The sequence below is a fragment of the Paenibacillus antarcticus genome, from assembly GCF_001637225.1.
GTDB lineage: Bacteria > Bacillota > Bacilli > Paenibacillales > Paenibacillaceae > Paenibacillus_AQ > Paenibacillus_AQ antarcticus.
Map to the genome: position 1 here is coordinate 1 of NZ_LVJI01000002.1, position 230686 is coordinate 230686.

Genomic DNA, 230686 nt, shown 5'->3' on the forward strand with positions numbered 1-230686 from the left:
AGAATAAGATCATTCCTTAAGCAAGGCGCAAATCGAGAAGATAGCTGTGAGTGTAGCGAAACTGAAGTAATAACACTAAAAAGCTGCACCAACGAATTCGTTGGTGCAGCTTTTTAGGCTTTAAATTGATTGGGATGTTCTACCTTGGTAAGTAATAATCTTGATTTAACAATGTGATTTCGATTATTTCGTTGGAATGTTAACTTGGCCAGATCCGTAAGTATCAAACCATCCTTGGATCGTTTTGAAATCTTTACTAAATGAAAGGCTTAGCTGTAGTAGTATGCGAGCATGTGCAGCGTTTAAGCTGTCTCCTGCAATAATACCATCACCGGATGAGTAGCTACTGCCCGAACCTGTACGAGTTGTGGATACGAAGATAACTCCTTTTTCTTTAATAGCTTTCGTGCGAGCTTCTCCAATGGCTTTGGAAACACCACCAGCTCCTGTTCCCGCAGTAACAATACCTTTAGCACCGTCCTGGACAAATCCGTTGATCGCTCCAGCTCCAGCCTCCTGATAAGAATAAGCTATTTCCACCTTCGCCATATTGCTACTCTTGATCGTTCTAAGATCGAAAGGTGTTGCCCATTTATCGGCACTTAGAAGTGCTCTAGAATTAGCGCGATACATACGAATGTTCTTCTCATCGATATATCCCAACATACCCATCATAGGCGTTTCAAATGTATCCACTCGCGTTGCATTGGTTTTGGTGACATCTCTTGCGGCATGAATCTCATCATTAAGCATCACGACTGTTCCGTAATATTTCGTTTTTCCACTTGCAGCTAACTTGATAGCATTGTATAGATTAGCTTGTGCGTCACTTCCGATAACTGTCCAAGGGCGCATGGAACCTGTTACCACAACTGGTTTGGCGCTGCGTACTGTAAGGTCAAGGAAATATGCGATTTCTTCCATCGTATCTGTACCTGTTGTCACGACTACCGCATCCTGTGTTTCGAGTATTTGATCCACTTTTAAAGAAAGACTAGATAATTGTTGCATCGTATAGGAACTAGAACCGGCATTACCAAATTGAAAGCTTGATACATCAGCGATTTGGTCTTTATTAGGGAGTGCTTTTACCATATCCTCCATTAATAACGTACCGGCTCTGTAATTCTGGAAGCTTGTTTCATCCACAGATTTACCTGCGATAGTTCCACCTGTTGCAATCACTTGTACCTTAGGAAGTTTAGGAGCTGATTCAGCAGATACAATGGCTTCGGCAGCATAAGCATGTGAATTAGGTAACACGGTAATTGTTGAAAAGAGAGCTGTAAAAGCTAGACTAGCTGCAAAAGTGGTTTTCAGTGCTGTTGACTTTGATAGTTTCATAATGTTACCCCCAATAAAAGTATGTATTATCACCTATAATGTTAATTTATATAACACATTCGATGACTGATAACCAGATTATATCGACGAGATACACTGAAACGCAAATAGTGAATACGGTGATAAAACGCTTTAATAACTAGTATAGTTCCTAATATTGCCGAATTCGATTAAATACTAACTTTATTGAAAATAATAATAAATATTATAATTATTACTTTATGTGTTATGAAATATAACATTAAATGAATGTATCTAGTCTTGAAAGATAATTGGTAGAATTAGTCGAATATTGATACAATTATTGTGAGTTTGAGTGGGTATCCGAATTAATTATTCTATCTATTCATATATGAAATGCCTTCTTGGAACGTAAGAATACGGAGGAGTTATTAATGATTGTAAGTACAAAATTATATATACCCCATGTACGTAATTCATTGGTGTGTCGCCCGAGACTGATGAGCAAACTTGATGAAGGAAGATCAGCAAAGTTGACACTTGTTTCTGCACATGCTGGATATGGGAAAACAACAGCATTAAGTGAATGGGCGAAACAATGTAGTGAACCGGTGGCGTGGGTCTCGTTAGATAATCAAGATAATGATTGGATACGATTTTGGAGTTATATGACGACGTCCATCGAGATGAGAGTTCCGGGGTATGGTCAGCGTATTTTCCCTCTCCTTGAAAAAGGTACTTCGGTACAATATGAGCGTGTGATTTCGGAGATACTGAATGAACTGAATGCGTTATCAAGTGAACTGATCTTTATTCTCGATGATTTCCATTTGATAGAGCTACCTGCCATACATCATTCCTTTATTTATTTGATCGACCATTTGCCTCCACATATTCATATTTATATCGCAAGTCGTACGGATTTAATGATGCCTACTGCTCGACTTCTCGCGAGGGGCGAATTATTTCAAATCAACATACAGGATTTACGCTTTCAACTGGATGAAGGGCTTAATTTTTTTCATGATACAACGGATTTATTGCTTTCGAAGGAGCAAGTTACTGAACTTTTCAAGCAGACAGAGGGTTGGGTAACCGGAATGCAGTTGGCAGCGATTTCTCTGAAGCGTAGTGATAATATAGCTGAATCAATCCATCGATTTAGTGGTCAACATCATCATATCTCTGATTATTTATTAGAGGAAGTACTACGTCATCAATCCGAGTCCCTCCGAGAGTTCTTATTGAATACGTCCATATTAAATCGATTGAACCATTCGTTATGTCAGGCAGTAACGGGTCAATTGAACGCTCAGGAACAATTGGAGAAGTTAGAACAATTAAATTTGTTTATTATTCCTCTAGATGACAATAGAAATTGGTATAGATATCATCATTTGTTCTCAGAATTCTTACGTCGGGTATTATGGGAGTCAGATCCAGGACAATGGGAGCAAGCGCATATCCGTGCAGCATACTGGCTAGAGAATGCGGGATTTGATGAAGAAGCAGTTGAGCACTACTTAGAGGGAAAGCAGTATACCGATGTTGTTCGACTAATTGAGAAAAATCTGCATACCTTGATGCAATCCAAGAGTGTAACGTTGAATCGATGGGTGTCTGTGTTGCCGGACAACTCCTTTGCAGAGAAGCCGATGATCGAAATGTTCTATATATCTATATTACTAGGGGTAGGGGAATGGGAAGCTGCTTTTAGAAGGGTGAAACAAGCTGAGCTATGGTTCCAAGCATTACATGATAAATTGCCAGGGACGGAATGGAATCAGGTCATAGGTAACATTTACTTTTTTTGTGCGGTCACCTCGTATCTTCAGAAAGATCTGGTGCAAACTTCGGAATATTTTGAGTTGGTAGAACGATATATGCCTGAAGGTAGTTTATTTCAAACGATGGGACGTAATAGATTTCAAGGTTATGATTCGTTTGATGATCATTTGGCGTTTATTGACGATTTGCATGCGGCAGATACATTTCTCGTGAAGTGGATTAAAGTATGGAAGAAAAAAAAGGTGTATCCTTTTATCGGTTACTTATATGCTTCTTACAGTAAATTGCTGTACGAGTGGAATCGGTTGGATGAGGCAGAGTTCTATGTCAATCAGGCGCTGGGACGTAAGGATATAGAACCCTTTGCTCGAATAGTTATACATAATACGATTAGTGCTGCACGGATTAAGCAAGCCAAAGGCGATCCTGATGGTGCACTAGCATTACTTACCAAGGTGAAGTCGCAGATTGACTCCCCTGATTATGAATTATTCATGGTGAAAATCGAAGCGGAAGAAGCTATTCATTCTCTGCAACAAGGCTCGTCGGAATATGCTTTAGATTGGATGGGAAGATATGAGATGGCGCATACCAATGAGGTTTCAATGGTTCGTGTGGCCGAGCATTTAGCTTTGGCTAGAGTGCTTGGAGAATGTGGACGAACGGAAGAAGCGCTAGATTTGTTGGAAAGATTGCATCTTTTATTGATGAAGGAAGATCGTCTACGGGATCGGATTAAGGTACTTATTCTGCAAAGTATGACGCTTCAGCGAGTAAGTCAAACGGAGCATGCGCTCGTTGCATTAGAAGGTGCACTACACTTGGGAGAACCGGAAGGTTACATTCGAAGTTTTATAGATGAAGGCCCTATGATGGGAGTGCTGTTATCTATTTATTTGAAGGATCAACAAACGAATAGTCGGTTGAGGAATCCTCTACAAGTATCCTTAACGTATGTGAAACAGCTACTTCAAGTCATGAATATCACACCGGAAGATGAGCTGTCGCTTAAAGAAATATTAACAGAACAAGAAACAAAGATCATAAGGTTGATAGGCAATGGATTATCGAACAAGGAAGTCGCCTATGACCTGAGCATTAAGGGTGAAACTGTAAAGTCGCATATAAAAAATGTGTACAGGAAGCTAAGAGTCAGTAACCGCGTACAAGCTTTACAACGAGCCAAGGAATTAAACATACTGGATTGATGGTATCCCCCAAACGGGGGATATTTTTATGTCGAAAAGATTGATAAAATTAAAGATATATTACGAATAGGCTCGGGGTTTGTCAGGTGTCCCATATGAACAGCTAGAGTTTAATTTTTAGTACATGAATATATAGGGGGTGGTTATTACACATGAAATATAAAGGACGCATCATATCCTTGGTTATTGTTGTTATGAGCGCGGTCGGGTTAATTGTCTATAACGACATAGTCAATGGTTACATAGATATCATGTATTTATTTGTTTCAGCGTTCTTCCTATTTCTAGGATGGAAGCTAGGCAAGCAATATGATAAGGTCAAATACCTTTCGGAAAAGGATTTGATGACGGGAAGCTACAATCGTCGATTCATGGTAGATAAATTCCCGAAATTGAAAAGTAGGTCGGATCGCAGAGCGCAGAAGCTTCTCATCTTTCTAATTGATGTAGACAATTTCAAATTAATAAATGTTCATTATGGACATACAACGGGCGATCGTGTGCTACAAATGATTGCAAATGCTCTTGAGAAAGAGTGCGGACATTTGGATTATTTAATTAGGTGGGGCGGCGATGAATTTGTATGTGTTTTCCCGTGTACAGAAGTATCAGAACTGAATGAGCGCTACCTTTCCCTCCACAATGGATTCAATAAATTATCATCTCGGATTTCAGTGAATGTATCTGCATCTATCGGACATGCAATCTATCCAGATGAGGGTGTGGAATTAAATGATCTTATTAAGATTGCTGATAAGAACATGTATAGAGGCAAACGATGCCGTAATAACCAGGATAACAAAAAGTTAGTCATTAATGGACACTAGGCAGAAAGTGTCACTATAAAGTGAAGGCAGTAAACATGGTTTGTGGGAGGGAATCAATGGCAATGGATAGCTTATTAGGTAGAACGATAAAAAATGATATTACGAATGCGCATGGGGTGTCTTTGATACCCGCGCTAACAAAAATTCAAGATGATCATATTAAGTTTTTGAGAAATCATATCATTGACCCCATTTCCATTTCATTCATATCAGACAATAAAAAAATATCTGACAATTCCATAAAAAAAGTTGTGAATACGTCGAAGACTATATTCCATTCCATTGAAGCGTCTGGAAAGATTCCATTAATGGAAATAAGGAAAGGCATTCTTCCGTTCGTTCAAGAAGCAGCTAATAACACTAATATTTTTCAACTATTTGATGTCGTAAAGGCAACAGATGAATATACATACCAGCACAATATCGGCGTGGGAATAATATCTACTTTAATTGGTAGGTGGCTACATTTATCTGAATCTGAAATCTCAATTTTGTCTCTTGCAGCTACGTTACACGATGTTGGAAAAGTTAAAGTACCGATTGAAATATTAAATAAACCAGGGAAATTAACGAATGATGAATTTGCGGTGATCAAAAAACATACGATTTATGGCTACGAGATTATGAAGGAGACGGTTGGTTTAAACCAACGAATTCCGTTAGTAGCACTGCAGCATCATGAGCGTAATGATGGTAAGGGATATCCTTTAGGGCTTAAAGGAGATAAAGTAGATTACTTTAGCAAAATTGTGGCTGTGGCTGATATTTTTCATGCAATGTCATCTAAACGCCCATATCACGATCCAATCCCATTTCATGAAATTGTAAGTCAAATGAGGAGAGGGATATTTGGGGAACTTGATCCTATCATTGTTTCTGTATTTCTAGATAACATTATGAAGCGAATGGTTGGAGAGAATGTTGTTTTGACAGATGGGCGAATGGGTGAGGTCGTATCATTGAATCCTCATAACATAGAGACACCGCTAATTAAAGTCGACGATGAATTTATTGATTTGAGTAAACGAAATGATATACAGATTCGAGTAATCAGTATTGTGTGATTATGTTGACCATACATGACTGCCGCGTTTGCGTGGCGGTTTCTTTATGTATATATGTACATGCTCTTTTATTGAAAGGTAATGTTGTTATAGCGTATTATGGACAAGAATCATATGATGACTTAAAGTTCGATGAATATTAGCATAAGGAGTGATGATTATGATGTATGATGCTAACTCACCAGAAGATTATATAAATCAGTTACCTGAGGATCGAAAGGCAGTCATTTCAGAATTAAGAAAGGTTATACTGGAGAGTCTTCCTGTAGGATTTAAAGAGACCATGAGTTACGGGTTCATCAGTTATGTGGTACCACATTCACTTTATCCTGCGGGGTATCATTGTAATCCCAAAGAACCATTACCATTTATGAGTATTGCTTCTCAGAAAAACTTAGTAGCTATTTATCACATGGGTGTATACGCAGATCAAGAGCTGTTAAATTGGTTCGTACAAGAGTATCCTAAACATATGAAGACGAAGCTCGATATGGGGAAAAGTTGTATTCGGTTTAAGAATATGAATCAAATACCATATGCTTTAATCGGAGAACTTAGTAAAAAAATAACGGTAGAACAATGGATTGAAAAATGCGATAAATAGCACAAAGGAGATCGAAAATGCCTAAGATTACTACAAAAACATTTGATGAAGACTTACAAACTGTCTTAGCTGAATTAACCTCTGGGTATCATTCTGGGGAATTGAGTAAGAAGGATATCTCGGAACTACCTGAAGAATTATATGTCATTGAAGATGACAATACGATGGTCGGGTATGCCGCGATTTGGGAATATAAAAGTGGGAAGCAGTTAGTCCAGAAGGCGGAACAAGATTATTTCAGTGATGATGAGAGATATCTACAAAAAGATTTCTATATAGATATTAAAAACAAATCAGATTTTATATTTATAGAAGCATTGGATGTATTGAAAGAATTTGAAGGTAATGGTTATGCGGCCTTCTTTATGGATTGGCTCAAAGAGAAATATCCTAATAAGAAAATGTATGTATATCCTATAACGACATCACGCAATTTCTGGTACAAGCAGCAGTTCGAGGTTGTTGGGGATACGATCTGGATGTCATTCAATTAAACAACAAGTGTGTACTTATTGTGTCTTTGATTGTTAAAGAACTGCTGATCTTTAGGGTCAGCAGTTCTTTTTTGTGTATAGTTGGTGAACGGGATAACTTGTAATTCGACAATAAGTGACAAGTTTCATTGACGCTAGGTAACGTATTAAGTTAGTCTATAGAAAATCAAGAATACTATAATTTAGATACAAAAATATAAGAGAAGTAGGGAACGAAATAACGCCCTACTTCTTTTTCTTTGGGGGACAAAGATGATTAAGATTATGGCTGACTCTACTTGTGATTTGATAGAAGAAATGATTGAGAAATATAACATCGGAATCGCACCATTAATGATAATGATAGACGGTCAAGAGTGTAGAGATAAGATTGATATACAGCCTGATGATTTCTATGCAATCCTAGGAAATTTAGAAGAAGCCCCTACGACGTCGATGCCAAACCCAACAGAATATTTGAATATCATAAATGAAGCAATAGAAGATGGATATACAGAGATACTATGTATTTGTATGTCGAGTGGCACAAGTGGATCCTTTCAATCCGCTGAAATAGCCAAAGAAACTTTTTTTGATGATCATCCGGACTCTTCTATTAAAATTCACGTCGTAGATTCCAGATCTATGAGTCATGGTAGTGGATGGCTAACGCTGAAATCTGCTATGTTGAGAGCGAATGGATGTACTTTTGAAGAATTAATACAATTCAATGAATCGTATAAAAATAATGTAAAACACTTTCTCTGTGTAGATGATCTAAATCATCTTATTAAGAGTGGTAGGCTTACCAATGCAAGCGCTCTAATAGGCAGGATTCTAAAAATCAAACCGATCATGTCTATGAGACAAGGCAAAGGGGCTATTGTAGCTAAGGAAAGAGGATTAAAAGGCGTATTAAACCATTATGTGAAAGAATTCAACCTACGAAATGATTGGGAAGTTACAGATTTCATTATTATAGGTTTCACTTCAGAGAGAACGATTGCTGAACACTTGATGGACAAGATCAGGGAAGAAACAGCATTTAAAGGTGAAATATTCATCATGCAAATGGGTGTAGCCGTAGGGACTCATGTGGGATTAGGCGCCGTGTCTATGTTCTTTATTGAGAAGGGACATAAGAGAGATGGACTGTTGATCAATGGAATTAATAAAATAAAACATAGATAAAAAGCGACGACCACTTGCCGATAGGAATCGGGAGTGGTCGTCATTTTGTTAAAATGGATTAATGATGTGGAAGAATACGTTCGGCGATGCCATTCTGTAGTAATAACTGCACCAACCGGCTCCTTTATTGGTGAATCGATTGGTTGTGCTATAGAGCAGGCGTTCTTGCTCAAGCTCTTCGATTCGATCGATTCTACCCTCAACATAATCAAGAATTCGATACGTTGCCGTGTCGAGTCGATTAACGACTCCTCCGTAACGAATGTCAATCACTTCCCACCCGAAAGGCTTGAACATACGTAGCCACTGACGACGATGAGCTATACGTAGCTCGCTTACAGCTTCAGAGATTGCGGGAAGCACTTCTGTCGCAATGCGTCGTAACGTCTCATTATCTAAGGTATCATAAGCTCGTTTTAACTCAATCCCAATCTCGCTCTTGCGCTTCAATACACCGCATAACTTCTCAGGTACTTCGAATAAATAATCCAGTTCAGCATCCTTGTTGCGTCGGTTACGTATATCTTGCTCAACCTGAACATAGTGCTCAGCCATATCCAATCCTTCGATCTGTTTGTCGAAGAGTCCTAGTAGCACATCCTGGTACAATAGGAACTTCGAAGGATTACTCTGCTTCTGGTTATTGGGCTCTGCACCCGGTGTTTCGTCCAAGTACTTCAGCTGTTGGAATGTATCGGCATCAATTCCTGTGCAGAACTTGACCCGTGCTGCTAAATGATCCTGATCCGGTTTCTCTTCTGAATATGCATGTTCTGCGTAGAGTTGTAAACCTAGCAGTGCAATGAAGGGATTACTTTCATTTCCGTCATCGCCCCACATCGTTGCATATACCTCGCGAATGCCTTCTTGTTTGCACACTTGTAACGCTGTGTCGGAAGCATTCAGAGACAAGCCGTAATTGACCCCAAATGTATTAAATATCCATACAGCCCCAGCAAACACTAGATTGTTACCAAGCTTCCGGTGCTTCGTGATCAAATTCTCGTATTCTTCTTTCTCCGTATGTACATAATCCCAATACACCATATCTACGTCTTTAGGAATCTTACGAGCCATTTCCTCAGGAATCTGTGTGTCTTTGTCGTAATACTCACTGCTATTCTCTGAAGCAAGCTTGAGGAACATATCGCTCCACATCATGGGTTTCAAGCCGCGATTACGAGCACAGTCAAGTACTTTCTCTAGATGTTCGGTCATGATGTCGAAGCGGCTTCTATAGCCGTTGTTGTCTAAATATTTCCCGCGACCGAGTTCCTCTGCTTCGTCCATACCAACATGGATTTTTCGACTACGGAACGGAGCACTGGCTGCATCGATCATTTTCTCAACCAACAGATCAGTTAAGTCTTCCCCAACAAGGAGTGCGCCTTTGGTATCTTTATAATTCGACACGGGCTGCCATTTCAGGAATTCTTCAAGATGAGCGAGCGTCTGAATGCTTGGGAAAGCTTCGATGCCGAATTGGTCAGCGTAATCGTCAATCTCTTTCAGTTCAGCGTGCGTATAACGGCCGCGCATATAGCCAAAATAAGCTTCACCTTCGATAGCATACGTGTCCTCCATATACAACATGACAGTGTTCAGTCCCATTAAAGCCATCTTATTCAGCATGAATTTGAAGCTATCTACTGTTAGTACTGCATTGCGAGATAAATCGAACATGGGTCCGATGGTATCGAACTGTTGTTTCTCACGAAGTTCGAACGTCTCACCACCAGAGCTATGCTGTAGGAGAAGACCAAGTCCGCGGAAAAATTGATGTTTCTGTCCATAATGTATGTATGCATGGTTCTGATTTAATCCAACTACCAGTTCATCCGCATTTGTCGATTGCACGACTTTAACAGTTAACCCGCCAGCGGCTTCGAAGAATCCTAGATCATGAGATAATGCTTGAATACCAGGCGTAAGCGTTGTTAGTTCTCCTTCAAAACATAATTTCATCTGTGTTTCCTCCTATGAGAAATATAATCCAACATTTAACAAGTATACCTTGAGTTTTACCCTAAGAATAGTGAAAAATCAGTTTTAGAAGGGATGATTATTGATTATTTATCTGGCTATATTGTAAAAAATTAGTTTGTGGATTATAGTGAACGGTGTTAACAGTAAATGGTATTTATTATTAATTATTTTTATTCATTATTGGAGGTTCATTTATGAAAGAAATGGAATTAAGAAACAATTTAATTGGATCTCTTGCTGGGTTGTATGAGATGAAAGCCTTCAGTCATCTTGCAGAATTCTTACAAGGGGAACTCCATTTGCTCTTTTTTTTATGTCAGAATAGTGATTCGGAAATTAATCCATCGATTCTCAGCGATAAACTTAATGTATCAAGGCCAAGAATTACGGCTGCTCTTTCAACCTTAAGAAAGAAGGGGTATGTCACAATGAAAATGGCAGAGGATGATAGGCGGAGAATGAGTGTCATGATAACACCAGAAGGAAAGTCGTTCGTAACGGAGAAGCAAGGCAATGTCGAGAGATACTTTGATATCCTTGTGGAAGGTTTGGGAGAAGTAAATGGAATGGAATTAATTCGATTGATAGAGCTGTCCATTGACACGATGAATAAAGGGGAGAAATAGCTTATGCGTAATTATGTGGAATTTGAAAATGTAAGTAAATTTTATCATATTGGTGAACAAAAGATTGCTGCTACAGATAATGTTAGCTTCTCCATTGAAGAGGGAGAATTTTGTGTCATTGTCGGCCCAAGTGGTGCAGGGAAAACAACTGTGCTGAATATGCTTGGCGGAATGGATTCATGTGATAGTGGTACGATTCGACTGGATGGTAGCGAAATAAGTGGCCTAAATGAAAAGCAATTAACAGAATACCGAAGACATGATGTAGGATTTGTATTTCAGTTCTATAATCTGGTGCAGAATTTAACGGCAGTAGAGAATGTTGAACTTGCCTCCGAAATTTGCCGAAACCCTCAGGATGCGAAGGAAGTGTTAGCGCAAGTAGGGTTATCGGAGCGTATGTTAAATTTCCCTGCGCAACTTTCAGGTGGTGAGCAACAGCGTGTATCCATTGCGAGAGCGTTAGCTAAAAATCCTAAGATTCTGTTATGTGACGAACCGACAGGTGCACTCGATTACAACACAGGTAAGAACATCTTACAACTCTTGCAAGATACTTGCCGTCAAACTGGCAAAACAGTCATTGTCATTACCCATAACCTAGCAATTACGCAAATGGCAGACCGTGTTATTCACTTTAAGAATGGAGCGGTATCCAACATGATAATTAACCCTGATCCTGTTCCCGTTGAAAGGATTGAGTGGTAGGCGTGAAAAAAACCTATATTAAGACGATAACCCGCGAAATTAAAGAGAGTTTTGGACGGTTTGTGGCTATCTTCGCCATCGTTGCTCTAGGTGTTGGATTTCTTGCGGGGCTGCTTGCAACAACGCCTGATATGCAAGCATCGGTTGATAAATATTATGATGACAGTCATATGGCTGATATTCATATTAAAGCTACCCTGGGATTAACAAATGCAGATATAGAAGTGATCTCCGCTATGGACGAGATAGATGAGGTTATGCCTGCGTATGTGACTGATTCATTAATGAAAACAAACAATAATGAGGTGTTGCCGACTCGGATATATGGGCTACCCCTGGATAAGTTAGATAACAATGAGGGTGGATTTATTAATGAATTAAAGCTAATTCAAGGCAGAATGCCGATGGCTAGTAATGAGGCAGTGGTAGAACAGAAGGGAAATTTTCTGTCTGAAATTGAGCTTGGGACTACAATGAGCGTATCTGAGGATAATGAAAATTACGGAAATGCTAGTGAAATATATAACACCACAGAGTATACCATAGTGGGTATTGTAAGTAATCCCCAATATTTATCCAAAGAAGCCGAAGCAAGTAAAATTGGTAACGGAAGAATTAGCGCAATGATGTATGTAGATGCAAGTAACTATAAGCTTGGTGCATACACAGATTTATTTATTACGGCTTTGGGTGTGTCTGATTTGAACACCTTTAAAGAGGAATATGATACACAAATGGAAGGAATCGTTACAAAGCTTGAAGAAATCGGTAAATCTCGTTCACAAGAAACACAGAAATGGTATGTTCTTGATCGTAACGCTAATGTTAGTTATGTTAGCTTTTCAATAAATGCTGAGAAGGTAGCATCAATTGCAACGGTATTTCCGATATTCTTTTTTCTTGTTGCTGCGCTTGTAGCTCTGACAACGATGACGCGTATGGTCGAAGAGGAACGAACACAAATAGGAACATTAAAAGCATTAGGATATAGCAAAGGTACGATCATGTTTAAATACTTGGTTTATTGCGGCCTTGCAACGGTGCTTGGGAGTATCGTAGGTTTACTTGTAGGATTTCGAGTGTTACCAAATATATTGTGGAATGCTTATGCATCGGGGTATCATTTACCTGATTTTATTGCAAATTTTAGTTGGGGGTTGGCCTTAATTTCATCGTTTCTGGCTATTGTTTGTACGATGATTGCGACGATATGGGCTTGCTATCATGCGCTCAAGGAAAAACCATCAAGTCTCATGCTGCCCCGTTCGCCTAAAGCAGGAAAACGTATTTTTCTTGAACGGATACCTTTTATATGGTCTCGCATGAAATTTACGTATAAGGCAACGGCTCGAAATCTTATCCGGTATAAGAAACATTTCTTTATGACGGTCGTTGGCATTGGGGGCTGTACGGCCCTGATCGTTACGGGGTTCGGCCTGCGTGATTCTGTAGGGGATATTGCAAACACACAATTTAATGAGATCTTTCAATATGGCCTACTTATCGAATTAAATGGGGATCATCATGTGGATCCGGTCGTGAATGAGTTTATCAATGATACGAAGAAGGTAGATAATTTCACGGAAGTCTCGAGTCAGACAGGATATGCGACGCGGAACAACGAAAGGTTTATGACGACTGTTTATGTTCCGAAGGAGCCAAATGTTCTCAAAGATTTTGTTAATTTGAGGAGTAGACAAAGTGGTGAATCGATCGTTACGGATAAGTCCTCTGTGATTGTTACAGAAATGCTTGCGTCCGCTTTAGGTATACTAAAGGGAGATACATTCACCCTTGAAAATGCTAATGGCGACACGGGTAAGTTCGTTCTTACAGGAATAGCTGAGAACTATGTAGGTAGTTATATATATCTTAATCAAGCAGATTATAACAATGCTTTTGGTGAAGCCATTTCATACAATACGTTGATGTTAAACACCAATATAGCCGACGATTTGCAGCAGGATGCGGCACTTACCAAGTTATTAACGAGTGACACAGTTTCGAGTGCAGCATTTGTATCACAAACCAAGAAATCGTATGATAATTTACTATCTAGCATTAACTTTGTTGTCTTTGCGCTTATTATGGCGGCTGGTGGGCTTGCTATCGTTGTTATATATAATCTTACTAATATAAATATCAGTGAACGTAGAAAAGAACTGGCCACATTAAAAGTGCTTGGGTTCCATAATAGAGAAGTTGGCGGTTATATATTTCGGGAGATTTTCATACTAAGTATATTCGGAACAGGTGTCGGACTGCTGCTCGGATTAGCGCTTCATGCATTTGTGGTAAGAACATCAGAAAGAACAGACTTAATGTTTGGTAGAAGTATTTCTGTCTCAAGTTTTATAGCATCTGCGGTAATCACGATGGTATTCTCATTTATTGTGCAGTTGATTTTGTATAGGAAGTTGAAGAAGATAGAAATGGTTGACTCTATGAAGGCAAGTGATTAATGCTTGTAATATAAATTAATAGCAACCCCTTTAAGTAGACTCTGTACAATCCCACAAATAATTATGGGAAAGAGTGCACTTGAAGGGGTTATTTGTCGTACTAAGTCTTAAGACCTAAAAATAATGTAGTATTTTGGTAGCGTTTAATATTTGTCTATGATAGTATAAAATCATTGTCTTTGGCTATTATACCCAAATTTATTACACCTAGGAAATTTTGAGAAATACATAAACTAAGACTAGATTACAGGAAATAATCCTGTAAATATATTGATAATCACTAGAAAATAGCAAATATACTTGTTGAATAGTGTACATCAGGAGTTTTTATGTTCACTGACATAGTGTATTGGCGGTATTTCACACTGAGAGAGTTGGGAAGGATCGCTTTCTTATGTTGATTCTTTAGGGATTTAATGGATGGCAACGTAGTGGAGACTAAAGAACTAGCCATATTGAGAGAAGTCTATTTTAAAAAGTCGTATAGGTATAATTACCCCTGTGATTGTAGTGGATTGTAATCACTGAATGTTAGCTAGAATTCAGATGATTTTATATAAGATGATGAATTATATCAAGCTCTGATTTACTAGAGTGGGAATTCGTTACAAACTTCTTGAAAATACATGATAAGAGGAGAACTGAATGATGAAGATTAACAAGAAATTATTATCTGTAATGTTGACTGGAGTAATGGTAGTTGGGATGATGCCGCCTATCTCTTACGCTGCTGAGGGAAGCAGCTCAGAGATTAATCTACCTGTGTTTTCGGATATGACGAACAATTGGTCTACGGCTGCACTCAACAATGCTGTAACGAATGGGTTGCTGAGCGGAGCAGATGGGAAGATTTCACCTAATGACAATTTGACGAGAGCCCAAATGGCAACGGTAATTGCACGTGCATTTGGAGCTACTGCGAAAAATGATTCGAAGTTTGCAGACATCAAATCTACAGATTGGTATGCAGACAGTATAGCAATTGCTAGTCAGATGAATGTCATCCAAGGTTCAGACGGAAAGATGAATCCTAACAAGGCCATCACTCGTCAAGAAGTGTTTGCTGTAATCGCAAGAGCATTGAAGTTACAACCTGCAACTACGATCAATAAGAATTTTGCAGATGTGAATGAAATATCTGATTGGGCAAAAGGGGATATTTATGCGATTGTAAATGGTGGTTATATTCAGGGAGCCAATGGAAAGTTGAATCCCAAGGGATTAATTACAAGAGCAGAGTTTGCTCAAACATTAGACAATATTCTTAAACAATATATTAGAACAGCAGGCGAATATACCACAGTTGCTGAAGGTAATATTATGGTGAATACACCGAATGTTACATTGAAGAACGTAACAGTAAGTGGTGATCTCATTATTGGTGATGGTGTAGGTAATGGCGAAGTTACATTAGATAATGTGAAGGTTACGGGTCGCATGGTCGTTCGTGGTGGTGGCGTGAATTCCATTATTATCACAGGCACATCCAATGTTTCCAATGTGATCGTTGCAAGAATAGACGGTGCTGTCAGCATCAAGGTTAAAGGCGATGCCAACGTTGGAATCGTGTATATAGATGATGGATCTGACGACGTTCATATTGAAGGTACTGTTGGCAAAGTTGAGATTCAAGCAGAAGATATTGTGGTCAGTACGATTGGCGCAACTATCAAAGATATTAATATTTCTGCTCAGAATTCGAAGCTCGTTATCGATGCTAAATCAAAAGTGAATTCTGTAGATATTAATGCAGAAGCAAGTAAAACAAAAGTAGAGGTTGCGGGTACGGTAGCTACTATTGTAACAGCTGCAGCAAATACGGAGATAACAGGTACAGGTACAGTAACGAGAGTGGAAGTACAGGGCGGTGCAACAGATGCCAAAATTGAAACTCCTAAGACGCAAATCGTAGTTAGTCCTGGCGTAACAGGCGTTACAGGTGTCGGTGGTGTCCAAATTAGCGGAGGTACAACGGTAAGCGGATCAGCGAGTAACGTAACAACGACTACTCCTCCAACTTCGGACGGTGGAAGTTCTAATGGTGGTGGTTCTGGTGGTGTTACAACTCCAGATGTTGCAGATCTAACAGCATACAATGCAACTTTAGCAGCGGTTGCAAAAGCTGATTACACGCCAGACAGCTGGACAATCTATCAAACGGTAGTATCGGCTAATGTAGTTACAACAGCAAATACTCAAAGACAAGTAAATGCAGCTACAGCAGCAATCCAAGCGGCACAAAAAGCTTTAGTAAAAGTAGAAGCACCAGTAGCAACAGAGGCGAATGTAGCTAACGTAGAACAATTGAAAATAGCATTAGAAACAGAAGCAATTACAACAATCAATGTAACAGAAGATATTTCAGATATTACTGAATCATTAGTAGTAAACCATACCGTAACAATCAACGGCGGAGGTAAGAAACTAGCCTTCACAACTGAACTTAACAAACTGGAAAACGGACAAAGACAAGGTATCCTTGTTAACGCAAGCGAAACAAAAATAAACGATCTGTCAGTAGTAATGGCAGGAGAACTAAATAAGTGGCAGGGCGTTTACGGAATTCAGGTTTACAATGCAATAGAAGTTACACTTCATAATGTAACAGCAAGAGGTGCAGATGGTGGTATCTTAGTCAATGCATCAGAAGTAGAATTAACTGGAGAAACAATCATCAGTGCTAACGAATTTGGTGGAATTGAAGTATCAAAAGGTAAAACAGAAGGATTATCCAACTCAGTACTAACGGTTACTGGAACCTTAGTTAACGACTCTGAAGCCTATAAACAACCAACGATTTGGTTAGTAAACGGTCAAGGAACAGTATCGGGTGGAGCGTTAGCGACAAATACAACGATCAAGAATGATCAGACACAATACTATTTGGTAGCAGACAATGCAAAAGCACCAGTAGCAACAGTAGCAAACGTAGCGAATATAGATGAACTGAAAACAGCATTAGAAACAGAAGCAATTACAACAATCAATGTAACAGAAGATATTTCAGATATTACTGAATCTTTAGTAGTAAACCATACCGTAACAATCAACGGCGGAGGTAAGACATTAACCTTCACAGGTGCACTTAACACACTAGCAGACGGACAAAGACAAGGGATCCTTGTACTTGCAAGCGGAACAAAGATAAACAATCTATCAGTAGTAATGGCAGGAGAACTAAATAAATGGCAGGGCGTGTACGGAGTTCAGGTTTACAATGCAACAGAAGTTACACTTGAAGATGTAACAGCAAGAGGTGCAGATGGTGGTATCTTAGTCAATGCATCAGAGGTAGAATTAACTGGAAAAACTACCGTCAGTGCTAACGAATTTGGTGGAATTGAAGTATCAAAAGGTAAAACAGAAGGATTATCCAACTCAGTACTAACGGTTACTGGAACCTTAGTTAACGGCTCTGAAGCATATAAACAACCAACGATTTGGTTAGTAAACGGTCAAGGAACAGTATCGGGTGGAGCGTTAGCGACAAATACAACGATCAAGAATGATCAGACGCAATACTATTTGGTAGCAAGTAATGCAATAGATCCAATAGATCCAGTAGAACCAGCAGAACTAGCAAACACAAATTCCATTACCGAATAAATTACCAACACCTAAAACCGTCACTGATAAATATCAGTGACGGTTTTTTTACGAAATAAAGCATACGGTCCTCCTCGCATTACTGACAATATGGTTCTTTAAAAAAATATTAGGTCTATGCATAGTAAATAAGCTTGCTCTTTTGTGATTTCCCATCAGCCTATTAAACGAATAATATAACAAATGCAAATACAAAGACGAATCCTACCTTGTTTGATAGGATTCGTCTTTGTATTTGGGATGAAATTATACAGGATGTACAGAATCACCCTGAATTAAAGTAACATAGATTCTTTCCTGCTCTACTTCTTCACAAGCAATAAGTTTTAATAATTGCTCTGAAGCAATGGAACCCCATTTGTGCTTTGAATAATCGATGGTGGCTAGACGTGGTTGTGTATATTGGGTTAGCTCCATGTTATCAAATCCAATCAGGTGGATATGTTCACCGATTCGGAAATCACTTTTTTGTATGGCATTATATACGCCGATGGACATTTCATCATTGAGACAGAAGACAGCAACAGGTTCAGTATAATCTTGCATAATTTGATGTGCCGCTTGTTCTCCAGATAATTTATCGAAATTTCCTTGAATGGAAATACATTCAATAGGTTGATTTCTATCGATCGTTTGCTTTACGGCTTGTAGTCGTTGAATCGAATCGAAAGAGTCAGGAGGTCCTGTAACAATATAGATTTTACGATGACCTTGTTCAATTAAGTATTCAACAGCAAGTCCTGCTCCGGCCTTATTGTCGAGTAATACCTGGTTGATGTTGGGGTGTTTTAATTCTCTGTCGAGTACAACTAGTTTATGACCACGTTCTGCATGGAGTAGTAATTCCTCGCTAGAGAATAATGCATCCAGAACGATAGCGCCATCGATCATTTTCTCTGGCAACAGACGATGCGACTGTTTTCCACTACAGACGATTAAATCGTAGCCATTTTTGTTAAGAACTTCTTTCATTCCTTGCAATAAATCACCATAAAATACACCATTGTAATCTGTTAAGAACGCACCGATAATTTTAGTCTCACGTCTTTTTAAATTTCGAGCAGCTGCATTAGGTACGTAATTTAATTCTTTTGCTATAGCTAATATTCTTGATGCGGTCTCCTCGGTGACTTTGGAACTTCTGTTTAACGCATAAGAAACGGTCGAGATTGAAACCCCGGCTTTTTTAGCGATATCTTTAATGCTGATCACGACATTCGCTCCTAACGTTCTCTCCGTCATTATGATACTTCATTATTCTAATACTATATCAAATTTTATGGCGATCCCGAAAGATCGCCACATAAATTTTTTACATATAAATGTTGATTTCATTCATCGTTTCGTTCATCAAATCACTTAGTTGTTGCTCGCTGATACGATTACCACCTTCACGATACCGATTGGCTGTTTGCGTTACAGCAACATCTTGTTCATTTATGGTGACACGACTGATGGTTTGACCCGTAATATGGTAGACAAAACGTGCCTTATATCCGTTGAGGGTAAAGTCAAATAGCATACCATCGCATGTTGTTGGTAGGACAGGATCTAGAATAAGATCGCCACCTTCATGACGTATACCTAAGCAGTTAGAGATCAATTGGTTCATGTAGATCCCAGGACCACTAGAATAGATTCTCCAACCGCCTTTGACAGCGACATCGCCGGTACGTAATTCGTTGAAGCGTTCCTGTGCTTCGTAGCGGTTATTGAACTTTCCGTCGGAGCTACTAAAGTAAGCGTTACTCTGACGTAATTCAGCATTCGGTACGACGTTTCGGATGCCAATAGGGTTAATCATGGCAAGGCCTTTCCACGTTTCATCAGCTTTACCGAGCTTAGCCATTGCTTCAACGAAGCGGATGTGAGCATGAACGTATTGTAGACCGACTTCACGACCAAAGTTCGCTGCTTGTTCAGCACGCTTGAAGTTCGAGCTTACACCACCCACATATTGAGCTGGACGGTTCATCAAGCGAACACCATCCGGACAATAAAGTTCTTTCTTAATAAGCTCATAGTGAGCTGTTGCTTGTTCTTCAGTTAATAATTCACCGATCATACTGCGAGTCATTGGAAGGAGGCGGTATTGAATGCCTGTCTTCGTATCTGTTGGGTGAAGCATCAATTCCGCTTGACCTGGTTCTTCCATGTACACAAAGCCTGGAATGACATCGGTTTGCAACATATAACGATTAAAGTCAGCTTGAATACCTGTAGCAAGTTCGCTTAATTCAGCAGCCATCGCTTCATCGTGAGTGAGAAGCGCCGAAGAAAGTTGGTTAAACACTTGATATGTGAGTGCAACGGTCCAACTGCTAACCATATACTGTTTCAACTGTGCATTCGCAGGTTGAAGTGTATCGTCCCAGTCACCATCGCCATAAGAAGATAAGTGCGTATCATGTAAGAAATGGCCTTTAATATAATCGATTTCTTTCTTAGCATGATCATAGATGGTTGCTGTCTTCTCTGTTAATTCGCCTGTATGACGGATGGAATAAGGGACTTCTTCTTGGAGAATACTGTAATCCTTCGTAAAGTTAAGGTAGTCACCTAATATTTTGAGTGGCCATACAATAATGTCGCCATGGCTTTCTTCTTGTTGAATTCGATAGTATTGATCGAACATGAACCATTGCGGCCAGTTACCCTCATCCTCATATTGATGAGTGAATACCATTTTAATAATATCACGTACTTCATCATATTTTTGAGTCGCCATGAAATATTCTATAGGACCTTGGCATACATCACGCGTACCCCAGGCTGCACCACCGTATTGCTCTAATCCGTGTGGAACGGAATAGTGTACTAGCATATTGTGTGTGTACCACCATGCTAGTGCGTTTACTTTTTGAATCTCATCGGTAAGACCTTCGGGATGATTTAGGTTAAATCCGTTCATCACTTGTTCAAAGAACGCACGATACGAAGCGATCTCGGTAGTTGCATCGGAAGTTCCGAAAGGAATAATTTCACCATCAATTAATCCTTGAGCTGTCATATGCCACTCACTTGTCATAGATAGTTCAAGGACCACAAGTGAAGTTGATCCGGCATCCACATGTTTAGCCAATGATGTTTCGTCTTGCACTGTCATATCAGCACCTGTGAATTGCATGCGATAGCAGAGCTTCGGAAGCGTATTTGCACTATCTGATGCTGGATCTGCACGGAATGTAAGTACGGAATCAGACTGTTCCATGTGATACGGTGTGACGTACTCATTATTATTCATTACGACTTGATTCGTTACGAGATAACGATAGGATTTACCGTTTGCAGAACGAACTTGTAAGTGCAATTCGGGTGTATTTACCGTTGTGTGATTCGTGATGATGATCATATCATCAGCCATTTTGTAGTGCCAGCGAACATAGTTGAAGCCCATTTCGAACATGGAAGGCATGGTAAGTAGGTGATAAGAACCTTCAAGTTCAATGTAAATGCGTTGACCAGACGTTTTCATTACGTTCAACGCGTTACGAGCATTTGTTATCATTTTGTTGGAAGACGTATTTCCAACAACTAATTGTGAGTTGAATATACCATACATATACGAAGTTGTTGTTAATATGTGACTATTTAAACGTGCGTTATCACCAGTCATTAGAATGTGACCATGTGGGCGCTCTACGAGCAATTCTTTAGCTTTCAATACAATATGTTCGTGCGTATCTGTAAAGAAGGACAACAATTCTTCACCTTGCCACTCTTCTTGGTGACGGTTAGGGAAGAGTGTGTTCACTTCTTCTAATGTCATAGATTCGGTTACTAATGGTGAAGCGATATGAGATCCAATGCTTACTTTACTAATGGATATAGTTGCTGCTTCTTTAAGTTCAGATACGTACTCCCATGCTTCTGCAATTTCTTGATTGAATTCAAGCGATGTAATGGCACTCGGATGATCTGCTCTGAATAGCCCGTAGAATACAAAATGTGCAGTCCCATCGAGTGTTACCTGTTCGGATTGCAAAGCAGTATAAGCAAATTCATATTGATAGACTTCATTATTTAATTGTGTCTGCTGAAGTGCAGCAGCTTGATTCGTAGATTTATAAGATAGACCAAAGAATTGGAATCCATCTGTTGAGAAGCCTACGGACTTCGTTAATGAACCTTGTTGGATATAAGGGAATGCGCCTGTTTGTGGCATATTCTGACGTGAGCATACGACGTATCCTTTCTCAGCATCTTCAAACATGGCATGGTCAATATACTGTGAGAGATAGGCTTCGTTCGAGCGCACAGCTGCTTGATCTGCTAGACCCATATCTTGTCCGTAAATGACATCAACAACTTCGCCTTTTCCTTCAACTTGAACATCCCAGAACCAAATATTCATCGGTGTTAACGTGAACGTTACACGATAGCGAAGAGATTCGAATATGCCGTTATAGATCACTTGAGAGTCGGTATAGCTTACTTCACTGGTTGATTGAATACCAAGTAGTGGCGTGATATTCATGCCGGAATCGTTGTGTATACGAAGGTATAAATTGTTTAGTGATCCATCTAAAGGATTGGCGATCCATTGATTAATCATCGTCTGATTCATAAGTATTTCACGGATATCTCCGCTATTCATAAATGTAAATGCTAAGTTATTGGATTGTATTTGAAAATTCGAATTATTCCTCATTGTCATTTTCCCCACTCGCTTTCCCTACTTGGTTAATGTGAATTTCAGTTCCGTAACGTCTCGACTATTGCTGCCGATATATGCATGAAAGTCTCCGGGATCACTCTTGAATTCTAAGTTTGAATGATGATAGCGAAGCTGTTCTTCCGTTAATATAAAGCTAACTTCTTTACTCTCGTTCGGTTCTAATATAATTTTGCGGAAGGCTTTTAATTCTTTGACTGGACGTACGACATCTCCTACTAAGTCACGGATATATAATTGTACAAGTTCTTCACCCGTACTTTCGCCTGAGTTGGTGACACGTACCTTGATGGTCAAAGGTTGTTCCATCGTCATCGTTGTAGATGATACAGACGCTTCGCTATATTCAAAACTTGTATAGCTAAGACCATATCCGAAAGGTAATAAAGGTTCATTAGGGATATCCAAGTACTGCGATACATAGCGTACTTGTGCATCCGGTGCGCCTTGTGGACGACCTGTATTGAAATGATTGTAATAGACAGGTACTTGACCTACGGAATATGGGAATGACATGGTTAATCGAGCTGATGGATTCTGTCTGCCATATAATAACTCAGCAATGGCTGCTCCGCCTTCAGTTCCTGGATACCAAGCTTCAAGTACGGCATCCACTTGGTCGTAGACCCCGTGTAAATCGAGCGGACGACCGTTAAAGAGAACCGTAACCATAGGCTTGTTCAACGATTGTAATGCAGCGATTAATTCGAGCTGAATCTGAGGGAGACGAATATCTGCAAGGCTACCAGCTTCGCCGCTCATATCGGAATGCTCACCTAATGCGAGTACAATGACATCGGCATCTTGCGCAGCTAATAACGCTTCTGCCAATTGAGCTTCGGTCCCCGTCTCAATATCACAACCTTGTGCGGTAGTGATATTCGAAGAACCTACTAGATTAACGATACCGGTGTATACCTGGATAGCTTCTTCTTTCGATCCCATCCATGACCATGGACCGAGAATATCGCCACTTTGAGCGAATGGACCTATCAAGGCTATCTTTTGCTCTTCTTTTAAAGGTAGAACATTGTCATTCTTCAATAACACACAAGATTTAGCGGCTGCATCTCGCGCAACTTCACGATGTGTTGCTGATAATATAAGCTCTTGTTCAAGCTCGATACTAGCGCCACGATGCGGGTTATCGAATAAGCCTAGTTTTTGTTTCAATTTCAAAATACGCATGACGGCTTCATCAACGAGGGATTCGTCCACTTGACCGTTCTCGATCAGTCCTTTTAGATGATGTTCATAGGCAGGTGTCATCATTTCAATATCAACACCAGCTTGAATAGCTTTGTAAGCAGCTTCAGCTTCATCCGCTGCAATCCCGTGAGGAATCATCTCTTTCACTGCGCCCCAATCGGAAATTAAGACACCGTCAAAGCCCCATTCATCTCGAAGTAAATCTCTCATCAGACGACGGTTACCAGTAGCTGGTATGCCATCAACTGTATTAAATGCCGTCATCACCATCTCGCAACCTTCATCTAATGCTGCACGGTAAGCCGGTAGATAGTATTCACGCAATTGCCGTTCGGACATATCCACTGTATTGTAGTCACGACCACCTTCTGAGGCACCGTAGGCGGCGAAATGTTTCACACAAGCAGCTACACGAGAGCGATCTTGTGTTAAATCTGTTCCTTGGAACCCTCTAACGAAGGCTCGTGCAAATTCACTATTAAGGAAAGGATCTTCTCCGGTAGATTCCATAACTCTTCCCCAACGTGGATCACGTACAAGGTCTACCATCGGTGCGAACGTCACGTGTACACCAGCGGCTGAAGCTTCTGCGGCAGCTACCACAGCAGTGTTCTCTGCCATATCCATATCCCAGGAGCAACCGATTGCAAGTGGGACAGGGAAAATGGTTTTATATCCATGAACAATATCGGCCATCATTAATAGTGGAATACCTAGGCGATTATTTTTCAAATGTGCTTCTTGTACTTGTATGACTTCTTTAGCTCCGGTTAACCCTAATACGGAACCTGTATTCCGTATGGAATGATCTGATATACCAAGAGCCTCCATAGGACCTGTTATTTCACCTTGGCTTTCGGCACCTTCAAAAAAAGGTCCGGCCAATTGAAGAAGCTGACTAATTTTTTCTTCTATAGACATTTGATTGATTAATATACGTAACTGTTGTTCTGGCATATGATTCCCTCCATCTTGTAAAGCTATAAACGTAATTTAGGAACATCCTAGTTCATCGAAACGTTTCTATGATCGACAAAGACCATTATAAACACCTTTAAATGAGGAGTCAACCCATCTTATTAGTATAATGAAAACGTTTCGAAAAAATAAAATTAACCACTTGAATACGATTTCAACCTGTTATATAATGACTATCGAAACGTTTATATTACAACTTAAACGATTATATATTGTTTAATAGAGTTGATAAAAACGTTTGTTTATATAATTTAGTTGGTTATGGGAATTAAAGGGTGGTATTACTATTATTCCGAGGGAGGCCGGTCTAGCCTTATATTAGACAAGAGATTCAAGAGGTTTGTTAACTAACATCATGATGTAGGAGGAAATTAAATATGCGTAAAAAAACATTAGCAACCGGATTAGCATCTACTGTACTTGTTATGGGGATCCTTACAGGATGTGGAGCAAATTCAGAAGACACAGGTAACGCAAGTGATAAAAAGACAACCATTAGTGTATGGGGTATGGGTGAAGAAGCAAAATCGATTCCGAAAATTGCTGAACTTTTTGAAGCAGAAAATCCAGATATTAAAGTTGAGGTACAAACATTACCTTGGGATACAGCACATGACAAACTATTAACAGCTGTTGCATCCAAGAAAGGTCCAGACGTTGTGCAAATGGGTACAACTTGGATTCCGGAATTTGCAAATGCTAAAGCATTGATGGACTTAACGCCACATTTAGATAAATACCCTGGATTGAAACAAGAGAACTTTTATCCAGGTTCTGTTGAAACTGGAACATTTGAAGGTAGCTATGTAAGCGCACCTTGGTACATTGATACTCGTGTTCTTTATTATCGTACAGATCTATTAAAAGAAGTAGGTTATGATCAAGCACCAAAAACATGGGATGAAATGCTTGATGTTTCGAAGAAATTAGCTGCTCGTGGCGAAGGGAAGTACGGCTTCTCCCTTGATGTTAAAGAACAATCTCTAGCATTTATGTTAGCACGTCAAAATGGTTCCAAATTGTTTGATGCAGATGGTAAACCGTTATTCAATCAACCGGAGTTCGTAGATTCAGTTAAGTACATGCAACAATTCTTTACAGATAAGTCCGCTCCAATGGATCTTGGTATCGATGCGATTCAAGGATTCCGTGGCGAGGGTGTCTCACCGATGTTCATCAGTGGACCATGGATGGTTAATTTGATTCAAGAACAAGCACCTGAGCTTGAAGGTAAGTGGGCTACAGCAGTGTTACCAACAGGTAAAGAAAACAATTTCTCATCTCTTGGTGGAGCAAATATGTCCGTATTCCAATTCACAAAAAATCAGGATGCATCACTGAAATTTGTAGAGTTCATGGCGAAGCCTGAAATCCAATTGAAATGGATGGAATTGACGAAATCACTTCCTTCTACGAAAGAAGCTTGGAACAATCCAGTTCTTGAAGATGATGCGAATTACAAAGTGTTCGGTGAGCAGTTAGCAACAGCAATTCCAATGCCTTCTACAAAAACATTTGAAGAAACGGCACAAAGCTTCTTGAGTAGCTTTGAAAAAGTGTATCGTACGAAGGGTGTAGACATTCAAAAAGAAATGGATGAATTCAACAAGAAAGCGGAATCCATCATTAATAAATAATAATGAATAATGAGGCTAACCTGCTAGGATAGTAGGTTAGCACGCTCATTGTCTGTTCATTGGAACCTGAGTAAAGGAAGTGACTAGGGTATGAAAGGTTTCACATCAAGAAAAGCGCCTTATTTATTTATTGCACCTGCGATCATATTACTCACTGTATTTTCGCTGTTACCTATCTTTGTGGCCTTGTTCATCAGCTTTACGGATATGGACTTGGCGGGATTAGCAGACTATTCAAATTTGAGCTTTGTTGGTATTAAGAACTATATCAATGTGCTGTCGGATCCGGTTTTCTTAAAAGCTATTTTTAATACGTTATTTTACGTTATTATTGGCGTTCCGTTGGTTATTCTAACATCACTTGGTGTAGCTTTATTGATTAACCTAGGGAAGTCTAAACTTTTCAAAGTGTTTCGTGTTGTCTTTTATTTACCATCGGTTACGAACGTTGTAGCAGTAGCGGTTGTATGGGCTTATTTGTATAACCCGGCATTTGGTCTATTTAATTACATTTTAGAATCTATGAATTTGTCGGCCATTCCGTGGCTAACGGAGCCTACGGTAGCTAAAATATCATTGATTCTCATGGCTCTTTGGAGAGCAGTAGGTCTTAATATGATTATCTTCATTGCGGCATTACAAGGTATTCCAAGGTCTTACTATGAAGCTGCGGAATTAGATGGTGCGAATACATGGCAGCAGATTACGGCAATCACACTTCCGATGTTGCGCTTTGCAATCTTCTTCGTATCGATTACAACGATGATTGGATGGTTACAGTTCTTCGAAGAACCGTTCATTATGACGAAGGGTGGACCGTTGGACGGTACGATGTCAGCTGCATTGTTTATTTATAAAAATGGTTTCCAATTGAGTAACTTCGGATATGCTGCGGCCGGTTCATTTGTCTTATTTATCGCTGTCATCGCAGTAACGTTGGTTCAATACAAAGTACAGAATAAAGAATCAGATTATTAACAGAGCGGAGGTGAACCGATGAACAGCAATAAAAAAGATAAATTATTTCAATGGATTGCAGGGATTGTATTGACGCTCGGGGGTATCATGTTTGTACTTCCATTTATTTGGATGATCTTGTCATCCTTTAAGACGGAAAGTGAAGTTATCTTGATTCCGCCGACATTATGGCCTCAGGGATTTACTTTTGAAAACTATAAGAATTTATTTGAAAATATGAATTTTGCTGTGTATTTGAAAAATACACTGATAATCGTCCTTTTCGCATTCTTTGGAATGTTCTTGAATGCGATGGCTGGTTTTGGCTTTGCCAAGTACAACTTTAAAGGGAAAGATGGTATTTTCTTTATGGTGTTGGCAACGATGATGATTCCTAGCCAAGTAACGATGATTCCAGTGTATCTGATCTTAAATAAAATGAATTTGACGAACACGATGCTGGGGATTGTATTGCCTGGTCTGGTGGGGGCATTCGGAATCTTCCTATTCCGTCAGTTTATGACGACCATTCCAGATGAAATTATTGAAGCGACTCGACTCGATGGGGCTAGTGAGTTCAGAACCTTCGTACAAATTATTCTTCCGGTATCGAAGCCTATTCTTGCTGTACAAGCCATTCTTGCCTTTATCGGTGGTTGGAACAGCTTCCTATGGCCATTAATTATGGCGAACGACGAGAAGTTATATACGTTGTCCGTCGGTCTCTCATTACTGAAAAGTCAGTACGGAGGAAACTTTGCCTTACAGATGGCAGGTGCAACCTTTATGGTTATGCCCATTATCATCATCTTTATTATTTTCCAGAAGAACATTATTGAGAATTACACGACTAGCGGTTTGAAATAACCATAACCATAAAAAGGTACCCATAGCATGGACACTGAGATATGAGGTGTTCAGCTAGGGTGCTTTTTTTTGTTTTTTTTTAAAATCATTATAAAAAAAATTTAAAATATAGTAAAAAAGTACCTTGATTCATAATGTTTTTAACATCATTATTACTATAAATGCATTTATATACCATATAATATTAAATATGCATTTATGTAATTATTTTGGTAATTTATTAATTAGATAAGGTGGTGAGTTGGAGGAGTATTCGTCTAATTACATGTTTTGAAATCGCTTACAAATCATGGCTTATCTTTCTGAAAATTAGGTTTTAATAGGGGGAGTAAAAGTGCGTATATTTGTTCGAACGAGGTATTCTAAAATAATGATGGTGTTAATGGCTTTTATTTTAACATTTGGAACATTGCTTCCAGCGCCCGCATCGTATGCAGCAGACCCAGTAACAAAGCCAACGGCACCTCAAAATTTAAAATTGAATGAAGCGTGGTTAGCAGCTACTAGAGCAACGGTGACTTGGGATGTGTATTCGGATCCGAAAATCAATAATGTTAACATATGGAATGCTGATAACGATAAACTTCTAGCAACTGGGAGTGGAGGAACAAAGGAACTACAAGATTTAATCCCAGAAAAGAAATATAGAGTATATATTACATGGGCAACATCGGAACCAGCTTCAATTGAGGATAGAAGTAATATCATTGAATTTACTACGTATCCACTTGTAGCGCCAAAGGACAAGGGTCCTCGAGATTTAAAAGTTGTAAATGTAACACATAATACCGTTTCGTTAGAGTGGATTCCTGTGCCTGGATATACTGCGTATTGGATCTTTGACAGGAATGATAATAATAGGTTTAAAACATGGGCAAATCTTGGATCAAAGGTGGTAGGTGGTTTACTTCCCGAGACAGAATATGCTCTTTATGTTGGGTATGATGGAATTCAAGCTGCTGATCTTACTCCTGAACAAGAGAGTAACGTAGTGACATTTAAAACACTTCCAGATAAGGGGGGATATCCAGATGCTCTTTTAACAGCACCAAGTTATTTGAAAGTGACGGATGTGACAGATGGATCTGTGACTTTGAATTGGGGAGCAAGTCCAGATGCGACGGGTTACGATCAATATGTAAATGGCGCTTGGATAGGCGGTACATGGGACAATGCTGCCACTACGCAAGAATATGCCCCCAAAGAGGGGTTTGAGATTGGTAAGAAGTATACTTTTACAGTCGGGGCTCAAAAAGCATTGGAAGGCCAAGCCACGATTGTCTCAACTAACAGTAATAAAGTTACAATGACTTGGGGAGAATTAGAAGCTCCTAAGGACTTAAGTATTGTAACAGCAACAAGAACAACGGTTGCATTAGGATGGGCGCCTACACCTGGTGCTACAAGCTATGATATTTATCAAGATAATGTACATGTTGGCTCAAGTGATTCTAATCAATACTTGATAGAGGGGCTTACAGAGGGGCAGTCATACGCGCTTAAAGTTATAGCCAAGAACAATCTTTGGATATCACCAGAAAGTAATGAAGTAAAAGCTGTACCAGGCAGTAACTATAATCATATTTCCTACTTCACATCATGGTCGGTGACTAATCGAAATTTTATACCAACGGATATCGATGTATCACAACTTACACATATCAACTATGCCTTCTCTGATTTATGTTGGAAAGGATTCGGAACTGAGGCTAGACCTTGTCAGAACGCAAATATTCCTTTGCAAAAGGATTATGTATTTGATGGTGAGATGGTCATTGGTGATCCCGAAGTAGATTTTAATAATTTCAAAAGTTTCGCAACGATCAAAGAACAGAATCCTCACTTGAAGTTAATGATTTCAGTCGGTGGCTGGACGTGGTCTAATAACTTCTCTAATATGGCAATGACCGAAGTGACTCGTCGTGCGTTCGCTAACTCGGTTGTTGATTTCCTTCGGGAATATGGCATAGACGGAATTGATATTGATTGGGAATACCCTGTTGAGGGAGGCGAGTCTGATAATTCTAGAAGTCCACTGGATAAAGAAAACTTTATGCTCTTGGTAAAAACAGTTCGTGAAGCTTTAGATGCAGCAGGTTCTGTGGATGGCAAGTATTATCTTCAGACGATTGCATCCGGCCAAGGCGATAATTTCACCGTGAATGCAGATTTCGTCAATTCTGCTAAATATTTAGATTTTATTAATATCATGACTTATGATTATAGCGGGCGTGCAGATGCACTTGGTCATCATAATGCACCGTTATACTTTGATAAGAACCACCCTAAAGCGGATACTTATGCACCTAGAAATAATATAAGAGGAGGAGCATTAGGCCATCTGAAGGGTGGGGTACCTAACCATAAATTAGTGTTAGGAGTTCCTTTCTATGGGAAGGGTTGGATGGATTGTCCTGCCAATGGAGAATATCAGACCTGTAAAGGAGGAACTACAACCGGAACATGGGAAGGCGGATTATTTGATTTCACGGATATCGAAAATAACTATCTGAACAAGAATGGTTATGTTCGATACTGGAATGAAGCTGCTAAAGTAGCTTACGTCTATAACCCAGCAACGAAGATCTTTATTAACTATAATGATAAGGAATCTATGTTGTATTCAGCAGCCATGTTGAAGTCATTAGATATTGCTGGCGTCATGAGTTGGGATATCAGTGGTGACCGCAATAAAACACTAACGACACCATTAGTTGAAAGTTTACCAATCGATGGCAAGCTGAACACATCAGCACTAGCAGCTCCTAAGAATCTGGTAGTAGCTACTAAAACTCATAATAGCATTCAAGTGAAATGGGATGCGACAGAGGGAGCAACAGGATACGAGATTTACTTGAATAATAAAGATTTGAAAAATGATAATCTACAATGGATAGCCAATACAACAACACCTCAGTACACGTTGAATTCTCTTACTTTTAACACAAATTATACCATTCATGTTATTGCTATCGTAAAAGATAAGGATGAAGTTAAAAAAGTATCTATAAACAGTAAAGAATTGAATGTGACAACACTAGCAACACCTCCGGTAACAACGCCAGATGTTACACCATCACCTTCTCCATCAGGTGGAGGATCAACACCTCCAGCATCAACAACCCCACCGGTTGTTAAACAGAAAGATCAACTAGATATCCTAACGACCAAAGATGGAGATAAACTCATTGTGAAATTACAATCTGCTTCTTCATTAGCAATCATTAGTAAGGCGACTTCAACAACATTCCCAATTGTGGTTAGTGACAAAGGAAAGCAAGTTGAAGTTAACGTGCCTAAAGAGATCCTTGCTGCTATTGCGAAAAAAGGGGCTCAAGCGTCATTGTCCATCCTTGCCAATGGAGTGGAATACATCATTCCAATTCATGCTATCGATTTATCAAAAGATATTAAGATTACGATTCAAGCTCCTGTTCAGAATATCAATGATCAACTTTCGAAGTTGTTACAGGATAACGGCATGAAGCAACTCGTGAATCCTCTGGAATTTAAGATCGAACAACTGAATGCTGACAAGACATTCGTGGAAATCAAGGATTTCGGAAAGCATTTTCTGGTTCGAAAATTCACATTAAAAGCTAAAGATATTGATATGGATCGAGCTACTGGGGTTATCTATATCCCGGGCACGAATGAGGTCCGTTCAGTACCTACGGTATTTACGGTGAACACAGATGGAACGGTTACAGTAGAATTGAAGAGACCAGGCAATAGTATCTACACCATTATTGAAACTAAGTATAACTTCCAAGATGTTACCATAGGATGGGCACAGAAGGATGTAACACTGGCTACGGCGAAGCTTATTGCTACTGGAGAGAGTACAGATAAGTTTGGTTCTAATAGCAGCATCACTCGTGCAGAGGTAACCTCGATGATCGTAAGAGCTCTAGGGCTCATACCTAACGAGGCCAACGTAACGTTTAAGGATGTGGATAGTCAATCGAAGTTCGCAAGAGACATCGCTGCAGCATCGGTAGCTGGATTCATTAAAGGAAAGACTTCAGATTCTTTCGGTCCAAATGATAAGGTGACACGTCAAGATATGGCTATGATCCTTGCTAATGCAATGGAATATGCGGGCAAGAAGCATCAAGTGAATCTTGGGGTTCTAAATCCATTCAAAGATCAATCCATTATTTCATCGTATGCGAAGGATTCTTTAGCACTGATGGTAGACTACAAAATCATGCAAGGTGTGTCACCAACCCAATTATATCCTAAGTCAAACGTTACAAAGGCTCAGGCGACAGTGACTGTCATGAGAATGCTTCGTAACTTAGGACTATCTAATTAATAGACACCCGTTCATCTAAAAGAAGGGTCGGATTTACACCAGAAGGTAGGCCAAGGATAATTTCCTTGCCTGCCTTCTGGTGATTCTTCTATTAATAGAGAAATGCAATTTGAAGAAACCCAAGACATTCAAATAGTATCAGCAGTATTAAGGTTTCCCAACCCATGTATAACTAGGTGAACAGAGAAAGAGGGTATTCCACAAACCATTATTCTGGTCTGTAGAATACCCTCTATTTCTGTATGAAGCCGTATTATCCTTTTATCGCACCTTCGGTCAATCCTTTTTCGATGAATTTGGAGATGAACAGATATACAATTAATACAGGTATAACGGTAAGAGCTACAGCCGTTGCCATGAGTCCGAAGTCAGTCCCATATTGGGAGCTGATTTCATTCAACAATGCAACAATAGGACGGACGCTCTCTTTATTAACAAAGATCAATGCAGAGAACAAGTCATTATAGGACCATAAGAATACGAAAATACTTACGGATGCAAATGCTGGTCTAGATACTGGGAAAAAGATCTTAACGAACATCTGCCATCTGTTGCATCCATCAATAAACGCTGCTTCTTCCAGTTCTTTGGCGATCGTCGTCATATATCCTGCAATAACTAATGTTGCAAAGGTTAAGTTACCTGCTGTTTGTGGCAAAATCAATCCCCAATACGTGTTAACTAAACTCGTCTTGATAAGAATCTCATAAACAGGAACAACAGTTGCAAAAGCAGGGATAAGTAGTGTCGCGTAGAGAAGCGAGTATAAAGCTCTCTTGGCTTTAAAAGTAAACCTAGACAATACATACGCTGCTAATCCAGCAAACAGAAGTACGAACAATACTGTGCCTCCGGACATGATCAAGCTGTTGATATAACTCTTTCCTATGTTTATTCGATCAAATGCAGTCGTATAGTTAATAAATACTGGTTCTAACGCTAAAGAAAACGACTTATTCATAACATCACTAGATACCTTGAACGAGTTATTAACGATCCAGAAAAGTGGATATATTGTCGTTAAGGACCATGCTGTTAACACAATGTACATTAAGGTAGTACCCAAGCTGAATCGGTTGGTTTTAACTCGCCTTATTGTATGTTCATTGTTAATGACTGGTTGCATAAAATAACACCCCTAATAACGGCTTAGTATGTGATTTCTTCGCTTTTCAACAAACGATTGGCAAGTAATGCTAATATAACACCGAGAACGACCATATAAATTGCAATCGTGGAGCCATAACCGAAGTTCTGATCTACAAGAGCTTTTTTATACATATAAGTTCCCAATACTTCTGTACCGTTCTGTCCCCTAGAAACTACCCACACGAACTCGAATACTTTCATGGTACCGGTAATAGCTAACGTAATAACAACCTTTATGTCACTCATAATTAAGGGAATGGTGAGTTTCGTCATTTTCTGAAACCCCTTGATTCCCTCAAGCTTGGCTGCTTCGTAATAATCACCTGGTATTTTAGCCATGGCAGTTAAGAATAAGACAAAATAAAAACCAACATAGTGCCATACGGTAGGCACTGCGACTGCTTTTAAAGCATTACTTTCACTCAGCCATAGGACTTTCTCTAAACCAAGGTTAGCCAAAATACCATTTAATAGGCCAAAATTATAGTTGTAGAAGAGAACGAATAACAACGAAATAGCTGTACCAGAGATTACGACTGGAAAGAAAAACACAGTGCGGAAAAACCCTTGAAACTTACTAATATTATCTACCATTACAGCAAGTAATAGGGCGATACCAACCTGAAACACAACGACATATAACATGAGTTCTAATGTATGCAATGTTGATGCACCTAGGAGGTTATCCGATATTAATCGCTCATAGTTATCCCATCCAATGAATTTCTTGTCAAAGAATCCCTTTGTACGAAAGAAGCTAAGATATAGACTCTTAAAGAATGGATAATATAAAAAGATCGACATAAACGCTGCCATAGGGAACAAGAATATCAAGATATACTTTCTATCGCCCTTCATATTTATCACCTTTGATGTTTATTTTCTTCAATTGTTAAGTAAAAGATTACGCCGCCTAAAAAAGAAGGGCGGCGTACTTTATGCAAGATTAGATCTTATTTACAATAAATGGATTACTTTTTGTTTGCATCCTCGATTGCCTTCGCTTCTTTAAGTGCATCAGCTGGAGACTTCTTACCCGTTACAACTTGTTGAACAGCTGCACGTAGCGTAGAGAATGTTTCTGGTGCAATTTTGCTATCCACTGGATTGTTGATTGAAGTAGAGTCTGCGGCCATTTTGAAACCATCCATTGCAGCCTGTGCCAAGCCTGTGATTTCTACTTTCGCAGCAGGAGTACCACCATTAGCTACAGCAATCTTCTGAATAGTAGCAGGGGAAGTCATATGTTTCAGTAAAGCGATTGAGGCATCTTTCTTATCTGCATTGTCATAAGTTGCTTTAGTCAGATAGAATCCAGTACCGAAGCCTCCAATGATATCTTTCCCGCTACCAAGACCACCAGGAACGACTGGGAAAGGAATAACAGTTGTATTATCTTTAACTGCAGCATCCGCGAAACCACCAAATGCCCATGATCCTTCAAGAATCATTGCTGCTTTACCTGTACCATAGTAGTTAGAAGCCATACCAAGATCGATTGTAGCAGCATCTTTAGGGAATGCGCCAAGGTCATAAAGTTCTTTCATAGCAGCATAACCTTTTTCCCAATTAGGGTCGATTCCATCTTTCAGACCTTTTGCTTGACCTTCTGGACCTGCAGCTGACAAGATGAAGTGTTCAACTACATAGTGAGATTGGTCGAATGGAGCAGCCAATGGGATGATACCTTTAGCAGCGAAAGTCTCAACTGCTTTTTTCATTTTATCCCAGTCTGTTGGAAGTTCAAGGTTGTTTTCTTCAAACAACTTCTTGTTAACAAATAGACCTTCATAGAAACCAGTCAATGGGATGGCATAGATGTTACCATCCGCTTGTCTTGTATTCTCAAGTGCACTTGGCGTGAAGCCATTTTTCCATTCAGCATCAGCATCAAGGATGTCATTCATAGGAACGACTTTACCTGCATCAACAAAACCTTGAGCATCGATACCAGCGAAGTAGAATAGTAAGTCAGGCTCATTACCTGAGTTCATATCAGTGTTAACTTTTGTTCTGAATCCGTCATCATTAGCAGACATTGTATCATTATTAATCTTTACATTAGGATTCTTTGCAGTGAACTCATCCAAAGCAGCTTGGAAAGATTCACGTGCAGCATCTGTACCGCCAAATGTTGAGAACACTCGTAATTCAATGTCTTTTTTAGGTTCTTCTGGTTTAGGATCCTCTGTTTTTGGAGTTTCTTCTTTCGGAGTTTCACTTGGAGTGTTCGTAGCTGCGTTGTTACCACCACATGCTGCCAAGAACATTGTGAAGATTAACAACATACTGATAAGGACTAACGATGGTTTTTTCACTTTCTAAATCCCCCTTTAAAATGATATAAATGGAAAATGTATGCGTTACCATGTTGTCATCATGATATTATGATAATCTCCTAATTATTGCAATAAGATCCAGGGGATACATTTGAATACATAGGGATACATTCTTCTAATAATTTATCTAATATGGTAATTGAACTTATCAAATTTGCTATTTAATGAGATAGAAAGTCTTTAGAATTAAGGGTTCTCTCATTGCAGCGTCTCGTCGGTGCTTTAAATGTATTTCAATGTTAAAGAGATATATTTTAATTCACACTTGACAGGTGGGATTAATTGGTTATATGATATGAAAAACAATTCAGTACTAATTAAATGAACAGTGAAATAATATTTCGAGCTGATTGGACTACCAAAGGCTCCCGCACATCTTTCCTGAAGAAGGTAGATGTGACGGGAGCCTTTTTTGTTACAAGCTTATAGAAAGAGGAGTCGTATGAAGGACAATGATTGGGAACGTTTAGAAGAGGTCGATTGGTTGTTTCGCAAGATGATTAGAAGGTATGTGAAGGAGCGGGACCGAGTTACCGTGGAAGGTATTACATTACCAGGTATGCTAATTCTACACAAAATTGTCCGTGAAGGTGAGCAGCGTCTAGGTGACTTGGCAGAACAACTTGATTTCACCTCCGGTGCTATTACGGCTTTATGCGACAGACTTGAGGCAGGCGGATATACAGTGCGCAGACGCAAGGAAGATGATCGAAGAACAGTACTACTTGATATCACGGATAATGGTCGGGAGATGTACGAAAGGAACGGAAATATCGGAGCCCGATGTATAACGCTTCTATCCGATGGTTTTACGGAGGAGGAACTTGCTATTCAAAGCCAATTCTATCAGCGGATCGTCAGTAATTTGGAGGGCTTCTCGGAAACATTACTGGATTTGGCAAAGAAAAATAGTGAAGTTATTACCCCACAAGGCCTTGGACAGAAGCCACGGAACACTTCGAAGAGTAGTAAATATTTGAGCTACTGACTTAACATCCTAAATGATGAAGGAGAAATGAAGAAATGGGACACTCAACAGTTTATCCAACAGGTGCAACTTTATATAACACGGATAAGGCATGGAGCGGTTATACGGTATTTCAAGCAGGAGACGAAGGCGTGACATTGATTGATATGAACGGCAAAGAAGTGCATTTATGGAAAGGGCTTATTGGATTTCCAGCTAAAGTATTACCGGGTGGTTATGTTCTTGGAAGCACAGGCAGAAGAGATCCTAAGTTCGGTATTCAGGATAATGTGGATCTCGTACAGGTGGATTGGGACGGTAATATCGTGTGGAAATATAACAGCTATGAACATATTGAGGACCCAGGTTATGAGCCGCTGTGGTATGCACGTCAGCATCATGATTATCAGCGTGAAGGCAATCCAGTAGGGTATTATGCACCGGGACTTGAGCCTAAGGTAACGAGTGGAAATACGCTGATCCTTGCTCATAAGAACGTATACAACAGCCAAATTTCTGATAAGCAGTTACTGGATGACACGATAATAGAAGTGGATTGGGAAGGGAATATCCTCTGGGAATGGGCATTCAATGAACATTTTGAAGAGTTAGGATTTGATGAGGCAGCTAAGAATGTTCTATTCAGAGATCCGAATACACGTTCTTTCGGTGATCTTGGTGGAGGGGTTGGAGACTGGTTGCATATCAACTCTGCATCGTATGTGGGACCTAATAAATTTTATGATGCTGGAGATGAGCGATTCCATCCGGATAACGTGATTTGGGATGCACGTGAAGCGAATATTATCGGAATTACGGATAAGAAAACGGGTGCTATTGTGTGGAGAATCGGACCTGACTATTCTTTACCAGAATTGAAACATATCGATTGGATTATCGGTCAACATCACGCTCATATTATTCCACAAGGTCTACCGGGAGAAGGTAACCTACTTGTATTTGATAACGGTGGTTGGGGCGGTTACGGCTTACCGAATCCATCATCACCGTTTGGGCAAAAGAATGCGCTTCGTGACCATTCGCGGGTTTTGGAGATTAACCCAGTCACGCTAGAAATTGAATGGCAATATACCGCAGCGGAGGCAGGATTCTCTGTTCCGACGGATTCTTATAAGTTCTACAGCCCTTATATCAGTTCTGCACAACGTTTACCAAATGGTAACACCTTAATTACAGAAGGTTCAAACGGTAGATTATTCGAAGTTACTGCAGAGCATGAGTTGGTCTGGGAATACATCTCTCCATATATCGATAACAGAAACACGAACATGGTCTATCGTTCCTATCGACTTCCTTATGAATGGGTACCACAACTAGAGAAGCCAATAGAAAATGCTATTGACGCGATTGATGTATCCCACTTCAGAGTTCCAGGAGCAGCGCAGAAGGGATCAGATTCTGTTGTAAATGTGGCTACGACGTTACCTTTTGCGGATGGTGCTGCATGTGTAGCTACCTCAAATGAAGGTAGTCGCAAAGCTAAGTAGATACTAATCCATAATGAAGAGGTGTGTACGCTTGAAAAAAACATTTATTGGCTCAAGTCTTCTGCTCTTACCCCTATCTATTGTAATTCTATTATCAGGCTGTAATTCCAAAGAGAATTCAGCGGCAGCTGCTGATTCATTGAAGATAAAGATTGCAGATATTAATACGAATCCTACGTTCCGTGTTGCATTGGATAAAGGAATCTTTGCGAAACATGGTATTGATGCTGAATTGGTTAATTTCGGTACTCCGGCAGAGGGCGTAAATGCCCTCTTTATCAAACAAGTGGATGTAGCTTATGGGGCAGATTTCCCTTTATTGAACGCAGTTGCTAAGGGGGATTATTCTATCATTGCATCGGCTGGTCTAGCAACGGATGAAGCGGCGACGGAGTGGAAGCTGTTCGTAAGTGACGATATCCAGAAACCAGGAGATTTGTTGGGGAAGAAGTTAAGCTTTATGCGTGGCACCTTTCTTCCATATCTGTGGGATGAGTATCTTAAAGAAAACAATGTGGCGTTGAAGGATGTTGAATTGATTGGTCAAGGTGCCTTCGATGAAGCGTTTATCGCTCTTAAGCAAGGTGATGTGGACGCTGCTTGGTTTAGTGGTTCTGCGCTGGTCGATAAGTTCGAAGGGCTTAAAGGTGTACATGAACTTACGGATATGTCTAAGACAACAGTACGTCTTGGGATGGGAATCGTGACAGGCAATGAGTTATTGAAGAATAATCCAGAAGGAATAAAGAATTTCCTTGCCGCGGTAGATGAAGCTGCTACCTATATAACTTCCCATAAGGAAGAGGTTGCTAATCTCATGTACAAGGAAGTGAAGCAACCGAAGGAAGCTACATTAAAAGATTTACCGAACAACCTCTGGGAGGTTGGGTTTACGCAAGCGGCTTTTGATAGCCTTGCGAATCAGAAGAAATATATGGTCAGCGCAGGAATTATTGAAAAGGACTTTGATCTAGTAGCTAAGTTGAATCTTGACCCTTTGAAGAAAGCTTTGCCAGAGAAAGTGACCTATAAAAAGTAGGAGGTGATCAGCATGACTTTACTTGCTAAGCAAAATGCGATTCATATTGAACAGCTGCGCAAAAGCTATAGTGAGCCCTCGGTCGGTGACGTTCACTACATTATTAAAGATGTAGATCTTGTCATAAAAGGGGGTGAATTCTTCATTCTACTTGGTCCGAGTGGATGCGGGAAGTCAACTCTGCTTAATATGATTGCCGGATTTGTATCCAAGTCCGGTGGTAATCTACGAGTGAATGACGTAGAGGTAAATAAGCCGGGTAGAGATCGTGCGGTTGTTTTTCAACAAGCGGATTCGTCACTGTTCCCATGGCTTACAGTACGTCAGAATGTAGAATTCGGACTGCGTATGAAGAAGACACCCAAAGAAGAGCAACGTCTAATCTCGGATCGATATATCAGATTGGTTGGGTTAACGGGACATGAAGAGAAGTTTCCGAAGGAACTTTCCGGAGGAATGAAGCAGCGTGTTCAGTTGGCTCGTGTGTTGGCAAATGATCCAGCGATTCTGCTGATGGATGAGCCGTTTGGCGCTCTGGATGCAATGACTCGTCGAACGATGCAAAAGGAATTAGTGAATATTTGGCGCGAAACACATAAAACCGTGATTTTCGTTACTCATGATATTCAAGAGGCTTTGCTGTTAGGAGAACGGATTGGAATTATGTCGGTAGGACCATCATCGAACATAACAGATATCTATGACAATTCTCTATCTTATCCGAGGGATGTTGCTTCACAGCAGTTCTACAATTTATACAATACGATTCAAGGACATTTCGAAGAATAAGATTAGGTGGGATAGATAATGAGATGGATTGAGAAAAAATGGGTTTCAGTATCTTTGCTATGGATCGCCGTACTATGCATATGGCAGCTCGGGGCTGTTGTCTATGGACCCGATGTTATACCGGGACCATGGAGTACACTTAAGGGAGGGCAAGAACTGCTTGCGGATGGTACCTTAACGAAATATATCGGCATTAGCTTTTACCGTGTGCTGGTCGGTTGGGTTCTGGGAAGTCTGGTTGCCATTCCTGTTGGGCTAATCATTGGTAAGGTGAATGTCATACGTATTTTTGCCGAACCATTTCTGAACTTTATCCGATTTATTCCACCGATTGCCTTCATTACTCTGTTTCTGGTATGGTTCGGAATTGGGGAGCAGTCGAAGATTGCACTAATCATGTACGCCACCTTCTTTATCGTGGTGCTAAACATCTTAACAGGCGTGATGTCGGTGGAGGAGGACAAAATTCGTTCAGCTCGAAGTATGGGAGCTAGTGAGTGGCAGATCCTACTGCATGTCATTGTTCCAGCCACAATACCTTATATATTCACAGGAGTTCGGATTGCGATGGGAACTTCTTATATGGCCATAATCGGGGCTGAGATGATTGCTTCCAACGAAGGTGTAGGATATTTGATCTGGAATTCCCGGTTATTCTTTCGTACAGATTGGATCTTTGTTGGATTGTTTTGCTTAGGTTTTATGGGATTCTTCACCGATCGATTGCTAGGATGGTTCGGCAAGAAGGTATTGTTTAGATATGGCGTAGTGAGTGTGGCGGGGAAGAGAAGGTAAGCCAGGTTACTGTAATCATAATGTCCTATGTTACAAATAAAAAATCCCAATTTGGATGGATATCCAAATTAGGATTTTTTATGTTTTTTGAGGGAATATCATAGTCTTTTCTAAAAAAGACGGTATTAGTTTAATCTTGGTATCTCTAGATATAATCGGTCATTCCTTTTTCCTTCAGCAGTTCGACAATTTCTTTAACAGACTGTGCTTTGTCCTTGGGGCAGATTAATAGTGCATCCTCGGTATCTGCAATAATGTAACCGTCCATACCTATTGTCGTGATGAGCCTATCGGTTCCATATATGATCGAATTACGCGTATCTATGCCCATATGATTCGCCTTTATAATATTACCCGATTCATCTGGTGGGAAGATCGCGCCAAGCGCATCCCAGCTTCCGATGTCGTTCCAGCCAAATTGACCAGACAGAACAACAACCTCATCTGAGCGCTCAAGGATGCCATAATCTATTGAAATGTTCTGAAGTGTAGGATAAATCTTATTAATGATTTCTTCTTCTTGATCCGTACCCAAACAATCACTGATTAGGAGCATCGTCTTATACAGCCGAGGTAAGTATCGCTTGAAGTTATCAATTATTACGGATGTCTTCCAAATAAATATGCCGCTATTCCATAGGTAGTTACCAGACGAGAGATAACCTTGAGCTTTTTGGAAATTCGGTTTTTCTACAAATTCAGCTACTTCGTAAACAGCCACAGGATTAGAAGAAATAGGTTCTTTATCAAAAGCGATATAGCCATATCCAGTAGAAGGGAATGTAGGCTTAATTCCGATCGTTACAATTTGGTCTGTCTCCATTGCGACCGTACAGGCTTCGTCTAGCGTAAGACGGAATTGTTCTTCATCCGTAATATAATGATCGGAAGGTAATACGACCATTAAAGAATCACCGTGGGATTTCTCTATAGAGAATGCTGCAAAAAGTATACTTGCGGCTGTGTTTCGCGCAACAGGTTCAATTAGAATATTGCGTTTGGATACACTGCTATGCATGATACTCTCCATTAATACAGCTTGAGAACGATTCGTAACGATAACCGTATTTTCCTGAGGGATAATGCCTTTAAATCGTTCAATGGTATCGTTTAACATAATATCATGTCCGCTAATGTTGAGAAGTTGCTTCGGAATCTCTTGTCTGGATAGCGGCCAAAAGCGGGTTCCGCCTCCTCCTGCAAGGATAGTAGCAAATTTATTCATGATGCATCACCGAATGAGCAATAGACAAGGAAATGATACTCTCCGATCCTTGATTTAGGTTCAACCCAATCGAATGGATACCATCATAACAAGCTCCGGTTTGGGGATCAATTAGAGAAGTTTGTATTGAATTATTTCCCGTATACCATTCATAGCATAAGGTTGCTTGCTTCTGATAAGCGGGATCTTGAAGGACGATCGCAGCTTCCTTACAAGCAAGGAGCATTTCACAGGCTTCAATTGGCTGTTCATCGTAGGGAGCAGCCACTCCATTTCGCAGTAGCCATCCATGGCTACCAATCGGCTTATAATATCCTTCATTAGAAAAGGTTTTGGATGATAGGAAATCCAAGCTTTCCTTGGCTGTTTTCTTCAAATTTACGTTACCTGAAATACGGAACGCTTTTAAAAGTGCCCATGGCAACATTGAGTTTCCGTAGGTAAGGCTGTCTTCAAACCAATTCCAGTCGTTCCCCTTATTGCGAGTATATTGATTGTGAAGTCGGGTCGCCATATTTTCGATCAGATCGATTATAAAAGCTCTGGGCAGAAAGGCTTTCTCTTCTGATGTGTTTGATGTGTGGAGGTATGGAAAGGAGTAGGTTAAAGCATTAGGGGTTTCTATCAGGTAACTTAGCCCAATGATAGCGTAGGCCCCAGCACGAGGAGAACCGAGAGCATCGATATGCGGTAATGCTTGATTGATTAAATAACGACAGGTATTTAAGAGATTATCGGGTAGTGAGGTGGAATGTGAAAGTGCGAACCCAAGTGCCCACAACGTACGCCCTTGGCAATCTTCAGAGCCACTCTCTTCAATGAAAGAACGGTTATAATCCATGAAGTTTCTGAAGTTACCATCTGTATTCTGTGCGTGATGAATGAAGGAAATATAAGTGTGAATAAGTTCCAAAGTAACTGAATCTTTATTATTACTATACAATAACACCGCTGCGATTAATGCCCGTGCGTTATCATCGGTCGTATAGCCCTTCGAGCGATCTGGAACTCCAAACTTGGTATGCTGAAAAATCCCTGTATCATCCGTTATTCTGCGCATATAATCGGATTTGAACTGTAGCATCGTGGATATTCCCATTATTACATCACACTCCTAAAAGTTTTGCTTTAGCAAAACTAGCATCGGAAGCATCCACTGTAGATAATTCAGAGATCGATATAATTTCTTGGAACATTGCAGCATAGGTCTTGGCGATTTCGTTCCATAGCATAGTTTTACCAAGTTCAAGTGTGCGATCTTCCATATCTTTTATCATCGTAGGGTTATCTAGTAATTGGAGGATGCAAGCTTCTAAGGAAGCGGAATCGCGGAAGTCTGCCAGCAAGCCTCTACCTTCAGCCAGCATTTCCTCGGCATATCGGTAAGGTGTGGAGACAATGACCCGACCATATCCAACGCCATATGCCAAAGTGCCGCTAACGGCCTGATCTTTGCCTAAATAAGGAGTTATGTAGATGTCTGACATTACAAGGGATTGAATGACTTCCTCTTGAGTTAACAGCTTATCTACGAAAAGAACGTTAGATTGTAAATCATATTCCTCAACAAGGTCTATCAGCTTCTGTCTATATACCTCGCCTGTTTCTTGTTTGACGACTGGATGTGTTTTTCCCCAAATGATATAGAGAGAATCAGGATGTTGTTTGACCACGCCACGCATGGCTTCAATGCTATATTCAATACCCTTACCAGGGCTTAAGAAGCCAAAGGTAGATAGAACTTTCCGGTCGGCAAATCCATAAATTTCTTTAAGCTTGGATCTTGATTCTGTTTTGACAAAAGGTACGCCGTGGTGAATGAAAGATACTTTTGTAGCTTCAATTCCATAAATAGTGATCAAATCTTGTACGGTAGATTGCGCCATCGTTACGACTTGAACACTGAGTTCCGCAACGCGATTGATGATGTGCAGCTGTTTAGAAGAAGGTTGTGTTAATACAGTATGGAAAATGACGACATATGGAATACTAAGCTTCTCGATGAATGGAATCAAATATTCCCCGCTTTCTCCTCCATAAATTCCAAATTCATGCTGGATAATAAGAAGATCGACGTCTGATGAGTTAAGAAAGTCGGCGGTATCTATATAATCGGATAACTTCTGCTGTTCAATTTCCCGCATCACTTGCTCTGAATAGTGGTATGTTTCGTTGTTGTTTATGGCGATGATATGAGGTTTATTGAATCCTTGGATGTGCTCGAATTGATCTAATAAATCTTGTGTAAATGTTGCAATGCCACATTCTCTCGGTAGGCTGGTTCCTAGAAAAACGATATTGCGATTGCTGTTAATAGCTTTCATAATAACGAGCCTCCATATGGTTCATGATTTTTGGATAAAAAAAAGAAAATAAAGAGGTCTTTATTTCTGAGGGGAAGTGGAATATTATTTTAAAAATTAGTAATTATTTCCTGTTTTTACTATAACATGACCATTTTTTCTTGTCAATTTTGTTGACTTATCCATGATTTTCCATATATATTAGTTTAGGGGGTGCATGTATGGCAGTCATACGCAGCAAATTAAAAGATGTCATGGAGAACCATGATCCTAAATTATCTATACGCAAGCTTGCAAAGGATGTTAATTACCACTTTGATTCCATACGTCGGATGTATAAGGATGAAATGATACAGTATCCTAGGGACTTGTTGCTAAAGCTTTGTCTATATTTCAATGTCCAGCCGGGGCAACTTATTAGAATTGATGAGGATGAACATAATGATCGGACGATAGATGAATGTGAGTCGATTGATCATAAGGAGGACGGCAATGACAACGGAACCGATACAACCGAAAACCTGTAAACAGCTTCTAGAGACATTTTATGCGAATCCCCGAAAGATGAATGTGGAGAAGCTAGTATTCTCTGGGGTTGGGAATCGGGATGTATATAATATAACGGCTCCGTTTCGATATGGCGGGGAAGAAGTGCTATTAGGAAGAGTTGAGGAACGGGATAGTGAGTTCTCTCAAGTCTTCTTTTTTACATGTAACAATCAGGTGTGGAGTCCCCGTATTCATACACATACTTATAATTTGCAGGATCCATGTACAACCATCATCAAGGGTGAGTTAATTGTTGGTGGAGTTGAAGTGATCACTTCTGCCAAAAATCCAGATAAGATTGTGTCATGGGTTACGCAATTTTATCGTGGGTTTCAAATTGATTCGTTATGTCACTTCTCATCTGGACCGGGAACGATGAAGGATATTCGTCTAATTGAGCTTACGGATGGTAGGGTGGGTGTATTTACAAGGCCGCAAGGCGCAAGAGGTGGAAGAGGGCAAATCGGATTTACGATCATCGATTCACTGGATGATCTCAACGAGCAAACTTTCATTGCTGCAGAGGTACTTCGAAATCAGTTTGTTCCCGAAGAGTGGGGCGGCGCGAATGAAGCTCATTTATTGAGTAATGGTCATGTGGGCGTTCTTGGGCATATAGCATGCTTTGATAGATCAGATCACAAGCACTATTATTCTATGGTATTTTCAATAAACCCCGGTACCTGCGAGATAACGCCAATCAAAATCATAGCTACAAGAAGTGACTTCCCCAGGGGTCCTGGTAAACGTCCGGATCTCGTGGATGTTATATTTAGTGGCGGACTTATACGGTTAGGCAATGGTCGGGCAGTGCTTTCAGTTGGGGTTAGTGATGCTGAGGCTTATCATATTGAAATTCCTGATCCTTTTATTGAATATGAGTAAGGCTTAATCTAACTGGATTAGATAGTACGATGGAAAGGACAGATCGAATGATATTCGACCTGTCCTTTTTTATTCTTATTTTAACGTCCAGTAGTTAATTTTTAGGAAGCTGTTTATTGAGTGTAGCGCTTTTAATAGCCAATTGTTTGGATAACTCAGCTTGTGAAGATTTACTTTGTTTGATATCTTCTTTTAATTTATTGATTCGACTCATTTTATTGCTTAAGTCGTAAGCTGAAGTACTTAATTTCACATCATTTTGTAATTGGTTTATTTTTGCTAATGCCTTTTCTGTTCTCTTCTTTTCATGATTACTTTTGCTTTGAATTTCAGCTATTTCTTTAGTTAAGTTACTTACAACAGATTTCGTGAAACTTATAGCCATTTGGACAGCTCCTAATTGTAATATAGATTCACACCATTCTACTATAAACATCTGAGATTCACCAATAACTGAATGACATTAGGACTGTGTTATATAAAAGCTTTTCCCATAGATTGGAACGTGATAATGTATACGGAGCACTTGCGTAGCAATTCCAAGGTGATTGGACAGGTTTGCTTAAAGCTTACCGCACTACAATTTATGTTACAGCGGAAGAAGCTTATGACAAGATAAAAGGTCGAAAGTAAGAAAGGAGATGTCCTATGGATTTTATGGAATCGTTGAAAGAGACGAAGATCATCGCTATCGTTAGGGGGATACCAGAAGATAAGGCAGATGCAGCAGCTGAAGCTTTATGGGAGGGAGGTATCCGTTTCCTCGAGGTCACAATGAATACACCAGGTGCCTTGAATATTATTCGACGTTGGCGAGATCGATTCGATGGTAGGGTAAATATTGGAGCGGGTACGGTACTTGATGCAGACTTTGCAGCTGAGGCGATCAAGGCGGGTGCTGAGTTCTTAATCACTCCCAATACAGATGAAGATACCATTAAGCATGCAGTGAATGCAGGTATTTCGATTGTCCCAGGTGCTATGACACCAACTGAAATCGTGCAAGCTTGGAAGTTCGGGGCACAAGCCGTTAAAGTGTTCCCATCAGGAACATTAGGCCCTTCTTTCATTAAAGAGTTACAAGGTCCACTTTCACACATTCCTATGGTGGCGACAGGTGGTGTTACTTTGGATAATATGTCTATTTATGCAGCTTCGGGGGCATATGCCTTCGGATTAGGAGGCAGTCTCGTCAATCTTTCTTGGATTGAAGCTGGAGAGTATGACAGATTGAAGGAACATGCGGCGAGTTACGTGGCCGCTGCGAAATCTCTAGATATTGCATAGAAATCCTAATACCTTAGATATATTATAGTAAACTGATCCCACCACGCCTCCTAAGAGTGCGTAATATGGTGGGTTTTTTATTGGTTTTATTTCGATCTATTGAGGAACTATTTGTAAAACTAGCGGAATGAATCTATAATGAAGGCGATTTCTTTTTTGAATGTTCTCTTTATTTGGTAAAGTATACTTATTAATTCTTATGTTTTTGAATCAAATAGCTAACAACGGATGTTAAGAAAAAGGGAAAATGAGAAATTTGTCGAACTATACAATAAGAGAAATTACGCGAATGATAAGAATTGTACTGGAGGAAACATCATGATTCAAGTTACAGAATCAAGAAAAAGGCAACTGGATTATACGGGAATTACTGAAGCAGATTTACAGTTTTTAAGTGAACAGAAAGAACATTTTAAAGCCATTACGGATATCGTAGTTGATGATCTTTATGATCGTATACTGCAACAACCCGAGCTTGTTGCAATTATAAATAAGCATAGTTCAATAGAAGCCCTTAAGAAGACGCAAAGATGGTACTTCATGACAATGGTAGAAGGTACTATTGATATGGAATTCATTGAAAAAAGGCTGTTTATCGGTAAGGTACACTCACGTATAGGACTTACGACAAATTGGTACCTGGGAACATATATGACTTATTTGAATCTCTCTATTGAAAACCTGAAAGAGGTTGCTCCTGAGAACTGGATGACCATTTTGCTGAGTCTTTCTAAAATGTTTAATTTTGATTCTCAGTTAGTATTAGAATCTTATGAACAAGATGAAAAGAAGAAGGTTGAAGAATTATCTGAAGAACGACAAGATACGCTTATTAAAATAAATAAGGCAGTGCAGGAACTCGTAACGATGATGGTAGAATTAAGTGGTAGCAGTCAGTCGATTGCCGAAACAGCGACGAATACTGCTGATCTTCAAGATCAAGCTTATGGAAAAGTTAATCTACTTCGTTCAAAGATTGGTGAAATAGCCGTTGTGGGAGATTTATTGCAACAAGTATCAGATCAGACTCATTTGCTTGGTTTGAATGCAGCGATTGAAGCAGCGCATGCGAAAGAGTTCGGCAGAGGGTTCGGAGTCGTAGCAGACGAAATTCGTAAATTAGCATTACATTCTAAAGAGTCTTTGAAGGAAATTAAATTCACATTAAATGAGATTTCTAAGGTTCTACAAGAAGTAATGAAAGATTCAGAAAGAACGACCTTACTAGCAAGGGAGCAAGCGGCAAGCTCTCAAGAACTAACTGCTTTTGTAAGTATGATAGAGTCGGTTACGGAACAATTAGAAAATATTAAATAACAGATATGTATGTTCGATATGGGTTTGGAAACAATAAATGGTATATATTGTAGAATATTGCGACCTTGAAGCGGGTGAACTCCCGCTTTTTTCGTATGTTTAGGTAAAAAGATGTTGTAACGGATCAGGATTTGTTACCATAAGGTAGCCCATTTGTGGTATCCTTATATGTTATGACGTAAATGGACGGTTTCCTGGGGATGCTACAAGAGAATGTTGAAAGTTACGTGAACCAGAATATATGTATTGAAAATTAAGGAGACAACATGACATTTAATGATTTGAAACTTATACCAGAGATATTAAAGGCTCTAAGCAATGAGAACTATACTGCTCCAACACCAATACAGGAACAATCGATTCCAGCAGTACTAGAAGGAAGAGATCTACTTGGCTGCGCTCAGACTGGAACAGGAAAGACAGCTGCATTTTCTTTGCCGATTATCCAACTCTTAAGCGCACAGAAGAGTAAACCGAGCACGATACGCCGTATTCGTTCGTTGATTCTGACACCGACTAGAGAATTGGCTCTTCAGATTTCGGACAATATTCAAGCGTATAGCAAATTTACCGATTTGCGTTGTACTGCGATCGTTGGTGGCGTATCACAAAAAGTACAAGAGCGAGCGCTAAATAACGGTGCGGATATTATTATCGCAACACCAGGCAGATTGATCGATTTGATTAATCAAAAACGTATTGATTTACAATATGTACAAATATTAGTACTTGATGAAGCAGATCGGATGCTCGATATGGGCTTTATTCATGATGTGAAGAGAATTATTACAAAAATGCCTGCGAAGAGACAAACGCTTTTCTTCTCAGCTACGATGCCACCAGAAATAACTAAAATGGTTAAAACATTACTGAATAATCCAGTGAAGGTAGAAATCACGCCAGTGTCTTCTACAGTGGACAGAATAACACAGTCACTTTATATGGTAGATAAGGCTAACAAACAAAAACAATTGAATCATTTGTTGCAAGATAAATCGATTGTTTCGGCACTTGTGTTTACCCGTACGAAACATGGAGCAGACCGCGTTGTACGTGAATTGGATAAAGTGAAAGTTCCGGCTCAGGCCATTCATGGTAACAAATCTCAGAATGCACGCCAACTTGCGCTTAGTAATTTCAGAAGTGGTGTAACGCGTGTATTGGTAGCTACAGATATCGCAGCACGAGGTATTGATATTGATGAACTTTCACATGTTATCAACTTCAATCTCCCGAATATTCCAGAGACCTACGTTCATCGCATCGGTCGTACGGGTAGAGCTGGATTAAGTGGGGTTGCAATTTCATTTTGTGAGCATGAAGAGATTCCATTTCTTAAGGACATTGAGAAATTGATCGGAAAGAGTATTCCCGAAGTGAAAGACAATCCGTTTCCGATGTTGATTACGACTGAGCCTGTAAAAAAAGCTTCAGGATCATCGAAGCCAGCTTTCTCCAAACCATCTAATCCTAAGGCCAATCCTACACGGAAGCCTAAGTCGGAGTGGTTTACAAAGGGAAGTAAATCGGATGGTAATTCAAGTAGTAGACCGAGTAATAATTCGAGTAGACCGAACAGTAGACCAAGTAGTAGACCAACTAGTAAACCGAGTAGATAACCTTATGTTTCTGTTTAGCTTTGAAAGTGTAGAGCAATAATAGACACGTATAAGGTATAATTATGATATAGATTTCATATAGAAGGGGATTGGATCGTTTGAATAATGAAGAAGTAGTTGTTGAAGAAGTAATGAATGAAGAAATTGTGGAGCTAGCTCCAACCGTTGATGAATTGAAAAAGGCTGCGAATGGTGCGGCGAACTGGGAAGAACGGGTACGTGCTGTTGAAGAGCTGGGCAAGTTGAATGATAAGCAAGCCATTGGTATTTTAACACGCATCATGGCTAATGATTCTGTCTATAAAGTGCAAGAGGCTGCTTTTCAAGCATTGAAAGAATGTGGAGAAGATGTTGAGATGCCACCAAGAAAAGAGCGCGAATTATTTAAAGGCGTAAACAAAATTCTTCTACGCGTTAAGAAGAGTTTGCCAGTTGGTCATACTTTTGAAGAGTTCAAAGAGAAGTTGAAAAAAATGCGCGTTGATGTATACAACACCTACGAAGGTGATAAAGGCGCTGACTTCGATAAGTGGCTTGAGGGCATCTGGGCATCAACTCCAAAGAAATAAACAAGTAGAAGCCGCTAATATAAGAAAAAGAGGGAGCTAATTAGCTCCTTCTTTTTTGTTCGTCTATTTTGTGGAGAAATAGATACGTATTTCGTGTTTTAACTTGAGACAGGCAATATGATCTTTATTGCTGTTCCATATCCGAGTTCGCTCTGGATGGTGACGCCATAGTCGCCTCCAAACAGTAGCCTGATGCGATCATCGACGTTCCGAATACCTATCCCAGAGAGTTGTTGTCTCTTTGGAGTTTCTAAGTTATCGCTCACGATCATCCCGATGCCGTCATCCATAATCTCAATAATAAGGAGATTGTCTTGTTTGATCACAAAGATGTTAATGTTGCCACTAGCGAGGCCTGCAAAGCCATGAAAGAAAGCATTTTCCACGAAGGGTTGGACAATCAACTTGGGAACGCTCAGTTGTAAACAATCGTCAGAGATTTGATAATTAACTTTGAAATGTTCACCGTAGCGAACTTGATTAATATAGACATAATGTTTCAGTGTCTCAATCTCAGTCTCTATGGTAACTTGATCTTCTGTTGAACCAATCGTACTTTGTAGCATCGAGATGAGACTGTCAATGGTATGATCGACTTGGTCGTTCCGCTGCATTCTTGCTAAATATTTAATCGAGCTTAGTGTATTATATAAAAAATGTGGATTGATTTGCATCTGTAAGGCAGTTAGATCGGCTTTGCGTCGCAGTTTCTGCTCTAATATAAGGTTGCCTACATGATGATCGATCTCGTGAACTAAATCGTTATATGCTCCGGATAATACGTTAGTCTCATAGCTACCCTTGGTGTCGTTGTGATGCTGTTTCAGGTCAGACCCTTTGGACTTATGCATCGTATCGACAAGCGTGTACAAAGGTCTAGTAATCCTTCTACTAATCCAATAGACGAATAACATGCTGATCAACAAGACGATGATTACGACCTTTACGATCGTATTGCCGATGTTATATAAGGGTGCGAAAGCGGTAAGTTGGTCAATTTCTTCAAATAAATAAGCATCATAAATAGGTAGATATATTGAAATGTATGTTTCCTTATTTAGGGTATTTGATATGATACCATTCGATGCCATTTGTGCTTTTTTGGCTAACATTAAGAGGTTTAAGTCCTTCGTACTGACAGTTGATTTGTCACTGCTAGACAGAATGATACCAGCGGATGAGATGAGTGAGATCTCTGTTCCTTTCGTTACATATTGACGATACTTACGTTGAATATTCATCTCATCAATGATGACAACCGCGTACCCATACATTTTGTCAGAGGTGCTGTCAAGCAAGGGTTTGGTAGCAAATATATAATGTTCATATCGAACCGTATTGTCAAATAAATCTTGACTGCTGTTGTACAGTATTCGATTTGGAATCGTACCATCCACGACCATATACCGCTCAACGATATCTTTCGGAACTTTATCCCACTTGATAGCGTTGCTTGAGTAATGCCGTCCTGCTGTATTTGGCATTCCACTGACTATGATATGGGAGTTTTTGGGATATAAAAATTGATTATATGTGGTGAGATACTTTCCCAATTTCATAACCAAATTAAGGTGATCCAACTCGGTAACAGTGGGCTTTGTCACATAATCCTTGAACTCTTGACTGCTATTGATTTCTAGAATCGCATTTACAATGTCATCACTATAATCGGAGAGATCATCTTTTACAAAATTCAGGTTCGTTGAAGCATTGCTGACCACTTGATCCAGCAACAAGCGTTCCGAAATACTGGTGGATGCAAACGTTAAGATGATGGATGCGATAAGGATACCTGATAGCGTAAGCCCAAGTATTTTTACAAATAGGCTATTTATTCTTAACATGTTTCTCACCTTACCTTGTTTGATTCCGATACTCAGCGGGGGTCATACCCGTGATCTTCTTAAATACTTTTGAGAAATAATTGTGTTCGGAGAACCCCGTCATTCGGCTAATCTCAGAGATGGAAAGGTCCCAATTCAATAAGAGTTGTTTGGCATGCTCGATTCGAACCTTATTTATATAGGTGGTTAAGTTCTCATTCGTCTGTTGTTTGAAATAATAGGAGAGATAGCTGTAATTTAGATGTAGCTCTGCTGCTAGCTCTGACAACATAATATCTTGTGCATAGTTCTCATTCACATAATCATAGATTCGACTCAGTATAGCTGTATTCCGACGTCCAGCCTTTGCACTGATCTCCATTTCGATTTGATCAATGAACTGGTTTATAATCTGCAATAATTCATCTACATCAACAGCTAGATCAATGGTCTTAAATAACTTTATCTTCGTAGAACCTAATTCCGAATAAGGCAACTTCATCTGTTCGATGGTATTGATGATCGTATAGATTAGATTCTGACAAAATCGCTTCAAGCTGTACTCGTCTGAGGCTTGTGCTGATTCAATCTGTTGGAAAAGCGCTTTCAATTTATTCTTGGACTGTTCAAAATCTAGATTGTGAATGAAAGATGTAAATTCCACAATATCAAATGGAATTGTAGCGATGTCAAGGGATATGCTTCCTTCCGAAATGTAGTGCTTGTGATTGAAATAAATCATTTTACCTGTACAAAGTGACAGTCGTTCGTTCACGGAAGGGAGACTTGTTAAGATAGAAAATGCATGAGAAAGAACGAATGTTACGTATTGTAGCGATTGTTTCGCACTACTTGTGAACTGATTAAGTGCTATCATGAAATTTTCCATTTGATCTTGATCAGCATTGATAATTAAGGAGCATTCATTATTAAGAAAATAGCTGGCATGACTAAAATCGCCTAGATAGGTCTGGGCTAGGTCTATAATTGATCTTTCAAGTTCTGTTTGTGTCATACTTGTTTTGGACAACAGAAGAGAAGAGCTACATTTTACAATATGAAATTGATTGTTTGTAAAATGATTGGATAACTCACTCAAAAACTCCAATTGCCGATCACCCTTATTTAGGAGGCATTCAGTTATTAGAAGTCCTAAATCTGGAACTTTTGGATTCGGAGTATGTGATACAAGGGACGTGTCTAGATTACTGCATAAAGATTGAATAAGTGTCACAAGCTCTTCGGCAGTAACTTTGGGTTTAAGTAAATAATCGGTTACACCGTATTTAAATACTTCACGAACATAATCAAATTCACTATAGCTACTAAGCACAACAAGCTTAATATCAGGGAAACGTTTGCGTAAAAGCTTGGTCAATTCAACACCATCCATCACAGGCATAACAATATCCGTAATGACAACATGGGGGTTAACCTGCTCAATTAATTGTAATGCTTCCGAACCATTAGAAGCTTGTGCTACGAACTCAATACCATATTCACTCCAATTACAAAGGTGATATATCCCCATACGAAGGATGGGTTCATCATCTACAATCATGACCCGGTAATTTGAAGAGCGGTTTAACATAAGGACACCTCAAGTCTGAATAATTCTATACGTAACATTTAATCATTTAATCATATAAACAATTGAAGTTGCAATTATTTTAGATAGGATTGGATTGAAATATGAATTAAATATCATAATCAATAATTTTTGCTAATGAATACTTGTTAGCGATAAGACAAAACTAAAATTAATTCTACTAATGAGTGAATTATTATTATACGGGATTGTTTAAATTCTTTATCATTAATCATGAGAGCGGATACAGACACAAAATAAACACAGATAAAGGGGCCAAGTTATATGAAGAAGATAATTTCTACGGCATTAATGTTAACGCTTACAGGATCGATGCTAGCAGCTTGCGGAGATTCTTCCAATGAAACATCGTCAAAAGAATCAGCGGGAACATCGTCTGATAAACAGAAGGTAGTTGCATGGGCATGGGATCCATCTTTTAATGGAGCTGCACTGAAAATTGCAGAGGAACTCTACCAGAAGGAAAATCCAAACTTTGAACTTGAAATCATCGATATGGCCAAAATTGATATGGAGCAGAAGCTCAATACGAACCTTGCAGCAGGCGTGAAGGATGGCTTGCCAGACATTATTCTAGTGAATGACGTAAATATTCAGAAATATATAACGGCATTCCCGAATACGTTTACAGACTTTACAGATAAAGTAGATTTCACTAAGTTCTCTCCATACAAAGTGGATGCACTTACAATTGATAACAAGGTCTATGGTGTGCCTTTTGATATTGGTGTCACAGGAATGTTCTATCGAACGGATTATCTCGAGCAAGCAGGCTATAAGGCTGCAGATTTGGAGAATATCACTTGGGATGAGTACATCGAGATCGGTAAAGTTGTGAAAGAGAAGACTGGCAAATATATGACTACGATTAATCCAAATGAAGAAGCTATACACGCAATCATGTTACAGTCTGCAGGATCTTGGTTTATTACACCGGACAATAAGGGTAACTTTGTAGACAATCCTGTGATGACAGAGACCATGCGAGTGTATAAAGCCATTTCTGATTCTGGCATTGCGAAACCAGTTACAGGTTGGAGTGAATTTGTCGGTAGCTTTAATGCTGGGGACACAGCTAGTGTCATATCTGGTGTATGGCAGATTGCATCGATTATGGATGCCAAAGATCAAAGTGGCAAATGGGCAGTAGCGCCTATTCCTCGCTTTAATTTGGAAGGCGCAGTGAATGCATCCAATGAAGGTGGGTCTAGTTGGTTTGTTATGGAAGGATCGAATAATAAAGATCTTGCGAAGGACTTCTTAAGCAAAACAATAGGTGGTAATAGTGAATTCTACGAAAGATTCCTTAATGAAAATGGTGGTGTTGGTTCATTCACGCCTGCATTCTCGAGTGAAGTATACAAACAGAAATCGGAATTCTTTGGTGGCCAAGCCATCTATCAAGACTTCACCAAGTGGTCCACAGAGGTTCCTGGTATTTCATTTGGTATGTACACGCAAGAAGCAAAAGATGCATTGAAGAACGAGCTCCCAGGTTTGCTGAATGGTACTGACATTACGACAGTCTTGAAAAATGTACAAAAGCTATTCGAGCTTCAAGCTCAATAAGGTAATTCTTGAGGTAGTTATACCAGAGTAGATGGTGTGCGAGTTTATTTATTAAACAGACTACACTGTCTACTGTTTTTCCAATCTAAACTAGCAGGTGACTTCATGAAGAGTAAATGGAAGAACGCGTCACTCACAGGTTGGCTATTCGTTGCCGTGCCAGCTGGGCTGATTCTATTATTTAGTTTCTATCCAATGTATCAATCCTTATTACTATCGTTTCAGTCGGGTAAGGGATCTGTTTATAATTACGTCGGTTTCAATAACTATGTAAGGTTATTTTCTGACCCTATCTTCAAACAGGCTACATTTAATACGTTATTATATCTTGCGATTCAAGTTCCCATTATGTTGATACTTGGTCTTGTGATTGCCAACTTATTAAATAAACCCAATCTACGATTTAAAGGCTTTTATAGAACAGCAATCTTTTTGCCTTGTGTAACTTCGTTAGTCTCTTATTCCATATTGTTTAAGAGTATATTCGCAGTGGATGGCATTGTTAATCAGTTGCTGATGAAGATGAATATGATTGATGTCCCAATCGCATGGTTGTTAGATCCTGTGTGGTCGCGCGTCGTTATTATAGTTGCCATTACTTGGCGCTGGACAGGCTATAACATGATTTTCTATTTATCTGCTATGCAAAATATTGACCCTAGCATATATGAAGCGGCATCGATTGACGGCGCATCGAAGACAAGACAACTGTTTACGATGACAGTACCCTTATTGAAGCCAATCATTCTACTTACGATGATTACATCGACTAGTAGCACACTGCAATTGTTCGATGAGGTCGTTAACATCACAGCTGGTGGACCAGGTAATGCGACCATGACGATATCTCAATATATCTACAATTTATCGTTTATGTATACGCCGAACTTTGGTTATGCAGCGACCGTATCTTATGCAATTGTGTTTATGGTAGCTGTCCTTGCCTTTATTCAGATGAAAGTTGCAGGTGACAAGAAATGAAGCGCATAAGATTGATGATGGTTCACACGTTCTTGATACTAGCTACGGTTTGTTCGCTGTTTCCATTCTTATGGATGCTGGTCGGAATGACAAACAGTTCATCGGATATTGTAAAAGGGAAGTTGAAAATAGGTAATATGCTATCTACAAATATTAATAAGCTTTTGGAGATAACAAGTCTTGGTAACTCATTTAAAATGTCGCTTATGATCGCGGTTATAGGAACATTGTGTACATTGGTGCTATGTTCTATGGCTGGTTATGGATTTGAAATCTATCGCACGAAAGGTAAAGATCGATTGTTTGGAGTGCTACTTCTCTCGATGATGATGCCATTCGCAGCTGTGATGATTCCAATGTTCCGGATGTTCAGCCAAGCGGGATTGTTGAATACGTCTACTGCGGTGATATTACCGTCGATGACGACGGCCTTTATGATATTCTTCTTTATGCAAAATACGAAATCGTTCCCACGTGAGCTACTTCAGGCAGGACGAGTGGATGGACTTGGTGAATGGAGTTTATTCTTCCGAATCTTTGTCCCAACGATGAAACCGATCTATGCCGCAGCATCCATCATTACCTTTATGAATTATTGGAATAGTTTCATGTGGCCGTTAATCGTGTTGCAGACGCAGGATAAGAAGACACTTCCGTTGGTTGTATCTTCGTTAGCCTCATCGTATAATCCAGATTATGGTGTTATTATGGTAGCCATTGTTATTACGACTGTACCGACGTTAGTTATTTTCTTCTTAATGCAGAAGCAATTTGTGCAAGGTATGTTAGGATCAGTGAAATAAAGCGAAGAGGTGGATATTACGGTGAATCAGTTAGTTGAAAAAGGATTGTTGCATGGCGCCGATTATAACCCAGAGCAATGGCTCAAGTACCCAGAAGTATTGGCGCAAGATATTGAACTCATGAAACAAGCTGGATGCAATGTGATGTCAATCGGTATATTCTCTTGGGCTATGCTTGAGCCACAGGAAGGTTGCTATGAATTTGATTGGCTAGACGATGTGATTCAAAGGTTGCATACCAATGGTATATCTGTCATTCTCGCTACACCTTCAGGCGCACGTCCAGTATGGTTAGCGCAGAAGTATACTGAGGTACTGCGCGTATCGGAAACGAGACAGCATGCATTATATGGAGGTCGTCATAACCACTGTTATACGTCACCTGTATATCGTGACAAGATCATGCAACTGAATAAGAGGTTGTCAGAGCGTTACGCGCATCATCCAGCTGTAGTGTTATGGCATATATCGAATGAGTATGGTGGAGAATGTCATTGCTCGTTGTGTCAGGCTGAATTCCGAAGCTGGTTGCAAGAGAAGTATGGTTCACTTGATCAATTGAATGAACAGTGGTGGACGACATTCTGGAGTCATACGTATTCGGATTGGTCGCAGATTGAATCCCCATCACCACAGGGAGAGAGTGCAACACACGGGCTTAATGTGGATTGGAAACGATTCGTAACGGACCGTACCATTGATTTCTTGGAGCATGAAGTCCGTGCAGTTCGATCCTACCATCCAGAACTCCCTGTAACCGCTAATTTTATGTATTACTATGATGGATTGAATTACTTCAAGTTCAAGGATGTCATTGATATTGTATCATGGGATAACTATCCAACATGGCATAAAGGATCAGATCTTGATATTGCAATTGATACGGCTATGTTTCATGATATGATGCGTTCGATCAAGAACAAGCCCTTCTTATTAATGGAGAGTTCGCCAAGCTCAACGAATTGGCAAAGCGTGTCTAAGTTGAAAAAGCCAGGCATGCACATTTTGTCCTCCATGCAGGCGATTGCACATGGATCTGACTCGGTACAATATTTCCAATGGCGGAAGAGTCGTGGCTCTAGTGAGAAGTTTCATGGTTCTGTCGTATCTCATGATGGCGGTAGTCAGACGCGTGTATTTCAAGAGGTAGCTAAGCTAGGGGAGATGATGAAGCAGCTCCCTGATGTGGCTGGTTCACAGACAAAGTCTGAAGTAGCTATCATCTATGATTGGGAGAATAAGTGGGCAATTGAAGATTCACAAGGTCCACGCAACATTGGAATGGGCTATAAAGAAGCGGTTCAATCCCATTATCGTTCCTTCCACCAACAAGGGATCGCAGTAGATTTTGTAGATATGGAATGTGACTTCGCAGGCTACAAGTTGGTCGTCGCACCGATGATCTATATGCTTCGTGGAGACATTGAACGTAAGCTACAGGCATTCGTCCACCAAGGTGGCACCTTGGTGCTCACGTATTGGAGCGGAATCGTGAACGAGAATGACCTCTGTCATCTAGGTCCCGTTCCACATCAATTGACTGATGTTGTGGGTATTATTTCCGAGGAGATCGATGGTTTATACGATCAGGAGCACAATAACGGCAAAGTAGTGATGGCGTTTGGTAATGGCAAGCTTCAGGGTGAATACCGTTGTAGCATGTTATGCGATCTTGTTCAATTGAATGGCGCGAAGGTGCTTATGGAGTACACTGAGAATTTCTATGCAGGTAAGCCTGTTCTTACACAGCATAGCCTTGGCAGTGGGGAAGCTTACTATATTGCGACTCAATTTGAACAGTCATTCTATGATGATTTCTATGGAGAATTGATTGATCGTATGGATTTACATCGCGTTGTTGATGTAGCGATTCCAAATGGCGTATTGATAGACTCACGTACAAGCGAGAATGCAGAGTTTCTATTTATTCAAAATTATTCTGCAAACGAGCAGTCCATCTCCGCATTAGGGGAAGAATGGCATGCTGTCACTCGTGAGGTAGTATTACATGAGGAATTTAAGATTGAACCATATGAGGTGCTGACAGTAAAGCGGCCAGTTGGGTAATAAATCATGACTTAGATTCTATACATTGCAGGAAGCCACCCATGTTCAATTGAGCAGGGTGGATTTTTTTATAACAATAGATGTTGCAACAATAATCACGATGTGTAAAAATAAGAATTAGCACTCTACCTATCGAAGTGCTAATTGTTTGAAAGAGCGATTTTAAGTATAAACTTACAGCATGTATTATTAACTAGAAGACAACTCTATTTGTTCATATTGAAAGGGGAACTATTATTCATGGCTAAGCAAGAATTTAAAGCAGAATCGAAAAGATTACTAGAAATGATGATTAACTCCATCTACACGCAAAGAGAAATCTTCCTAAGAGAGCTTATTTCGAATGCCAGTGATGCGATCGATAAAATGTACTATAAAGCATTAGTTGATGAGGAAATCGTATTTAACAAGGAAGATTACTATATCAAAGTAACAGCAGATAAGGCTAATAGAACGCTTACGATCTCTGATACCGGTATGGGGATGACACAAGAAGAGCTTGAGAACAATTTGGGTGTGATCGCGAAGAGTGGTTCATTAGCATTCAAGAAAGATAACGAAGCGAAAGATGGACACAATATCATTGGTCAATTCGGTGTTGGGTTCTATTCAGCCTTTATGGTAGCTGATGTGGTTACAGTAATTAGTAAAGCATTAGGTAGTGATGAAGCTTTCAAATGGGAATCTGAAGGCGCTGATGGGTACACGATTGTGCCATGTGAGAAGGATACTGTAGGTACTGAGATTATTCTGAGCATTAAAGAGAATACCGAAGATGATCAATATGATGAGTATCTTGAAGAATACCGTTTGAAAACCATCATTAAGAAATACTCGGATTTCATTAAATTCCCGATTAAGATGGATGCCAAAGGACAACGACCTGTAGAAGGTAGCGAAGATGAGCTAGAGGAAGTTATTGAAGAAGAAACCATCAATAGCATGGTTCCGATCTGGCGCAAAAATAAGAATGAGCTTACAGCAGATGATTATAATAACTTCTATGCTGAGAAACGTTACGGTTTCGATAAGCCTCTCAAACATATTCATATCAGTGCCGATGGTGCTGTAGTCTATAATGCCATTCTATTCATTCCGGAGAATACACCGTTTGACTATTACACCAAAGAGTATGAAAAAGGCTTAGAATTGTATTCCAATGGTGTGTTGATCATGGACAAGTGTTCTGACTTGCTACCTGACTTTTTCAGCTTTGTTAAAGGGATGGTTGATTCAGAAGATCTATCTCTGAACATTTCCCGCGAAATGCTTCAACATGATCGTCAGTTGACGCTCATTGCGAAGAATATTAAGAATAAGATCAAGAGTCAATTGCAAAGCCTATTGAAGGATGAGCGCGAGAAATATGAGCAATTCTTTAGTGCCTTTGGTAGACAGTTGAAATTCGGAGTATACAATGAATACGGTATGAATAAAGATTTGCTACAAGACTTGTTGATGTTCTTCTCTTCCAAAGAGAAAAAGCTGGTTACTTTGGATGAATACGTAGCAAGAATGCCTGAAGATCAGAAGTACATCTACTATGCATCTGGTGATTCCATGGAAAGAATTGATAGACTGCCACAAACAGAGATCGTAACAGATAAGGGTTATGAGATTCTATACTTCACAGATGATATCGATGAATTCGCGATCAAGATGATCATGAGTTATAAAGAGAAAGAATTCAGATCTGTATCAAGCGGTGATCTGGGTATCGAAGTTGATGAGAATGACAAGCCTACGGAAGCTGAAGAGAACGATAACAAGGAGCTCTTCGAAGCGATGAAGGGTATCCTAACGGATAAAGTCACTAACGTGAAAGCGTCGAAGAGACTGAAATCCCATCCGGTATGTCTATCTTCTGAAGGTGAGTTAACCATTGAAATGGAAAAAATCTTAATGGGAATGGCTAACGGTCAAGATGCCAAAGCCGATAAGGTATTGGAAATCAACGTTAATCATGAAGTGTATCAATCCTTAAGAGATGCTTATGCCAACGATAAAGACAAACTAAGTTTGTATACGAACCTTTTATACAATCAAGCGTTGTTGATCGAAGGATTGCAAGTTGTTGACCCAGTACAATTCACAAATGATATTTGCAAAATAATGAAATAATATAGTAATTTTCACTGATAAGTATTGAAAATAACCCGTTCTGGTATATACCTGAGCGGGTTATTTATTGTTCAATAGTTTGAAGTTGAATACTTCACCAGTGTTGTAGCGTATATCTTCACTGACCATAGATGTCAGTGAAGGTGAATTATAGTAGATATATGAACAATATATTGAAGTGCTGGAGGAGAAGTGTATGTTTGTAAGAATAGATGATTTTGTTGCAGAGTGGATTAGAGAGTCTGAAATCACTGAACGCGTGCTTAAGGTATTGACGGATGAATCGTTATTGCAGGTAATTGCTTCTGACTATCGAACGTTAGGAGAGATTGCTTGGCATCTTGTGGAGTCGGTCAACTATCTGACAGCGATGGGATTGTCTTTTGAGGCTCCTTCGAAGAGTGAGCATATACCGCCGTTGGCAAAGTCCGTTCTTGATGAATATGGTCGTATCAGTAGGGACATGATTCATGCCATAAAGTCACAGTGGACAGATACGAAACTTACAGAGACCATGAATATGGGGGGTGAGAAATGGATGAACGGTGCATCACTGCGTTTCGTAATTATGCATCAAGTACATCATCGCGGACAGATGACAATTCTTATGCGCCAGGCTGGGTTACGTGTGCCTGATGTATACGGTCCAACACGAGAGGATTGGGTGGCAAGAGGAATGGAACCACTACGATAGAAAGATTGCATATCCGGAGTTGAGTATCGTCCAGATAATGGGTATAATTCAATCCAATAAAGCAGAAAGGTGTCGGTAACTTTATGTCGAAAGCAGATAATATGCTCTCTATACTATGGTTGCTGAAGTCAGGAAAGCAAAAGACTGCTCAGCAGCTTGCGGATGAATTGGAAGTACATATTCGAACGGTATACCGATGCATTGATTCTCTTTGTGCAAGTGGGGTGCCTATTATCGCTGACTCCGGACATTATGGTGGATACCGGATACTAGAGAACTTCTCAGAATCCCCGTTAATGTTTGATATGGACGAGCAAAAAGCGCTCATACAAGCATCTACTTTTGCGAAAGAGGCGGGTTATCCGTTCGCAGAAACGTTGAACCGTGCAATTGATAAATTAAAGTTATATACAAATGAGGAACAATTGGAGCATATGGAGCGACACTCAGATGGATTATCCGTGATTCATCCTCCAGTCGATGTGTTCCAACAATCGTCTCTACAACAATTAGAGTTAGCTGTTGCCAATAACCGAACATTGGAAATGCAATATACGAGTGGGAAAGATGAGTTATCCTGTGTGAGAAGTATCGATCCTTATGGAATCATATATTGGAAGGGGCATTGGTACGTCGTTGGGTACTGTCATAAGCGGCAGGAACCGCGTAGCTTTCGCGTAGATCGTATCCAATCATTAGAACTGACACAGTATTACTTTCAGAGACCAGAGGATTTCTCGGCGCGGGACTTTCTGATAAGCAGCCTGCTCCCTAATTCTCTCGAATCGGAATCGCTTATAATAGTAAGGATTCAGGGTTATGAACAAGCACTTAACGATTTATGTCAACATTGGTTATTTGGACATGCGCTCATAGAACGTTCTCCTACAGTAGCAGAATTTAAATTGGGTATGGAATCACTTATGACGTACGTGCCATATTTTCTACTCCCTTATGGGAAGTCGATTACCATTATCGAGCCTAATGTACTTCTGAAGAAGATGGTGGAAGTGACCTTGGGACTAGGGGAATACTACCGGGAAATGGACAGTACACGAACCGATTCCATATGAGCCTAATACATAGCAAAGGATGATAAACATGATCAAATTTGGATTGTTCGGTAAAGTCATTGCCCACGCAGGGCAACGAGACGCTCTCGTTAAAGTGCTCTTAGAGGCTGCAACGCTAATGGAAACTGTTGAAGGTTGCGAATTGTACATCGTCAACATTTCCGATAGTGAACCTGAAGCAGTATGGGTGACGGAGATATGGCGTGATGAATCTGATCATAAGGATTCGCTTATGATAGAGGAGACTAAAGCGATCATTCAACGTGGAAGACCTTTGATTGCAGGCTTTGGAGAACAAACCAAGTTGTGTCCTGTGGGAGGGAAAGGTTTTTTTGAGGGTTAGTCTTGAGTCATAATCCAAGGTAATTAACTCATTCTCTTGATTATTCAGATAAGGTAACACTTCTTTGAATCCTGGCAATGTGCTATGATCCGAGAGGTGTTCTTATGTTAATATAGATGGTAAATAAAATAATAGATTGAGGTAATAGAATGGATAATAACTCTGCGAAACAACTGTGGGAACGATATGTGGTACTGAACCCGAATGTGCCCAACCATTATGACGCATGGAAATTTGGATATACAAATGAATTAGCTGATGAGCTATCGAATTTAGTATTATTAGGAACTAAAACAGCCACAGCCTCGAGCTATGAACTGTACGAAATAGAAAACGAGCCTCTTCCATTCGTAGGACAATATAATATTATCCTTGATGGCGACGACATAGCGAAGTCCATTGTAGTCACTACATCGGTGGAAGTTGTTCCGTATGATGAAGTGAGTGCTGAACATGCCTTTCTTGAAGGTGAGGGAGACCGTTCGTTGGAGTACTGGCGTGAAGTTCATGAAGCATTCTTCACGGAAGGACTTCAACAAATGAATCTTATTTTTAATTCGAAAATGCTTGTTGTTTGTCAACGGTTTCAGCTCGTGCATCGGTCTGATCAACTGTGAGAATCAATAAATACATCAGCGAGACGGGTTATTGTTCTAGGCGGGAGACGGATAGATTAATAGCATCTGGGAGGATTACAATCAATGATGTCACTTGTGAGCCCGGAGATGATGTCGTTGATGGAGACACGGTACTAATTGATGGTGCACCTATACCAAGTAGAGAACAACCTGTATATATTGCGTTGAATAAACCCATAGGGATTACTTGCACTGCGGCTCCACAAGTTAAAGGCAATATTATAGAGTTTGTTAACCATCCTTCTCGAATATTTGCTATTGGGAGATTGGATAAAGCCTCGGAAGGGTTGATCTTACTTACAAACGATGGTGATATCGTCAATAAAATGATGCGTGCAGAGCATGGTCATGAGAAAGAATATGTCGTGAATGTCGATAAACCAGTTACGGAACAATTCATTGAAGAAATGTCCCATGGGGTAGATATTCTTAATGTGACAACCAAACCCTGCGAAGTATTTCGAATGGGCGAGAGGGAGTTTCGCATCATTCTTACGCAAGGTCTTAATCTTCAAATTCGTCGAATGTGCAAGGCTCTTGGCTATCGCGTGTTAAGACTTGAACGTATTCGAATTATGAATATATGCCTTGAAGGTATAGAGCAAGGACAATGGAGAGATCTTACGCAAGAAGAGCTACAAGTACTTCATGATCAATTGAATTAGCAAATACACCAGCATCGTAAGAGATGGTGGTTTTTTTAATTCGGATATAAGAGGATCAAGTGAATAGTGGGTAAATTTTAGATGGCATAAGGAAACCTCTGGAACAGGCTTTTAGAAGGGGATCTAGAGAAGTATGTAGAAGTAATAGATAACATCATCGATAATGAGTAAGAATAGAGAATTCGTTGACAGCTATGTGCACGATGGGATGATGGAACTTAGATTTGGTGGAGGTTAATTACTCAATGGTAGGAATATATATCGTTAATATTAATACAGCAATAGATCCTTCCTTAATTAACAAAATGCTACCCTATTTATCGATAGATAGACAGAACAAAGTATCAAAACTCAGAATATTTGACGATGTTCACAGGTCAGTTATTGCAGAATTGCTAATAAGATCAATCATAATCGATCAACTAAATATTCCTAATAGTGATATTAGATTTGGCGAAAATACATATCATAAACCATATTTACAATCGCATTCTAATTTTGAGTTCAATCTTTCCCATTCAGGGGAATGGGTTGCTTGTGCGATAGATCATCATGTGGTTGGCATAGACATAGAACAAATGTTAGATATTAATTTGGAGATTGCCAAGCGGTTTTTTACACTAAGAGAATATGAGGATTTAATGCAGAAGGACAGCTCGGAGCAACGGAATTATTTCTATAAACTGTGGACGCTAAAGGAAAGTTATATCAAGGCTGTAGGTAAAGGGCTACATATTCCCTTAAATTCTTTCTCAATGGATATTAATGATAGGAATGAAATTACGATAGATAAGGAGCAGAATGATAGCCCTTATTTCTTTAATACAAGTCAAGTGAATTCAGATTATATGCTGTCAGTATGTAGTACGGCGAATCATTGCTCTACTCCAACTGTACTTCATGAAGAAGAACTCATAAACTCATTTCTTCTTTCTTAAGTGAGAGGAGATCGTGTTTACGTTGTCCATACGAATAGCAAAGACGGCAAGCACGAACTGCATGAAGCAGGGAGTGGCTTGCCGTTTTGGTTATGACTCGATGCATCTTTTGAACAGTCTATTTCATTGTAATGGAGATCTTGTCTGTTTGTTGTACCCAATCGACCTTTGCTCCGAGTGTTTCGCTAATGAAACGAAGCGGGAGGTAGGAAGTGCCATTTACGCCGAAAGGAGCATTTTGAAGATTAACAGCTTTGTTATTGACGGTCACTACTCCTGATTTGATATTGATACTTATCGTGAGAGGAGGCGTGCCCACGTCAGAACGTTTAATGGTTACGACTTTACTCATTTCCTCAAATGTAATCGTAGCCCCTAGCTTCTCAAATACGGAACGAAGCGGAATGAAGGCTTGAGAATTCCGAATAATGACACCCGTATTTAAAGCTACCGATTCTCCATTTAATTGAACTGAAATAGGTTTTTGCATGGGTACAGCATTGCTATGCATAAATTCGTAGTCTCCGTAACCTAACTGTCCATTCTTATTGACACCCCAACCCCAAAGCGTTCCATCGTTTTTTTGCATGATGATAGAGCGGTTTCCTTGTTTGATCAGATTAACATTAGAAGTCAGTAGCGTGAATTTTGCATTCACAGGTAGGGATGTACCTTCGATAGATGTTTCATAAACATCTCCTGACTGAGTCTGAACGATCAGAGAGCGTTCAACGACAAAAGTATCCTTTACATCTTTAATATTGCTTAATAATACTGGGGCCTTCCCGTCGTGATATGTTGTTCCGTCCGAGTAACCGGTTATCGTGACTCCCCAGAACCACAGGCGGGCTTGATCATCAATAGCCATATGTGAGTTACCATTGGATTTGATTATCTTAATGTTACGTAGTCCACTTATTACAGTAGGTATTGTATCTACCTGGGTATCTTCGTTAAATTGTCTTGTCCACGGCAATCTCCAGACGGTTCCGTCCTTCTTCAGTGCGATGTTTGTGGCAATAGAAGTAATATCATTGAGAGAGGCGATGCGTACAAAAGATTGTAATGCATTCTGATCATGCCATACTGTACCATCATCCTTCAGAAATATCGAACGTAATTCGCCTTCTCGCTTGCTGAAATCATAATAACTACTTATGTTAGTTACCTTGTCTATTCCCTTAATTTGAACAAATTGAGTAGGGTCTAATTTGCCATCGGTATGCACAGCTGTGTAGATTTTCCCATCGGCACCTAAGGCAAATAACTCATCTCCATAGGAATAATAAAATGTGCTAATATGATTTAGACTCTTGACCTCATTAATTTGAGTGCTTGATAATGATTGATTTCTTCCCATATACCAGATGGATCCATCCTTCTTCATAACATAATCATTACCAAAGGTAATCATTACATCTGTCATTCCTTGAAATTGCGTGGGAACGGATTGATTACCACCCCATACCCAATAGGTGCCATCATTTTTAACTAGTGACGTAGGGTCGAAGGATTGGATGTTGGAGGTCTTATCGACTGCAGCTGCAGAGACAGGTAGGCTAGATATTAAAGTAAGAACAACGATAAAGCTAAGGAAAACAGACCATTTTTTCATATTATACTCCTCATTGTTTATTGGGTTCTGAACTTATATCCACTGGATATATAGGATCTAGTAGGTTAGACGTAAACGATTGGATAAAAGTTGTGAATAAACCAAATTATACAAATAACCATAATCACCCACACCATTTATTATCACAAAATGAAGGGTTAAAATATATTTGATTAAGCCTGACGAGTGATTGTTGTTCTTGATTTCAATATAAATGTTTATTTTATGATGGTGGAATACAAAGTCATGGGTCAGATGATGCTATAATAGAAGAGAGTATGAATTCACTTGTTGCAAAAAGAGGAATATAGCATGTAATGAATATATCTAATTGGATAGAATGAACTAAAGACGAACACCCATATATTCATGATCATGATAAGTTCAGAAATTATAGAGTATGGGAGTAAGAACTTTAATTCAATCTATTGGGAAAGTGAAATAAGTAACTCAACATACGAAAAACTATGGAGTGATGATATGAGTAAAGCTAAGGGTGGAACAGGTAGAGGAACAGGTAGTAAAGGTTGGACGCGTTGGAACAAGACGGATAAGAAACAAACCGTTAAAAAAAATTATGGTGCCATTCGAGCTGCTGCTAAAGAGGCAGAAGCTAAAAAGAATAACAACAATAACAACAATAAAGCCGATGCCACTGTTAAAAAGCAGAACCCATCAGATGATTTTTTCTAAACACATGATGCTTATCATGTGAGAAACCCCTTGAAGAGTATCATTCTTCAAGGGGTTTCTTTGAATCTTTTCAAGCAAATGATCACTCATCTTGTACTTTCTTCTTCAATAAGTAACAATTCCTTTACTCCGGGGTTACAATCTATCAAATTTCAACTAGACTATCTATGTTATGGTTGCTATACAGAATCTACTATAGATAGGAGTTATCGCTAGTGTCTTTAAAGAAATTACCTTTTATTTGGTTATGTATGTTACTTATTGGTCTGTGTATGGGGAATACGGTAAAGGCATTAGATGTCTCTACGCTAAGGCTTAGTATTAATGATAAGGTTAGTGATATTGAAGCTGTTTCGATGCATAATACATTTTATGTTCCTTTGAGAGAGTTGTCAGAAGCGTTACATCTAGAGATGTCAGGGACGGTACATATTGTTACAATTACGGGGAATGAAGGTTCGTTGATCGTGTATCAACAAGATAATAAGGCTGTTATGTCCGATGGTAGAGAAGAGACGATTCAACCATTTAACCGTAATGGGAAGTTAATGATTCCTGTGCGCGTAGTATCCAACTATTTCGGATATAGTATCTCTTATGAATCCCAAGCAAACTTACTTAGAATACAAGACAGGACCGCTACACTTAGTAAGGAAGATTTTATAACGAAGTTCGCAGAAAAGCTGAAACCTAAAGAGCCGATTGAGAACCCTGTGCAACAACCAACCATCAAACCAACAGTACCTAAGGGGAAAGTCGTTTATTTAACGTTTGATGATGGTCCGACTGCAACAACAGGGCAGTTGCTTGATATTTTAGAAAAAAATCAGGTGAAGGCAACGTTCTTTATGATAGGAAACAATGTTCAGAAATATCCGAGTGCAGTTAAGCGAACATTATCTGATGGTCATGCACTTGGATTGCATGGTCTTACGCATGTGAAAGATAAGTTCTATAAATCACCAAGCGCAGCGTTAGCTGAAATGGACAAAGATAATCAGTATATTGAGAAAATTACAGGGGTTAGGTCTACAATCATTCGTCCACCGTATGGAAGTAAACCATATTTCACACAATCTTTCCGCAATAAAGTCCTTGGGCAGGGGTATCATTTATGGGACTGGAATGTTGATTCGTTGGATTGGAAATATAAAGAGGCGACTGCCTCGATCTACAACAGTGTCATGAATCAGGTTCATAAATTAGAGAAGTCAAAGGTGACACCAATCATTCTTATGCATGATCAGAAACCGACTTTGAAGGCACTTCCACAGATTATCGCATCCCTGAAGAAAGAAGGATATTCATTCGAGATTATTACCGAAGGAATGACACCTGTTAACTTTTGGGAAGATCAGCGTTAATTTCGTAAAAAGGAACAAGAACACAACTTAAGCTGAGGATGCTGGGTTGTGTTCTTTATTGTGTTATATCTATTGTGTTATATCATAACATGATGAACAGATATTAGTTAACGACATGTACTTGCAGAACCTCAAGCTACGAAGTATAATAGTTCTCTTTTCAAGTATAAATGTGAGGTGTCTGTGTGCAACAAACCATTGGAATGCGAAATATCAAAACAGCAATAGCCATTTTGGTATGCCTAATTATAGCTAACTTACTGCAATTACAATATCCGTTCTACGCTGCCATTGCAACGGTGATCTCGATGGAGAATTCTGTGACTAATTCTTTCGCAGCTGGAAAAAATCGCGTGATGGGTACCTTTGTAGGAGCTGGAGCGGGACTTTTTTTCGCCACTATACAGCCTGAGAATATATGGTTATGTGCTATAGGTAGCATCGTGGCTATTTATATATGTAATCTGCTAAAGTGGAATAAGTCCATTCCGATTGCTATCATTGTATTTTTGGCTATTATGTTAAATTTACAAGGCGATTCTCCACTTCACTACAGTATTAACCGGATTATAGATACGCTGATTGGTGTCGGTGTAGCCGTCATGGTGAATTATTTGGTGTTCCCTCCGAAATATGAGATTAACATTCGTAGAGCACGTAGATTGTTATCCAAAGAAATGGTGTATATTTTGGATCAACTGATGGCTAAGAAAGAGTTCAATCTAAAGAAACTTAGGGCTCAATTGAAGAAGCTAGAGATGTATTTAGATATCTCCAAGGAAGAATTTCATTTGATCAAAGATGGGGTTGATTCATTAGAGCACATCATCAATGAATTCGAATCCTATAAGTTAATCTATGAACATTTGAAAATGATTCAGAAATTAGATGGAGAACAAATTCTGAGTGTAGACAATATGTTAAGGCTGGGGATTTATCAATGTGATGTAAGTGGAGATGAAGAAGAGCTTCAAAGAGATTCACAATTTATTATTTATAACTATCATATTGATCGTGTTCTTAATGAACTTGAAAGTATGGGGCTTCCCCTACCTTATGGGGCAAAGATGGAAATGCTCGAATAAGGACTAAGCGGTTAATCAATTTACACAGTAAATAGCGACTAAATGGAGGGTTAACATGGCAAAAGGTTTATTTGCTCAAGGTGTTACCGTATTGTTGTCAGAATCAGTGTCTATTCATCAAATTAAGGATGTTCTACAACAGAAATACGATGTGGTGAATGTTAATGGGTCATCCGAGAAATGGGAGTTTAGTGGGCCGAGTTGTATGATTGCATATCGTCCAGAAGTACATGGCATCATAAACATTGATATTATAGATCGGCCGTGGCCTGATCATATGGGTGATCCCAAAGATGAATCTGCGTTGTTTGGTGCATGGTCTATGGGGCACTTCGGTCCACATACGCATCCGGGAAATCTTGAACGTGCATCTCTACAAGCTTGGGAATTTCCAGATGCAAAGTCAGCTACCGATGCGCATGTAGCATGTATTCGTATTCGTGTAACCTACGCGGCGGGGCGTATAAATGAGGATGCACCTATATTACCTGAGGACTATGAGTCTTTCCCAGAGTTACTTAAGATAACGGCTATCGCAAGGGAGTTGCTTCGATTGCCTGAGGCAATCTGCTACTTTAATCCCGCCGGTGAAAGTTTGGCTTCTGACGCCTTAATTGATGAGTTATTTGAGAGATATGAGGAGACGAATCTTGCGCCAATGGAACTCTGGTCGAATATTCGTATGTTTAATTTACCGCAAGAGGATTGGTTGTTGATGGACACCGTTGGAATGGAGCAATTGGATGTTAGGGATCAAGAAATTGTATTTGACCGCAACGTATACGATCCTAACGAAGCAGCAGACTTTCTACGAAACATTGCGAACTATTTGATGCAGAATGGTCCGGTAATTCAAGATGGTGATACGATTGACGGTATTGGTGGCGTGCATTGGCAGGTGTCAATTTCTCCAGAGAGCCTTTCCCAGCCAGCCAGAGAAGTCCTTCATTGGTCAGCACTTGATGGTAAGGAGAGACCGGAATTGCTATAATTAGAGTGCGTTCTACTGCGTAGTATAGGATATTTCCCAATATTTGTATGTATGATTCTGCACGAATTAACTCATCATAAGTTGGTTAGTGTAACAATCCAATTTAATAGAGGAGGCATTATTAATGCAGAATCAACAACTAAATAATAATCAATCTCAGTCTTCAGGGTTACAGAATATCAATCGTGGAGGACATGAGCTTTTAGATATGCATGAAGCATTATCTAGTACCATTGGTCTTTTAGATCAATTTGTGATCTATAGATCATTGGCTAAGGACAACGAGCTGTTGACAATTCTGAACCGTCAATACAATTTCATTCAGTCACATTACAATCTGACCGTGGAATGTTTCATATCGGGAAATAAGCCAAGTCATGATACTACGATGTATGCAATGCCTGAAACAGCAATTCAAGTTACCTACGGACTTACGCCAAGTCAGCCGAAAAAGCCAGTTCAATCTGTATCTGAAATTAAGGATGAACAGATTAGTGGATTTATGCTGGGAGCACTTAAAACGAATGCATCACTTCTGACTATGATAGCGGCTGAAGTGAATAATCCCGCAGTTCGTCGAGTGGTGGCTGCTCAAATAGAGAATTATACTGAGATGGCTTATGAGGTTTTCCTGTACCAGAATAAACATAAATACTATCAAGTAGCACTGTTAGACAATTCAGATGCTCAGCAAATGTTACATGCTTATGCTCCGGCCACAGCTCAACCACAAATCCCTATTCAGTAAAATCTGGAGAAGCGTATTAAATTTGAATTGATGTGAAACCCAAGCCCACAAGCTTGGGTTTCATTGCGTTATATGATGATTTTGTAGAAAGTGATCATGAGATTGAATGTTCTTGTTGGATGAAATACTTTAAAATTTTAATAAGTAAAGGAAGAGGAAGTGGTTACCGTGTTGACAGAACAGGTATACGTCGGAAGTGTATTTATTGCAGGGATTCTGTCCTTTTTCTCACCTTGCATTTTACCCTTATTGCCCGTATATTTAGCTTTTCTTGGAGGTTCAGATCTGGGAAATCAGTCTAAGATGATGAAGCTGGGAAAGCTTAAAGTACGCCCTCTTTTAATTGGGAATATGATCTTTTTTCTCCTTGGGATATCCACCGTCTTTATACTGTTGGGCTATGGTGCTGGAGCCTTTGGAAGTGTTATTGATAGTTCTTGGTTTATTGTCGTATGTGGGGCTATTGTCGTTCTATTTGGGATTTACCAGACAGGTGTCATTAAGCTGTTCTTCATGGAACGTGAGAAGAAATTACATTTAGAATTGAAGGGAAATAAAGGGTTGGTAGGTGCTTACCTGCTTGGATTCACATTCAGCTTTGGTTGGACGCCTTGTATTGGTCCAGTACTAGCGGCTGTTCTGAGCATTTCAGCAAGTGAGGGATCATCCGCGTTCGGTGGATGGCTAATGTTGATCTATACCTTGGGATTAGCGATTCCATTTCTTATCCTTTCCCTTTTCTCTGACTTATTACTGCAGCGATTGAAAAAATTATATCGTTACATGGGAACGTTGAAAGTGATTTCAGGTATCATCTTGATCCTAATGGGATTTCTGTTGATGACAAATAAGTTGAATATGATTACAACATTTTTTGAATTTAACAAGTCTATAGGAGGTTAGTTGTAATGAAAATAAGAGCGAAATGGATTAGTTTAATGGTAATATTATCCACAATGGTAGTTATTTCAGCATGCGGGAATAGCATCGCTAATAAATCAAGTCAAGATTCAGGTGCGGAACAAACTGCGACAAATCAAGGAAAGGCTGCACCGATGTTTGATCTCTTGGATTTGAATGGAAATGAAGTTGCACTGGCAGATCTTGCAGGAGATAAAGTATATGTAAAGTATTGGGCATCATGGTGCTCCATTTGCTTGGCGGGACTTGATGAACTAAATACATTGTCTGCTCAGGATAATGATTTCAAGGTCATCAGCATTGTAAGTCCTAACTTCAAAGGAGAACAATCGACGGAGGACTTCAGCAAATGGTTTAAGAAACAAACAACATATCAAGATATTACAGTATTAATCGATGAGGATGGAACATGGGCGAAGAAATTCGGTGTTAGAGGATACCCAACGTCTTATTATATTGGTTCAGAAGGGGTGTTAGCGAAGACTGCCCCGGGTCACAATTCTAATGATCAAATTATAAGTGCAATGAAAGAAATAAACTAATCATGAGAGGACTAGGAGGAAACATAATGAAACGATTATCATGGATAGGTCCATTATTATTACTGCTACTACTTGCGACGGGTTGTTCGCCCCTTAATGGAACGAAGAGTGAAGTAAATGCAAGTACAACAACCCCTTCATCTAATAATCCTAATGCCACAGTAGATTACTCTAAGAGTGAGCTTAGTACAATTTATTTGGCAGGAGGATGCTTCTGGGGTGTAGAGGCGTATATGTCTCGTATCTATGGTGTCAGTGACGTCACATCAGGTTATGCTAATGGGACAGGTGAGGATCCGACGTACGAGGATGTAATTCAAGGGGATCGTGGGTTTGCTGAAACCGTAGAGGTGAAGTATGATCCGAAGCGAGTTACACTAACGGATCTCGTATCCAAATATTTCAAAGTGATTGATCCAACAAGCCTAAATAAACAAGGAAACGATAGAGGTGTTCAATACCGCACAGGTATTTATTACAAGGATAAGGCAGAGGCGTCTATCATTTCCGCTGTGGTGGAGCAAGAACAAGATAAATATGATAAGAAGATCGTTACCGAAATCTTACCCCTCACTAACTACTATTTGGCAGAGGAGTATCATCAGGATTATTTAGTTAAGAACCCGAATGGGTACTGTCATATTGATCTAAGCATACTGGATGATCAAGAGATTCCAGCAGAAGAAGAGGACGTAATTCAGATCGATGCAACAATGTACCCTAAGCCAAGTGACGAGATACTCAAAAGTAAACTAACGGATGAACAATATCAAGTCGCAGTGTTGAAAGATACGGAGCATGCCTTTTCGAATGAATATTGGGATCAATATGAACCGGGTATTTATGTGGATGTAGCGACGGGAGAACCACTCTTCTCAAGTCGCGATAAATATGATTCTGGTTGTGGATGGCCGAGTTTTACTAAGTCGATTATTCCTGCTGTCGTTACATATCATGAAGACACGAAATATGGGATGGTCCGTACAGAGGTAAGAAGCAGAGCGGGCGATATTCATCTGGGTCATGTATTTGATGATGGACCACAAGATAAAGGTGGCAAAAGATATTGTATTAATAGCGCGTCAATCAAGTTCGTTCCTCTTGCAGACATGGAAAAGGAAGGCTACGGATATGTTACTATAGCAGTAGAATAATACAGAAATGGAGTCTTTGGTGAATGTATACACTAATGCTTGTAGAAGATGAGGAATTGGTGAGGAATGGGATTAAACGATTTGTGCCTCTAAGTGAGTTGAACATTACCGAAATCATTGAAGCAAGCAATGGAGAGGAAGGGCTTCGACTCTTCGAATCTCATCGACCTGATGTGGTGCTATTAGATATTAATATGCCTAAGATGAATGGACTTGAATTTGCTAGAAAAATTAAAGAGTTAAAGCCTAATGTCAAAATAGCAGTTATCACAGGTTATGACTATTATGATTATGCCGTTACCGCTTTGAAAATTGGGATCGACGACTATGTACTTAAACCCGTATCTAAGAATGATGTATTCGAAGTGTTGAGTAAATTGGTGGACAAAATGAAGAGGGAAGAGCAACAAACCATGTTACAGGATGTTGTGATGGAATTTAAGACGACTATGAATAACAATTATTCGAGTGATGATGCGGGTTATAAAGTCTCCATAGCCCAGATTGTTGAGGATAATATATCGAATCCAGCCTTCTCACTTACGATCCTAGCAGACCAAATGGGTTTTAGTTCGGGATATATGAGCGTCATGTTTAAGCGATTGTTTAATGTCTCTTTTCAAGATTATATGGTATCGATTCGCTTGGAACGAGCCAAGCTTCAATTGTTGATTTCGGATATGAAAATGTACGAAATATCATTTGCCGTAGGTTTCGATAATCCAAATTATTTTAGCGTCGCATTTAAGAAGAAGTTCGGACTCTCTCCGCTTCAATATCGTGAACGGATAAAAGATTCATGAAGGCCTTCTTTCATTCTCTTCAATTTCGAATTTCGTGGATCTATATGATGATTAGTTGTGTGACCATTGGGGTTATCGGTAGTGTTCTGTATGTTGGGATTTCTCAGGTGGTTATGCAAGAATCCATTCAATCTTCGAAGATGGCCATCACCAAGAGTAGCACTTACGTAGAAATGTATGTGGACCGCTTAAAGGTATTGTCTACGATGCTTGCGCATAATCCTCAAACAATTCGAACGCTAGTGTCAGAGGATAAATCCGGAGAAGAAGATGTACTTCAGTTCATTAATACGGTACTCATGTCGGATTCTTATATTAAATCGGTTGTTGTTATAGGTAAAGATGGATATGTCTTATCAAATGAGAAAAAACTGAATATGATGCGTACCTCAGATATGATGAAAGAGCCTTGGTATGTTGCGGCCATTAATAGCAGTAATCCCGTTCTGACCTCTGCAAGAATGCAGAAATTCTCGATGGATAAGGACAATTGGGTGATATCCATGAGTCAGGAAATCAAAGATGAGAATAATAGGAACCTTGGCGTGGTTCTATTGGATATTCAATATAAAGGACTCGAAGACTATCTCAATGAGCTAGAGTTAGGTAGCAATGGGTATACATATATCGTAAATAGTCAAAATGAGATCGTGTATCACAAAGATCCATCCTATTTCATGAACGCAGCTAAGATAGACGAATTACGAAAGTTTACGCTAGAAAAGGAAGGTTATGATAAGAAGCAGAATCTCCTTGTATACCATACGAAGCTTCGGAATTCAGATTGGACTTTAGTTGGGGTTAGTTCGTTAGATGGTCTAGCGCAAATTCGTGATCAGTTACTAAGATCATTTGTCATCGTAGCCCTTGGATTGCTAACGTTATTTGTCATGGTATCGCCCCTGCTTGCAAAGAGTATTACTAGACCGATTCAAAGACTTGAACAAGCCATGAAAAAGGTAAAAACAGGTCGATTGGAAGTGAGCGTATCCGAGACAGGTGTCACTGAGGTTCAAGGGCTTGCCCAGCATTTCAACACCATGGTGTTGGAGATCCAACACTTAATGCAAGATATTGAGAAGAAAGAAAAGAATCTTCGATCCTATGAGTTAAGCGTGTTGCATAGTCAGATCAATCCCCATTTCTTGTACAATACGCTTGATACGATTGTCTGGATGGCCGAATTCAATGATAGTGAACGTGTGATTTCGACCACAAAGGCACTTGCGAAGTTTTTTCAACTATCTTTGAGCGGCGGTAGCGAGTTCACGTCTATTCAGAATGAGATGAACCATGTTACACAATATTGTTTTATTCAAAAAGAACGATATGGCGATAGACTCCAATATAATATTCAATTCGATCCCGAGTTATCTGATAAGGTCATCCCTAAGCTAATTCTTCAGCCATTGGTGGAGAATGCGATCTATCACGGTATTCGAGAGAAGGATGGTCCGGGTCTGCTTCAAATCATCTGTATGAGAATGGAAGATGGAAATGTTCTTTTTCTAGTGAAGGATGATGGTGTTGGATTCGATTCTTCCATAGATAAGAGTGCGCACAATAATACATTGGAAGGGTTATCCAAATTAGGTGGAGTCGGAATTAACAATGTGGATGAACGTTTGAAGCTTATATATGGTCAAGAATATGGGATTACGATTGAGTCTAATATAGGCATCGGAACAACGGTCAAGATTGTAATACCATGAACGACGGGACACCTATAGACATGGATAATGATAAAGAAGGATTGCGATTAAAAGCATGATAATGAGTTGAACCAAGAAAGGCAGCCCCTCAGGGCTGCCTTTTGCTTGTTCCAGTAATGGAGGGGTGACGTATCATCCACAGCGGAAAAAAGAATTAAAGTCATTTTGTAACTTACTATTCTGCTCAAATAGGAATATATTGGAATAGTTGTAGGGAGTTAGCGGATTCACTTCTGAGTAATATGGGGTAGGTTTCACATTAAGAAATGGGGAGTTATAAAAGTGTTATTACAAAATCATGAGGACATTGTTAAATTACATGCCCTCCATTTGATGCAAGAAGCAGATCGTTGTAGAGTCGGACAGCAAGTGTTAGATAGAAGAAGAGAAGTGTCACAGTTAAACCGTAAAGCTATGAACAATACGAAAGAAAAACAATCTATCATTGGACGATTGATCTCTATAGGAATTAGAATGTTTTAATTTCGATATGTTTTATCGAAATGATCTTCGGATATGATATAATCAGATACATTATAATCGTACACGGAGGTTCATATGTTATCTTTTGAAGAGAAACTTGAGATTTTAGAATCTTACCCTGAATTACAACGAAAGAATGTCTCTCTCGGACGAGTGAATTTTCACTACGAGGAGAGTGAGTCTGATAAAAAGACAGTCGCTCTACACATCCATCCCAACGGTAACGGATTCATCTATGCAGGTCTTCTTCAGGGCTATGTTCTTGATGAGAAGGGATTTGCAAATATCCGTGAATTCAGCGAAGAACAAATAAAGACGCTTATCGATGCCTCCATTCGTTCACTCTCTTCGCATGAAGAGGAGAAAGAATCTGAAAGTGACGGCGTCACTCAGGAAAGTATTTTTTATGACACTGAAGTGTGGATGAATAAGGATGGTGAATCGCTCACGCTTACACGTGACGACGACCTATGGTATGTCTACACAGGACCAAACATTGAAATGGTGCTTGGAACACTGAAAGAAGCAAAGGAATATCTTCAGGATGAAGGATTTAGACCTTCGAGAACTTAGAAAGGTACTCAAACAGGCAGCGGGCGCATGAGCTCGTTGTCTTTTTGCGTTCGGATGTTTAGGTGGACCTGAGGATGTGTAAAACAGGGGAGAAAGCGAAAAAGGGTGTCCCTAGCCATTTCTTAATGGCTTTTGGGACAGCCCCATTTGTTTATCTATACCGCAGCTTTCTCCGGTGAACCCGAAGCAAAAGCTGGGTCAGCTTTATGTTTGAAGATGGGAACAAGAATCACAGCACCCAGTAACATGATAATTCCGGAGACACAATAAATTTCAACCAGTGGGAAGTTCGCCTTTATAACCCCTGATAAGGACATCATGATGACCATCATTCCCATAAACATGGGACTAAGCACACCATTTACGCGACCTACATAGGATTGTTCTGTCCACTGTAGGATTAATGTGTTGATGCCAATTTGAATAGCCGGCATCGTAAGGCCATTTATAAATTGCAATGCCAACGTTAGAGGGATACTCTTGGACAAGCCCATACCGGCGATACATAGGGCACTAACGCTCATACCAAATGCTAGTAGAACTTGAGGAGATACTTTTTTGGCAAGTGTCATGATGATAGCTCCACCAACGAGCATAGCAACACCATTTACCATCATGAGATACTGTAGGAATTCTTTTGGTTGACCAAGTCGCTCTGTGACTACGAATAGACCGAGCGTCTGGATGATCCCAACGGAAAACCCTGCTATGGCAAATGCACCTGCTAGTATCTTCAGGACGGGACTTTTCCAAACATAACGAAAGCCATCAGCCAGTTCTTTACGTAAATTTAAAGTCTTCTGTTCGCTAGTCGTTGCTTCCACTTCATCAGCTGGAAGACGGAAGAGCACCAGAGCGGATAATAGGAAGGCAACACCCATCACGGCGATGGAGATATGAATACCGAATTGATGATATAAGAATATGCCGAGTGCCGGACCCATGATCATAAAGATAGCCATAAGTGATTGGAACAATGCCATACCTTGTTGAAGTTGATCAGGATGGACATGTTGCTTGAACAGCTTCATAACAGATGGCTGAGAGAACTGTGATAATATGGCGGAGACGAAGGTAGCCAAGTAGATCATTTCCCACGAACCATACAATAGCGTAACGAGGACGATAAGTACTGAAGCGGAGGAGAGAAAATCACACCAAATCATGGTTCGTTTCGGTCTCCAACGATCGGCGAATGCACCTCCGATGAAAGAGAAGACAAAGATTGGAGCGAATTCGACTACGGAAATGAGTGAAATAGCCATTGGATCATTATTGGTCTGATCTGTGACAAACATAAGGATCGCAAAGTTTCTGACCCATATTCCAATTTGTAAGAATAAATTAGAGATGAGTATGGTTTGGTAGAACCGGTTCCTGAATAAATTCCCGGTCATGGGTGACGCATGTGCAATTGACATTATATACACTCCTATATATTTTTGTTTTTTTTTACCTATATAACCATAAGATATTATGGTGTGTTTGGAAAGAGGGAATACGTAATTTCCTGAAAGAAACTTATCATTTAGTAAGGGCTTACATCTATTCTTCGATTTCAGCAATAATAGGTAAAGTCACAATGAACGTCGTTCCTTGTTGTAGTACACTTTCCACCGCAATAGTCCCACCATGATTGTGAATAATATTCTGGGTAATCATGAACCCTAGACCAGTACCCTTATCCTTAGTTGAATAAAATGGCTGACCAAGTGACTTGATCTGCTCTGGAGACATTCCAATGCCTTCATCTTGGACGGCGATTTGAACTTCATATGCGTTACAATAGACGGTTATGCGGATCGTTCCTCCATAATTCATAGCTTCCATCGCATTTTTTAGTAAATTAATAAATGCTTGTTTTAATTGATTGATATCACCAGCGATCCAAATGGGTGTCATAGTAAAGAGCGGGATGATTTCGATATTGTTAAGGGCCGCTTGTACATTCATTAAAGTAATCACATGTTCTAATATTGGTAGGATATTAAGAGATTTACTTGTGTGCGATGCTTGAGGTTTCGATAGTATGAGTAGTTCGTTGACGATAAATTCGATGCGTTTAAGCTCGGATTCAATAATTTCAAAATATAGTTCCTTGTTGTGATCTGACGTGCGTAAAAGTTTCATGAAACCATTGATCGCGGTCAATGGATTTCGAATTTCATGAGCGATTCCTGCAGCTAATTGTCCTACAGTGGATAATTTTTCGGATTGCAAAATCTGTTCTTCTTGTAGTTTCTGCTGGGTAATGTCTTCGAATATTCCAGCTACTGCGCGCTTTCCCTCATAGGAAATCGTAAGTGAAAAGCCATCTATTAATTTTTGCTGACCATTAAAACAATTGATTAAGTAGCAAATTGGGGCAAGCGTGTGGTCATTCTCATAAATTCTTTCTCTTTCGTAGAGTTGGGCATGACAAGACTCATCCACAACTACTGTCGTGGATATCCCTATAACCTCGTCTACATTTGTCGCATGTACCAAACGTAACGCCGCTGGATTCACATATTGAACAATCCCTTTTTGTGTAATGAATACGGATTGGGGGATTTTCTCCAATAATTGCCTGAAAGAATCTTCTTTCTCGATCAGATTGCTTTCCTTAGACTGAAGCAGACTCTCCATGTGACTTAGAAATGTTTTGTCTTCAAATTGTATGAAATAAAATTGAGGAATCCCGGTGATATCCCGAACGATAGAAACATTCATAGTTATGTATAATCGATTACCAGATCTGTGAGAATAATATTGTTCAAATTGATGTTGATCGACGTTCTTGGATGCCATGAATTGTCCATACTTAAGAAGTTCATCTATTTGGTCTTGGTATATGTTTACTTGTGAGGGTAAGGAAATTAATTCATGCTGCTCGTACCCTAACAATTCACATAAGGTTGAATTCACCTTTATAAATTTTCCTGTAAGAGAAATAATGGCCATGCCAATTTTGGCATGTTTAAAAATGAAGTCGTAGTTAAGGGAAGCGTTGGGTAGCATTGTAATTCTCCTTATAATTATTCTTATTAATGGATGTATTGGGTCTGTATTGTGATGTACCGATGGTTGGTGAGTGTCATTATACACTTGAATCGGTTGGAATCTTATTGCTTATGTCGATTACGTAGATCAAACCCTGGAATGACTCTTATGTAGATTAACTCTCCAACCAATTCAATAATCGTCTGGGTAACAATAACCGCTGCCGCGATGGTAGACCATTCTTCAGGTAAGGCCAATGCAAGGGGGAGAACTACCAGCGAGTTACGTGTTCCCGAACTGAAAATAAGTGCTCGACCTGCTCTGATATCTAAGCGGAACAGCATGGCGACGAATCGTGCGATCGCTGGCATGATGATAAGAAATAGACCGTAGATTGGAATCACGTGAATAATGACTTGGAAATCAGTAAGTACCTTCTCAATCTGAGATGCTACGACAACGATAAGAGTAATTGCCATGAATGGGACGGGTAACCAAGCGGTTACGGTGAGTGCGGAATGCCCTTTTGGACTTCGCATAGCCCACATTTGCGTACATATAGCTAGGATTAGCGGTAGAACAATTAAGCTTAAGAAAGCTTCTATAAATGGACCTATTCTCATCATATTAGCCGCTTCTTCTCCTATAAACAGCCATAGATAGAACGGAAGTAATATCATTTGAACGACGAATAGAATAGGTGTTGCCGCTAACATTAATTTTTCATCTCCACGCCCTAATTGAGTGAATACAATGACATAATCGATACATGGCGTTAGTAAGACCAGATAGACTCCGACTAGAACAGGGGGAGTCTGTGGGAATAATTGTGTTAGCAGCCACACGACAATGGGTACAATAATAAAATTGGTAATCAGTAGTGCTCCGATAAATCTTCCATTTGAAAGTGACTCCCGTAGCTGAAGAAAAGGAATCTGTGCAAACATACTATATAGAAGGATTGCTAGGACGGGAGAAATGGTAAAGAACAGAAAGGAACTTAGGGTAGAGCTCGTCAATCCTACAATAGCTCCAATAAATAGAGACACGACATATATCCAAATTTGCTTATTCTCAAGTTGTTCTCTCGTAATCAATTAAAGGGTAACCTCCTAATCTTGAATTTGAATAATAATTTTACCACGTACTCTAGACGTTTCACTAAGTGCATGGGCTTGGGCAATGTCCGATAGAGGGAATATATTCTCGATAAAAGGGTTCACTAACCCATCGTTACTCAATTGTCCCACGATTTCCAGATCGGCTGTATTGGCATGCACGGATATAAATCGACCTTGTCGGCGAGATGAAAATTTCGACAGTAGAATAGAGGGTGAGGGAATCGTGGATATATACGTCCCATTCACCTTTAGAATACGACGGCAACGCCAATAGCCATATTTGGCAACAGCGTCAAAGATAATATCATAATGATGGTCATTGTTTCTGAAATCGGATTGATCATAAGGAAATACCTCATCGCAACCGAGGGTAGTCGCGAGCTTAGTGTTTCTTGAATGGCAGACACCAGTAACATGGCATCCTGCGGCTTTGGCCATCTGTACGGCGAAATGTCCTACACCACCGGTAGCTCCCGTAATAAGTACACGCATACCAGAGGAGATATGTCCTTCTCTGTGAAGGGCTTGATAGGCGGTGAGTCCGGCTAATGGAATGGCTGCGGCCTGGTGATCATTCAGAAGGGTTGGTTTAAGAGCGACTTTAGAAGCTGGACAGCACATGACTTCGGCATATGCTCCACCCTTTGTGGCAGCTGATGAGAAACCATAGATTTCATCTCCAGGTTTAACATGTTGAACTTGAGATCCACACGCGCTCACCACACCAGAGAAATCAGCCCCAAGAATTCGTGGGAACTTAAAGCCTGACATAAAGAAGATACTTCCTGAGCGGGTTTTATAGTCAATTGGATTTACTGAAGAAGCCATAACTCGTATTTGTACCTCATCAGGCCGAGGCATAGGTTCCTGTAAGGATTTGATTGTGAAAACTGTAGGTTTACCATATTTATGAATTACGGCGGCTTTCATCATGGACGAGGCTCCTTTTATAGGGATCATGAGTAGACTTATGTCTAGCTATCATACATGAATGACAACAAGAGAAAGTAACAATTTGACTCAGAAGGCACCTCATATATGGGACTTCTGAAAAATAAGGGATTGGCTATATTTGCAACTGAAGGTATTATAGATATAACTATCTATTTAAATCGAGGATTCTGGTCAACTATTCTAAATGATATCAATGGAGGATTCGTATGAAATATATTAGCACAAGAGGCCATGTAGCGCCTCAAGGGTTCATCGATACAGTACTCATGGGCTTAGCAGATGATGGGGGATTAATGATTCCAGAGAAAATCCCACATGTTTCAGCAGCGATGTTGAAGGAATGGAGTACATTAAGCTATAAGGAGTTATTTCTTCAAATTTTCTCTCTCTACACGAATGAAGAGATTCCAAATGAAGATCTGAAGGAAATGGTGGACAAGAGCTACGCTAGTTTCCGTTCGCCTGAAGTAACACCTGTTAAGAAACTTAATGATTCTCTATATATTCTAGAGTTATTTCATGGACCAACATTTGCATTTAAGGACGTAGCTTTGCAATTCATGGGTGAATTCTATTCTTATGTATCAAAGAAGCAGAATAAAATCATTCATATTCTTGGAGCAACCTCGGGAGATACAGGGGCAGCAGCAATTCAAGGGATTCGTGGCAAAGAAGGAATTAAGATCTGTATTCTTCATCCTCATGAGAAAGTAAGTAAGGTACAAGAACTACAAATGACAACGGTTGATGACAAGAACGTATTGAACCTTTCAGTTAAAGGGAATTTCGATGATTGCCAGAAACTCATTAAAGAACAATTTGCAGACTTAGATTTCAAAAGCAAGCATAACCTACGTGCGATTAACTCTATTAATTTCGTTCGCATCTTGGCACAGAGCGTCTATTATTTCTACGCATATTTCCAAATCGAGCAAGGAGATCAACCAAAGAAGGTTAATGTTAGTGTCCCTTCAGGGAACTTCGGGAATATCTTCTCAGGCTTCCTAGCGAAGATGATGGGATTACCAATTCATAAGTTGATCATTGCAACGAATGAGAACAATATTCTAGAGCGATTCGTGAAGAGTGGCGAATACAAACCTGGTGAATTCAAGTCTACGCACAGTCCTTCCATGGATATTCAAGTAGCAAGTAATTTTGAGAGATATCTCTTTTACTTCTTGGGGCAAGATGCGCAGAAAGTGACAGCTTATATGAAGAATCTTCAGAACGATGGAGAGATTGTCATTAGCGCAGAGGATTTAGTGAGAGTTCAAAATGATTTCGAGGCACATGGAGCTAGCAATGAGGAAGGTCTTCAATTGATCAGTACCTATAAAGCCGAATATGATTATTTATTAGATCCGCACACGGCCTGTGGCGTTGCTGCATATGAAGCTTGTAATGGTGAAGATGAGATTTGTATCTCGTTCGCTACCGCTCATCCTGCTAAATTCAATGAAGCAATCGAACAATGTGAGATCGAGCAAGCATTCCCAACAGAGATTGAGCAGTTGTTCGCGAAACCGCAATATCAGTTGGTTATTGATCATAATAAAGAAGAGATTGTTAAAGAACTTGTAGCTTTCTATGAGAGATAGATTCGAATCACGACCGTGATATCGATGATTCAACGAAATAACCCACTGACATCATCACTTGTCAGTGGGTTATTGTTGCTATTTCTGTTGGTAGATGGTGTAGCGTATATGCGTATTGAAAGGATGACATTCTATTCAGTTATCGAATACCGAGTCGCATCCGATAACTGAATAGAATGTTGTGGGATTCTCCGCCAAATGCTTTTGATACAAGTTCTCGGAAGTTCGATACTTCGGCATGGAGTTCTTCTGCGCCTAATTTAATGGCCGTTTGAAGCCCGCCTTGACTGAGAGCAATGTTCGCGTATCGATTCGCATCGCACAGTTCCCAACTGTGGAAGACGATTTCCCTGGTGAAGCGAAACAATCCAGATTCTTGAATATGATGTAAATGCTCATCTTTACTCCATTTATGAGCACGCTGTTCCTGCGGTGCTAACTGCGCCGCACGTTTATCCGCATAGGTGATAAGTTGCTGATAGCGATCATCAACTGTCCAGTCGCAGACCGGAGGCCAGTCATAGTCATACGCAGCAAAGATGCCACCAGGGCGAAGGATACGTGCGAATTCATGCAATGTGCTGTTCGGCTCCATCCAGTGAAAGGATTGGGAACAGGTTACAATGTCTGCACTCTCAGAGGGGAGTCCTAATTCATGAGATAATCTGTTCTCGAATGTAACATTCGAAGGCTTTCCGATAGCTTCCCACTTGGCTAATGCTACATCCCGCATATCGTCACTTGGCTCGAATCCGATAATGTGATCTGCTCTATTCAGCCATATAAAGGTGGAGAGACCTGTTCCGCATCCGACATCTACAACGGTTTGCGGGTGAATACGTAAATAGGTTGTGAGGATATCAACGACTTCGCGAGGTGCACTAGGGCGATTCTGATCATATAAATCACCAAAACCAGCAAAGCGTTCTACATTGTTATTACGGACATGTTCAATCACTTAGGATCACGCTCCTTAATGAATATATTACGGTGTCTCTTTGACTTCGACAATCATGTATTCTAATCCTGTAGGACGCGTGGTTGACACATAGTTACTATGTTTATATTTTCCTGGGAAACCTTTTCATGTAAAATAATTATATGAGTTACATATGTGTGACATTTACACGAAATACATCTCGTTTGATATGGAGGTTAACATGGAAGACATCATTAGGCTAGAACATATCTCTAAGGAATATGATCAGAGGGTTGTGTTGCAAGATGTGACTTTTTCCATTGGGATAAAGGAAATAGTAGCCCTGATCGGTGCGAATGGATCTGGTAAAAGCACATTGTTACGTATCATTTGTGGTCTAATAAGACCTTCAAGCGGAAAAATCCACAACAACTTAGCCAAAGAGACGAAGATTAGTTACGTACCAGAGCGATTCCCTAAACTTCGGCTAACAACACAGGAATATTTATTATCCATGGGGAAGATCCAAGGGTTGCATAAGAAATTTATGAACCGTCGAGTAAAGGAGTTAATGGATCAGTTCGGGTTAACAGAAGTTAGAGACAGACGAATGAATTTCTTCTCAAAAGGGATGCTTCAGAAAGTTAACATTATGCAAGCAGTTCTGTCTCAACCCGATCTGTTAGTACTAGATGAGCCTTTATCTGGGTTGGATGCTACATCCCAGCAAGATTTACTAGGCTTGTTACAAGAAATGAAACAGCAGGATATCTCTATGATTATGACATGTCATGAGTCTGTTTTATTGGACGAGTTGGCGAATCGGACCATCTCCTTACAGCAAGGAAGAGTTCAACTGCACAGCATACAGGGTCAGAAATCATATGTTACCATTCATTTCAAGCTTCCTTCTAATGTATCTACCTTTGATATAGGGCAGATAGGCGGAGTGCCAAATTTGGAGAAGGTTGATGGAGCTTACCGTTTACAAGTTGAAAGTGAATTCTCTGATGAGGCTTTGTTAATGATTTTAAATTGCAATGGGTCAATTTGGTCTGTTACACCAACAGAATACAAAGAATGGATCATAAGTGAGTCGATAACAATTGCGGGGGAGGTAGAGTGATTTGTATAAAGATTTATTGATTTATTTGCTCCGCAACTACAACCGCTCTTATAGATTTATTCCACCATTATTCACCTATTTAATTTTTATTGGTATATTTTACGCCTATAAACCCAACCCCGTGATGGGTAGTTTTGCAGTTACGTCGGTGCTATCATTCATTGTAACGGCGTGGATTTGTTATAGTTTTATGCAATCGGAAAGCCCAGTTCAAGAAGAAATAACCTTGCTACACCTAAGAAACCCAGCGAAATATTACATAGGTTTACTTATAGCTATCGTTCTTATGAGCATAATTCTGATTATTGTTTCTATGACATATCCAATAGTGGGTGATTATTTTGACAGACCCGTTGGAATTGAGGACATCTTTGTGGGTTTGTTGTCTCATTTGGGATTATCATTCCTTGGTATGGCTATAACGGTTTTCTTTACAGGCAGATTTGGCAGTAAGCCCAGTATCGCCATAGGAGGTATTCTAGTCGTTATTATTCTATCTTTTTGCCAAGGATCTATAGCAAGCTATTTGAGTCCTGCCTTAGAATGGATCACGTGGATACTCCCACCAACATTTTATACGATGAATCTGTTAATGAACTATGACACGTATTCTGGAGATGAAATTATAGGGTTGCTTGTTGCACCCTTTATATACTCACTTATCATTCTTACCATTTATGTCCAATTAATGAAACGTAAATAAGGCGATGGGAGATTTATTGGATGGGGTGAAGAAAGGTGGAAGAATTTGCAGTAAAAAAGTATATTATAGAAGGATGTAGTCGTAATCATAGGATTACTGCAGTGATATGAAAAAGGAGGAACATCGATGAGTGAAGCTTATTTGTTCGGACTGATTGGTAAAGCGAGAGAAAGAATAATTCAGCAAGTTGAGAATATCCCAGAGGCACAAAGACAGGTTGTACCTACAGGGTTCAACAACAGTCTTCATTGGCAACTTGGACATATTATTACGGTTGCTGATGGAATCACACTTCGTTATGGGGGTTATGAATCTAAGATTCCATCCTCATATGGGAAATTATTTAACAACGGGACTAAACCTGCAGATTGGCAGGACGAGCCCCCACATTGGGAAATTCTTATTCAACAATTGCAAGAGCAATTTCAAGCACTTCAAGATACGCTGCAGGGCAGACTGGGTGATCCGGTTGCCGTTAAGGATAACTTTGCAAAGGCGCAAACGATTGGTGAACTTGTAACGTTAAATATGTCTCATGAGAATTTACATTTGGGTATGATCACAGCCATGGTGAAAGTGTTGAAATTGAATAACAAGTAAATATGTTGGTACTATAAATATGGCAATCGTATGTAGATTAAAAAAAGGGATTTTGAGGTTGAACTCAAATCCCTTTTCACATTGAATCCTTTAAGATATCTCCAACCCAATAGCTTGTCCTTGAATCAAACTTTGCTGTACATCGAGCACACGTTGATTCTCGGAACCGCGCCATTGTAACTTAAGATTCCGTTGTTCTAATATGAACTTTCCATCAATGAGAACGTCGCAATACGTCAGTAGCTCTAAGCGAGACTCATCTGCGATGATCTCCTCGAATGTATATCCTGACCACACCCAGATGTCTTTACCTACACATTCATTCTTCATTCTTTTAACGAGCCCGAGTAATCCAGATACATTCTGGAAGGGCTCACCTCCGAGAATTGAAAGCCCTGATATTTTGACATAATCAATATTCAAATCACAGATGACCTGATCTTCGAAAGACTGTGTATAAGGTGTACCGTAGCTGAAGTTCCATGTGAGTGGATTGAAACAACCTTTACAATGATGCTGGCATCCTGATGTGAAGATAGAATGGCGAAGTCCGGTACCATTGATGACATCAAATTTCTTATAGTCTGCTATGTTCATGGAGTCACATGTGCTTTACGCGGGAGAGTACTTCTTTTTGTTTGCCCGCATTAAATGGTCTTTGACTTGGTTCAGATAAATACCCGCAACAGCGTCTAATTACAGATGAGGTCTTTGGATTGCGGTTACCACAATTAGGACACTCGAATCCTGTATTTGTGGCTTCAAATTCTCCTTCAAATCCACATTCGAGACATTTGTCTGTAGGGGTATTTGTTCCAAAGTAAGGGACATTCTCATATGCAAAATCCCATACAGCTTCTAAAGCTTCAGGATTCTTCACAAGGGAATCAAATTCACAATAAGTAATAAATCCACCATTCGCGTGCTGAGGGTACTCTTTCTCAAACGATATTTTTTCGAAAGGAGTCACTTTCTTGTTAACATCCAAGTGGAATGAATTCGTGTAATAGCCTTTGTCTGTGATGCCTTCGATCACGCCGAACTGCTCTTCATCGAGCTTGCAGAAGCGGTAGCATAATGATTCCGCTGGCGTAGAATATAGACTGAATCCGTAACCTGTTTCAATCTTCCATTGTTCTGTTCTAGCGCTCATATACTTCACGATGTCTAATCCTTTTTGGCGAAGCATGGTATCATCGAACATATGTTGACCATATAAGGCCAGTATAGTTTCGTGAATGCCTATATAGCCAAGGGAAATACTAGCTCTACCATTCTCTAATAAATGATCAATCGTATCTTCTGGTTGAAGTCGGCTGCCTGCGGCGCCCTCCATATATAGAATAGGGGCAACTTTGGCTTTGACGCCTTTCAAACGCTGTACACGATACATCAGACCTTCTTTGCAAGTCTCGAGTAATTCATCGAGTAAAGAATAGAATACTTCTTCGGAACCGTTAGCACGAATGGCAATCCGCGGTAGATTGGCTGTGACTACGCCCATATTAAATCTGCCGTCATGAATAGCTTGTCCATTCTCCTCGTATACACCAAGGAAGGATCTGCATCCCATAGGGAATTTGAAGGAGCCTGTAATCTCTTTCACTTTGGGCACAGAGATAATGTCTGGATACATGCGTAGTGTGCTACATTTTAAAGCCAGTTTTTTAATATCATAGTTAGGATCTTGAGGTTTCAGGTTTACGCCTTCTTCGATGCCAAAAATAAGTTTAGGAAATACAGGAGTCTTTCCATCTTTGCCCAGTCCTCTAATTCTATTCTTTAGGATCGCAAATTGAATCTGTCGCTCTGCCCAAGAGGTTCCTCTACCGAATCCGAAGGTACTGAATGGGGTCTGACCGTTCGCACTTACTAGGGTATTGATCTCGTACTCAAGGGATTGAAAGGCATCGAAGGTTTCCTTCTCTGTCAGTTTCTCGGCATAATCGAAACATCGTGGATACTGTGCATGTAGCTCTTGATTGTCGTAAGAAATGTCCAAAGTATCGATTGTACTGGAATCTAGCATGTACAACCAATGAAGTCCATTTCTGTAATGTTTCTTGTAAGAATGCTCGACGTAAGGAGCTAAAATGACATCAATTTCATTTATCGTATTTCCACCATAGATATGGCTAGCAACTTGGGCAATAATCTGTGCTGTAATCGCGGTAGCTGTAGTAATAGATTTAGGTGTTTCGATCTGAGCATTACCGAGCTTAAACCCATTTTCTAACATGCCTTTAAGATCAATCAACATACAATTATAGATAGGGAAATAAGGACTATAATCCTGATCGTGAAAATGTAAATGGCCTTGATTATGTGCTTCTACGACCTTCTTAGGAATCATATAGGTTTGAGCGAAATCTTTCGCCATAATTCCTGCGAGTAAATCTCTTTGCGTTGGAATCGTAGCACCGTCTTTATTCGAGTTCTCTTTCAATACTTCTTCATTAGTTAAGTCGAGCAGGCCTTGAACTTTCTTGTCCAGACTGCCTCGTTCACGCCTCTTCAGCGTTCGAATCTCACGATAGCCTATGTATTCTTCAGCGGCATCTTTTCTCTTACTATTCATGAGTGCAGACTGTACTTCATCTTGAATATGTTCAATATCAATCTTCTCGTATTTTGATATTTTGTGAGTTACTTTATCAGCGATTCGCTGAGCGATATCCATATCTATTTTCTTCTCAGTTCTATCCATGGCTTTACATATAGCATCAATAATTTTCTGTTGGTTAAAGGAAACTTCAGATCCATCTCGTTTGATAACTAACATCATAATCACCCTTATATTTTATTTGCAAATGTAGTGATTGAGTAACATTTACAAGTGTCGATAGTGAGCATATCATATTGAAAAAATAAAGAATGTGCTCTAAGACACACTATATGTAGTATGTTGTTGAATTACTGTATACCATAAGATGTATCAACGCATAGCGATAGGCATAATTAGACTTGCAGATCAGCCCCACCAAAAGGGGTACTGAACTGCAAGTCTAAGAGGGTACTTATTTATTGTTGCATATCGTATATAGGAAGCTGGATAACGACCGTTGTACCTTGTCCTTGAATGCTGTGAATGTTGACTCCATATGGATCGCCATATTTCAGCCATAACCGATTATGAACATTTTGTATGCCGATATGCTCGGTTGAAGAAACATTCTTACTATTTAACCTTTCAATCATATCGGATAGGCGTTGGGGGTCGATGCCTACCCCATTATCCTTAATGGTAATGACAAGGCGGTTGATGTCGGACCTCTCTACACGAAGAAGGAGTAAGCCACTCTTACCACGTGGTTCTAACCCATGACTAAGTGCGTTCTCAATGATTGGCTGGATAAACATTTTGGGAACGAGAATCGCGAGCAAGTCATTGGGACAATCGAACTCGAACACCATCTTACCTGGGAACCGCCCTTGGTGAATTTTGACGCAAGCTCCTGCAATCTTGAGTTCCTCTCCTAAGAGGACCTCATCCTTCGCTTTGATGGTATACCTCAGCATCGTGCTTAACGCGGTTGTCATCTCATAAATTTCCTGGTTACCTTTAACGATAGCGATTCCCTTTATAGAATCTAGTGTATTACTCAAGAAATGCGGATTGATCTGACTTTGCAGATAGGCATATTCCGCTCGTTGCTTCTCCAGATCCACTTGATATAATCTAGTTGTGGTTTCAATCAAGCGCTCGGTCAGATCGTTAATCCTCTCGAGCATGGTATTAAACTCGTGGGATATGACCTCAATCTCAGCATATCCTTCTAGGGAAACCTTCGAATTCAGGACTTCCAGATTCCCGGACTTCAGCCTTGCCATGAAGCGCATCAGCTTGGTAAGCGGTTTAAGAATATTCATCATCAGAACGGCATAGGGAACGGAGAACAACAGCAGTGCAGCCACCAGTATGAAATAGCTCGTTCTCTTTAATGTATCCAGTTCCTTTATCAGGCTTTGTATCGGTACGGCCGTAACGATACTCCCCGAAATTTCCGGTAAATCAAAAGATTGCACCGCATATTTCTTACCTTCGATGGTCGCCATGTAGGCTTCTTCACTGCTTGCATGCAAGCCTGCCTGCTTAAATTGATTGAGTAGGTCATCATCTTTGCTGTTGTTGGTATATACGATATCTTTATTATCCATGATGATGAAGGTCGAGTCTGCTAGGCGGGGATACCGCTCAAGCTCTGTGTTTATGGATTTGACATCCAGTGCGATGGCAATGAATCCGACTTTCTCTCCATATAGGGCGGTATCGCCGGAGGCATAAATATTCATGCCAAACAAAAAATGATCCTTGGGAATCTTAATATCTTCTGTACGAAATCCGATATAGTGAACGGATCCACCATCTTTAGCCTGCTCCATGATGGTATTTATATTATTCATTTTTCCAGCAAAGGGCGTCTGTGTGTTCAATCGCCCTAAGATAGCAATATCAAGAATATCTTTATTTGTATTTTTGATGACACCCATTAGACTCTCGACATTTTTTGAAAGGGTATAGATTTCCAGTTTATCGCTTTCAATTAATAAAGCCTGTACGGTTGTATCGTAGCCAATATTCATCAACAAATTGGAAGTGTTAGTATAATTTGCAGACAGCTTCTGCTTTAGCAAGGATACTAGCTCCGTATTGTATAGAGTATTTTGAATGATGATTGTCGTGCTGGCCTGCTGATACACCTTAATGATAACGAGGGGAATCATTGCGATGATTACCATGCCAATAATCATGACCTGTATTCGAATAGATAGCTTTTTGAAGAATTTCATTGTTTTGCCCTATATTGTGTTGGTGTAATCTTGTTATATCGTTTGAAAATTCTTGTAAAGTAGAAATAATCTTGGAATCCACATGTTTCTCCGACTTGATAGATGGTATATTCAGTTTCTTTCAAAAGCTTGCAGGCATATTCAATCCGCAAACGTGACACATACTCTACGATGGTTTCTCCGACTTCCTTCTTGAATAATTGGCATAAGTAATTGGGACTTAGAAAAAACTTGTTCGCAAGGCCTTGAATCGTTATTTCTTGAGTGAAGTTGCCGTGGAGATGAATAACGATTTCCTTCACTTTCTTGTGGGCAACATTCAACACGGAAGCCGATATCGCCTCCGTGAAATGATCGTATGTCTCCTTGATCATTTCGTCGATCATGATATCAATATTCCCGTAATGTATGTACAAGTGTTCATATCCTTCGAAGAATCGACTATTCGTCCTGTTACCCTCACGATAGAAGAGATACATCGCCGCCGTATAAATCAAGTAAGCATCTTTGATCGTAAAGGTTCCATTGTGAAACAAGTCTCTTGTGGACTCTAGAATCTTTACAAATTGGATCTGGTCTTTATGATCAAGGGCGTGATTAATTTCCTTGAGAGTCTCGTTGATGGAGATGCTGGCCTGATTGGTAGCTTGATAGATACCAGCGTTACCTGTTGAGAATATGCCGTATGCCGCTAGGGAGGCGGCTTCGAGGGAAGCTTCCAAATCAACAACATCCGATATTGGATAGCCCACACCTGCACTAAAGGAACTCGATGGTTGGATAAGACGCCATTGACGAAGGAAATCATCTTTAAGTTCATCGCGTACAAGATAGCCTTGTCGGCGGAAGTTCAAAGGGAAGCTAAGTTGCCTTAAGTTGTAGTCAACGGAAGTGCTATCAACGCCTTGAATTACAATCGGTGTAATTTGAGAATTGGAATGAACGGGCATATTGTTATCTTTTAAGAGTTGGTTCATCTTCACTGTATTGCTGGAACAGATAGCTTCGTACATTTCTGTGGAAAAAGAGCGTATTGGCGCTTTCAATTTGTCTTGTAGACATTCAGAGGCCTTGTTTAGCATGCTGTGAATTTCCTCAATCTCAAACGGCTTCAAGCAGTAACTGAAGGTGCCGTAGTTTAAAGCCTTCTGTGCGTATGCGAATTCCGCATGTCCGCTCAACACCACAAATAGGGTTTCAGGAGAAGCAATTTTTCCATTCTTAATAAGTTCTAGGCCATTCATATCTGGCATCTTAATATCTGTGAGGACAAGGTCTGGGCGAAGGTCCTTGATCATTTGAAGCGCGTCTTTCCCATTCTCTGCGTCCCCGATAACCTCGAATCCATATTTCTTCCAGTTTACGCCAGCTTTGATACCCTCAACGATCCACTTTTCATCATCGACAACGATAGCTGTATGCATATTTATCCCCCTGTTACAAGCGAACTCTAATTCAATCGTAATAGCGTAAGGACACGATTGGTATGGTGTAAACTACGATAGGTATGTATAAAACTATGATAAAGAAGAGATGTAAGCACTTTCATAATAATATCCACATGTTTAGAATTATTTGTCCATACCCGCTTATTGATATTCTCTCTATAATTTATCACATAGCCCCACGAAAACAGAAGCAATTTATCAAATAATAACGAAAGGTGGCGAAATTGGATGGCAAAAATGACGAATCAAGTACATAAAAGGAGCTTGTGGAGAACAATTCTCCAATATAAGTACTTCTATATCATGGTTTTACCTCTCTTGGCATGGTATGCAATTTTTAGTTACGCTCCGATGTATGGGGTGACACTGGCATTCAAGACATTTGACTACAGGGAAGGTATTCTTGGAAGCCCTTGGATCGGGCTGGAACACTTTAGAACGATGATGACTGATTTGGAGTTGCGCCGTGCATTCTTCAATACGATTATGATCAGTTTGGTGAAGTTGGTAACGCATTTCCCGACACCGATCATCTTAGCGATCGTCCTCTATGAATTTTCACGAGTAGTCGCAAGACGCGTTTTCCAGACGATCTTAACCTTTCCACATTTTATTTCCTGGGTTGTTTTGTCTGGTATAATTGTCAATCTCATGAGCAGAGACGGGATCATGAACCAGTTGATCGTGATGTTCGGCGGAGAAGCGATATCACCTCTTGTGGATGAGAATTCATTTCGGCCGATATTGTACATTACACACATCTGGCGGGAAATTGGTTGGGACTCTATCATTTATCTAGCGGCGCTAGCAGGAATCAATCCGGAGTTGTATGAGGCTGCAGAAATGGATGGGGCCAATCGGTTTAAACGGCTCCTCCATATCGCATGGCCTGGTATCAAGAGTACAGTAGCCATTCTCCTAATTCTTCACGTGGGTCAACTGATGTCGCAAGGTGCAAGCTTCGATCAAATCTTCAATCTCTACAGCTCGCCGGTATATTCCGTTGCGGATACCATCGACACCTTTATTTATCGAACATCTTTTACAACTGGAGGAGATTTCGGTTATACGACGGCAGTAGGAATTATGAAGTCGTTCATTAGTCTAGTGTTGTTAGTAGTGGCGAACACGATCGTGAAGAAGCTTGGTGAGGAAGGGTTGTATTAAATAGAGTAAGGGGGACAACAAATTGGATGCAGTGTTGAAAAAGAAAAGAAAAAAATGGAAATTATTTGACATCGTAGCCTACATCGTTTTGGGTCTACTCACCATAATTACGTTCTTTCCGTTTTATAATGTACTCATTGTCTCGTTTGCGAGTTTCGATGCTATTAGTAAGAGTGATTTATATATATTACCTAAGTCTTTTGATCTATCTGCTTACAAACTTATTCTGTCTGACATGAAGTTTTGGAGCTCTCTACGAAATTCAGTCATCGTAACCGTTGTAGGTGTTGCATTCAGTATGACTCTTTCCGTTGCAGGTGCGTATGCCTTATCTAAGAAGGGGATGCCTGGTAGAAACGGAATGCTCACCTTGATCTTATTCACTATGTTTTTTAACGGAGGGTTAATCCCTTTTTACCTTGTTGTGAAGGAACTAGGCCTAGTTAACAATATATTGGTCATGATTATTCCAGCGGGACTGAATACGTTCTATCTTATCATTATGAAAAATTACTTCAGTACAATACCTGAAAGTCTTGAAGAATCAGCCAAGCTGGATGGAGCGAATGATATGTACATTTTACTTAAAATCATCCTGCCGATATCTGCACCTTTCATCGCTACATTCGGCCTATTCTATGCGGTGGAGAGATGGAATGAATGGTGGTATGCGTTGATCTTCATCAGCGATTCTTCCAAGGTACCACTCCAGATCTATCTTAGAGAGACACTGATTACGTCCAATTCATTACTAAATTCAATGGCGATGGATATGGCAACTCAAGGGAATAGTGCCAAGGTCTATACTCCTGCATTGCAGATGGCAACCATTGTGATTACATGTGTTCCGATTATCGCAGTGTACCCATTCTTGCAAAAGCATTTTAACAAAGGAATCATGGTGGGTTCAATTAAAGGATAAGGAAACAAAAATATAGCAACCTATCCTAAATATGTGAAAAAGGGAGGCTTCATCCATGAAAGTGAAAAAGGGAAAATTAATCACACTTATATCATGTACTGCATTACTTGCAAGTATGTTGGCAGGGTGTGGTAGTGGTAACAGTAGTAATGAAGGTAGTGGGAATACACCAAAGAATCCAGAAACTAACACGAGTACAAATGTTGATGATCCATATAAGGAGCCTATGGAGATCTCTATCGCTTCCTGGGATATTGATTCTGAACTTTCCAAGCTTGCTTCAGATCCATTAGCACAAGAAATGCTAAAGAAATTTAATATTACGATCAAGCCAGTCAATACAACGTGGGATGATTATGCTCAGAAGATTCAAATGTGGGCATCCTCCGGTCAACTCCCTGATATATTTGCGATTGATGCAATCGGAACACAATATCAGAGGAAATGGATTGAGCAAGGTGTTGTAAAAGCACTTCCCGATCTAGCTAAATATCCGAACCTTGAAGAATTCTTTAAAGCACCAGACATTGAAGGATTAGCTGTTGATGGTAAGCAATATACAGTACCTCGTCGTATGTTCCCAAGTGTAGACTGGAGTGCTTTAGATAGAACAGTTCTATACAGATGGGATTTAGCACAAAAAGCTGGAATTACGAAAGAGCCTGAAACATGGGATGAATTCAAAGCCATGCTTGATGCTATCGTGAAACAAGATTCTGAAGGTAAGAAAATTACTGGTCTGACAGCAGCACAAGTGAAAATGATTGGTGGTTTCTTCTGGCTATATGGTAATCCACTTGCAACGAGTGATGGAAGCGGAAGCGATTACAAATGGATTGAAGAAGATGGAAAATTAATTCCTGCAGTATTCTCAAAGAATGCTCTTCCAGCACTTCAGAATATGAGAGAAATGTATGAGAACAAATTGATTGATCCAGATATCGCATTGACTAAACCAGATGTATCTTATGATAAGTTTGTTTCAGGTAAGGCAGCTGCAGTACTTATTGGTGGAGGCTTTATAAACTTTGATGGAAATGTTAATACCAAGCGCTGGGAAAAGGCATACCCAGGCGTAGATATCACGGATAATGTTAAAGTGCTTAAGCCATTGGTTGGACCTGATGGGGAACGTCACCACGCTATTTTCAAAACGTACTGGTCTGAGAGTTATTTCAATGGCCAAATCAGCGATGAGAAAATGGATCGAATTATGGCATTGTACGATTACATTCTTTCACCTGAAGGTAATGATCTGTTGACTTATGGTAAGTTAGATGAGGATTACAAGATCGAAGGTGACAAGAAAGTTGCTATTGGAGATAGACCTCTTCATGAGAAATACCCAACAAGAAACTTCTTTAAAAATCTAGTTTCCTACGAAACTTCTGATACTTACGATATGAGTAACCCATCGATTACTAATGAGAAGATTCGTAAGGAAGGCGTTGAGTATATCGACTGGATTCTGAAGAATACCAAAGTTCCAAACTATGATATTCGCTTGACTTATATGTCCACTCCAACTAAGGATAAGTTCAATGTATTAGATCATGATGATCTTTTGAAGGTTATGTTATCCAAAGAGCCGGTTGATAAGGTGTGGGAAGGAATCATGAAGGATTATAAAGCTAAGGGATTAGACAAGATGATTGAAGAAGTAAATGCTAAAGCTGCAGAAGAAGGCATTAAGTAATTAAAGTTTAAAAGCTTAAAGGCAACTTCCTGACAGTTCTAACTGTCAGGAAGTTGCTTTCATATATATGTAAATATATATATATTTACTTAGAAAGTGGTAGATTGATATACTGTGACGAAAAAGGCGAATAACAATACAAACCTGAGGTGAAAAAAATGAAAATAACCATAACGGGATTAAATGATCTGAATTTGTCGGCTGTATCGCAGGTAGCACAGCTCCTGGATATTCAACTGAACGAAGGAGGCATCCCCCTGCAAGTCGAGCACACGGGCAAAGGGATTCATGTCCGAAATGACGGTAGTCAAGGGTTTATTACGTATGGAGAAGCACATCAATTAATCCGTGCCATTGGATTGTGGAGAGAGCGGATGAAACAAGAAGTGATCTTCGATATCAATGAAATACCAGTTTATGATAGTTTAGGGGTTATGATAGATTGCTCGCGCAATGCGGTACTTCATGCCGAGGCTTATCGGGAAATGATTCGCCGACTGGCACTGATGGGGTACTCCACGGTTCAATTATATACAGAAGATACATATGAATTGAAGGATCACCCTTACTTCGGTTATATGAGAGGACGGTACACGGGGGAAGAATTGCGGGAGATGGACCGCTATGCGGCCATGTTCGGAATTGAGCTTGTACCTTGTATTCAGACGTTAGCGCACTTAGGGGCTACGCTTAGATGGCAAGAACATGCGCATCTTGTGGATTGCAATGATATTTTGTTAATCGATGACCCTCGTACCTATGATTTAATCGAAGACATGTTTGCCAACATGTCCGAGAATTTGACGAGCCGGAATATCAATATTGGGATGGATGAAGCCCATATGATGGGACTGGGCAAATACTTAGATAAGCATGGCTATCAGGATCGGTCTAAGTTGATGCTCAGGCACTTCGGGAAGGTTATGGAAATCGCTAGACGATATGGATACAAGCCGATGATGTGGAGCGATATGTTCTTCAGGCTAGCAAGTTCGGGCGAGTACTACGATGCTAACGCTCAGATACGTACAGATATCGCAGAAATGATTCCGGAAGATGTTAGCTTGGTCTATTGGGATTATTATTCCGAGGAACCAGCACTTTATGATGGCATGCTGGAGAAACATAAACAACTTAGCGACAAAATTATTTTTGCGGGTGGGGCATGGAAGTGGATGGGCTTTACGCCTAACAATCGATTTAGTCACCATACGGGTGTCATGGCACATAACAGTTGCGTAAAAAACGGAATTAGGGATGTACTGTTGACAGCTTGGGGAGATAATGGTGCGGAAGCCTCACTATTTGGAATTCTTCCATCACTTCAGCTTTGGGCGGAGCTCAGTTATGCAAACCGATCTGATGAAGATTATCTTAGTGAGCGGTTCATGACTTGTACGGGAGGCGTCTATGCTGATTTTATGAATCTAGATATTGCCAACCTGGTTCCAGATAATCCTGCTCCAGGAGGTTCTTCTGTGAATCCACCTAAGTATTTGCTATATCAGGATATTCTGTGTGGTCTATTCGACAAGCATATTGTACCGAAGACTTACGCGGAGCATTACCGCCAGGCTGCTTCAATGATGGAGATGGCGGGAGAGCGAAATCCTCAGTGGAAGGTGGTCTTCGAGACACAGGTTGCGCTTTGCCAACTGCTTGAGCTGAAAGTAGATACTGGAATTAATATAAGGAACGCTTATCTGAACAGAGATAAGACTACGTTGAAACGGTATGCGTATGAAGTACTGCCCGAGCTTAAGAAGCGATCTCAGGGGTTCATCGCAGCGTACCGGGCCCAATGGAGATCCGAGAATAAGATCTTCGGTTTGGACGTATTTGATCTTCGCATGGGCGGCTTAATGCAGCGTATGGAATCGGCGAGCTGGCGGCTAGATATGTATCTGAATGGCGAGATACCAAGCCTAGAGGAATTAGAGCAGGAAATCTTATATTTTGATGGTCGTAAAGAAGATGTTGCCACGGTGGCCATGAGCGCGAACTTGTGGCATACAATTGCGACGACTTCGGTCATAGCAGGTGTATAAAAGTTGAACATTCCATTCTTATCTATGTAAGTTATCTAATAGACACCAAGAGATTAATGTTTTTACAATGAATGTTAGAGAATTACTTATGCTTCAATCACCTAGACTAAGTTGAAGGAGAGAATGATTATGCGTATTTTATATCTAGATCTGGATGCACTGCGTCCTGATCACCTAGGAGCTTACGGGTACCATCGAAACACTTCTCCCAATATTGATTCTATTGCTGCAGAGGGAGTGAGGTTCGACAACTGTTATACTTCTGACGCTCCATGTTTGCCTTCTAGGACAGCGGTGATGTCGGGTAGGTTTGGAATTCATACAGGTGTTAATGCCCACGGTGGAACGGCTGCCGACATGCGAAGAGAAGGTCTGAGCCGTGGCTTTCACGATATCCTTGGACAGGAGAGCTTGCCGGCGTTTCTTAAAAAATCGGGCATGCGATCGGTATCAGTTAGTCCATTTGCGGAAAGACATGGGGCTTGGACCTTTAATGCTGGATTCTCAGAAGTATACAACACCGGCAGGTGTGGATTGGAATCTGCAGAAGAGGTGACGCCTGTTGTTCTGGATTGGATCAGTAGAAATGCCAAACAAGATGACTGGTTTCTACATATTAATTATTGGGATCCGCATACTCCTTATCGTGCTCCTGAAGAGTTTGGAAATCCGTTTGAGAATGAGGAACTACCATCCTGGCTGAGCGAGGAAGTCGTGAACTCCCATCTAGAGAAGGATGGCCACTGTAGCTTGAGAAATATCGATATGTTTGTCCGGCCAGGATATCCAAGACAACCTCATGATGTTGTCAATATGGAAGGCGTTCGTCGGATCATTGACGGTTATGATTGTGCAGTCCGATACATGGATAGCCATATTGGGATGCTGTTCGATGCACTCAGAAATGAGGGTATCATGGATGATCTGGTTATCATCATCAGTGCAGATCATGGGGAGAATTTGGGAGAACTCGGTATCTATTGCGAGCATGGTACCGCTGATCACGCTACATGCCGTGTGCCGATGATCATTAGGTGGCCAGGTTGCAAACAGGGTCATGTGGATGAAGGCTTTCACTATCAACTGGATCTCGGTCCTACCCTTGCGGAATTAATAAATCAACCCCCTTCGCCCTCTTGGGACGGATCTAGCTTTGCACCCACCATCTTAAGGGGAGAGGATTGCGCTCAGCCGTATCTGGTCATTACGCAGTGTGCGCATGTCTGCCAGCGGAGTGTTCGTTTTGGAGACTATTTGTATATTCGGTCGTACCATACAGGCCATTTTGATATTAAGAATGAGATGCTTTTTAATGTGAAGGAAGATCCTCATGAACAGTATAATCTTGCTGAGACGTACCCAGAATTGTGCCGGGAGGCGGTTTATCTATTAAATGAGTGGCATGATCAAATGATGAATACGATGCCATACACCGAGGATCCCCTTTGGGTAGTTATGAAAGAAGGAGGACCCCTCCATGCAAGGGATTATCTGCAATGGAGGAGCAATGCACGATGAGTGCATGCGTCCAGCCTTCTAAGCCACAGAACCTTCATGTCATGTGGAAAACAGTCTCTGAGGATTGTAACCTGGCCTGTGATTATTGCTATTACAGCACAGCAGGAGGCCATCCTCATCAACCGATCCGAGTGATGGACACAGCTCTTCTGGAGAGGTTTATCTCCCAGTACATGGGTAGGTCATCAGGTTTAGCTACCTTCTCTTGGCAGGGAGGGGAGCCACTATTGGCGGGACTTACGTATTTTGAACAAGTGGTTTCGATGCAGGCAAGATATGCACCGCCACATACGACGATCAGCAATGCGTTACAAACAAACGGAACCCTCATTAATGACAACTGGGCGCGATTTTTTAAACATTACTACTTTCTGATCGGGATTAGTCTGGATGGACCTCAAACGATTCATGATGCTCACCGTATAACTGGATCCGGGAAAGGTAGCTTTGATCTAGTTATGCGCGGGATTCGCCATTTACAGAATGTGGGTGTGGAGTATAACATTCTGACGGTCATCCATGAAGATAACGTGACGAAGCCGGATGAGTTGATGGCATTTTATCAGGAACAAAAGTTTCCTTATATTCAGTTTATCCCTTGCATGGATTTTGTCTCGCAGAATAGCGGTATGCCCGGACGCTTTCGAATTACGCCTGAACAGTATGGACAATTTCTGTGTCGAACCTTTGACTTGTGGTACAACGACGGGTACCCGGAGCTTCCTATTCGTATCTTTGAGAATATGCTACTTGTATTTATGCATCGTCAGCCGGAACTTTGCGTTCACAGTTCATGCTGTCCGAAGATGATGGTGCTTGAGACTAACGGCGATGCCTATCCATGTGATTTCTTTATTGATGAAGAGCACCGGCTAGGGAACATCGGGCAGAGTGATCTGGAGTCACTGCTTACAAGTCCTGTATATGATGACTTTTTGCAGATGAAGCCGAATATGAATGAAGCATGTCATCATTGTGAATACCTTAGCTTTTGTCATGGAGGTTGTCCCCGCAACCGGAACTGGTTAGATGTTAATGATCGAACTGAGGTAGACTATTTCTGCCAAAGTTATAAAATGTTTTATTCACATGCTTATGATCGGATGATTGTACTTGCTGAGCGTCTCAAAGCAGAACAGATGCAAGAGTATAGAAAAACGGGCAATCCGCTCCCAGGTCGAAATGAATTATGTCTTTGTGGGAGCGGGAGAAAGTTCAAGAACTGCTGCCAACCGTTGTAAGTGCATACTTACCTTATCTTATGTCGATTTCATTATCATATAGATCACCCTATGGCATCCTCCATATCCATATGTTCCGAACAATAGTTAATACGGGGTTAACACAATTGACCCAAGGATGTAGACTTCCCGTAACAGTCAAAGCGCTTGGAGGAGAATATTATGCGAAATTTATCTATATCAGGTGATCATTTTATATTGGATGGCCAACCATTACAGCTACTTTCTGGTGCACTTCATTATTTCCGTATCGTACCGGAATATTGGCGGGATCGTTTGCTAAAGCTGAAGGCCTGTGGATTGAATACCATTGAAACTTATATCCCTTGGAATGTACACGAACCAAGGGAAGGTCGCTTCTATTTCGAAGGCAATGCAGACATCGAGGCTTTCGTTCGGCTTGCCGGAGAGCTTGACCTGCACGTGATTTTACGACCGAGTCCATTTATTTGTGCCGAATGGGAATTTGGAGGATTGCCTGCATGGCTGCTTGCGGAAGATAACATGCAGTTGCGTTGTGAAGATAAGGATTATTTATCCAAGCTGGATGCGTACTTCGACGAGTTGCTTCCACGTTTGCGGCCTCTATTAAGCACCCATGGCGGACCTGTGCTCGCCCTTCAGGTAGAGAATGAATATGGAAGCTTTGGAAGTGACAAAGCCTACCTAAATTATCTAAAAGAAGGTATGATCGCTCGTGGCATGGATGTTTTGCTGTTCACCTCAGATGGAGCTGAAGATCATATGCTCCAAGGAGGTATGATCGAAGGGGTATTCGCGACAGTGAATTTCGGTTCGCGGGCAAAGGAATCCTTCGCTAAACTGCGCGAATATCAGCCTACGGGGCCGCTAATGTGTATGGAATTTTGGAATGGATGGTTTGACCATTGGATGAAGCCGCATCACTCCCGTCCCGAATCTGAAGTGGCGGAGACTTTGGACGAGATGTTGGCTTTAGGTGCTTCTGTCAACTTCTATATGTTCCATGGGGGAACGAATTTTGGATTTATGAATGGGGCGAATCTTTTTGATACATATGAACCCATCGTAACTAGCTACGATTATGATACGCTACTGGATGAGTCTGGCAAGCCGACGGAAAAATTCTACGCAGCTCGAAAAATTATTGAGAAATATGTAGAATTGCCGCCACTGGAATTGCCCCCAGTCATTAAGTCACGGGCTTACGGCAAAGTGCAGATGACAGAATCATCACCCTTGTTCACCCAGTTAGACGCTTTGTCTCATCCCGTACGTAAAGCATGTCCGGAGCCGATGGAAAAACTGGGTCAGAATTATGGGTTCATCTTGTATTCGACGAAGATCACTGGACCGCGCATCGGTATGGAGCTCGTTGTGCAAGAAGTGCGCGACCGGGCGCTGGTCTTCGCCAATGGGACCTTTGCCGGTACAGTAGAACGCTGGGATCCGAGAGGAATTCCCTTGGAGGTACCTGCCGAGGGATTACAAATCGATATTCTTGTAGAAAACATGGGACGTGTGAATTATGGCCCACAGCTTCGTGATCCGAAAGGCATAACGTGCGGCGTAAGGCTCGGCTATCAATTCTTACATGATTGGACCATTCGCTCTCTGCCGTTAACAGATCTTAAAGGATTGTCATTTGCTCCAATTGATGGCGAAGAACTTCTGCAGCCAAACTTCTATCGGGGGAACTTTCAAGTCAGCGAGCTGGAGGATACTTTCTTACGACTGGACGGATGGAGCAAAGGGCAAGCTTTTATAAATGGCTTTAATTTAGGTCGGTACTGGGAGAAGGGTCCAACACAAACGCTGTACGTACCGGCGCCGCTTCTCCGTCAAGGCGAAAATGAACTAATTTTGTTCGAATTACATGGCGTAATGGAGCCTATAGTTACTTTTGAAGATAAACCTGATATTGGTTAAAGTACTAACAACTATGTTCGGGTCATTTTTGTGAACTTAAAGATTGTGAACGAGGTAGCCCCAAATACAATTTGTATTTGGGGCTACCTTGTTTAATAGGTTAGAGAACCATATGGTCTCTTACCATAATTGCCGCACCAGTCACGACAGCTTCTTCTTTCAATTTCCCTAATGAGAAATGAGGGCTGTATTCGGGATAACGGTAAATGTTCTTCTGTGCCACTTCGGCTGCGGTTTGGAAGAATAACTCGTGCGAGTGAATGAGCGCGCCGCCTAGAATGATTGTCTCAGGATGAAACAGGTTGATGACGTTAGCGAGGCCAATTCCGAAGTGAACAGCGGCTTGGGTGAATAATTCACGCGCAAGTGGATCGCCATCTCTAAAGGCTTGTACCAATACATCGTAAGTCAGTTGCTCTGCGGACACTTTATATGTTTTAAGGATCAGATCTCTGCCTAATTTCGCCTCAGAACGTGCACGTTGTTCCAACGCCTGGACGGAGACGAACGCTTCCAGAGCCCCGTAGTTTCCGTTATTATGCAATTGGGGCCCGTCCGTCTGAATGATCATTTGGCCAATGGCATCTTCCATATCCATCGTTCCATGAACAATGCCTCCATGGGACATCATCGATGAGCGGAGGCCTGCTCCAGCATGTACATAGAGCATATGCTGTATGTTTGTATGACGGATTGCCCATCGTTCACCAAGAAGCGCGGCATTGGCTCCGTTGTCAAGCCAAGCCTTGAAGCCTGTCCGCTCCTCTACGAGCTTACATATAGGGAGGTTGTTCCAACCAGCAGCAGGGAAGTGTAGCGGCTGTAGTATCATGCCATTCTTCCGGTCAAGGGGACCGACAGCCCCTATTCCAACACCGATAATTTGACTATCTATCAACTGATGGTCTCTCAGGAAAGCTCGTGAATGAGTGCTTATATGTTCCAAAAAGTTCTCAGGTGTAAATGCTTCATCCATTCGCCAATGAATAATTGATTTTGGGTTCATCTGCATATCGAATAATCCAAGGGATGAGTACACCCTGGAGACCTCCAAACCCAATATATAACCGTATGAAGGGTTAATCTGATATAAGATAGGCCTTCTACCACCGCTAGATTGTCCGAAGCCGGATTCTATCAGCAAGCCTTCATGCGTCATCTCATCCAATAGTCGGGTCATGGTGCTTTTGGTGAGTGAAAAGGCTGTTAGCAGCTCCGATTTGGACACTGTACCTTCTTCTGCGATTCGGTCATAAAGGAGTTTCTTTGGCGATGGAATGAATGTCGAGCGCTTTTCCACAATGTACCCCCAAGCAAGTTTTTGATAATTAAAAGTAAATCCAGTATAACTCACATTGAATCAAATGTATTTCATAGTGATTTTTGTAAGGGTTTATTACCAACAGCGAACAATATTTTTCTATATAGAAAACCATAATAATTAATCTAAAAAACTTAATTCCATTTTGAGAAAAAGTGTTATACTAAATATATAAGACAGAATTAAGGGTGGAAGTTAATGAGAACAAATGCTAAGGCAAGGGTAATTCTTCTGTTCCAATTGTTTTGGTCCTTTTTGCGGATCGCTCCCGTTACCTTCGGGGGTGGTTATGCAATGATCCCGATGATAGAGCGAGAAATTACAGCCAAACGAAAATGGCTGAGTGAAGCGGAGATGGATGATATCCTCTCTTTGGCCGGTTCTGCTCCAGGTGGTGTAGGGGTGAACGCCTCGGCGTTTATTGGTTATCGACTTGGGGGGATATCTGGGGCAATAGCAGCTATAGCAGGGATTACGATCCCAACGTTTATCATTGTTTGTTTACTTAGTTCAGGCTATTCGCAGTTGGCCGATCAACCGAAAGTCGCTGCAGCGATGAAGGGCATTCACGGTGCGGTTATTGCCTTGATTTTGTTAGCTGCGTATAGGATGGCCAAAAATGCAGTGTTCGACAAGACCACTTGTGCAATGGCTATTATCGTGCTTCTTGTTTTACTTGTAGCCGATATCAACCCGATTTATATGATTGCCATTGGTTTGTTTATCGGGATTATATTGTTGCAAGTTAAACAGCTGTTAGGGCTACAAGTGCGGACAGAAAAGGAGCGCTTGGACTATTCGAGGGAAGAGGCGCAGTATGTGGAGTATTACATCTAGGGGGGACATGATGTGATTTGGGATCTGTTTGTCACTTTTATAAAAGTTGGATTGCTCTCCTTTGGAGGAGGGTACGCGATTATTCCGATGATTCAGCATGAAGCCATTACTGGCGGATGGTTATCAGAAGCGATATTTCAAGAGGTAGTATCCATCGCTGGGATGGCGCCAGGCCCAGTCGCGACCAATAGTGCAACATTGATCGGATATCGTGTAGCTGGTATCGAGGGAGCGATTGCATCGACATTAGGCATGGTTCTACCTTCTTTTGTGCTCATCATTTTAATATCTGTTTTCTTTTATCAGGTGAGGAATAGCCAATGGATTAAAGCTTCGTTCTATGGTTTGCGTCCAGTGATTACGGGATTGATTGCGTATGCCGCGATTCATTTTGGATTTATGGGTAAGGATCAGTCATTTATTAGTTGGCAGACGCCAATTACGCTTATCATCGTATTTGCTGCACTCTACAGCCTCGTTAAATATAAGCTACATCCACTTACGGTCATTATTGCTTCTGGAATTCTTGGAATTGCATTATTTTAAGCAAATACTACTTACTACCTAAGATAGGAGACTTGCACATGCTTGAGAACATGAAGGCTTGCTGCTCAGCTAGCCGTAATCAAGTCGAGGGAAATGGAACCAACGTTATATGTAGGGATAACCAACCTGCACAAAGTTTCACAAGGGTGAAGGATTTGTCGGGTATGCTCCTTATACCGGGAGGCACATTTCTAATGGGGACGGAAGACAAGGAAGGATTCCCAGCAGATGGGGAAGGACCCGTGAGGAACGTTAGCGTCTCCAACTTTTTGCTAGATGAAACCGCTGTTACAAATAAACAGTTCGCTACTTTCATTGACGAAACAAACTACGTTACGGATGCAGAACGTTTCGGCTGGTCTTACGTATTTCACTCTTTTATTTCCGAAGAGACTGGTAAGAAGGTTACTCAAGTGGCCTCTCAAACCCCATGGTGGTGGGTGGTAGAGGGAGCGTATTGGCGTCATCCAGAAGGCCCGGATTCCCATGTGAACGACCGCCTTTTGCATCCGGTTGTCCATATGTCATGGCACGATGCCGACGCCTATTGTCGCTGGGCAGGCAAACGCCTTCCAACGGAAGCAGAGTGGGAGTACGCAGCCCGAGGGGGGCTTAATCAAAAACGATATCCGTGGGGGGATGAATTGAAACCTAATGGGGAGCATCGATGTAACATTTGGCAAGGAAAGTTTCCGGACAAAAATCATGCCAGCGATGGTTATGTAGGTACCGCACCTGTACGGTCCTATATTCCCAACGGGTATGGTCTCTACAATATGTCAGGAAATGCATGGGAATGGTGTAAGGATTGGTTTACACCGAACTATCACTTGTCATCTGAAATCGTAAACCCGAAAGGACCGATAAAAGGTACGGAACGCTCCATGCGCGGAGGCTCGTTCTTATGCCATAAATCCTATTGTAACCGTTATCGTGTAGCAGCCAGAAGCAAGAATACGCCAGACAGCTCATCAGGTAATATCGGCTTTCGTTGTGCAGCGGATACTAGTAACGAATTCTCACAACAATGAGGAGGGATGGGAGAATAATGAAAAGCAAAAACAAAACGCATATTTGGCTGATTACCACTGATCAGATGCGCGCCGATGCTATAGGAACCGAAAATAACACAATTCGGACCCCCGTGCTTGATAAGTTGGCTGCGGAAGGAACCGTAATGGCAAATGCTTACTGTGCGAGCCCTGTATGTACGCCATCTCGAGCTTCCATCTTCACAGGTCGGTATCCCCATGTCCATGGTGCATGGAATATCGGTGTATCACTAGATGAGAATGAGATAACGTTAGGCGATTATTTGAAACAGGAGGACTATCGGACAGTTGGTGTTGGGAAGATGCATTTTCGCCCGCAATGCAAGACGGACTTTTCCTCCGAGCCAGAAGACGTGGCTATTCGTGATCGCGGCAGGGAAAAGGACAACACTTATTATGGCTTGGACGAACATCACATTTCCGAGGATAACGTGATGGGTGAGTATCTGGACTGGCTTCGACTACGTGATCCGCGTGTAGCAGAGCGCTTTGAACTAGATCGATACCGGTCTAAGGATGCAGAACATGATGTTTGGGAGAGCGACATGCCGGCGGAGCTTCACCAGACCTACTGGATGGCAGAGAAGAGTATTGATGCAATCATGGCGCATGATACGCAACAACCGCTTTTTCTATGGACGAGCTTCGTAGATCCTCATCATCCATTTGATCCACCTAAAGCTTATGCCAAGCTGTATGAGGACGCAGATATTGTAATCCCACGCTCCGAACCTGATGAGTTGAAGCTCCGGCCGAAGCACCTACTTCATCAAAGTTCAAACGGTTATTGGCCAGGAGGAGGAGAACCACATCCGTACTCTGAAGAACATCTAGGAAGATTAATCCGCAATTATTATGGAATGATCACGTTTATAGACGAGCAAATCGGGCGTATCAAGGACGCTTGGCAGCAAAAGGGCATATACGATGATGTTCTGGTCGTGTTTACGAGTGACCATGGGGAATTGCTCGGCGATCATGGGTTGATGTACAAAGGACCGTGGTTCTACGAAGGTTTGACACGTATTCCCATGATTATTCGAGGTCCTGGAATTGCACAGGGAACAAGAACAAACGCCTTGATGGAGCATGTCGATATCGTACCTACACTACTGGATGCGATAGGTCTAGAACGGCCATATGGCGTGCAGGGCTTATCACAATTGGACGTACTTAATAGGCAGAAGATATACGTACGGGATTCTGCCATCACCTCTTATGATGCACACGATCGCGGCATTCAAGCGAAATGCTTGCGGACGGACCGTTACAAGCTTGTTGTGTTCGCTGGTGAGGCGTACGGCGAGCTGTATGATTTGCTAGAAGATCCGGACGAGCGTTGCAATCTGTTTTTTGATCACGTGTCACGCGAGCTAAAACTTAATTTGATGGAGATGCTCACTCACCGGCTTATCCAAGATCAAGATCCACTTCCGGAACGAAGAACGAACTGGTAACCAAATCGAGTAAAAAGGTCTACATATTAATATTGGAGGAGATATGACTATGGGAGAAGCTCGTAAACCTAACGTTATTGTATTTTTCACAGATCAGCAAAGATGGGATACAACAGGAGTTCATGGTAATCCGCTTGATCTTACGCCAAATTTTGATTGGATGGCTGGGGCAGGCACACATCTTTATAATAGCTTTACCTGTCAGCCAGTGTGTGGTCCTGCTAGGTCTTGTTTGCAATCCGGCAAGTACGCTACCACAACGGGTTGCTACAGGAATGACATTCCATTACCGCAGACTACCCCAACATTGGCTCATTATTTCAAGGATGCAGGTTATCAAACTGGGTATATAGGGAAATGGCATTTAGCAGAAGATGAGCCGGTACCTATTGAACAGCGTGGAGGCTACGAATATTGGCTTGGATCGAACATACTAGAGTTTTCTTCTGATGCTTATGATACCGTTGTATACAATAATGATTGTGAGGAAGTGAAGCTACCAGGATATCGCGTGGATGCTTTTACAGATGCAGCTATACGATATATCGACGCTCAAAAGGATAATCCGTTCTTCTTGTTTCTTTCTTTCCTAGAGCCGCATCATCAGAACAACTTTGATAATTACCCCGCTCCACATGGTTATGCTGAGCGATATGCAGGTCGATGGATGCCACCAGATTTAGAGGAACTAAGAGGGAATGCCGGAAGGAGTCTTGGAGGTTATTACGGCATGGTCAAACGCCTTGATGAAGCTTTAGGAAGATTATTTGATACACTCCGTAGTTTGGATATGATGGAAAATACCATTGTTTTATTTACATCCGATCATGGCTGTCATTTTAAAACTCGAAACGGAGAATATAAGCGTTCCTGCCATGACAGTTCTATCCGTGTACCGTCTGCACTGTACGGTCCCGGGTTCAAATCAGGTGGTCAGCTTCATGAGTTAGTAAGTCTAATCGATCTTCCACCGACGCTGCTTGATGCCGCAGGAATTAGGGTGCCAGAAGATATGCAAGGGCACTCCATCCTTCCGTTGGTTAAGGGAGAAAGGGAGGATTGGCAGAAGGAAGTGTTCGTCCAGATCAGTGAGTCCCAAGTAGCTAGATCGATCCGTACCGATCGCTATAAATATTGTGTCGTTGCGAGCGACAAACACGCTGTGGACGATGCCGGATCTGACAGTTACGAGGAAGCGATGTTCTATGATCTGCATGCTGATCCATATGAACTAGATAACTTAATCAATATGGAAACTTACGGAGATATCATTGATCATCTTCGCGCTAGACTGATCGCAAGAATGGTAGAAGCGGGAGAGTCTGCACCGATCATTGTTTCTCATCCTCGTAAATTTGTTAAAGTCAGAACGCCAGATGTTAGTACGCTTCGTCATCAATAAGGATTTGAATGTTGTAACATACGGCAAGTGGGGAGGAATACCTTATGGCTATATTTCAGTTCAATCCATTTCGTCCATCGGAATCCTCACGTAATCTCCACCTACTGTTTTGGGGCAAGGAAGATTGTGCGCCGGGACATACTGTAGGACCAGGTGTCAGAGACGTATATAAGATACATTTCATACATAAAGGGAAGGGAAGCGTTCGTGTAGGAACAGACACACATACGCTTGTAGCAGGTCAGGCGTTCCTGATCATTCCTAATGTAGTCTACTATTACGAAGCAGACCATGACGAACCATGGACATATTCATGGGTTGGATTCGAGGGGACGGACGTGCTAGAGATTCTGAGTCGAACCTTGGTATCTCCAACGAGCCCTATTTTTCCAATGGATAATCGAGTGATGCCAACGTTATATGATCAGTTAACAAGTGTTGATCTGGCGAGTGGAGCTGTAGACTTACGTTTGCAGGCTATTTTATATGATTTCATGGCATCATGGGTGGAAGTAACTTCTGATTCCTCTGTTCCTATTCTGATGTCGGGGAGACAAGAAGCCTATGTACATCAAACGCTAGAATTCTTACATACGCACTACAGCGAAGATATCTCATTGGAGAGTCATGCTGATTCTCTGGGGCTTGACCGTAAACATCTAAGCACGATTTTCAAAAAAGCACTCGACGTGCCACCTCGTCTATACTTGCTTCATTACCGTATGAATAAGGCATGTGAACTCCTTGCCATGAGAGAATTCACAATTGGAGAGGTGGCAAGATCGGTTGGATATCATGATCCGTTATTGTTTTCCCGGATGTTCAAGAAGGTAATAGGAGTTTCTCCGAAAAAGTATCAAAACAACATTCATAAATCAGACATTAATCCATAAACTGCGTCCTTCCTGTCATGGGATATTATCAAAGTGTTGCCTATAATAAGTATGATAATAGTGAAGGAGTGATTATGAATGGTATATTCAGCAGATGATAAGCGCTATGAAATGATGACATATAGAAGATGTGGCACAAGTGGATTGAAGTTACCAGCGATTTCACTTGGATTGTGGCATAATTTCGGAGGAATAGATACGTTTGAGAATGGACGAGCAATGATAAGAAGAGCGTTCGATTTAGGGATTACACATTTCGATCTAGCTAACAACTACGGTCCGCCCGCAGGTTCAGCAGAGGAGACTTTCGGCAGACTCTTAAGGGAAGATTTAAAGGCTTATCGTGATGAGATGATTATCTCGACTAAAGCGGGATATTACATGTGGCCGGGACCCTACGGAGAATGGGGATCCAAGAAAAGCCTCGTTGCAAGTCTTGATCAAAGCTTAACTAGATTAGGACTCGACTATGTGGATATTTACTATCACCATAGACCAGATCAAGATACACCCCTTGAAGAGACGATGGCTGCACTCGATTTAGTCGTTCGTCAAGGGAAGGCACTTTATGTTGGACTCTCGAATTATTCACCTGAGATGACGATCGAAGCCTCACGTATTCTGAGAAGACTAGGAACACCATGCTTGATTCACCAACCACAATATTCGATGTTAGGACGCGGTCCTGAACAAGGGTTACTTCATGTGTTAGAGGAGGAAGGAATAGGTTCTATTGCGTTCTCTCCATTACATAAAGGCATTCTAACGGATCGTTACTTAAATGGTATCTCGGCAGACTCGAGAGCTGCGGGTCCGAGCGTATTCATGAATCCTTCGGAACTGACCGAAGATCTATTGGCTAAGGTGGCCAAACTTAATGATATGGCATTGGAACGCGGACAGAAGTTGTCCCAAATGGCATTAGCTTGGACACTTCGCGGTGGACATGTCACTTCTGCCCTGATTGGGGCAAGTAAGGTTAGCCAAATTGAAGATGCTGTAGGTACAATCAATAATCTAACCTTCACCGACGAGGAACTTACACGAATCGATCATATATTGGCTTGATCGTAATAGATATTCTGGGAGGAACATCGATGACCACTATGGTCAATCGATGTTCCTTTTTCCTATGATAATATTTATGATAAAATAAGTTGTTGGTTCATAATAAGAGAACGGCGCATAAGAAGTACAAAAGGAGATAACCTATATGTCTGAAGCAATTGAAGTGTTTAGAGGGGAATTTGTTGAGAGTTCACACCACATTCACGTAGCTGTAGTAAACCATGAAGGAAAGCTACTGTATTCATATGGAGATCCGAACCGATTGACGTTTCCGCGTTCGGCTATGAAGCCATTTCAAGCCGTTCCACTGGTAGAGACGGGCACAGCGAAGGCATTGGGATATAACGCTGCGGAGATTTCAATAAGTTGTGCATCCCATAGTGGGGAGACATTTCATCGTGAAGCCGTGATGAATATTCTTGGAAGAGCCAACTTGAGAGAAAGTGATCTACAGTGTGGGACCCATGTGCCGAGGGATTCAGCTAGTTACAAACAGCTGATTCGAGAAGGTAAGGAACTCACCCCCATATTCAGTAATTGCTCGGGTAAACATTCTGGGATGCTGGCTACAGCGGTGCATATGAATGAGGATATTCACACGTACCCTGAGATCGGGCATCCAGTTCAACAGCGAATTCTAAGGGTGATTGAAGAAGTCTGTCAGTTTCCTAAGGAACAAATAGGTATTAGTGTAGATGGTTGTGGTCTGCCAGTACACCAAATCCCACTCTATAATGCTGCACTCGGCTTCGCTCGATTGGCACATCCAGAGGGAACAGTAACTGAGGAGAGAGCTAAGGCGTTATCTACCATCCGAGATGCGATGATGGAGCGACCGGAAATGGTTGCTGGAACGAAACGGTTTGATACGGATGTCATGAGAACCTTTAAAGGGAATATCGTCTCTAAACTAGGGGCTGAAGGGGTACAGTGTATAGGCATCGTCGATCGAGGTATTGGAATCGCTATTAAGACTGAGGATGGAACGGATCGTGCAGCAGGCGTTGCGGCGATGGAAGTATTAAGACAACTGGGGATCGGTGACGATACCACAAATGAATTGCTGAAAGATTACATCCATGCACCCGTACTGAATGCGAGAAATGTAAAGATTGGTGTTGTGAAGGCGAACTTTGTTTTGAATCCGGCTGTGATGTAGAAGTAATCTTTTGAATAATAAGTTGATACCCACTCTGAGATTGTAATTCAGGGTGGGTTTTTGTTAGTTTTTAGAAGTGTGAAGGCTTTTAATTAATATAATTTTTGGGATATTGAGGAACTTTATCTATTTATTAATAGTGTATTGGAATATTTTATAATATAATTATTCAGTTAAGTTAATTAACTTTAATACATATCTCAAGGAGGTTTAAGGTTCAAATGAAAAAGAGATCAATCATTACCGGAAAGATCCTATTGACCTTTTTTATCTTTGCTATTGTACTAGCTTTAGGATCAATGTTACTTTCTGTTTCTAACGGGGGAGAAATGACTACATCAAGTTCAATCCTTATCTCAACGGTAAGTATGATGCTAGCCCCATTCCTAACATATGTGATTTTTGAGAAAAAGAATAAATGGAGTATGGGATTACAACAGTCCTATGCAGTGAAAAGTATGGTACAAGGATTAATGGCAGGCATTTTATTGATAAGTATGAGTTTTCTCGTAATTTGGCTGTTTAATGGGTTGCAGATCGACTCCATTCAATATGATTCCGAAACACTTCGTGGGGTTGGCATTAGCTTTGGTTTGTTTATTCTAGTAGCGTTTAGTGAAGAAATCTTATTTCGGGGTTACATTCAAGGATTATTAAGAAATCATTATGGGGCGAATAGAGCTATTATCCATTCGTCTATCCTTTTCGCATTACTACATATTATGAATCCTGGAATTTTATCAACGCCTTTTACACTTATCAATATATTTCTAATTGGAATATTCTTTGCGGTTACACGTGAATTGACAGGTGGGATATGGTTACCGATTGGATTTCATCTGACGTGGAATTTCTTCCAAGGAAATATCTTTGGATTTGCTGTCTCAGGTACGGATAGCAAGACAATTATCTCAATAAGTACACAAGGAAATAGTCTCATTTCAGGAGGAGAATTTGGAGCAGAAGGAAGTATTCTGGCTACAGTGATCATCTTAATTGCATGTATAATTGTCATAAAAATAAGAAAAACGAAGCCTACGCCACTGTCATTCTGACTAATTAGCTAGTGTTTATAGCTTTATGCGTTGCATAACAAATAGAAGCCCTGACCACCTTGTGTGGTTGGGGCTTCTATTTGTTATTACGATTGCCTAATGAGGGGGCCTTTTGTGATTACTGTCTTGGGAACAGGTCCATCGTACTGAAAAACTGTAGGATATTCCGTATTCAGTCCATAGTTAGATTCATTCTGATGTATGAGTATGAGGGGCTTATCTACATAGGATATGCCGTAGTGACGAGCTTCTAATCGAGCTAAGAATTCTTTTCTAATGTTAAAAGCGTGTATCATAGACGTAAAGGCACCGATTAAAAGAGAATATGACCATACATAAGTTAAAATATTGGAATGAATTCTAAATATTATAGCAACCAACACGAGAGAAAAAGGAATTGCATAGAGTGTTCCATACATAACCCAGCGCTTATGTTGTACTCTGCACCCTACATATATAAAGGCAATCCAGTTGAAATAGAAAGTGAAGGGTAACAATATCCACCATGAGTGTGCTATTCTCCACAAGAATCCTTTAGGTTGCCTATTCATTATCGATAATCCTCCAAATTCAAGTCATCTTAATCATGTTCGAATGTTCATATTACGATTGTCGAGTGAGTGGCCCTCTGTCAGACACCGTTGCTGGTACTGCTCTATCAGAATGAATCTCAGATCCTAGTCCGTATTCAGATTCAATCTGATCTATAAGCATCGTATCTGCATATTTCTTGGCCAACTCACTAGCTTCTAATCGGGTTAAGAATTCTTTCCTAATCTTAAAGGCATGTGAAATAGAAATGACACCGCTTACTAGAAAAGCGCCACCCCATAAAGTATTAACACTTTTGTTCTCAATAAATGAATCACTTATTAAACTTAAAAAGAAGGGGATAGCATATATCAAGCCATACTTTGTCCAGCTTTTGTTCTTCACTTTCATACCAATATATATAAAAGCAACCCAATTCAAAATAAATGTGAAGGTTAATAATATCCACCATGAGTGTCTTAATTTCCACAATAATCCCTTACGCGTCTTATTCATTGTAAATCGCCAGCCTCCCAATAACCCAATCACCTTACGAGTTCTATTGTTAAATTAAGATTGCCGAATCAGGGGGCCTCTTGAAGGTACCGTTGTAGGTTTTGGTCTTTTAAAATGATCCTCATTAGAATTCAGCCCGTATTCAGATGCGATCTGACGTAAGTGATCTTCTTTTAAATACTGCTGACCTTCTAATCGAATAAGGAACTCTTTTCTAATGATGAAGGCGTGAACCATAGAAGATAACCCTCCTACATAAAGTGAACTTACTGCTATTGTTGCTATTAACCCGACTTCTGGATCAATGATTACGGCTATGATCATGAAAATGAAGGGGAAAGAGTAAATCGCTCCAAACATTGTCCAACGTCTATTTTTCACCTTCGAGCCAATATAGAAGAAGGCAATCCCATTAAAAAGAAAGCTGAAGGTTAGTAAAATCCACCAAGATTGCGCTAATTTCCACAATAAACTTTTACTTGACTTATTCATCATAAATAAACCTCCAAGTCTTCTTCATGAGCCGTTATTTGCATTTGATCCAGATCAGATCCTATGTATTTATTACTACTCATTGTGTGATGATTGTCGAATTAAATTGCCCTTTGTTGGGACGGTTTGAGGAAGAGGACGTTTCGAATGTTCCGGCTCAGTTGTATTGAGGTTGAAGTCAACGCCGTACTCATCTTCAATCTTGCGCTTCAGTTCTTTCTCTTCTCTTAAGGAAGATAATTGCCGAGCTTCTAATCGAAGGAGATATTCTTTTCTAACCTTAAAGGCGTGTATGATACTAATAATCCAACTGATGAGGAGAAGGGGTACTCCTACGTTCATTTGCCAACTTTCTTGCTCGTTTGAGGATATAAGTGCCAATCCTCCAAAACAAGTTACAGCATAAACAACGCCCCAAATCGCAAACGGTTTACTTTTCACCCTCATGGCAATGTAGAAGAAAGCTGACCAGTATAAGAAGAAAATAAGGGTTAGCAGTATCCACCATGAATGAACGATTCTCCACAATAATGATTTGCGGTTTAACATATGTAACCTCCTTTAATATGTTGTGTCCCGTCTACTTGGTTATGTGTACATGAATAAGGGAGCCGAATGCTCCGACTCCCCTTCATAACTTATTCCTAATTATAACATAATTTCTTAACAATATATGACTATTTTACGCCGTGTATATAAGTATTGCTTCTCTTAAGAATGCGGCTGTTCCAGGTTGTTTATCATCGTAATAGGCAGTAAATCGTTCATCATCCACATACATTTGAGCTAACCCAGCGTGAGCTTCCTTACTATACGTAGTCCAATAACAACTCAACCATTGGCGATGAAGATCTACAGCTTGTTGCGCGGGTTCGCTTGCGGGATCACTTGTGATCATCGCTTTAGCAAGAGCTTCATGGACAGCAGCTTCTAATTGTTCAACATCAGCATACTGTGTTTCCGTCATGTTCATCATCTTCTGATTAGTTAGATCAATGGATTCATCACCATATTGCGCTCTAATTTCCTTACCATAGTTCTTCTCGTTATCGTCGATTAAAATCTGTTTGAACCCATCGAATTTCTCTTCATTTGTCATTGTTATTCCTCCCTCGGAGTGGGCTAAGGTTGAATCAACATTAGCGATTAATTGATCTAATTGTGATCGTTTCTCAAGAAGTTTCGCACGATGTTCTATCAGTGCTTTATTCCCATCAAAGGAGGGGGAAGTCATGATTTCTTTAATTCTGTCAAGACTCACTCCTAACTCCCTGAAAAAAAGAATTTGCTGTAACCGATCAACTTCGGGTTGACCATAAATGCGATATCCTGATGAATTCGTTCTAGCGGGTTTAAGTAAATCAATCTGATCATAATATCTTAAAGTTCTTGTACTAATACCTGCCATGTAACCTAACTTCTGTACGGTATATTCCATGAGCTCACCTCCCTGACTACATAAGCGTACACCTTGACGTAACGTCAAAGTCAATAGAATATTTTGTTTAATAAATGAAAAAGACTGCAGTACTATCTCTATAAAAGATAGGCTGCAGTCTCGTCTGTTGAATGATTAGTGAGTGACTCTTAAGTCTTGTCCTACATTTTCTTTATTTGAGATTAGATCGGAGACCGTTACAAATGAGTAACCTCTCTTGATTAATTCGGGTAAAATGATGTGTAAGGCATCAACCGTTTGTACACTGTTATGGACAAAGTCGTGCATCAATACGATATCACCATTATCAACGTTATTAAGGACCTTATTCACAATTTTGTTTACACCGGGACTCATCCAATCCTTGGTATCTTGATCCCATGACCAGAGAATCATCAACAATTGATTGTCTTTATAGATGTTAACAGCAGATTCGTTATAGCTACCACCGGGTGGACGAAATAGCGTGGCTTTTTGCCCTGTAGCTTTATATATCGCTTCTTGTGTTCGAGTTAATTCATTAAGTAGTTTAGTTCTAGGGATATTCTGAAAAGAAGCATGATCAAAGGAATGATTGCCGATCTCATGTCCTTCGAGAAATGCTCTTTTTACAATTTCGGGATACTTTTCTACACGATTACCTACGACAAAAAAAGTGGCTTTGGCTTCATATTTTTTAAGAAGATTAAGGATCGCAGGGGTTTTCGTATAATCGGGTCCGTCATCAAAAGTAAGGGCAATAACTTTGTTCCTTGTGGGAACTTCCCATACGATATCACCACGTTTCTCATAATATTCTCGTCCTTTACTTAAGGTAGAATGAGGCTCCGCATATGTAGTGTTGATGAATAGATTGGCTATAGCGAATATAGTTAGTATTCGAGTCATATTCCAGATATTCATGAGTCCTCCTTTTTTGATTCTTATTTGGATCATGAATGTTAGGGTTCACCACACGATAGCCAATTATTCAGCAATCACAATACCCCACAGCAATTAGATGAACGAAAAGCCCAATAGGGTTATTAATGTTGACCGAAATTTTCGATAAATTTGGTTGCCAGAGAGGAAATATATTTATCTTTTATCCAGATGGCCGCGATTTGTGTTCGTAATGCTTCGTTTCGGATCTCTTTATAGATTAGATTCTCACGATTTGCAAGGCTAAGAGCCGATTTAGGAACAATACCGATACCAAGCCCTGCATTTGCCCAGAATAGTGTTGTACGTGCATCATCATTCTTGCAAAAGATGACAGGATCAAATCCTTCCTTCAAGCAAGTGTCGCGAATAAGTTGTTCAAATCTGCGGTAAATGATGAGTGGTTTATCTATTAATTCCTTCACATCAATGGTGTCTTCGGTGGTTGCCCAATCATATTCCTGTGTCATGACAGCGATCATGGGCTCAGACTGTGCGTATCTGTATTCGAGATTGGATGTGTTAAAAGGAGTCCTTACAATGCCTACTTCAACAATTCCTTTCGATAAGAGATCGATAATCATAAAGGTATTTCCCTCATGGATTTCAAACTTGACTCCCGAATAGGTCTTGTGAAATTTGGAGAGACTTTCCGTCAAAAGCGTTGCACCCGAAGAGGAGACTGTGCCAATGGAGAGTGTACCCTTCAGACCTTTTACGAAATCCGTGATCTCCCTAGCTGTAGAATCGGTTAGCTCTAAGATTTGTTGTGCTCTGTTCCGTAGGATAATCCCTGCATCCGTGAGTTGAACACTACGTGGTTTGCGTTCCACAAGCATAACACCAAGCTCTTCTTCCAAAAGCTTGAGCTGTTGACTTAGTGGGGGTTGTGCCATTTGAAGTTTCTTGGCTGCTGAGGTAATTTGACCTTCTTCAGCTATAGCAAGGAAATATTTAAGCTGTCTGATATCCATATGAGTCCTCCTGTAGTAACTTGAGATATGAAAAAAGTATCGAAAGGATACGAAACGAATATTTTTAATATGATATAGGCTATGCAATAATCATAATTAATACTTAATAATAGTCAAATGCTCCAACTAATTCTTACGTTAGGTGATGATTAACGTTGTTTAAGCTAGCTGTATATTTAAGAGCGTACAAGAAAGAGGTTATTATTGGCCCAATTTTCAAGCTATTGGAAGCCATATTTGAACTATTACTTCCAACCATCGTGGCGCTTATGATCAATAAAGGTATAGGAATGCGGGATACTTCTTATGTATTTAAGATGGGTGGACTCATGCTATTACTATCGATCGTGGGATTTGGCTGTTCACTGATCTGTCAGTATTATGCATCGCGTGCCTCACAAGGGTTCGGAACTACACTGCGTAACAAGCTATTCAAACATATTTCTTCACTGTCTTATGCGGAGATGGATAAGTATGGTACATCTACACTCATAAATCGGATAACAAATGATGTTAATCAGCTTCAATTAGCTGTCGCCATGCTGATACGTCTGGTTATCAGAGCGCCATTTATTTGTATTGGTGCGATTATCATGTCGATGATCTTAGATTTCAGATTATCACTTATTTTACTGGTAGCTACACCTGTGTTTGGTATTATCTTATACTTTATCATCACACGTACAGCGCCAATATATCGAACATATCAGCAGAAGTTAGACCGAATTGCACTTGTATTAAGTGAGAATCTTTCGGGTGTACGAGTTATTCGCGCATTCGCAAAGAGTAGACAAGAAAGAGCGCGATTTAATGAATCCTCGGAGGATTTAACTCGGACAGCTATTCGGGTAGGTCGAATTTCAGCTTTATTAAACCCGATGACAACCCTCGTCGTTAATACAGCTATCATCGCTATACTATGGGTGGGTAGTATCCACATTAATGTGGGTGAACTTTCACAAGGTGAGATTATTGCCTTTATCAACTATATAACGCAAATTTTGTTGGCATTGATCGTAGTATCGAACCTTGTCATTATTTTCACGAAAGCCGCATCCTCAGCTGCCAGAATTAATGAAGTGCTAGCGACAACGACTTCCATACCTGATCATGGAGATGTTGGTTCGGTTAATGTGACTAATAGGATAAATGTACCTGCCATTCAATTTGATCATGTTTCCTTTGGCTACAATAAGATGGGTGACTTGGCGCTTGAGAACGTAACACTTGAGATTGCACATGGAGATACCATTGGAATTATCGGTAGTACGGGATCGGGGAAATCAACATTTGTGAACCTAATCGGAAGGTTCTATGAGGCATCACAAGGAGATATATGGATAGATGGAGTTCATGTGAAGGATTACTCGTTGCAACAATTACGAAGTCGAATAGGTATTGTTCCGCAGAAGGCCTTGCTCTTTACGGGTACCATTGCGGAGAATATCCGTTGGGGTAGCGCGCATGCAACAGACGATGAGATCATGAAGGCAGCCGCTATTGCGCAGGCTGAGGAATTTATACTAAAGCTTCCGGAAGGCTATAACACCAAGGTATCTAGAGGAGGAATTAACTTATCAGGTGGGCAGAAGCAACGGTTGACGATTGCTCGTGCCGTAGTAGCTCAGCCACACATTCTTATTCTAGATGATTCATCAAGTGCGTTAGACTTTGCAACAGATGCAGCATTAAGACGTGAATTGAGGGGAAACAGTGTACATATGACTGTGCTTATGGTGTCGCAGCGGGTCAGCAGTGTGCAGCATGCTGATAAAATTATTGTTTTTGAGGAAGGCCGGATTGCTGGTATAGGCACACATGATGAACTGATGACGGGTTGCGAGGTTTATAAAGAAATTAACCTTTCCCAACTTTCAAGTGAGGAGTCACGCAAATGAATACGAAGGAAACATGGAATAGACTCTTAACGTACGCCGGACAATATAGAAAAAATGCCATTTGGGTAGTGGTATGTGCTGTTGTAAGTGTGGTCGCAAGTCTGATTGGTCCGTTGTTGATTGGTAAAACGGTCGATCAAATGATTGGTGTGGGTAAAGTCCATTTCGATGCTATTGGAAGGTTATTGATTATATTAGCGATTGTATATGTTATCGGTAGTCTCTTTGGGTGGATGTTAATCAACTTGACGAATCGTATCGCTTACCAGACGGTGTATGATATGCGACGTGAGCTCTTTGATAAGTTAAATGTTCTTCCATTAAGTTACCATGATAATCACCCGCAAGGTGATAGCATAAGTCGATTTGTTAATGACATGGATGCTGTGTCTGATGGACTTCTTCAAGGATTCTCAACATTGCTTACAGGTGTCATAACCATTGTTGGAGCAATAGTATTCATGTTGTATATCAGTCCGATGATGACCCTGGTTGTTCTGATCTCGGCTCCGGTATCGTACTATGTGGCACGGTTCATTACGACGCGTTCACAACAACTATTTCGTGAACAAGCCACCATTCTAGGTGGATTAAATGGGTATGTGGAAGAAATGATTGGTGGACAAAAGGTCGTGCAAGCATTTCAATACGAGGAGCGTTCTTTTGCTGAGTTCGAGAAGAAGAATCAAGCTTTATATGAAAAGGGAATGCGATCCCAATTCTATGGTTCTCTATCCAATCCAGCAACCCGCTTAGTGAACAACGTTACCTTCTCGATTATTGCCATCATTGGTAGCATGGCTGTCATTCTAAACACGGTATCGGTCGGGGAACTATCAAGCTTCCTCATCTTCTCGAACTTGTTCGCTAAGCCATTCAATGAAATTACGGGCGTATTAACACAACTTCAATCGGCAACGGCATCTTCGCAGCGTATTTTCTCAGTTCTTGATTTGGAGCCTGAACAACCTGATCAAGCCAATGCACTTCAGTTGACACAGAGTAAAGGGACAATCACCTTTGATAAGGTGAAGTTCGCATATCAACCGGATCGGCCTCTGATCACGAACTTCAGCCTGGTAGTACAACCAGGAACACGTATTGCTATCGTCGGTCAGACGGGGGCAGGTAAGACGACATTGGTAAATCTTCTCATGAGGTTTTATGATGTGAACGGCGGGGTAATCATGATTGATGGCATCAACATAAATGAAATCACACGAGATAGCTTGCGGCAGAATTTCGGTATGGTGCTTCAAGAAACGTGGTTATATGGGGCTAGCATACGGGATAATATCGCCTACGGGAAACAGGATGCGACTGACGAAGAGGTCATTGCGGCAGCAAAAGCAGCCCATGCGCATAGCTTCATTAAGCGATTACCAGAGGGATATGACACGCTAATTACGGGTGCGGGAGGAAGTCTATCCCAAGGACAAGAACAACTTCTGACGATTGCACGTGTCATGTTAGTCGATCCACCGATGTTAATTTTAGATGAGGCAACCAGTAGTATTGATACTCGGACTGAGATTCGAATTCAGAAGGCTTTTCAGAAGATGATTGAAGGTAGAACAAGCTTTGTGATTGCGCATAGACTTTCCACGATTAGAGAAGCAGACTTGATTCTGTATATGAAGAACGGCGATGTCGTTGAAAGTGGAAGCCACGAACAGTTGTTAGCGAGTGGTGGGCATTATGCTGATCTATATAATAGCCAGTTTACATCAGTTTAGTGATCCGTATTAGAATGTGGCTATATTTGATGCTGATTTTTATGAATATTTCATAGTAATTAATGGTAAATTTATAATATTGGATTGAACAGGAATAGGTCTAAATACCTAGTCCTGTTTTTTGTGTCTATTTTTCTCGTATGTGTGGACGAAAGTAGCGGTGTGACATAATAGTTACAATAATTTAACCTTTTGGTTACAAAGTTTTCACTTGTTATAATTGGAATATTTATGATTTTTATTTATTACATTACAGTTCTTTGTACCTGAATTAGAAATATTGAATTGAGACCATAGACCGATTATCTGTAGGCAGGAAGAACTCTACAATGGGGACAAGCAATGCAGGAACATTAGCATCTCAGGAGGTAATAACAACATGATGATTAGTAAAAAAGTGATAACTGCATCACTAACAGCAGTAATGCTGTTCGGAAGCTTGTCCACAACAGCTTTTGTACAACAAGTAGAGGCTGCTACAACAACAACCTCAAAGGTAACTTGGGGAGTGAATTTACGTCAGGCTCCTTCCAGTACGTCAACGATTATTAGAATGATCCCTAAAGGTGAGAAGGTCGAAGTTCTTGGGAAATCCGGAACATCATGGCTTAAAGTGAAGGATACGAAAGGAAAAGTTGGTTATATTTCTTCGTCGTCTAAATATACGCAACAAGTTTCAGGAGGCACGAATACTAACGCTACTATTAACAATAGCGTTGAGAAAGTGATTGCAGCAGGGAAGAAGTATTTAGGAACCCCTTATGAGTATGGTTCAAGCCGCTCTAATACCTCTACATTCGATTGCTCGGACTTTGTACGCCAGGCTTTCATTGACGGTGTTGGGATAAAGTTACCAGCGGATTCAAGAGCTCAAGGCAATTACGTGAAGGCTAAAGGTACGGTTGTGAAGGATGTGTCCAAGCTCAAACGCGGGGATGTCATGTTCTTCATGTCCTATAAAGGAACAAGTTCATCAGCTTATTCAAGTGCGAACAAAGCCAATGCTACCATTACACATACAGGAATTTACTTAGGAAATGGAGAGATTCTTCATACCTATTCTAAGGAATCCGGTGGCGTTACGATTAGCAAAATTAGTGGAACTCACTGGGAGAAACGATTCTTGTTCGGCGGAAGTGCGCTTTAATTACGATAAATATAACTAACTAGATTAAGACCCCTACGAAATGAATCGAAGGGGTCTTAGTATTGGACAGGGAAAATGATATACTACTTGTAAGAATTTATCTCAAATCGCGGAGTTTTCCATAAGAATGGAGTAGAGTTATGATCAGAAAAAGTTGTTCACTAGATACAGATTTTCAAAGATCGATTACTTTTCAAAGAAATATAGAGGTATGGATCGAACAAAAGCTAGTCATTATGGGTAGAGTAGAATCCTTTACGGTGGAAGCCGTTCGAATTGAGGGTACTGAGTATCCAAGAAATTCATGTGAGTTTATCATGGTGTAATGGATTCAATTCGTATCATGAATAAAGTATAGAACAACGGTAGGCCAAAGTGTTGCTTGGTCTACCGTTTTATTATAGTTAGCTTGAGGAGAAAGAAGATATTTTATCAATGATTTCATCTTCTGACGATCTAAACTGAATGTTGTATAGTTCGGCATACAGTCCGTTTAACGCTAATAACGTTTCGTGAGATCCTTCCTCTATGATCCTACCTTGATCTAACACGATAATTCTAGTAGCTTCTCGTACCGTAGATAGTCGGTGTGCAATGACGACCGTTGTTCGATCCTTCATAAGTAAATCAAGAGATTGTTGAACAATCCGCTCAGATTCATTATCCAAAGCGGAAGTAGCCTCATCCAGAAGAAGAAGTGGAGCATTACGAAGGAAGGCTCTAGCAATGGCTATACGTTGTCTTTGTCCACCGGATAAGGTTGAACCATGTTCTCCTATCAGGGTATCGTAGCCCGCGGGCATTTTTGAAATAAAGTCTTCTGCACCTGCTAGTCTGGCTGCTTCAATAATTTCTTCTTCTGTCGCATCACTTGCGCTGAAAGCAATGTTGTCTCGTATGGTACCAGAGAACAAATAGGGGGTCTGGGGTACATACGTAATCATTGCGCGTGTTTCTTCTAATTGATCATGCACACACTTTCCGTAAATGGAAATGTTACCGATATGGGGTTCGTACAGCCCACAACATAATCGCGCTAGTGTCGTCTTCCCTGATCCGCTCGGTCCCACAACGGCGATGGTCTCTCCAGCAGCGATATTCAGATGGATGCCTGTAAAAAGTGAAGATTCGCTTCCATCAAGCGATGGGTGTCTGTAATGTACATTCTCCAAGGACAACGCGGTGATTACATCTGAATCTACGGGGATTGTGGTAGGTTCTGAAGAAGTCGGTTCTGAAGAAGTCTTAAGGTCTCCCTCATCAGGCATTTCGAGTATAGCAAACACGCGATCAGCTGCCCCTAGAGCCTCTTGTACCCCACCCCATGTCTGAGACATATGGACAAATGGCCACTGCACACGCCCCATCAGAATGATAAATGCTAGTACTTCACCGGTTGTCGTTCCACCTTTTATGGCAGACATTGCAATCAACCCAGCGCAAGTGACCAGGACTAGATTATTGACAAATGCAGATGATTGCCACAAAAGTCCATTTATGATCGTTCTTTTTCGTTGTAATTGGTTCAACTTCTCACGTTCAAGTACATATCGGTTTAGGAGAACATCTTCTAGAGCAAATGCCCGTACAACCTTCATTCCTTGTAAAGTTTCTTGCAATAATCCACGCAGTTCTGCCTCTTTCTTATAGATCTCAGTAGATAGTTTACGTAGCTTTCGATCAAAGAAACGGCCAGAAAGAAATACAATGGGTCCTGAACCAAGGGCTAGAAGCGCGATCCACACGTCCATTTGAGCCAGATATAGAAATGAAACAAAGCAGAGAAGAAGATTGTATCCTAGATCGTATACGATGCTATTAATCATTCCTATTGCCATACCTGCATCCTTATTATTGCGTGATGTCAAATCTCCTGAATGCATGGATTGGACATGGCTGAAAGGGATTCTGTGACTCTTGTCAAAAAGTTTGGCACGGAAATCCCAAGACATACGGCTCTGTACAACGTATCGGAAATAATGTTGTAACATGATACAACAGATAATAATGACACATGCTATGGCACAGATGACCGTCGCACGCATTAGGGCATCCATACTTGAGTTATTGATCGTATCTATGAATACCTGCTGAACGACTGCAAAACCAATGTCCATCACGAGATTGGCAGACAGAAGGAGAATGGCAAGTATAAGCCCGATACGGTAAGGTATCGAATAAGATATAAGTCTGGGTAGAATATATTTCAATGATTGAGCGGAAGAACTTGTTTCTTTCATACGTTAACCTCCATAGTCTCAACGAAGACATTCTCTTTCAAGAAAGTGGTCTCAACCATGGTTTTATACTTACCTTGAGAGGCCATTAATTCGTAATGTGTACCTGCTTCAACAATAGAACCAGACTCCATATAATAGATGCGATCTGCATCTATAATTGTAGATAGTCTGTGGGCAATAACGACAGTTGTTCGACCGAACATAAGTTGCTGAAGTGCTTGTTGAACAAGTTCTTCATTGTGGCTATCGAGTGCTGCTGTAGGTTCATCAAGTAGCAATAACTGTGGCTCACTGACGAAAGCTCTAGCAATAGATAATCGTTGACGTTCTCCACCCGACAATGTGAGCCCGCGTTCACCGATGTAGGTCTCATATTGTAAGGAGGTTCTCATGATGAATTCGTGAATACCTGCACTTTGTGCAGCTTTAATGATGTCATCACGTGTGGCGTCTGCTCTTCCCCAAGCGATATTCTCATACAGCGTACCAGAGAATAGATAGGGTTCTTGAGACACGTAAGCAATACCATGACGCCAGACACGCGGATGAATTGTGTTTAAACATACATCACCCGAACGAATACATCCTTCATTGGGATCATAAACGGCAAGAAGTAAATTAAGAAGGGTGCTTTTACCACTGCCACTAGGACCTGCTAATGCGGTCGTCTTCCCTGGTTCGATTGAAAGTGATACGCCTGATAACACTTGATCATCGCCGTAACGGAAGCCGACCCGTTCGAACGTGATCGCATGAGATCGATTAACGACTTGATTGCTGACTTCCGAATCCATAGCAAGAGCAGTCTTATGCTCAACATCTACACCTTCTTCCGTCAGATCAAGGACTTCAAACAATCGGTTGCTCTGTGCTAAGGAAACTTGCATTTCAGTCCATAGATTAGCAAGACGCGAAATGGGATTCGTAATTTGCTCGAAACAAAATAGAAATGCTGCGATGGCACCTACATCAAGGCGGCCATCAATAACGAGGTAACCGCCATAGGATAGAACATACAGTAACCCACAAAGGATAACTGCTAGGGGCATGTTATACCCAATGGCTTCTATTCGCGATATCGGCAAATGGACTTTGAAATATTTCTTTACTCGTTGCGCAAATTGAGATTGAAGTTTGGGAGCGAGTGAGAAGGTTCGAACGACTTCAGCGCCTTGTATCGTATCTTGGATGAAAACTTGTTGTTCAGATTCGATTTGTTGTCTTTTCCCATACATGGTACGTAGACGAGAGGTAAATGGGAGTAAGACTAGAGGAACGATGGAGCAGATGATTACCGTTCCTATAGTCAATACATATTGAAGGGATAACAGGTATGTAAGGAGAAAAGTAAGTTGCATCAGATTGCTTATCAATTCAATTGTTTTTTGATTAATACCCTGTTGAGCAACGACGGCGGAATCATTGATTCGGCTAATGAGATCGGCAGAATGATACCGGTCCAGTTCCTTTGTTTTTATTTTTAATAACTTGGATAGAATAGAGGCTTGGAGTGTGGAAGTAGATTTGAATTCCAGTATCCCTGATAAATAAGTCCTGAGGAAGTTTGCACCAGCATCTACGATAATGACCACGCCACCGAATATGGCACTAGACACTAATAATGACATGTCCTGATTGGTTGCGGCATTGATAATACGACGTAACGATTCAGCTAAGGCAACAGTCGCAAGAGAGACGATTGCCGATAGCAGGCATAATATTACATATCGACCCAAGTAAGGTTTGCCTAGCTTCATTAAACGTTTCAAAGTATTAGAAGTATTGGGTATCGTTCGGTTATATGTTTCTTTTTCGGTTGCTGCTTCACTCACGTTAGATCCTCCTAATTTTGGGGCTCGTTAGTATTCCTCACCGAGCATGACGCTAGAGGTTAAAGCTAACAACTCCCTAAGTTTATCCATATTAAGATGGTAATACATGCGATGATCTTCCCTCTTCATTTCAAGAAGATTTAAGAAGAATAAGAAGTTGCTATGATAGTTGACTGCGGCTGGGGTAATACCTAGTTTCGTCGCTATTTCCTGCCCATAATGGGGGCGTTCTTGTAGTAATAGTAAGAAATCGAGACGCCTTTTATCGGAGAATGCCTTTAAGAACAACTCGGTCTTCTCTCGATCAGCAGCGGGTCCGAATACGCGATCGTTATGAATACCAAAGATAACCCATGCGTTCCAAGAGGTTCCTGTATTAAAGGATAGGTGGTGGTTACCTACTTGTGATATGAAACTAATATGAAAATTTGTAGGGATGTCATAAACAGCAGGTTCGACTTTATTCAGATCACGAATGAATCGCTCAGGATTGGCATGGAATTGAGCTTGATATATTACTGAAGCGCATTCTGACTCTTCCTTGAAGCGTTCTCGCCAGTGTACAAAGGCATCATTGTAGAACAGACGTATAAGTTGCATATACCGTAGTTTCGTCTCTTCAGGGTGGGCAAGACATTCAAGTAAAGGTTCATGAGCTTGGATAAGCTCTTGTTGTGGTTTCGTGTCATGCACGAGTTCAGATAGTATACGAAGGTCCATCTTAATAGCATCCCATTCTTGTCCTTGAAGAAGATCTTCCATTTGATCCCAATATACGCCGTATACCATTTGTGCCACGACTTTATCAGCAGGACTTTGTGCTAGGATCGTAATCCATTCTTCAGCAGAAAGTCCCTCCGTTGATGAACAGATGGATTCGTAGAAGGCATAATCAAGTCCTTTGTGTATGAAGTGGTATTGGAAGAAGAACTGAAGTTCTCGCAGTGTATGAGGTGACAATCTTTCGTGTGTCTCATCATGAAAGGACGAAGCGAGAGGATCCAGCTCAATTTTGAATTCCTCTGCCAGTGCGAGTAATTGCCCTTCACAAGCGACCATCCCCATGGAGACAATCATTTCTAACGCCTCGTTATAAGAAAAAGTGATATTTTTATTTAATAGATCCTTCATGTTGACCTCCTAGGAACATTTGTTTGGATTTACTGAATATTAATTGGAATATCATAACATTTAAATATTACTTAATGTTAAAATAACCCATAACGTAGTATTTGTAAATAGAAAATTACAAATAGATCAGAATAAAGATATAAATTTACAGCAAACATGACGTTTGTCATACTCACGACTTGACGTTTATGACTACAACGGTCGCAGTTACTTGATTATAATGATGAGAGTAAACTACGCTTACGTTATGATACGTTCTTTAAAAGCGTGGTATCTGAGGAGGAAAATACAAGATGACCGAGGCTAAACAAGTCAACTTACGGAAAAAGGTAGCCCCTTTTGAAAAAACCGAGATGAAGTCAAGTGTTCGACAGCTAATAAATACATTAGGACCCTTAGTGGTACTTTGGTATGGAGCCTATCTGAGTCTTTCCGTATCCTACTGGTTGACGTTAGCACTTGCAATTGTCACCTCTGGGTTTGTAATCAGAACCTTTATTATTTTCCATGATTGTACGCATCAATCTTTCTTCAAAAATAAACTAACCAATAAAATCGTTGGAACGATTACAGGTATTGTAGCTTTAGTTCCTTACGAGCAGTGGAAATATACGCACTCCATGCATCATGCAACAAGTAGTAATCTAGATAAACGGGGTACAGGAGATATGTGGCTTCTTACCATAGATGAATATTTAGAGGCGTCTAAGATGCGTCGTTTAGCATATCGTTTCTATCGTAATCCGTTAGTGATGTTTGGACTGGGTCCAATCAGTGTATTCTTGTTTCAATATCGCTTTAATCGTAAAGGTGCCAAACGCAAAGAACGTATTAATACCTACGTAGTGAATATTTCTCTTGTAGTGATTTATTCATTGTTAATCTGGGCTATTGGCTGGCAGGCATTTGTATTGGTTCAAGGTCCTGTGTTCTTCGTATCAGGATGTCTTGGCATTTGGTTGTTCTATGTACAGCATCAGTTCGAAGATTCCTACTTTGAGAATGAAGAAGATTGGGATTATGTAAAAGCAGCAGTAGACGGAAGCTCGTATTACAAACTTCCTAAGGTCCTTCAATGGTTCACAGGTAATATTGGGTTCCATCACGTTCATCATTTGAGTCCGAAAGTACCGAATTATCATTTGGAAGAGGCTCATAATGCAACACCACCACTTCATCATGCGACTACGATTACACTTAGTACGAGTCTGAAGTCACTGAACTTCCGTCTGTGGGATGAGAAGAATAAAACCTTCATTGGGTTTGGTGAGATGAAACGTCGAGTTCGTAATGTGAATTCCTTAGCTGATACATTGAAGGTTACTCAGCCTAACTTACAAAAAAAATAATCAAGTATGGTAAACTAGATTAGAATATATTCAATAGTGGCATACAAAAAAGAGGGTGAGACGACCATGCAGAAATGGTATCAAATTTTCCATAAGAATACAGGACTAAGTCCTTATGTGTGGGTCGTCTTTTGTATCCTCCCTTTTTATTTCATATTTCGCGCGTCATCTTCTTATCAGATTGCTTCAGGCATTATCATGACGATCGTATTTCTGGGCTGTTATGTGTTGTCGTTTGTAACAAAAGGGTGGCAGGTATACTTTTGGACAAGCGTACAGATAGTCATTTCAATAGGCATGACCTTGCTCTTTGGTTATGTTTATTTTGCTATTTTCTTAGCTCTCTTTATCGGCAATATACAAAGTAAAGGGGGATTCATTACACTGTATTGCATTCACCTGGTCACGACATTTATTAGTATTAATTATGGATTTGTCTCGCAAAACCCACTGTTTATTACACAGTTTCCATTTATCATTATGAGTCTAATTGGGGTTATTCTTCTACCTGTAAATACCTATAATCGAAACAAAAGTGATAGGTTACAAGGTCAACTTGAGGATGCGAATAAACGCATCTCTGAACTCGTAAAGCTGGAAGAGAGGCAAAGAATTGCGCGTGATTTACATGATACATTGGGGCAGAAGCTTTCTCTTATTGGATTAAAGAGCGATCTAGCTAGCAAATTAATGACTAAGAATATTACGCAGGCCCAAGTGGAAATTAATGATGTCCGTCAAACAGCAAGAAGTGCTTTAAAGGAAGTCCGCGAAATGGTTACTGAAATGCGAGGAACAAGAATTGAAGACGAGATTTATCGTGTCAGTCAGATTCTAAAGGCAGCTGAAATTGAGTGCAGTATTGAAGGGGATCCTAAATTAAGATATGCCTCTTTACTTACGGAAAATGTACTTAGTATGTGCCTTAAGGAAGCGGTCACTAATGTAGTGAAACATAGTGAAGCTACCTCATGTACCATTCGTATTGAATCATCGCGAACAGACCTGGTTATCGAAGTGCGTGATAACGGTGTCGGCATCGGTATGGATGAAGGAAATCATTGCTTTAGAGGGAATGGACTAAGGGGTATGATGGAACGGCTTGAATTTGTGAATGGAACGCTAGAAATCGTATCGGATAATGGGACACAACTTGTTATTACGGTACCGAACAATATCAAGAAGCCGGAAAGGGAGACGGTGTTATGATTCGTATAGTCATTGCTGAAGACCAACGGATGCTTCTAGGTGCTCTTGCTTCCCTGCTTGATTTGGAAGATGATATGACGGTGGTTGGAAGAGCAAGTAATGGTGAAGAAGCCGTAGCTATGGTTCACCTACATCAACCCGATATTTGTATTATGGATATTGAGATGCCGGCGAAGAGTGGTCTGGATGCAGCGGAGGAATTGAAGGCATTTAACTGCAAAGTCATCATTCTAACTACTTTTGCTAGACCTGGATATTTCGAACGTGCGTTAAAAGCGGGTGTAAGTAGCTATATGTTGAAAGACAGCCCTAGCGAGGAGCTTGCGAGTTGTATTCGCAGTGTAATGGCAGGGCGACGTATCTATGCACCAGAGCTTGTAGATGGTGCATACAGTCAAGAGAGTCCGTTAACAGAACGGGAGAAAGAAGTTCTACAAATGATTGCCGACGGTAAGAATACGAAGGAAATTGCAGCAACCTTGTATATAACGACGGGGACCGTACGTAATTACATTTCCGTTATTCTCGATAAGCTCGACGTAACTAACCGAATCGAAGCCATCACACGTTTTAAGGAAAAAGGTTGGTTTAAGTAAACCCAAGTGGACAGTCACTTGGGTTTATTTTTATTTATTTAACATGTAACAAAAAAAGGAACCCACAGCAACGGGCTGTGGGTCTTACATATATATCATCTAAAAGGGGTAACTTCATTGTACCTCCGTTACATTAATGATAGATGAAAATTAGATTGCAGGAAGATTACAATTAATCGACATTATATTACATAAGTGATGATAGGGAGCAACTGCTTCCCGTTCGGAGTTACCATAATCCCGAATGAAGTAACAGTAAAGTAAAATATTACAATAATAGTCGATGAATAGGAATGCGCTATGCTAATATAGAATAGGTATATGGGTAATAAAGGATTTTTATAGAAGATTATAGTGGGTGGAAGTTGGATCAACCTGTATAATCTGTAATCTAAAAATTTAGAAAATGGGGAATGTAAAAGTGGAAAGAGGCGGAATTGTATTACCAGTACTAGGATCGCTAATAGCTGCAATTATTGGTGGAGCGATCTGGGCAACAATAGCGGTGTTAACAGATTATGAATTAGGACTTATAGCTTGGGGTATCGGAGGATTAGCAGGATATGCAGTAGTATTATTCGCGAAAGGTCAGACTACCCAGATTCATCAAATCATTGCAGTCATCGCTAGTTTGATCGGAATTTTACTTGGTAAGTATTTTCTTTTTAGTTACATAATAAATGATGGATTTGAGGGTATGTTCAACAGTGACATCATTACGTTATTCCAAGAGAATATCACTGAGTTTTTCGGTGGAATGGATATCGTTTTTGTCCTGTTCGCAGTATTAACAGCTTGGAAATTACCAAGAACAATGTCGAAGAAAATGAATCAACCCTCAGAGACGCAACCACAATCACCTGCACTATAAATGATATATTATTGAATTGAAATGTTAGTACCTCAATCCGGTCATGCTCACTCCTGAGTGTGGCCGGATTTGTGCGTTAGGTTCTGAAATTGGACATGAAGAATCGATAATGAGAGAATGTATACTACAAAGATCACAAGAGAGGGATGAGCTTAAATTATGATACGATTCGCTATTATTGGGACGAACTGGATCACAGAACGTTTCCTTCAAGCGGCGCAGGAGACAGAGCAATTTGTTCTAACAGCGGTATACTCCCGCACGGAAGAGAAGGGCAAGAATTTTGCTGCTAAATATAATAATCCAAAGGTATTCACCGATCTAGAAGAAATGGCTTCGAGTGATCAATTTGATGCAGTGTATATTGCCAGCCCGAATTCATTCCATGCGGAGCAAGCGATACTGTGTATGAAACATGGAAAGCACGTCCTATGTGAGAAACCAATGGCCTCCAATGCAACGGAAATGCAAGAAATGATTAACGTAGCGAAGGATAATGATGTGTTGTTGATGGAAGCACTGAAATCTACACTTATGCCTAACTTCAAGATTATGAAGGATAATTTATATAAAATAGGTCAGGTTCGGCGTTATTTTGCAGGTTATTGCCAATATTCATCACGATATGATGCATATAAGCAAGGTAATATTCTGAATGCCTTTAATCCGATCTATTCTAACGGATCATTAATGGACTTAGGTATCTACTGTATCTATCCGATGGTAGCGTTATTTGGTAAGCCTGATGCTGTCCATGCTGTGGGTGTGATGTTATCCTCAGGCGTAGATGGCGAAGGAAGTATGGTGATGAAATACAAGGACATGGATGCTGTAGTGATGCATTCTAAGATCACCGATTCCTATTTGCCTGCTGAGATTCAAGGGGAGAATGGCACAATGGTTATTGATAAGATAAGTCAGCCGTACGATGTGAAAATTCACTATAGAGACGGTACGATTGAAGATATATCTCAACCTCAACTACATGAATCGATGTATTATGAAATTCAGGAATTTATAAGATTGCTTGCGAATGGTGAGCGTGATGGATCTATTAATTCGTTAGCAACATCATTAGCGGTTGCGCAAGTGATGGAGGATGCTAGACGTCAGATCGGACTTCAGTATCCAGCGGATCTAACCTAATATGTATGATCCTACGGTATATGAGAATTTAAAGGTTGCCTTTGAGAATACGTTATATGACTTGGATAATCTAGATGGAACAATTCATATCACGAATCGGATGGACCGAATGGAAATGTCGGTCATGTCACGAGAATTCGCTATTCAGTTCGTACTAGCTGAACATAGGGAGATTTCGGCTGAGATTGCACTAGAGGCGTCACTCCAAGATTTAGCAGCTGAAATACTTGAACTACCCGGAGAGAATCCGGCATGTGCCTTACGTTTGCGATTTGTTATGGAGATGGAGAATGTGGAGACACAGTGTGATCAAATCGCCCAGTTGCTTCCTCAGATCTGGGAGTCTTCGATAGCCCCGACACAAACCTTAAGTTATGTGTATGGACAAGAGCGTATGCTCTACACGAATACGATTGAAGTAAGGTTCCAACGTAAAATAAATGAGGACCAAATGGAGGATGTTCCTGAGGTCGTCGATCATGTTATTCAGACACTTATAGGTTTGAATGAACTTTAATTATAGACAAATAGCCCTTGACTAGACAGGAATAGTTGGTGTCTACTCAAGGGCTATTTGATGTGAAATAATCTCAGTTGGATCGAAATTCCCATATGGAACATGTGAATATTCAGATTGGTGTTCACAGTAATGATAATGATCGCATGAAATTTCAGAATTATGCCCCAAGGTAGGGAACGTCATACTATGAATCAAAGCTCAAAGAACTCTGGAATGGCTTGATAGCTATCCCAGAATTTTAGAATTTAGATTCATGGCTTACAAATATTTTCCTAGTGATTACTGTTTGACAACGACCATATCACAAGGGAAAATGCCAGTACGTTGGATTTCTCGAACTTGAGCTTCGCTGAGTCTAGATCCTACGAGAATAAAGGAAGAGGTCACATTATTAAAGTTGAACCTGCTTAAGTTAGCGACATTTGTTCTCCCACGAAATATACGAAAAGAACCTTGAAAGTTGTTACGAGAGAACAGAACAAGTGTTACGGCTGAAGGAAATAATACATTTCTAAGTCTGAAACTGGTCAGTAGGTTATTGAATCGAAATGCTCCTAGATTCCTAACGGCGATCCCTCCGCGTCTAAATGAGAGACGTCTGCCTGTAAAGTTCGCTCCTGAGAACATAGTGAGGCGAACACCATTATTGAAGAAATTCCCTTGCATTAATATCACTCCTTAGTATGAGATGATAACAATGTATGAGAGAGTTGTAGGTTAGGATTAGACTTAACGGCTTAAATTATGTTTGTTTTTTGTTAGAAAAGAGGATAGGTAAGCAAGACAAATGAGGATGATTCGTTGAAGACCGATTTAGAATCGGTATAGAACGAATCATCCTCATTGAATGAGATCATCTAGTTATCTGTACTTTGGTTTTGTTGTTTCAATAAGTCGCGAATTTCAGTAAGTAATACTTCTTCATTAGAAGGTAGTAGGGGGAGAGTCGGTTGGGCTTCTTCTTTGCGTTTGAATCGGCTCAACAATTTAATGAATAAGAAGATAGAGAACGAGACAATAATGAAATCAACGACGGACTGTATGAAAATACCGTATTTTAAAACAGCATCCCCTTCACCTAATGGGAGTTCTAATCCTGAAAAGTTCTTTCCTCCAGGAAGCAAGCCGATTAATGGCATAAGCAGGTCATTTACCAATGAGGTTACAATTTTACCAAAGGCAGCTCCGATGATCACTGCAACCGCTAGATCCATTACATTACCTTTGAGTGCGAAAGCTTTGAATTCTTTTAACACAAACGATGTCACATCCCTTAAATACTAAATATTTGAATGAATTATATCAAAATTAGGTAGTTGCTACAAGATAAGGATATGTAGAATAGAGTTTGTTTTTCATAGATATAGCGATATACTTATTAAAAGTATGTTACTTAAATTAAGTATGTATTTAATTGTAAGATACAGATTATGAAAGGATGTCATTTCATGAACGTAAAGGGAATTCATCATTTGTCTGCAATGACAGGTGGCATAACAGTAAACTATCAATTTTATACAGAGGTATTAGGAATGCGCCTCATCAAAAAAACAGTGAACCAAGATGACACCTCAGTCTACCATTTGTTCTATGGAGATGAACGAGGGAATGCTGGAACAGAACTAACATTCTTTGATTTCCCTGGTATCAGGCAGAATCAGAAAGGTGTGAGTAGTATCTCAGGCACGTCGCTACATGTTCGTAATGATGCAGCTCTAGCGTATTGGATTGAACGATTTACGGAGCATGACGTGACGCATTCACCAGTGATACCTTATGCTGGTCGTAACGTGATTTTCTTCGAAGATCCAGAGGGCCAAGAGCTTGCGCTTGTGTCGGATGAGACCAATTCGGGTGTACCAGGTGGAACGCCTTGGGAACATAGCCCGGTTCCTGCACAGTACGGAATTATTGGGTTAGGACCCGTGAAGCTAACTGTTCGTAAGCCTGAATCTACTCTTGCAGCATTGAGACTCATGGGATTTACAGAGAAGTCTCGTATTCCAGCACTTGTAGCCGGTCAAGAGGACATTATTATCATGCAAGTAGCGGAAGGTGGATCAGGTGGAGAAGTGCAAGTTGAACCACGAGACGATCTAGCCATAGCTCGTCTTGGTAAGGGTGGCGTTCATCACGTCGCATTCCGTATTGAAGATGAAGAGGAATTACTAGCTTGGATAGAAGTGCTTAATAGAGAAGGGCTGCAGAATTCTGGATTCGTAGATAGATACTATTTCCGATCTCTCTACTTCCGCGAACCCAACGGTATCCTATTTGAGCTCGCAACCGATGGTCCAGGATTTGATACGGATGAACCTTTTGAAACCTTAGGTGAATCACTTGCTCTTCCGCGATTCCTTGAACATCAACGTGAATCGATCGAAGATCACTTGAGACCTTTGGTAACGAAAAGAGATTAATGAAGATCATTCAACTTCATTTCTTTAGAAACTTATCGTAATTTATTAGATTGTCGGTGGTAGTGGCTAAGTTACGCAGTGCAGAGTAGAATTGTTGGCTATCTTGTTCGAAAAGAAAAAGATTCTCAAAACCTTGTGCGGTGTGTATGGCAAAGTCCCATACCGCTTCATAATCTCGTGGATTAAGTGATTTGGCCATGAGATCCAATACTTTCAAAATATCGGTTGAAACAATGACGTTGTCTTTGGCATAGTGCCTAATATAACCTAATCCATGATATAAATAGTGATTGAAATCTATTTCTTGTAAAATGATTCGAAGGTTATTCTTATCATCTACTAAATAATGAGAGAAATCCGTTATTTGTGAAATAGAGACAAGCACCTCTCCCACTTGGTAAATCGCAGTAGTTGCTGTCTTAGGATCATAATTACCAAGCGCCCGTATCGCAACCTCAACTAGCTTATTAATGCTGAATTCAATGTCTTGAACCTCAGTTTGTTTCTTTCTAATACTAAAAAATTCCAAATACTTATCTTCGTCCAGGTTATTCCCATGCTTGTTCCAATAGGTTAGGAGTGGCGTAGTCTCAAAGACATAGCAACCTATGGTGTACTCTAGCTTAATGACAATATCATCTTTTTGAGCTTCTTGGATCATCGTGATAAAGTCTACGAGTTGAATATATCCTGGTCTTCCTGCTTGAATCGGAGTTCCCTTTCCTTGTCTGATGTGTGCATCTGTGTCATTGAAGTCCTCTACTTTATATTGATCAAGTTCATTTTTCATCGTGCTTTGCACAATACCCAAAGCTTCCTTCTTCATGTCATCCGTCATTTCATTAACTTGTAACCACGCCACGGCATGGTTAATGAAAAATATAAAAGCGCCCATTGAAAACATGGCTAAAAAAGTAGCTACAAGAGGAACTGCAAAGTAATATTCGGTAATTCTCTTATTAAGGAAGAGAAAGGATAATAGCACGTAGACAAAGCTACCTGTAAAAATCCCTAACACGCGTTGTGTCGCTTTGCTTGCAATGAAATTTTTGAGCATCCGAGGAGAAAACTGTCCAGAAAAGGTCGTGAAAACAACTAAAACTAAGTTGAATGTGAATATCGTGAGTGATAAAATTCCTGCAGTAAGCGTGCTTACAAGAGTACGGGTCAGATCATAATCTACGGCAAAATAGGATCTGAATCTATCCCCCAGGTCATAGTTGAAATCACCAAAAAAGGCAGTGCATAATAAAAGAAGTGAAAAAAAGACGTAGAGAACAGGGGTAAACCATAAGTTAGACCTGAACTGATGAGATAACTCCCTCTCTGACATTCTCATGTATTTTTTTAAATATTTATCAAGAAGATACGTTCTCATCTATTTCAATGTCCCTTCTAATCGTCATTATTGTTGTTTAGATAGTATAGATAAAGTGATTTCCTAATTCCTCTATACCTTAGCCCTTAACAATCAAATCAAAACATGTAATAAATGTCTGGAAGAGTAAGAGGACATTAACTATTTGTTGGTATAGCCTTTTAAAAAAAAGCGGATGTGAAGAAATTCATTTATCTGTAAATTTATAAATAAAAACTATGGTATACTAACTTCTGCATGTCATTACCTAGAACCGTGATAGAAATGAAGTATGAAGTGTGGTTATGACTGCTCGCTTAGATGATATGTCTAGCGAGCCTTATTTTTGTCTAGACTTACATGAGTTATATATTCGTTCATGAATGGTGTGGATAATGACTAGATGAATGAATCCCTACATAAAGGAGGGGAATCTTGATGATCTCGTTACATCAAGTAAGTAAGACGTTTGTTACATCAAGTAGTCGCTTTAAAGCAGTTGATGAGGTATCTCTCGATGTGGGCGCAGGAGAGATACACGGCATTATCGGAAGCAGTGGTGCGGGGAAGTCAACTCTCTTGAGAATGATCAATCTCTTGGAAAGACCAGACAAGGGGACTGTTATCGTGGATGGGAATGATCTGACATCCATGACGGACAGGAAGCTTCGGGAAGCTCGTAGATCGATGGGAATGATCTTTCAGTCTTTCAATCTGGTTAACAATCGAACGGTAAGTGGGAATGTTTCAATGCCCCTTGAAATGGCAGGGTTAGGGAAGAAAGAGCGTGCAGAGAGAGTTCGAGAATACTTAGACTTTGTGGGCATTGGCGATAAGGCAGAGGAGTATCCTTCGCGATTAAGTGGAGGTCAGCAACAACGAGTCGCTATTGCTAGAGCACTTGTAAATCATCCGAAAGTGTTATTGTGCGATGAGCCGACATCTTCCTTAGATCCACAGACGACAGCAGGTATCCTCGATGTGTTGAAACATATTAATCGTAATTTCGGGGTGACGGTCGTAATCGTAACTCATGAAATGAATGTGGTGACTAACATGTGCACGACTGTATCGATGATGGAGAATGGTGGCTTGATCAACACGTTCAAAGCGGAACAGGGGAATACTATTTCCTCTGAGGATATTTCCAGAATGACTGTGGGACTGTCACGGGATAAAGTGAGGGACACTCATGCTTGATTCTATTATGCAATATCAGTCTGAGATATGGCGTGCGATAGGTGAGACGTTCACCATGGTAGGCATTTCGATTATTGCGGCTATAGCGCTTGGACTTCCGGTCGGAACTTTATTATATTTGAGCGGAAAAGGACAATTATTTGAGAATCGCGTCTTGTTTTCTGTGATGAATATACTTGTTAACGTTGTTCGGTCATTTCCATTTCTGCTACTCGTAGTCTTCTTGATTCCATTTACCCGGTTCGTGGTAGGTACAGCCTTAGGCACGCTCGCTGCCTCTGTACCCTTGTCCATCATGGCGATCGCCTATTACGCTAGATTAGTGGAGCAGTCTCTCTTAGAGGTTCCCAGAGGTGTTATAGAAGCGGCCTCATCAATGGGTGCGTCGACATTACAAATGATCGTCAAATTTCTGTATGTAGAAGCACGTTCAGGTCTTATGTTAGGATTGACCACGTCTACGATTAGTTTCATCTCTTATTCAACGGTGATGGGAATCGTGGGTGGAGGAGGAATTGGGGATTTCGCGATCCGTTATGGATATCAAAGGTTTGAGACGGAAATCATGATATTTACGATTATCATCATGCTCATTCTTGTGCAGACGATCCAATATACGGGAAGCTTTATGGCTAGGGCATTAGATAAAAGATAAGCAAATAGACAACGGAGGTAATTCAGATGAAAAGAAACAAACAAATCATGATCATAACAGTAGTCGTATTCATTTTAGTGATTGCTGGATGCGGACAGAATAAGAACAAAGCAGAGGTAAGCACAACAGAAGAAGTTACGTTGAAAGTAGCTACGCTAATTCCACCAATGACAGAAGTATTAGATATCGTGAAGCCTATGTTGAAGGAAGATGGCATTAATCTAGAAATCCTCGTGCTGACAGATAACGTTCAACCTAATAATGCTTTAGCAAATAAGGAAGTTGACGCTAACTTTTTTCAGCATGTTCCCTATATGAACCAATACAATGAGGCTAATGGTAGTGAACTTGTTGCTGTGCAACCCATCTACAACGCTATTTATGGTGCATACTCCAAGAAATATAAGAAGATCGAGGATCTACCCGTTGGAGCAACGATTGCGATCGCAAATGATCCTTCGAACATCGGACGATCACTTGTCATGTTTGAGAAAAACGGCCTGATCAAGTTAACAGAAGGCGTGGGTATTAAGGCAACACAAGCAGATATCATCGAGAATAAGAAAAATTTCAAATTCAAAGAAGTTGATTTGTTAATGTTAGCACGTACGTTAGATGATGTGGATCTTGTTGCAATGACGCCAGCATATGCTAAGCCGCTTAACCTGACACCTAAGAAGGATGCATTGATAACAGAAGGTGATGATTCCGATTTCGTTATTACTTTAGTAGCGCGTAAAGATAACGTGGATTCAGAACCTATTCAGAAGTTAGCGAAGAGAATGACAAGTCCTGAAGTGAAACAATTCTTCAAGGATAACTACGATGAAATTGCTGTTCCTGCATTTGAATAGTTGAAGTTGTAACAAACAATATAAAGCATGGATCTTAGGATCCGTGCTTTTTTTGTCATTTACTCGGAGTTGGTGATGACGGATTGATCATTCGAATCGCAGAAAAGAAATAACAAAATGAAACAAGCCTGCTGATAGTTCAGTAGGCTTGTTTTTCATTTCAATCATATCTAATTAGAGGAATTATACCTGTGGTACAGACAATCCAAGTCCTTCAGCTACGCGTTCTCCGAATTCTGGATCAGCTTTATAGAGGTGACCGATTTGGCGAATCTTAATCTCGTCTTTATCGACAGGCATCATAGATCCTACATAGTTCTGAACTAGACGTGTGCGTTCGTCATCACTCATAAGACGGTATAAGTCACCCGCTTGTGTATAGTGATCATCTTGATCGTAAGCTACACTAGCTGCAACGCCGGATACTTCGAATTCTACAGGTTTGTGTTGAGGTGCTTCTGTAGCGCCACCATAGCTATTAGGTTCATAATATACGGAACTTCCACCATTATTATCAGGGCGCATTTGTCCATCACGTTGATTATTGTTTACTTTTGCAGCATAAGGACAGTTGATAGGTAACGCATTATGGTTGGTACCTACACGGTAACGATGAGCATCTCCATAGCCGAATAGACGACCTTGTAACATTTTATCTGGAGAAGCTTCTATGCCAGGTACAAATGACCCCGGGGAGAACGTAGCTTGCTCAACTTCCGCGAAATAATTATCTGGGTTACGATCTAGGACCATCCGGCCAACTTCGATAAGTGGGTAGTCTTTCTGGGACCATACTTTAGTAACATCAAATGGATCGAAACGATAGGTGTCGGCATCTTCCAATGGCATAATTTGAACATGTAGATTCCAGACAGGGAAATCCCCTTGATCTATGGCATTAAATAGATCCTCTGTATGATAATCAGGATTCTCACCTGCAAGTTTAGCAGCTAGATCGACATCTAGGTTTTGAATACCTTGTGCTGTTTTGAAATGATATTTCACCCATGCAGCTTGACCTTCTGCGTTAACCCACTTAAATGTATGACTACCAAAACCATGCATATGTCTAAGTGTTGCAGGGATACCACGATCGGACATGAGAATGGTAACTTGGTGTAACGACTCAGGTGATAAAGACCAGAAATCCCATACAGCATTTGGACTCTTCAAATGGGTCTGTGGATGACGTTTCTGTGTGTGAATGAAGTCAGGGAATTTAATCGCATCACGGATGAAGAATACCGGTGTGTTATTACCAACCAAGTCATAGTTTCCTTCTTCTGTATAGAACTTCAGAGCGAATCCACGTGGATCACGGACAGTATCCGCAGATCCAAGCTCACCGGCAACAGTGGAGAAACGAGCGAACATCGGCGTACGTTTGCCTACTGAATTAAGAAAGGCAGCTTTCGTATATTTAGATAAGTCATTAGTAACCTCGAAGTATCCGTGAGCTCCAGCACCTTTGGCATGAACAACTCGTTCTGGAACACGTTCTCTATTGAAATGCGCTAATTTCTCTAGGAGATGCACATCTTGAATTAATACAGGACCACGTGGACCTGCTGTCATGGAGTTCTGATTATCTCCTACAGGAGCGCCCCAGCTGGTTGTAAGATTGTTATTAGGATTAGTCATAATAATATAATCACCTCATAGGATAGTTTGTAAAAGATGACTGTTAAGCTTGGTTAACAATCTTTCATATCTATATGATAACAACTTTCAAAATATAATCAATACTTTTTTATAATAATTCTAAACAAGGGGTGAATTTTGTGGATTTTTAGTGTCTATTAAAAAAAGAAAACCGAAGGACTCTTATAGAGTCTTTCGGTTGTTTGGTGCTGACCATAATAATTCGATTTCTTCCAATGTCTTACCTTTCGTCTCTGGAATAACACGCCAAGTGAAGAGGAATGTAATCAAGGACATGGCTCCGAAGATCCAGAACGTAATCCCAGGTCCGATAGATCCAAGCATCGGTGGAAAGGATTGCGATACGATATAATCGGCTACCCATAATGCCATGGAAGCAATGGCGGTAGCTTTACCGCGAATTCGGTTAGGGAAGATCTCGGACATAATAACCCATACGACCGGTCCTAGTGATACGGCGAACGAAGCAACATATAGCAATATGAAGATCAGAATCCAAGGTCCTGAGGTGTTACCTGTTTGAAAGGCAGCGCCTATGACGATCAGACAGATCATCATCGATCCTGAACCTACTAATAGCAGTGCTTTACGTCCAACTTTATCGATGAGCCATATGGCTAGAATCGTGAATAGGAAATTGACCAACCCAACAAGAATCGTCTGGGTTAATGCAGTGTTGGTACCTGCACCTGTTGCCTTAAATATTTCCGGTGCATAATACATGACCGCGTTGATTCCTGTAATCTGTTGTAGAACCGCGATCACAACACCAACAATGAGGGCCATGCGTAGTCCTGGTTTGAATAGTTGGCGGATCGATCCGCTTTCCTGCTCAAATGACTTCTTAATATCGACGACTTCTTTCTTCGCTAATGCTTCACCGTGGATACGAAGTAGAATAGGTAATGCCTCGGCAGGTTTTCCTTGCTTAATCAACCATCTTGGACTTTCAGGAACGAAGAAGAGTAGAACTAGAAATAGTAATCCTGGAATAGCACCTACTCCGAACATCCAACGCCAAGCAGTGCTTATGCCCCAAGCAGCATCTCCAGAATTCGTAATCCACAAGTTAACGAAATAGGTTAAGAATATACCTGTAACAGTGGCAAGTTGGTTCAATGCGACTAGACGACCACGATATTTAGCGGGCGCTATTTCGGCATTATAAAGTGGACATAAGGTAGAGGTAATCCCAATACCAAGACCCCCTATGATACGCGCAATAACATAAAGAGTGAACGTATCTGCGAACCCAGAACCGAGGGATCCGATAATGAATAGGATCGCTGCAGTAATTAGGATTTTTTTGCGACCAAATTTATCGCTCAATACTCCGGAGAATGCCGCTCCGACGATACAACCAATAATGAGACTTGATACGGCCCAACCTACTTGTAGTTGACTTAAATGGAAATGTTCTTCCATAAAACCAATGGCACCCGATACAACTGCTGTATCAAAACCAAATAACAATCCACCTAAAGCGGATACAATAGACACTAGAATAACAAATTTCATGCTAACGTGTTCATGTTCTTTCTCAATTGTGCCATCCAACGTGTGTGACCCCTCTCTTTATACCTACTAAATTACCTACAAACGATCCATTAAAAACGAACTCATTGTATCACGCTTCGCCAGTGTTTCAGGCAACAAATCCCTTCACTTATCTGTGTTTTTCCCGCATTTAATTCATGCTATCCATTTATGAGCTATTTATAATAAAGAACTAGCACAAATGCGTCCAAGGAACACAAAAAAGTCCATGTTCAAGGACATGGACTTTTACGATTTCGTCTGGCCACGGAATTCACTTGCAGTTATTCCGGTTACCTTTTTAAATACACGGCTGAAATAATTAGGATCATTGTAACCTACCTTGTAGCATACTTCCTTGAGACTTAAATGCTCTGAATTCATAAGGATTTTGGCTGTATCGATCCGTAATTTGGTTACATAGTCAATAAATGTGCTGCCTGTTTGTTGTTTGAATATTTTACTGAAATAGTGGGCGTTGAGATGTACGAAATCTGCGACTTCTTCAAGAGATAAATCCTCTGTAAACCTTTCTTGTATGTATCCTTGGGCTCTGTCGAGAACAGTTAATGTTTGCTTCTCGCGTTCTTCCCGAATCTGGTGTAAGGCCGATATGACATAGGATCTATGACCTGATTCAATATCGAAGGAAAGGCTCTCCGATTCATTGAGAGGAAGGGCGACGCCGTGCTTCAATTCATCGAAGTGGCAGACGTTACCATGATGTTCGTCGTAGGTAGAGGCAAATACGGCTTCGAAGTAAGACTTGCGGAACCCTTGCGCTCTACTTCCAAGGGTACCAATTCCGATGGACACTTTACTTTGAAGTTGACGTTCACTTAAGCTAGTAAGTTTCTCTGCGAACCGCTTGGTCTGATCCTTCCATAGATCTTCCGAAATACGAGGTTCTTTTCCTAAGAAAATGGCCATATGACGTTCGATTAAAGAACTTACGATACAGCTTGATTCACTTGTTTTGGCGAAATTTCGGATGATATCGTATACCTTCTGCTGCATTTGTGAGTCAGTATGCTCTGGGAAGGCGACAACAACGGCACAGCCTTGATCGATAGAGAAATCGAGCCACTCCGATAACTGTTCGGCGTTGGCGTCTAATGTCTGATCGACCATGAACATGAAGGAGAGTTCATTCTCCACTAAGGGTAATAACTGTGACAACTTATGCTTGAGTGCTAGCTCATCATTGCGCCTTTTTTTCTCTTGTTTCAGTTCTAAGATAAGATCTTCGAGCACGCTAACAATTTGTTCACGTTTAGCAGGTTTTAGAAGGTATTCTTTTACACCAAGCGATAGCGCCTCCTTGGCATAAGCAAAGTAATCGTAGGCCGTAACTAATACGAACTTGGTATCAGGTAGTTGTTCTTTAATCTCCCTAATGGCAGTCAAACCTTGGATACCCGGCATATTGATATCCATCATCACGATATGCGGTCGATGCTCTTCCGCTCGTTCAATTGCCGTTCTTCCATTATCAGCATGAATCACTTGAAACGTATCTGGCATCATACGCTGAATAATCCATTCGAGTCCTTCACGTTCTAATGCTTCATCATCTGCGATCAATATCCGGTACATGTAAGGGTTCTTCCTCCTTTCTAATAGGAATTAGGATCTTAATCGTTGTTCCTTCATCTGGTGCACTTTCAATATTCACTAGATCCTCTTGTCCATAGAATAACTTGAGCCTCTTGAATACATTTCTTGTACCAAGGCCTGTAGAGTGCTCCTTCTGCTGTCCTGCTTCCATTCGTAGTAAAGATTGTCTTGTAATTTCACTCATTCCGATACCATTGTCTGATAATATAACAATTACACCTTCTGGCACTTTACCAATCTTTAGACGGATGAGAGCTCCTTGTTCCATTCCTTGAATGCCATGCATGAAAGAATTCTCAACGATAGGTTGGAGGGTTAAAGCCGGGATCACTACATCTAATGTCGATTCATCTATTTCTAGTTCGAATGAAATACGATCTCTAAAGCGAGCTTGCTGAATCGTAAAGTATTCTTGCACGATGGATACTTCATCTTGTAGTGTCACAGGCTGGTCTAAATTCCGTAAATTATAGCGGAGGAGATTCGACATGGATACGATGAGATCGCTTGTCTTCTCTGCACCTTCAAGTAATGCTAATCTAGACAGAACATTTAACGTGTTAAAAAGAAAGTGTGGATTCATCTGATTCTGTAATGCTTGTAACTCCAATTCTTTCAGAAATTTCTCTTGTTCTATATTTGCTTTATCCTTCTCGATAAACACCAATAGATCATTCGTCATTTGCTCAAAGGCACCTGACAATATACCAAGCTCATCATGAGATCTTATAGTAAGAGGTTGTACATGCAGATCACCTTTCGAGATTCTTCTCGCCATACCGACAAGCTGACTGACCGGCATGGTGATGCTTCGAGAGATCCAATAAGCGAGGACAATACTTAACAGTGTATTGATAACAAAGATAGCTGAACTTAAGACGTTCATCCGTATGTTCTCTTGTTGGATTTCTCTATAAATGGGTTGATAGAAGTTAATCTCTGCATCGACGAGTATTTGCGCCTCTGCACGAATAAAACCAGTTGTTTGCTCTGCATCTTCGTAGTGGGCAAATGCAATGCGTGGTGTTTGTGCTTCACTTGCTACAATAGAGGCTTCCATCTGCTCCATGAATGTCTCTAACATATGAACATAACTTGTCATAGCTGAAGGTGAGAGAGAGGGACTCGTCATACCCGAGAGAGCGGACCTTATATTCTCTAAGTTATTCTGCTCTTGTTCAAGTTCTTTAACGTTACTACCTTCAGTATGGATCATTTCACGATAAAGCAACCTAAGAGTAAGATCTGCACTCTGGGAGGACTGTTTATACAAAAGTATTCGTTCCATCATAATATCGTAGCTTTGTTGAACCGTTTTCCCACTTTCAAATAGAAAGAAGGTGACTGAATTGACGAGAAGAACTAATAATGGAATAAACAGGAGTAGCTTTTTACGAATCGTCATGGGCAACCTGCTCCATCTTTAACACCTGATTTAATTTGATCCAGTACTGTAATTGCCGTAAATTGCTGCTGTTGCAGAATATTGCCCTGGAAATATTCATGAATGAGCGATATGGCATCGTATCCCATTCGGTTAGGCTGTTGCACAATAGTTGATTCAATCTGGCATTGCGTAATCGCTTCTTTGGTCTCATCCAAATCATCAAATGCAAATATATGAATATCTTGCAATTGAACACGCTGAGTGGCTTCTAATATGCCCAGTCCATCGAGTGAACTCAGACCAACCATATAGCGCACTTCGGGATGATTGATCAGGATTTCTTCTGCTTGCTCAGCAGCAAAGAGACGGGATATATTCGATGATCTGACTTCGACAATCGTAAGATCTTTATATTGGTCGACGACTGAACGTAATCCTTGTAGACGTTGTTGTTGATTAAACGACATTTCATTGCCCATTAATACGCCTATATGACCTGCTTGTGTCCCAACTGCTTCAACGACTAGATTTCCCATTCTTATACCTGCTTCGAAGTTATCTGTACCTACATAAGATAATCTTCGGCTTCCGGGTTCATCGGTATCTAGTGTGATAACAGGGATGTCTTGGTCCATGGCTTTATCAATGAACGAACGATAAATGGGGTCATTGATTCCTTGAATCAAGACAGCGTCGGCTTTGGAAGCGATGGCTTTCTCTAATAGAATCATTTGTTCATTCGGATTGATGCGAAATGGTCCGATGTAATCGAGAGTTATGCCATATTTCTGAGAGGCCTCACGTGCTCCTTTTTCTATAGAACGCCAGTAGGCGTTGTCTAACTCTTGGGAGATTAACACGACATGACGAGTAACAGATTCATTCTTAAGCATAGACTTCAATGGTTGAATTAATTCTTGAATATGTAGCACAGAGAACAAGAAACTTAACATTAAAGTAGCAAATATAACAAATAGGATCACAATACTCAGATTCCATTTTCGGTTAGACATGATGTAACTCCTTAGAAATACGCTTAGTATGCACATTATACAAGAAACATATAGCAAACCCAAAAGATACTCATGATCCAGAAGTAGTCGAGTGCAATAATGGAGGTGATTGTATCGCGGTGAAGCGAAAAAGATAGATGTAAACCTTGGTTTACTTGGGATATAGGGGAGTAGTCGCTCTTAAAAAACTGTGTATTTTTTCCTTTGTGTACTCTATTATAGAAGGGTAACTCGTAAGAGTTACACAGTAAATATTGAGGGGAATGGAATAATGGATGAAAAAGATTGTGAAAAATAAAGTTCAAAAAATTGTGGCATCATCTTTAGCTTTAAGTGTGTTGCTTGTACCCATCGGAGGTACTTTTGTTTCGGCAGCGGCATCAGATAACTCATCTCTTAAATTGAGAATTATGGAGACAACAGATATTCACACGAATATGATGTCTTATGATTACTATAAAAGTGCTGTTGCACCTACAGTAGGACTTGCACGAACTGCCACCATTGTTAAAGAAGCACGGAAAGAGTACCCTAACACACTGCTAGTAGATAATGGCGATTTAATCCAAGGAACGCCACTGGGTACATACAAAGCACTTGTAGCTCCGATTAAAAAAGGTGAAGTTCACACCGTGTATAAAGCTATGAATCTAATGGGATACGATATAGCAACGTTTGGTAATCATGAGTTTAACTATGGTCTAGATTACTTAGATAATGCGATCAAGGGAGCTAACTTTCCTTATGTTAATGCTAACGTATATGTAGATGATAAAGACAAGAATCCAAATAATGATGTGAATCGGTATAAGCCGTATCAGATTCTTACCAAAACATTCACAGATGAAGCAGGCAAAGAACAGACGCTCAAACTCGGCGTGTTGGGTCTAGTAACGCCGCAAATCACGGAATGGGATAAAGCTAGTCTTGAAGGCAAAGTGATTACCAAAGACATCGTAGCTACAGCTGAGAAATTTGTGCCTGAGATGAAGGCTAAAGGTGCAGACCTTATTATCGTAATGTCTCACTCAGGATTTAATGGTAATGCAGAGGCGAATGTCAATGCAGAGGATGCTATTTTACCTTTGAGTAAAGTTCCTGGCATTGATGCCATTACGTTCTCACATACACATAAAGTATTCCCTGCTGTAACTGAGAAGGCTTTGGACAACCTGTTCAAAGATAGCACAGGTAAATTGTATCCAGGTGTAGATAATGCCAAAGGAACAATTAATGGCGTAGCTGCCGTTCAAGCAGGTTACGGTGGTGCTAACCTAGGGTTAATTGATCTAGCACTTGAGAAACAAGATGGCAAATGGGCTGTCAAATCTACCCAATCGTCAACAAGAACTATATATGATGCTGTAGCTAAGACATCGACGGTAGAACCGGATCAAGCTATTGTAGAAGTGGTAACGGCAGATCACGAAGCGACGATTAAATATGCGAATAGTCCGATCGGAACGACAACGTCACCTATTCATAGTTACTTTGCACTCGTACAAGATGATCCTTCTGTTCAGATTGTAACGAACGCGCAGAAAGCTTATGTAAGTGATTATATTAAGAAAAACCTTCCTAAATATGCGAAGACACCAATTCTATCCGTAGGTGCTCCTTTTAAAGCAGGACGTAACGGCGTAGAAGAGTATACAGATATTGCGAAAGGTCCATTAGCGATAAAGAGTGCAGGCGATCTTTATCTGTACGACAATACGCTTAAGGCTATTCTTGTAAAAGGTTCGGTTGTTAAAGAGTGGTTGGAGATGTCAGCGGGTAAATTTAATCAGATCGATCCTACAATTAAAGAAGAGCAATCCTTATTGAATTCTTCATTCGCTGTATATAACTTTGACGTTATCGATGGCGTAACGTATCAAGTAGATGTTACACAGCCAGCTAAATACAAAGCAGATGGTACTGTGAATGCAGCGACTTCTAACCGCATCTTGAACCTTCAATATGAAGGTAAAGCTGTGAATCCGGATCAAGAATTCGTTATTATTACAAATAACTACCGTGCAAGCGGCGGTGGTAACTTCCCAGGTGTCAAAGGAAGTACTTATATCATTGATAGTCCAGATGAGAACCGTCAGATTCTAATGGATTATATCTCAGCGAATAAAGAGATCAATCCTTCTATTGATAACAACTGGTCCATTGCGCCGATAAATGGTGATGTGAAGGTGACATTTACTTCTTCTCCAAAAGCGGAAGCATTTGCTAAGTTAACAAGTAACATCAAATATTTGAATAAAACAGATGACAAAGGATTCGGAATCTTCTCTCTTGATTTGAGCAAGACAAGTACTACACCAAATGAATCTACAGTACCTGCAACGCCATTAGTACCAGCAACTCCGGCAACTCCAGTAGTGCCTGCAACACCATTAGTTCCAGCAACTCCAGTAGATTCTTCTACGCCAACAGATAAATTAGTAGATCTATTGAAACAGTTGTTAAATGCCCTTTAGGACTTGGAATGATTAAATAACGTATAACGGATAACAATCCATTTCGTTGGATAAGGGTAAGCATGTAGTTCCAGTATTGTGAGATATTGGACTGCATGCTTTTTTTTGTGCTCATGAGACGAGGGTAATACTCGAAGAAATTCGCTTCGACGAACTTCTTTTTGTATTGACAAATTTCGACGATTCTTATACGATGAGTTCAAACGGCTAAAAGGGGACTATTTCATATGAAAAGAAGTTTATCGTTCGTATTATCCATGGTTTTGCTCACAGTTATGCTAGCTGCATGTGGAAATAATAGCGCAAAAGACGAACAATCAGGTGGAAAGTCAGAAAATGAAGCAAAAACGAAAAAAATTGCATTGGTTTTACCTGAAAAAATAGGAGTCAATCCATTTTTTGTACAGATGGACGAAGGTTTTAAAAAGGCCGGTACAGAATTTGGCGCAGAAATTAAGACAATCGAATCAACCGATCCAGCAGCATTTGAACAGAATTTACGTGCAGCAGTTGCTGAGAACTATGATTTGATCATTACAGCAACATTTCAAGCGGAAGATGCTTTGAAGAAAGTTGCAGCAGAGAATCCGAATAAAGCTTTCGCGATTGTAGATACAACGGTAGATCTACCGAATATTCGTAGCATAGGGTTCCGCGAGTATGAAGCATCTTATCTACTTGGAGCAACAGTAGGATTGTCCACGAAAACAAATAAGGTAGGAATGGTAGCAGCAGTAGACATTCCTTTGATTAAGAAATATACAGAAGGATTTAGTGAAGGATTGAAATCAACAAATCCAACAGCAGAATTCTTTGTGAACTATGTAGGTGGATTTAATGACCCGGCTAAAGCGAAGGAATTGGCGTTGGTTCAGTTAGGTAAAGGTGCTGACTTCATTGCTGGAGCAGCAGCGACTGGAGACCTAGGCGTATTTGAAGCGGCGAAGGAAAAAGGCTTCTTTACTTCAGGAGTAGATGTGGACCGTACAGTAATCGATCCAGAACATATCGTATTGTCGATTCTTAAATCAACAGATACCGTGACTTACGAGACGGTAAAAGAATTCATGAATGGTACCTTCAAGTACGGTGCTGTAGACTATGGCTTGAAAGAAGATGGCGTAGGGTTGACTTTTGTTACTCGCGAGAGTGAATCTGCACTTAATCCGTTTATTGGCCAAGAGAACATTGATAAAGTGAAGAAGATTAAAGACGATATTATTGCAGGTACAATTACAATTAAAGATCCGATGCAACCATAGTTTAGAATCAGTAATGTAGGATAATTCATTACCGGCTGCCAATAAGGGGCCGGTTTTGGTTGTTACAGCTAGAATCAATCGGGATAGAAGGGGGAGCACGTTTATGCTGTTGCAGATGGAAAACATAACGAAGCATTATGGTAACGTTACCGCTAATCAGGCTGTGAACTTTGATCTAGGTGAAGGTGAAGTTCATGCACTAGTTGGCGAGAATGGCGCAGGGAAAACGACGCTAATGCGTATTCTGTATGGGATGGAGCAGCCATCATCAGGATCAGTCAAGGTGAAGGGGAACGTCGTATCTTTCGCTAATCCTGCGAGTGCCATGGCGAGTGGCATTGGAATGGTGCATCAGCATTTCATGCTATTTCCTTCTTTCACAGTTGCAGAGAATATCGTGATCGGACGAGAACCAACCTCGGGTGGCGTATTTGACCGTAAACAAGCGGCAGCACTTGTGGAGAAGCTGGGAGAGCAATATGGGATGCCTGTTGATCCGTGGGCTGTTGTATCGGAATGTCCGATGGGTATGCAACAACGAGTTGAGATTCTGAAGGTGCTATATCAGGGAGCAGATATCATTATTTTGGATGAACCAACAGGAGCTTTGACTCCACTGGAAGTCAAAGAACTGCTTGCAAATATTAAATCATTAGCTCTTCAGGGGAAGAGTTTCATTATAATTACGCATAAACTTCATGAGGTTATGGAGGTTGCAGATCGAATTACCGTATTACGTGATGGTCGACTAACAGGAACGCTTGCAGCGACGGATACAGATGCAGAGCAGTTATCTAGGTTGATGGTAGGAAGAGAACTCGTCTCCCTCGAGAAACAGCAGTTAGAGCTTGGTAAAGCTGTACTCGAAGTGAAAGGACTTGGCATACGTGGACCGAAGGGGAAGGGGAAAGCACTTCTAAAGGATATCCATCTCCAGGTTAGAGCTGGTGAGGTTGTTGGTATTGCCGGAATATCTGGGAATGGTCAATCTGAACTCATTCAGGCAATCTCGGGTCTTCGTCCAGTGGATGAAGGAACAGTTCAACTCGCTGGCGTAGATATCAAAGGGATGGCTGTACGTGACATTCGAGAACATGGACTTGCTCATATTCCGGAAGACCGTTACCTTTGGGGAGCGGCTAAGGATGCGACCGTACTCGATAATGGACTGATGGGTCATCATCGTAGCCTTCAACGTAAAGGATTGGTCAAGGGTAAAGAAGCGCGTGCCAAGGTAAGTGAATGGATCCGACAGTTCGGTATTAAAGCGGGTTCGCTTGATAATAAGATCCAGAACTTATCGGGTGGTAATCTACAGAAGTTGATTGCAGCACGCGAATTTGCACATGATGCACATTTCCTTATTGCGGCTGAACCGACACGTGGGGTAGATATTGGAGCTATGGAGACCATTCACACTGAATTGATTCGTAAAAGAGATGCTGGTGTGGGCGTTCTACTCGTATCCTCCGAATTGACTGAAATTCTTCAGTTATCTGATCGAATTGTCGTTATGTATGAAGGTGAAATTGCAGGAGAATTATCTGCCAAGGATGCAACTGAAGAGAAAATCAGTCTGCTGATGTCAGGGGGGAATCGACAGACATGAGTATTATTAAACAAAATTTGCGTGGATTGATACAGCCTTTAATCGCTGTTGTGATCGGACTAATAGCAGGGGCTATCGCGATTCTAGCTGTAGGTGGATCAGTCACCGAGACATATATGGAAATGTGGAAAGGCGCATTTGGTAGCTTTTACTTCCTTACCAATACATTGGCTAGAGCTACACCGATTATCTTGGCTGGGCTAGGGGTAGCACTTGCCTTTCGAGCTGGATTCTTTAATATGGGGGCCGACGGACAGATGGTTCTTGGAGGATTATCTGCTGCGCTTACGGCCTTATATTTCCCAGGGCCAGGTTGGGTAGTTCTACTCGCCTCGATTATCGCGGGTATTATTACGGGTGGATTATGGTCTTTCTTCGCAGGGTGGTTAGATGCTAAGTTTGGCATGAACTTACTCATTACGACGTTATTGTTGAATTATATTGCTACCCTGTTTACAGGGTATATGGTCGCTTACCCATTTATGGATAAGACAGGATCTGCGGCAATGGCACAGTCTGAGATGATTGAGCAGAGTGTATGGTTACCGAAGCTATTTCAAGGTATGGGGCTTCATGCTGGCTTTATTATTGCCATCGTGGCCGCTGTGTTATTACACTTCTTTATGAAGAAGACGACTATGGGTTATGAAATTAGAATGTTAGGCAGTAATCCTCTCTTCGCTTCTTATGGTGGCGTACGCAGAGGAAGAATGATGATGATTGCAATGCTAGTTAGTGGCGGATTCGCGGGTCTTGCTGGCGCGGGAGAAGTGCTCGGTACCCAGTATCGTTTCCTAGATGGTTCACTGACTTCAGCCAACTATGCATGGAGTGGGATTATGGCAACATTGCTTGCGAATTCACATCCACTTGGAACGGCATTAGCGGCAATCTTGCTCTCAGCACTACAGACAGGAGCCATGGGTGTTGAGCGCAATACCGATGTGCCCTTGGAAGTGGCGAGTGTTATCCAAGCGGTACTCACGTTGTTCGTATCTGCAAGAATAGGCTATACATTCTGGAAACGTAGAAAGGGGAAACAAAAGAATGGAACAACTACTTGATGCCGCTCTATTCAGTTCCACGTTGCGCGTGGTCACACCCATTCTATTAGCCGCATTAGGGGGGGCACTTTGTTCTAGAGTTGGTCTGTTCAACGTAGCACTTGAAGGATTCGTCCTTGTGGGCGCATTCTCAGGGATTGTGGGTAACTACCTTTTCGGTAATGTATGGTTAGCTGTATTATTTGCAGTGCTGTGCGTGATGTTCTTCTCGCTCATCTTCGGTTATATGAGTATTAATTTGAATGCAAATCCGATCGTCGTCGGGATATCATTGAACTTTCTAGCTACAGGGATGACGACCTTTCTATTACGAGCGATCTTTAATGTAAAAGGAGCTTACTACGATAGCACAATGGTCGGTCTTCCTAAATGGGATATTCCAGTCATTAAGGACATCCCTTGGATTGGGGAAGTGATTTCTGGCCAAAGTCCGCTTGTATATCTAGCATTTATTCTCATGGGCGTACTACAATTTTACTTGTTTAAGACGGTATCAGGGTTCCGACTTCGTTCGGTTGGTGAGAACCCGGTAGCAGCTCAGAGTATCGGCATCAAGGTGCGTAAGCATCAATATACTGCTGTGCTGGCATGTGGCGTACTATGTGGTTTGGCAGGAGCCCAGTTGTCTCTTGGGCAAGTAACCATGTTCACAGAAGGAATGACGGCTGGACGTGGTTTCATAGCGCTTGTTGCTACGATGCTTGGACAGGCTAACCCTCTTGGAGTCATGGCTTCTAGTCTATTGTTTGGATTTATGGATGCATTTGGTATTCGGTTACAAGGGCTTGCGATTCCGTCACATTTCACTAACATGTTACCTTATATCGTGACACTGATTGCTATGTTCTTCTTCAAAGATCGTAGTTATTTGAAAGATGCTAACAAAGCGGGTGGAAGCTCGCGTTAAGATATAGAAGATCAAGGAGGATACCTTATGCATGGAAAGGCAGATCGTCTGAAAGGGGCCAAAGCGCCTAAGATTCAACAACCCATTGATAGTTCACTACAGCATCGACTGCCTCCCGGACAGTCCTTAACGGAGAAATTTCCGATTCTGCACGAGGGAGAAGTACCTATCTATGATCTAGCAACCTGGAATCTTCGTGTGTTCGGAGAAGTCGAGGAAGAACGAACCTTTACTTACGATGAACTGAAGAATATGCGACAATCACGTGTTGTATGTGATATTCACTGTGTGACACGTTGGTCGAAGTTCGATGCACCTTGGGACGGGGTTCTTTTTACGGACCTGTTGAAGGAGCTAAAGGTGAAGCCAGAAGCGAAGTACGTTATGATCCACGCGGATCCAGATTATGATACGAATGTTCCCCTAGCAGATTTGATGAGAGATGATATTCTACTTGCTTTTGACTTTGATAGTAAGCCTTTAACTCTGAAGCATGGATGGCCCTTGCGTCTTGTAGTTCCACACTTATATTTCTGGAAGAGTGCGAAATGGATACGAGGGATTGAATTCATGACGGAAGATCGCGAAGGTTTCTGGGAACGAAATGGATTTCATAATACCGCAGACCCATTCTTAGAACAACGGTTCTCAGGAGAAAATATACCAATACCCGAAGATGAGTGGACACGAAAGGAGTTCGATTGAGATGTTAATGTCAATACTGCAAGTGAATTCGGAGGACATTCCACCGTATGCGATTGTATGTGGTGATCCGAAGCGAGCTGAGATGATCGCAGGGAAATTAGAAGGAACTAAGGAGCTTGCATTCAGCCGAGAATATCGTACATTTACAGGCGAATATGAAGGTGTGAAGATGGCTGTTGTTAGCCATGGTGTTGGTTCAGCTGGTGCTGCTGTATGTTTCGAGGAATTGATTCGCGCAGGCGTGAACACGTTGATTCGAGTAGGAACAGCGGGTTCTTACTCACAGGATATTCCAGCAGGTAGTCTTGTAGTCAGTATCGCTGCTGTCCGTACTGAGGGACTAACACGACAATTGGTACCTGAAGGTTTCCCAGCTGTTGGAGATAGTCAGGTCGTTAATGCCCTATTTGAAGCTGCAAGTGCCACTTCTGGTGTTGTTGCCAAAGGAATCACTGTAGCGGTAGATGCTTTCTTTAATGGTGTAGTTGAAATTCCTCATAAGCAATACAAGCAAGCTGGAGCGATTGCTGTTGAGATGGAAATTGCAGCTTTGTACATCGTGAGCACACTTCGTGGTGCTCGCGCAGGCGCAATTCTAGCGATTGATGGATTTGCTGATGCGGAACTATCTGAAGTATATGACCCGCATACAGATGCGGTGGGTCTAGCCGTAGAGCGTGAGATACAAGCCGCACTTACTGCGATTGTTAAGCTTGCTCGTGAAGATGGACAAGTTATAAGTGCATAGATTAGGTTAGATTTACTGGTTTTAGGAACTGCATGGAATAGTTTCACATTTACAAAAGGCGTCTCTCAAGTTAGCTGAGGGACGCCTTTTTATATATTAAGTCACTTTTGAGTTGAGTTGCGCTCAATAACATACCCTTGTGATGATTTTTACAGAATGAAAGTCTACTATACTGCTATACTTCTTTGAATAATACTACATATTTAGTAAGGGGATAATGATGAAGAAAAAAGGTTCTAAATATTTAATCATTATTTTTGCTGCAATATTTATTGCTTTGTTGGTCCTGATTGCTGTGCTTAACAAGTCCCAGAGTTCTTCCGCATTGGAAGGTTTGCCGAACTATACAGAAATCCGTGGAGAGATGAACCTAGACGGAATTGATTATCTTAAGCAACCGCATTTAGGGAGTGGAACGACGGGAATACAGGTAGTGGAATTTGCTGATTTCAAATGCCCTGCTTGTAAGAATTGGGACGAAGCTTATTTCGAGAAATTAACAGAAGAATTTGTGGATATGAATAAGATTGATCTCTATTTCATGAATTTCGCCTTTATTGATCGAGATTCTATTCTTGCTGCGGCGGCTGGAGAAAGTATTGCTAAACAGAATAACGACGCCTTCTGGCAATATAAAAGCTTACTCTATAAGAACCAAGGAGATGAAACACAAATTTGGGCAAATGAGAAATTCCTTCTTCAATTCGTAAAGGATAACATTACCGGTATCGATTACGATCAATTCAAGAAGGATCTGATCAATCACACCGATGCTTTGGCTGTAAAAGAGGATTATAAAATTGCAGCATCTTTAGGTGTAAATGGTACTCCTAAGTTTATGGTGAATGGGAAGTTACTGCCGAATTCCTCATACGAAGAATTAGTAGCAGCGATTGAAGCCGAGGTCGCTAGTATGAAGTGATGAAGAGAAGGGCTCTCTTATCCTTAGGACTCGAGCACGCTTAAGATAGCAGAGAGACTACGAATTAGTTCATATGAATCAAAAGGGTGACTTCCCATTCAAAATTTGAATAGGAGTCACCCTTTTTCTGAGGGGAGCACAATGTACTTAGTGAACTTATTACGCTAGCTATTTCTTGGAAGATACGGTTTCTCCGAGTCGAGAACCTTCGTCTTGAACAGGAGGGATTTCCCCTTCTTGATTTGGTTGTTCAGGGATTTCTGGACTCATTGTAGGAGGAGCAATTTCATCATGATTCGTCTCTTCTTCAGGATCCATTGGAGGATTCAGACGTTCTGCAATCTCCTCAATGGATAGCATCCGGCTATTCAGAGCTGATATCCAATAGCTATGACCGTCAACTGTAATCTCCAACCACGTACCTTTGGAACGCGTGACCAGATAATGACCGATAGGTAGCTTGCCGAACGTTAAGGAGTCCAACATCGGCCATTTATAAGCCGTCGTGGTCTTCATTAACTCAATCCAACCGATTGATTCCTTGGCTTGTAGCTTATCCGTCTCATAATTTAATGCTGTCGTACCGATCAGCCACGGATCCGTCTTATGCAACTTCCAGATTCTATCCCAATTGGACAGAGGTACGTCCCGTTCTCCAACGTGTGGGTTAAGCTCTGGCGTTAGACCGGGTTGACCGAAATTCTGTATGAACCAGTCTGTAAACCCTCCGCCAGAAGGATTAGGCACCGGTTTCACCATCGTGTAACCAGTCTTATTCGCATAGGCTCTCGCAAATGCTTGATCGCGTTTGAGATTAATGGCAGGCGTCTTGTAGTTCCAATAGAGTATTTCGCCAGAAGTATGATATGACACGGCAATGGCTGGTTTAAGTGCTGTTGTTATCTTGAACATGGTTTGGGATTCCTTGGCCTCAAGAGGTTTCTTCCCTTTATAATTCATGTAATGAGGTGCGGGAGAGGCATATTTGATATGCTCCCAGTCAGCGGGATATTGACGATTTAGATCTATCCCTTTGGCATTCGCCTTCCAACGTTTGAAATTGCGGCTACTCCCGTTCATCTTCAGAAGTGCTGCATGGTCTTGTTTAGGAAAAGCATGTAGTCCTTTTTGCTGAAGCGTCACACCGTCTGGGTTAACCATCGGAACAATCTGGAACGTGATATGATCCAGTAGCTCTCGAATCTGATAGTTTCCCCATTTGGCATCGCTACGTTCACTAATGGCGATATTCTCTGTCATCTCCATCAATAGGATAGTAGATATCCACTCGCGTGCATGATGAGAGCCGTTCAGCAGCACGTTTATGGGGCCGTGACCGACTTCCATGAGCCACAGATTGCGATTATATTCGCTTGTACCGGCTGAGCTGTAACGGATAAGTTCGGGATATTGTTTGGCTAATGCTTGGATATCTCTTGTCATGATGTCATATGTATAGATTTGCTTGGGGTTTACGATGTTGCTACTAGATTCGGCTGCCGATGCGGTGATGGGTGTTGCTGACCAGGTGGTCATGATGAGGAACAATAAGACCATAATTAATGAAACTCGGGTACAATGTGTAGCTAGATTAGTAGTAAAACGAAACATGGGAACTCTCCTGTCTGCTTAATAGTTGAAGAAAAGAGATTCGACATCTATCGATATAAAACCTCTAAATACTCCAAAAAAACTACTAAACTAACAAATAATGCAATAGATTGAAAAGTAATGATCACAAGTCACGTCAATCAATATTTGGATGCTTAAATAGACACTTCATACGTGGTGCAAGAATAAACTGTCAATAAGTTTTATCATTGAATCGATATGGGGGGAGTATGGCATGCCGAATCGATACCAGAAGGCTAAATTAAAGTCCATCACGAGGCGATTTGGATTACATCTGATCCGTATTACAACTCATGATTCTCTATACAAAAAAAATGCGGTTTATTGTGCAAAGACCAACAAAGGTAAATCTCTGGTTAAGGCACTAAATACTAAATGTCAAGGTACGACATTACCCCAAGCCAAGTTCTTCTCCTATGTCCGTATGTTAAAAGCATCGAAATATTCATATTCTCCACGATGGCTAAAGACAAGAACAGGAAGGTATTCAGTGAACTGGCGTGGAAAGGCCTATTATATGACCGAATGGGTTGAGGGTCGAAAGATTTTCGATGATGTTCACGACTATGAATCGTTAGGTAAAGCACTTGCCCATCTCCATAAACTTCGTAAAGTTCAACATCCCCCAACTGCTTCCTACACGAGCCAGAGAATTAAGGCATTTAAACGTGAGGGTCATTTGTTTCGCGTACAACTGAAGAATGTTCAAAAGAAGAGAACAACGCCAACCAAATGGTTCGATAGATATGGTGAAAGCTGTATCCAGTTGACCAATGATGCTTGGAGAATCATCGATGATCCACGTGTGAAGCGTATTCTTCTGAGGGAACGACGGCACCCTGCACTGATTCATGGGGATGTTACTATCCCGAATATTGTGATTCATTCTAGAGGGCTGTTCCTTATCGACTGGGATTGTCTAAGGACGGGATCGAAGTACTATGAAGTGGCAAAGACGCTTTCAAATACAACGTATTATAAGCCAGTTCTTATGGATGCTTTTTTACACGGATACGAATCAATAAGCCCCTTAAAGTCATCTGAACGATTACTAATCAGTGCTCTCTTTCGACTTCCCAGGGAAGCTTGGCACGTAGCCCGAAGGATTGATTCAGGCAGATCACACAAGGGACTAACGTTACTGGGAGAAACTTGGTACGATCGTTTGAACGCCGTACGTCATTTGGATGAATGGGCCAAAGCGGAGTAATCGTCAGTGGCAGTAGCAATATCTAATTTATATTGAGGTGATATGAGATGAGCTTAACAACTGATCTTGAACAACAGTATGGGATTCATGTCTTAAAAAAGGTTAAGGTGCGCGATGTATATCAATTATCTACACGAAATCATGGGGTCCTATGTTTGAAAAGTTACAATGTTACAGAAGCAGAGATGAATTTTATTACACAAGTGTTCGCTCATTTGTCTCAAAATGATTTTAGATTTGCTCCCAAGGTACTCTATACATCAAGCCACGCGTATTGGATTACAAGAGAGGGTATTCATTACATGCTGACGAACTGGGTTAAGGGTGAACATCCACGCTTCGACATGAAGGAGCATTTCAAGAAAGGGATTCGATTACTTGCTAAATTCCATACAGTAGCGGAGGGATTCAATGCTCCATTTATTCCGATTGAAAGAATAAGATATAACCAATTGAAGGAACAAATAACATCAGATCGTAACATTCTTGCGGACAACCCGAAGATGAAGTTAATGACGTCACTGTGTAATGAGGCATTAAATGATATAGACAACGCTACAGTTGTTAAAGCCATCGCTGAAGAAGAGTCTCACTTGGCATTCACGCATGGGGATTATAACTATCCGAATCTCATGCTAGATCGAGTAGGTTCTATGCATATGATTGATTTTGATAATACATCATTGCATGTACGCATGGAGGATTTATCTCATATTTTACATCGGAATATGGCGTGGCATGGACATGAAATGTTACGCTGGGTACAGTACTATGACAGTAAACGTCCTCTAAGTAAAGGGGATCTACATGTATTGCACATGTTGCTATTGGTTCCTTATCCCATCTTAAGGACTCTGAAACAGAATAAGCGAAATAACCGTCATCATATCTCAATCCCGACAGTTCATAAGATTAAACTATATAGAAATGAATTAAAACAGCTATTATGAAAGTTTTACGAAAAAAAGGCTACATATCGTCCAAAGTGACGGATAGGGTAGCCTTTTTCGTTAACCTAATTTAGTAATCCGAGCATTCGTAATCCGTGTAGTATGCCATCTTCCTCGACGGACTTCGTGACATATTTAGCAGCTTTCTTTGCCTCAGGCATCCCATTGCCCATAGCTACACTATTTGGAATGGAGGATAACATCTCTACATCATTTAATGCATCCCCGAAAGCGTATTGACATTCCGAAGCAATACCGAGCTTGTCCGTTATATGCCGGATACCTTCAGCCTTACAGCCACCTGACGGAACGACGTCAACCGCATTGAGATGCCAGCGTACGAAATGAAAGGCATGAAACAGCTTTTCATACAGAACTTCTTCCTCAGGTCGGCACATCAACAGGGATTGATAGATGGGCCGCTCCTTATAATACAAAGGATCATGGACAGGGATAACTTTGGATTTGAACGTATTGATTGTTTTGGCCACATACTCATCATTGGGTACATTAGCTCTCATATCTTCATGGTCCATGTAGACGATCGCATGTTCATGAAGGAGCGCTTCTTGGGTTAAATCATGCAGACTCTCACGGTTTAGAGGATTCGTATAGATCACTTCTCCACGAAGCACGACATATTGACCGTTATAACTGACATAGGTATCAATTTCAAGTTGTTTACGAAGGTCTTCAAACATAAACGGAGCTCGGCCCGTAGCGATTGCAACTTCATGTCCGAGTTCTTTCAGAGACAGAATGGCTTGTTCAGCAGTCTTCGGAAGTTCTTTATTATCATCTAGAAGGGTACCATCGATATCGAAAAAAATAATGCTCTGTTCTTTCATATTCCTACACCTAATTTCCATAAATAATAGTTACCATTCATATAACTAGTCTTCATTATATCAAAGAAAGAGATAGGAAGTTATCTATTCTAAATAGGGGTTACTGGCGCTATGAATTTCATGGATAAATAATAGCAGATATGGAAATCGTAACTATGGATGAAACAAGACCTTCAGGGGAATCTAATACGCTAGATTGAAAAGGGGGAAACCCATACGAATAAGAGTTTATTTATTTCAGCAACTCTAAAAGGGATCTCACAAGTGATATTGATAGACAATCCCATCACAGGATTAATCATATTAGTAGCGATAATGATATCTGATATATCGTTAGGCATTGTTGCCTTGCTATCGGCGATGATTGGGACTTGGATTGGTTATATCGGTGGGAAGGACAAGGCCGCCGTGAATCAGGGCATATTTGGCTATAATTCTGTATTGGCAGGAATTGCCCTCTTTCTATTCTTAGGGGGCGAACTCCAATGGGTAATCGCGTTGGTTGGCGCAGCGGTAGTCACACTTATTACAGCGGCTATGATGTATGTGCTAAGTAGCACCGTGGTTCCAGTGCTAACTTTACCTTATATCATGTTGACATGGACCACGGTGCTATCTTCTTACCATTTGAAGACTTTTCATTTGAGTCCAGAATTGGTGCCACAGGATCTCATCCATTTGAATTTGGACCAGGGAGAGAATGTCCAATGGCTCAATGGGCTAATAGATGGGATAGGACAAGTATATTTCCAGGAAAATATGTGGTCTGGCGTACTGATTCTAATCGGAATTTGTTGGGCGGGATGGAGATTAGCACTTTATGCTGTTATAGGGACATTAATTGCTTGGTTGACAGCTTATGGTTTAGGAGCAGAAATTACATCTCTAAACTTAGGTCTCTATGGGTTTAACGGTGTATTAACAATATTGGCGGTGTCAGGTATTTATAGTACAGGTCGCCGTTTAGAACTTCTGAGGGGAATGATTGCTGTGATTCTCACGGTACCGGTTACGGCAGGCGTAACGACTTGGCTTAACCCCTATGGACTGACCTCCTTAACATTACCCTTTGTTCTCGTGACATGGCTCTTTATTACGACCGAACAGATACTACCTGAGCTATTAGCAAATAAGAGTGGGTAGGAAAGTATTTCTTGATTCGGGATTGTTATCCACACAATCGGGAATAGTAACTACATATTAGATTGGATAAAAATGAGAAGCGTGAACGTTGAAAGAGAAGGAGGATCTGAGTGAGACTATCACCTCGAGAACAAGAGAAGTTAATGATTGTTGTTGCTGCCGATGTTGCAAGACGAAGGAAAGAACGAGGTCTTAAATTAAATTATCCCGAAGCGATAGCGCTAATTACATATGAGATTCTTGAAGGTGCCCGAGATGGAAGAAGGGTAGCTGAGCTCATGAAATTAGGTAGGGAAATCCTGACGAGTGAAGATGTTATGGAAGGCATACCAGAAATGATTCATGACATTCAAGTAGAGGCTACGTTTCCTGACGGAACCAAATTAGTGACGGTCCACAACCCAGTAAGTTAGCAGATCTGAATTCAGATGAAGGAGACAACGGATGATTCCAGGCGAGTATGTATTACGTGAGGACGATATCGTTTGTAATGTTGGAAGAGAGATTCGGATTACCCAAGTCTTGAATACAGGGGATAGGGCAGTACAGGTAGGATCACACTATCACTTCTTTGAAGTGAACGAGGCACTTCAGTTTGATAGGAATCAGACATTTGGCATGCATCTTAATATCCCTTCAGGCGCATCGGTCCGCTTTGAACCGGGTGATGTCAAAGAAATAGAACTTGTTGCCTTTGGAGGGGAAAGACGTGTCTACGGACTGAATAATAAAACAGACGGGTCCTTGGACTAAGGAGGTATTAGTGAATGAGTCTGCACTTAACAAGAAGGCAGTATGCAGACCTGTTTGGTCCCACTACAGGTGATGCCATTCGTCTTGCAGATAGCGAGTTATTTATCGAGATTGAGAAAGATTATACCCATTATGGAGATGAGTGCAAATTTGGTGGAGGCAAAACGATTCGAGATGGGATGGGGCAACATCCACTAGCGACACGTGCAGACGGCGCGTTGGATCTTGTGATTACGAATGCAGTCATCGTCGATTATACCGGTATTTACAAAGCGGATATAGGTATTCTTGATGGAAGAATCATAGGGATCGGCAAGAGTGGAAATCCATTACTGATGGATGGGGTGGACTTGATTCTAGGTGCTGGAACCGAAATCATTTCTGCAGAAGGAATGATAGTTACAGCAGGAGGCGTCGATACCCACGTGCACTTCATCAATCCGGCGCAAGTAGAAACAGCATTAACTTCCGGGCTTACGACAATGATTGGAGGGGGAACAGGCCCCGCTGAAGGATCGAAGGCAACGACATGTACACCGGGAATATGGAATATTCATCGTATGTTGGAAGCGGCTGAGGGACTTCCGATCAATTGTGGATTTCTCGGTAAAGGGAACAGCTCGGCTGAAGAACCGCTAATAGAACAAATACTCGCTGGGGCCATTGGTTTAAAGGTACATGAGGATTGGGGTGCTACCGCATCTGCCATCGATCATGCTTTAATCGTCGCGGACAAATATGATGTTCAAGTAGCCCTCCATGCGGATTCGTTGAACGAATTCGGATTCGTAGAGGATACGATACATGCCATTAATGGACGTAATATCCATACATACCACACAGAAGGTGCGGGTGGAGGACATGCTCCGGACATGCTTAAAGTAGCGGGTTATCCCAATGTATTACCCGCATCTACGAATCCAACAAGACCCTATACGATCAATACGGTTGATGAACATCTTGATATGCTGATGGTATGTCATCATCTTGACCCCAAAGTCCCCGAGGATATTGCCTTTGCCGATTCTAGAATTCGTGCAGAGACGATTGCAGCAGAAGATATACTGCTCGATCTTGGCGTGATTAGCATCATGAGTTCTGATTCCCAAGCGATGGGAAGAATTGGCGAAGTGATCACTCGGACGTGGCAGACGGCAGATAAAATGAAGAAACAACGGGGTAATTTACCGGGTGATGAAGGTGTTGGTGACAACAATCGTGTCAAGCGATACATTGCCAAATATACGATCAATCCTGCCATCGCGCATGGGATTTCCTCCTATGTAGGGTCTATCGAAGTAGGGAAGATAGCAGATATTGTGATCTGGGATCCAGCATTCTTTGGTGTGAAGCCGGAAATGATTATCAAAAGCGGAATGGTGGTTCAAAGTTTGATGGGAGATGCGAATGCCGCGATTCCAACGCCTCAACCGATATTATATCGCCCGATGTTTGCTTCTTATGGTAAGGCACTACATCAGAGTTCGATCACATTTGTCTCCCAAGCTGCATTTGATCTCGGTATACATAAGCAGTTGGGGTTACAGAAACAAGTGCTACCAGTTCATGGTATCCGCAATCTAACGAAGAAAGATATGAAGCTTAATGGGGAGACACCCGAGATTACCGTGGATCCACAGACGTTCGAGGTGAGAGTGAATGGCGAACATATCACATGTGAACCTGTCGATGTTGTCCCTATGGCTCAACGATATTACTTATTCTAAGGAGAGCTAGCATGATTATTGAACAAATTGTAACTCACATTGGACAACTTGCCTCAACAGAGAGAGAGAATCGTCATTTGGAGAAAGTGTACTTGCCAAGTGATGATCTTGTTAAAAGAATTCAACGGGTCGTAACGGATCATGGTAGAGAATTGGGGATTTCTTTACGCCAACCTATCGATCTTAGCCATGGCGACGTCCTGTATATGGATAATGATAATCTCATTGTGGTCGAAGTTCTACCTGAAGATATTTTGGTAATTCACCCTCGTAGCATGAAAGAAATGGGGGATATCGCACATAAACTCGGCAATCGTCATTTACCTGCACAGTTTGAACGAGAACAGATGTTAGTTCAATATGATTATTTGGTTGAAGAGATGTTATCCCATTTGGGAATACCTCATACGCATGAGAAGAAGAAAGTGAGCCAGCCATTTCGACATGTTGGACACAGTCATGGATAGCTATCTGCTCTCTTTGTTACAGCTGTGTGATTCCAATTTACCAATTGGAGCATTCAGTCATTCATTCGGCCTGGAGACGTATATTCAGGATGAAAAAGTTGTGAATAAGCAAACTTTTGCAGCATGGCTGAAGATTTATGTTAGGGGACAACTCGTACATTCGGATGGCTTAGCCTGTAAGTTGACATATGAAGCAATGGTTAGATGCGAGTTAGATAAGATTTGGAATTTAGATCAGATGATAACGGTTCAAAGTTTTGCCCGTGAGACGAGGGAAGGGAACTATAGAATGGGTGAGCGAATGATACAGTTGGGTATGGAACTGTATGACATTCCAACACTTGCGTTGTATCAGGACAGGGTTAAGGCCAAACAGTCCTACGGACACCCCGCGATCACGTATGCAATCATTGCTCACCATCTTCAAATTCCGCAATCTACCGCTATTTTGTCTCATTTATATTCCTGTATTTCAAGTCTTGTTCAAAATGGAGTGCGTGGAATACCTCTGGGCCAGACGGATGGTCAACGTCTATTACAGGAAATTCAATATCACTTGTTAGAAGCGCAAAGATTAATAGAGGGACTCAGTGAAGATGATTTCGGGATCGTGTCCCCTGGTATTGAGTTGTCCCAGATGAGGCATGAGCAATTACATTTTCGACTGTTCATGTCATAACGTACGTGTTAATAAGTGAGGAGGATAATGATGAAACCCATTCGAATTGGAGTAGGCGGTCCGGTCGGATCCGGCAAGACGTTGCTCGTAGAAAGATTGACACGTTATATGTATCAAGATCATAGTATGGCTGTGATTACGAATGATATTTACACGAAGGAAGATGCTAAATTTCTAATTCATAATGGGATACTCCCTGCCGATCGTATTATCGGTGTTGAGACGGGTGGATGTCCTCATACGGCAATCCGAGAAGATGCCTCGATGAACTTTGCAGCCATTGAGGACTTGAGAGACCGACATCCAGATCTGGAGATCATATTTGTGGAAAGTGGTGGCGATAATTTGGCCGCAACCTTTAGCCCAGAACTCGTCGATTTCTCCATTTACATTATTGATGTGGCTCAAGGAGAGAAGATTCCTCGCAAGGGGGGACAAGGGATGATCAAATCAGATTTATTCATCATTAATAAAATCGACCTTGCTCCGTATGTTGGTGCTAGTCTTGAGGTCATGGAATCAGATACGCGCGTCTTCCGAGGCAATAAACCGTATATTTTTACGAATCTAAAAGATGACACCGGATTAGATAAAGTGCTGAAGTGGATGGATGACAATGTATTGTTAGCGGGCTTGAAGTAAGATGGACCATTGGACAGGGTTTCTACGACTCGCGGTTCAGAGGAAGAAAGAAACAACGATCGCCTCAGAAGTATTTCATCAAGGCGCATTGAAGGTGACCCCGGCCATTTACTTCGACGATCCGCAGCAACCTTGTTTCTATCTGATGAGTCTTGGTGGAGGTTATGTAGACGGTGATCGATATAAATTAGAGATTCACCTTGGGGAACAAGCTCAAATGTTACTCACTACCCAGTCTGCTACAAAGATTTTTAAAACAATCAACCATCCAGCCATTCAGGAAATGAATATCGTACTGGAAAGGGGTAGTTATCTGGAGTATATGCCCGATCCAGTCATTGCTTATGAACATGCTCAATATCAACAAAATACAATCGTGCACATGAACCCCGGATCTGTGATGATCTACGGGGATATTATCACTCCTGGATGGTCACCGGATGGGAACTGGTTTTGTTATCACACACTCCAGATCAAAACGCAGGTGTATCTAGAAGAGCAACTGGTTGTATTCGATCACTTGCAACTACGCCCTGCTAATGATCCGATGGCTGGCATCGGACTGCTTGAGGGATATACACATTTGGGGTCCATGATTGTTATTGGAGAACGAACCGACCCTGAACTGATGGAGAGATTGAGTGAGTCACTTAAATGTTGTAGTTCTGTTGCGCACATAGGTCTGTCCACATTGATGGTTCCGGGATTTTCATTGCGGGTGCTGGCTTATTCGACACAGGATATCGAAAAGATCTTTAGAAGTGTTCAGAAGCTTATTCGTGAGCACTGGTTTGGCAAACAGGTAACGTCATTTCGTAAGTATTAGACCTTGTGTCATTCTAACATGTATCCCTGCATAAGAATGAAGTACAAACACCCATGGGGAATAGCCTCCTATATGAAGTCACTGATCATTGGGATGATCTATGGACTTGCGGGAAGTACCGCAATGGTATTGCTTACTGAGGATGGGATGAATGCATGCTAAATGAATAATATGGGTTGATTAACCGAGGAGTCCTGTCATGGAGTTCTCGGTTTTTTGTTAGAATGAAAGGTGATATAGTATTCTATATAATTCCAATAAGTCTAATATTATGTATTCTTAATGTCGATATGAATGAAGGGAACCAATTTAAGAATAACTAATAAAATGATCTTATTGGGGGTGAACATAAATGGAATGGTATTTGAAAGTGTTAAAGAACTACGTAGGATTTGATGGCAGAGCAAGGCGCACAGAATATTGGATGTTTGCCCTAGTCAGTTTCATAATTTCCTTTGTACTTCTAATGCTTCAGTTCATCACAGATCTAAAGCCATTATTCACGACTCTCTACTCTTTGTTTATTTTATTACCGACTTTAGCTGTTACGGTTCGTAGACTACATGACACCGGGAGAAGTGGGTGGTGGTACTTCATTAGCTTTATTCCTCTTGTTGGCGGCATTATAATATTTGTATTCATGTGTCTAGACAGTGTGGAAGATAACGAATATGGTCCCAATCCTAAAGGGTTTAGCTAAGCTTGACCTAAGAGCCTCTCTCGATATTCGAGAGAGGCTTTTTTTATATGTAATTATCATGAAGATGAAGTTGTAATAGAATTTACATTGCGCAAATCTTCCCAATACACTTTTAACATAAGATTAGAATTACTATTATCATTGGAGGTTAAGCATGTCATATCTAGTAAGTAAGAGTTCTTGGATAAAGAAAATAACCGTGTCGCTAACCATCGCACTCGTATTAAATTCGTTTGCAGCTGTATTGGGACTGAACAATAAGATGGTTAATGCAGCAGAAGGTACATACAACAATGATAGTTTCGAACAATCAGATGCCTTAAGCGTTACGCCTCTAGAACCCTCATATATATCGGAAAGTATAGACGATAATATCGCCCAGACGGAACTATTGGAGCCACTTAGCGTTACAGACAACGTCTATGGCTATTTCAACCTAACCAGTCAAGTCGTTATCAGTAAAATATATGGTGGTGGAAGCCAGAATGAAAATGCACTCTATCAATATGATTTCATAGAGCTATACAATCCTACGGATGCACCTGTAGATGTAACGAATTGGTCGGTGCAGTATGCAGTAAGCTCTGCCAAAGCGGATGACAGCTCGTGGCAGGTTACTCCGCTAACAGGAACGATCCCGGCGAGAGGCCATTACTTAATTCAGGGGTCAGGGAAACCAGTTCTTACTGGTAAAGAACTACCGACACCAGATGCTATAGGAATGATAGATCTTGATAATAAAGATGGGAAAATAGCCTTAGTATCTGACGTAACACCAATAACGGTTGTGAATCCGACCAAACCAATGATCTCTTCATTTGTTGATTTTGTCGGATATGGTGCGGCTAAGAGCTTCTACGGGTTGGGTGCAGCTCCTGCGAACTCGGCTCAAAAAGGAATCGTACGTTACGCATTAGATCCTCTTGATCCGTCTTTAGTGACTAAGGCGAGCGCATTGACGGGAAGTGTAGGAGAATTGTATGGAAACAGTTGGAATACCCAAAACAACACAGAAGATTTCGAGCAAGCCGGTTCTTCAAGCTTAATTGTGCCTCGAAATTCCTCTTATCTTACCCCTATATCGGTAAGTGTGGATAACAGTATCAGAGTTCAGATGGACTCGCTGAATATGATAAGCGTTACTCATAATCACTTCGCTGTGGCTCTAACAACAGGGAAAGTGAAAGAAGGTTCACTCTCCGAGGATGATTATGTTGTTACTGGACTACCTTCTGGTATTCATGTAACTGGAGTGCTCGGAGATGTGGTAAACAATACAATCACGTTTACACTTGGTGGTACAGCCACTGTAGACGTGAACTCCGATGTTTCATTGCGTGTCATGATTAAGAAATCCGCCAATACACTTCGTTCTTATGACGATTCCGGAACTGTGAGTGGTATTACACTATATAGTAATACACCTAAAGTGAAGGGTGAGGTTACCTCTAATACGTTAAGTATGACTGAGCCTACGAAAGCCGCAGGATCTCTCACGATTCATTTAACTACGGGAACGGTGAAGAATGGGCCTCTGCTCGATACAGATTATACAATGACTGGATTACCAAGTGGATTGTCTATTCAAGCTAATGGGGACACGGCAACCAACTCGGTAACATTTACAATAAACGGTGCAACGCTCTCCCCTGTGACGGCAGCGATACCTTTAACAGTTACATTGAAAGCCTCAGCAGTAACAACAGGGGCTTCTCTTGACTCTGATCCAATGGATGGTGTGACGCTAGATCGGTATAAGAAGCCAGTGCAGGCTGATGAAGTTCGGAAAGCAACATTGACGCAGCGAATTAAGGAAGCTAATGCGTACTATAACAATCCGGATAACAAAAGCTATAAATATAGCTTAGATGGAATGGCGGGTTCCTCAGCAGCCTTTTACAGAGGATCTCCATATATGTACTATCAGGATCTAGGAAGCATCATTTCTCTTCCGAAGAGTTGGAAAGAACTTACCCATGTGAAGACGTGGATCGAAGGGGATGCCCATGTTGCGAATGTGGGATATTACGACGATAAATTCGGTAACATTGTGTTCGATCTGAATGACTATGATGGAGCATATATCGCACCCTTTTATCTAGATTTGCTACGGATGACGTCCAGCTTGTACTTGACTCGTGACGCAGAGAATCTATCGGCAACGGATGCTGAAATAAGAGACATGGCTTCCGTAATGTTAGAAGATTATATGAAGTCTCTGGAATCATTGGTGGGTAACAATAATAAGAATACTAACGTCTCGAAATTAGATATGAATCATGTGAGTGAAGGATTCACCAAAACATTAATGACTAAGCTTGAGAAGAAGACGCAACTGGATCATTTAATCAAGTGGACGGTACCGACTTCGGACAAGAAACATTCGACAGGTGTGCTTAATATCGATGGGAAATCGGATAAGTACCGTGCACCTACGGCTGCTGAAAGATCCGAAGTAGAATTGAATTGGCAACATTATGTCGGGACAATAACGCCGGATTTCGCTAAAGCTAGACTTGCAGAGAATGCTAATTATTTCACGATAAAAGATGTTGCTGTTCGTATCTATCAGGGGCTGGGTAGTATTGGTTCCCAAAGGTACAATGTGCTGATTGAAGGACCGACGGCAAGTCATGATGATGATATCATTCTTGACGTGAAACAAGCCTTCCAACCGGACATGTTTGATAATGCAGTTGAGGCACAAACAACCCCATATGGTACTTTCCCAGGGGGAGACGGAGCTAAAGTTAAGACGGCATATGAGAAGATGTCCTTAGATGCAGAAGGGTTCCTAGGATATTTTGAAAGTAAAAGGGGTTCTTTCTTCGTTCATAAAATATCGCTATATAAAGGTGACTATGAGGATGCACCTGGGGGGATATTCAAGACCAAAGAAAATCTAGCGGATTATGTGAGTTATATCTCTAAGGCATATGCTTATGCACACGCACGCTCGGCTGAATACAAGGATGATACGTTTGAAAGAAGCGTATTAGATCAAGTCTATAACGATGACCAGACATGGAACAATTTTCAGACGGAACTACTCAACCTTGGCGAAGAATATTATCAGCAGGTGAAGTCGGATTATACGCTGATGAAACAAGATATGCTCGATGGTAAATTAATCGATGTGTCGGTTCTGAACGGATTAACAATCAGTAATGGAAGCTTATCTCCTGAATTTGATGAGAACAAGCTGAACTATACGGCATCAGTAAGTAAAGACGTGGCATCAATTGATGTGAGTGCAACGGCATTAGACAATAAGGCGACAATCAAGATTAAGGGAGTTACTTATACAAGTGGGACACCGAAATCCATAACCTTGAGTACTGGAATTAATGTGATCGACGTAGTTGTGAGCGCTCAAGATGGAACAACGAACAGAACATATACCATCACAGTTACCCGACAAGGAGCAACGGGTGGCGGGAATGATGGGAATAACGGAAATAGTGGAAACAATGGAAACAATGGTTCTGGTTCAGTGACAACGACCAAACCGAAGGAAGAGCCGACTGTTGTTGAGCAGAATAAGAACACGGTGATTATTAATACCGCGAAGATTCAAGCCTTATTAGCTGAACTACAAGCAAGTGGGAACAAAGAGCAGAACCTAGTACTTAATCTGCCTAACACGAACAGTAGTGTTACAGACATCACTATGCAACTTCCACTCAAAGTGTTGGAAGAAGTATCAAAGGTAATGCCCAACGTCATCTTGACGTTTAATACTGGATTGGCAAGCTATCACCTTCCAATTCAGGCGATCGATTTCACAAGGTTATCGAAGGAACTTGGCGTTCCTACAGTATCAAGCACACTAACCATTCATGTCAGTCAAGTGACTGGACAGAAGGGGAATACTATTCAGGAGAGTCTGAAAGCAGCTGGTTTGAATGGCATAAGTATGCCTGTTGACTTTACTCTCCACGTAGAAGCGAATGGAAAGAAAGTTGAAGTTAACGATTTCGGCAATCACTATGTATCTAGAGTCATTCCATATGTATCGAATGAAAGACTGAACGAATTAGTAGTTGTTAGAATAAATGCAGATGGAACGGTATCTGTGATGCCGGCAACATTTGCGGGTGGTAAGGCAACTGTGTATAGCACGAGCAATAGTATCTATGTGGTAGCACATACACAATCGCGCACTTTCGCTGACATTTCCAACCATTGGGCGAAGTCGGAAATCGAGTTGCTTGCAGGTAAAAGAATCATTCAAGGAACATCGGCTCAGACGTTCTCGCCTGACGCAACGATGACAAGAGCAGAGTTCACTATGCTACTGTCCAGAGCATTTGTACTTAAGGAGACTGAAGCACTGGGAAGTTTCTCCGATGTTTCCACATCAGCATGGTACGCAGGGGCTGTAGATGCCGCGTATAAAGCAGGTATTATCACTGGATTTACAGACGGAGAATTTCATCCGGACCAAGCGGTGACCCGCGAACAAATGGCAGTTATGATCGTTAAAGCTGCTGAATTATCAGGGAAGCCACTTCATCCATCTAATACTTCAGACAATGCTAACGCATTCAAGGATGCTAGCCGGATTAGTGCGTGGGCACAAGATGCTGTGGAAGCGACCCATCAAGCCGGAATTATTAATGGGGATGGTCATGGTAACTTCTCACCAACAGTTGCTGTTACACGGGCACAGGCTGCGGTGATGTTTAAACAACTGTTAGAAGTGGTCCAGTTTATGAATTAAATAAAGTAATGCAAATAACCCCCGCCTTCAGCTTTTTGGAAGCGGGGGTTATTTGTAGAATCAACAATGGATAACTGGAAATAGAATTAAAATGAGTATCTATGATCTAAGTGCGGTCATAGTTTGGAGGGGCGGAGTACATTTCAGAAATGAATAATGGATAGTTTAACAAGGATCAAGCTGCTCATTTGGATTTCCAAATTTTTTTAATTGAAATTCTAATTATTATGTTGAAAAGTATCGTTTTTCGTTGTTTAGGCAACTTGTAAGGAAGAATAAATCTAATTTATAATAATAAAAATTACTTTTTTTTACTTTAAATAATATTTTTATGTATTTATATTTTTTAAAGTTATAAATACATTAATTACCTTATTTTAAAAATAAAAGGTTAAAGGGTCGGTTTATCGCAATGAACAAAATGTATAGATAAGTAAATGGGGGATGAATGATGGGGGAATTAAACAGAGAACAAAATATTTTAATACAAATTGCAAGAAATTATCTAGAAGGGGGGAAGCAGGCAACATTCGAAAAATTCGATTTTTTAGATATAGATTGGAGTATTCTATATGATCTAATGATTGAACAAAAAATGTTTCCCCTCGTTTATAACATATTATGCGATTCTATTCCTTTGTCTTATCGAGAATCGTATCAAGAAACAAGCGACTCTATGAAAAATATGAATTATTTAATCTTCGAAGAAATAAGAACGCTTTCACAACGAGAAGATGTTGAAGAAATGCTGTTTATTAAAGGGGCTATTCTTTCCCAGTTACTTTATGATGATCCCTTTATTCGTACATCAGGTGATATTGATACCTTAATACGTGAAGCTAGCTTGGAACAAATTGATAAGTTACTTAAAGATGAAGGCTATTTCCAGGCTTGTGGGAAGGATGGCGTCTATGCTTCCGATTATGATAATTTGGAAATATTGCCCTATCCTATATTGAAAGATTATAGGCATCATGAATATTTTGAGTACTACAAGCAGTCGGGAACTGATTACGTGATATTGGAACTTCAACGATATATTCATAACACAATTACTTCTGAACATATAGATCGCTTTTTAGATTCAAGCAGACTACTAATGGTCAATGGTGTTAAGGTCCGGACTTTGGATACTGACCATACGTTATTGTACCTTATTGAAAGTTTACATACTGATGCTAATTGGTACTACCGAGGTCCTAAGTTAAACAAATACTTAGAACTAGCTTTATTTATTAGAAAATATGAAAAAACCATTGATTGGGAAAGGGTATTACATAAATCAGATGAATTTCAGATGACCGACATTGTTCATGATATTTTCAATGATTTAAATGAGCTTTTTCATTCACTTATCTCACAATCGAGAGTTGACCAATATAAATATTCTAAAAGGAATAAGTCACTTTCACTAATATGGGAGACTCATCTAGTCGAACGTTTGTTTCAAAGTGACGAAGATCGTATGAAAGAAATATATAAAAATTTAAAAAGAATATGCTACAGTACTGAGTCATTGAATCACGCTGTTAAATTAGATAATTATAATGAACAAGATCTAAATTACAGCCAATCGGACCATTATTTATATGTTCCAAACGATAAATACGATTATGTGCTAACCTATTTACCCACAGTTGATTCAACAAACTTAACTTTTGCGTTTTATTTGCCAATTGAACTGGTGCAGTCCTCCTATGACTGGGAAGTGATATTTAACACCATAGATCCCTGTATTGAAAGCAGTATTCTAGATTGGCATACGTTTTCCTTTGCTAAGCAAGAGGGAGAGATCCAAATTAACGTAAGCGGTTGTGGCAGTGTTGAACGCGTTGGTGATTCAGAGATACGTATTCAAATTCCTCTATCTGAATTCAATTCATCTTCTATAGAACTGGCACTTGCATATAAAATTATTTTAAGAGAGCGTATATATGGAAATATATACCATACATTGAACTCGGATGGTTATATGGACAACAGATTCTGGCTATCTCCATCATTAATTCAAGTATCCGTTAGATAAGGAGTGGTATAGATGATTCGCGTGGAAGGAATCTCGAAAGAATACAAACAATTTGCACGATCAACAGGTGTCATTGGATCGATGAGAAATCTATTTTCAAGAGAACATACACTACTAAAGGCCGTAAATGAAATATCCTTTTCAATAGAAAAGGGTGAGGCAGTCGGATATTTGGGGCCTAATGGTGCAGGGAAATCAACAATGATCAAAATGCTAACTGGCATTTTAGTTCCAACATCTGGAATGGTTACAGTTAATAACCTTGTTCCACACAAACATCGTAAAGAAATCGCCAAAAAGGTAGGTATTGTATTCGGCCAACGGAGCCAACTGTGGTGGGACCTTCCCGTACAAGATTCGTTTGATCTTCATAAACGAATTTATAATATTCATGATACCGACTATCGAACAAATATGAATATATTCCTGGAATTATTGAATTTAAAAGAGTTCATCACACAACCTGTAAGGCAATTAAGCCTTGGTCAGCGCATGAGAGCAGAGATTGGTCTAGCACTTCTACATAATCCGGATATTCTTTTCTTAGATGAACCAACGATTGGTTTAGATGTTATAGCCAAGGATAATATTAGATCTTTCATCAAGCAGATGAATCGTGAACATAAAGTATCCGTTCTATTGACCACACATGATCTGAAGGATATTGAAGAAATATGCCCAAGGATGCTGATTGTGAACAAAGGTGAACTTATCTTTGATGGAACCGTTGATCAATTAAAGTCGAACCTTTCACCAGGGAAACTAATTACGATTGAATTCGAATCTAATCCTGGAAATGAAGTTGAGTTAGCAAATGCTGATCTAATTGCTGATCATGGCATCAGGAAGACTTTTAAAATTGATAAAGGATTGGACTCTGCTATTGATTTTGTCAAACGTGTGTCTAAGCGTTACCCAATTAAAGACTTCAGTCTTGAGGATTCTGATATTGAGGATATCATTCGCATGTACTACCGAAGTCTGGATAACGATAATAACATTGGAATCGCCAACCAAGAGAAAATGAGTGTGATTTAGATATGATGAGAGCCTATTACGCAATCACATGTAAAGCATTTTTCCGCAATACGGCTTATCGTTCAGAAGTCTGGTTACGAATTTTTGGCAACATTTCAATCGTATTCATTCAGATTTCAATATGGAGAGCCTTACTCGGAACTGGCTCGTTGAATGGTATTAATATAGAAGCCATGATTACCTATTCGCTTATCAATGCATCTGTTTCTATGATGTTAATGAACAAGGTTATTTATGTTGTGGATGATAAATTGAAGACAGGCAATATTATTTCGGATCTATTGAAACCGATTAGTTATCCGTTGCTCTTGTTTTATGACGAACTAGGTAATGTTGTATTTCAAATCATGTTCACCGTGGTTCCGACGATATTCATTGCATGGCTGATATTTGGTTTCAGCTTTCCCACAGAGCCTTATACCATTGTGGCATTTGTAATAAGTCTATTGATCGCGTTAGCCATTTCTTTCTTGTTAGGCTATTTAATAGCACTGGTGTCGTTCTGGTTTCTGACAACATTCGCCTTGGATTGGATGGTTGCGGCATTGATAACGGTATTCTCAGGGTCATTTCTTCCATTATGGTTCTTTTCAGCGGAATGGAGATTTATTGCTGATATGCTCCCATTTCAATTCTTAGGGTTTGTACCTGCAGCAATATATATGGGGAAGATGGATGCAAGTGAAATCTTGTGGATGATCATGAAGGGAAGTGTGTGGATTCTGATACTTTGGCTTGCAACCCAGTTGCTCTGGAGCAGGGCTATCAAAAGGCTAGTGGTACAAGGTGGTTAATGGAAAATAGCTAAGGGTGGGATTCCATGAATATACGTTTATTTTCATATTTTGTTACATTAATCATTAAATCTCGCATGGAATATCGGGGCGCATTTATCATTGGTGCAGTTGGCCAGATCACAGGTTATGCAGCTAATTATCTCGTTATTTGGCTACTTCTACAAAACTTCGATACCATTAATGGCTGGAGTTGGACAGAAATTGCTTTCTTGTACAGCTTAAATATACTGACCTATGCCATAGGAGCATCATTTACATACACACCGATGGTGAGTTTAGATCAGACGATCATTAATGGTGATTTCGATAAGTATCTAACGAAACCACTATCTCCATTTACGTACTACTTAGCGAACTTATTCAACATCGGATATATCGCTCACATTGTTATATCATTACTTGTCCTTCTTTGGTCGATCACGCAAGTGGATATGAACTGGACGGCTATTAAGTTAATCTATCTTGTTCTTGCGATTATAAGTGGTTCTTTCCTACAAGCAGCAGGGTTAGTAGTGATTGGTTCTTTATCCTTTATTTTTCTACGTGTAAGATATTTGTTCGAGATTTTCTTTAAACTGAAGGAATTTATTGCCTATCCGATTTCAATATACGGAACCCTACTGCAAATGGTTCTAACCTGGATTATTCCTCTTGCTATGATTAATTATTATCCAAGCATATATCTGTTTGATGATAGTGTACTAACCAATAAGATCCTTGGTGTCGTGGCACTTGTTATTGGTCCCTTAGGATTCTATATGTCCTATAAGTTGTGGATGTATGGAGCAAATAAATATCAGGGGGCAGGCGGTTAGATTCAGATGGACTTTTCGTAAATAGGGATATGCCAAGAAAAGGATGACATCGTGAACACTAATATAGGTCAATTCTAGGAATAGGGGTGATGTGAATGATTATTTATCAACCAGAAGATGAACTTTTAGAACTAGATGAATTAAATCCTGTAGAGAAGTATAAGAGACTCCGTACTCAGTTAATTAAACCCCAAAGGGAATTACAATTTGAAGAATCAGAGCTGGATGTAGGGGAACTATCACTAATCGCTTTATATGTAATTGATAAAGTGATCAAAAAAGAGCTGGATGTGAAATACAACTATTACATTCAAGATGATATGTCAGTGAAGTTTTTATTGAACAATAATTTAGGTTATGAACTTCAATCAAAACAGTTCCTAAAGTATCTTATACGAGTGGACGATGCAAAACTTATTTATCGATTTACTTGTGCTAAAAAGTTTGAGGTAAATAATGAAAGAACGAAACAACTACGCATTAACAGTTGGGGAAGACAATATATTGATGACCAGCATCTCTTAAATAAATATAGCAACGATGTGGAAAAGATGACGCTATGTTTTTCAAACTATTTGAAAGAGAACCGAAGTATCTACGTAGAACTAACCGAATTATTACTACAACCAATTACAAGTTCTATAAGTTATGACATCACCCAAAGAAACCAATTTTTAGATATTAAACTATTATCTTAATGATAAGGGGATGGAATATATGGAGAATTGTATTTCAGAAGAGCTAGTGATATCAGTAGATCACATTCAAGAAAGGTTTAATCAAGTTTATGGGAGATATGATTTAAATAAATCAATGATTTGGATGGTTGAAGAATTAGGAGAGGTAGTATCAGCGATTCGGAAGGGGAAAACGAAAGAAGAAATTCAAGGAGAACTTGGTGATTTAATGGCTTGGATATTTTGTTTAGGAAATATTCTTGACATTAACATATCACAAGCACTTACCTCAACTTTTGAAAAAGAAGTAAACAGGCAGTTCAAAGTATATGGCGATTTAAAATATGTGAAAAAAATTGATACAGTATGAAATATCAAAGATCTATAGTTATACCCATGGGGGAAATTCTAATCATCTCTGAGCGCCCGGAGTTCCTTTTACAGACGGTCATCGGTAACAATAATTATTCCGAATTATTAACAAGTGATAAATTTACAATTATCACTACGGATGATGATCAATTTTTTAATGAAAACCAGGCAACATACAGGGAAGAAATGATTTATAAGGGGATATATTTAGGACATCATATTGGACCTCCACTTAAAGTATCAATATCAGAAACTGAGATGAGGATTTGCATAAAAGATATAGATGTAGTCGTATATAATAAATTTTTTTGGAACTTTGTTTTTAAATATATATTAACTGTGATGTCTTTAAAACACCGTTCTTTGCATGTTAAAGGTACGACATTAATACGTAATAACAAGGCTTATTTATTAGTTGGTCGAGGTAAAGCGGGGAAGACAACGTTAGCTCACAGTCTTCAAACGAAAGGGTTTACGTGTACTGGAAACACGCATGCCATTATTAGGGACAACCATATTTGGTCTCTTAACACATGGGTACGCTCTAGGGATCAAGTGGGGATTGAAAGTTATTTTCTAAATGAGTCTTCTATCGTACAAGATGCGTATTTTGAAAACATAATAGTTGTAGATCATAACAGAGATGGAAAGTTAATAACTCGAATATTGGATGCAGATACGGCTAAAGCGTTTGTAACAAACTTTTGTGCTGCAGTAGGAAATTATGATTTAAAGGAGGACGTTGTGGACTATCGGAAACAGGTAAGTTTTGAAGAGACTTATAGGTATATTATTAGTGAACAAAAACTAGTTGATGAACTGATAAGTAAACAGTTAATTTATTTATCAGCTGATGTGAGTAATGCAGGTTGTCTTAATCAAGTCTACGATTTCTTTGAACAGAGTACCATTATATGAGAATAGCTATAGTACCTTCAGCTGATCTGTCGTACAACTCTGGAAGTATAATTTATGCGAAAAATTTATTTAAATATCTCCGCACTAACGGTCACCAAGCGTTTCTATTAGGGAGCAAGAAGCCAACAGATATTCCTGAGTATTTAATGCCATACATTATCATTAATCCTTTATTGTTAGAGCATCCCATTATTGATGATAGGAAGGTTTCTTCACTTGAGTATAGTATGTCTCTTTCAACGGTAGTTAATTATTTATTAGAGCTTAAGAAAGAGTATGGATTAGATATAATACATGCTCACTATGGATCTTTTAATAGTTATGGTGCTTATATGGTGCATGAGTGGGAAGGAGTCCCCTACGTTATTTCGAGTTTTGGTAGGGATATGAATATTGGTTATACTAGCGACCACAGAATAAAATGGTTTATTGATCAGAGCTTACCTAAGGCAAGCAGGATTATCGTAGCAGATAACGATCTTAGAAAGAGTATTTGTTCCGTTAGTAATGACAATACGATCAATGAACGTATTGTTGAGATACCTATGCCACTTGATCAATGCATTTTTGAGTTTGAAAGAGGTAATATTCCTAGAAATGAACCTATTATTGCTACGATTAATTCCTGTTTTAGTCCAGAAAAAGGAATTGAAACGATACTTATAGCTTTTTCAAAGGTTATAAAAAATTATCCTGCTCGATTAATTATTGCAGGGACAGATGATCATCCTGAGCAAGTTCATCTTAAATATCTTCACAATCTTGTAATAGAGCTAGAGATAGAGGGATGTACTGAATTTGTAGGTTACTTGCCTAGGTCAGAGGTAGGCTCTTTACTACAGACTGCTGATGTGTTGGTAGATGCTCGTACCAAGGGTAATTTTAGTTCTGTATTATTAGAATCCATGTTCTTAAATACCCCTGTTATAGCATCAGATACCGAGGCAGCACGTAAGATTGTTACGGATGGTTACAACGGCTCTTTATTTAATTCTAATGATGTACAAGGTTTGGAAAGGCAATTGATAAGGGGGCTTAAAGACCCGTTGGTCTGGAATGAAATGAAACACAACATTCAAGAGTGGGTCGACACATTTGGAAGTGTATATAAAGATGAACATTGTTTTTATCAAGTATTGGAACTTTTTGAACAAGTACTGACTAAGGAGGGATCATCAATTGATTAGAATTGGGTTACCAAAAGGTGTTGTAAAGAGTAAATCAGTTTCATTAATAGAGAGTTATGTTGGTGGAAAGGTGAACGCTGATAGATTGCATTTTTCGGTTGAAGAGAATATGGATATCTATTTATTGAAACATCGCGATATACCGATGATGATCAATAAAGGTATTTTAGATTTTGGAATTACATCAAGTGAATGGATTAACGAAGGTAATTATGATATTAAGATTTATAAAGAGCTTGATTGGTGTGATACAAGAATTAGTCTATTAAGTCAGAAGAATAGACCAGTCTTATCGAAAGTAGGTTCTTTTACTTGCGTGACAGAATTTCCGAATACTGCTGTTAAATATTTTCAAACCATAGGTCGTAATGATGTGAATATTCAACATGTAAACGGATCAACGGAAGGTTTTGTTCCTACGATTTTCGATTGTTGTGTGGATTGTGTGGAAACAGGTCACACGCTTCAAACTCATAATTTACAAGAAGAGTATGTGATGCATCAATCCAAGATCGTTGTAGTGGGACGGAGACAGGTAGATCGCAGGGTATCAGAAGAAATAGACAGATTCCTAGAAAGGTTGGAGATGAATTATGAAATCCATTCTGTTAACGGGATGTAGCAAAGGTATTGGAAAAGCTGTTTTAGACAAGTTAATTGAGTTAGAAAAGTATAGAGTATACGCACTTAGTAAAAATGTTCATTCGATAGATTTGAGTGTTCCTAATGTACATGTATATCCTTGTGATTTAGCGAATGCCAATGAGACGGAAGAAGTGGCTAAGAAGATCATAGAGGATTCAGGAGGAATAGACATTTTGGTGAATAATGCAGGTATTGGGCTATTTAAAAAGGTGGAGGACATATCGCTTAAGGAGTGGTCAGAGGTGCTTGCTATTAATCTTACAGCAACCTTTATTCTCACAAAAACGGTAATGTCCAAAATGAAAGAAAATAACAGCGGAAAAATAATTAACATTACTTCGGATGCAGATCATATCGGGTTTGCAGAAGGCTCGCTATATTGCGCCTCAAAATTTGCTGTAAGAGGATTCGCAGATTCAATCCGAGACGAATTAAAAGGAACGGGTATATCGGTAACAACGATTGGACCTGGTCGAGTTGATACATACTTTAATGGAAAAAAACCAGGAGATCGACCTATATCATTACAAGCTTCACAAGTTGCTGCACAAGTTGTACATGTGATCTCAATGGAAGATACTTGCGGAATTGAGAGAATTTATTTAAAATCTACATTAGAATGAAATTAATGGAGGTTATGACAATGAGTGAGAAACTTTCCTATGCACAGGTGGGAGTAGACATCGATAACGCTGATGCCACGAAGAAAGATATGCAGAAAAGTTTGGAAACAACTGATTCTAGAGTGTTAAATAAATCAGGGGCATTTGCAGCGTTATTTGAAGCGAAATTTGATGGAATTGACAATCCAGTACTTGTACTGAAGGCAGAAGAACCAGGTTCAAAGCAGCTATTATCCTTTCGCCATAATAAAGTCAGTAATATTTGCTATGACTTAATTAATCACTTGGTAAATGACATCATTGTCATGGGAGCAAGACCCGAAGTTGTTCTTGATATTATACTCTGTGGCAAGATTGAGAAAGAAATCGTAGTTGAAGTAGTAGAAGCCATATCTAATGCATGTCGTGCGCAAGATTGTGTGCTTATAGGTGGAGAAACTTCTGAGCAACCGAAGGTGTTACCAGAAGGAAGCTATATGCTTAATGCAAGTATACTTGGGGTAGTAGATAAACATAAGATTATAGATGGTACAAAGATTGCTAAGGGTGATGTTATCATTGCTCTTGCATCCAATGGGTTACATACAAACGGATATACATTGGTAAGAACACTGATGGATACAATGCCTCAAATTCTAGACGAGAAGGTTCAAGAAGATTCATTTTTAGATGCGATTCTAACCCCACATCGGTGTTATTACCAAAACTTAAAGGAATTGTTTCCGACAGATGTAATTAATGGGTTAGCTCACATTACTGGCGGAGGGATTAAGGGCAATTTAAATCGTATACTTCCTGCGGGCGTAAATGCAAGAATTGAGTTAGACAAAATGAAGATCCATCCCCTTTTTGAAATCATAAAAAGATATGGGAATGTCGATGATGAGGAAATGCTAAAAACATTTAATATGGGAGTTGGAATTACACTTGTTGCCCATTCAGAAGACGCGTCACAAATTATAGAACATTTGAAGTTAACAGGTTGTGATGCATATATTATCGGTGAGATTGTTGATGGAGAACAGTGTGTGGAATATATAAATGAATTAAATTATTAATTTTTATGGTGGTTATTGTGTTGGCTGTAACGGGTGTTATTACTCAAAATAAAGCTTATTTCTTAAATGATGTAGATCCTGAATTGACAACGGTCGTGTCATTCTCTATACTGATTTTAATCTAATATACGGTATACGTTGAAGGAATAAGTAGCACACTGTCACTGTTAATCAGAAAGCTAGGGGTCGATGCGACCTAGCACAAACAGTCTTGCGAATTACACTCTGGAGTATCTTAGGTAACACTAAGCGGACTAGCCAACGATATGATGGCTATGAGTGGTATGAATAGTAGTGTGTAATGCTATTTATGCAATTTGGGTGGTAACACGGTTATTCAATCGTCCCTATGTCTATTGTAGACATAGGGGCGTTTTTTGCGTATGCATTGGGGATGGATCAAGACTAACATTTTAAAGGGGATGGATGATCATGAGTAACATGAATATTATTGATGAGTTAGAATGGCGCGACGCGATTAACCAACAGACAGATGCAGAAGGATTACGTGAATTAGTTAGTAATAAGAAGATTGCATTGTACTGTGGTGTCGATCCGACCGGGGATAGTATGCATATTGGACATTTAATTCCATTCATGGTGTTGAAGCGATTCCAAGCATACGGACATCTACCAGTTATCTTAATTGGTGGAGCGACAGGTACGATTGGGGATCCGAGCGGGCGTTCATCCGAACGTCAATTACAGACTTTAGAGCAAGTACAAGACAATGTGAACGCACTAACAGCGCAAATGAAGAAGTTATTCGTTACAGATAACGATGCACAACTGAAAATGGTGAACAACTATGATTGGACGCATTCATTGAACGTGATCGACTTCTTACGTGACTACGGGAAGAACTTCAGTATCAATTCGATGCTTGCTAAGGACGTTGTATCCAGTCGTCTAGATAGTGGGATTTCATTCACTGAATTCACGTACCAGATTCTCCAGTCCATGGACTTCCATCATCTATTTGCTGAAGAAGGTGTTCAATTACAAATTGGTGGATCGGATCAATGGGGTAATATCACAAGTGGCCTAGACCTGATTCGTAAAAAAGAAGGATCAGAAGCGACAGCATTCGGATTAACCATCCCACTTATGTTGAAGTCCGATGGAACGAAGTTCGGCAAATCTGCGGGTGGTGCAATCTGGCTAGATCCTGAGAAGACATCACCTTATGAATTCTACCAATTCTGGTTGAACCAAGATGACCGTGATGTCGTTAAATACTTGAAATACTTCACATTCTTGAACCAAGAAGAAATTTCAGAATTAGAGAATAAGGTAACGACAGACCCAGGTAAACGTGAAGCACAGCGCGTACTTGCCGAAGAGATGACCAAATTCGTTCATAGTGAAGATGCCTTAACACAAGCTATTAAAATCTCAGCAGCCCTATTCAGCGGAGACATTAAATCCTTAACAGCTGACGAAATCGAACAAGGATTCAAAGAAATGCCTACGTTCGAAGCTACCAAAGAGACTAAGAATTTGGTGGACTGGTTGGTTGAGCTAGGTATTGAACCATCTAAGCGTCAGGCGAGAGAAGATATTACGAATGGAGCGATCTCCATGAATGGTGAGAAAGTAGTCGATGTAAACACAGAAGTGTCTGCGGACCAATCATTCGATGGTCGGTTTATCATTATTCGTAAAGGTAAGAAGAAATATAGCTTGATTAGATTAGTGGACTAAGTAATATTTTGTTCGCGAGTATGATCCACATAGATGTACTACAAATAAACCGATGAATCCATGATATGGGTTTCTCGGTTTTACTTTATATGCACATTTGCGAATAGTATTTAAAAGCTTATAATAAAGGTAATATTACGACGGGAGGTAGGAACAAATGAAGCTCGTCAAACTTGAGAATGAAGAACTATCAAGTGCTCTAACACAGGGAGAAGCTTATATTCAGGTAGGTAAACGGAAGTTTATGCTGTTTGAGATAGAGGAAGTTGCGCAATCTGCTTTCTACGATGTTACTGATCCTGAAGAAGAACAGCTTATATTAGAGGCGGTTAATGGTAATAACCCGTCCTTGTCAAAGGAAGAAGTATTGGAGCAGTTAGCTCGACATAAGAAACGATGAATATCATCTGGAAGCAGACAGCATTACAGTCATTGATCCAGCTGGATATGTGGAGAGAAGACAACGGTTGGTCAGCAATTGGTGAACATTTGGTGGAAGTCATTGAGAATTATTTTGTTAAACAAGAGATGTCTATATATATTCCTGGGAAAGTAGTGGCGATAAAAGGGGTTCCAATTCATATGAGAATGGTACTTATTTCACCAGGTAAATCAGAACCATATAAAGTGTTTTAACGTTATGATAAACAGAAGGTTGAAATACTTCTAGTTCGCCATCCTTATCAAAAATCTTTATTTTAATAATCAGAGGAGACCATTGTAGATACTTGGGTTCCTCTGTTTTTATGTGAACTACATAGATGGACTACAAATAAACCGAGGAATCCATGATATGGGTTCCTCGGTTTATTATCAAGGGATTGACTAGGTAAATGGAATAAGAGCAATTCAGGTCAAGAATGACTTCTCCTTTTGAATTACGATATATACGTGGAGGTGAGAAAATGAAACAGGTAGAAATAGTAATGGCGGTGCAAACTATGCAGGAATATATTGATGCCCACATATATGAAGAGATTACACTTAAGCAACTCTCCAATGTAGCTGGATATTCTTCGTGGCATGCATCCAGAATTTTTAAAGATATCATTGGAAGATCGCCATTTGATTATATACGTGCTTTAAGATTATCCAAAGCTGCTCTAGTTCTACGTGACGATGAATACAAAATAATCGATGTTGCATTAGATTATGTCTTTGACACTCACGAAGGGTTCACTCGTGCTTTTTCAAAAGAATTCGGCTTATCGCCTAAAAAATATAGTCAAAACACACCTCCTATTCAACTTTTCATGCCTGAAAGAGTTTTCGATACTTACCGGGAATTTCATAAAGGAGAAATGAATATGAGTGAGAACAAAGTTACCAAAACAGTATTTGTGCAAATTATTGAACGTCCTGCCAGAAAGGTTCTTCTAAAGCGAGGAATCAAAGCCATCGGATATTTTGCTTACTGTGAAGAAGTGGGTAGTGATGTATGGTCTATGCTTACAAGTGTTAAAGAAGCGATTTATGAACCTATTGGCATGTGGTTGCCGAAACACCTGATAACAAAGGGAACTTCCCTATATGTGCAAGGAGTAGAGCTGCCGACGGATTACAACAATGCCGTTCCTGAAGGATATGATCTTATTGATTTGCCTCCATGTAAGCTGATGATTTTTCAAGGGGAAGCGTATAACGATGATGACTTTATGGATGAAATCGGCGAAGTGTGGGATCACATTGAGAAATTCGATCCTACGATTTACGGATATAACTGGGCTCCTGAAGTAGCACCGAGATTTCAACTTGCTCCGATGGGGTATAGAGGGTATATTGAGGCACGGCCTGTTGTTTCAGTGAATTAACTCGGGTGATGTGAGTGAGTTAGCGAAGTTACTTCATGGCTAGTTGGAAGGACCTTAGAAGATATTTAAAGAATGATGGCTGAAGAATAAACTCAGTCGGCCTGAATGAACTATATCAAAACCGTTTCCCACTCAAACCGGGGAACGGTTTTTTGCTGCTGTGCCTGTAATGGAACTATCTGGTAAGGGGTGCCTGTAAAAGTTAAAATGCTTGCTTAAACATACAAAATGTTTCATTTCGAACATTACATAAGCTTTTAACTACTGATATATTTATTTGTAAGGGCTTACATGAGTTAGAAGCACTCATTTATATCTAAATATTAGGTTGGAAAGGTGATTAGAATATGAGAATTAAACAAAAGGTTATCTCTATTTTTGTAGCAGTGTTGTTGACGATAAGTTCATTTTCATTCAGCTTGGGGGCTGCCTCGGCTGCAGTTGAGGACAGTACGTCGTATATTGTGAATGGCGGTTTCGAAGCTGATTTTTGGGAGGATCAATCATGGAGTGTGGAAACGGATAACTGGGATCAAGTAGATATTCTGCGATATTCATATGAAGATGATACTTGGCTCAAACCAGATGAAGGAGAGCACGGATTCAAGTATTGGATTAAGAAAACGGCTTCTGAAGACCAGTTAGTTACAGTGAATCAGGTTATTCCTACTCTTCCTGCGGGAAGCTATGAGCTCTCGGTTCATTCGATGGGCGGAGCTGTGATTGATAATGAAGTGGGAAATGTTGAATTGTTTGCGGGAAGCGAGAAGGCAGCCTCCGTTGCCACCACTGGCTATAATGCTTGGGGGACAGTCAGTTTGAAATTTGACTTGGAGCAGGATACTTCTAATCTAGTGATTGGGGCGAACATAAGCGGTGCTCCAGCAGCATGGGGATATTTGGACAGTTTTGAGTTGAGACAAGTGAGTACGGAAGTGACTCCACCGGTGACTCCACCAGTGGACGCGGATATTTTTGTGAAGAAGGTTGAAGGACTAGAGCCCGACTTTATTAAGGGCGTGGATATCTCGAGTATTATTGCTTTAGAAAATAGCGGAGTCAAGTTTTATAATGAGAGCGAAGAAGTGCAGGATATTTTTACAACCGTACATGAAGCCGGGGTTAATTACGTTCGGGTACGTATATGGAATGATCCTTTTGATACAGGAGGAAAAGGTTATGGCGGCGGTAATAATGATCTGGCAACCGCGATTGAAATTGGCAAAAGGGCGACGGCTAATGGCATGAAGCTGCTGGTGGACTTCCATTATTCCGATTTTTGGGCCGATCCAGCTAAGCAGCATACGCCTAAGGCATGGGCAAATTTGAACTTCGAAGATAAGAAGACCGAACTGTACGAATATACCAAAGAAAGCTTGCAAGCCCTGCTTGATGAGGGTATTGAAATTGGTATGGTTCAGGTAGGTAATGAAACTAACGGACAATTTGTCGGCGAATCCGATTGGGGTAAGATGAGCCAATTGTTTAACGCTGGAAGCAAAGCGGTTCGAGAGATCGACTCCAATATTCTGGTCGCTCTGCATTTTACGAATCCGGAATCGGTGGGCAGATATGCTGGCTATGCGAAAACCTTGCTAGGTAATGATGTAGACTATGATGTGTTTGCGAGTTCATATTATCCGTTCTGGCACGGCACATTAAGTAACTTGACATCCGAGCTGAAGCAGGTTGCCGATAAGTATGAGAAAAAAGTAATGGTAGCTGAAACCTCCTACGCGTATACCGCTGAAGACGGGGACGGGCACGAAAATACAGCGCCTAAGAGCTCAGGTCAAACCTTAGATTACCCTATTAGTGTTCAAGGCCAAGCGAGCTCGCTTAGAGACGTAATCGAAGCTGTTGCCAATGTGGGTGAAGCGGGAATTGGTGTGTTTTATTGGGAGCCTGCATGGCTTCCGGTAGGTCCGAAAGATAACCTGGAGGATAATAAGAGAATTTGGGAACAATTCGGTTCAGGTTGGGCCGCAAGCTATGCGAAGGAATATGATCCTAAAGATGCAGGCGTATGGTATGGAGGAAGTGCTGTTGACAACCAAGCTTTGTTCGATTTCAACGGACATCCGCTTGATTCGCTGAATGTGTTCAAATATGTGAATACAGGGGCTGTTGCTCCCATTACCATAGATGAAATCAAGGATGTCTCGGTGACGGTGAATGCTGGGGAGAAGATAAATCTGCCGACAGAGGTAAGTGTTACTTACAATGATGGAAGTTCCGGTATGATATCTGTTACGTGGGATCAAGCGGCGCTTGAGCAAGCCATTATCCAGGGTGCAGGCAGCTATGTCATCGGTGGAACCGCAGAAGGCGATCACGCGGTAAAGGCTATTCTCCAGATTAAAAAAGAGAACCTAATCGTCAATGCAGGTTTCGAGAACAACGACAGAAGCATGTGGAAGATCACTTATGGAGTCGGAAGCGAACTGGATACAGACTATCTGAACAAAGTCTCAGATGCCAAGAGTGGGAACTATTCACTGCATTTCTACTCTGCGAAAGCAGTGGACTTTAGAGTAGAGCAGACCATTTCCGGGCTGAAGAACGGATATTATAATCTTTCTATGTTTATCCAAGGCGGAGATGCTGTAAATCCCGATATGAATCTCTTTGCTGTAACGGGTAGCAAGGAAGTGAAAGTAAACACCGGTGTGAACGGGTGGGCGCAGTGGAATAATCCCGAGATCCAGAATATTCTCGTTACTGATGGAACCCTTACGGTCGGCGCTAATATCAAAGCAGATGGCGGTGCATGGGGAACAATGGATGATTTCTATTTAAGCTTTGTTAAGGATGTTGAGGGGCCGAATACAGATCCAGGGACGGAAACTCCGGGAACACCAGGAACACCAGGAACACCAGAAACACCAGAAACACCAGAATCTCCAGAAATTCCGGGAACACCAGATCCAACACCGACACCATCAGGCGGAGGCGGAGGCTCAACAACACCAACATCCCCAACATCCCCAATCGATAGCAAGGTTACTGCAACGGATGGGAAATTAACACTTCCTGCTGGTAGAACGGGTCAGGTCAGCTTGAGAGATGCGATCACCATCACTATTCCAGCAGGCGCTACCAACAAAGCAATGAAATTAACGATAGAAGAACTATTGAACACGCAAGTTCTTCTAACGAATAAAGAGATTCTAGCTAGTTCGGTATTTGAACTTTCCAAAGATTTCTCAGAGAACTTCAGTAAACCGGTAACATTGACTTTTACCTTTGATCCTACCAAGTTGCAAAGCAATTATATTGCATCCGTATTCTATTATGATGAAGTGAAGAAATCATGGGTTAAAGTTGAAGGTGGTAAGATAAAAGGGAATCATATCACAGTAGATGTCAATCACTTTACGAAGTATGCGGTACTCGTTGTAGATCAATCCACGGGTCTTCCCGTAACAGAGAAACCAACGGAGGTTAACTTTAGCGATATCGCTGGACACTGGGCTGAGGTCAGCATCAAGAAAGCGATAAGTAGCGGAATTGTCAGGGGTTATACGGACGGAACATTTAAGTCGAACACTACCGTGACGCGCGCAGAATTTGCTGTCATGCTGATGAATACGTTGAAGCCGCAAGAGGCAGGAGAGACGCTGACCTTCACAGATTCTGCGAAGATCGGATCGTGGGCACAGAAAGCGGTCGCGCAAGCCGTACAATTAGGCATTATTAAAGGTAATGAGGACGGGACATTCCGTCCAGATGCAGCAGTTACAAGGGCAGAGATGGCAGTGATGCTTGCACATGCTTTGGGTCATTCTATTGAAGCCAATGCTACAATTGGCTTCGCAGATGACAATGACATCCCAGCGTGGGCCAAAGGTAGCGTTGCTATCGTGAAGCAATCAGGTATTGTGCAAGGGAAGAACAATAACAATAACAAATTCCTCCCTCAAGAGCATGCTACAAGAGCGGAAGCTGTAACGGTTATGCTGAACCTGCTGGCACAAGAAAGCAAGTAAAGTGAAAGCATCCTAACAAAATATTGTCATATTAGAAGAAGGGGGGATCGCACCCCTTCTTTTTTATTCACCCCTTTACAATGTGGCGCTCACCAGTGGTTTAGAGTGGAACTTGAAGGTGACTGAGAAGGAATCGTTCGACGTACTCAAGAAGATCTAAGCGACCTTTGAGAGCTATTGGAAGGATAGAGTTTAAGAGCTTTCCCTCCGAAGATGTGATGATCGCCTAAACTTGTTAAACATCAGGTTTTATATTGTTGATTATGTACAGTATTATCTTTTATTGGTATGATACAATATATTTTATTGTTAGAAAGAACTGAGAGTATATCATTTAGGTAGGTGTATTTATGAAAAAGGATATTTTTGTCGTTGGAGCAGTTATTGTAAATGAAGATAAAATACTATGTGCTCAAAGAGGCGTGAGTAAATCATTACCTCTAAAGTGGGAATTTCCGGGTGGAAAGATTGAAAGTGGTGAAACTCCGCAAGAAGCTTTAAAACGTGAGATACATGAAGAAATGAATTGCCAAGTCGAAATTGGTGATCATGTTGAAGATACCACTTACGAATATGACTTTGGCATCGTTCATTTAACTACATATTATTGTAGATTAATTGAGGGGACACCGACGTTAACAGAGCATGTTGCGATTAAATGGTTACCAAGAGCTGAGTTGAACACATTGGATTGGGCTCCTGCTGATATCCCAGCGATCCAGAAGATTATGAACCATCGAGTTGACAGTACCGTATAATTTATTCGGAATTTAGGACAATCTGCATTTGTATGAAGGTTGTCTTTTTGTCATATAATGGATTGTGCTAATGGATTAATAATTATACAATTATGCTAAAAATTAAGGTGAGTGGAAATGACATGACTAGCGTAGCTCTTAACTATGAGAATACCGTTCTATCACCAGTTGACGGTTCACTCGTAAAATATTCCCCTCAGTTGTTAATTAATAATCCGCTGAAGAATGAAAATATATTGTCTTCAGTAATAGAAGAATTGACACATTGTCAGTCATTCATGTTTATTGTAGCTTTTGTAACAGAAAGTGGTCTTGCAACACTCAAATCTTATTTACTTGATTTAAAGGGAAGAGGAATTAGAGGAAGGTTATTAACCTCAACATATTTATATTTTAATAACCCTAAAGTATTTCGAGAACTTTTGAAAATAGAAAATATGGATGTTCGTCTTACGGATCTAAAAGGATTTCATTCGAAGGGCTATATTTTTAATAAGGATGCCGATCATGCATTAATTATTGGCAGTGCTAATTTAACAGTGCAAGCTTTGAAGATCAATTATGAATGGAACGTCAAACTTAAGTTGAATCCGCAGGATGAGTTCCTACTTCAGATTCGTAGTCAGTTTGAAGAAGTATGGAATGGTGCAAATATTCTAACGGAAGAATGGATATTGAATTACGAGAAGATTTTTGTGGAATTTACAGCTAGAAACATAATGAATGAAGAATTAACAAATATAGTCGAGAATAATAACCAAGTTATACTTGATACGATTGAACCGAATAAAATGCAATTATCTGCACTAGAAAATATAAAAGCAGTACGTCTTGCGAGTCACAAGAGGGCATTAGTGATTTCAGCAACAGGAACAGGGAAAACATATCTGTCAGCGTTCGATGTTAGAAGTTTCAATCCTAAACGTTTGTTATTTATCGCGCATCGTGAACAAATATTACTAAAGGCCAAATCAGACTATATGAATGTAGTAGGCGGCATAGATCAAGATTATGGAATGCTATCAAGTACAGGGAAGAACATACAAGCAAAGTATTTGTTCGCAACGATTCAGACGATATCGAAATCAGATGTTCTGAGTCAATTTGATCCTAAAGCGTTTGACTATATTTTAATCGATGAAGTACATAAAGCAGGTGCGAGTTCATATCGCAAAGTCATTGAATATTTCAACCCTCAATTTATGCTCGGAATGACAGCAACGCCAGAGAGGTCGGATGATTTCAATATCTATCAGTTGTTTGATTATAATGTAGCTTATGAAATTCGATTGCAAGCTGCTCTTGAAGAAGATATGCTCTGTCCTTTCCATTATTTCGGTGTGACTGATCTTGAAATGAATGGAGAGACAATTGATGATTCTTCTATATTATCGAAGCTTGTAAACGATGAACGCGTAGTTCATCTAATCGGTAAAATTGAGTATTATGGTTTTTCTGGTGTTAAGGTAAAGGGATTGATATTTTGCAGCCGGAAGGATGAGGCAATAAAATTATCGGCCATGTTCAATGAAAAAGGATATCGGACGATTGCATTAACTGGTGATGACGCAATAGAGATTCGAGAAAAGCAAATACGAGCTCTTGAGAAAGGGGCACTCGACTACATCATAACAGTAGATATCTTTAATGAGGGAATTGATATTCCAAGTGTTAACCAAGTTGTTATGTTAAGACAAACCCAATCTAGCATTATTTTTATTCAACAACTTGGGCGCGGACTTCGTAAACATGCTGATAAAGAGTTTGTAACTATTATTGATTTCATTGGGAATTATAAGAATAATTATTTAATCCCAATTGCATTATCTGGTGATAAATCTATGAATAAAGATAATATACGAAGAATAATGAAGGATTCAAGCTATATTAATGGCGTATCAACCATTAATTTTGAGGAAATTGCAAAAGAACAAATTTATAAATCGATTACTAATAACAATTTAACTGAATTAAGGAAATTGAAAGAAGCTTTCCATGAATTGAAGAATAGGATCGGTCACAGGCCAACATTGCATGATTTCATTACTAATGAATCTATTGATCCTATTGTTATTGTGAATAGTGTGAAGCCTCATAAGAATTACTATCAATTCTTAATCACGATTAATGAAGATATTCCAGAATTAACTTCATATGAACAACAGGTTCTAACTATGCTTTCTTCAGAAATACTCGATGGGAAACGAATACATGAGATTATTTTACTAGAGTTACTATTTCCCAATGGCCAAGTGGCCTATGATGATTATGTTACGACACTAGAGCAATTGAACTGTCGAACAGATCCCAATACATTGTCATCTGTCATTAGAGTAATGGATTTATCATTTTTTGTTGCAGCACAAAGGAAGAAGTATGGGGATACACCGATTTGTATTTTAAAAGATGGCGGGTTCTATTTAAACGATGATGTTAGACGGAATTTGGAGACAAATGAAACATTTAAAGAAATGTTTCTTGATGTCATATTATGTGCAAAAGAAAAAACAAGAGTCTTTGATAGTAGCACCTCATTGACCTTATACCAAAAATATACCCGGAAAGATGCTTGTAAGCTTCTCAATTGGGAAAGTGATGAAAGTTCAACGATATATGGTTACAAGACAAAATATAATACTTGTCCAATATTCGTTACATACCATAAGCATGATGAGGTAGAATCTAGTATTAATTACGGCGATGAATTTTTATCTCCATCTATATTCAAATGGTATACGAGAAGTAATCGGAAATTACAGTCAGAAGAAGTCAAACTGATTATTGCAGCTGTAGATAACAATATAGATATTCATATTTTTGTGAAAAAAGATGATGATGAAGGCGGGGATTTTTACTATTTAGGGGAAGCTAATCCAGATCTAACATCTGTTAATCAGACATTTATGCAGGGCAAAGACAACAAAGAAGTCCCTGTAGTATGTATGGATATGATTCTAAAAAATCCGGTAGAGCAGAAGTTGTATGAATATATTAAAATGAATCTCGATTACTAAGAGTTAAGTGATGATTCCTGTATTCGTCAGGAGTCATCTTTTTTAATATCTATTGATAACGATCAGTATTGTAATAATCGATGTAGAGCATGCCCTTTATATGGCTAAGGTATTTAATGAAGCGGGAATTCCAGCGGTGGCGTTGCATGGGAATTCTAGTAACGAGGAACGAAGTACAGTTAAGAGTAGACTCATTAGCGGTGAGATCTCTATGATCTTTGTCGTGGATCTCTACAACGAGGGCGTGGATATTCCAGCCGTCAATACGATTCTGTTCCTGCGTCCAACGGAGAGTTTAACCGTATTCTTGCAGCAGTTAGGTCGTGGACTACGATTGGCTAAGGGCAAAGAGTGCCTTACGGTGCTAGATTTTATTGGACAAGCGCATAAGGAATACAATTTCCAAGATAAATTCAGAGCGTTAATGGGCAAGACGAAACACTCGATTCAGCATTATGTAGAGAATGGATTCTCTTCGCTGCCTAGAGGAACCTTCATTCAACTTAGAGAAACAAGCCAAGGATTATATATTACGAAACTTGAAGCAAACCAAGAACAATCGTAATAATCTGATTAGCAAAATAAAGTATTTTCAAGAGGACACAGGTCTTGAAGTGACATTGGCGAACTTCGTTCGTTACCATGGTATGTCTTTGTTTGACTTCTATGGCGGGCGGGGTGGCAACCGATTCTTTAGAGGATTAATGGTAGAAGCAGAGATACTAGAACCATTCCAATGGGATCATCCCGAACACGTGAAGCGCATTCCGGCACTGCTGAACTTGAATTCTCGCAGATGGCTGAAGTTCTTAATCGACTATTTGGAAAATAGTACGCAGCCACATGACGATGACGAGCACCGGATGTTAGTCATGTTCTACTATACATTTTATCGGGCAGAGCCTGTAAAGCTTGGATTTAAAGATATAGAAGAAGGCATTCAGGCAATTCTAACCTGCCCTCAATTTAAGGATGAGATTGTGGATATCCTAAAATATAACGAGGAACATCTTGATTTTGTAGATAAGAAACATGAATTCCCCTTCACTTGTCCACTAGATATCCACTGTATGTACAGCATGGATCAGATATTAGCGGCATTTGGCTATTGGAATGGGGATAAAGCACCAACCTTCCGCGAAGGCGTGAAATATTTCGAGAGTGAACAGATAGATATATTCTTCATTACACTAAATAAATCTGATAAAGATTTCTCACCATCAACACTCTATGAAGACTATGCGATAAATGAAAGGTTGTTCCACTGGCAGACACAAAGTAGTGTATCGGAGAACACCAAGACCGCGCAGCGGTATATCCAACACCGGAGCACGGGTAACCGCATTGCGTTGTTTGTTCGGGAATACAAAGAGAGTGAAAAGTTCACCTCTCCATTTGTCTTCTTAGGGGAAGCAGATTACGTGAGTCATGAGGGGAATAAGCCAATGAGTATTGTGTGGAGATTGAGGGAGGAGTTGCCTCCGCAGATGGTATGGGTGGCTAATAAGTGTATAGTGTAAGGAATGGATTATAAAACAACCATAGCATATGGACAACAATTAATAGTATTCGAAATGTTTCCGCATACGGTGAATGTCAAGTGTTGTTCACAACTAGTTTGGAAAGGAAAGAATGAGTGAGAAGTTAATGTGGGAATGCCCTCTCTCTAATGAGAGGTTTGTTTTGAAGGCGGAATTTAGTGATTGCGATATGAGGGGAGTCAGATTAATGACTAATTGAACGTACGATGGAGGTAGTATACATATGCCTAGTAAATATTCCGACATATAGTATGATATCTTTAGCTTTGGTATGAGCTTTTTAATCGAATGAGTAGGAGTGTTGTTAAAGTGAACGAGGAAGAAAAATATGAAAAAATTTTAAATCCCAAGATTACAGATTTTAAATTCGACAAAAAGGCAGGTAAATTAGTCAATCCTTACAATATGGATAATGGTAAGAGGTCGTCAATGTACTTATATAGTCTTGTCATTGGACACTTATGGATAATTGAATTAATTTCTCAAAATGGTTATGGGGAATATTTGAATGAGATCATTTCATATGCTGAAAATAATAGTACCAATTTAGTTGAATGGATGCTCACTGAGACGCAGGCTGAAGAAATATCTGATATTCTGAAAAGTTATGGATTGAATTTTGAAAAGAAAATTGTAAAGGGATTAAATGTAAACAATTACAAGTCGGAGTTTGAAGGGTTGAAAACGAAAGACCATCCATATAACGTATTAAGTCGATACTTTCATCTAATTAAGATGGGGCATTCAAAGCAAATCAAAAATTTTTTTGAAGAGGAATTAGGATTCGAAGAAAATTTATCCGAACATTGCTCTATTATTAATGCTATATACTTAGGATTAACTATGACAGACTACGAACAAACGTTAATATACAGCATGTCTGATAACATTATAGAAATATTGACTGAAGAGTCACTATGTTCAGTGGAATATCAAGAATTAAGGTACTATCCTAAGAATGTGGGAGTAATACCTTATATCTCAGCTATTACTGAGCACGTATCAAAATATTGGGAAAATTATAGTGATAATGAACAAATTCTTTTAAGCAAACTTATATATAGTCTAAGAATATTGAGTGAATTGAACATTTCATTAATTGGTTTAAATGGGATTTTATCTTCAATGAGCACCAGAGTTCTTTTTGATAATTACTGGCAATCTAAGTATCTTATCGAAAATAACGAAGTGGAAAAATACAAAGACTATGCGTTGGATAGGTTAAGATTGCACATTCTTAAACGTACTGGACGGGAAGATATAAAAGATATAGATATTTTAAGGGTTGCAAGTGAAAACAATTTGATAGCACCTATCCCTATAAATGGTGATTATTTCACAAAGTCTGTAAGAGAAATTTGTATTCAACTCGGGTTAAAAAATGAATATGATAAATTCTATGAATACAATAGTGAGTTTATACATGCTTCTCTCACTGCTGTACTTTCTGGATTAATGACAGAATGCTCAAATCCAGAACACAATTTTCATTTGACAATTAATCCAAGTGCTTCCCGCTATATTGATTCAATGCCCCATATTGTTGATATTATAAATATGCATATAGAATTAATTAACGGTTATATTGGAAAAGATGTATTTGAAAAGTTTGATTTGGAAGAACTATACTTCCAGAATAGAACTGATTTTTTACAATACATGAAAAAAAACAACGAATAATTTGAATAAACTGGGGAATTATCCGTGTTGTATTTGCCTTCTCTTTACCGAGAGGGTGTTTTTGTCTTCATAAGGGAGCAGGAGAAGGATACTATAGGAGAAATGAGGGAGGGAAGCGTTTATATCCGTAAGACTCTTAGTGTCTGTGATATTGGGCGATACACATCTACTCGGCTGTTAAGGAGAGAGAGGTAGTTCCTTTGATCAGCAAATAGTAATACCTAATAAACATCAAGTTTTGATTAGTCGAGAGCAATTTTAGAGATTATAAACCTGGCTATGGTCTTGATTTGGCTGTTGAATGTTTTAGATATGTTAATAGTCAAAAAAAACATGGCTGAAACATTGGGAGAACACTTCGTTGCTCAAGTAAAAGCCATACATTCAACAGAAATTACGAACATAAAAGTGTATGCTCGACATAATATTGAGAAGACGGAATTAAGAATCGAAGAAGAAATGCTTGAGATTGAAGTGATCAAGTTCCCGAGATGCCTTAATATCGAATCCTGTTTATATTACGCAACCCAGACAGCTGCAATATTGATGAGCTGCTTGATGTAGTTGGAAAGTGCAAACTGGAAAATATAGAATCTGAGTTAGAGGCTTTGCAAATCTGGGGGAGGAAGGAGGGCAATCAAAGCCCTTCTCAGAGCACTTAAAACTGCAGAGAAGACTAATAGATAGATTTAATTCAGAAAATAGATGTGGCAGATGTGAAGTAAGAAAAATCGAGAGAACAGTGCGTCTTTTTGTCAATTCTACTTTATTGGGATTAATATTAAAAAATGAAGAATTCCAACTATCGTTGTTATTAATATTGGCGTTAAATTGGTGTTACAAAGAATCACCAATCATCCTAAACCACCCAAACAAAATGGGAAATAAATACAATTAAATCAGTAAGACCAAGGCTTCAGCCCACTTTAACAGATTATATGGGAAGGTCTGATTAACCCTCATACGGTACATGCAAAGTACTGTTCACTGTTAATTTGGAAAGGAAACGGTATATAAAGAGAAGCGGGCTATTGTCCCACTTCTCTTTATATAATTAATGGGTAAAGGATGGCTATGGTCAGCCGCCCTGACATTGAGCAAATAACAATGTTTTTGTAAGTTTTGTACTTCCTATTACTTCTACACATTAGAAGCTTAGTTAATAATAAATACTATTAAGTAATATTATTTGAAGAATGGAAGTTTTTCATATTCCTCATCCCCCAATATAGAATGAAGTCTAGATAGTTGTGGAGTATCAAAAGAACTACTTTTAAGATTATAAATATCCAGAAACATAAATATTAGATTGATCTTGATTTTTTCTATGGAAGTTATTTTTGTTTCTAAATTTTTAGATATAAGAGTTTTACTCATCATTTCATTTAGATACAATATAGTAGTTTGTTCACTAGAAATCCTATGAATATTTTTTGAGAAAGCACCAAAATAGCTATATAGATCTGATAGTTCAACTTTATATTTGTGGTTTAAATAAGTTGCATCTAATAATTTATTAAGTGTGGAAAAGCTTGTTTCTTTGATTTCTTCGTAAGTCATTTCAGGTTTAAATTTGTTTATAAGTATTCTTAATAAATTTTCAACATTAGCTCTCATAATCGAATAGAATTGAAAATCATCATTGGTTGGTAAAATATAAAGTGTCTTTAGATAGATTAACTTTTGGTCAGCTAGTAATTGAGTACATATAGGATTTGAATTTCTTATACTTGAAAATATTTCGGAAATAATAAGTGAGTCGTGAATATTTGTGAAAAGTTTTTTTACAAGTCCTTCTTGAGATTTTAAAAATGCACTTTGAGGATAGTTTTCATGAATAAATGATAAATAATACTGAAATTCTGTTTGTTTATTCATTATCTGCACCTCGTTTAAATTGTTCCATTAATGAATCAATATAGTTCTTTGATTTTTTGTCTTTTGTTTTAGTATCCGATTCAATATTGTTGAAAAGTAAATGTTGAAGATTACGCATAATCAAAAGTAATTCATTTTTTTCTGCCTTGTTAATATCTCTCAATATTCTAGCAAGTAGTAATGTACGACTTTTAAATAAATATTCACCATATTGATAGTTGATTTCGTCAATAAAAGAAAGAATATCGCTGTTTTTATTAAAATACTCTTTACTTAGAAAGACATCAGTGACAATCGAATAAAGCTCTAAACGCAACAATTCTGTATTTGTATTGCCATCTAGCTTACTTAAATTTGATTTAATGTATTTTGAGGACATAATTGAGTTATCCTTTCATCAAATTCTTCGACAATAACCTCTATATTCATTTTAGAGTGATTGTTTTCCCCATCTACAATGAAATATCCTACATCTTTAGGGATTTGAGGATTTTTAACAAAAGCATTTGTGAAAAAGTATATTTCTTTTTCTTTAAGTTCGTTGCTTGTAAGAATTTCATCGATGAAATTTTGTACTCCAGTAGTTGGCGTCTTCGCTATGTTTGAGAATATAACGCCTACCTGAAAGATAGGACGATATTTAAATCGTTCTCTATGTACAGATTTCAATTTCTCTATTGCTTTAAATAATAAATCTAATCCTAATACTGAATATGAATCTGGATAAATGGGCGAAACATAAAAATCGCTGGCTAATAATGCAGCAGTTGTATAAAAAGAATAAGTTGGAGGGCAATCTAAAAGAATATATTTAAAATCATCGGTTAGCTTAAAGTCCTCAATGAAATTTTTAAGGGCTTGTTCTTTGTCTGAGCCACCTAAAGTTCTTTCAAGAAAGATAGTATTCAAATCACCAGGAATGATTGATAAATTATCACTTAGATTAAGTATTACATTTTCTTTAACGGTCTTTTCAATGTAAGAGTGATTAAACACCATATTGATGCTAGAGGTACAGACCTTAAAGTTCCTATTTTCTTCATTTTCACGTTCATACGTATGTTTATATTTATATTTTTTAAATATTGACTGTGTAAGGTTTGCTTGGGGATCTACGTCAATTAAAAGTACTCGGTCACCACGAGAAGCTAAATAGTATCCAATTTCTTTACAAAGAGTGGTTTTTCCCACGCCACCTTTCATATTAAGAAAGGTTATTACATTTCCCATCTCTAAAAACTCCTCCTCCTTGCTCATACACCATCTTTAAAGTAGCGTGAAGAGCATTATGATTATTCTTTATATTCAAAAACAAAAACTCCCATTCTAGTGAATGATTATCTATATACTTATTAAGTGGTAACCCTTGGATAGATATGTAGGATGATTATACCATATTGGTATTGAAATAGGAGCTACAATATCGAGTACTGTCACTTCAGCGTTCTCTATGATATTGGTAGAGAATCGCTGCTAGATACGGAAGAAGCGGTATCATGCAAACTCGGTTATGTAATGAGATCGTCGATACTTTGAAAAACACGCTTGGACAGGAAGAGTACAATGAACTCGAGTTAGATGAACAAGGTGAAGTACTCACCTATGTGTATTCGAAGTGAAATCATATCCGTGGGATCAAGGACGAGAAGGAGCTGAGACTTTTTACACCTTTATCTCAAAGATCTCTTTTCCAGACCTCAACTGGTACCCAATATGCTACATGAACTGAAAAGTGAAATAGTTACAGCGGAATGGATAGATCCACTTGTTTATTTTATAAAATGGAGCGGTCTATGCTGTCTAATGGAGCAGTTCGAGCAGTTTACCAATATCAAGGACAGGTAAGCGATATTACACCGAGATAAGCAGAATGGGATAAATCATGTCATATTGGCGTTCGTTCATTTTGCGTAACTTGGAAGAAACAGATATGAAAGCCGTGATTGAGCTAAGTAATCTCACAAATAACGAGAATAATGAACTACCTATCCAGTGTGAGGTTCTATTATTTTGAGAATATATTTGCTCATAGATCGATATTTATGATGTGCTATATAATGAATGGGAAGTATTGTAGAATAAAGGGATATATAGATGGATTGAATGAGTCTAAAGGACTATTAAGATAGAGACAGGAGCAATACAGATGCTAACAGGAGAAATTCGCAATAAGGTTGATAAAATATGGACTGATGTATGGGCTGGAGGTATATCCAATCCCTTAACCGTAATAGAACAGCTTACCTACTTAATGTTTATCCGTTCTTTGGATGAGAAGGAATTGGAGAATGAGAGCTTTGAGGCGATAAGTGGTGAGGCGATGCCTAAGATCTTCCCACAGGACGAAGATGGACAGGCCATGCGTTGGAGTAAATTTAAGACCAAAGATTCACGCGTGATCTATGATATTGTGGGCACGAAGGTATTTCCTTTTATCAAAACAATGAACGGAGATAATACGACGGCTTTTTCACGCTATATGCAAGATGCGATGTTCTTAGTTCCAACCCCTCAGGTATTGCAAAAGATTATTACAGGCTTAGATGAGTTGTATGAACATGACATCAAAGATTTGGATATGCAAGGTGATCTGTATGAGTATATGTTAGGTAAACTGGCAACATCCGGACAGAATGGTCAGTTTAGAACTCCAAAACATATCCGTGATCTCATGGTGCAATTGCTTGCCCCAACTCCAAATGATAAAATATGTGACCCTGCTTGCGGCACAGCGGGATTTCTCGTATCCTCTGCGGAATATATTAGACAAAACTATGAATCTGAGATGACAAGCGAGCAATGGGATCATTTTGCAGGCGATATGTTCTCTGGTTACGACACCGACAGAACAATGCTGCGCCTATCCGCGATGAACCTAATGCTCCATTCTATTAATCAGCCGAATATCGACTATGTGGACAGTGTATCGAAGCAGAATAGTATTGCATCCGAGTATGATATTATCCTCGCCAATCCACCGTTTACTGGAACCGTCGATGCTGAGAGTATTAACGATAACCTAAAGATTATTTGTGATACGAAAAAGACGGAGCTTTTGTTCGTGGCACTCTTCTTACGCATTCTACGTAAAGGTGGACGTTGTGCTTGTATTGTTCCAGACGGTGTCTTGTTTGGTTCTACCAAGGCCCATAAATCGTTACGTAAAGAGTTAGTAGAGAACCACCAACTTCAGGCGGTAATCTCAATGCCGAGTGGGATATTTAAGCCGTATGCTGGTGTGAGTACGGCAATTCTACTGTTTACCAAAACAGGTGCAGGCGGAACGGATAAAGTTTGGTTCTATGATATGAAAGCCGATGGCTTTTCTTTGGATGATAAGCGTTCTTCCATTGATGCCAATGATATTCCCGACCTCCTTGCCCGCTTCCATAATATTGAGGGTGAAGCAGACCGCAAACCAACCGAACCAAGCTTCTTGGTGGACAAGTCTGCGATTGAAGCGAATGATTATGATCTTTCAATTAATAGATATAAAGAAGTTGTTTATGAAAAGGTGGAGTATGATGCACCAGAAGTGATCATGAACCGACTTGATGGGTTGAACCTTGATATTTCTGCCAAGATGGAGGAATTAAGGGGGATTCTTGGTGAGTAAGTGGGAAATGGTTAAATTGGGTGATGTATTCAAAATAACTTCTGGTGGAACACCGTCAAAAAGTAAACCTGAGTATTATGAAAATGGAACCATACAATGGGTGAGAACTGGAGACTTAAAAGGTAAGTATATTACTAAAGTTGAAGGAAGAATAACGGAAGAGGCACTCAACAAGAGCTCAGCAAAACGATTTCCTGTTGATACTGTTCTTATTGCGATGTATGGTGCTACAATTGGTGCTTGTTCAATTCTTTCTATTGACGCAGCTACCAATCAAGCTTGTGCAGCTCTTTTGCCGAATGGAGAGATTGATAGTTCTTATTTATATTATTTCCTTTGCAGTAAGAAAAATGACTTTATAAAGATGGGAGTAGGAGGAGCACAGCCTAATATTTCGGCTACCCTAATCAAGGGTGTCCCTATGCCACTCCCACCTCTGCAAACCCAAAAGCAAATTGCAAAAACTTTAGACACCGCCGCAGAACTGCTTGCTATGCGCAAACAGGAGCTTGCTGAGCTGGACAACCTTATCAAATCGACCTTTTATGATTTGTTTGGTGATCCTATTACCAATGAAAAGGGATGGGATCATTGTTCTGTAGGAAAATCCATTAAAGTTATAGAAGCAGGGTGGAGTGTAGACGGTGTTAAGAGACAAAAAGGAAATGAAGAAAGGGCAGTTCTAAGAGTTAGTGCAGTTACATCAGGTTATTTTCGAGAAACAGAATGTAAAGTGTTAGATAAGGATTTGAATATAAAAAAATATGTATTCCCTCATAAGAATGACTTATTGTTTAGTAGAGCCAATACAAGAGAATTAGTAGGAGCAACATGCATAATTTTTGAAGACTATCCAGACTTACTCCTTCCAGATAAGTTATGGAGAATTGAATTTAATAATCTAGCCAACGTTATCTATATGAAATATATATTAAGTGATAACTCAGTAAGGAATAGCTTATCTAATGTATCAACTGGAACAAGTGGCTCCATGTATAATATATCTATGGGAAAATTGAAAGCGATAAATATTCCCCTTCCACCAATAGAACTCCAAACCCAATTCGCCACCATCGTCACCAAAATCGAGGAACAAAAATCCCTCGTAAAAAAGGCGATCGACGAAATACAGTACCTGTTCGACAGTTTGATGAACGAGTATTTTGAATAGAAATTGTAAACCTATAAATTAATCTGAGAGGTGAACTTCATGTCTCCAAACTTTGATTTCTTACAGGAACAACCGGAGTATGCTTTGTTTGCTATGGCTTGCGTTGAAGCGGAGCGGGTGCTAAGCACCTCTCCTGCTATGGCGGCGGTTGGTAGTCGTAAGGCCTTAGAGCTAGCGGTCAAATGGGTATATACTGCGGATAACACGATTATTATGCCATATAAGGATAATTTGCAGGCATTGATTCACGAGCCTACATTCAGATTCGCCATGGAGAACCAGACTTGGGGTAAGCTACCCTATATCATCAAGCTGGGGAACCTGGCGGTACATACAGAGAAATCAATCAGTCGCAGTGACGCTATTCTATCCCTTTCCTCTTTGTTTGAATTCGTACAGTGGATAGATTACTGCTACGGTGTAAACTATGAAGAACGTCAATTCAATGAAGAGAATATTCCTGCGGATAAGGTCATTCTAGACGAAGCGAAGATTAAAGAGAAAGATAGCTTAATCGAGCAAAAAGATTCTGAATTAGAGGTTTTACGTGCTAAGATCGCTGCTATGAGTGACCAACTTACCGCAGATAAAGCGCAGCATAAGGAAGAGCGCCACTTTACCCCTGAAGATATCTCGGAGTTCATGACGCGTAAGAAATATATAGATGTAGACTTGAAACTGCTTGGCTGGGTATTTGGTGATGATGTACGAGAAGAAGTGCCGCTTTACGGTATGCCTAATCATGAGGGAATAGGAAAGGCGGATTATGTGTTGTACGGTAAAGATGGACTTCCGCTTGCGATCATCGAGGCGAAGCGTACCTCTAAAGATCCGAAGATCGGCACGCATCAAGCGAAGCTGTATGCGGATTGCTTAGAGAAGATGACAGGCCGACGGCCGATGATGTTTACTACCAATGGCTTTGTTACGAATTTTTGGGATGATGTAACCTCGCCAGAACGTAAGGTGAGCGGAATATTCTCCAAGAGCGATCTTGAGAAATTGATGAACCGTCGTAGTGAACGGAAAGTGTTAGACGAAATACATATTGATGACAAAATTACCGATCGCTATTACCAAAAGGAAGCCATTCGTGCCGTATGCGAGAACATTGGTACAGGTCATCGAAAAGCATTACTCGTGATGGCGACAGGCACGGGTAAGACAAGAACTGCCTCTAGCTTAACGGATGTATTATCCCGAGGTGGCTATGTCACCAACGTTTTATTTTTGGCGGATCGAACAGCTCTGGTCAAACAAGCCAAGGACGATTTCAAAAACTATCTTCCAGATATGTCTCTATGTAATTTGTTAAGTAATAAAGAGGATAAGACCGCACGTATTGTATTTTCAACCTATCCGACGATGCTTAACGCCATAGACACGGCTAAGGGTGATGACGGTAAGCGTCTGTTTACACCTGCCCACTTTGATTTAATTATTGTGGATGAAGCACATCGAAGTATATTTAAGAAATATCGAGCGATATTTGAATATTTTGACGGTATCCTGGTAGGTTTGACGGCAACACCAAAGTCCGATGTTGATCACAATACCTACGACTTCTTCGAAGTGGAGAATGGCGTGCCTACCTATGCTTATGACTATGACACCGCCGTGGAGATAGATCATGTGTTGGTGCCTTATTATAATATTGAAATAGCCACAAAAATCTTGGATTATGGCATTACCTACGATGATCTATCCCCTGAGGATCAGGCGCGTTATGAAGAAGATTTCACAGATGAAGATGGGGATATGCCTGATTTTATACCGTCTCCTGCGGTGAATGAATTTATCTTTAACCAATCTACCGTTGATATGGTGTTAGAAGATTTAATGACCAAGGGGAAGAAGGTTGGAGGTGGGGACAGACTAGGGAAGACTATTATTTTTGCACAAAATAAAAGACATGCTCAATATATCGTCGAACGTTTCAATAAGCTGTATCCCCAGTATCATGGAAGTTTCGCTAAACGTATTGTCTCGGAAGATATGTATGCTCAATCAATGATTGATGAGTTTAAGGTTGCAGAGAAGGAACCTCATATTGCCGTGTCGGTAGATATGTTGGATACTGGAATTGATGTGCCAGAGATCGTTAATCTGGTATTCTTCAAGCGTATTCGGTCCAAGACAAAGTTCTGGCAGATGATCGGTCGTGGCACAAGACTATGCAAGAATCTTTTTGGAGAAGGAGAACATAAGACGGGTTTTGTTATCTTTGATTATCTAGGGAACTTCGAGTTCTTCCGTGAACACAAGGAGGGCTTGCAGGGCAATGAAGCCCAGAGTATATCCGAAGGGATTTTTGCGAAGCGAGTTCGATTGATTCATCATATGCAGCAGTCTATCTTTATCGATGATCCTTATCAAGTGATTCGGACAGATTTAATAGAGACAGTATTACAGCAAATTAAAGCTTTGAATACGGAATTAGTTTCGGTAAAAATGCAGCTGCAATATATTGAAAAATATAAACATAGCGGGGCCTTCGTATGCCTCTCTGATTTAGATAAAAGTGATCTGATCAAGTATCTTGCACCGATTGTATATATGAATGATACGGATGAGCATGCCAAACATTTTGATAATCTTATGTATGGGTTAATGATTGCTCAGATTGAAGGATTGGCATATTTCAAGAGAAGCAAGAAACAGTTAATTGATGTTTGTATTAAACTATCAAGACGTGCGACGGTTTCAAAGGTTAAAGAAAAACTAGAGTTGATCAATACGATCGGTACGGATGACTTTTGGGAGAGTTCAGATATTCTGAACTTTGAGAAGGTACGTGTAGAGTTGCGTAATCTGATCAAAATTATTGTAGATGAGGGTGGAAAGAAACCTATCTATACGAACCTTGCCGATGAAATCATCACGATTAAAGAGGGTATGCCGATGAGCCAGGCTTATGATTTTGAAGATTACAAGCTAAAGGTCAATCGTTATATTGAGAAAAATCGTGATACGCTGGCTATTCATAAGCTACGTAACAATATTCCATTGTCTGCGCTCGACTACGAGAATCTGGAGCATATTTTCACTGGCGAGTTGGGTACGGCAGAGGATTATAAACGAGAATATCAAGACACTCCATTCGGTTTACTAGTACGTAAAATTGCTAAACTAGAAGCGGAAGCTGCAAATGCTATATTTTCAGAATTTATTAGTGATCAGTCACTAAGTCAGACACAAATCGTCTTTGTCAAAAAGGTCATCGATTATATTGTGCAGAACGGCTATATCGAGAATGTATCTGAACTTACAAAGCCACCCTTTGATAAACCACATACTTTCATTAAGTTGTTTGATGGGACGAAGCAGAAGCAGTTAGTAGAGATCGTTACGAAGTTTAAAGAGAATGCGGTTAAGATCATAGGATAAAGCCAATGATTGGGAACCGAATAATGTGATTGTAAAATATTGTTGTATTGAATAAGGGATTGAGCTAAATTTCTTTCTCAAATTAACAAGAAAATCAAACTAAACAGGTGACTCCAATGACACTACCTATAGAACTATCAAATATCTTTAAAAACAAACAGAAATCATACAAAATGATCCTCATTAAAGCGATCCTAGATGTTATGAAAGGATCTGACAATAGAGAGGTTCCATTCACACAAGTGAAGGAACAGTTTCTTAAAATTCTTCGAGATAGAGAAGCAGGACAACTGAAAGTAGACTCGCCTCCAGCGAAAATGGCATCTTCATGGAGAGAAATTACTTCAGTTCAGCTCCAGCACATTATAAACACGCCAATCGAGGTGTTATCAGCCGTACTAGAATACAACAAAGAACAGCAAACTATAGGTTTCAACTCAAATATATACAATCAACTAAACGATGAAGTTATTGATGAACTATATAGCTATGCAGAGCAAGAACTAGAGAACTATTACAATCAGATGGATAGTTCCTTTTCGCTGCATGATGCATTGCATTCGGTGATGTCTAGTTACCTTGATGCTAAAAAGGAGTCTTTTGGAGGTCATCCATTGGGTAACTTGCTTAGGCAGGTTATCCCTAATGGGCTTAAGGAATTATCCTTTATTGGTGACAACCTGAAGGTGCAAGGGTCTGTGGGACAGGGGAATTGGGCGAATATCCCTTGGATTGCTATTATGGATAAAAGAATTACTGGAACAACGCAGCATGGTGAGTATATCGTATACCTATTTGCTGAGGACATGAGTTCTGTATATTTGACATTAGCTCAAGGAGTAACTGTTCCAAAGAATGATATGGGAAAAGTACAAGCATATCAATACCTCCGTAATAAAGTAACTGACATTCGTAAACTTATCTCACTGGATGGAATGGTTCAGGATGATCAGATTAATTTAACATCTGGGGGTCTTGGGCAAGATTATCAGGTATCAACAGTGGCGTATTATCGGTATGAGGCAGATCAGTTACCTGATGATGAGCAGCTCATCGCTGATCTGAATAAAGTGTTCGAATACTATAATCAGTATGTAGATATCACGTTACATATGGCTGAAGTGATTAAGCCTAAGGAAGTGGAAGATATGGATCCGATGACGACAAAAGAGCGCTTAGATACAATCAAACAATTTATTAATCGCAATGGATTTCATTACCCTGATTATCTGATCGAGAACTTCTATCTATCTTTGAAGACAAAGCCGTTCGTTATTCTAGCAGGTGTGTCCGGCACAGGGAAAACAAAGCTGGTAAAGCTGTTTGCAGAAGCGTTTGGGGCAACGAATGAGAATGGTCAGTTCAATCTAATTCCAGTAAGACCAGATTGGAGCGATCCATCGGATCTTCTCGGATATAAGGACCTATCAGGTAATTTTCGACCAGGGCAACTGACTGAGGTTCTTGTTGATGCAATGAAGCCGATAAATCGAGATAAGCCTTATTTTATTTGTTTAGATGAAATGAATCTAGCAAGAGTTGAACACTATTTCAGTGATCTGTTAAGCATATTGGAGACACAGGAATGGCAGGGAGATCGAATTGTTACATCGACATTGATTCATGCTAAATCTCTCTCATCAGAAGATGATCAGATGATATATGGAAATATTTATTTACCAGACAATGTGTATATCATCGGTACGGTGAATATGGACGAGACAACACATCCTTTTAGCAAAAAAGTTCTGGATCGGGCTAATACGCTTGAGTTCAATTACATTAACCTTGGTCAGTATCCAGATATGGAGTTAGTGTCCAAGAGTATTGATTCCGCACAGCCTACACCGAATTCATTCCTACGTAGTGATTATCTACAGTTGATTGATGTTTATAAAGAGAATAGTGAATTGGTTAAGAGGAATACGGAACTGTTAGTGAAGATCAATGGTATTTTAGAAAATATACATTCTCATGTGGGTTTCCGTATTCGGGATGCAGTCTGTTTCTATATGATTTACAATGAACGTTCGGATTTATTAAGTGAGGATATAGCATTTGATATGCAGCTTCTTCAGAAGATATTACCTAGAATTCAAGGAAGCAGTATGTCTGTGAAACGGGCACTACTTTGCTTGATGGAGATCGCTTTAGGTACTAGCCTAAAAATATCAGAATTAGCAGACGATGCTTCAAATTTATATAAACCTAGTATTCTAGAAGGTGCTAAATACCCGCAAACAGCACGGAAACTGGTATTCATGATTAGGAGGTTAGAAGAAGATGGGTTCACCTCTTTCTGGCTCTCTTAATCAAAGTGTAGAACTTCTGCGTGTAGAGACGAATCTATTTAACTTGTATATTCAAGGTAAGCCATTCCATCCAACGGTGGAAACCTTACAGCTTCATCGAAATGAGCATGCCGAGTGGCTGGATGCTCATTTTGGTGTGGAATCGATTCGATCTTCGGTTCATGTGGAGAGCATCTCAATCTTCTCGCCAGAAGAAGGAACGTTGATTCCATGGCAGAGAGGTGAGAAGAGTTACCCTATATTTTTCGAGACACAGTCTTATGAACTGGTAGTGGAGAAGAAGCAGGACGTGGCGATTACATTTCACCATGATAATATGCATCTCCGGAAAGCGATTAAGCCATTAGGTAAGATGATATTGTCAGGTATCTTGAATTTTCAAAATGAAGTAGGTTATACAGAGTTAGAGATCCATGTGAGTGGAGAGTCAGCATTTCGGTTACAGCTTGAGATCTTCCCTTCAAAGATGGATTACAAGCAAGATTATCAGATGATTCTAAAGGATGTTAATGAGCAAATCTATAATCTCTCATTTGATTTTCTACGTAAGACTTATAATCTAACAGGACTGAAGGAGACTAACCATCAGAGCTTAACCGAATTCTTCACTATTCTTCAACATGTATTCAGTCAACTCGTGCAAGCGGTGGAACGAATTAAGAACTCGCCCCATTCTAAGCTGCAGGCGGAGAACCGATTAATGGAAGCGGCACGTGTGAAGAAGGTAGGGAGAGAGAATATAACCTATTTAAGTAAACGTCCTCATCTTCTCACATCTGATCATAAGAACGGTCCAATTCAACTAGGGAATGATAGATATACTCCAAGCCATCTTCTTGAGAACAGAAGGTTTGTCAGTTATGATACGGCTGAGAATCGATTTGTCCGATGGGTATTGAGCCGCATTCAAGTGAAACTGAAAGATCTGAAGACGCGATTAGCGAGTAAAGAACAAATGACAGAACCACTGCTCACTAAAAAAATCAATATGATGCAAAGTCAGCTCCAAAGATTGCTCCAGCAAGATTTTCTTAATGTTGGTGAAATGAAGCAGATGTCAGTATCGTTAGTATTGCAAATGGCTCCAGGATATCGCGAGGTATACCGCTATTACTTAATGCTTCTGAAAGGCTTGTCTATTCAAAGTGATTTGTTCCATCTTTCCATGAAGGATCTGGCTCAGCTATATGAATATTGGTGTTTCTTGAAGATTCATGATTTGTTAGGTCGAAAATATGAGCTGCTCAAGCAGGACATTATAAAGGTCGATCGCGATGGACTCTTCGTTAAATTAAGTAAATCGCAGGCTGCTAGAATGCAGTATCGTAATCCTAAAAATGGTGAGATTTTCACGCTGTATTATAACACCCTTCCACAGGGAGATGGAAACGAGACGTTGCCGCAACGTCCAGATAATGTTCTAACCCTGAAGAAAAATGATTCTAACGTGGAATACAAGTATATTTTCGATGCAAAATATCGTCTTAATCCAGCTTATGAGGGAACTAGCTATCATCGCGATTATAAGACACCGGGACCCGAACTGGATGATATCAATACGATGCACAGATATCGAGATGCGATTGTATATAATGGTGGAAAACAAGGCGAAGTTGAGCGTAGTATGTTCGGCGCCTATGTATTGTTTCCGTATCATAACGAAGAAGAGTTTCAGGAACATAAATTACACAAAAGTATCAAGATGATGAATATTGGTGCATTTCCATTGTTGCCTAACTCTACTGGGTTACTGGAGAAGTTCTTAGATGAAATTATTATGGACAGTCCGGAGAAAGCATATGAACGTTCAACTCGACCACGGGGGACTAAGGAATATTACAGTAATAAGTTAACGGGGAAGAATGTGCTTGTAGGTTCTTTAAGGACTGTCACTCAGCTAGAAGTAGCTAAAGAGAAGGGATTCTATCACGTTCCACTCGAGAATATATCGGAACATCAGATTTTGACGCAGGTTGAATATGTAGCACTCTGTCAATCACGCAAGAAATTCGGTCCGGATAGGGAAACTGGAATCCATTGGTATGGTAAGGTTATGGACTGGAAAGTAGTGCGCCGTAAGGAGATTTCAGAGATTCCACCACGCCCAGGAACAGAAGAAAAGTTATATGTGAAATTCACGGTTGAGCATTGGCAGAAGAAGGATAAGCCTATCGCATTAGGTGGACAAGGGATCTATAACTTGCTCTTTGCTTCGAAATATATGTTCGATCGAGCGGAAGAAATCGCCGAGCTCAAGTTAGAAGATGAAGCGCATTTAATAGAATGGCGGGAGAAACGCCGACTAGGGAAAGTTAGAGTTACAGTGGATAACGAAGATATAGATTTAGCTAATAGGGTGTTGGGTGTAGAGTTGCATATGTGAATCAATATTTGGTGCAGAAGCAACAACAAAGAAACAATGATGCTGTTGTAGCCAATGTTTATACGATAAATTACATTAATATTACTAGAGTTATAAATGGAGGAATAATTGTGGCATTGATAACTGATTTAAGTAAGGCACCTAGAAATTCAAGATTGCAGAATGAAGCAGAATGTACATATAATATTCTAGTTGAAAACGGGAAAAAGTATGTTCAATTGAATACCTATGGATCTAAGGAAAGAGTAAATACAAATGTTGTAAGCCAAACAATTCAGTTTAATGAGCAATCCGCAATACAACTTATACAAATTCTGAAAAATGAATTTTCATTGTAGGTACAATTAGATTAAGAGAGGGAGCATTAATAATGAAAACATATAAGTGAATTGCAAGATTATGTTAAGTAAAATCATTTTGTTTTACGGATAAGAATGAGGCGTTATTAAATACTTATGGGTGATAATTAAATTTGTTCAATTTAAATTTCGTTCTGTAAGAGAATGGCCTAAAAAGAGATGATTGAAAGAGGTGTGATTATGAGTAGGAAGATGTGGTTAGTTCGAGCAGGAGAAGGGGCATATCTCTTTGATGAATTTATTAATAAACAGGTAGTAGCGATAGGTTGGAATGAAGTTGGTGATCTTAAAGGAGCTACTTCAACTGGTGTGATTAAAAATTCCCTGAAAAAGCATTATCCCGAATATAAAGATGGCAAAGTTAATATTACAGCTGGGCAACTGTATAGGTTCGCTTGTGAGTTTAAAATACATGATGAAGTGATTACATATAATCCGGATGAACGCTTGTACTACTTAGGTAATATTGACTCTGAATATACATATAGTAATTCATTAATTTCAGATATGTCGCATGTGCGTAAGGTGACTTGGAAAGGTAAAGTGTTAAGAGATTCCTTATCTGTAAGTGCTAGGAATACGTTAGGATCTATCCTAACTCTTATTGCTATACCTGAAGAGGTAAGGGATGAGTTGCATAAATATTTGGGGTTAGAGGTACAAGTCAGTCCGACGGAAGTAAAACATGAGACAGAAGAGGGAGAGCTAGAGGTCATCAAGGAAGACGTTATCCTCAAATCTCATGAGTTTATCAAAGATAAAATAGTGAGCTTAGACTGGGAGCAAATGCAGGAGCTTGTCGCAGGTATTCTTAGGGGGATGGGATATAAGACACGGATATCTGCTAAGGGACCAGATCGTGGTCGAGATATATTGGCATCTCCTGATGGCCTCGGTTTGGAGGAGCCAAGAATCATCGCTGAAGTGAAGCATCGTGCGGGTCAGATGGGATCGAATGAAGTACGTAGTTTCACTGGAGGACTTAGACCAGGAGATCGTGGGATATACGTATCGATAGGTGGATTTACAAAAGAGGCGAAATACGAGGCCGAAAGATCGAATGTCCCATTATCTCTAATCGATCTAGATCTCTTGGTGGAGTTAATCATACAGAACTATGATAATTTTGATTCTGAGACAAGATCGTTAGTTCCTTTGAGAAAGATATATTGGCCTATCTAAGTTTATTTTTAGATAAGCCATACCCATCAAACATAAAGACACATTTGGTATATAAATTCAATCATCAAAGGAGAACATAATGGCAAAAACGTATTACGCGGAAGGTAGACAAATAGCATATGCACTACGAGCACTGTTTGTAATATTTACATTATCCTTCTATCTATTGTTCCCGAAATTACATTGGGGCATATTTGTAGCTGTTTTCTTCATTGGGATTATTGCTGCTGAATGGATTGGAGCTTCATGGACACGTAAGAGAAGAGTGGCTAAGAAGACTTCTACTAGTAAGACTACCAGTGTCACTTCAACTCGAAAAAATGTAACCACAAAGGAAAGTAAAGCAAGAGCTTCAATGAAGCTAACGGATCCACAGCTAATAACAGCGGATATTCACGCACTATCTGGAACGGATTTTGAAAGACTAATGGAGATGTACTATAAGGATCAAGGGTACTCAGTTGAACGAATCGGCGGGTCAGGGGATCATGAGGTAGATTTAATATTACGTGGTAAGGAAGGGTATAAGATTGCAGTGCAGTGTAAGCGCTGGAAGCAGAATGTCGGTAATGATATTGTTCTTAGATTAAAGGCAGGGAAACAAGTGCATGGTTGTTATGATGCATGGGTTGTGACGACTAGCAATTTCACAGTGAAAGCTAGAGAGGCTGCTGAAAGCCTAAATATTAAATTGATTAATGGAATTGCCTTAGAGAATAAGCTGAATACTTGGAAAAAGAAGAAACGGAGTTGAGGTTCCAAGAATACATATGAGTGGAGCATCAATGACCATGTTGAAAAAACTATTATCTATGTTTAAATCCTCACCAGCTCCGAAGAAGAAACAGAAACCAACGACAAGTAAACCTACAACAGCCCTAACTAAAGCAAATCCCAAAATACAACCAACTCGGATTGGTGAACTGGGCGAACATAAAATTAATATTCAGCTCGATCAGCTTCCGAAGGGATGCAAGTATTTAAGCGACTTAATGGTGGTGAACACCAAGTCTCGTACGGGTTATTCGCAGATTGATCATGTGGTGATCACACCTCGGGGTCTATTTGTGATTGAGACTAAGAACTATAATGGTGAGATCAAGGGCAAGCGGGCAGAAAAGTCATGGACGGTGAGTAATCGGTTTAAAATGTATAATCCATTCATGCAGAACTATGGTCATATTCAGGCTATTAAAAGTTATCTACCGAGTTATACAGAAGTTAGATACATCTCACTGGTTTCCTTTACTATGCGTTGCCGTTTTAGTATTGATCCTGAACTTAGACAAATCCAATCGGATGATCTCATCGTCTATGACGTCGAGTTATCCGAATATATTACGCGAAAGCTACTTCGAATTCAGGCAGAGCAACCAGACAAGGTATTATCTGAATCGGATATTCAGATGATCTATGATTCTCTAATAGAAGCGAACATCACAGATCTAAGTGTTAGGGCAGAGCATATTGAAAAGGCTAGTAAATCGAATCCAAATAAGTAACATAAAAGATACTAACACTTGAATAATACATACTAAAAAAGCTGATTGGAATTCCAATCAGCTTTTTGCTAGTTACCTATGTAGAAGAACTGGGGAACACAAACTATAATTCAATCTCTAAAGTATAAAATAGTTATTCTTTCAATTCCATCTCGAAATTCTCTATGAGAACGGATGGTTTAATATGTAATGCATTGGCTAGAGAGATAATAGTAAGTAAAGAAGGAGCCTTTTCACCGTTCTCGAGTTCACTAATATAAGACCGATCGACACGGGAATATAAACTGAGTTCGTCTTGGGTTAGTTGGTTCACTTTTCGAATCTTCCGAAGGGCCCTTCCAAATGCGAGGAGTTCATTTAACTTCTTCTTATCATTAGTTGCCAACTTTAAAACCCCTTTTTGATAGTTAAAGATAATCATATGCCATTTCATAGGGATATTTCTGTAGGCTATTGCCTACAAATTATAAAGAGTGATATGATACATATATTGTAAATATTAATAATGATAGGAAGATAGCAATTTCCTCACTTCTAGAATGACCCATTAACATATGTATTTTAGCATTATGAAATATATATTATACCTCAATATAATCGAATAATAACGGAAGTAGGAGCTGAAGCATATGAATAACCTAACCTTCATGGCTGAATGCAGAGATAAGACAAACAAGATGACTAGAACACAGGGCTATAGCTCAACTCAATCTAAGACTATAAGTAATCTACATAATCTCTCACAGATCCATATGAATTGTACACTTCTATTTATACATCAGCACTCACCTCATGTGTGTATTATATTTAGCGATAGAGCATTAAAGTCCATGCTTCAGGCGCTGTACATGAAAGAGAATAATAGTGTGTTTCCTCCGTATTCATTATCACTGGAAGATGTGGTGGAGCTTACAGTTCAAGAGTCAGGTCCTGAGTTGGATACCGTGATGTTTATTCATTCCATGCACTTTCTAGCAAGTCTTATAGATATCTCTCTCATTGAGCAGATGGAAACAGCGTATCTTAAGAGACTGATGCAGAGAGTGGACGATGTATTAATTCAATTATCAGCAAGAGTCACAAACCATCCTTCAGAACAATATCACTCCATTTTCTAGTAACATAGAAGATATTTGTACTTGAGTTATTTAGATATATAAGTAAGGGGACTTTGTTTGGCTATATGCCATTCAAGGTCTCTTTATTTGAGACCGAGTATTTATGACAGTGTCATATCAAATTGCTGACTGTCGTGAATATCGTACCCATTCGTTCAGAGATACAATGAAGGTACTTATTGACGAGGGGATGATTGACGCAATGGAGAGGGACAGTGGAAGAATTCGCTTGCTAGATATATTGAGAGGTTTTGCTGTGTTAGGTACACTTGGAACAAATATTTGGATATTGGCACACTTGGGGGATTTGAACTATATATTTTCCTTTAATCACAATGCATGGTGGGCTTCAATCCAAGATTTCGTAAGAAATTTGGTGTTGTTTCTAGTAAATGGCAAGCTCCTTGGCTTGTTAACCATTATGTTCGGAGTAGGACTTGAGATGAAGTATCAGCAGGCATTAAGAAGAGGTACCGCTTGGCCAGGTGTATATATATGGACATCCATTATACTTATGGTGGAAGGATTCATCCACTTCATCCTTGTGTTGGAATATGATATTCTGATGAGCTATGGCGTAACAGCGATCATTGCAGCTTTTATTATCAAAGGCGGTGATCCCATCATGCGGCGCGTGATGAAGATTGCTGGCGGACTGCATGGGGGAATCATGCTCCTTCTATTGGTTCTTGGAATCTACCTTGGCTTAACCGGGGCTAATATTTCTTTAGGAAATATGAATGAGACTATATTATTATATAGAGATGGCAGCTGGGTTCAGCAAGTGCAGAATCGGTTTGCAAATTTTGTTATGTTGCGTTTAGAAGTCATTTTCGTTATTCCAATGAACATTTTTCTGTTTCTATTAGGGATTCGTTTAATGAGATCCGGGACGTTTGCTCCTGATGAGAATGGGAGACAGCAAAGAAAGAAACTACTTCATTTCGGACTATACATGGGTATTCCGTTGAATTTACTTATATTTGTACCAGGCGGCTACTTTGATTTACCCGTCCGTTATTTATTTGCACCCATTCTTTCGCTCGGATATATTGCGTTGATTGCTAAGTTAGTAGAAGCTAATCAGAAGCTTTGGCTGTGGAGTAGACTTGAGCAGGTAGGCCAAATGTCACTCAGCTGCTATGTACTTCAGAATGTGATTGCTACAGTAATTTTCTATGGATGGGGCTTCGGTCTTGGGGGCAAAGTCGACTCCATAACGATTGTGTTTATATGGCTAGGCATAAGCTATGTTCAGGTTATATTTGCATCCCTATGGCTGAAGCGCTTTAAGTATGGTCCAATGGAATCAGCACGAAGGTTTACTTCTAATCTATTAAGCAAATAGTTAGCAGAATGATTATACAAATAAGGTGTGCATCTAATCATGTTGAAGAAGATTTACCCCGCAGATCAGATTGAGAAATATCTATTTATTGATTTGATCGCTGTCATATTTCTAATTTATCGCGTTGTCATGTCAGAATGGGCCATCCACTTTGCAGTCAAACTATTATTCATCGCATTATTTGTAGCTTGTTATTATATTGGCTTATGGCATCGGGATTGGCGTTTACTCGTGGGCAGTCTCGTGGGATGCCTGTTAATTGTAGCACTTAGCATGTACGTCGATAGTTGGCTACTACTGTATGGCTTTGTGTTTGCAAATCTGCTTGGCAGAGCGTATCACAAGTGGATTATCAGTGTAGGGATGGCTGGAATCATAGTTATGTTTATGGTGTTCTGCTGGATCAATGAGGGTAGCCCAATTGGAATGTTCACACCCACGTATTTCCCAACCCTTATTGCTCAGCTTGTCACACCCATCGTTATTTATACAAGAACGAAGGCTAATTTCTTGAAAGAAAAGCTTGATATAGCCAATGCTCAGCTTGAGCGTTATATTCAAGAGGAGGAAAGAAGCCGGATCGCAAGGGACCTACATGATACGCTCGGGCAAACGTTGACGATGATTAAATTAAAGAGCGAGTTAACGTTAAGATTGGTCGATAAGAACCCAGAGAAGGCTAAGGATGAACTGAATGATATTGTGAACACATCCCGATTGGCTTTACAACAAGTGAGAGAACTAGTTACGGATATGAAATTTATATCTCTTGCGAAAGAATATGAATTATCAAGGGATATCTGTCACAAGGCTGGGATTGAATTGATCGTAAACAATAAAGAGTCTAGATCTCTGCTAACCAATGTGGCTGAGACGATGCTGGCGCTTTCCGTCAGAGAATCCATTACTAATATTATTAAACATAGCGAAGCTAAACATTGTACAATCAGCCAACTCGAACAAGATGAGTATTATCATATTCAAGTGAGCGATGATGGGAATGGCAACCTAATGGAGGGGCAGGGCAACGGGATTCAATCTATTAGAGAACGTATGGCTTTGCTGCAAGGAGAAGTTCATATTGTGGCATATCCAAACAATGGAACTGCGATTACCTTAAAAGTTCCACTGATGAGGAATAGGAAGGTGAAGTAGGCGTGATACGTGTAGTCATAGCAGAAGATCAACAACTTCTTCGAGGGGCATTGATCTCTTTATTATCCTTAGAAGATGATATTGAAGTCGTAGCGGAAGCAGCGGACGGTCAAGCAACGTGGGAGGCTATTCAGCAATATCAGCCGGATGTTTGTTTACTCGATATCGAGATTCCCTTACTTACGGGTCTTGAAATTGCCGAGAGACTTAGACAAGAGGGGAGCACATCGAAAATCATTATTGTGACCACGTATGCCCGCCCTGGTTTTTTGCAAAAAGCAATGGCATTGAAGGTAGAGGGCTACTTATTAAAAGATGAACCGATTGATTTCTTAATTGACTCCATTCGTAAGGTAATGGCGGGTGAGCGGGTCGTAAGTATGGATTTAGCAGCGGCGCTTTTTCTTAAGGAAGAAAATCCGCTTACCGAGCGAGAAACAGAAGTGCTGCGGATGGCACAAGAGGGGCTGACGACTAAGGAAATCGGAAAGAGAATATTTCTAACAGACGGAACAGTCAGGAACTACTTGTCTTTAGCCATTCAAAAGCTTGAGGTAGAGACCAGACAGCAAGCCACCGAGAAAGCACGTGATCAAGGTTGGATTTGAAATATAGACCATTTGCCAATAGATAGATTAAAGTATTGTGCACATTTACATATAATAGACTAGTAGGAATCGAATTCCATTCATTATTACATCAGTAGGCATCGTGTCCAGTTATATCATTTACTCTTCCAACTCGATATTTTCTATGAGAATGGATCATTCAATATGTAATGCTTTAGCTAGTGAGATAATGGTGAGTAAACGATACTTAATAATCAGTTCAGAAAGGTATGATTTTGTCTAAAACTTCTTGTGTAATTATGCAGAGCTTTTAGCATTTTGAGAGAAGAGAAAAAATATAAATGGGTTGAAGTCACAGTAATACATCTGAATGAATAGATGTTACAACCTCTAGGAATTATAATGGAGAGATTACAGGCAAGCCTCTTCATTCTAACGATCAACCCCACACGCTTATCATATTGTTCTAAGTTGTCTATTTCCATCTCACGAACAACTTTAATCTAAATTGATTGTAGTTGGCTGTAAACAGTGTTATTCTAACAACTCAACGATAAACTCACAATCTATGCTCCTCATTACATCTAACAATACTCACTAATTTAGTTATAAAGAAAGGTAACACTATGATAAAAGTCGATAACTTATCCTTCTCATTTCCGCAAAAAGAACTATATAACAACATTTCATTTACGCTTGAAGAGGCACAACATTGTGCTTTTATAGGAACAAGTGGCAGTGGGAAAAGTACACTGATCGATATATTGATGGATCCAGAAAGATATATGTACGAAGGCAAGCTAGAGATGGACCCAACTTGCACAATCGGGTATGTAAGTCAGTTCTCACAACTAGACAGAACGAAAGAAACAACCGTGTTCGAATATATAGGTGAAGAGTTTATTAAGATACAGAATGAAATAAATATGATTTGCACGGAGATGGAAACATCAACGGATATTGATCCGTTACTAGAAAAATATCAACTAGCTTTAGATGTATTTGATGCAATGGATGGGAATGATTTTGAGAGCAACATTCATAAGCAACTAAATCTAGCCAACCTCATGAAGCTAAGAGATGTTAAGGTATCCGACCTGAGTGGTGGGGAATTCAAACTTATTCAAGTGATGAAGGAAATGCTGAGTAGTCCAGACTTAATGATTATGGACGAACCCGATGTATTTTTAGACTTTGAGAACCTAAATGCGCTTAAGAATCTTATTAATTCTCACAAAGGCATACTGCTAGTTGTTACGCACAACAGATATCTATTGAATCATTGTTTCAACAAAATGTTGCACCTTGAGAACATGGAGATCCAAGAGTTTGATGGACGATTTATTGATTATAACTTCTCATTACTTCAGACGAAGATCGAGTTACAAGAACTCACAGTCGCTGAGGGTGAAGAAATTGAGAGAAATGACATCATAATTGATAATCTTAGAAGTATCGCAGAATATAATTCAGAAGCATCTAGAGGGAGAGCGCTCAAAGCTAGAGTTAAATTTCAAGAAAGATTGGAAGCACGTAGACTTAAAGCGCCATTCGTAGATATTAAGCAACCGAATATTAGCTTAGATATTGATCATGAACTGGAAGAAGACACCACGGTTATAAATGTCAGTAATTATCGTGTTGCCTTTGATGAGTTGCTGTTAGAAAATGTGAACTTTGAGATCAAATCTACGGATAAAGTAGCCCTGATCGGTGCAAATGGTACTGGGAAAACGACTTTGCTTCGAGATATCTTTAACAATAGTCATGAATCCATTGAAATAAATGCTGATGCTAAAGTGGCTTATTTATCTCAGCTTCAAGGCGAAGTTCTAAAGGATTCTAATACCATACTAGAAGAATTCATCGATGCTGGGTTTGAAACGTATGATGAGGTTAGATCATATATTTCACACTATGGCTTTGAAGGCGAAATCGTTAATCAGAAGATTGAATCTTTATCTGGTGGAGAAAAAAACATACTTCAATTGGCTAAAGTCTCTGCCAGTAAAGCAAACGTATTGCTTCTGGATGAACCGACAAGTCATTTAGACACCTATACACAAATCGCACTAGAGAAAGCCATTGAAGAGTATAAAGGTGCGATTCTCATGATTTCTCATGATTTCTATTCTGTGGTAAATGGGATGGATTATGTGCTAATCATTGACGATAAGACGATTAGAAAAATGAAAATGAAAAAATTTAAACAGATGATTTATGCTAATCATTTTGATCGAGATTATTTAGAAAAGGAACAAAACAAAAAAGCACTTGAAACGAAAATAGAATTGGCTTTAAAAGATACTAATTTTGAACTTGCTAAAGTATTGGTTGATGAGCTTGAAGAACTGATTAAGTTGCTTTAAGAGTATAGAGGAACCGATTCTCTACTCAAAATAAGTAACATACAAGATACTAACAATTGAATAAGGGATACTAAACAGGCTGATTGGAATTCTAATCAGCTTTTTTGCTAGTTACTTATGAAACAAAGCAACCACATGCAACGTCATAGTACACAATAACATAAAGGGGATGCTTATGATGAAGAGAGCGGTATTGGGCTTGTTAATGTATACTCTAATCCTTATGCTTATCAGTGGCTGTTCGGAACAAGCTGTAGATGGTGATATCCTCAAAGGATTGGAAGCATCGCTCGAAACCCAAGGGATCAGCATGCAGCAGGAAGGAAGGCAGTCAAGCGATGCTCTTGAAAAGGTCTACCCATACAAATTTACAATTCAGGCTGACCCTAAGAGCGAGGATTATATACTGGTATACTTATTTGATGGGAATAACCAGGTAGAACAAGCGATTAAGAACCAACACTATACGATAACAAGCTTAACGAAATTTGCGAATATTACGAATGCTAATGTATTGGTCGTATATTTCGCACCATCCGGAGATTTGGATAAATATCAGAAGAAGATTGAAGATGCCGTCAACCAACTATGAAAATACTAATAAATTGTAACTCTGAAGGAGAACATTATGGTGAAAACATATAACGCTGAAGGTTGCATGGTTTAGGATGATAAAGGTGTTAGGTAAGTTAGCCTTCGTTATGATAGTCGTGATTCTTGTTCTGATAAGTTACTCAGCATACCGTATTTGGTCTTTCGGTGATAAAGTTGAATTAGTTAAGTCTGATGCGGCTATTGTACTCGGTGCGGCTGCTTGGGATGGTGAACCATCTCCTGTATTACGTGAAAGGATAAATCACGCGATTTGGCTTTATGAGAATGGTTATGTGGATACAATCATATTTACAGGTGGTAGAGGCGATGATGATAAAGTTGCTGAATCAGAGGTTGCGAGAGATTATGCCATTAACAATAATGTGGATGCAGAAGATATCCTTATTGAAACCCAATCAAGAATTACAGAAGAGAATCTCAAATACGCTTATGATATAGCTTCCAAACATAACTTGAAGACATTCACGATCGTTAGTGACCCATTACATATGAAACGTGCAACTTTAATTGCTGAAAGGATGGGAATGAAGACATACTCATCACCGACACAAAGTTCGGTATATCAGACATTACACAGTACAATCCCTTTTCTATGTAGAGAGGTATTCTTCTATATTGGTTATATTGTAAGTTTGCCATTTCGGTAAACGATTGTTCTGGATACGATTCATTGATTATCCTTTTCAAATAATGACATGACATCATACGAGATCAGAACGGGGGCGTTAGCATTGAGTGAATACATACTGATCGTAGAGGACGAGGAAAGAATCGCTAGGGTTCTTGAGATTGAGTTGGAATCCGAAGGGTATCGCGTGGCTAAGGCAGGCAATGGATTAGATGCGTTGGAAATGTATCGTGCAGGTGGGATAGATCTCATTCTGTTAGATGTGATGCTTCCAGGGATGAGTGGGATTGAGTTGCTAAGGAAAATTAGGGTTAACGATTCACAAATATCTATTTTACTTCTGACGGCGAGAGGTTCCATTGAAGATAAGGTGTCAGGTCTTGATCTAGGGGCTAACGATTATATTACGAAGCCGTTTGTTATTGAAGAACTGCTCGCTCGTGTGCGTGCTGCTTTAAGATTGCGTTCTCTTCAGATGGAGCAAGTGATCCCAGAGCAGTGGCTAAGTGTAGGCAATTTGAAGTTGAACGAAAGCACGAGGGAAGTGTTTAGAGGGGATGATACGATTGATCTAACCCCACGTGAATTCGATTTACTTGTGTATCTTCTGAAGAACCAGCGGCAAGTGTTGGGCAGAGAACAGATATTGTCTGCCGTATGGGGTTACGATTATTTCGGAGATACGAATGTCATTGATGTATATATACGTTATGTACGCAAAAAGATTGATCGTACTGGCGATTCGGACCTCATTCATACGGTTCGGGGTGTTGGGTATGTTCTCAAGGACAGTCCATGAGACTACGTAGCAAAATACATTTATATTCGTCTGTGTTGTTTGCCATATTACTAATTGTCATGAATTTAGCTACATACTATACGTTTAGTCAATTGTCAGTCAATAACCAAGTAGATCGTGCAGAAGCTCAGACGCTACAAGTTGCTAACGCGATGCGTCAGGCTGCGGGGGAGATTCCCACACAAGATTTATTGCGTGGATATGTACCCGTTGACGGGATGATTCGAATGTTAGGACCCAATGGGACGAGTCTTGCTCCCGTTACTTCAGTGTCTCAACAAGATCTCAGTAAGCAGAAGGTCATATATGACACAATCAAGCGGGTTCAAGTCATGGACGTTCTAGATCAGAGATATATCATGGTGTCCATACCTGTGATCTGGTCGAATGGTGAAGTGATGAATGTTCAAGTGACGGAAAGTATACAAGGCACGATGGATACACTTCAAGTTCTGCGGGTCGTGCTCATCATCGTTACATGTATTGCGCTCATTCCTGTATTGTTCTCTATCCGCTTACTGGGTCGAGTTATCATGAAGCCAATCCGTGCGATGACCCTAACGATGCAAGAAATTCGACGTAGTGGGCGTTTCAAAAAGTTGAAGTTAGAGGGACAATCCAAAGATGAGTTGATGGAAATGGGTATGACATTTAATGATATGATACAGCTTCTTGAGAGTAATTATAAAAGCCAAGAACAATTTGTAGCCAATGCATCGCATGAACTTAAGACCCCTCTGACGATTATCGAGAGTTATGCCAGTCTATTGAAAAGAAAAGGGCTGGATCGCCCAGAACTATTCAATGAATCCATTGAAGCCATTCATTCGGAAGCGATTCGAATGAAAGAAATGACAGAACAGCTCCTATTGCTTGCTAAGCATAAGGAGCAATGGAATATCAGCATGGAGGTATTGGATCTCTCGGAATTAGCAATGGGGTCAGCTAAAGCATTCCGAAATGCGTATGGTAGGGAGATCCATGTGAATGGGCAACATGAAGTGTTTGGCTATAGTGATGAGAGTAAATTGAAGCAGTTGTTATTTATCTTTTTGGATAATGCTCAGAAGTATAGTGATGATCGTATCGTAGTTGATGTTGGATCATTAAAGGGTGAGGGCTATATACGTATTGTTGATCGTGGAATTGGGATTGCTAAGGATAAGTTACCTCTTGTGTTTGATCGATTCTACCGAGTGGATGCGGCGAGAAATAGACAGGGTGGGGGCGTAGGACTTGGTCTTTCCCTAGCTGTAGAGATAGCAGAAGCGATCGGAGTACGTATTGAGCTTCATAGTGTGGAAGGGGAAGGAACGACTGCAGAGATATGGATACAAAGAGAAGTAACGAAGATCGGCTTGTGCTGATTCTCACCGTATTCTAACCCCATACCTTTATATTAAGGATATATGAACGGAGGTGATCACGAATGAACAAAAGAATCGTACGGATGTCGGTCGTTGTACTGATTCTTCTGGGATTAGCAACGATTGGATTAGTATGGAAACCATGGACTAGCTCACCTGTTCTTTTATCAGAGGAGGAAGTCGTTCGGGATGTGTTAGTACAGTATCCAGGTGAGATTGTGAGTACAACTCTTGAGAATGATGCATATGTCATACAGCTTCAGAGAGAGAAGGGTCTTTACGAGCTGAGGGTAGATGGAGATGAGGGGGAAATCACATCGATTGAACGCTTAGAAGCTGTTGTCACTGATGAGATAATACCGGATGTGGTTGAACCAACTAAGAATCCTATCACGGGTACGGATAAAGGAGTAAGAACGTTGGTTACCAGAGAAGAAGCTATCGCTTTATCTCTTAAGCAGGTACCTGGTATTGTGCGTGAAATGAAGTTCAAAGATAAGGATGGAAGTGGATATTATCTTGTGGAGATTGAAACAGATGATGGACGTGAAGCGGTAGTACAGGTGAATGGGATTTCGGGTGTGATCATGTCGGTGACTTGGGACGATGATGACGACATTGAAGATTAGAAGAACAATCATTATATAATCCATACAGATGCCCTTCTCATCAAATTCTAATGTTGCTATCTCTTTGCTCTCATTTGGTAAGGGTATATTGAGAATATAAAAGAAAGTAACATATGAGGAGGAACATGAAATGAAGATGAAACAGAAAATAGGTGCTGGTGCATTACTAGCTATTATTGCAATCGGTGGAGTATACGGAGTAGGAAGTGTACAAGCTGCTAATTCTAGCACAAGTAACAGCACGCAGAAGCAAGTTATTGGAGTTGAGCTAGCAGAACAAAAAGCACTTGCTCTAGCTAAGGGTCAGGTCGAGAGCATTGAGCTTAAGAAGAAGAATACGCAGGTGTATTACAAGGTCGAGATCGATCAAGGACAGAAGGAAATTGACGTGTTAATCGAGGCATATACAGGTAAGTCTCTAGGGGTTAGAAGTGATAACGACGATGATGACGAAGACGATTATAAATATACGAACGATACATCTACTGCGATTGACTCTATGATTGGAGCTAGTAAAGCAAGTGCTATCGCAGTGAATCATCTCAAAGGAACATTTATCGAAGTTGATCTAGATCGTGATGATGGTAGACTGGTCTATGAAGTTGAATTGAAGATAGATGGCGGAACTGCTGAAGTTAAGGTGGATGCGAAGACGGCTAAGATTGTTTCTGTCGATAAAGATTTTGACAATGATGACGATGATGATGATCAAGACGACAACCATAATGACGACTAAAATGTGATCAATAAATACAAGAACCAGAACTCATATGATTGAGCACTGGTTCTTTTTTATTTGAATGGAGCTGGTTAAGACCCTTCTCACAACGTCAAGTTCAGGCTCAGAAACGATCATCTAAGAATCTAACCAGAACCCGCAGCATATAAATAACTTAACAATCACAATCTCTAAATACACGGTCACACCAGACCGATTATCATCCTTGGGAGAGCGTAAGCAGGTATGAATTCTGCTTACGCTCTCCCAAGGCTTTTTTCTTAGTAAATAATTTTCTATATTTAAGTTTATTTAGA

At 40.1% G+C, this 230686-nt stretch carries 192 protein-coding genes, 2 pseudogenes and 1 other annotated feature; of the genes and pseudogenes, 145 read left to right on the forward strand and 49 right to left on the reverse strand.

The features are described from left to right. Positions 1 to 183: 183 nt before the first annotated feature. A complete protein-coding gene (locus PBAT_RS02950; protein WP_068646403.1) occupies positions 184 to 1344 on the reverse strand; it encodes an asparaginase in 1161 nt (386 codons plus the stop codon). Positions 1345 to 1739: 395 nt separating this feature from the next. Here PBAT_RS02950 and PBAT_RS02955 point away from each other — a divergent pair, with 395 nt between their 5' ends. The 6 genes from PBAT_RS02955 (at position 1740) to PBAT_RS02980 (ending at position 8460) form a co-directional block, all read left to right on the forward strand. Then, positions 1740 to 4301: a winged helix-turn-helix domain-containing protein gene (locus PBAT_RS02955; RefSeq protein ID WP_068646405.1), complete on the forward strand. Its 2562-nt coding sequence runs from the start codon at positions 1740 to 1742 to the stop codon at positions 4299 to 4301. Positions 4302 to 4453: 152 nt separating this feature from the next. Then, positions 4454 to 5128 carry a GGDEF domain-containing protein gene (locus tag PBAT_RS02960; RefSeq protein ID WP_068646407.1) on the forward strand — a complete coding sequence of 225 codons (675 nt, stop codon included), beginning with the start codon at positions 4454 to 4456 and terminating at the stop codon, positions 5126 to 5128. Between the two features lie 56 nt (positions 5129 to 5184). Continuing rightward, a complete protein-coding gene (locus tag PBAT_RS02965; RefSeq protein WP_246168472.1) occupies positions 5185 to 6192 on the forward strand; it encodes an HD-GYP domain-containing protein in 1008 nt (335 codons plus the stop codon). A gap of 160 nt (positions 6193 to 6352) precedes the next feature. Continuing rightward, positions 6353 to 6796 carry a DUF1801 domain-containing protein gene (locus PBAT_RS02970; protein WP_068646409.1) on the forward strand — a complete coding sequence of 148 codons (444 nt, stop codon included), beginning with the start codon at positions 6353 to 6355 and terminating at the stop codon, positions 6794 to 6796. A 17-nt stretch (positions 6797 to 6813) separates the two neighbouring features. Next, the gene (locus PBAT_RS02975; protein ID WP_068646411.1) at positions 6814 to 7290 is read left to right on the forward strand and encodes a GNAT family N-acetyltransferase; all 477 of its coding nucleotides are present in this window, start codon (positions 6814 to 6816) and stop codon (positions 7288 to 7290) included. A gap of 252 nt (positions 7291 to 7542) precedes the next feature. Next, on the forward strand, positions 7543 to 8460 hold the full coding sequence (locus tag PBAT_RS02980; RefSeq protein ID WP_068646413.1) for a DegV family protein: 918 nt from the start codon (positions 7543 to 7545) through the stop codon (positions 8458 to 8460). A gap of 48 nt (positions 8461 to 8508) precedes the next feature. Here PBAT_RS02980 and PBAT_RS02985 read toward each other — a convergent pair whose 3' ends face one another. Continuing rightward, positions 8509 to 10425, reverse strand: a complete 1917-nt coding sequence (locus tag PBAT_RS02985; protein ID WP_068646415.1) for a beta-N-acetylhexosaminidase — start codon at positions 10423 to 10425, stop codon at positions 8509 to 8511. Positions 10426 to 10640: 215 nt separating this feature from the next. Here PBAT_RS02985 and PBAT_RS02990 point away from each other — a divergent pair, with 215 nt between their 5' ends. The 4 genes from PBAT_RS02990 (at position 10641) to PBAT_RS03005 (ending at position 17848) form a co-directional block, all read left to right on the forward strand. Then, positions 10641 to 11072, forward strand: a complete 432-nt coding sequence (locus tag PBAT_RS02990; protein ID WP_068646417.1) for a MarR family winged helix-turn-helix transcriptional regulator — start codon at positions 10641 to 10643, stop codon at positions 11070 to 11072. 3 nt (positions 11073 to 11075) lie between these two features. Beyond that, complete coding sequence (locus PBAT_RS02995; RefSeq protein ID WP_068646418.1) at positions 11076 to 11780, forward strand: ABC transporter ATP-binding protein; 705 nt, start codon at positions 11076 to 11078, stop codon at positions 11778 to 11780. Positions 11781 to 11782: 2 nt separating this feature from the next. Then, entirely contained in the window at positions 11783 to 14242 is a 2460-nt protein-coding gene (locus PBAT_RS03000) for an ABC transporter permease (protein ID WP_211267813.1), read from the forward strand. A gap of 645 nt (positions 14243 to 14887) precedes the next feature. Beyond that, positions 14888 to 17848 carry an S-layer homology domain-containing protein gene (locus tag PBAT_RS03005; RefSeq protein ID WP_068646422.1) on the forward strand — a complete coding sequence of 987 codons (2961 nt, stop codon included), beginning with the start codon at positions 14888 to 14890 and terminating at the stop codon, positions 17846 to 17848. Between the two features lie 246 nt (positions 17849 to 18094). Here PBAT_RS03005 and PBAT_RS03010 read toward each other — a convergent pair whose 3' ends face one another. The 3 genes from PBAT_RS03010 to PBAT_RS03020 all read right to left on the reverse strand — a co-directional run bounded on the left by PBAT_RS03010 (position 18095) and on the right by PBAT_RS03020 (position 24689). Further along, on the reverse strand, positions 18095 to 19060 hold the full coding sequence (locus PBAT_RS03010; protein ID WP_068646812.1) for a LacI family DNA-binding transcriptional regulator: 966 nt from the start codon (positions 19058 to 19060) through the stop codon (positions 18095 to 18097). A 100-nt stretch (positions 19061 to 19160) separates the two neighbouring features. Further along, positions 19161 to 22505, reverse strand: coding sequence for a GH36-type glycosyl hydrolase domain-containing protein (locus PBAT_RS03015; RefSeq protein WP_068646814.1), 3345 nt, complete (start codon positions 22503 to 22505; stop codon positions 19161 to 19163). Positions 22506 to 22523: 18 nt separating this feature from the next. Continuing rightward, entirely contained in the window at positions 22524 to 24689 is a 2166-nt protein-coding gene (locus PBAT_RS03020; protein ID WP_068646424.1) for a glycoside hydrolase family 3 N-terminal domain-containing protein, read from the reverse strand. A 398-nt stretch (positions 24690 to 25087) separates the two neighbouring features. Here PBAT_RS03020 and PBAT_RS03025 point away from each other — a divergent pair, with 398 nt between their 5' ends. From PBAT_RS03025 to PBAT_RS03040, 4 genes are all read left to right on the forward strand, one after another. Next, on the forward strand, positions 25088 to 26347 hold the full coding sequence (locus PBAT_RS03025) for a sugar ABC transporter substrate-binding protein (protein ID WP_068646426.1): 1260 nt from the start codon (positions 25088 to 25090) through the stop codon (positions 26345 to 26347). A 90-nt stretch (positions 26348 to 26437) separates the two neighbouring features. Continuing rightward, positions 26438 to 27325: a carbohydrate ABC transporter permease gene (locus tag PBAT_RS03030; protein WP_068646428.1), complete on the forward strand. Its 888-nt coding sequence runs from the start codon at positions 26438 to 26440 to the stop codon at positions 27323 to 27325. 18 nt (positions 27326 to 27343) lie between these two features. Next, positions 27344 to 28171: a carbohydrate ABC transporter permease gene (locus tag PBAT_RS03035; protein WP_068646430.1), complete on the forward strand. Its 828-nt coding sequence runs from the start codon at positions 27344 to 27346 to the stop codon at positions 28169 to 28171. A gap of 334 nt (positions 28172 to 28505) precedes the next feature. After that, positions 28506 to 32489, forward strand: a complete 3984-nt coding sequence (locus tag PBAT_RS03040) for a glycosyl hydrolase family 18 protein (RefSeq protein WP_246168492.1) — start codon at positions 28506 to 28508, stop codon at positions 32487 to 32489. 253 nt (positions 32490 to 32742) lie between these two features. On the opposite strand, the gene PBAT_RS03045 is transcribed toward PBAT_RS03040, so the two are convergent. The 3 genes from PBAT_RS03045 to PBAT_RS03055 form a co-directional block, all read right to left on the reverse strand. Further along, positions 32743 to 33615, reverse strand: a complete 873-nt coding sequence (locus PBAT_RS03045) for a carbohydrate ABC transporter permease (protein WP_068646432.1) — start codon at positions 33613 to 33615, stop codon at positions 32743 to 32745. A 23-nt stretch (positions 33616 to 33638) separates the two neighbouring features. Then, positions 33639 to 34496 carry a carbohydrate ABC transporter permease gene (locus PBAT_RS03050; protein ID WP_068646434.1) on the reverse strand — a complete coding sequence of 286 codons (858 nt, stop codon included), beginning with the start codon at positions 34494 to 34496 and terminating at the stop codon, positions 33639 to 33641. Between the two features lie 113 nt (positions 34497 to 34609). Continuing rightward, positions 34610 to 35956 (reverse strand): ABC transporter substrate-binding protein, encoded by a 1347-nt coding sequence (locus PBAT_RS03055; protein WP_068646436.1) that lies wholly within the window; start codon positions 35954 to 35956, stop codon positions 34610 to 34612. A 463-nt stretch (positions 35957 to 36419) separates the two neighbouring features. Between PBAT_RS03055 and PBAT_RS03060 the strand changes: the two genes are divergently transcribed. Genes PBAT_RS03060 through PBAT_RS03080 form a run of 5 tightly spaced genes read left to right on the forward strand, consistent with a single transcriptional unit; the run spans position 36420 to position 41075 of the window. After that, on the forward strand, positions 36420 to 36965 hold the full coding sequence (locus tag PBAT_RS03060; protein WP_068646438.1) for a MarR family winged helix-turn-helix transcriptional regulator: 546 nt from the start codon (positions 36420 to 36422) through the stop codon (positions 36963 to 36965). A gap of 35 nt (positions 36966 to 37000) precedes the next feature. Continuing rightward, the gene (locus PBAT_RS03065) at positions 37001 to 38452 is read left to right on the forward strand and encodes an aryl-sulfate sulfotransferase (RefSeq protein WP_068646440.1); all 1452 of its coding nucleotides are present in this window, start codon (positions 37001 to 37003) and stop codon (positions 38450 to 38452) included. A 31-nt stretch (positions 38453 to 38483) separates the two neighbouring features. After that, complete coding sequence (locus PBAT_RS03070) at positions 38484 to 39491, forward strand: ABC transporter substrate-binding protein (RefSeq protein ID WP_068646442.1); 1008 nt, start codon at positions 38484 to 38486, stop codon at positions 39489 to 39491. Positions 39492 to 39503: 12 nt separating this feature from the next. Continuing rightward, positions 39504 to 40280: an ABC transporter ATP-binding protein gene (locus tag PBAT_RS03075; protein WP_068646444.1), complete on the forward strand. Its 777-nt coding sequence runs from the start codon at positions 39504 to 39506 to the stop codon at positions 40278 to 40280. An 18-nt stretch (positions 40281 to 40298) separates the two neighbouring features. Next, positions 40299 to 41075, forward strand: a complete 777-nt coding sequence (locus tag PBAT_RS03080) for an ABC transporter permease (RefSeq protein WP_068646446.1) — start codon at positions 40299 to 40301, stop codon at positions 41073 to 41075. A 145-nt stretch (positions 41076 to 41220) separates the two neighbouring features. On the opposite strand, the gene PBAT_RS03085 is transcribed toward PBAT_RS03080, so the two are convergent. Genes PBAT_RS03085 through PBAT_RS03095 form a run of 3 tightly spaced genes read right to left on the reverse strand, consistent with a single transcriptional unit; the run spans position 41221 to position 44624 of the window. Then, a complete protein-coding gene (locus PBAT_RS03085; RefSeq protein WP_068646448.1) occupies positions 41221 to 42300 on the reverse strand; it encodes a mannose-1-phosphate guanylyltransferase in 1080 nt (359 codons plus the stop codon). Beyond that, a complete protein-coding gene (locus PBAT_RS03090; RefSeq protein WP_211267814.1) occupies positions 42293 to 43399 on the reverse strand; it encodes a glycoside hydrolase family protein in 1107 nt (368 codons plus the stop codon). Before PBAT_RS03090 ends, PBAT_RS03085 begins: the two co-directional genes overlap by 8 nt. A gap of 7 nt (positions 43400 to 43406) precedes the next feature. After that, complete coding sequence (locus PBAT_RS03095) at positions 43407 to 44624, reverse strand: glycosyltransferase family 4 protein (RefSeq protein ID WP_068646450.1); 1218 nt, start codon at positions 44622 to 44624, stop codon at positions 43407 to 43409. Positions 44625 to 44824: 200 nt separating this feature from the next. Between PBAT_RS03095 and PBAT_RS03100 the strand changes: the two genes are divergently transcribed. Together PBAT_RS03100 and PBAT_RS03105 are read left to right on the forward strand one after the other, a co-directional pair. Further along, on the forward strand, positions 44825 to 45130 hold the full coding sequence (locus PBAT_RS03100; protein ID WP_068646452.1) for a helix-turn-helix domain-containing protein: 306 nt from the start codon (positions 44825 to 44827) through the stop codon (positions 45128 to 45130). Next, positions 45096 to 46037: a DUF1861 family protein gene (locus PBAT_RS03105; protein WP_068646454.1), complete on the forward strand. Its 942-nt coding sequence runs from the start codon at positions 45096 to 45098 to the stop codon at positions 46035 to 46037. The genes PBAT_RS03100 and PBAT_RS03105 overlap by 35 nt, the downstream gene beginning before the upstream one ends. 94 nt (positions 46038 to 46131) lie before the next feature. Here PBAT_RS03105 and PBAT_RS03110 read toward each other — a convergent pair whose 3' ends face one another. Next, on the reverse strand, positions 46132 to 46473 hold the full coding sequence (locus tag PBAT_RS03110; RefSeq protein ID WP_068646456.1) for a hypothetical protein: 342 nt from the start codon (positions 46471 to 46473) through the stop codon (positions 46132 to 46134). Between the two features lie 212 nt (positions 46474 to 46685). Here PBAT_RS03110 and PBAT_RS03115 point away from each other — a divergent pair, with 212 nt between their 5' ends. The 4 genes from PBAT_RS03115 to PBAT_RS03130 all read left to right on the forward strand — a co-directional run bounded on the left by PBAT_RS03115 (position 46686) and on the right by PBAT_RS03130 (position 50829). After that, positions 46686 to 47324, forward strand: a complete 639-nt coding sequence (locus PBAT_RS03115) for a bifunctional 4-hydroxy-2-oxoglutarate aldolase/2-dehydro-3-deoxy-phosphogluconate aldolase (RefSeq protein WP_068646458.1) — start codon at positions 46686 to 46688, stop codon at positions 47322 to 47324. 318 nt (positions 47325 to 47642) lie between these two features. Continuing rightward, on the forward strand, positions 47643 to 48641 hold the full coding sequence (locus tag PBAT_RS03120; RefSeq protein WP_068646460.1) for a globin-coupled sensor protein: 999 nt from the start codon (positions 47643 to 47645) through the stop codon (positions 48639 to 48641). 266 nt (positions 48642 to 48907) lie between these two features. Next, on the forward strand, positions 48908 to 50260 hold the full coding sequence (locus tag PBAT_RS03125) for a DEAD/DEAH box helicase (protein ID WP_068646462.1): 1353 nt from the start codon (positions 48908 to 48910) through the stop codon (positions 50258 to 50260). 131 nt (positions 50261 to 50391) lie between these two features. Further along, positions 50392 to 50829: a HEAT repeat domain-containing protein gene (locus PBAT_RS03130; RefSeq protein ID WP_068646820.1), complete on the forward strand. Its 438-nt coding sequence runs from the start codon at positions 50392 to 50394 to the stop codon at positions 50827 to 50829. A gap of 98 nt (positions 50830 to 50927) precedes the next feature. Here the strand turns inward: PBAT_RS03130 and PBAT_RS03135 are convergent, their stop codons facing one another. Then, complete coding sequence (locus PBAT_RS03135) at positions 50928 to 52673, reverse strand: sensor histidine kinase (RefSeq protein ID WP_068646464.1); 1746 nt, start codon at positions 52671 to 52673, stop codon at positions 50928 to 50930. A 10-nt stretch (positions 52674 to 52683) separates the two neighbouring features. Beyond that, positions 52684 to 54243, reverse strand: coding sequence for a response regulator transcription factor (locus PBAT_RS03140; RefSeq protein ID WP_068646466.1), 1560 nt, complete (start codon positions 54241 to 54243; stop codon positions 52684 to 52686). A 282-nt stretch (positions 54244 to 54525) separates the two neighbouring features. On the opposite strand from PBAT_RS03140, the gene PBAT_RS03145 reads away from it, so the two are divergent. The 11 genes from PBAT_RS03145 (at position 54526) to PBAT_RS03195 (ending at position 66153) form a co-directional block, all read left to right on the forward strand. Continuing rightward, positions 54526 to 55830 carry an ABC transporter substrate-binding protein gene (locus PBAT_RS03145; RefSeq protein ID WP_068646468.1) on the forward strand — a complete coding sequence of 435 codons (1305 nt, stop codon included), beginning with the start codon at positions 54526 to 54528 and terminating at the stop codon, positions 55828 to 55830. Between the two features lie 105 nt (positions 55831 to 55935). Then, positions 55936 to 56811: a carbohydrate ABC transporter permease gene (locus tag PBAT_RS03150; RefSeq protein ID WP_068646470.1), complete on the forward strand. Its 876-nt coding sequence runs from the start codon at positions 55936 to 55938 to the stop codon at positions 56809 to 56811. Continuing rightward, a complete protein-coding gene (locus PBAT_RS03155) occupies positions 56808 to 57614 on the forward strand; it encodes a carbohydrate ABC transporter permease (protein WP_068646472.1) in 807 nt (268 codons plus the stop codon). The genes PBAT_RS03150 and PBAT_RS03155 overlap by 4 nt, the downstream gene beginning before the upstream one ends. A 21-nt stretch (positions 57615 to 57635) precedes the next feature. After that, complete coding sequence (locus PBAT_RS03160) at positions 57636 to 59681, forward strand: beta-galactosidase (RefSeq protein ID WP_068646474.1); 2046 nt, start codon at positions 57636 to 57638, stop codon at positions 59679 to 59681. Between the two features lie 240 nt (positions 59682 to 59921). Next, complete coding sequence (gene htpG / locus PBAT_RS03165) at positions 59922 to 61802, forward strand: molecular chaperone HtpG (protein ID WP_068646476.1); 1881 nt, start codon at positions 59922 to 59924, stop codon at positions 61800 to 61802. Positions 61803 to 61998: 196 nt separating this feature from the next. Next, positions 61999 to 62496, forward strand: a complete 498-nt coding sequence (locus PBAT_RS03170) for a DinB family protein (RefSeq protein WP_068646478.1) — start codon at positions 61999 to 62001, stop codon at positions 62494 to 62496. Between the two features lie 83 nt (positions 62497 to 62579). Beyond that, a complete protein-coding gene (locus tag PBAT_RS03175) occupies positions 62580 to 63569 on the forward strand; it encodes a helix-turn-helix transcriptional regulator (RefSeq protein ID WP_068646480.1) in 990 nt (329 codons plus the stop codon). A 28-nt stretch (positions 63570 to 63597) separates the two neighbouring features. Continuing rightward, positions 63598 to 63912 (forward strand): putative quinol monooxygenase, encoded by a 315-nt coding sequence (locus PBAT_RS03180; protein ID WP_068646482.1) that lies wholly within the window; start codon positions 63598 to 63600, stop codon positions 63910 to 63912. A gap of 149 nt (positions 63913 to 64061) precedes the next feature. Continuing rightward, the gene (locus tag PBAT_RS03185) at positions 64062 to 64529 is read left to right on the forward strand and encodes an ASCH domain-containing protein (protein WP_068646484.1); all 468 of its coding nucleotides are present in this window, start codon (positions 64062 to 64064) and stop codon (positions 64527 to 64529) included. Continuing rightward, on the forward strand, positions 64526 to 65215 hold the full coding sequence (locus PBAT_RS03190; protein WP_068646486.1) for a pseudouridine synthase: 690 nt from the start codon (positions 64526 to 64528) through the stop codon (positions 65213 to 65215). Before PBAT_RS03185 ends, PBAT_RS03190 begins: the two co-directional genes overlap by 4 nt. Positions 65216 to 65460: 245 nt before the next feature. Then, positions 65461 to 66153, forward strand: coding sequence for a 4'-phosphopantetheinyl transferase family protein (locus PBAT_RS03195; RefSeq protein ID WP_068646488.1), 693 nt, complete (start codon positions 65461 to 65463; stop codon positions 66151 to 66153). A 118-nt stretch (positions 66154 to 66271) separates the two neighbouring features. On the opposite strand, the gene PBAT_RS03200 is transcribed toward PBAT_RS03195, so the two are convergent. Further along, on the reverse strand, positions 66272 to 67768 hold the full coding sequence (locus PBAT_RS03200; protein WP_068646490.1) for a stalk domain-containing protein: 1497 nt from the start codon (positions 67766 to 67768) through the stop codon (positions 66272 to 66274). Between the two features lie 369 nt (positions 67769 to 68137). Here PBAT_RS03200 and PBAT_RS03205 point away from each other — a divergent pair, with 369 nt between their 5' ends. The 12 genes from PBAT_RS03205 to PBAT_RS03260 all read left to right on the forward strand — a co-directional run bounded on the left by PBAT_RS03205 (position 68138) and on the right by PBAT_RS03260 (position 78837). Next, positions 68138 to 68461: a DUF3934 family protein gene (locus PBAT_RS03205; protein ID WP_420848722.1), complete on the forward strand. Its 324-nt coding sequence runs from the start codon at positions 68138 to 68140 to the stop codon at positions 68459 to 68461. A 215-nt stretch (positions 68462 to 68676) separates the two neighbouring features. Continuing rightward, positions 68677 to 69825 (forward strand): polysaccharide deacetylase family protein, encoded by a 1149-nt coding sequence (locus PBAT_RS03210; RefSeq protein WP_084402806.1) that lies wholly within the window; start codon positions 68677 to 68679, stop codon positions 69823 to 69825. A 185-nt stretch (positions 69826 to 70010) separates the two neighbouring features. Next, positions 70011 to 70910 carry an FUSC family protein gene (locus tag PBAT_RS03215; protein ID WP_084402808.1) on the forward strand — a complete coding sequence of 300 codons (900 nt, stop codon included), beginning with the start codon at positions 70011 to 70013 and terminating at the stop codon, positions 70908 to 70910. Positions 70911 to 70965: 55 nt separating this feature from the next. Continuing rightward, positions 70966 to 71901: a DUF4261 domain-containing protein gene (locus PBAT_RS03220; protein WP_068646494.1), complete on the forward strand. Its 936-nt coding sequence runs from the start codon at positions 70966 to 70968 to the stop codon at positions 71899 to 71901. Between the two features lie 124 nt (positions 71902 to 72025). Then, positions 72026 to 72649: a spore coat protein gene (locus tag PBAT_RS03225; RefSeq protein WP_068646495.1), complete on the forward strand. Its 624-nt coding sequence runs from the start codon at positions 72026 to 72028 to the stop codon at positions 72647 to 72649. 168 nt (positions 72650 to 72817) lie between these two features. Continuing rightward, positions 72818 to 73552 (forward strand): cytochrome c biogenesis CcdA family protein, encoded by a 735-nt coding sequence (locus PBAT_RS03230; RefSeq protein ID WP_068646497.1) that lies wholly within the window; start codon positions 72818 to 72820, stop codon positions 73550 to 73552. 5 nt (positions 73553 to 73557) lie between these two features. Continuing rightward, the gene (locus tag PBAT_RS03235) at positions 73558 to 74112 is read left to right on the forward strand and encodes a TlpA family protein disulfide reductase (RefSeq protein ID WP_068646499.1); all 555 of its coding nucleotides are present in this window, start codon (positions 73558 to 73560) and stop codon (positions 74110 to 74112) included. A gap of 26 nt (positions 74113 to 74138) precedes the next feature. Further along, positions 74139 to 75266 carry a peptide-methionine (R)-S-oxide reductase MsrB gene (gene msrB / locus PBAT_RS03240; protein WP_068646500.1) on the forward strand — a complete coding sequence of 376 codons (1128 nt, stop codon included), beginning with the start codon at positions 74139 to 74141 and terminating at the stop codon, positions 75264 to 75266. 23 nt (positions 75267 to 75289) lie between these two features. Further along, positions 75290 to 76069: a response regulator transcription factor gene (locus PBAT_RS03245; protein ID WP_068646501.1), complete on the forward strand. Its 780-nt coding sequence runs from the start codon at positions 75290 to 75292 to the stop codon at positions 76067 to 76069. Continuing rightward, complete coding sequence (locus PBAT_RS03250; protein ID WP_068646502.1) at positions 76066 to 77781, forward strand: sensor histidine kinase; 1716 nt, start codon at positions 76066 to 76068, stop codon at positions 77779 to 77781. Before PBAT_RS03245 ends, PBAT_RS03250 begins: the two co-directional genes overlap by 4 nt. Positions 77782 to 78063: 282 nt before the next feature. Then, positions 78064 to 78264 (forward strand): hypothetical protein, encoded by a 201-nt coding sequence (locus PBAT_RS03255; protein ID WP_068646507.1) that lies wholly within the window; start codon positions 78064 to 78066, stop codon positions 78262 to 78264. Positions 78265 to 78339: 75 nt separating this feature from the next. After that, the gene (locus PBAT_RS03260; protein ID WP_068646509.1) at positions 78340 to 78837 is read left to right on the forward strand and encodes a hypothetical protein; all 498 of its coding nucleotides are present in this window, start codon (positions 78340 to 78342) and stop codon (positions 78835 to 78837) included. 155 nt (positions 78838 to 78992) lie between these two features. On the opposite strand, the gene PBAT_RS03265 is transcribed toward PBAT_RS03260, so the two are convergent. The 4 genes from PBAT_RS03265 to PBAT_RS03280 all read right to left on the reverse strand — a co-directional run bounded on the left by PBAT_RS03265 (position 78993) and on the right by PBAT_RS03280 (position 83873). Next, positions 78993 to 80258, reverse strand: coding sequence for an MFS transporter (locus tag PBAT_RS03265; RefSeq protein ID WP_149466291.1), 1266 nt, complete (start codon positions 80256 to 80258; stop codon positions 78993 to 78995). A gap of 124 nt (positions 80259 to 80382) precedes the next feature. Next, positions 80383 to 81837, reverse strand: a complete 1455-nt coding sequence (locus PBAT_RS03270; RefSeq protein ID WP_068646512.1) for an ATP-binding protein — start codon at positions 81835 to 81837, stop codon at positions 80383 to 80385. Positions 81838 to 81941: 104 nt separating this feature from the next. Further along, entirely contained in the window at positions 81942 to 82916 is a 975-nt protein-coding gene (locus PBAT_RS03275; protein ID WP_068646514.1) for an arsenic resistance protein, read from the reverse strand. 15 nt (positions 82917 to 82931) lie between these two features. Continuing rightward, complete coding sequence (locus tag PBAT_RS03280; protein ID WP_246168499.1) at positions 82932 to 83873, reverse strand: NAD(P)-dependent alcohol dehydrogenase; 942 nt, start codon at positions 83871 to 83873, stop codon at positions 82932 to 82934. Between the two features lie 105 nt (positions 83874 to 83978). On the opposite strand from PBAT_RS03280, the gene PBAT_RS26170 reads away from it, so the two are divergent. Continuing rightward, on the forward strand, positions 83979 to 84104 hold the full coding sequence (locus PBAT_RS26170) for a hypothetical protein (RefSeq protein ID WP_276326518.1): 126 nt from the start codon (positions 83979 to 83981) through the stop codon (positions 84102 to 84104). Then, on the forward strand, positions 84101 to 85495 hold the full coding sequence (thrC, locus tag PBAT_RS03285; protein WP_068646517.1) for a threonine synthase: 1395 nt from the start codon (positions 84101 to 84103) through the stop codon (positions 85493 to 85495). The genes PBAT_RS26170 and thrC overlap by 4 nt, the downstream gene beginning before the upstream one ends. 139 nt (positions 85496 to 85634) lie before the next feature. Here the strand turns inward: thrC and PBAT_RS03290 are convergent, their stop codons facing one another. Then, positions 85635 to 86453 (reverse strand): class I SAM-dependent methyltransferase, encoded by an 819-nt coding sequence (locus tag PBAT_RS03290; protein WP_068646519.1) that lies wholly within the window; start codon positions 86451 to 86453, stop codon positions 85635 to 85637. Between the two features lie 202 nt (positions 86454 to 86655). Between PBAT_RS03290 and PBAT_RS03295 the strand changes: the two genes are divergently transcribed. The 3 genes from PBAT_RS03295 (at position 86656) to PBAT_RS03305 (ending at position 88843) form a co-directional block, all read left to right on the forward strand. Beyond that, complete coding sequence (locus tag PBAT_RS03295; RefSeq protein WP_068646520.1) at positions 86656 to 87540, forward strand: ABC transporter ATP-binding protein; 885 nt, start codon at positions 86656 to 86658, stop codon at positions 87538 to 87540. A gap of 1 nt (position 87541) precedes the next feature. Then, positions 87542 to 88243 carry a hypothetical protein gene (locus PBAT_RS03300; protein ID WP_068646521.1) on the forward strand — a complete coding sequence of 234 codons (702 nt, stop codon included), beginning with the start codon at positions 87542 to 87544 and terminating at the stop codon, positions 88241 to 88243. A 126-nt stretch (positions 88244 to 88369) separates the two neighbouring features. Beyond that, complete coding sequence (locus PBAT_RS03305) at positions 88370 to 88843, forward strand: DinB family protein (RefSeq protein ID WP_068646523.1); 474 nt, start codon at positions 88370 to 88372, stop codon at positions 88841 to 88843. 90 nt (positions 88844 to 88933) lie between these two features. Here PBAT_RS03305 and nrdG read toward each other — a convergent pair whose 3' ends face one another. The 4 genes from nrdG to PBAT_RS03325 all read right to left on the reverse strand — a co-directional run bounded on the left by nrdG (position 88934) and on the right by PBAT_RS03325 (position 95058). Continuing rightward, positions 88934 to 89440: an anaerobic ribonucleoside-triphosphate reductase activating protein gene (nrdG, locus tag PBAT_RS03310; protein ID WP_068646525.1), complete on the reverse strand. Its 507-nt coding sequence runs from the start codon at positions 89438 to 89440 to the stop codon at positions 88934 to 88936. Positions 89441 to 89444: 4 nt separating this feature from the next. Continuing rightward, positions 89445 to 91628 carry an anaerobic ribonucleoside-triphosphate reductase gene (gene nrdD / locus PBAT_RS03315; RefSeq protein ID WP_068646527.1) on the reverse strand — a complete coding sequence of 728 codons (2184 nt, stop codon included), beginning with the start codon at positions 91626 to 91628 and terminating at the stop codon, positions 89445 to 89447. A 236-nt stretch (positions 91629 to 91864) separates the two neighbouring features. After that, entirely contained in the window at positions 91865 to 93634 is a 1770-nt protein-coding gene (locus PBAT_RS03320) for a sensor histidine kinase (protein WP_068646529.1), read from the reverse strand. Then, the gene (locus PBAT_RS03325) at positions 93631 to 95058 is read right to left on the reverse strand and encodes a response regulator transcription factor (protein ID WP_068646531.1); all 1428 of its coding nucleotides are present in this window, start codon (positions 95056 to 95058) and stop codon (positions 93631 to 93633) included. The genes PBAT_RS03320 and PBAT_RS03325 overlap by 4 nt, the downstream gene beginning before the upstream one ends. Before the next feature lie 252 nt (positions 95059 to 95310). On the opposite strand from PBAT_RS03325, the gene PBAT_RS03330 reads away from it, so the two are divergent. From PBAT_RS03330 to PBAT_RS03360, 7 genes are all read left to right on the forward strand, one after another. After that, positions 95311 to 96249, forward strand: coding sequence for an ABC transporter permease (locus PBAT_RS03330; RefSeq protein WP_068646533.1), 939 nt, complete (start codon positions 95311 to 95313; stop codon positions 96247 to 96249). Between the two features lie 31 nt (positions 96250 to 96280). After that, positions 96281 to 97171, forward strand: a complete 891-nt coding sequence (locus PBAT_RS03335; RefSeq protein WP_068646830.1) for a carbohydrate ABC transporter permease — start codon at positions 96281 to 96283, stop codon at positions 97169 to 97171. A 55-nt stretch (positions 97172 to 97226) separates the two neighbouring features. Beyond that, on the forward strand, positions 97227 to 98867 hold the full coding sequence (locus tag PBAT_RS03340; RefSeq protein ID WP_068646534.1) for an extracellular solute-binding protein: 1641 nt from the start codon (positions 97227 to 97229) through the stop codon (positions 98865 to 98867). A gap of 158 nt (positions 98868 to 99025) precedes the next feature. Further along, a complete protein-coding gene (locus PBAT_RS03345) occupies positions 99026 to 100915 on the forward strand; it encodes a beta-N-acetylhexosaminidase (protein WP_068646536.1) in 1890 nt (629 codons plus the stop codon). 129 nt (positions 100916 to 101044) lie between these two features. Then, positions 101045 to 102433: a sulfatase family protein gene (locus PBAT_RS03350; RefSeq protein ID WP_068646538.1), complete on the forward strand. Its 1389-nt coding sequence runs from the start codon at positions 101045 to 101047 to the stop codon at positions 102431 to 102433. Next, on the forward strand, positions 102430 to 103674 hold the full coding sequence (locus PBAT_RS03355) for an anaerobic sulfatase maturase (protein ID WP_068646545.1): 1245 nt from the start codon (positions 102430 to 102432) through the stop codon (positions 103672 to 103674). Before PBAT_RS03350 ends, PBAT_RS03355 begins: the two co-directional genes overlap by 4 nt. A gap of 162 nt (positions 103675 to 103836) precedes the next feature. Then, positions 103837 to 105582, forward strand: coding sequence for a glycoside hydrolase family 35 protein (locus tag PBAT_RS03360; RefSeq protein WP_068646548.1), 1746 nt, complete (start codon positions 103837 to 103839; stop codon positions 105580 to 105582). Positions 105583 to 105682: 100 nt separating this feature from the next. On the opposite strand, the gene PBAT_RS03365 is transcribed toward PBAT_RS03360, so the two are convergent. Continuing rightward, a complete protein-coding gene (locus PBAT_RS03365) occupies positions 105683 to 106882 on the reverse strand; it encodes an ROK family transcriptional regulator (protein ID WP_068646550.1) in 1200 nt (399 codons plus the stop codon). A 219-nt stretch (positions 106883 to 107101) separates the two neighbouring features. On the opposite strand from PBAT_RS03365, the gene PBAT_RS03370 reads away from it, so the two are divergent. The 9 genes from PBAT_RS03370 to PBAT_RS03410 all read left to right on the forward strand — a co-directional run bounded on the left by PBAT_RS03370 (position 107102) and on the right by PBAT_RS03410 (position 116372). Beyond that, on the forward strand, positions 107102 to 107740 hold the full coding sequence (locus PBAT_RS03370) for a chromate transporter (RefSeq protein WP_068646551.1): 639 nt from the start codon (positions 107102 to 107104) through the stop codon (positions 107738 to 107740). A gap of 12 nt (positions 107741 to 107752) precedes the next feature. Next, entirely contained in the window at positions 107753 to 108286 is a 534-nt protein-coding gene (locus PBAT_RS03375) for a chromate transporter (protein WP_068646552.1), read from the forward strand. A 38-nt stretch (positions 108287 to 108324) separates the two neighbouring features. After that, a complete protein-coding gene (locus PBAT_RS03380; RefSeq protein ID WP_068646553.1) occupies positions 108325 to 109317 on the forward strand; it encodes a formylglycine-generating enzyme family protein in 993 nt (330 codons plus the stop codon). Positions 109318 to 109334: 17 nt separating this feature from the next. Further along, a complete protein-coding gene (locus PBAT_RS03385; protein ID WP_068646558.1) occupies positions 109335 to 110795 on the forward strand; it encodes a sulfatase family protein in 1461 nt (486 codons plus the stop codon). Between the two features lie 49 nt (positions 110796 to 110844). Continuing rightward, on the forward strand, positions 110845 to 112197 hold the full coding sequence (locus PBAT_RS03390; protein WP_068646559.1) for a sulfatase family protein: 1353 nt from the start codon (positions 110845 to 110847) through the stop codon (positions 112195 to 112197). Between the two features lie 44 nt (positions 112198 to 112241). Beyond that, positions 112242 to 113090, forward strand: coding sequence for an AraC family transcriptional regulator (locus tag PBAT_RS03395; RefSeq protein ID WP_068646560.1), 849 nt, complete (start codon positions 112242 to 112244; stop codon positions 113088 to 113090). A gap of 78 nt (positions 113091 to 113168) precedes the next feature. Continuing rightward, the gene (locus PBAT_RS03400) at positions 113169 to 114158 is read left to right on the forward strand and encodes an aldo/keto reductase (protein ID WP_068646563.1); all 990 of its coding nucleotides are present in this window, start codon (positions 113169 to 113171) and stop codon (positions 114156 to 114158) included. 145 nt (positions 114159 to 114303) lie between these two features. Further along, on the forward strand, positions 114304 to 115317 hold the full coding sequence (locus PBAT_RS03405) for an asparaginase (protein ID WP_068646564.1): 1014 nt from the start codon (positions 114304 to 114306) through the stop codon (positions 115315 to 115317). A 221-nt stretch (positions 115318 to 115538) separates the two neighbouring features. Then, a complete protein-coding gene (locus PBAT_RS03410) occupies positions 115539 to 116372 on the forward strand; it encodes a CPBP family intramembrane glutamic endopeptidase (protein WP_068646565.1) in 834 nt (277 codons plus the stop codon). 86 nt (positions 116373 to 116458) lie between these two features. Here the strand turns inward: PBAT_RS03410 and PBAT_RS03415 are convergent, their stop codons facing one another. From PBAT_RS03415 to PBAT_RS03445, 7 genes are all read right to left on the reverse strand, one after another. Further along, complete coding sequence (locus tag PBAT_RS03415) at positions 116459 to 116923, reverse strand: hypothetical protein (RefSeq protein ID WP_068646566.1); 465 nt, start codon at positions 116921 to 116923, stop codon at positions 116459 to 116461. 52 nt (positions 116924 to 116975) lie between these two features. Further along, positions 116976 to 117419, reverse strand: coding sequence for a hypothetical protein (locus PBAT_RS03420; RefSeq protein ID WP_068646570.1), 444 nt, complete (start codon positions 117417 to 117419; stop codon positions 116976 to 116978). 54 nt (positions 117420 to 117473) lie between these two features. After that, positions 117474 to 117914 (reverse strand): hypothetical protein, encoded by a 441-nt coding sequence (locus PBAT_RS03425; protein ID WP_068646571.1) that lies wholly within the window; start codon positions 117912 to 117914, stop codon positions 117474 to 117476. 72 nt (positions 117915 to 117986) lie between these two features. Then, positions 117987 to 118460: a hypothetical protein gene (locus PBAT_RS03430; RefSeq protein WP_068646575.1), complete on the reverse strand. Its 474-nt coding sequence runs from the start codon at positions 118458 to 118460 to the stop codon at positions 117987 to 117989. A gap of 133 nt (positions 118461 to 118593) precedes the next feature. After that, a complete protein-coding gene (locus PBAT_RS03435) occupies positions 118594 to 119349 on the reverse strand; it encodes a MerR family transcriptional regulator (RefSeq protein WP_068646577.1) in 756 nt (251 codons plus the stop codon). A 135-nt stretch (positions 119350 to 119484) separates the two neighbouring features. After that, positions 119485 to 120252: a polysaccharide deacetylase family protein gene (locus PBAT_RS03440; RefSeq protein WP_068646579.1), complete on the reverse strand. Its 768-nt coding sequence runs from the start codon at positions 120250 to 120252 to the stop codon at positions 119485 to 119487. A gap of 122 nt (positions 120253 to 120374) precedes the next feature. Further along, positions 120375 to 121244, reverse strand: coding sequence for a LysR family transcriptional regulator (locus PBAT_RS03445; protein WP_068646581.1), 870 nt, complete (start codon positions 121242 to 121244; stop codon positions 120375 to 120377). A 155-nt stretch (positions 121245 to 121399) separates the two neighbouring features. Here PBAT_RS03445 and PBAT_RS03450 point away from each other — a divergent pair, with 155 nt between their 5' ends. From PBAT_RS03450 to PBAT_RS03465, 4 genes are all read left to right on the forward strand, one after another. Continuing rightward, positions 121400 to 123142: an ABC transporter ATP-binding protein gene (locus PBAT_RS03450; RefSeq protein WP_068646583.1), complete on the forward strand. Its 1743-nt coding sequence runs from the start codon at positions 121400 to 121402 to the stop codon at positions 123140 to 123142. Further along, positions 123139 to 124878, forward strand: coding sequence for an ABC transporter ATP-binding protein (locus tag PBAT_RS03455; RefSeq protein WP_068646584.1), 1740 nt, complete (start codon positions 123139 to 123141; stop codon positions 124876 to 124878). The genes PBAT_RS03450 and PBAT_RS03455 overlap by 4 nt, the downstream gene beginning before the upstream one ends. A gap of 379 nt (positions 124879 to 125257) precedes the next feature. Continuing rightward, complete coding sequence (locus tag PBAT_RS03460; RefSeq protein WP_068646589.1) at positions 125258 to 126025, forward strand: C40 family peptidase; 768 nt, start codon at positions 125258 to 125260, stop codon at positions 126023 to 126025. 140 nt (positions 126026 to 126165) lie between these two features. After that, positions 126166 to 126351: a hypothetical protein gene (locus PBAT_RS03465; protein ID WP_068646591.1), complete on the forward strand. Its 186-nt coding sequence runs from the start codon at positions 126166 to 126168 to the stop codon at positions 126349 to 126351. 78 nt (positions 126352 to 126429) lie between these two features. Here PBAT_RS03465 and PBAT_RS03470 read toward each other — a convergent pair whose 3' ends face one another. Genes PBAT_RS03470 through PBAT_RS03480 form a run of 3 tightly spaced genes read right to left on the reverse strand, consistent with a single transcriptional unit; the run spans position 126430 to position 131228 of the window. Then, entirely contained in the window at positions 126430 to 128265 is a 1836-nt protein-coding gene (locus PBAT_RS03470; RefSeq protein WP_068646592.1) for an ABC transporter ATP-binding protein, read from the reverse strand. After that, entirely contained in the window at positions 128262 to 130097 is a 1836-nt protein-coding gene (locus tag PBAT_RS03475) for an ABC transporter ATP-binding protein (RefSeq protein ID WP_068646596.1), read from the reverse strand. Before PBAT_RS03475 ends, PBAT_RS03470 begins: the two co-directional genes overlap by 4 nt. A 27-nt stretch (positions 130098 to 130124) precedes the next feature. Then, positions 130125 to 131228, reverse strand: a complete 1104-nt coding sequence (locus tag PBAT_RS03480; protein WP_068646597.1) for an ArsR/SmtB family transcription factor — start codon at positions 131226 to 131228, stop codon at positions 130125 to 130127. Positions 131229 to 131521: 293 nt separating this feature from the next. Here PBAT_RS03480 and desA point away from each other — a divergent pair, with 293 nt between their 5' ends. The 6 genes from desA (at position 131522) to PBAT_RS03510 (ending at position 136916) form a co-directional block, all read left to right on the forward strand. Continuing rightward, the gene (gene desA / locus PBAT_RS03485; RefSeq protein ID WP_068646599.1) at positions 131522 to 132577 is read left to right on the forward strand and encodes a Delta(5) desaturase DesA; all 1056 of its coding nucleotides are present in this window, start codon (positions 131522 to 131524) and stop codon (positions 132575 to 132577) included. A gap of 66 nt (positions 132578 to 132643) precedes the next feature. After that, positions 132644 to 133786, forward strand: coding sequence for a sensor histidine kinase (locus tag PBAT_RS03490; protein WP_068646600.1), 1143 nt, complete (start codon positions 132644 to 132646; stop codon positions 133784 to 133786). Further along, on the forward strand, positions 133783 to 134382 hold the full coding sequence (locus PBAT_RS03495; RefSeq protein ID WP_068646601.1) for a response regulator transcription factor: 600 nt from the start codon (positions 133783 to 133785) through the stop codon (positions 134380 to 134382). Before PBAT_RS03490 ends, PBAT_RS03495 begins: the two co-directional genes overlap by 4 nt. A gap of 406 nt (positions 134383 to 134788) precedes the next feature. Further along, a complete protein-coding gene (locus tag PBAT_RS03500) occupies positions 134789 to 135253 on the forward strand; it encodes a hypothetical protein (protein WP_248912398.1) in 465 nt (154 codons plus the stop codon). A gap of 159 nt (positions 135254 to 135412) precedes the next feature. Continuing rightward, a complete protein-coding gene (locus tag PBAT_RS03505; RefSeq protein ID WP_149466292.1) occupies positions 135413 to 136399 on the forward strand; it encodes a Gfo/Idh/MocA family protein in 987 nt (328 codons plus the stop codon). Position 136400: 1 nt separating this feature from the next. After that, complete coding sequence (locus PBAT_RS03510; protein ID WP_068646605.1) at positions 136401 to 136916, forward strand: hypothetical protein; 516 nt, start codon at positions 136401 to 136403, stop codon at positions 136914 to 136916. A 282-nt stretch (positions 136917 to 137198) separates the two neighbouring features. Here the strand turns inward: PBAT_RS03510 and PBAT_RS03515 are convergent, their stop codons facing one another. Further along, positions 137199 to 137585, reverse strand: coding sequence for a hypothetical protein (locus PBAT_RS03515; protein WP_068646607.1), 387 nt, complete (start codon positions 137583 to 137585; stop codon positions 137199 to 137201). Positions 137586 to 137776: 191 nt separating this feature from the next. Further along, positions 137777 to 138175 (reverse strand): large-conductance mechanosensitive channel protein MscL, encoded by a 399-nt coding sequence (gene mscL / locus PBAT_RS03520; RefSeq protein ID WP_068646612.1) that lies wholly within the window; start codon positions 138173 to 138175, stop codon positions 137777 to 137779. Between the two features lie 192 nt (positions 138176 to 138367). Here mscL and PBAT_RS03525 point away from each other — a divergent pair, with 192 nt between their 5' ends. Then, positions 138368 to 139339, forward strand: coding sequence for a ring-cleaving dioxygenase (locus PBAT_RS03525; protein WP_068646613.1), 972 nt, complete (start codon positions 138368 to 138370; stop codon positions 139337 to 139339). Between the two features lie 16 nt (positions 139340 to 139355). On the opposite strand, the gene PBAT_RS03530 is transcribed toward PBAT_RS03525, so the two are convergent. After that, on the reverse strand, positions 139356 to 140678 hold the full coding sequence (locus PBAT_RS03530) for a DUF2254 domain-containing protein (protein WP_248912399.1): 1323 nt from the start codon (positions 140676 to 140678) through the stop codon (positions 139356 to 139358). Between the two features lie 456 nt (positions 140679 to 141134). On the opposite strand from PBAT_RS03530, the gene PBAT_RS03535 reads away from it, so the two are divergent. From PBAT_RS03535 to PBAT_RS03545, 3 genes are read left to right on the forward strand one after another with little or no spacing between them, the layout of a single operon-like run. Further along, positions 141135 to 141896 (forward strand): methionine ABC transporter ATP-binding protein, encoded by a 762-nt coding sequence (locus tag PBAT_RS03535; protein WP_068646616.1) that lies wholly within the window; start codon positions 141135 to 141137, stop codon positions 141894 to 141896. Continuing rightward, on the forward strand, positions 141889 to 142551 hold the full coding sequence (locus PBAT_RS03540; protein ID WP_068646617.1) for a methionine ABC transporter permease: 663 nt from the start codon (positions 141889 to 141891) through the stop codon (positions 142549 to 142551). Before PBAT_RS03535 ends, PBAT_RS03540 begins: the two co-directional genes overlap by 8 nt. Positions 142552 to 142577: 26 nt before the next feature. Continuing rightward, positions 142578 to 143405 carry a MetQ/NlpA family ABC transporter substrate-binding protein gene (locus tag PBAT_RS03545; protein ID WP_068646618.1) on the forward strand — a complete coding sequence of 276 codons (828 nt, stop codon included), beginning with the start codon at positions 142578 to 142580 and terminating at the stop codon, positions 143403 to 143405. 183 nt (positions 143406 to 143588) lie between these two features. Here the strand turns inward: PBAT_RS03545 and katA are convergent, their stop codons facing one another. The 5 genes from katA to PBAT_RS03570 form a co-directional block, all read right to left on the reverse strand. Next, the gene (gene katA / locus PBAT_RS03550; RefSeq protein ID WP_068646621.1) at positions 143589 to 145046 is read right to left on the reverse strand and encodes a catalase KatA; all 1458 of its coding nucleotides are present in this window, start codon (positions 145044 to 145046) and stop codon (positions 143589 to 143591) included. A gap of 183 nt (positions 145047 to 145229) precedes the next feature. Then, entirely contained in the window at positions 145230 to 146585 is a 1356-nt protein-coding gene (locus PBAT_RS03555) for a sugar porter family MFS transporter (protein WP_084402824.1), read from the reverse strand. 267 nt (positions 146586 to 146852) lie between these two features. After that, entirely contained in the window at positions 146853 to 148199 is a 1347-nt protein-coding gene (locus PBAT_RS03560) for a response regulator (protein ID WP_068646625.1), read from the reverse strand. Beyond that, positions 148174 to 149625, reverse strand: coding sequence for a sensor histidine kinase (locus PBAT_RS03565; RefSeq protein ID WP_068646626.1), 1452 nt, complete (start codon positions 149623 to 149625; stop codon positions 148174 to 148176). Before PBAT_RS03565 ends, PBAT_RS03560 begins: the two co-directional genes overlap by 26 nt. Then, positions 149622 to 150620 (reverse strand): substrate-binding domain-containing protein, encoded by a 999-nt coding sequence (locus PBAT_RS03570; RefSeq protein ID WP_068646636.1) that lies wholly within the window; start codon positions 150618 to 150620, stop codon positions 149622 to 149624. Before PBAT_RS03570 ends, PBAT_RS03565 begins: the two co-directional genes overlap by 4 nt. A gap of 275 nt (positions 150621 to 150895) precedes the next feature. Here PBAT_RS03570 and PBAT_RS03575 point away from each other — a divergent pair, with 275 nt between their 5' ends. The 8 genes from PBAT_RS03575 to PBAT_RS03610 all read left to right on the forward strand — a co-directional run bounded on the left by PBAT_RS03575 (position 150896) and on the right by PBAT_RS03610 (position 160311). Further along, positions 150896 to 153094, forward strand: a complete 2199-nt coding sequence (locus tag PBAT_RS03575; protein WP_068646643.1) for a bifunctional 2',3'-cyclic-nucleotide 2'-phosphodiesterase/3'-nucleotidase — start codon at positions 150896 to 150898, stop codon at positions 153092 to 153094. A 227-nt stretch (positions 153095 to 153321) separates the two neighbouring features. Beyond that, positions 153322 to 154356 carry a BMP family lipoprotein gene (locus PBAT_RS03580; protein ID WP_068646644.1) on the forward strand — a complete coding sequence of 345 codons (1035 nt, stop codon included), beginning with the start codon at positions 153322 to 153324 and terminating at the stop codon, positions 154354 to 154356. Positions 154357 to 154459: 103 nt separating this feature from the next. Continuing rightward, positions 154460 to 155965, forward strand: coding sequence for an ABC transporter ATP-binding protein (locus PBAT_RS03585; protein ID WP_068646645.1), 1506 nt, complete (start codon positions 154460 to 154462; stop codon positions 155963 to 155965). Beyond that, positions 155962 to 157029: an ABC transporter permease gene (locus PBAT_RS03590; protein ID WP_068646646.1), complete on the forward strand. Its 1068-nt coding sequence runs from the start codon at positions 155962 to 155964 to the stop codon at positions 157027 to 157029. The genes PBAT_RS03585 and PBAT_RS03590 overlap by 4 nt, the downstream gene beginning before the upstream one ends. Continuing rightward, a complete protein-coding gene (locus tag PBAT_RS03595; RefSeq protein ID WP_068646647.1) occupies positions 157013 to 157936 on the forward strand; it encodes an ABC transporter permease in 924 nt (307 codons plus the stop codon). The genes PBAT_RS03590 and PBAT_RS03595 overlap by 17 nt, the downstream gene beginning before the upstream one ends. A gap of 27 nt (positions 157937 to 157963) precedes the next feature. After that, positions 157964 to 158641, forward strand: a complete 678-nt coding sequence (locus tag PBAT_RS03600; RefSeq protein WP_068646648.1) for a sulfite oxidase-like oxidoreductase — start codon at positions 157964 to 157966, stop codon at positions 158639 to 158641. A 1-nt stretch (position 158642) separates the two neighbouring features. Then, complete coding sequence (locus tag PBAT_RS03605) at positions 158643 to 159389, forward strand: nucleoside phosphorylase (RefSeq protein WP_068646649.1); 747 nt, start codon at positions 158643 to 158645, stop codon at positions 159387 to 159389. Positions 159390 to 159609: 220 nt separating this feature from the next. Next, positions 159610 to 160311, forward strand: a complete 702-nt coding sequence (locus tag PBAT_RS03610) for a DsbA family protein (protein WP_068646653.1) — start codon at positions 159610 to 159612, stop codon at positions 160309 to 160311. A gap of 168 nt (positions 160312 to 160479) precedes the next feature. On the opposite strand, the gene PBAT_RS03615 is transcribed toward PBAT_RS03610, so the two are convergent. Then, entirely contained in the window at positions 160480 to 161922 is a 1443-nt protein-coding gene (locus tag PBAT_RS03615; RefSeq protein ID WP_068646659.1) for a M14 family zinc carboxypeptidase, read from the reverse strand. Between the two features lie 235 nt (positions 161923 to 162157). On the opposite strand from PBAT_RS03615, the gene PBAT_RS03620 reads away from it, so the two are divergent. Then, positions 162158 to 163153, forward strand: coding sequence for a phosphotransferase (locus PBAT_RS03620; protein ID WP_068646661.1), 996 nt, complete (start codon positions 162158 to 162160; stop codon positions 163151 to 163153). A 47-nt stretch (positions 163154 to 163200) separates the two neighbouring features. Further along, a complete protein-coding gene (locus PBAT_RS03625; RefSeq protein WP_068646663.1) occupies positions 163201 to 164103 on the forward strand; it encodes a phosphotransferase in 903 nt (300 codons plus the stop codon). 65 nt (positions 164104 to 164168) lie between these two features. On the opposite strand, the gene PBAT_RS03630 is transcribed toward PBAT_RS03625, so the two are convergent. Next, positions 164169 to 164951, reverse strand: a complete 783-nt coding sequence (locus PBAT_RS03630; RefSeq protein ID WP_068646665.1) for a Cof-type HAD-IIB family hydrolase — start codon at positions 164949 to 164951, stop codon at positions 164169 to 164171. 234 nt (positions 164952 to 165185) lie between these two features. Between PBAT_RS03630 and PBAT_RS03635 the strand changes: the two genes are divergently transcribed. From PBAT_RS03635 to PBAT_RS03785, 31 genes and pseudogenes are all read left to right on the forward strand, one after another. Then, entirely contained in the window at positions 165186 to 166094 is a 909-nt protein-coding gene (locus tag PBAT_RS03635; RefSeq protein ID WP_211267817.1) for an urea transporter, read from the forward strand. Positions 166095 to 166204: 110 nt separating this feature from the next. After that, on the forward strand, positions 166205 to 166507 hold the full coding sequence (locus PBAT_RS03640) for an urease subunit gamma (protein ID WP_068646670.1): 303 nt from the start codon (positions 166205 to 166207) through the stop codon (positions 166505 to 166507). Between the two features lie 31 nt (positions 166508 to 166538). Further along, a complete protein-coding gene (ureB, locus tag PBAT_RS03645) occupies positions 166539 to 166847 on the forward strand; it encodes an urease subunit beta (protein ID WP_068646671.1) in 309 nt (102 codons plus the stop codon). A 14-nt stretch (positions 166848 to 166861) separates the two neighbouring features. Beyond that, complete coding sequence (ureC, locus tag PBAT_RS03650; RefSeq protein WP_068646672.1) at positions 166862 to 168574, forward strand: urease subunit alpha; 1713 nt, start codon at positions 166862 to 166864, stop codon at positions 168572 to 168574. Between the two features lie 11 nt (positions 168575 to 168585). After that, positions 168586 to 169041 (forward strand): urease accessory protein UreE, encoded by a 456-nt coding sequence (ureE, locus tag PBAT_RS03655; protein ID WP_068646681.1) that lies wholly within the window; start codon positions 168586 to 168588, stop codon positions 169039 to 169041. Continuing rightward, positions 169019 to 169720, forward strand: coding sequence for an urease accessory protein UreF (locus PBAT_RS03660; RefSeq protein WP_248912400.1), 702 nt, complete (start codon positions 169019 to 169021; stop codon positions 169718 to 169720). The genes ureE and PBAT_RS03660 overlap by 23 nt, the downstream gene beginning before the upstream one ends. Before the next feature lie 30 nt (positions 169721 to 169750). Further along, positions 169751 to 170362, forward strand: a complete 612-nt coding sequence (gene ureG / locus PBAT_RS03665; RefSeq protein ID WP_068646683.1) for an urease accessory protein UreG — start codon at positions 169751 to 169753, stop codon at positions 170360 to 170362. Position 170363: 1 nt separating this feature from the next. After that, positions 170364 to 171188 carry an urease accessory protein UreD gene (locus PBAT_RS03670; RefSeq protein WP_068646685.1) on the forward strand — a complete coding sequence of 275 codons (825 nt, stop codon included), beginning with the start codon at positions 170364 to 170366 and terminating at the stop codon, positions 171186 to 171188. Positions 171189 to 171540: 352 nt separating this feature from the next. After that, the gene (locus PBAT_RS03675; RefSeq protein WP_068646686.1) at positions 171541 to 171888 is read left to right on the forward strand and encodes a DUF805 domain-containing protein; all 348 of its coding nucleotides are present in this window, start codon (positions 171541 to 171543) and stop codon (positions 171886 to 171888) included. A gap of 154 nt (positions 171889 to 172042) precedes the next feature. After that, positions 172043 to 176611 (forward strand): DUF2252 family protein, encoded by a 4569-nt coding sequence (locus tag PBAT_RS03680; protein ID WP_068646688.1) that lies wholly within the window; start codon positions 172043 to 172045, stop codon positions 176609 to 176611. Between the two features lie 451 nt (positions 176612 to 177062). Beyond that, the gene (locus tag PBAT_RS03685; protein WP_068646690.1) at positions 177063 to 178637 is read left to right on the forward strand and encodes a nucleotidyltransferase family protein; all 1575 of its coding nucleotides are present in this window, start codon (positions 177063 to 177065) and stop codon (positions 178635 to 178637) included. Between the two features lie 12 nt (positions 178638 to 178649). Next, positions 178650 to 179675, forward strand: a complete 1026-nt coding sequence (locus PBAT_RS03690) for an ABC transporter ATP-binding protein (RefSeq protein ID WP_068646693.1) — start codon at positions 178650 to 178652, stop codon at positions 179673 to 179675. Between the two features lie 2 nt (positions 179676 to 179677). Then, a complete protein-coding gene (locus tag PBAT_RS03695; RefSeq protein ID WP_068646699.1) occupies positions 179678 to 180469 on the forward strand; it encodes an ABC transporter permease in 792 nt (263 codons plus the stop codon). Between the two features lie 26 nt (positions 180470 to 180495). Beyond that, the gene (locus PBAT_RS03700; protein WP_068646701.1) at positions 180496 to 181287 is read left to right on the forward strand and encodes an ABC transporter permease; all 792 of its coding nucleotides are present in this window, start codon (positions 180496 to 180498) and stop codon (positions 181285 to 181287) included. Between the two features lie 95 nt (positions 181288 to 181382). Next, positions 181383 to 181985 carry a hypothetical protein gene (locus PBAT_RS03705; protein ID WP_068646703.1) on the forward strand — a complete coding sequence of 201 codons (603 nt, stop codon included), beginning with the start codon at positions 181383 to 181385 and terminating at the stop codon, positions 181983 to 181985. A 19-nt stretch (positions 181986 to 182004) separates the two neighbouring features. Then, positions 182005 to 182334 carry a MazG nucleotide pyrophosphohydrolase domain-containing protein gene (locus PBAT_RS03710; protein ID WP_211267815.1) on the forward strand — a complete coding sequence of 110 codons (330 nt, stop codon included), beginning with the start codon at positions 182005 to 182007 and terminating at the stop codon, positions 182332 to 182334. After that, positions 182331 to 183254 (forward strand): hypothetical protein, encoded by a 924-nt coding sequence (locus PBAT_RS03715; protein WP_068646707.1) that lies wholly within the window; start codon positions 182331 to 182333, stop codon positions 183252 to 183254. The genes PBAT_RS03710 and PBAT_RS03715 overlap by 4 nt, the downstream gene beginning before the upstream one ends. Further along, a complete protein-coding gene (locus PBAT_RS03720; protein ID WP_068646712.1) occupies positions 183251 to 184441 on the forward strand; it encodes a glycosyltransferase family 4 protein in 1191 nt (396 codons plus the stop codon). The genes PBAT_RS03715 and PBAT_RS03720 overlap by 4 nt, the downstream gene beginning before the upstream one ends. After that, a complete protein-coding gene (hisG, locus tag PBAT_RS03725) occupies positions 184434 to 185063 on the forward strand; it encodes an ATP phosphoribosyltransferase (RefSeq protein ID WP_068646714.1) in 630 nt (209 codons plus the stop codon). The genes PBAT_RS03720 and hisG overlap by 8 nt, the downstream gene beginning before the upstream one ends. After that, positions 185035 to 185709, forward strand: a complete 675-nt coding sequence (locus tag PBAT_RS03730; protein WP_068646716.1) for an SDR family oxidoreductase — start codon at positions 185035 to 185037, stop codon at positions 185707 to 185709. Before hisG ends, PBAT_RS03730 begins: the two co-directional genes overlap by 29 nt. A gap of 20 nt (positions 185710 to 185729) precedes the next feature. Beyond that, complete coding sequence (gene purM / locus PBAT_RS03735) at positions 185730 to 186767, forward strand: phosphoribosylformylglycinamidine cyclo-ligase (RefSeq protein WP_068646718.1); 1038 nt, start codon at positions 185730 to 185732, stop codon at positions 186765 to 186767. Positions 186768 to 186896: 129 nt separating this feature from the next. Beyond that, positions 186897 to 187119: a binding site (T-box leader), on the forward strand. Positions 187120 to 187208: 89 nt separating this feature from the next. Beyond that, entirely contained in the window at positions 187209 to 188471 is a 1263-nt protein-coding gene (gene tyrS / locus PBAT_RS03740; protein WP_068646832.1) for a tyrosine--tRNA ligase, read from the forward strand. 157 nt (positions 188472 to 188628) lie between these two features. After that, positions 188629 to 188871 (forward strand): hypothetical protein, encoded by a 243-nt coding sequence (locus PBAT_RS03745; RefSeq protein WP_068646720.1) that lies wholly within the window; start codon positions 188629 to 188631, stop codon positions 188869 to 188871. Next, entirely contained in the window at positions 188868 to 189107 is a 240-nt protein-coding gene (locus PBAT_RS03750; RefSeq protein WP_068646722.1) for a hypothetical protein, read from the forward strand. Before PBAT_RS03745 ends, PBAT_RS03750 begins: the two co-directional genes overlap by 4 nt. Positions 189108 to 189376: 269 nt before the next feature. After that, positions 189377 to 190282 (forward strand): helix-turn-helix domain-containing protein, encoded by a 906-nt coding sequence (locus tag PBAT_RS03755; RefSeq protein WP_068646724.1) that lies wholly within the window; start codon positions 189377 to 189379, stop codon positions 190280 to 190282. A 347-nt stretch (positions 190283 to 190629) separates the two neighbouring features. Further along, positions 190630 to 194271, forward strand: coding sequence for a glycosyl hydrolase 53 family protein (locus PBAT_RS26175; protein WP_068646726.1), 3642 nt, complete (start codon positions 190630 to 190632; stop codon positions 194269 to 194271). 350 nt (positions 194272 to 194621) lie between these two features. Then, a complete protein-coding gene (locus PBAT_RS03765) occupies positions 194622 to 195029 on the forward strand; it encodes a (deoxy)nucleoside triphosphate pyrophosphohydrolase (RefSeq protein ID WP_068646728.1) in 408 nt (135 codons plus the stop codon). 92 nt (positions 195030 to 195121) lie between these two features. Then, on the forward strand, positions 195122 to 198043 hold the full coding sequence (locus tag PBAT_RS03770) for a DEAD/DEAH box helicase (protein WP_248912401.1): 2922 nt from the start codon (positions 195122 to 195124) through the stop codon (positions 198041 to 198043). A 76-nt stretch (positions 198044 to 198119) separates the two neighbouring features. Continuing rightward, positions 198120 to 199563 (forward strand): annotated as a pseudogene (locus PBAT_RS03775) (DUF3427 domain-containing protein); the annotation flags it as partial. Positions 199564 to 199893: 330 nt separating this feature from the next. Beyond that, complete coding sequence (locus PBAT_RS03780; protein ID WP_068646730.1) at positions 199894 to 201264, forward strand: DUF5677 domain-containing protein; 1371 nt, start codon at positions 199894 to 199896, stop codon at positions 201262 to 201264. A 333-nt stretch (positions 201265 to 201597) separates the two neighbouring features. Next, positions 201598 to 201828 (forward strand): hypothetical protein, encoded by a 231-nt coding sequence (locus PBAT_RS03785; protein ID WP_149466294.1) that lies wholly within the window; start codon positions 201598 to 201600, stop codon positions 201826 to 201828. Positions 201829 to 202449: 621 nt separating this feature from the next. Here PBAT_RS03785 and PBAT_RS03790 read toward each other — a convergent pair. The 3 genes from PBAT_RS03790 to PBAT_RS03800 are packed head-to-tail and all read right to left on the reverse strand — an operon-like array spanning position 202450 to position 204372. Beyond that, on the reverse strand, positions 202450 to 203142 hold the full coding sequence (locus tag PBAT_RS03790) for a hypothetical protein (protein ID WP_068646734.1): 693 nt from the start codon (positions 203140 to 203142) through the stop codon (positions 202450 to 202452). Next, positions 203135 to 203521: a hypothetical protein gene (locus tag PBAT_RS03795; RefSeq protein ID WP_068646736.1), complete on the reverse strand. Its 387-nt coding sequence runs from the start codon at positions 203519 to 203521 to the stop codon at positions 203135 to 203137. The genes PBAT_RS03790 and PBAT_RS03795 overlap by 8 nt, the downstream gene beginning before the upstream one ends. Next, entirely contained in the window at positions 203491 to 204372 is an 882-nt protein-coding gene (locus PBAT_RS03800) for a ParA family protein (protein WP_068646738.1), read from the reverse strand. Before PBAT_RS03800 ends, PBAT_RS03795 begins: the two co-directional genes overlap by 31 nt. Before the next feature lie 263 nt (positions 204373 to 204635). Here PBAT_RS03800 and PBAT_RS26350 point away from each other — a divergent pair. The 10 genes and pseudogenes from PBAT_RS26350 to PBAT_RS03845 form a co-directional block, all read left to right on the forward strand. Next, a pseudogene (locus PBAT_RS26350) lies at positions 204636 to 204969 on the forward strand (NgoFVII family restriction endonuclease); the annotation flags it as partial. A 319-nt stretch (positions 204970 to 205288) separates the two neighbouring features. Continuing rightward, a complete protein-coding gene (locus PBAT_RS03805) occupies positions 205289 to 206758 on the forward strand; it encodes a type I restriction-modification system subunit M (RefSeq protein ID WP_068646740.1) in 1470 nt (489 codons plus the stop codon). Further along, positions 206751 to 207929 (forward strand): restriction endonuclease subunit S, encoded by a 1179-nt coding sequence (locus tag PBAT_RS03810; RefSeq protein WP_068646742.1) that lies wholly within the window; start codon positions 206751 to 206753, stop codon positions 207927 to 207929. The genes PBAT_RS03805 and PBAT_RS03810 overlap by 8 nt, the downstream gene beginning before the upstream one ends. Positions 207930 to 207968: 39 nt before the next feature. Continuing rightward, positions 207969 to 211316, forward strand: coding sequence for a DEAD/DEAH box helicase family protein (locus PBAT_RS03815; protein ID WP_068646744.1), 3348 nt, complete (start codon positions 207969 to 207971; stop codon positions 211314 to 211316). A 116-nt stretch (positions 211317 to 211432) separates the two neighbouring features. Next, complete coding sequence (locus tag PBAT_RS03820; protein WP_068646746.1) at positions 211433 to 213628, forward strand: MrcB family domain-containing protein; 2196 nt, start codon at positions 211433 to 211435, stop codon at positions 213626 to 213628. Further along, positions 213600 to 216011 (forward strand): restriction endonuclease-like protein, encoded by a 2412-nt coding sequence (locus PBAT_RS03825; protein WP_068646748.1) that lies wholly within the window; start codon positions 213600 to 213602, stop codon positions 216009 to 216011. The genes PBAT_RS03820 and PBAT_RS03825 overlap by 29 nt, the downstream gene beginning before the upstream one ends. After that, entirely contained in the window at positions 216008 to 216349 is a 342-nt protein-coding gene (locus tag PBAT_RS03830) for a hypothetical protein (RefSeq protein WP_068646750.1), read from the forward strand. The genes PBAT_RS03825 and PBAT_RS03830 overlap by 4 nt, the downstream gene beginning before the upstream one ends. A gap of 201 nt (positions 216350 to 216550) precedes the next feature. Beyond that, positions 216551 to 217552: a restriction endonuclease gene (locus tag PBAT_RS03835; protein ID WP_084402816.1), complete on the forward strand. Its 1002-nt coding sequence runs from the start codon at positions 216551 to 216553 to the stop codon at positions 217550 to 217552. Positions 217553 to 217631: 79 nt separating this feature from the next. Beyond that, complete coding sequence (locus tag PBAT_RS03840; RefSeq protein WP_068646752.1) at positions 217632 to 218306, forward strand: restriction endonuclease; 675 nt, start codon at positions 217632 to 217634, stop codon at positions 218304 to 218306. 37 nt (positions 218307 to 218343) lie between these two features. Further along, complete coding sequence (locus PBAT_RS03845) at positions 218344 to 219054, forward strand: nuclease-related domain-containing protein (RefSeq protein WP_068646754.1); 711 nt, start codon at positions 218344 to 218346, stop codon at positions 219052 to 219054. 133 nt (positions 219055 to 219187) lie between these two features. Here the strand turns inward: PBAT_RS03845 and PBAT_RS03850 are convergent, their stop codons facing one another. Beyond that, a complete protein-coding gene (locus PBAT_RS03850; RefSeq protein ID WP_084402817.1) occupies positions 219188 to 219439 on the reverse strand; it encodes a helix-turn-helix domain-containing protein in 252 nt (83 codons plus the stop codon). A 244-nt stretch (positions 219440 to 219683) separates the two neighbouring features. Here PBAT_RS03850 and PBAT_RS03855 point away from each other — a divergent pair, with 244 nt between their 5' ends. From PBAT_RS03855 to PBAT_RS03905, 11 genes are all read left to right on the forward strand, one after another. Next, complete coding sequence (locus tag PBAT_RS03855; protein WP_068646756.1) at positions 219684 to 220172, forward strand: hypothetical protein; 489 nt, start codon at positions 219684 to 219686, stop codon at positions 220170 to 220172. A gap of 202 nt (positions 220173 to 220374) precedes the next feature. Next, on the forward strand, positions 220375 to 221520 hold the full coding sequence (locus PBAT_RS03860; protein ID WP_068646840.1) for a DUF418 domain-containing protein: 1146 nt from the start codon (positions 220375 to 220377) through the stop codon (positions 221518 to 221520). A gap of 39 nt (positions 221521 to 221559) precedes the next feature. Continuing rightward, positions 221560 to 222675: a sensor histidine kinase gene (locus PBAT_RS03865; RefSeq protein ID WP_068646758.1), complete on the forward strand. Its 1116-nt coding sequence runs from the start codon at positions 221560 to 221562 to the stop codon at positions 222673 to 222675. A 2-nt stretch (positions 222676 to 222677) separates the two neighbouring features. Next, positions 222678 to 223283 (forward strand): response regulator transcription factor, encoded by a 606-nt coding sequence (locus tag PBAT_RS03870; RefSeq protein WP_068646760.1) that lies wholly within the window; start codon positions 222678 to 222680, stop codon positions 223281 to 223283. 587 nt (positions 223284 to 223870) lie between these two features. After that, on the forward strand, positions 223871 to 225613 hold the full coding sequence (locus PBAT_RS03875; protein WP_068646762.1) for an ABC-F family ATP-binding cassette domain-containing protein: 1743 nt from the start codon (positions 223871 to 223873) through the stop codon (positions 225611 to 225613). A gap of 178 nt (positions 225614 to 225791) precedes the next feature. After that, positions 225792 to 226205 carry a hypothetical protein gene (locus PBAT_RS03880; protein WP_068646763.1) on the forward strand — a complete coding sequence of 138 codons (414 nt, stop codon included), beginning with the start codon at positions 225792 to 225794 and terminating at the stop codon, positions 226203 to 226205. 76 nt (positions 226206 to 226281) lie between these two features. Further along, complete coding sequence (locus tag PBAT_RS03885) at positions 226282 to 226875, forward strand: YdcF family protein (protein WP_068646764.1); 594 nt, start codon at positions 226282 to 226284, stop codon at positions 226873 to 226875. 84 nt (positions 226876 to 226959) lie between these two features. Continuing rightward, on the forward strand, positions 226960 to 227655 hold the full coding sequence (locus PBAT_RS03890) for a response regulator transcription factor (protein WP_068646765.1): 696 nt from the start codon (positions 226960 to 226962) through the stop codon (positions 227653 to 227655). Then, the gene (locus tag PBAT_RS03895) at positions 227652 to 229022 is read left to right on the forward strand and encodes a sensor histidine kinase (protein ID WP_068646766.1); all 1371 of its coding nucleotides are present in this window, start codon (positions 227652 to 227654) and stop codon (positions 229020 to 229022) included. The genes PBAT_RS03890 and PBAT_RS03895 overlap by 4 nt, the downstream gene beginning before the upstream one ends. Before the next feature lie 62 nt (positions 229023 to 229084). Next, entirely contained in the window at positions 229085 to 229651 is a 567-nt protein-coding gene (locus PBAT_RS03900) for a PepSY domain-containing protein (protein ID WP_068646767.1), read from the forward strand. A gap of 130 nt (positions 229652 to 229781) precedes the next feature. After that, complete coding sequence (locus tag PBAT_RS03905; RefSeq protein WP_068646768.1) at positions 229782 to 230387, forward strand: PepSY domain-containing protein; 606 nt, start codon at positions 229782 to 229784, stop codon at positions 230385 to 230387. Positions 230388 to 230686 lie beyond the last annotated feature (299 nt).

Excerpts from the sequence above, each read along its gene's own strand:
- PBAT_RS03060 (WP_068646438.1), top strand. The coding sequence starts at position 36,420 with ATGAAGGACAATGATTGGGAACGTTTAGAAGAGGTCGATTGGTTGTTT.
- PBAT_RS03325 (WP_068646531.1), bottom strand. The coding sequence starts at position 95,058 with ATGCATACAGCTATCGTTGTCGATGATGAAAAGTGGATCGTTGAGGGT.
- PBAT_RS03440 (WP_068646579.1), bottom strand. The coding sequence starts at position 120,252 with ATGAATATCTGGAATATGACTCGAATACTAACTATATTCGCTATAGCC.
- PBAT_RS03425 (WP_068646571.1), bottom strand. The coding sequence starts at position 117,914 with ATGATGAATAAGTCAAGTAAAAGTTTATTGTGGAAATTAGCGCAATCT.
- nrdG (WP_068646525.1), bottom strand. The coding sequence starts at position 89,440 with ATGAACATAGCAGACTATAAGAAATTTGATGTCATCAATGGTACCGGA.
- PBAT_RS03565 (WP_068646626.1), bottom strand. The coding sequence starts at position 149,625 with ATGACGATTCGTAAAAAGCTACTCCTGTTTATTCCATTATTAGTTCTT.
- PBAT_RS03680 (WP_068646688.1), top strand. The coding sequence starts at position 172,043 with ATGTCATATCTAGTAAGTAAGAGTTCTTGGATAAAGAAAATAACCGTG.
- PBAT_RS03195 (WP_068646488.1), top strand. The coding sequence starts at position 65,461 with ATGGTAGGAATATATATCGTTAATATTAATACAGCAATAGATCCTTCC.
- PBAT_RS03795 (WP_068646736.1), bottom strand. The coding sequence starts at position 203,521 with ATGTCCTCAAAATACATTAAATCAAATTTAAGTAAGCTAGATGGCAAT.
- PBAT_RS03395 (WP_068646560.1), top strand. The coding sequence starts at position 112,242 with ATGGCTATATTTCAGTTCAATCCATTTCGTCCATCGGAATCCTCACGT.
- PBAT_RS02990 (WP_068646417.1), top strand. The coding sequence starts at position 10,641 with ATGAAAGAAATGGAATTAAGAAACAATTTAATTGGATCTCTTGCTGGG.
- PBAT_RS03480 (WP_068646597.1), bottom strand. The coding sequence starts at position 131,228 with ATGAAGGATCTATTAAATAAAAATATCACTTTTTCTTATAACGAGGCG.
- PBAT_RS03145 (WP_068646468.1), top strand. The coding sequence starts at position 54,526 with ATGAAGAAGATAATTTCTACGGCATTAATGTTAACGCTTACAGGATCG.
- PBAT_RS03580 (WP_068646644.1), top strand. The coding sequence starts at position 153,322 with ATGAAAAGAAGTTTATCGTTCGTATTATCCATGGTTTTGCTCACAGTT.
- PBAT_RS03800 (WP_068646738.1), bottom strand. The coding sequence starts at position 204,372 with ATGGGAAATGTAATAACCTTTCTTAATATGAAAGGTGGCGTGGGAAAA.
- PBAT_RS03720 (WP_068646712.1), top strand. The coding sequence starts at position 183,251 with ATGAGAATAGCTATAGTACCTTCAGCTGATCTGTCGTACAACTCTGGA.
- PBAT_RS03785 (WP_149466294.1), top strand. The coding sequence starts at position 201,598 with ATGGCTGAAACATTGGGAGAACACTTCGTTGCTCAAGTAAAAGCCATA.
- PBAT_RS03340 (WP_068646534.1), top strand. The coding sequence starts at position 97,227 with ATGAAAGTGAAAAAGGGAAAATTAATCACACTTATATCATGTACTGCA.
- PBAT_RS03730 (WP_068646716.1), top strand. The coding sequence starts at position 185,035 with ATGAAATCCATTCTGTTAACGGGATGTAGCAAAGGTATTGGAAAAGCT.
- PBAT_RS02980 (WP_068646413.1), top strand. The coding sequence starts at position 7,543 with ATGATTAAGATTATGGCTGACTCTACTTGTGATTTGATAGAAGAAATG.
- PBAT_RS03180 (WP_068646482.1), top strand. The coding sequence starts at position 63,598 with ATGATCAAATTTGGATTGTTCGGTAAAGTCATTGCCCACGCAGGGCAA.
- PBAT_RS03095 (WP_068646450.1), bottom strand. The coding sequence starts at position 44,624 with ATGAAAGCTATTAACAGCAATCGCAATATCGTTTTTCTAGGAACCAGC.
- PBAT_RS03050 (WP_068646434.1), bottom strand. The coding sequence starts at position 34,496 with ATGAAGGGCGATAGAAAGTATATCTTGATATTCTTGTTCCCTATGGCA.
- PBAT_RS03140 (WP_068646466.1), bottom strand. The coding sequence starts at position 54,243 with ATGTTAAACCGCTCTTCAAATTACCGGGTCATGATTGTAGATGATGAA.
- PBAT_RS03260 (WP_068646509.1), top strand. The coding sequence starts at position 78,340 with ATGTTATCTTTTGAAGAGAAACTTGAGATTTTAGAATCTTACCCTGAA.
- PBAT_RS03090 (WP_211267814.1), bottom strand. The coding sequence starts at position 43,399 with ATGGGAATATCCACGATGCTACAGTTCAAATCCGATTATATGCGCAGA.
- PBAT_RS03570 (WP_068646636.1), bottom strand. The coding sequence starts at position 150,620 with ATGTCTAACCGAAAATGGAATCTGAGTATTGTGATCCTATTTGTTATA.
- PBAT_RS03745 (WP_068646720.1), top strand. The coding sequence starts at position 188,629 with ATGAAGCTCGTCAAACTTGAGAATGAAGAACTATCAAGTGCTCTAACA.
- PBAT_RS03585 (WP_068646645.1), top strand. The coding sequence starts at position 154,460 with ATGCTGTTGCAGATGGAAAACATAACGAAGCATTATGGTAACGTTACC.
- PBAT_RS03855 (WP_068646756.1), top strand. The coding sequence starts at position 219,684 with ATGAATAACCTAACCTTCATGGCTGAATGCAGAGATAAGACAAACAAG.
- PBAT_RS03345 (WP_068646536.1), top strand. The coding sequence starts at position 99,026 with ATGAAAATAACCATAACGGGATTAAATGATCTGAATTTGTCGGCTGTA.
- PBAT_RS03560 (WP_068646625.1), bottom strand. The coding sequence starts at position 148,199 with ATGTACCGGATATTGATCGCAGATGATGAAGCATTAGAACGTGAAGGA.
- PBAT_RS03505 (WP_149466292.1), top strand. The coding sequence starts at position 135,413 with ATGATACGATTCGCTATTATTGGGACGAACTGGATCACAGAACGTTTC.
- PBAT_RS03860 (WP_068646840.1), top strand. The coding sequence starts at position 220,375 with ATGGAGAGGGACAGTGGAAGAATTCGCTTGCTAGATATATTGAGAGGT.
- PBAT_RS03495 (WP_068646601.1), top strand. The coding sequence starts at position 133,783 with ATGATTCGTATAGTCATTGCTGAAGACCAACGGATGCTTCTAGGTGCT.
- PBAT_RS03005 (WP_068646422.1), top strand. The coding sequence starts at position 14,888 with ATGATGAAGATTAACAAGAAATTATTATCTGTAATGTTGACTGGAGTA.
- PBAT_RS03790 (WP_068646734.1), bottom strand. The coding sequence starts at position 203,142 with ATGAATAAACAAACAGAATTTCAGTATTATTTATCATTTATTCATGAA.
- PBAT_RS03865 (WP_068646758.1), top strand. The coding sequence starts at position 221,560 with ATGTTGAAGAAGATTTACCCCGCAGATCAGATTGAGAAATATCTATTT.
- PBAT_RS03430 (WP_068646575.1), bottom strand. The coding sequence starts at position 118,460 with ATGTTAAACCGCAAATCATTATTGTGGAGAATCGTTCATTCATGGTGG.
- msrB (WP_068646500.1), top strand. The coding sequence starts at position 74,139 with ATGAAACGATTATCATGGATAGGTCCATTATTATTACTGCTACTACTT.
- PBAT_RS03715 (WP_068646707.1), top strand. The coding sequence starts at position 182,331 with ATGAAATATCAAAGATCTATAGTTATACCCATGGGGGAAATTCTAATC.
- PBAT_RS03700 (WP_068646701.1), top strand. The coding sequence starts at position 180,496 with ATGAATATACGTTTATTTTCATATTTTGTTACATTAATCATTAAATCT.
- PBAT_RS03100 (WP_068646452.1), top strand. The coding sequence starts at position 44,825 with ATGGCAGTCATACGCAGCAAATTAAAAGATGTCATGGAGAACCATGAT.
- PBAT_RS02950 (WP_068646403.1), bottom strand. The coding sequence starts at position 1,344 with ATGAAACTATCAAAGTCAACAGCACTGAAAACCACTTTTGCAGCTAGT.
- PBAT_RS03500 (WP_248912398.1), top strand. The coding sequence starts at position 134,789 with ATGGGGAATGTAAAAGTGGAAAGAGGCGGAATTGTATTACCAGTACTA.
- PBAT_RS03135 (WP_068646464.1), bottom strand. The coding sequence starts at position 52,673 with ATGTTAAGAATAAATAGCCTATTTGTAAAAATACTTGGGCTTACGCTA.
- PBAT_RS03770 (WP_248912401.1), top strand. The coding sequence starts at position 195,122 with ATGCTAAAAATTAAGGTGAGTGGAAATGACATGACTAGCGTAGCTCTT.
- PBAT_RS03825 (WP_068646748.1), top strand. The coding sequence starts at position 213,600 with ATGGGTTCACCTCTTTCTGGCTCTCTTAATCAAAGTGTAGAACTTCTG.
- PBAT_RS03750 (WP_068646722.1), top strand. The coding sequence starts at position 188,868 with ATGAATATCATCTGGAAGCAGACAGCATTACAGTCATTGATCCAGCTG.
- PBAT_RS03695 (WP_068646699.1), top strand. The coding sequence starts at position 179,678 with ATGATGAGAGCCTATTACGCAATCACATGTAAAGCATTTTTCCGCAAT.
- PBAT_RS02970 (WP_068646409.1), top strand. The coding sequence starts at position 6,353 with ATGATGTATGATGCTAACTCACCAGAAGATTATATAAATCAGTTACCT.
- PBAT_RS03305 (WP_068646523.1), top strand. The coding sequence starts at position 88,370 with ATGAGTGAAGCTTATTTGTTCGGACTGATTGGTAAAGCGAGAGAAAGA.
- PBAT_RS03615 (WP_068646659.1), bottom strand. The coding sequence starts at position 161,922 with ATGTTTCGTTTTACTACTAATCTAGCTACACATTGTACCCGAGTTTCA.
- PBAT_RS03175 (WP_068646480.1), top strand. The coding sequence starts at position 62,580 with ATGTCGAAAGCAGATAATATGCTCTCTATACTATGGTTGCTGAAGTCA.
- PBAT_RS03115 (WP_068646458.1), top strand. The coding sequence starts at position 46,686 with ATGGATTTTATGGAATCGTTGAAAGAGACGAAGATCATCGCTATCGTT.
- PBAT_RS03025 (WP_068646426.1), top strand. The coding sequence starts at position 25,088 with ATGCGTAAAAAAACATTAGCAACCGGATTAGCATCTACTGTACTTGTT.
- PBAT_RS03125 (WP_068646462.1), top strand. The coding sequence starts at position 48,908 with ATGACATTTAATGATTTGAAACTTATACCAGAGATATTAAAGGCTCTA.
- PBAT_RS03220 (WP_068646494.1), top strand. The coding sequence starts at position 70,966 with ATGGCAAAAGGTTTATTTGCTCAAGGTGTTACCGTATTGTTGTCAGAA.
- PBAT_RS03460 (WP_068646589.1), top strand. The coding sequence starts at position 125,258 with ATGATGATTAGTAAAAAAGTGATAACTGCATCACTAACAGCAGTAATG.
- PBAT_RS03270 (WP_068646512.1), bottom strand. The coding sequence starts at position 81,837 with ATGCTACCCAACGCTTCCCTTAACTACGACTTCATTTTTAAACATGCC.
- PBAT_RS03170 (WP_068646478.1), top strand. The coding sequence starts at position 61,999 with ATGTTTGTAAGAATAGATGATTTTGTTGCAGAGTGGATTAGAGAGTCT.
- PBAT_RS03840 (WP_068646752.1), top strand. The coding sequence starts at position 217,632 with ATGGCAAAAACGTATTACGCGGAAGGTAGACAAATAGCATATGCACTA.
- PBAT_RS03535 (WP_068646616.1), top strand. The coding sequence starts at position 141,135 with ATGATCTCGTTACATCAAGTAAGTAAGACGTTTGTTACATCAAGTAGT.
- PBAT_RS03120 (WP_068646460.1), top strand. The coding sequence starts at position 47,643 with ATGATTCAAGTTACAGAATCAAGAAAAAGGCAACTGGATTATACGGGA.
- PBAT_RS03600 (WP_068646648.1), top strand. The coding sequence starts at position 157,964 with ATGCATGGAAAGGCAGATCGTCTGAAAGGGGCCAAAGCGCCTAAGATT.
- PBAT_RS02965 (WP_246168472.1), top strand. The coding sequence starts at position 5,185 with ATGGCAATGGATAGCTTATTAGGTAGAACGATAAAAAATGATATTACG.
- PBAT_RS03755 (WP_068646724.1), top strand. The coding sequence starts at position 189,377 with ATGAAACAGGTAGAAATAGTAATGGCGGTGCAAACTATGCAGGAATAT.
- katA (WP_068646621.1), bottom strand. The coding sequence starts at position 145,046 with ATGACTAATCCTAATAACAATCTTACAACCAGCTGGGGCGCTCCTGTA.
- PBAT_RS03470 (WP_068646592.1), bottom strand. The coding sequence starts at position 128,265 with ATGAAAGAAACAAGTTCTTCCGCTCAATCATTGAAATATATTCTACCC.
- PBAT_RS03245 (WP_068646501.1), top strand. The coding sequence starts at position 75,290 with ATGTATACACTAATGCTTGTAGAAGATGAGGAATTGGTGAGGAATGGG.
- PBAT_RS03075 (WP_068646444.1), top strand. The coding sequence starts at position 39,504 with ATGACTTTACTTGCTAAGCAAAATGCGATTCATATTGAACAGCTGCGC.
- thrC (WP_068646517.1), top strand. The coding sequence starts at position 84,101 with ATGAAATATATTAGCACAAGAGGCCATGTAGCGCCTCAAGGGTTCATC.
- PBAT_RS03265 (WP_149466291.1), bottom strand. The coding sequence starts at position 80,258 with ATGTCAATTGCACATGCGTCACCCATGACCGGGAATTTATTCAGGAAC.
- PBAT_RS03595 (WP_068646647.1), top strand. The coding sequence starts at position 157,013 with ATGGAACAACTACTTGATGCCGCTCTATTCAGTTCCACGTTGCGCGTG.
- ureB (WP_068646671.1), top strand. The coding sequence starts at position 166,539 with ATGATTCCAGGCGAGTATGTATTACGTGAGGACGATATCGTTTGTAAT.
- PBAT_RS03625 (WP_068646663.1), top strand. The coding sequence starts at position 163,201 with ATGAGCTTAACAACTGATCTTGAACAACAGTATGGGATTCATGTCTTA.
- ureE (WP_068646681.1), top strand. The coding sequence starts at position 168,586 with ATGATTATTGAACAAATTGTAACTCACATTGGACAACTTGCCTCAACA.
- PBAT_RS03185 (WP_068646484.1), top strand. The coding sequence starts at position 64,062 with ATGGATAATAACTCTGCGAAACAACTGTGGGAACGATATGTGGTACTG.
- PBAT_RS03685 (WP_068646690.1), top strand. The coding sequence starts at position 177,063 with ATGGGGGAATTAAACAGAGAACAAAATATTTTAATACAAATTGCAAGA.
- PBAT_RS02985 (WP_068646415.1), bottom strand. The coding sequence starts at position 10,425 with ATGAAATTATGTTTTGAAGGAGAACTAACAACGCTTACGCCTGGTATT.
- PBAT_RS03765 (WP_068646728.1), top strand. The coding sequence starts at position 194,622 with ATGAAAAAGGATATTTTTGTCGTTGGAGCAGTTATTGTAAATGAAGAT.
- PBAT_RS03435 (WP_068646577.1), bottom strand. The coding sequence starts at position 119,349 with ATGGAATATACCGTACAGAAGTTAGGTTACATGGCAGGTATTAGTACA.
- PBAT_RS03420 (WP_068646570.1), bottom strand. The coding sequence starts at position 117,419 with ATGAATAAGACGCGTAAGGGATTATTGTGGAAATTAAGACACTCATGG.
- PBAT_RS03630 (WP_068646665.1), bottom strand. The coding sequence starts at position 164,951 with ATGAAAGAACAGAGCATTATTTTTTTCGATATCGATGGTACCCTTCTA.
- PBAT_RS03235 (WP_068646499.1), top strand. The coding sequence starts at position 73,558 with ATGAAAATAAGAGCGAAATGGATTAGTTTAATGGTAATATTATCCACA.
- PBAT_RS03805 (WP_068646740.1), top strand. The coding sequence starts at position 205,289 with ATGCTAACAGGAGAAATTCGCAATAAGGTTGATAAAATATGGACTGAT.
- PBAT_RS03660 (WP_248912400.1), top strand. The coding sequence starts at position 169,019 with ATGTTGGACACAGTCATGGATAGCTATCTGCTCTCTTTGTTACAGCTG.
- PBAT_RS03815 (WP_068646744.1), top strand. The coding sequence starts at position 207,969 with ATGTCTCCAAACTTTGATTTCTTACAGGAACAACCGGAGTATGCTTTG.
- htpG (WP_068646476.1), top strand. The coding sequence starts at position 59,922 with ATGGCTAAGCAAGAATTTAAAGCAGAATCGAAAAGATTACTAGAAATG.
- PBAT_RS03845 (WP_068646754.1), top strand. The coding sequence starts at position 218,344 with ATGTTGAAAAAACTATTATCTATGTTTAAATCCTCACCAGCTCCGAAG.
- PBAT_RS03390 (WP_068646559.1), top strand. The coding sequence starts at position 110,845 with ATGGGAGAAGCTCGTAAACCTAACGTTATTGTATTTTTCACAGATCAG.
- PBAT_RS03385 (WP_068646558.1), top strand. The coding sequence starts at position 109,335 with ATGAAAAGCAAAAACAAAACGCATATTTGGCTGATTACCACTGATCAG.
- PBAT_RS03410 (WP_068646565.1), top strand. The coding sequence starts at position 115,539 with ATGAAAAAGAGATCAATCATTACCGGAAAGATCCTATTGACCTTTTTT.
- PBAT_RS03360 (WP_068646548.1), top strand. The coding sequence starts at position 103,837 with ATGCGAAATTTATCTATATCAGGTGATCATTTTATATTGGATGGCCAA.
- PBAT_RS03905 (WP_068646768.1), top strand. The coding sequence starts at position 229,782 with ATGAAGATGAAACAGAAAATAGGTGCTGGTGCATTACTAGCTATTATT.
- PBAT_RS03670 (WP_068646685.1), top strand. The coding sequence starts at position 170,364 with ATGGACCATTGGACAGGGTTTCTACGACTCGCGGTTCAGAGGAAGAAA.
- PBAT_RS03835 (WP_084402816.1), top strand. The coding sequence starts at position 216,551 with ATGAGTAGGAAGATGTGGTTAGTTCGAGCAGGAGAAGGGGCATATCTC.
- PBAT_RS03530 (WP_248912399.1), bottom strand. The coding sequence starts at position 140,678 with ATGAGAATGTCAGAGAGGGAGTTATCTCATCAGTTCAGGTCTAACTTA.
- PBAT_RS03405 (WP_068646564.1), top strand. The coding sequence starts at position 114,304 with ATGTCTGAAGCAATTGAAGTGTTTAGAGGGGAATTTGTTGAGAGTTCA.
- PBAT_RS03080 (WP_068646446.1), top strand. The coding sequence starts at position 40,299 with ATGAGATGGATTGAGAAAAAATGGGTTTCAGTATCTTTGCTATGGATC.
- PBAT_RS03065 (WP_068646440.1), top strand. The coding sequence starts at position 37,001 with ATGGGACACTCAACAGTTTATCCAACAGGTGCAACTTTATATAACACG.
- PBAT_RS03320 (WP_068646529.1), bottom strand. The coding sequence starts at position 93,634 with ATGAAATTCTTCAAAAAGCTATCTATTCGAATACAGGTCATGATTATT.
- PBAT_RS03620 (WP_068646661.1), top strand. The coding sequence starts at position 162,158 with ATGCCGAATCGATACCAGAAGGCTAAATTAAAGTCCATCACGAGGCGA.
- nrdD (WP_068646527.1), bottom strand. The coding sequence starts at position 91,628 with ATGATGTTAGTTATCAAACGAGATGGATCTGAAGTTTCCTTTAACCAA.
- PBAT_RS03030 (WP_068646428.1), top strand. The coding sequence starts at position 26,438 with ATGAAAGGTTTCACATCAAGAAAAGCGCCTTATTTATTTATTGCACCT.
- PBAT_RS02995 (WP_068646418.1), top strand. The coding sequence starts at position 11,076 with ATGCGTAATTATGTGGAATTTGAAAATGTAAGTAAATTTTATCATATT.
- PBAT_RS03490 (WP_068646600.1), top strand. The coding sequence starts at position 132,644 with ATGCAGAAATGGTATCAAATTTTCCATAAGAATACAGGACTAAGTCCT.
- PBAT_RS03875 (WP_068646762.1), top strand. The coding sequence starts at position 223,871 with ATGATAAAAGTCGATAACTTATCCTTCTCATTTCCGCAAAAAGAACTA.
- PBAT_RS03380 (WP_068646553.1), top strand. The coding sequence starts at position 108,325 with ATGCTTGAGAACATGAAGGCTTGCTGCTCAGCTAGCCGTAATCAAGTC.
- PBAT_RS03130 (WP_068646820.1), top strand. The coding sequence starts at position 50,392 with ATGAATGAAGAAATTGTGGAGCTAGCTCCAACCGTTGATGAATTGAAA.
- PBAT_RS03690 (WP_068646693.1), top strand. The coding sequence starts at position 178,650 with ATGATTCGCGTGGAAGGAATCTCGAAAGAATACAAACAATTTGCACGA.
- PBAT_RS03250 (WP_068646502.1), top strand. The coding sequence starts at position 76,066 with ATGAAGGCCTTCTTTCATTCTCTTCAATTTCGAATTTCGTGGATCTAT.
- PBAT_RS03610 (WP_068646653.1), top strand. The coding sequence starts at position 159,610 with ATGAAGAAAAAAGGTTCTAAATATTTAATCATTATTTTTGCTGCAATA.
- PBAT_RS03540 (WP_068646617.1), top strand. The coding sequence starts at position 141,889 with ATGCTTGATTCTATTATGCAATATCAGTCTGAGATATGGCGTGCGATA.
- PBAT_RS03415 (WP_068646566.1), bottom strand. The coding sequence starts at position 116,923 with ATGAATAGGCAACCTAAAGGATTCTTGTGGAGAATAGCACACTCATGG.
- tyrS (WP_068646832.1), top strand. The coding sequence starts at position 187,209 with ATGAATATTATTGATGAGTTAGAATGGCGCGACGCGATTAACCAACAG.
- PBAT_RS03225 (WP_068646495.1), top strand. The coding sequence starts at position 72,026 with ATGCAGAATCAACAACTAAATAATAATCAATCTCAGTCTTCAGGGTTA.
- PBAT_RS03510 (WP_068646605.1), top strand. The coding sequence starts at position 136,401 with ATGTATGATCCTACGGTATATGAGAATTTAAAGGTTGCCTTTGAGAAT.
- PBAT_RS03085 (WP_068646448.1), bottom strand. The coding sequence starts at position 42,300 with ATGAATAAATTTGCTACTATCCTTGCAGGAGGAGGCGGAACCCGCTTT.
- PBAT_RS03515 (WP_068646607.1), bottom strand. The coding sequence starts at position 137,585 with ATGCAAGGGAATTTCTTCAATAATGGTGTTCGCCTCACTATGTTCTCA.
- PBAT_RS03205 (WP_420848722.1), top strand. The coding sequence starts at position 68,138 with ATGATCATGATAAGTTCAGAAATTATAGAGTATGGGAGTAAGAACTTT.
- PBAT_RS03020 (WP_068646424.1), bottom strand. The coding sequence starts at position 24,689 with ATGCCAGAACAACAGTTACGTATATTAATCAATCAAATGTCTATAGAA.
- PBAT_RS03710 (WP_211267815.1), top strand. The coding sequence starts at position 182,005 with ATGGAGAATTGTATTTCAGAAGAGCTAGTGATATCAGTAGATCACATT.
- PBAT_RS03880 (WP_068646763.1), top strand. The coding sequence starts at position 225,792 with ATGAAGAGAGCGGTATTGGGCTTGTTAATGTATACTCTAATCCTTATG.
- ureG (WP_068646683.1), top strand. The coding sequence starts at position 169,751 with ATGAAACCCATTCGAATTGGAGTAGGCGGTCCGGTCGGATCCGGCAAG.
- PBAT_RS03150 (WP_068646470.1), top strand. The coding sequence starts at position 55,936 with ATGAAGAGTAAATGGAAGAACGCGTCACTCACAGGTTGGCTATTCGTT.
- PBAT_RS03045 (WP_068646432.1), bottom strand. The coding sequence starts at position 33,615 with ATGCAACCAGTCATTAACAATGAACATACAATAAGGCGAGTTAAAACC.
- PBAT_RS03525 (WP_068646613.1), top strand. The coding sequence starts at position 138,368 with ATGAACGTAAAGGGAATTCATCATTTGTCTGCAATGACAGGTGGCATA.
- PBAT_RS03400 (WP_068646563.1), top strand. The coding sequence starts at position 113,169 with ATGGTATATTCAGCAGATGATAAGCGCTATGAAATGATGACATATAGA.
- PBAT_RS03105 (WP_068646454.1), top strand. The coding sequence starts at position 45,096 with ATGACAACGGAACCGATACAACCGAAAACCTGTAAACAGCTTCTAGAG.
- PBAT_RS03885 (WP_068646764.1), top strand. The coding sequence starts at position 226,282 with ATGATAAAGGTGTTAGGTAAGTTAGCCTTCGTTATGATAGTCGTGATT.
- PBAT_RS03015 (WP_068646814.1), bottom strand. The coding sequence starts at position 22,505 with ATGACAATGAGGAATAATTCGAATTTTCAAATACAATCCAATAACTTA.
- PBAT_RS03820 (WP_068646746.1), top strand. The coding sequence starts at position 211,433 with ATGACACTACCTATAGAACTATCAAATATCTTTAAAAACAAACAGAAA.
- PBAT_RS02960 (WP_068646407.1), top strand. The coding sequence starts at position 4,454 with ATGAAATATAAAGGACGCATCATATCCTTGGTTATTGTTGTTATGAGC.
- PBAT_RS26175 (WP_068646726.1), top strand. The coding sequence starts at position 190,630 with ATGAGAATTAAACAAAAGGTTATCTCTATTTTTGTAGCAGTGTTGTTG.
- PBAT_RS03705 (WP_068646703.1), top strand. The coding sequence starts at position 181,383 with ATGATTATTTATCAACCAGAAGATGAACTTTTAGAACTAGATGAATTA.
- PBAT_RS03455 (WP_068646584.1), top strand. The coding sequence starts at position 123,139 with ATGAATACGAAGGAAACATGGAATAGACTCTTAACGTACGCCGGACAA.
- purM (WP_068646718.1), top strand. The coding sequence starts at position 185,730 with ATGAGTGAGAAACTTTCCTATGCACAGGTGGGAGTAGACATCGATAAC.
- PBAT_RS03895 (WP_068646766.1), top strand. The coding sequence starts at position 227,652 with ATGAGACTACGTAGCAAAATACATTTATATTCGTCTGTGTTGTTTGCC.
- PBAT_RS03110 (WP_068646456.1), bottom strand. The coding sequence starts at position 46,473 with ATGTTTATAGTAGAATGGTGTGAATCTATATTACAATTAGGAGCTGTC.
- PBAT_RS03445 (WP_068646581.1), bottom strand. The coding sequence starts at position 121,244 with ATGGATATCAGACAGCTTAAATATTTCCTTGCTATAGCTGAAGAAGGT.
- PBAT_RS03295 (WP_068646520.1), top strand. The coding sequence starts at position 86,656 with ATGGAAGACATCATTAGGCTAGAACATATCTCTAAGGAATATGATCAG.
- PBAT_RS03575 (WP_068646643.1), top strand. The coding sequence starts at position 150,896 with ATGAAAAAGATTGTGAAAAATAAAGTTCAAAAAATTGTGGCATCATCT.
- PBAT_RS03465 (WP_068646591.1), top strand. The coding sequence starts at position 126,166 with ATGATCAGAAAAAGTTGTTCACTAGATACAGATTTTCAAAGATCGATT.
- PBAT_RS03330 (WP_068646533.1), top strand. The coding sequence starts at position 95,311 with ATGGCAAAAATGACGAATCAAGTACATAAAAGGAGCTTGTGGAGAACA.
- PBAT_RS03200 (WP_068646490.1), bottom strand. The coding sequence starts at position 67,768 with ATGAAAAAATGGTCTGTTTTCCTTAGCTTTATCGTTGTTCTTACTTTA.
- PBAT_RS03590 (WP_068646646.1), top strand. The coding sequence starts at position 155,962 with ATGAGTATTATTAAACAAAATTTGCGTGGATTGATACAGCCTTTAATC.
- PBAT_RS03555 (WP_084402824.1), bottom strand. The coding sequence starts at position 146,585 with ATGAAATTTGTTATTCTAGTGTCTATTGTATCCGCTTTAGGTGGATTG.
- ureC (WP_068646672.1), top strand. The coding sequence starts at position 166,862 with ATGAGTCTGCACTTAACAAGAAGGCAGTATGCAGACCTGTTTGGTCCC.
- PBAT_RS03545 (WP_068646618.1), top strand. The coding sequence starts at position 142,578 with ATGAAAAGAAACAAACAAATCATGATCATAACAGTAGTCGTATTCATT.
- PBAT_RS03370 (WP_068646551.1), top strand. The coding sequence starts at position 107,102 with ATGAGAACAAATGCTAAGGCAAGGGTAATTCTTCTGTTCCAATTGTTT.
- PBAT_RS03675 (WP_068646686.1), top strand. The coding sequence starts at position 171,541 with ATGGAATGGTATTTGAAAGTGTTAAAGAACTACGTAGGATTTGATGGC.
- PBAT_RS03900 (WP_068646767.1), top strand. The coding sequence starts at position 229,085 with ATGAACAAAAGAATCGTACGGATGTCGGTCGTTGTACTGATTCTTCTG.
- PBAT_RS02975 (WP_068646411.1), top strand. The coding sequence starts at position 6,814 with ATGCCTAAGATTACTACAAAAACATTTGATGAAGACTTACAAACTGTC.
- PBAT_RS03280 (WP_246168499.1), bottom strand. The coding sequence starts at position 83,873 with ATGATGAAAGCCGCCGTAATTCATAAATATGGTAAACCTACAGTTTTC.
- PBAT_RS26170 (WP_276326518.1), top strand. The coding sequence starts at position 83,979 with ATGGGACTTCTGAAAAATAAGGGATTGGCTATATTTGCAACTGAAGGT.
- PBAT_RS02955 (WP_068646405.1), top strand. The coding sequence starts at position 1,740 with ATGATTGTAAGTACAAAATTATATATACCCCATGTACGTAATTCATTG.
- PBAT_RS03035 (WP_068646430.1), top strand. The coding sequence starts at position 27,344 with ATGAACAGCAATAAAAAAGATAAATTATTTCAATGGATTGCAGGGATT.
- PBAT_RS03155 (WP_068646472.1), top strand. The coding sequence starts at position 56,808 with ATGAAGCGCATAAGATTGATGATGGTTCACACGTTCTTGATACTAGCT.
- desA (WP_068646599.1), top strand. The coding sequence starts at position 131,522 with ATGACCGAGGCTAAACAAGTCAACTTACGGAAAAAGGTAGCCCCTTTT.
- PBAT_RS03350 (WP_068646538.1), top strand. The coding sequence starts at position 101,045 with ATGCGTATTTTATATCTAGATCTGGATGCACTGCGTCCTGATCACCTA.
- PBAT_RS03355 (WP_068646545.1), top strand. The coding sequence starts at position 102,430 with ATGAGTGCATGCGTCCAGCCTTCTAAGCCACAGAACCTTCATGTCATG.
- PBAT_RS03605 (WP_068646649.1), top strand. The coding sequence starts at position 158,643 with ATGTTAATGTCAATACTGCAAGTGAATTCGGAGGACATTCCACCGTAT.